Source organism: Streptomyces sp. NPDC052052 (genome assembly GCF_040680455.1).
Classification (GTDB): Bacteria; Actinomycetota; Actinomycetes; order Streptomycetales; family Streptomycetaceae; genus Streptomyces.
Genome location: NZ_JBFAWU010000007.1, coordinates 1 through 228,784, shown reverse-complemented (window position 1 = coordinate 228,784; position 228,784 = coordinate 1). Strand labels below are relative to the sequence as shown.

At 69.9% G+C, this 228,784-nt stretch carries 204 protein-coding genes, 18 pseudogenes and 1 riboswitch (1 of these 223 cut by a window edge); of the genes and pseudogenes, 124 read left to right on the top strand and 98 right to left on the bottom strand.

Features of this window, described 5'->3' with window-relative positions:
- A protein-coding gene (locus tag AB0L71_RS11280; protein ID WP_365240801.1) for a Pls/PosA family non-ribosomal peptide synthetase crosses the window boundary here: on the bottom strand, nt 1-3,587 show its 5' portion. Its footprint begins 457 nt before the window's first position; the window shows 3,587 of its 4,044 coding nt (coding positions 1-3,587); it begins with the start codon at nt 3,585-3,587; the stop codon falls past the left edge of the window.
- 230 nt (nt 3,588-3,817) lie between these two features.
- Nucleotides 3,818-4,717, bottom strand: coding sequence for a helix-turn-helix domain-containing GNAT family N-acetyltransferase (locus tag AB0L71_RS11275; protein WP_365240799.1), 900 nt, complete (start codon nt 4,715-4,717; stop codon nt 3,818-3,820).
- A gap of 302 nt (nt 4,718-5,019) precedes the next feature.
- Between AB0L71_RS11275 and AB0L71_RS11270 the strand changes: the two genes are divergently transcribed.
- Entirely contained in the window at nt 5,020-5,211 is a 192-nt protein-coding gene (locus AB0L71_RS11270) for a DUF6381 family protein (protein ID WP_365240797.1), read from the top strand.
- A 165-nt stretch (nt 5,212-5,376) separates the two neighbouring features.
- Complete coding sequence (locus AB0L71_RS11265; protein WP_365240795.1) at nt 5,377-5,886, top strand: DUF664 domain-containing protein; 510 nt, start codon at nt 5,377-5,379, stop codon at nt 5,884-5,886.
- Between the two features lie 133 nt (nt 5,887-6,019).
- On the opposite strand, the gene AB0L71_RS11260 is transcribed toward AB0L71_RS11265, so the two are convergent.
- A complete protein-coding gene (locus AB0L71_RS11260; RefSeq protein ID WP_365240793.1) occupies nt 6,020-6,826 on the bottom strand; it encodes an SAM-dependent methyltransferase in 807 nt (268 codons plus the stop codon).
- 254 nt (nt 6,827-7,080) lie between these two features.
- On the opposite strand from AB0L71_RS11260, the gene AB0L71_RS11255 reads away from it, so the two are divergent.
- Nucleotides 7,081-8,109 carry an aminoglycoside phosphotransferase family protein gene (locus AB0L71_RS11255; protein ID WP_365240791.1) on the top strand — a complete coding sequence of 343 codons (1,029 nt, stop codon included), beginning with the start codon at nt 7,081-7,083 and terminating at the stop codon, nt 8,107-8,109.
- 129 nt (nt 8,110-8,238) lie between these two features.
- Nucleotides 8,239-9,216, top strand: a complete 978-nt coding sequence (locus tag AB0L71_RS11250; protein WP_365240789.1) for a CehA/McbA family metallohydrolase — start codon at nt 8,239-8,241, stop codon at nt 9,214-9,216.
- A 21-nt stretch (nt 9,217-9,237) separates the two neighbouring features.
- On the opposite strand, the pseudogene AB0L71_RS11245 reads toward AB0L71_RS11250, so the two are convergent.
- Nucleotides 9,238-9,492, bottom strand: a pseudogene (locus AB0L71_RS11245) (hypothetical protein); the annotation flags it as partial.
- A gap of 225 nt (nt 9,493-9,717) precedes the next feature.
- On the opposite strand from AB0L71_RS11245, the gene AB0L71_RS11240 reads away from it, so the two are divergent.
- Nucleotides 9,718-10,164, top strand: coding sequence for a nitroreductase family deazaflavin-dependent oxidoreductase (locus AB0L71_RS11240; protein WP_365240787.1), 447 nt, complete (start codon nt 9,718-9,720; stop codon nt 10,162-10,164).
- Nucleotides 10,165-10,301: 137 nt separating this feature from the next.
- Here the strand turns inward: AB0L71_RS11240 and AB0L71_RS11235 are convergent, their stop codons facing one another.
- Nucleotides 10,302-11,276: an acetylxylan esterase gene (locus AB0L71_RS11235; protein WP_365240785.1), complete on the bottom strand. Its 975-nt coding sequence runs from the start codon at nt 11,274-11,276 to the stop codon at nt 10,302-10,304.
- Between the two features lie 197 nt (nt 11,277-11,473).
- Here AB0L71_RS11235 and AB0L71_RS11230 point away from each other — a divergent pair, with 197 nt between their 5' ends.
- Nucleotides 11,474-11,749 (top strand): DUF2087 domain-containing protein, encoded by a 276-nt coding sequence (locus AB0L71_RS11230; protein ID WP_365240783.1) that lies wholly within the window; start codon nt 11,474-11,476, stop codon nt 11,747-11,749.
- Between the two features lie 123 nt (nt 11,750-11,872).
- Entirely contained in the window at nt 11,873-13,168 is a 1,296-nt protein-coding gene (locus AB0L71_RS11225; RefSeq protein WP_365240967.1) for an alpha/beta fold hydrolase, read from the top strand.
- Nucleotides 13,169-13,286: 118 nt separating this feature from the next.
- Here the strand turns inward: AB0L71_RS11225 and AB0L71_RS11220 are convergent, their stop codons facing one another.
- Nucleotides 13,287-13,859 carry a rhodanese-like domain-containing protein gene (locus tag AB0L71_RS11220; protein ID WP_365240781.1) on the bottom strand — a complete coding sequence of 191 codons (573 nt, stop codon included), beginning with the start codon at nt 13,857-13,859 and terminating at the stop codon, nt 13,287-13,289.
- A 104-nt stretch (nt 13,860-13,963) separates the two neighbouring features.
- Between AB0L71_RS11220 and AB0L71_RS11215 the strand changes: the two genes are divergently transcribed.
- On the top strand, nt 13,964-14,242 hold the full coding sequence (locus AB0L71_RS11215; protein ID WP_365240779.1) for a metal-sensitive transcriptional regulator: 279 nt from the start codon (nt 13,964-13,966) through the stop codon (nt 14,240-14,242).
- A gap of 32 nt (nt 14,243-14,274) precedes the next feature.
- Here the strand turns inward: AB0L71_RS11215 and AB0L71_RS11210 are convergent, their stop codons facing one another.
- The 7 genes from AB0L71_RS11210 to AB0L71_RS11180 form a co-directional block, all read right to left on the bottom strand.
- Nucleotides 14,275-15,021 (bottom strand): sulfite exporter TauE/SafE family protein, encoded by a 747-nt coding sequence (locus tag AB0L71_RS11210; protein WP_365240777.1) that lies wholly within the window; start codon nt 15,019-15,021, stop codon nt 14,275-14,277.
- Complete coding sequence (locus AB0L71_RS11205) at nt 15,018-15,377, bottom strand: rhodanese-like domain-containing protein (protein ID WP_365240965.1); 360 nt, start codon at nt 15,375-15,377, stop codon at nt 15,018-15,020. The genes AB0L71_RS11210 and AB0L71_RS11205 overlap by 4 nt, the downstream gene beginning before the upstream one ends.
- Nucleotides 15,378-15,438: 61 nt before the next feature.
- Entirely contained in the window at nt 15,439-16,815 is a 1,377-nt protein-coding gene (locus AB0L71_RS11200) for an MBL fold metallo-hydrolase (RefSeq protein ID WP_365240774.1), read from the bottom strand.
- Nucleotides 16,816-17,462: 647 nt separating this feature from the next.
- Nucleotides 17,463-18,080, bottom strand: a complete 618-nt coding sequence (locus AB0L71_RS11195; protein ID WP_365240772.1) for a restriction endonuclease — start codon at nt 18,078-18,080, stop codon at nt 17,463-17,465.
- 146 nt (nt 18,081-18,226) lie between these two features.
- The gene (locus AB0L71_RS11190; RefSeq protein ID WP_365240770.1) at nt 18,227-18,436 is read right to left on the bottom strand and encodes a hypothetical protein; all 210 of its coding nucleotides are present in this window, start codon (nt 18,434-18,436) and stop codon (nt 18,227-18,229) included.
- Nucleotides 18,437-19,016: 580 nt separating this feature from the next.
- Nucleotides 19,017-19,280: a hypothetical protein gene (locus AB0L71_RS11185; RefSeq protein WP_365240768.1), complete on the bottom strand. Its 264-nt coding sequence runs from the start codon at nt 19,278-19,280 to the stop codon at nt 19,017-19,019.
- Between the two features lie 302 nt (nt 19,281-19,582).
- Nucleotides 19,583-21,532, bottom strand: a complete 1,950-nt coding sequence (locus tag AB0L71_RS11180; RefSeq protein WP_365240766.1) for a PE-PGRS family protein — start codon at nt 21,530-21,532, stop codon at nt 19,583-19,585.
- A 192-nt stretch (nt 21,533-21,724) separates the two neighbouring features.
- On the opposite strand from AB0L71_RS11180, the pseudogene AB0L71_RS11175 reads away from it, so the two are divergent.
- Nucleotides 21,725-21,969: pseudogene (locus AB0L71_RS11175) on the top strand (IS5/IS1182 family transposase); the annotation flags it as partial.
- Nucleotides 21,970-22,019: 50 nt separating this feature from the next.
- Here the strand turns inward: AB0L71_RS11175 and AB0L71_RS11170 are convergent.
- Nucleotides 22,020-22,328: a hypothetical protein gene (locus AB0L71_RS11170; protein WP_365240763.1), complete on the bottom strand. Its 309-nt coding sequence runs from the start codon at nt 22,326-22,328 to the stop codon at nt 22,020-22,022.
- A 130-nt stretch (nt 22,329-22,458) separates the two neighbouring features.
- On the opposite strand from AB0L71_RS11170, the pseudogene AB0L71_RS11165 reads away from it, so the two are divergent.
- From AB0L71_RS11165 to AB0L71_RS11155, 3 genes and pseudogenes are all read left to right on the top strand, one after another.
- A pseudogene (locus tag AB0L71_RS11165) lies at nt 22,459-22,896 on the top strand (ISAzo13 family transposase); the annotation flags it as partial.
- Between the two features lie 537 nt (nt 22,897-23,433).
- Nucleotides 23,434-23,784, top strand: coding sequence for a hypothetical protein (locus tag AB0L71_RS11160; protein ID WP_365240760.1), 351 nt, complete (start codon nt 23,434-23,436; stop codon nt 23,782-23,784).
- A 580-nt stretch (nt 23,785-24,364) separates the two neighbouring features.
- Nucleotides 24,365-28,423 carry a polymorphic toxin-type HINT domain-containing protein gene (locus AB0L71_RS11155; protein WP_365240757.1) on the top strand — a complete coding sequence of 1,353 codons (4,059 nt, stop codon included), beginning with the start codon at nt 24,365-24,367 and terminating at the stop codon, nt 28,421-28,423.
- Nucleotides 28,424-28,638: 215 nt separating this feature from the next.
- Here the strand turns inward: AB0L71_RS11155 and AB0L71_RS11150 are convergent, their stop codons facing one another.
- Nucleotides 28,639-28,767 carry a hypothetical protein gene (locus tag AB0L71_RS11150; protein WP_365240992.1) on the bottom strand — a complete coding sequence of 43 codons (129 nt, stop codon included), beginning with the start codon at nt 28,765-28,767 and terminating at the stop codon, nt 28,639-28,641.
- 239 nt (nt 28,768-29,006) lie between these two features.
- On the opposite strand from AB0L71_RS11150, the gene AB0L71_RS11145 reads away from it, so the two are divergent.
- Complete coding sequence (locus AB0L71_RS11145) at nt 29,007-29,333, top strand: transposase (RefSeq protein ID WP_365240962.1); 327 nt, start codon at nt 29,007-29,009, stop codon at nt 29,331-29,333.
- A 239-nt stretch (nt 29,334-29,572) separates the two neighbouring features.
- Here AB0L71_RS11145 and AB0L71_RS11140 read toward each other — a convergent pair whose 3' ends face one another.
- The 5 genes from AB0L71_RS11140 to AB0L71_RS11120 form a co-directional block, all read right to left on the bottom strand.
- Nucleotides 29,573-29,878, bottom strand: coding sequence for a hypothetical protein (locus AB0L71_RS11140; RefSeq protein WP_365240754.1), 306 nt, complete (start codon nt 29,876-29,878; stop codon nt 29,573-29,575).
- A gap of 402 nt (nt 29,879-30,280) precedes the next feature.
- Entirely contained in the window at nt 30,281-32,131 is a 1,851-nt protein-coding gene (locus AB0L71_RS11135; protein WP_365240751.1) for an FG-GAP-like repeat-containing protein, read from the bottom strand.
- A 257-nt stretch (nt 32,132-32,388) separates the two neighbouring features.
- Nucleotides 32,389-32,850 (bottom strand): hypothetical protein, encoded by a 462-nt coding sequence (locus AB0L71_RS11130; protein WP_365240749.1) that lies wholly within the window; start codon nt 32,848-32,850, stop codon nt 32,389-32,391.
- A 681-nt stretch (nt 32,851-33,531) separates the two neighbouring features.
- The gene (locus AB0L71_RS11125; RefSeq protein WP_365240746.1) at nt 33,532-33,699 is read right to left on the bottom strand and encodes a hypothetical protein; all 168 of its coding nucleotides are present in this window, start codon (nt 33,697-33,699) and stop codon (nt 33,532-33,534) included.
- Nucleotides 33,681-33,827, bottom strand: coding sequence for a hypothetical protein (locus AB0L71_RS11120; RefSeq protein ID WP_365240744.1), 147 nt, complete (start codon nt 33,825-33,827; stop codon nt 33,681-33,683). The genes AB0L71_RS11125 and AB0L71_RS11120 overlap by 19 nt, the downstream gene beginning before the upstream one ends.
- A 21-nt stretch (nt 33,828-33,848) precedes the next feature.
- On the opposite strand from AB0L71_RS11120, the gene AB0L71_RS11115 reads away from it, so the two are divergent.
- The 6 genes from AB0L71_RS11115 (at nt 33,849) to AB0L71_RS11090 (ending at nt 38,690) form a co-directional block, all read left to right on the top strand.
- Entirely contained in the window at nt 33,849-34,082 is a 234-nt protein-coding gene (locus AB0L71_RS11115; RefSeq protein ID WP_365240741.1) for a hypothetical protein, read from the top strand.
- A gap of 222 nt (nt 34,083-34,304) precedes the next feature.
- A complete protein-coding gene (locus tag AB0L71_RS11110) occupies nt 34,305-35,273 on the top strand; it encodes an NADPH:quinone oxidoreductase family protein (protein WP_365240738.1) in 969 nt (322 codons plus the stop codon).
- Nucleotides 35,270-36,466, top strand: a complete 1,197-nt coding sequence (locus AB0L71_RS11105) for an acyl-CoA dehydrogenase family protein (protein WP_365240735.1) — start codon at nt 35,270-35,272, stop codon at nt 36,464-36,466. Before AB0L71_RS11110 ends, AB0L71_RS11105 begins: the two co-directional genes overlap by 4 nt.
- On the top strand, nt 36,463-37,596 hold the full coding sequence (locus tag AB0L71_RS11100; protein ID WP_365240732.1) for an acyl-CoA dehydrogenase family protein: 1,134 nt from the start codon (nt 36,463-36,465) through the stop codon (nt 37,594-37,596). The genes AB0L71_RS11105 and AB0L71_RS11100 overlap by 4 nt, the downstream gene beginning before the upstream one ends.
- A 152-nt stretch (nt 37,597-37,748) precedes the next feature.
- Complete coding sequence (locus AB0L71_RS11095) at nt 37,749-38,261, top strand: GNAT family N-acetyltransferase (RefSeq protein ID WP_365240729.1); 513 nt, start codon at nt 37,749-37,751, stop codon at nt 38,259-38,261.
- A 234-nt stretch (nt 38,262-38,495) separates the two neighbouring features.
- On the top strand, nt 38,496-38,690 hold the full coding sequence (locus tag AB0L71_RS11090) for a hypothetical protein (RefSeq protein ID WP_365240727.1): 195 nt from the start codon (nt 38,496-38,498) through the stop codon (nt 38,688-38,690).
- A 77-nt stretch (nt 38,691-38,767) separates the two neighbouring features.
- On the opposite strand, the gene AB0L71_RS11085 is transcribed toward AB0L71_RS11090, so the two are convergent.
- Nucleotides 38,768-39,889 carry a helix-turn-helix domain-containing protein gene (locus AB0L71_RS11085; RefSeq protein ID WP_365240724.1) on the bottom strand — a complete coding sequence of 374 codons (1,122 nt, stop codon included), beginning with the start codon at nt 39,887-39,889 and terminating at the stop codon, nt 38,768-38,770.
- Between the two features lie 517 nt (nt 39,890-40,406).
- Here AB0L71_RS11085 and AB0L71_RS11080 point away from each other — a divergent pair.
- Genes AB0L71_RS11080 through AB0L71_RS11065 form a run of 4 tightly spaced genes read left to right on the top strand, consistent with a single transcriptional unit; the run spans nt 40,407 to nt 44,693 of the window.
- Complete coding sequence (locus tag AB0L71_RS11080; protein ID WP_365240721.1) at nt 40,407-41,768, top strand: NAD(P)-binding domain-containing protein; 1,362 nt, start codon at nt 40,407-40,409, stop codon at nt 41,766-41,768.
- Entirely contained in the window at nt 41,765-42,640 is an 876-nt protein-coding gene (locus tag AB0L71_RS11075) for an SDR family NAD(P)-dependent oxidoreductase (protein WP_365240718.1), read from the top strand. Before AB0L71_RS11080 ends, AB0L71_RS11075 begins: the two co-directional genes overlap by 4 nt.
- The gene (locus AB0L71_RS11070; RefSeq protein WP_365240716.1) at nt 42,637-43,992 is read left to right on the top strand and encodes an MFS transporter; all 1,356 of its coding nucleotides are present in this window, start codon (nt 42,637-42,639) and stop codon (nt 43,990-43,992) included. The genes AB0L71_RS11075 and AB0L71_RS11070 overlap by 4 nt, the downstream gene beginning before the upstream one ends.
- A complete protein-coding gene (locus AB0L71_RS11065) occupies nt 43,989-44,693 on the top strand; it encodes a TSUP family transporter (RefSeq protein WP_365240714.1) in 705 nt (234 codons plus the stop codon). Before AB0L71_RS11070 ends, AB0L71_RS11065 begins: the two co-directional genes overlap by 4 nt.
- Nucleotides 44,694-44,796: 103 nt before the next feature.
- Here AB0L71_RS11065 and AB0L71_RS11060 read toward each other — a convergent pair whose 3' ends face one another.
- Nucleotides 44,797-45,159 carry a DUF779 domain-containing protein gene (locus AB0L71_RS11060; RefSeq protein ID WP_365240711.1) on the bottom strand — a complete coding sequence of 121 codons (363 nt, stop codon included), beginning with the start codon at nt 45,157-45,159 and terminating at the stop codon, nt 44,797-44,799.
- Nucleotides 45,160-45,540: 381 nt separating this feature from the next.
- On the opposite strand from AB0L71_RS11060, the gene AB0L71_RS11055 reads away from it, so the two are divergent.
- The 16 genes from AB0L71_RS11055 (at nt 45,541) to hypE (ending at nt 62,509) form a co-directional block, all read left to right on the top strand.
- Nucleotides 45,541-46,104, top strand: coding sequence for a DUF2243 domain-containing protein (locus tag AB0L71_RS11055; protein WP_365240710.1), 564 nt, complete (start codon nt 45,541-45,543; stop codon nt 46,102-46,104).
- A gap of 11 nt (nt 46,105-46,115) precedes the next feature.
- On the top strand, nt 46,116-46,964 hold the full coding sequence (locus AB0L71_RS11050; RefSeq protein WP_365240707.1) for a cytochrome c oxidase assembly protein: 849 nt from the start codon (nt 46,116-46,118) through the stop codon (nt 46,962-46,964).
- A gap of 311 nt (nt 46,965-47,275) precedes the next feature.
- Nucleotides 47,276-49,087 (top strand): hydrogenase maturation protein, encoded by a 1,812-nt coding sequence (locus tag AB0L71_RS11045; RefSeq protein WP_365240705.1) that lies wholly within the window; start codon nt 47,276-47,278, stop codon nt 49,085-49,087.
- Nucleotides 49,088-49,135: 48 nt separating this feature from the next.
- Nucleotides 49,136-50,212, top strand: a complete 1,077-nt coding sequence (locus AB0L71_RS11040) for a hydrogenase expression protein HypE (protein ID WP_365240704.1) — start codon at nt 49,136-49,138, stop codon at nt 50,210-50,212.
- An 83-nt stretch (nt 50,213-50,295) separates the two neighbouring features.
- On the top strand, nt 50,296-52,080 hold the full coding sequence (locus tag AB0L71_RS11035) for a nickel-dependent hydrogenase large subunit (RefSeq protein WP_365240702.1): 1,785 nt from the start codon (nt 50,296-50,298) through the stop codon (nt 52,078-52,080).
- Nucleotides 52,077-52,664, top strand: a complete 588-nt coding sequence (locus AB0L71_RS11030; RefSeq protein ID WP_365240699.1) for a hypothetical protein — start codon at nt 52,077-52,079, stop codon at nt 52,662-52,664. Before AB0L71_RS11035 ends, AB0L71_RS11030 begins: the two co-directional genes overlap by 4 nt.
- A complete protein-coding gene (locus tag AB0L71_RS11025) occupies nt 52,661-53,329 on the top strand; it encodes a DUF5947 family protein (protein ID WP_365240697.1) in 669 nt (222 codons plus the stop codon). Before AB0L71_RS11030 ends, AB0L71_RS11025 begins: the two co-directional genes overlap by 4 nt.
- A complete protein-coding gene (locus tag AB0L71_RS11020; RefSeq protein WP_365240694.1) occupies nt 53,326-54,027 on the top strand; it encodes a DUF6084 family protein in 702 nt (233 codons plus the stop codon). The genes AB0L71_RS11025 and AB0L71_RS11020 overlap by 4 nt, the downstream gene beginning before the upstream one ends.
- A complete protein-coding gene (locus AB0L71_RS11015) occupies nt 54,024-55,472 on the top strand; it encodes a hypothetical protein (protein ID WP_365240691.1) in 1,449 nt (482 codons plus the stop codon). Before AB0L71_RS11020 ends, AB0L71_RS11015 begins: the two co-directional genes overlap by 4 nt.
- Complete coding sequence (locus tag AB0L71_RS11010) at nt 55,469-56,017, top strand: hydrogenase maturation protease (protein WP_365240688.1); 549 nt, start codon at nt 55,469-55,471, stop codon at nt 56,015-56,017. The genes AB0L71_RS11015 and AB0L71_RS11010 overlap by 4 nt, the downstream gene beginning before the upstream one ends.
- 242 nt (nt 56,018-56,259) lie before the next feature.
- The gene (hypA, locus tag AB0L71_RS11005; RefSeq protein WP_365240686.1) at nt 56,260-56,652 is read left to right on the top strand and encodes a hydrogenase maturation nickel metallochaperone HypA; all 393 of its coding nucleotides are present in this window, start codon (nt 56,260-56,262) and stop codon (nt 56,650-56,652) included.
- A 3-nt stretch (nt 56,653-56,655) separates the two neighbouring features.
- The gene (hypB, locus tag AB0L71_RS11000) at nt 56,656-57,477 is read left to right on the top strand and encodes a hydrogenase nickel incorporation protein HypB (RefSeq protein WP_365240683.1); all 822 of its coding nucleotides are present in this window, start codon (nt 56,656-56,658) and stop codon (nt 57,475-57,477) included.
- Nucleotides 57,474-59,912, top strand: coding sequence for a carbamoyltransferase HypF (gene hypF, locus AB0L71_RS10995; protein ID WP_365240681.1), 2,439 nt, complete (start codon nt 57,474-57,476; stop codon nt 59,910-59,912). Before hypB ends, hypF begins: the two co-directional genes overlap by 4 nt.
- A gap of 53 nt (nt 59,913-59,965) precedes the next feature.
- Nucleotides 59,966-60,286 carry a HypC/HybG/HupF family hydrogenase formation chaperone gene (locus AB0L71_RS10990; protein ID WP_365240678.1) on the top strand — a complete coding sequence of 107 codons (321 nt, stop codon included), beginning with the start codon at nt 59,966-59,968 and terminating at the stop codon, nt 60,284-60,286.
- Nucleotides 60,283-61,410 (top strand): hydrogenase formation protein HypD, encoded by a 1,128-nt coding sequence (gene hypD / locus AB0L71_RS10985; RefSeq protein WP_365240676.1) that lies wholly within the window; start codon nt 60,283-60,285, stop codon nt 61,408-61,410. The genes AB0L71_RS10990 and hypD overlap by 4 nt, the downstream gene beginning before the upstream one ends.
- Before the next feature lie 16 nt (nt 61,411-61,426).
- Nucleotides 61,427-62,509, top strand: a complete 1,083-nt coding sequence (gene hypE / locus AB0L71_RS10980; protein WP_365240959.1) for a hydrogenase expression/formation protein HypE — start codon at nt 61,427-61,429, stop codon at nt 62,507-62,509.
- A gap of 106 nt (nt 62,510-62,615) precedes the next feature.
- On the opposite strand, the gene AB0L71_RS10975 is transcribed toward hypE, so the two are convergent.
- Nucleotides 62,616-63,461: an MIP/aquaporin family protein gene (locus AB0L71_RS10975; RefSeq protein ID WP_365240673.1), complete on the bottom strand. Its 846-nt coding sequence runs from the start codon at nt 63,459-63,461 to the stop codon at nt 62,616-62,618.
- 724 nt (nt 63,462-64,185) lie between these two features.
- A riboswitch (cyclic di-AMP (ydaO/yuaA leader) is annotated at nt 64,186-64,371 on the top strand.
- 4 nt (nt 64,372-64,375) lie between these two features.
- Between AB0L71_RS10975 and AB0L71_RS10970 the strand changes: the two genes are divergently transcribed.
- Nucleotides 64,376-65,086, top strand: a complete 711-nt coding sequence (locus AB0L71_RS10970; protein ID WP_365240671.1) for a LysM peptidoglycan-binding domain-containing protein — start codon at nt 64,376-64,378, stop codon at nt 65,084-65,086.
- Here the strand turns inward: AB0L71_RS10970 and AB0L71_RS10965 are convergent.
- The 3 genes from AB0L71_RS10965 to AB0L71_RS10955 form a co-directional block, all read right to left on the bottom strand.
- Nucleotides 65,071-65,733 (bottom strand): DUF2461 family protein, encoded by a 663-nt coding sequence (locus AB0L71_RS10965; RefSeq protein ID WP_365240668.1) that lies wholly within the window; start codon nt 65,731-65,733, stop codon nt 65,071-65,073. The two genes, AB0L71_RS10970 and AB0L71_RS10965, sit on opposite strands and share 16 nt — an antisense overlap.
- 187 nt (nt 65,734-65,920) lie before the next feature.
- Entirely contained in the window at nt 65,921-66,214 is a 294-nt protein-coding gene (locus AB0L71_RS10960; protein WP_365240666.1) for a hypothetical protein, read from the bottom strand.
- A gap of 237 nt (nt 66,215-66,451) precedes the next feature.
- Nucleotides 66,452-67,342: an alkaline phosphatase family protein gene (locus AB0L71_RS10955; protein ID WP_365240663.1), complete on the bottom strand. Its 891-nt coding sequence runs from the start codon at nt 67,340-67,342 to the stop codon at nt 66,452-66,454.
- Between the two features lie 260 nt (nt 67,343-67,602).
- On the opposite strand from AB0L71_RS10955, the gene AB0L71_RS10950 reads away from it, so the two are divergent.
- The 8 genes from AB0L71_RS10950 to AB0L71_RS10915 all read left to right on the top strand — a co-directional run bounded on the left by AB0L71_RS10950 (nt 67,603) and on the right by AB0L71_RS10915 (nt 86,309).
- Nucleotides 67,603-68,682, top strand: coding sequence for an NAD(+)/NADH kinase (locus tag AB0L71_RS10950; protein WP_365240661.1), 1,080 nt, complete (start codon nt 67,603-67,605; stop codon nt 68,680-68,682).
- 48 nt (nt 68,683-68,730) lie between these two features.
- Complete coding sequence (locus tag AB0L71_RS10945) at nt 68,731-69,405, top strand: HD domain-containing protein (RefSeq protein ID WP_365240658.1); 675 nt, start codon at nt 68,731-68,733, stop codon at nt 69,403-69,405.
- A 687-nt stretch (nt 69,406-70,092) separates the two neighbouring features.
- Entirely contained in the window at nt 70,093-71,034 is a 942-nt protein-coding gene (locus AB0L71_RS10940) for a sterol desaturase family protein (protein WP_365240656.1), read from the top strand.
- A 70-nt stretch (nt 71,035-71,104) separates the two neighbouring features.
- Entirely contained in the window at nt 71,105-80,539 is a 9,435-nt protein-coding gene (locus AB0L71_RS10935; RefSeq protein WP_365240653.1) for an amino acid adenylation domain-containing protein, read from the top strand.
- Complete coding sequence (locus AB0L71_RS10930; protein WP_365240650.1) at nt 80,529-82,211, top strand: NAD(P)/FAD-dependent oxidoreductase; 1,683 nt, start codon at nt 80,529-80,531, stop codon at nt 82,209-82,211. Before AB0L71_RS10935 ends, AB0L71_RS10930 begins: the two co-directional genes overlap by 11 nt.
- Nucleotides 82,212-82,231: 20 nt before the next feature.
- On the top strand, nt 82,232-83,956 hold the full coding sequence (locus tag AB0L71_RS10925; RefSeq protein WP_365240957.1) for an NAD(P)/FAD-dependent oxidoreductase: 1,725 nt from the start codon (nt 82,232-82,234) through the stop codon (nt 83,954-83,956).
- Entirely contained in the window at nt 83,953-85,008 is a 1,056-nt protein-coding gene (locus AB0L71_RS10920; RefSeq protein WP_365240648.1) for an NADP-dependent oxidoreductase, read from the top strand. The genes AB0L71_RS10925 and AB0L71_RS10920 overlap by 4 nt, the downstream gene beginning before the upstream one ends.
- A 98-nt stretch (nt 85,009-85,106) precedes the next feature.
- A complete protein-coding gene (locus tag AB0L71_RS10915; RefSeq protein WP_365240645.1) occupies nt 85,107-86,309 on the top strand; it encodes a cytochrome P450 in 1,203 nt (400 codons plus the stop codon).
- Nucleotides 86,310-86,384: 75 nt separating this feature from the next.
- Here the strand turns inward: AB0L71_RS10915 and AB0L71_RS10910 are convergent, their stop codons facing one another.
- From AB0L71_RS10910 to AB0L71_RS10895, 4 genes are all read right to left on the bottom strand, one after another.
- Nucleotides 86,385-87,662, bottom strand: a complete 1,278-nt coding sequence (locus tag AB0L71_RS10910; protein WP_365240642.1) for a cytochrome P450 — start codon at nt 87,660-87,662, stop codon at nt 86,385-86,387.
- Between the two features lie 265 nt (nt 87,663-87,927).
- Nucleotides 87,928-89,577 carry an FAD-dependent oxidoreductase gene (locus tag AB0L71_RS10905; protein WP_365240640.1) on the bottom strand — a complete coding sequence of 550 codons (1,650 nt, stop codon included), beginning with the start codon at nt 89,575-89,577 and terminating at the stop codon, nt 87,928-87,930.
- A gap of 39 nt (nt 89,578-89,616) precedes the next feature.
- Complete coding sequence (locus AB0L71_RS10900; RefSeq protein ID WP_365240638.1) at nt 89,617-90,531, bottom strand: diiron oxygenase; 915 nt, start codon at nt 90,529-90,531, stop codon at nt 89,617-89,619.
- A gap of 271 nt (nt 90,532-90,802) precedes the next feature.
- Nucleotides 90,803-91,930, bottom strand: a complete 1,128-nt coding sequence (locus AB0L71_RS10895; RefSeq protein ID WP_365240636.1) for a PP2C family protein-serine/threonine phosphatase — start codon at nt 91,928-91,930, stop codon at nt 90,803-90,805.
- Between the two features lie 268 nt (nt 91,931-92,198).
- Here AB0L71_RS10895 and AB0L71_RS10890 point away from each other — a divergent pair, with 268 nt between their 5' ends.
- Both AB0L71_RS10890 and AB0L71_RS10885 read left to right on the top strand, forming a co-directional pair.
- A complete protein-coding gene (locus AB0L71_RS10890; protein WP_365240634.1) occupies nt 92,199-93,395 on the top strand; it encodes a cytochrome P450 in 1,197 nt (398 codons plus the stop codon).
- A 32-nt stretch (nt 93,396-93,427) separates the two neighbouring features.
- The gene (locus AB0L71_RS10885) at nt 93,428-93,628 is read left to right on the top strand and encodes a ferredoxin (protein WP_365240632.1); all 201 of its coding nucleotides are present in this window, start codon (nt 93,428-93,430) and stop codon (nt 93,626-93,628) included.
- A 215-nt stretch (nt 93,629-93,843) separates the two neighbouring features.
- Here AB0L71_RS10885 and AB0L71_RS10880 read toward each other — a convergent pair whose 3' ends face one another.
- Nucleotides 93,844-94,539 carry an HAD family phosphatase gene (locus AB0L71_RS10880; protein WP_365240629.1) on the bottom strand — a complete coding sequence of 232 codons (696 nt, stop codon included), beginning with the start codon at nt 94,537-94,539 and terminating at the stop codon, nt 93,844-93,846.
- A 565-nt stretch (nt 94,540-95,104) separates the two neighbouring features.
- Here AB0L71_RS10880 and AB0L71_RS10875 point away from each other — a divergent pair.
- Nucleotides 95,105-95,764, top strand: coding sequence for a ScbR family autoregulator-binding transcription factor (locus AB0L71_RS10875; protein WP_365240627.1), 660 nt, complete (start codon nt 95,105-95,107; stop codon nt 95,762-95,764).
- 114 nt (nt 95,765-95,878) lie between these two features.
- Here AB0L71_RS10875 and AB0L71_RS10870 read toward each other — a convergent pair whose 3' ends face one another.
- Genes AB0L71_RS10870 through AB0L71_RS10860 form a run of 3 tightly spaced genes read right to left on the bottom strand, consistent with a single transcriptional unit; the run spans nt 95,879 to nt 97,640 of the window.
- Nucleotides 95,879-96,781 (bottom strand): MauE/DoxX family redox-associated membrane protein, encoded by a 903-nt coding sequence (locus tag AB0L71_RS10870; RefSeq protein ID WP_365240624.1) that lies wholly within the window; start codon nt 96,779-96,781, stop codon nt 95,879-95,881.
- Nucleotides 96,782-96,810: 29 nt separating this feature from the next.
- The gene (locus AB0L71_RS10865; RefSeq protein ID WP_365240622.1) at nt 96,811-97,425 is read right to left on the bottom strand and encodes a cell wall protein; all 615 of its coding nucleotides are present in this window, start codon (nt 97,423-97,425) and stop codon (nt 96,811-96,813) included.
- Nucleotides 97,426-97,436: 11 nt separating this feature from the next.
- Complete coding sequence (locus AB0L71_RS10860; RefSeq protein WP_365240620.1) at nt 97,437-97,640, bottom strand: RlpA-like double-psi beta-barrel domain-containing protein; 204 nt, start codon at nt 97,638-97,640, stop codon at nt 97,437-97,439.
- On the opposite strand from AB0L71_RS10860, the gene AB0L71_RS10855 reads away from it, so the two are divergent.
- Nucleotides 97,630-97,932: a hypothetical protein gene (locus tag AB0L71_RS10855; protein WP_365240618.1), complete on the top strand. Its 303-nt coding sequence runs from the start codon at nt 97,630-97,632 to the stop codon at nt 97,930-97,932. The genes AB0L71_RS10860 and AB0L71_RS10855 overlap by 11 nt on opposite strands.
- A gap of 163 nt (nt 97,933-98,095) precedes the next feature.
- On the opposite strand, the pseudogene AB0L71_RS10850 reads toward AB0L71_RS10855, so the two are convergent.
- The 5 genes and pseudogenes from AB0L71_RS10850 to AB0L71_RS10830 all read right to left on the bottom strand — a co-directional run.
- Nucleotides 98,096-98,737, bottom strand: a pseudogene (locus tag AB0L71_RS10850) (phosphoribosyltransferase); the annotation flags it as partial.
- 276 nt (nt 98,738-99,013) lie between these two features.
- Nucleotides 99,014-100,441 carry an RtcB family protein gene (locus AB0L71_RS10845; protein ID WP_365240615.1) on the bottom strand — a complete coding sequence of 476 codons (1,428 nt, stop codon included), beginning with the start codon at nt 100,439-100,441 and terminating at the stop codon, nt 99,014-99,016.
- Between the two features lie 5 nt (nt 100,442-100,446).
- Nucleotides 100,447-101,430: a CapA family protein gene (locus AB0L71_RS10840; RefSeq protein WP_365240613.1), complete on the bottom strand. Its 984-nt coding sequence runs from the start codon at nt 101,428-101,430 to the stop codon at nt 100,447-100,449.
- A gap of 24 nt (nt 101,431-101,454) precedes the next feature.
- Nucleotides 101,455-101,916, bottom strand: coding sequence for an archease (locus AB0L71_RS10835; RefSeq protein ID WP_365240611.1), 462 nt, complete (start codon nt 101,914-101,916; stop codon nt 101,455-101,457).
- A gap of 203 nt (nt 101,917-102,119) precedes the next feature.
- Nucleotides 102,120-103,214: a galactosyldiacylglycerol synthase gene (locus AB0L71_RS10830; protein ID WP_365240609.1), complete on the bottom strand. Its 1,095-nt coding sequence runs from the start codon at nt 103,212-103,214 to the stop codon at nt 102,120-102,122.
- 432 nt (nt 103,215-103,646) lie between these two features.
- Here AB0L71_RS10830 and AB0L71_RS10825 point away from each other — a divergent pair, with 432 nt between their 5' ends.
- From AB0L71_RS10825 to AB0L71_RS10815, 3 genes are read left to right on the top strand one after another with little or no spacing between them, the layout of a single operon-like run.
- The gene (locus tag AB0L71_RS10825; protein ID WP_365240608.1) at nt 103,647-104,462 is read left to right on the top strand and encodes an SDR family NAD(P)-dependent oxidoreductase; all 816 of its coding nucleotides are present in this window, start codon (nt 103,647-103,649) and stop codon (nt 104,460-104,462) included.
- 8 nt (nt 104,463-104,470) lie between these two features.
- Entirely contained in the window at nt 104,471-105,394 is a 924-nt protein-coding gene (locus AB0L71_RS10820) for a DMT family transporter (protein ID WP_365240607.1), read from the top strand.
- A 43-nt stretch (nt 105,395-105,437) separates the two neighbouring features.
- On the top strand, nt 105,438-106,178 hold the full coding sequence (locus AB0L71_RS10815; protein ID WP_365240605.1) for a polysaccharide deacetylase family protein: 741 nt from the start codon (nt 105,438-105,440) through the stop codon (nt 106,176-106,178).
- A gap of 82 nt (nt 106,179-106,260) precedes the next feature.
- Here the strand turns inward: AB0L71_RS10815 and AB0L71_RS10810 are convergent, their stop codons facing one another.
- The gene (locus tag AB0L71_RS10810) at nt 106,261-106,629 is read right to left on the bottom strand and encodes a hypothetical protein (RefSeq protein WP_365240602.1); all 369 of its coding nucleotides are present in this window, start codon (nt 106,627-106,629) and stop codon (nt 106,261-106,263) included.
- A gap of 521 nt (nt 106,630-107,150) precedes the next feature.
- On the opposite strand from AB0L71_RS10810, the gene AB0L71_RS10805 reads away from it, so the two are divergent.
- The 3 genes from AB0L71_RS10805 (at nt 107,151) to AB0L71_RS10795 (ending at nt 110,119) form a co-directional block, all read left to right on the top strand.
- The gene (locus tag AB0L71_RS10805) at nt 107,151-108,389 is read left to right on the top strand and encodes a sensor histidine kinase (RefSeq protein WP_365240600.1); all 1,239 of its coding nucleotides are present in this window, start codon (nt 107,151-107,153) and stop codon (nt 108,387-108,389) included.
- Nucleotides 108,361-109,050, top strand: coding sequence for a response regulator transcription factor (locus AB0L71_RS10800; protein ID WP_365240598.1), 690 nt, complete (start codon nt 108,361-108,363; stop codon nt 109,048-109,050). The genes AB0L71_RS10805 and AB0L71_RS10800 overlap by 29 nt, the downstream gene beginning before the upstream one ends.
- A 754-nt stretch (nt 109,051-109,804) precedes the next feature.
- Nucleotides 109,805-110,119 carry a hypothetical protein gene (locus AB0L71_RS10795; protein WP_365240595.1) on the top strand — a complete coding sequence of 105 codons (315 nt, stop codon included), beginning with the start codon at nt 109,805-109,807 and terminating at the stop codon, nt 110,117-110,119.
- A 129-nt stretch (nt 110,120-110,248) separates the two neighbouring features.
- Here the strand turns inward: AB0L71_RS10795 and AB0L71_RS10790 are convergent, their stop codons facing one another.
- The 4 genes and pseudogenes from AB0L71_RS10790 to AB0L71_RS10775 all read right to left on the bottom strand — a co-directional run bounded on the left by AB0L71_RS10790 (nt 110,249) and on the right by AB0L71_RS10775 (nt 111,961).
- Nucleotides 110,249-110,641, bottom strand: coding sequence for a transposase (locus AB0L71_RS10790; RefSeq protein WP_365240593.1), 393 nt, complete (start codon nt 110,639-110,641; stop codon nt 110,249-110,251).
- A gap of 100 nt (nt 110,642-110,741) precedes the next feature.
- Nucleotides 110,742-110,912: pseudogene (locus AB0L71_RS10785) on the bottom strand (hypothetical protein); the annotation flags it as partial.
- Between the two features lie 86 nt (nt 110,913-110,998).
- Nucleotides 110,999-111,694: a transposase gene (locus AB0L71_RS10780; protein WP_365240591.1), complete on the bottom strand. Its 696-nt coding sequence runs from the start codon at nt 111,692-111,694 to the stop codon at nt 110,999-111,001.
- Nucleotides 111,695-111,706: 12 nt separating this feature from the next.
- Nucleotides 111,707-111,961, bottom strand: coding sequence for a hypothetical protein (locus AB0L71_RS10775; protein WP_365240588.1), 255 nt, complete (start codon nt 111,959-111,961; stop codon nt 111,707-111,709).
- A gap of 162 nt (nt 111,962-112,123) precedes the next feature.
- Here AB0L71_RS10775 and AB0L71_RS10770 point away from each other — a divergent pair, with 162 nt between their 5' ends.
- From AB0L71_RS10770 to AB0L71_RS10755, 4 genes are all read left to right on the top strand, one after another.
- Nucleotides 112,124-112,909 (top strand): hypothetical protein, encoded by a 786-nt coding sequence (locus AB0L71_RS10770; RefSeq protein WP_365240586.1) that lies wholly within the window; start codon nt 112,124-112,126, stop codon nt 112,907-112,909.
- Nucleotides 112,910-113,478: 569 nt separating this feature from the next.
- Nucleotides 113,479-114,939 (top strand): SulP family inorganic anion transporter, encoded by a 1,461-nt coding sequence (locus AB0L71_RS10765; protein WP_365240956.1) that lies wholly within the window; start codon nt 113,479-113,481, stop codon nt 114,937-114,939.
- A gap of 91 nt (nt 114,940-115,030) precedes the next feature.
- Complete coding sequence (locus AB0L71_RS10760; protein ID WP_365240584.1) at nt 115,031-115,684, top strand: GntR family transcriptional regulator; 654 nt, start codon at nt 115,031-115,033, stop codon at nt 115,682-115,684.
- A gap of 534 nt (nt 115,685-116,218) precedes the next feature.
- Entirely contained in the window at nt 116,219-116,647 is a 429-nt protein-coding gene (locus tag AB0L71_RS10755; RefSeq protein WP_365240582.1) for a hypothetical protein, read from the top strand.
- Between the two features lie 232 nt (nt 116,648-116,879).
- On the opposite strand, the gene AB0L71_RS10750 is transcribed toward AB0L71_RS10755, so the two are convergent.
- From AB0L71_RS10750 to AB0L71_RS10740, 3 genes are all read right to left on the bottom strand, one after another.
- Nucleotides 116,880-117,407, bottom strand: coding sequence for a GNAT family N-acetyltransferase (locus AB0L71_RS10750; RefSeq protein WP_365240580.1), 528 nt, complete (start codon nt 117,405-117,407; stop codon nt 116,880-116,882).
- Nucleotides 117,408-117,513: 106 nt separating this feature from the next.
- A complete protein-coding gene (locus AB0L71_RS10745; RefSeq protein ID WP_365240953.1) occupies nt 117,514-118,206 on the bottom strand; it encodes a class I SAM-dependent methyltransferase in 693 nt (230 codons plus the stop codon).
- A 165-nt stretch (nt 118,207-118,371) separates the two neighbouring features.
- Nucleotides 118,372-119,994 (bottom strand): IclR family transcriptional regulator C-terminal domain-containing protein, encoded by a 1,623-nt coding sequence (locus tag AB0L71_RS10740; RefSeq protein ID WP_365240578.1) that lies wholly within the window; start codon nt 119,992-119,994, stop codon nt 118,372-118,374.
- 136 nt (nt 119,995-120,130) lie between these two features.
- Here AB0L71_RS10740 and AB0L71_RS10735 point away from each other — a divergent pair, with 136 nt between their 5' ends.
- The 6 genes from AB0L71_RS10735 to AB0L71_RS10710 are packed head-to-tail and all read left to right on the top strand — an operon-like array spanning nt 120,131 to nt 125,364.
- The gene (locus AB0L71_RS10735) at nt 120,131-120,346 is read left to right on the top strand and encodes a hypothetical protein (RefSeq protein WP_365240576.1); all 216 of its coding nucleotides are present in this window, start codon (nt 120,131-120,133) and stop codon (nt 120,344-120,346) included.
- Between the two features lie 43 nt (nt 120,347-120,389).
- Nucleotides 120,390-121,097, top strand: coding sequence for a protocatechuate 3,4-dioxygenase subunit beta (pcaH, locus tag AB0L71_RS10730; RefSeq protein ID WP_365240950.1), 708 nt, complete (start codon nt 120,390-120,392; stop codon nt 121,095-121,097).
- Complete coding sequence (pcaG, locus tag AB0L71_RS10725) at nt 121,094-121,663, top strand: protocatechuate 3,4-dioxygenase subunit alpha (protein ID WP_365240573.1); 570 nt, start codon at nt 121,094-121,096, stop codon at nt 121,661-121,663. The genes pcaH and pcaG overlap by 4 nt, the downstream gene beginning before the upstream one ends.
- On the top strand, nt 121,650-122,999 hold the full coding sequence (pcaB, locus tag AB0L71_RS10720; protein WP_365240571.1) for a 3-carboxy-cis,cis-muconate cycloisomerase: 1,350 nt from the start codon (nt 121,650-121,652) through the stop codon (nt 122,997-122,999). The genes pcaG and pcaB overlap by 14 nt, the downstream gene beginning before the upstream one ends.
- Nucleotides 122,996-124,180: a 3-oxoadipate enol-lactonase gene (gene pcaD, locus AB0L71_RS10715; protein WP_365240569.1), complete on the top strand. Its 1,185-nt coding sequence runs from the start codon at nt 122,996-122,998 to the stop codon at nt 124,178-124,180. Before pcaB ends, pcaD begins: the two co-directional genes overlap by 4 nt.
- Complete coding sequence (locus tag AB0L71_RS10710; RefSeq protein WP_365240567.1) at nt 124,177-125,364, top strand: 4-hydroxybenzoate 3-monooxygenase; 1,188 nt, start codon at nt 124,177-124,179, stop codon at nt 125,362-125,364. Before pcaD ends, AB0L71_RS10710 begins: the two co-directional genes overlap by 4 nt.
- A 166-nt stretch (nt 125,365-125,530) precedes the next feature.
- Here the strand turns inward: AB0L71_RS10710 and AB0L71_RS10705 are convergent, their stop codons facing one another.
- Complete coding sequence (locus AB0L71_RS10705; protein ID WP_365240565.1) at nt 125,531-126,460, bottom strand: NADP-dependent oxidoreductase; 930 nt, start codon at nt 126,458-126,460, stop codon at nt 125,531-125,533.
- Between the two features lie 114 nt (nt 126,461-126,574).
- Here AB0L71_RS10705 and AB0L71_RS10700 point away from each other — a divergent pair, with 114 nt between their 5' ends.
- Nucleotides 126,575-127,060, top strand: coding sequence for a MarR family transcriptional regulator (locus tag AB0L71_RS10700; RefSeq protein ID WP_365240563.1), 486 nt, complete (start codon nt 126,575-126,577; stop codon nt 127,058-127,060).
- A gap of 64 nt (nt 127,061-127,124) precedes the next feature.
- Here AB0L71_RS10700 and AB0L71_RS10695 read toward each other — a convergent pair whose 3' ends face one another.
- Entirely contained in the window at nt 127,125-127,760 is a 636-nt protein-coding gene (locus tag AB0L71_RS10695) for a TetR family transcriptional regulator (protein WP_365240561.1), read from the bottom strand.
- 85 nt (nt 127,761-127,845) lie between these two features.
- On the opposite strand from AB0L71_RS10695, the gene AB0L71_RS10690 reads away from it, so the two are divergent.
- Complete coding sequence (locus AB0L71_RS10690) at nt 127,846-128,781, top strand: ABC transporter ATP-binding protein (protein ID WP_365240559.1); 936 nt, start codon at nt 127,846-127,848, stop codon at nt 128,779-128,781.
- Complete coding sequence (locus tag AB0L71_RS10685) at nt 128,778-130,376, top strand: hypothetical protein (RefSeq protein ID WP_365240557.1); 1,599 nt, start codon at nt 128,778-128,780, stop codon at nt 130,374-130,376. Before AB0L71_RS10690 ends, AB0L71_RS10685 begins: the two co-directional genes overlap by 4 nt.
- A gap of 121 nt (nt 130,377-130,497) precedes the next feature.
- Here AB0L71_RS10685 and AB0L71_RS10680 read toward each other — a convergent pair whose 3' ends face one another.
- The 5 genes from AB0L71_RS10680 to AB0L71_RS10660 all read right to left on the bottom strand — a co-directional run bounded on the left by AB0L71_RS10680 (nt 130,498) and on the right by AB0L71_RS10660 (nt 138,887).
- Nucleotides 130,498-132,621, bottom strand: a complete 2,124-nt coding sequence (locus tag AB0L71_RS10680) for an ATP-binding protein (RefSeq protein ID WP_365240556.1) — start codon at nt 132,619-132,621, stop codon at nt 130,498-130,500.
- A complete protein-coding gene (locus AB0L71_RS10675) occupies nt 132,618-133,322 on the bottom strand; it encodes a DUF4255 domain-containing protein (protein ID WP_365240554.1) in 705 nt (234 codons plus the stop codon). The genes AB0L71_RS10680 and AB0L71_RS10675 overlap by 4 nt, the downstream gene beginning before the upstream one ends.
- On the bottom strand, nt 133,319-136,453 hold the full coding sequence (locus AB0L71_RS10670; protein ID WP_365240551.1) for a hypothetical protein: 3,135 nt from the start codon (nt 136,451-136,453) through the stop codon (nt 133,319-133,321). Before AB0L71_RS10670 ends, AB0L71_RS10675 begins: the two co-directional genes overlap by 4 nt.
- A 175-nt stretch (nt 136,454-136,628) precedes the next feature.
- Complete coding sequence (locus AB0L71_RS10665; RefSeq protein WP_365240549.1) at nt 136,629-137,888, bottom strand: hypothetical protein; 1,260 nt, start codon at nt 137,886-137,888, stop codon at nt 136,629-136,631.
- Between the two features lie 273 nt (nt 137,889-138,161).
- Nucleotides 138,162-138,887 (bottom strand): LuxR C-terminal-related transcriptional regulator, encoded by a 726-nt coding sequence (locus tag AB0L71_RS10660; protein ID WP_365240547.1) that lies wholly within the window; start codon nt 138,885-138,887, stop codon nt 138,162-138,164.
- A 231-nt stretch (nt 138,888-139,118) separates the two neighbouring features.
- Between AB0L71_RS10660 and AB0L71_RS10655 the strand changes: the two genes are divergently transcribed.
- From AB0L71_RS10655 to AB0L71_RS10580, 16 genes are all read left to right on the top strand, one after another.
- Nucleotides 139,119-140,414 (top strand): hydrolytic protein, encoded by a 1,296-nt coding sequence (locus AB0L71_RS10655; RefSeq protein ID WP_365240948.1) that lies wholly within the window; start codon nt 139,119-139,121, stop codon nt 140,412-140,414.
- A 662-nt stretch (nt 140,415-141,076) separates the two neighbouring features.
- Nucleotides 141,077-142,600, top strand: coding sequence for a phage tail sheath family protein (locus AB0L71_RS10650; protein ID WP_365240545.1), 1,524 nt, complete (start codon nt 141,077-141,079; stop codon nt 142,598-142,600).
- 39 nt (nt 142,601-142,639) lie between these two features.
- Nucleotides 142,640-143,080 (top strand): phage tail protein, encoded by a 441-nt coding sequence (locus tag AB0L71_RS10645; protein WP_365240543.1) that lies wholly within the window; start codon nt 142,640-142,642, stop codon nt 143,078-143,080.
- The gene (locus tag AB0L71_RS10640) at nt 143,077-143,571 is read left to right on the top strand and encodes a hypothetical protein (RefSeq protein WP_365240541.1); all 495 of its coding nucleotides are present in this window, start codon (nt 143,077-143,079) and stop codon (nt 143,569-143,571) included. Before AB0L71_RS10645 ends, AB0L71_RS10640 begins: the two co-directional genes overlap by 4 nt.
- Nucleotides 143,568-143,726, top strand: coding sequence for a DUF6760 family protein (locus tag AB0L71_RS10635; RefSeq protein WP_365240539.1), 159 nt, complete (start codon nt 143,568-143,570; stop codon nt 143,724-143,726). The genes AB0L71_RS10640 and AB0L71_RS10635 overlap by 4 nt, the downstream gene beginning before the upstream one ends.
- Before the next feature lie 2,428 nt (nt 143,727-146,154).
- The gene (locus tag AB0L71_RS10630; RefSeq protein WP_365240537.1) at nt 146,155-146,565 is read left to right on the top strand and encodes a hypothetical protein; all 411 of its coding nucleotides are present in this window, start codon (nt 146,155-146,157) and stop codon (nt 146,563-146,565) included.
- Nucleotides 146,566-146,621: 56 nt separating this feature from the next.
- Nucleotides 146,622-147,047, top strand: coding sequence for a phage tail protein (locus tag AB0L71_RS10625; RefSeq protein WP_365240535.1), 426 nt, complete (start codon nt 146,622-146,624; stop codon nt 147,045-147,047).
- 61 nt (nt 147,048-147,108) lie between these two features.
- Nucleotides 147,109-147,831, top strand: coding sequence for a peptidase M23 (locus tag AB0L71_RS10620; protein WP_365240533.1), 723 nt, complete (start codon nt 147,109-147,111; stop codon nt 147,829-147,831).
- Complete coding sequence (locus AB0L71_RS10615; protein WP_365240531.1) at nt 147,828-149,594, top strand: VgrG-related protein; 1,767 nt, start codon at nt 147,828-147,830, stop codon at nt 149,592-149,594. Before AB0L71_RS10620 ends, AB0L71_RS10615 begins: the two co-directional genes overlap by 4 nt.
- Nucleotides 149,595-149,705: 111 nt before the next feature.
- The gene (locus AB0L71_RS10610) at nt 149,706-150,020 is read left to right on the top strand and encodes a PAAR domain-containing protein (RefSeq protein ID WP_365240529.1); all 315 of its coding nucleotides are present in this window, start codon (nt 149,706-149,708) and stop codon (nt 150,018-150,020) included.
- Nucleotides 150,017-150,439 (top strand): GPW/gp25 family protein, encoded by a 423-nt coding sequence (locus tag AB0L71_RS10605; RefSeq protein ID WP_365240527.1) that lies wholly within the window; start codon nt 150,017-150,019, stop codon nt 150,437-150,439. Before AB0L71_RS10610 ends, AB0L71_RS10605 begins: the two co-directional genes overlap by 4 nt.
- Nucleotides 150,439-152,403: a putative baseplate assembly protein gene (locus AB0L71_RS10600; protein ID WP_365240525.1), complete on the top strand. Its 1,965-nt coding sequence runs from the start codon at nt 150,439-150,441 to the stop codon at nt 152,401-152,403. Before AB0L71_RS10605 ends, AB0L71_RS10600 begins: the two co-directional genes overlap by 1 nt.
- On the top strand, nt 152,400-152,963 hold the full coding sequence (locus tag AB0L71_RS10595) for a phage tail protein I (protein ID WP_365240521.1): 564 nt from the start codon (nt 152,400-152,402) through the stop codon (nt 152,961-152,963). Before AB0L71_RS10600 ends, AB0L71_RS10595 begins: the two co-directional genes overlap by 4 nt.
- A gap of 4 nt (nt 152,964-152,967) precedes the next feature.
- Nucleotides 152,968-154,173, top strand: coding sequence for a zinc ribbon domain-containing protein (locus AB0L71_RS10590; protein WP_365240519.1), 1,206 nt, complete (start codon nt 152,968-152,970; stop codon nt 154,171-154,173).
- A gap of 147 nt (nt 154,174-154,320) precedes the next feature.
- Complete coding sequence (locus AB0L71_RS10585; protein WP_365240517.1) at nt 154,321-155,523, top strand: FAD-dependent oxidoreductase; 1,203 nt, start codon at nt 154,321-154,323, stop codon at nt 155,521-155,523.
- 143 nt (nt 155,524-155,666) lie between these two features.
- Nucleotides 155,667-156,563, top strand: coding sequence for an RNA polymerase sigma-70 factor (locus tag AB0L71_RS10580; RefSeq protein WP_365240515.1), 897 nt, complete (start codon nt 155,667-155,669; stop codon nt 156,561-156,563).
- Nucleotides 156,564-156,718: 155 nt separating this feature from the next.
- Here the strand turns inward: AB0L71_RS10580 and katG are convergent, their stop codons facing one another.
- Entirely contained in the window at nt 156,719-158,950 is a 2,232-nt protein-coding gene (katG, locus tag AB0L71_RS10575; RefSeq protein WP_365240513.1) for a catalase/peroxidase HPI, read from the bottom strand.
- 619 nt (nt 158,951-159,569) lie between these two features.
- Between katG and AB0L71_RS10570 the strand changes: the two are divergent.
- Nucleotides 159,570-159,986, top strand: a pseudogene (locus tag AB0L71_RS10570) (transcriptional repressor); the annotation flags it as partial.
- Nucleotides 159,987-160,113: 127 nt separating this feature from the next.
- Here AB0L71_RS10570 and AB0L71_RS10565 read toward each other — a convergent pair.
- Entirely contained in the window at nt 160,114-160,689 is a 576-nt protein-coding gene (locus AB0L71_RS10565) for a YdeI/OmpD-associated family protein (protein ID WP_365240511.1), read from the bottom strand.
- A gap of 218 nt (nt 160,690-160,907) precedes the next feature.
- A complete protein-coding gene (locus AB0L71_RS10560) occupies nt 160,908-161,492 on the bottom strand; it encodes a TerD family protein (RefSeq protein WP_365240509.1) in 585 nt (194 codons plus the stop codon).
- 410 nt (nt 161,493-161,902) lie between these two features.
- On the opposite strand from AB0L71_RS10560, the gene AB0L71_RS10555 reads away from it, so the two are divergent.
- The 6 genes from AB0L71_RS10555 (at nt 161,903) to AB0L71_RS10530 (ending at nt 170,738) form a co-directional block, all read left to right on the top strand.
- Nucleotides 161,903-164,602: a cellulose binding domain-containing protein gene (locus tag AB0L71_RS10555; protein ID WP_365240507.1), complete on the top strand. Its 2,700-nt coding sequence runs from the start codon at nt 161,903-161,905 to the stop codon at nt 164,600-164,602.
- Nucleotides 164,603-164,895: 293 nt separating this feature from the next.
- A complete protein-coding gene (locus AB0L71_RS10550) occupies nt 164,896-165,978 on the top strand; it encodes a lytic polysaccharide monooxygenase (RefSeq protein ID WP_365240945.1) in 1,083 nt (360 codons plus the stop codon).
- Nucleotides 165,979-166,434: 456 nt separating this feature from the next.
- Entirely contained in the window at nt 166,435-166,638 is a 204-nt protein-coding gene (locus tag AB0L71_RS10545; RefSeq protein ID WP_365240505.1) for a cold-shock protein, read from the top strand.
- A 563-nt stretch (nt 166,639-167,201) separates the two neighbouring features.
- A complete protein-coding gene (locus tag AB0L71_RS10540) occupies nt 167,202-168,293 on the top strand; it encodes a hypothetical protein (RefSeq protein ID WP_365240503.1) in 1,092 nt (363 codons plus the stop codon).
- Between the two features lie 119 nt (nt 168,294-168,412).
- On the top strand, nt 168,413-168,886 hold the full coding sequence (locus AB0L71_RS10535; RefSeq protein WP_365240501.1) for a MarR family transcriptional regulator: 474 nt from the start codon (nt 168,413-168,415) through the stop codon (nt 168,884-168,886).
- 229 nt (nt 168,887-169,115) lie between these two features.
- On the top strand, nt 169,116-170,738 hold the full coding sequence (locus tag AB0L71_RS10530) for an MFS transporter (RefSeq protein ID WP_365240499.1): 1,623 nt from the start codon (nt 169,116-169,118) through the stop codon (nt 170,736-170,738).
- 97 nt (nt 170,739-170,835) lie between these two features.
- Here the strand turns inward: AB0L71_RS10530 and AB0L71_RS10525 are convergent, their stop codons facing one another.
- Nucleotides 170,836-171,720, bottom strand: coding sequence for a sigma-70 family RNA polymerase sigma factor (locus AB0L71_RS10525; RefSeq protein ID WP_365240497.1), 885 nt, complete (start codon nt 171,718-171,720; stop codon nt 170,836-170,838).
- Nucleotides 171,721-171,791: 71 nt separating this feature from the next.
- Between AB0L71_RS10525 and AB0L71_RS10520 the strand changes: the two genes are divergently transcribed.
- Nucleotides 171,792-172,274, top strand: a complete 483-nt coding sequence (locus AB0L71_RS10520; protein WP_365240495.1) for a carboxymuconolactone decarboxylase family protein — start codon at nt 171,792-171,794, stop codon at nt 172,272-172,274.
- A 149-nt stretch (nt 172,275-172,423) separates the two neighbouring features.
- Nucleotides 172,424-172,552 (top strand): annotated as a pseudogene (locus AB0L71_RS10515) (TetR/AcrR family transcriptional regulator); the annotation flags it as partial.
- A 36-nt stretch (nt 172,553-172,588) separates the two neighbouring features.
- On the opposite strand, the gene AB0L71_RS10510 reads toward AB0L71_RS10515, so the two are convergent.
- Entirely contained in the window at nt 172,589-173,032 is a 444-nt protein-coding gene (locus AB0L71_RS10510; protein ID WP_365240493.1) for an ankyrin repeat domain-containing protein, read from the bottom strand.
- A 127-nt stretch (nt 173,033-173,159) separates the two neighbouring features.
- Here AB0L71_RS10510 and AB0L71_RS10505 point away from each other — a divergent pair.
- Both AB0L71_RS10505 and AB0L71_RS10500 read left to right on the top strand, forming a co-directional pair.
- A pseudogene (locus AB0L71_RS10505) lies at nt 173,160-173,285 on the top strand (IS110 family transposase); the annotation flags it as partial.
- A 65-nt stretch (nt 173,286-173,350) separates the two neighbouring features.
- Nucleotides 173,351-173,785 carry a VOC family protein gene (locus tag AB0L71_RS10500; protein ID WP_365240491.1) on the top strand — a complete coding sequence of 145 codons (435 nt, stop codon included), beginning with the start codon at nt 173,351-173,353 and terminating at the stop codon, nt 173,783-173,785.
- 36 nt (nt 173,786-173,821) lie between these two features.
- Here AB0L71_RS10500 and AB0L71_RS10495 read toward each other — a convergent pair whose 3' ends face one another.
- The 8 genes and pseudogenes from AB0L71_RS10495 to AB0L71_RS10460 form a co-directional block, all read right to left on the bottom strand.
- A complete protein-coding gene (locus tag AB0L71_RS10495; protein WP_365240489.1) occupies nt 173,822-174,391 on the bottom strand; it encodes a hypothetical protein in 570 nt (189 codons plus the stop codon).
- Nucleotides 174,392-174,445: 54 nt separating this feature from the next.
- Nucleotides 174,446-174,604: pseudogene (locus AB0L71_RS10490) on the bottom strand (IS630 family transposase); the annotation flags it as partial.
- Between the two features lie 196 nt (nt 174,605-174,800).
- Nucleotides 174,801-175,754, bottom strand: coding sequence for a GNAT family N-acetyltransferase (locus AB0L71_RS10485; RefSeq protein ID WP_365240487.1), 954 nt, complete (start codon nt 175,752-175,754; stop codon nt 174,801-174,803).
- A 207-nt stretch (nt 175,755-175,961) separates the two neighbouring features.
- Nucleotides 175,962-176,358: pseudogene (locus AB0L71_RS10480) on the bottom strand (VOC family protein).
- A gap of 167 nt (nt 176,359-176,525) precedes the next feature.
- Complete coding sequence (locus AB0L71_RS10475; protein ID WP_365240485.1) at nt 176,526-177,317, bottom strand: transposase; 792 nt, start codon at nt 177,315-177,317, stop codon at nt 176,526-176,528.
- A 38-nt stretch (nt 177,318-177,355) separates the two neighbouring features.
- Nucleotides 177,356-177,622, bottom strand: a complete 267-nt coding sequence (locus AB0L71_RS10470; protein ID WP_365240482.1) for a hypothetical protein — start codon at nt 177,620-177,622, stop codon at nt 177,356-177,358.
- 27 nt (nt 177,623-177,649) lie between these two features.
- On the bottom strand, nt 177,650-178,357 hold the full coding sequence (locus AB0L71_RS10465) for a hypothetical protein (protein WP_365240480.1): 708 nt from the start codon (nt 178,355-178,357) through the stop codon (nt 177,650-177,652).
- 359 nt (nt 178,358-178,716) lie between these two features.
- Nucleotides 178,717-179,241: a hypothetical protein gene (locus AB0L71_RS10460; RefSeq protein ID WP_365240478.1), complete on the bottom strand. Its 525-nt coding sequence runs from the start codon at nt 179,239-179,241 to the stop codon at nt 178,717-178,719.
- A gap of 189 nt (nt 179,242-179,430) precedes the next feature.
- On the opposite strand from AB0L71_RS10460, the gene AB0L71_RS10455 reads away from it, so the two are divergent.
- Nucleotides 179,431-180,156: a DUF4241 domain-containing protein gene (locus tag AB0L71_RS10455; RefSeq protein WP_365240476.1), complete on the top strand. Its 726-nt coding sequence runs from the start codon at nt 179,431-179,433 to the stop codon at nt 180,154-180,156.
- Nucleotides 180,157-180,217: 61 nt separating this feature from the next.
- On the opposite strand, the gene AB0L71_RS10450 is transcribed toward AB0L71_RS10455, so the two are convergent.
- Both AB0L71_RS10450 and AB0L71_RS10445 read right to left on the bottom strand, forming a co-directional pair.
- Complete coding sequence (locus tag AB0L71_RS10450; protein ID WP_365240989.1) at nt 180,218-180,907, bottom strand: hypothetical protein; 690 nt, start codon at nt 180,905-180,907, stop codon at nt 180,218-180,220.
- Nucleotides 180,908-181,154: 247 nt separating this feature from the next.
- Nucleotides 181,155-181,763, bottom strand: a pseudogene (locus AB0L71_RS10445) (ISL3 family transposase); the annotation flags it as partial.
- A 10-nt stretch (nt 181,764-181,773) separates the two neighbouring features.
- Here AB0L71_RS10445 and AB0L71_RS10440 point away from each other — a divergent pair.
- Nucleotides 181,774-181,917: a hypothetical protein gene (locus tag AB0L71_RS10440; protein ID WP_365240987.1), complete on the top strand. Its 144-nt coding sequence runs from the start codon at nt 181,774-181,776 to the stop codon at nt 181,915-181,917.
- 188 nt (nt 181,918-182,105) lie between these two features.
- Here the strand turns inward: AB0L71_RS10440 and AB0L71_RS10435 are convergent, their stop codons facing one another.
- The gene (locus AB0L71_RS10435; RefSeq protein ID WP_365240474.1) at nt 182,106-183,374 is read right to left on the bottom strand and encodes an MFS transporter; all 1,269 of its coding nucleotides are present in this window, start codon (nt 183,372-183,374) and stop codon (nt 182,106-182,108) included.
- 126 nt (nt 183,375-183,500) lie between these two features.
- Between AB0L71_RS10435 and AB0L71_RS10430 the strand changes: the two genes are divergently transcribed.
- Together AB0L71_RS10430 and AB0L71_RS10425 are read left to right on the top strand one after the other, a co-directional pair.
- Nucleotides 183,501-184,436 (top strand): LysR family transcriptional regulator, encoded by a 936-nt coding sequence (locus AB0L71_RS10430; protein WP_365240472.1) that lies wholly within the window; start codon nt 183,501-183,503, stop codon nt 184,434-184,436.
- A 27-nt stretch (nt 184,437-184,463) separates the two neighbouring features.
- Entirely contained in the window at nt 184,464-184,655 is a 192-nt protein-coding gene (locus AB0L71_RS10425) for a hypothetical protein (RefSeq protein WP_365240469.1), read from the top strand.
- 394 nt (nt 184,656-185,049) lie between these two features.
- Here the strand turns inward: AB0L71_RS10425 and AB0L71_RS10420 are convergent, their stop codons facing one another.
- Nucleotides 185,050-185,676, bottom strand: a complete 627-nt coding sequence (locus tag AB0L71_RS10420; protein ID WP_365240467.1) for an NAD(P)H-binding protein — start codon at nt 185,674-185,676, stop codon at nt 185,050-185,052.
- Nucleotides 185,677-185,943: 267 nt separating this feature from the next.
- On the opposite strand from AB0L71_RS10420, the gene AB0L71_RS10415 reads away from it, so the two are divergent.
- The gene (locus tag AB0L71_RS10415) at nt 185,944-186,330 is read left to right on the top strand and encodes a helix-turn-helix domain-containing protein (RefSeq protein ID WP_365240465.1); all 387 of its coding nucleotides are present in this window, start codon (nt 185,944-185,946) and stop codon (nt 186,328-186,330) included.
- Between the two features lie 68 nt (nt 186,331-186,398).
- Here the strand turns inward: AB0L71_RS10415 and AB0L71_RS10410 are convergent, their stop codons facing one another.
- From AB0L71_RS10410 to gyrB, 6 genes are all read right to left on the bottom strand, one after another.
- The gene (locus AB0L71_RS10410) at nt 186,399-186,926 is read right to left on the bottom strand and encodes a tetratricopeptide repeat protein (protein WP_365240462.1); all 528 of its coding nucleotides are present in this window, start codon (nt 186,924-186,926) and stop codon (nt 186,399-186,401) included.
- Between the two features lie 53 nt (nt 186,927-186,979).
- The gene (locus AB0L71_RS10405; protein WP_365240460.1) at nt 186,980-187,924 is read right to left on the bottom strand and encodes a 3-carboxyethylcatechol 2,3-dioxygenase; all 945 of its coding nucleotides are present in this window, start codon (nt 187,922-187,924) and stop codon (nt 186,980-186,982) included.
- Nucleotides 187,921-189,666: a bifunctional 3-(3-hydroxy-phenyl)propionate/3-hydroxycinnamic acid hydroxylase gene (locus tag AB0L71_RS10400; RefSeq protein ID WP_365240458.1), complete on the bottom strand. Its 1,746-nt coding sequence runs from the start codon at nt 189,664-189,666 to the stop codon at nt 187,921-187,923. Before AB0L71_RS10400 ends, AB0L71_RS10405 begins: the two co-directional genes overlap by 4 nt.
- Before the next feature lie 18 nt (nt 189,667-189,684).
- Nucleotides 189,685-190,545: an alpha/beta hydrolase gene (locus AB0L71_RS10395; protein ID WP_365240456.1), complete on the bottom strand. Its 861-nt coding sequence runs from the start codon at nt 190,543-190,545 to the stop codon at nt 189,685-189,687.
- A gap of 106 nt (nt 190,546-190,651) precedes the next feature.
- The gene (locus AB0L71_RS10390; RefSeq protein ID WP_365240454.1) at nt 190,652-191,332 is read right to left on the bottom strand and encodes a helix-turn-helix domain-containing protein; all 681 of its coding nucleotides are present in this window, start codon (nt 191,330-191,332) and stop codon (nt 190,652-190,654) included.
- Nucleotides 191,333-191,602: 270 nt separating this feature from the next.
- Nucleotides 191,603-193,642, bottom strand: coding sequence for a DNA topoisomerase (ATP-hydrolyzing) subunit B (gene gyrB, locus AB0L71_RS10385; protein WP_365240452.1), 2,040 nt, complete (start codon nt 193,640-193,642; stop codon nt 191,603-191,605).
- 493 nt (nt 193,643-194,135) lie between these two features.
- On the opposite strand from gyrB, the gene AB0L71_RS10380 reads away from it, so the two are divergent.
- Nucleotides 194,136-194,408 carry a hypothetical protein gene (locus tag AB0L71_RS10380; protein ID WP_365240450.1) on the top strand — a complete coding sequence of 91 codons (273 nt, stop codon included), beginning with the start codon at nt 194,136-194,138 and terminating at the stop codon, nt 194,406-194,408.
- A gap of 54 nt (nt 194,409-194,462) precedes the next feature.
- Here the strand turns inward: AB0L71_RS10380 and AB0L71_RS10375 are convergent, their stop codons facing one another.
- On the bottom strand, nt 194,463-195,059 hold the full coding sequence (locus AB0L71_RS10375) for a CGNR zinc finger domain-containing protein (protein WP_365240448.1): 597 nt from the start codon (nt 195,057-195,059) through the stop codon (nt 194,463-194,465).
- A 38-nt stretch (nt 195,060-195,097) separates the two neighbouring features.
- Here AB0L71_RS10375 and AB0L71_RS10370 point away from each other — a divergent pair, with 38 nt between their 5' ends.
- From AB0L71_RS10370 to AB0L71_RS10350, 5 genes and pseudogenes are all read left to right on the top strand, one after another.
- A complete protein-coding gene (locus AB0L71_RS10370) occupies nt 195,098-196,354 on the top strand; it encodes an MFS transporter (protein WP_365240446.1) in 1,257 nt (418 codons plus the stop codon).
- 309 nt (nt 196,355-196,663) lie between these two features.
- A pseudogene (locus AB0L71_RS10365) lies at nt 196,664-197,041 on the top strand (hypothetical protein); the annotation flags it as partial.
- 48 nt (nt 197,042-197,089) lie between these two features.
- A complete protein-coding gene (locus AB0L71_RS10360) occupies nt 197,090-197,602 on the top strand; it encodes an NUDIX domain-containing protein (protein ID WP_365240942.1) in 513 nt (170 codons plus the stop codon).
- Between the two features lie 126 nt (nt 197,603-197,728).
- Nucleotides 197,729-199,960, top strand: a complete 2,232-nt coding sequence (locus tag AB0L71_RS10355; protein WP_365240444.1) for a helix-turn-helix domain-containing protein — start codon at nt 197,729-197,731, stop codon at nt 199,958-199,960.
- Nucleotides 199,961-199,966: 6 nt separating this feature from the next.
- Nucleotides 199,967-200,524, top strand: a complete 558-nt coding sequence (locus AB0L71_RS10350) for an XRE family transcriptional regulator (protein WP_365240442.1) — start codon at nt 199,967-199,969, stop codon at nt 200,522-200,524.
- Nucleotides 200,525-200,688: 164 nt separating this feature from the next.
- Here AB0L71_RS10350 and AB0L71_RS10345 read toward each other — a convergent pair whose 3' ends face one another.
- Together AB0L71_RS10345 and AB0L71_RS10340 are read right to left on the bottom strand one after the other, a co-directional pair.
- Complete coding sequence (locus tag AB0L71_RS10345; protein ID WP_365240440.1) at nt 200,689-201,459, bottom strand: hypothetical protein; 771 nt, start codon at nt 201,457-201,459, stop codon at nt 200,689-200,691.
- A gap of 245 nt (nt 201,460-201,704) precedes the next feature.
- A complete protein-coding gene (locus tag AB0L71_RS10340; RefSeq protein WP_365240438.1) occupies nt 201,705-202,691 on the bottom strand; it encodes an alpha/beta hydrolase in 987 nt (328 codons plus the stop codon).
- A 145-nt stretch (nt 202,692-202,836) separates the two neighbouring features.
- Here AB0L71_RS10340 and AB0L71_RS10335 point away from each other — a divergent pair, with 145 nt between their 5' ends.
- On the top strand, nt 202,837-203,466 hold the full coding sequence (locus AB0L71_RS10335) for a helix-turn-helix transcriptional regulator (RefSeq protein ID WP_365240435.1): 630 nt from the start codon (nt 202,837-202,839) through the stop codon (nt 203,464-203,466).
- Nucleotides 203,467-203,573: 107 nt separating this feature from the next.
- Here AB0L71_RS10335 and AB0L71_RS10330 read toward each other — a convergent pair whose 3' ends face one another.
- The 3 genes and pseudogenes from AB0L71_RS10330 to AB0L71_RS10320 form a co-directional block, all read right to left on the bottom strand.
- The gene (locus AB0L71_RS10330; RefSeq protein WP_365240433.1) at nt 203,574-203,720 is read right to left on the bottom strand and encodes a hypothetical protein; all 147 of its coding nucleotides are present in this window, start codon (nt 203,718-203,720) and stop codon (nt 203,574-203,576) included.
- A gap of 4 nt (nt 203,721-203,724) precedes the next feature.
- A pseudogene (locus AB0L71_RS10325) lies at nt 203,725-204,375 on the bottom strand (transposase); the annotation flags it as partial.
- An 11-nt stretch (nt 204,376-204,386) separates the two neighbouring features.
- A pseudogene (locus tag AB0L71_RS10320) lies at nt 204,387-204,907 on the bottom strand (ATP-binding protein).
- Between AB0L71_RS10320 and AB0L71_RS10315 the strand changes: the two are divergent.
- On the top strand, nt 204,849-205,046 hold the full coding sequence (locus AB0L71_RS10315; RefSeq protein ID WP_365240984.1) for a hypothetical protein: 198 nt from the start codon (nt 204,849-204,851) through the stop codon (nt 205,044-205,046). The pseudogene AB0L71_RS10320 and the gene AB0L71_RS10315 overlap by 59 nt on opposite strands.
- Here the strand turns inward: AB0L71_RS10315 and AB0L71_RS10310 are convergent.
- Nucleotides 205,043-205,675: a hypothetical protein gene (locus tag AB0L71_RS10310; protein WP_365240431.1), complete on the bottom strand. Its 633-nt coding sequence runs from the start codon at nt 205,673-205,675 to the stop codon at nt 205,043-205,045. The two genes, AB0L71_RS10315 and AB0L71_RS10310, sit on opposite strands and share 4 nt — an antisense overlap.
- Nucleotides 205,676-206,121: 446 nt before the next feature.
- Here AB0L71_RS10310 and AB0L71_RS10305 point away from each other — a divergent pair, with 446 nt between their 5' ends.
- Nucleotides 206,122-207,717, top strand: a complete 1,596-nt coding sequence (locus tag AB0L71_RS10305) for a hypothetical protein (RefSeq protein WP_365240429.1) — start codon at nt 206,122-206,124, stop codon at nt 207,715-207,717.
- Nucleotides 207,718-207,921: 204 nt separating this feature from the next.
- On the opposite strand, the pseudogene AB0L71_RS10300 reads toward AB0L71_RS10305, so the two are convergent.
- Together AB0L71_RS10300 and AB0L71_RS10295 are read right to left on the bottom strand one after the other, a co-directional pair.
- Nucleotides 207,922-208,002: pseudogene (locus tag AB0L71_RS10300) on the bottom strand (hypothetical protein); the annotation flags it as partial.
- A gap of 15 nt (nt 208,003-208,017) precedes the next feature.
- Complete coding sequence (locus AB0L71_RS10295) at nt 208,018-208,266, bottom strand: hypothetical protein (RefSeq protein WP_365240427.1); 249 nt, start codon at nt 208,264-208,266, stop codon at nt 208,018-208,020.
- 774 nt (nt 208,267-209,040) lie between these two features.
- Between AB0L71_RS10295 and AB0L71_RS10290 the strand changes: the two genes are divergently transcribed.
- Nucleotides 209,041-209,199 carry a hypothetical protein gene (locus tag AB0L71_RS10290; RefSeq protein WP_365240425.1) on the top strand — a complete coding sequence of 53 codons (159 nt, stop codon included), beginning with the start codon at nt 209,041-209,043 and terminating at the stop codon, nt 209,197-209,199.
- Nucleotides 209,200-209,291: 92 nt separating this feature from the next.
- On the opposite strand, the gene AB0L71_RS10285 is transcribed toward AB0L71_RS10290, so the two are convergent.
- Entirely contained in the window at nt 209,292-209,780 is a 489-nt protein-coding gene (locus AB0L71_RS10285) for a TetR/AcrR family transcriptional regulator (protein WP_365240940.1), read from the bottom strand.
- 191 nt (nt 209,781-209,971) lie between these two features.
- Between AB0L71_RS10285 and AB0L71_RS10280 the strand changes: the two genes are divergently transcribed.
- The 4 genes from AB0L71_RS10280 to AB0L71_RS10265 all read left to right on the top strand — a co-directional run bounded on the left by AB0L71_RS10280 (nt 209,972) and on the right by AB0L71_RS10265 (nt 213,390).
- On the top strand, nt 209,972-211,414 hold the full coding sequence (locus tag AB0L71_RS10280; protein ID WP_365240423.1) for an aldehyde dehydrogenase: 1,443 nt from the start codon (nt 209,972-209,974) through the stop codon (nt 211,412-211,414).
- 585 nt (nt 211,415-211,999) lie between these two features.
- Nucleotides 212,000-212,299, top strand: coding sequence for a hypothetical protein (locus tag AB0L71_RS10275; RefSeq protein WP_365240421.1), 300 nt, complete (start codon nt 212,000-212,002; stop codon nt 212,297-212,299).
- Between the two features lie 241 nt (nt 212,300-212,540).
- Nucleotides 212,541-212,771 (top strand): hypothetical protein, encoded by a 231-nt coding sequence (locus AB0L71_RS10270; protein WP_365240419.1) that lies wholly within the window; start codon nt 212,541-212,543, stop codon nt 212,769-212,771.
- A 388-nt stretch (nt 212,772-213,159) separates the two neighbouring features.
- Nucleotides 213,160-213,390: a hypothetical protein gene (locus AB0L71_RS10265; RefSeq protein ID WP_365240417.1), complete on the top strand. Its 231-nt coding sequence runs from the start codon at nt 213,160-213,162 to the stop codon at nt 213,388-213,390.
- 236 nt (nt 213,391-213,626) lie between these two features.
- Here AB0L71_RS10265 and AB0L71_RS10260 read toward each other — a convergent pair whose 3' ends face one another.
- Nucleotides 213,627-213,893, bottom strand: coding sequence for a hypothetical protein (locus AB0L71_RS10260; protein ID WP_365240415.1), 267 nt, complete (start codon nt 213,891-213,893; stop codon nt 213,627-213,629).
- 125 nt (nt 213,894-214,018) lie between these two features.
- On the opposite strand from AB0L71_RS10260, the gene AB0L71_RS10255 reads away from it, so the two are divergent.
- Both AB0L71_RS10255 and AB0L71_RS10250 read left to right on the top strand, forming a co-directional pair.
- On the top strand, nt 214,019-214,510 hold the full coding sequence (locus AB0L71_RS10255) for a hypothetical protein (protein WP_365240413.1): 492 nt from the start codon (nt 214,019-214,021) through the stop codon (nt 214,508-214,510).
- Nucleotides 214,488-217,601, top strand: a complete 3,114-nt coding sequence (locus AB0L71_RS10250) for a hypothetical protein (RefSeq protein ID WP_365240411.1) — start codon at nt 214,488-214,490, stop codon at nt 217,599-217,601. Before AB0L71_RS10255 ends, AB0L71_RS10250 begins: the two co-directional genes overlap by 23 nt.
- A 22-nt stretch (nt 217,602-217,623) precedes the next feature.
- Here AB0L71_RS10250 and AB0L71_RS10245 read toward each other — a convergent pair.
- A pseudogene (locus AB0L71_RS10245) lies at nt 217,624-217,774 on the bottom strand (transposase); the annotation flags it as partial.
- Here AB0L71_RS10245 and AB0L71_RS10240 point away from each other — a divergent pair.
- From AB0L71_RS10240 to AB0L71_RS10230, 3 genes and pseudogenes are all read left to right on the top strand, one after another.
- Nucleotides 217,753-217,944, top strand: a pseudogene (locus AB0L71_RS10240) (transposase family protein); the annotation flags it as partial. The pseudogenes AB0L71_RS10245 and AB0L71_RS10240 overlap by 22 nt on opposite strands.
- 453 nt (nt 217,945-218,397) lie before the next feature.
- Nucleotides 218,398-218,622, top strand: coding sequence for a hypothetical protein (locus AB0L71_RS10235; protein WP_365240409.1), 225 nt, complete (start codon nt 218,398-218,400; stop codon nt 218,620-218,622).
- Nucleotides 218,619-218,858, top strand: a complete 240-nt coding sequence (locus tag AB0L71_RS10230; RefSeq protein WP_365240406.1) for a lamin tail domain-containing protein — start codon at nt 218,619-218,621, stop codon at nt 218,856-218,858. Before AB0L71_RS10235 ends, AB0L71_RS10230 begins: the two co-directional genes overlap by 4 nt.
- Nucleotides 218,859-219,096: 238 nt before the next feature.
- On the opposite strand, the gene AB0L71_RS10225 is transcribed toward AB0L71_RS10230, so the two are convergent.
- From AB0L71_RS10225 to AB0L71_RS10215, 3 genes are all read right to left on the bottom strand, one after another.
- On the bottom strand, nt 219,097-219,423 hold the full coding sequence (locus tag AB0L71_RS10225; protein ID WP_365240404.1) for a hypothetical protein: 327 nt from the start codon (nt 219,421-219,423) through the stop codon (nt 219,097-219,099).
- Between the two features lie 215 nt (nt 219,424-219,638).
- On the bottom strand, nt 219,639-220,583 hold the full coding sequence (locus AB0L71_RS10220; protein WP_365240402.1) for a hypothetical protein: 945 nt from the start codon (nt 220,581-220,583) through the stop codon (nt 219,639-219,641).
- 255 nt (nt 220,584-220,838) lie between these two features.
- On the bottom strand, nt 220,839-221,267 hold the full coding sequence (locus tag AB0L71_RS10215) for a hypothetical protein (RefSeq protein ID WP_365240400.1): 429 nt from the start codon (nt 221,265-221,267) through the stop codon (nt 220,839-220,841).
- Nucleotides 221,268-221,685: 418 nt separating this feature from the next.
- Here AB0L71_RS10215 and AB0L71_RS10210 point away from each other — a divergent pair, with 418 nt between their 5' ends.
- Nucleotides 221,686-222,777 (top strand): hypothetical protein, encoded by a 1,092-nt coding sequence (locus tag AB0L71_RS10210; protein WP_365240398.1) that lies wholly within the window; start codon nt 221,686-221,688, stop codon nt 222,775-222,777.
- Here the strand turns inward: AB0L71_RS10210 and AB0L71_RS10205 are convergent.
- A complete protein-coding gene (locus tag AB0L71_RS10205; RefSeq protein ID WP_365240396.1) occupies nt 222,708-223,352 on the bottom strand; it encodes a hypothetical protein in 645 nt (214 codons plus the stop codon). The two genes, AB0L71_RS10210 and AB0L71_RS10205, sit on opposite strands and share 70 nt — an antisense overlap.
- Nucleotides 223,353-224,074: 722 nt before the next feature.
- Here AB0L71_RS10205 and AB0L71_RS10200 point away from each other — a divergent pair.
- Nucleotides 224,075-224,299 (top strand): hypothetical protein, encoded by a 225-nt coding sequence (locus AB0L71_RS10200; protein WP_365240394.1) that lies wholly within the window; start codon nt 224,075-224,077, stop codon nt 224,297-224,299.
- A gap of 51 nt (nt 224,300-224,350) precedes the next feature.
- On the opposite strand, the gene AB0L71_RS10195 is transcribed toward AB0L71_RS10200, so the two are convergent.
- The 5 genes and pseudogenes from AB0L71_RS10195 to AB0L71_RS10175 form a co-directional block, all read right to left on the bottom strand.
- Complete coding sequence (locus AB0L71_RS10195; RefSeq protein ID WP_365240392.1) at nt 224,351-224,512, bottom strand: hypothetical protein; 162 nt, start codon at nt 224,510-224,512, stop codon at nt 224,351-224,353.
- Nucleotides 224,513-225,043: 531 nt separating this feature from the next.
- The gene (locus AB0L71_RS10190; RefSeq protein ID WP_365240389.1) at nt 225,044-225,220 is read right to left on the bottom strand and encodes a hypothetical protein; all 177 of its coding nucleotides are present in this window, start codon (nt 225,218-225,220) and stop codon (nt 225,044-225,046) included.
- 20 nt (nt 225,221-225,240) lie between these two features.
- A complete protein-coding gene (locus AB0L71_RS10185) occupies nt 225,241-227,766 on the bottom strand; it encodes a Helicase associated domain protein (protein WP_365240387.1) in 2,526 nt (841 codons plus the stop codon).
- A 241-nt stretch (nt 227,767-228,007) separates the two neighbouring features.
- Nucleotides 228,008-228,292 carry a hypothetical protein gene (locus AB0L71_RS10180; RefSeq protein ID WP_365240385.1) on the bottom strand — a complete coding sequence of 95 codons (285 nt, stop codon included), beginning with the start codon at nt 228,290-228,292 and terminating at the stop codon, nt 228,008-228,010.
- Nucleotides 228,293-228,559: 267 nt separating this feature from the next.
- Nucleotides 228,560-228,784, bottom strand: a pseudogene (locus tag AB0L71_RS10175) (ABC transporter ATP-binding protein); the annotation flags it as partial.

The window sequence follows — 228,784 nt, the reverse complement described above, 5'->3', positions numbered from 1 at the left end:
GTGCGCCTCACGAACAGACTCCACAGCGGTTCCACACGCGGCCGGTACTTCCCGACGACCACCCACTTGGCCAGCACGCAGTACCCGATGACGGCCAGCGCCGCGCCCATGGCGAGGAACGGCGACACGAGCAGCGGCACCAGCGGTTGCGTCGCACGGGCGATGCCGGACAGGGCCAGCAGATACAGGTAGGCGCTGATGGTGAGCACCGAGGCGGGCATGGCGGCACGGAAGAACTCGATGGTGAAACGGCCGAGCACGGCCCCGCGGGTGGGCCGGAAGGTCAGTTCCTCGGGGAACGACCCGCTGTCCTGGCGCACGGGCAGCCGGAGCGCGGGCGATCCCAGCCAGGTGCTGCCCTCGGGCACGCGGTCCGTCGGCGGGACCGTGCCGACACCGACCAGGCTGCCCGAGCCGATGCGTGAACCGGCCGGTACGAGCGCCGAGTTTCCGACGAACGCGCGTTCGCCGACCTCGGTGGGGGAGAACGCCATGCGGTCGGCGGCATACGCGGCGACGCCGATGCCGGCCATGTCGGCGACGAAGCTGCCCTCGCCCAGGGTGAGCAGCGCGGGGTCGATGTGCGCCGCGGTCGAGACCTCGGCGTTCCGCCCGATGCGCGCGCCGAGCATCCGCAGCCACGGGGCCGTGTAGAGAGTCGCGTAGAGGGAATTGGTCAGGGTGAGGCTCTCCTCCAGCAGCTTGTCGGCGATCCACTTCCGCACGCCGAGCGCCGAGCGTGCCCGGTGGATCCCCGGAGGCGTCCTCGGCAGGACCGCCCGCTTGCCGAGGGCGGTGATCAGACACACCGTGACCACGAAGACCGGGCCGGACAGGGCGGTGGCGACCAGCCCGGCCGCGGTGCCTCCGTGCAGCCAGGCCCACCAGAACAGGACGACGCTCGGCAGCGCCGATGCGACCGCGGCTGTCTCCAGCAGGAACAGGCCCAGCACGACGGCCGCCAGATGCCGCACGCGCCAGCGGTCCGTCCCGCCCCGGGGGCGCAGCATCTCCTCGACGGCCGGGGAGAGCGCCTCGACCGGTCGTGCGGGCGAGCCGGCGCGGCGCGCCCCGGCCGGAACGGCCTCGTCCGCACCTGCGACGGACTGCTCGCCGAGCGCCGACCGGGGGCCGAGGCGGGCGCCGGGTTCGAGGACCGCGGTGGCGCCGACGTACGCCCGCTCCCCGATGGTGATCGGGGCCACCGTGACCCACCCGTCGGCCACCTGCCAGGGGCGCAGTGTGACCCCGTAGCCGATCGCCGCGTCGGCGCCGACCCGCAGCATGGTGGGCAGGCCGACGAGGCCGGTGGCGATGGTGGTGCGGGGGCCGATGCGGGCGCCGAGCAGCCGCAGGTACGGACCCATCAGGGGAGAACCGCTGAGCGCCCGCATCGGACTGATCCAGGGCAACAGCATGTCCAGCACCCAGATGCGCAGATAGACCGTCCCCCACAGCGGGTAGCGGCCCGGCCGGATGCCCGCCGCCAGCGGACGCGTCAGGGCGATGGGGAGGAGCCAGCGCACGGTGAGGTAGCCACCGAGCACGGCCACCGCAGGCAGCACCTGCCAGCCTGACGCCCGCCCGTGTTGCAGTCCGTAGACGAGCGCCACCGGTCCCATGAGGAGGAAGAACAGCCCGTAGAGCACCGCGGCCTGGGCCAGCCCGGCACGCGCGATGCGTGCGCGGCCGTGACGCAGAGGTGCGGGCCGGGACTGCTCCCGCTTGCGTGGAGTGTCCGACGAGGACCGCAGCCGTGCCGCGAACGTGCGGACGGTCGGGTTCTCGTACAGGCTGCGCAGGGTGGGAACGGTCCCGCTGTCCGTGTCGCGCAGCAGCGACACGGCGCGTGCGGCGAGCAGGGAGTGACCGCCGAGTTCGATGAAGAAGTCGGCCTCCGCGGACAGCTCCTCCGGCGCGATTCCGAGGGCCTGCGCCCAGGCGTCCCGCACCGTGGTCTCCAGCTGTCCGTGAACCGGCACCACCCGGCCGGTTCCGGCGAGCCGGCGACCGCTCGGTGCGGGCAGTCGTGTGCGGTCGACCTTGCCGCTCGGCATGACCGGGAGCCGGTCCAGGAAGTCGAGGGCCGACGGCACCATGTAGGCGGGCAGCGAGCGGCGCAGACGCTCGTGCAGGTGGGTGGTGAGCACGTCGTCACCGACGGCGTCGTCCTCGGCGCGCACGACGTAGGCGGCGAGCACGCGGTCGTCACCGTGACCGTCACGGGGCGCCACGAGGGCGGTGGCTGCCTGGGCCACGCCCGGCTCCTCCAGCAGCGCGTTGTCGATCTCGTCCAGCGACACGCGGTAGCCGCGGATCTTCACCTCCGCGTCGGTGCGGCCGAGGTACTCGATCTCTCCGTCGTCGGTCATCCGGCCGAGGTCCCCGGTGCGGTAGAGGCGCCCGTCGCCCGGCGTCCCGGGGTGGGCGACGAAACGATCGGCGGTCAGGTCGGGCCGGTGCACGTAACCCCGGGCGAGGCCGGGGCCGCCCAGGCAGATCTCGCCGGTGTCGCCGTGCGGCACGGGCCGGAGCAGCTCGTCGAGGAGGACGGCCGAGTACGTCGGCAGCGGGCGGCCGATCGTCACCGGGCGGCCCGGCAGAAGCTCCTGCCAGGTCGCGGTGACCGTGGCCTCGGTCGGCCCGTAGGTATTGAGGATGCGCCGTCCGGGCCTGCTCCACCGTTCGACGAGCGAGGCGGGGCAAGCCTCGCCGCCCACCACGACGCTGCGTATCCGCGGGAGTTCGTGGGGGATCGTCGCCAGCAGCGTCGGCACGCAGTACAGGACGGTGACGTCGCGTTCCTGGAGGAAGTCGGCGAGTTCCGCGCCGAGCCGTCCCGCGCCGGTGGGCCCGGCGACGACCGTGGCGCCTGCCGCCCAGGTGGGCCAGATCTCCTCGATGGAGAAGTCGAACGAGATGGTCATGCCCTGGTACACCCGGTCCTGCGGCCGGACGTCGTAGACCGGGGAGACGACGCGCAGAAAATTGCAGATGCTCGACTGAGCGATCTCCACGCCCTTGGGCCTGCCGCTGGACCCCGAGGTGTAGATGACATACGCGAGCGGATCGTCGTCCTCCCCGGCCACGACGGCCGGGCGCGAGGACGGCAGCAGCGCGAGATCTCCGGCGACCGTGTCCACGTCGATCACCGGGCACACTCGGCGCGGCCCCGCCCAGGGGGCACCGTCCGACAGGCCGGACGTGGTCAGAAGCGCGGCGGCGTCCGCGTCGCGGAGCATGAAGACGACCCGGTCCGGCGGCGCCTCGGGGTCGATCGGCACAAAGGCCGCGCCCGTCTTGCAGACGCCCAGCAGGCATGCGTACAGGTCCGCGGACCGGGGCATCAGGAGCGCCACCCGGTCTCCCGGCCCCAGGTGGAGGCGGCGCAGGTGGTGGGCGACCCGATTGGCCCGGGCGTCGAGTTCGCCGTACGTCAGGCGGTGCGCTCCGCAGTCCACCGCGACGGCGGACGGCGTGCGGTCGCAGGCGTTCTCGAAGAAGTGGTTCAGCCGGGTGCCCGCGGCGCCTCGGGCGGTGTGGTTCCCGGCCGAAGGGGTGGACAAGGTGGCGGTACGGGAGGCCATGAAATCCCCCTTCTCCCGTCCACGGAGGCGGTCGGTCGCCTCCGCTCACACCACCAGCCTGGGCGGGCACCGCTGAGAGGATGCTGAGAAGCGGATCGTCCGTGCGTCGCCGGACCTCGCGCGTCGCCGGGAGGACGAGGCCGGGCGCCTGCGGCCGTCGCGTCGACAGTGCCCAACGGGTTCGCCGGCAAGGCGCACCTCTTCCGGCGAATCCTTATGCACTGCGTCATTCACTGCGTACCGGGCGTGAGTCGTTTTTCGAACCAGTGGTGGGCATAGGGCTCGTCGTTGAAGGCGGGAACCTCGGTGTACCCGCTCCTGCGGTAGAGCCGAGTGGCCGTTTCCAGGGCCTTGTTGGTGTCGAGCCGGACCAGACCGCTGCCGTGCCGGGCGGCGCGTCCTTCGAGTTCGGACAGGAGACGCCGGGCCAGGCCGAGCCCTCGGGTGCGAGGATGGACCCACAACCGCTTGATCTCGGCGGGAGCCCCTGCCGGAAGCTTCAGGCCGGCGCACCCCACCGGCTTGCCGTGCAGCCGGGCGACGAGGAACAGGCCACGCGGTGCGCGCAATTCGCCCGGGTCGGGGAGCAGGCTGTTCGCGGGGTCGAAGCCGCCGTCGAAGAGCTCCTGCAGTTCGGCGGCGTAGGACCGCAGGCAGTACACGGCGTCCGGGTGGTCGGGGTCGAGCACGTCCAGGGAGACCGTCGAGGCGGTCAGCAGTCGCTCGACCTCGGCCATGGCCGAAGTCAACTGATCCCGTTGTCGGGCGTCGAGCGGGTCGAGGAGCGATGCGGCGAGTGCGTCGCTGCGGTCGTCGAGAACAGCGCGCTCCGCACGCCCGGCCTCGGTCAACCGCACGGTACGGACCCGTCGGTCGTGAGGGTGGGGCTCCACGGCGATGAGACCGTCGCGCTCCAGGGCCCGCAGCAGCCGGCTCACATAGCCCGAGTCGAGGCCGAGCCGGGCCCGCACGCTGCGGACGTCGTGGGTGTCCCCGTCGCCGATCTCCCAGAGCAGCCGGGCCTGCCCGTAGGGGCGTGCGCCGCCCAGATAGTGGTCGTGCAGCACCCCCACCCGCTCGGCGACCGTCCGATTGAAGCGCCGTACCTGTTCCACCTGCTCCGTCGTCATTCTCTGACCTTAGTCAGGTAATGATTCCGGGGTAAAGAGGTCCAGCGAGGCGGGCGTGCGCACCGGCGCACCGGGCATCGTTCGCGCCCGGGCGAGGCGGGGTGCGTGGAGCGGGCCCACCCGGCACATCCTGCCTATTCTGGAGGTGGAAGCCGCGTCCGAGCGGCGTCGGCCACCCGGAACGCCGGGCCGGCGGACGGCCCCTGTGACGTCCGGTGCAACAGTGGGTGACCGTGCGCAGTGCGTCGCCCCGACCCGGTTGCGCGGTGGGCCCGCATCGCCCGCAGAGGCAAGGAGTGATCATGAGCGAGTCGGATGAATACCGCGGTCGCGTGAGAGAGATGCGCGCCAAGGCGAAGGACCTCAGCGACGCAGCCGAGCGCACCACCGACCCCGACGAACGCCGACGGCTGAAGGAGAAGGCCCGCAGGCTCGAGGCGGAGAGCGAGCAGGTCAGCTGCATGGCGAGCGGGGACATCTACCCCATGGCGTAAACGCCGCGGGATCGGCCGCGCATATCCCACCGGTCTCCCCGGCGGGATGTGCGCAGTCGGTGCGCAGCCCCTGGGTACTGCCCGGGGGCTGCGTGCGTCGCGCGGCGCGCGTACGGTGCGTGTCGATGGCGGACGGTGGGCACGGGAGCGGAGAGGGTTGACGGCATGAACAGTGCTGACCTTTTGACTGACGCGTTCACGCGCGTCCAGGAGACGGTGCACGCGGCAGTCGAGGGCATCGCACCCGCCGACCTTCATGCCCGCCTCGACGAGGGTGCGAACACGATCGCATGGCTCGTCTGGCACCTCACTCGGATCCAGGACGACCACGTCTCGGATGCGGCAGGCATCGAACAGGTCTGGTTCACCAGGGACTGGGCCTCGCGCTTCGACCTGCCCTTCGCGAAGGACTCCACCGGGTACGGGCACAGCAGCGCAGACGTGGCTGCCGTGCAGGTGGGCTCGCCCGAACTGCTGCTCGGCTACTACGACGACGTCCATGAGCAGACGATCGAATTCCTCAGCGGTCTCGACGGCAGGGCTCTGAACCGCGTCGTCGACGAGGCGTGGTCGCCGCCTGTCACTCTCGGGGTACGACTGATCAGCGTCATCGCGGACGACCTGCAGCACGCCGGCCAGGCGGCCTTCGTCCGGGGCTCGTTGGAGCGTCGGTAGACCAACCCGGCGTCGATGAGCGGCCGTTCCTCGGCCCGCTGGGCCGGAAGGCTCCGGCGCGGGTCGTCGGCTGCCGTCCTCCGGGGCCGAGGTCGTGGTCCGGGCGGCCTCGGCACTGGAGGACCTCGGTGTCTCAGACCTTGAGTCCGACGCCGCTCACCGCGTGGCCCTGGAGCGTGTCCGACGGGCTCTGGTCGGGGTCGGGACGCCAGGTCGATGTCCTGACGACGCCCGGCTCCACCAGTTCCAGACCGTGGAAGAAGTCGGCGATCCGTTCAGGGCTGCGCAGATGATACGAGCTGGCCGAGTTCGCGTTGTACGCGGCGACTGCCTGGTTCAGGGCGTCGCTGGTGTTGGTGCCGTCGCTGAGGGCGAGGTAGCTTCCCGCCGGGAGCGCGGCCACCAACCGGTCGACCAGCGCCCACGGGTCGTCCTCGTCGGGGAGCTGCCCCATGATGCCCAGCATGGTCAGCCCGATCGGCTGGCTGAAGTCCAGCGTCTCGGCCGCCTGGGCAAGGATCGTGTCGGCGTCCCGGACATCGGCGTCGATGTAGGCGCAGGCGCCCTCAGGGGTGCTGGTGAGCAGGGCCCGGGCATGGGTCAGGACGAGCGGGTCGTTGTCGACGTACACGATCCGGGACTCCGGCGCCACCCGCTGGGCCACCTCGTGCGTGTTGTTGGCCGTCGGCAGGCCCGTGCCGATGTCGAGGAACTGACGGATGCCCGCCTCTGCGGTCAGGAAGTTCACCGCACGGGCGAGGAAGGCCCGTTGGAGGCGGGCGATGGCCGCGAAGTCGGGGAACGCCTTGAGGATCATGTCGCCCATCTGGTGGTCGACGGCGTAGTTGTCCTTGCCGCCGAGCAGGTAGTTCCACACCCGGGCCGAGTGCGGCCGGTCGGTCTGAATCCTGTCGGCCGGTGACTGCGAAGAAGTACTCATGGCTTGATCTTCACATACGGAATTCCTGTGTGTTCAAGGTGTCGATCATGGAAGAGGCGAAATCACGGACGGTTGATCAACAACGACCCGGTGTGGCGGAATTGACGGTTCCGGTTACTGTTTCCCATCCGGATGACCGGCGATGAGCCGATCCCGAAGTCGAAGTCCCGATCTGATCTTCCGGTGTCCGTGGGATCGTCCTACGCACCGGAAAGCCGGATGAGAATCCGGCGGCGCGATGCTGTGATGGCGCGATGCTACGTGAGACAGCGGAGATCGTGGACCGTGGGCGGTACCCGACCGCAGTGACGCCCTGGGAACAGGAGACGTGGCGGGAGGAAGCCCTTGCCTGGACGCGGCGCGAGCTCACCACGCAGGGAATCGGAATGCACGGGACGGGGCAACGGAAGGTCCGCCTCCGACCCTGGTCCGTACTGGTACGCATCCCCGTCGAGGGAAGCGACGCGGTCTGGTTCAAGGCCAATCCGCCCGCAAGCGCCTTCGAGGCGCGGCTGACCGAGGCGCTGGCGCGCTGGGTACCCGAGCATGTACTGAAGCCGCTGGCAGTCGACGCGGACCGCGGCTGGGCGCTGCTCCCGGACGGCGGCGCGCTCTTCAGAGACGTACTCGACTCGACGCGTGGCCAGGTCGACCCGCATGCCTGGGAAGAGCCGCTGCGCCGTTACGCCGCAATGCAGCGCACCCTCACCGCGTACACCGACAGAATCGAGACGCTCGGTGTTCCCGGCGCGCGCACCACCGCGCTCCCCGAGATCTTCGACCGGACCGTCGAGGAGAACGCCGCGCTGGAGCCCTCCGAGATCAAGGCTTTGCGTGAGCTGCGGCCACGTCTCGCCGGGTGGTGCGAGGAACTCGCGGGTGCGGGGATCGACGACACTCTCGACCACGCCGATCTGCACGACGGCCAGCTCTTCGTTTCCGAGCCGGGCCGATTCACCTTCTTCGACTGGGGCGACGCACTCGTGTCCCATCCCTTCTGCAGTTTCCTGGTCCCTGCCCGTGCGGCCCGCGAGCGGTTCGGTCCCGAGGTCCTGCCCCGGCTGCGGGACGCCTATCTGGAACCGTGGGAGGGGAACGGCGTCACCCAGGCGGAACTGCGGCGCGCGGTGGGCCTGGCGTGGCGACTCGGGGCGGTCGGACGGGCCCGTTCCTTCGGACGTCTCTTTCCCGGCACCTCCGGCGGCGTGGACGGGGCCTGCGACGCGGACAGTGCACGCTGGCTGCTCGAGCTCCTCACCGAGCCCCCGACGCAGCTTCTCTGACCCGCACCGCGACCGGTCTCCTCGTGGTGTGCGCGGCGCCGATCGTCACCGACTCGGCAGCGCGACGGAACCGGTTGCCCTGCTTGTGCGTTGGCTCGACATGAATCCGAAGGGGATACCTTGTCGAGTGTGAGCTTCCCGCCGGCCCGGGTGGTCGGGCGCGGGGCGTCCTGGTACCGCGGGGACTGCCACGTCCACTCCGTCCACTCGGACGGGGAACTCGAACCGGAAGAGCTGGTCGTCCGGGCACGTGCTGCCGGACTCGACTTCATCGCGACGACGGAGCACAACTCGGCAGCGCTCCCCGGTGTGTGGGGGCATCTGGCCGCCGACGACTTCCTGATCGTTCTCGGTGAGGAAGTGACCACGAAGACCGGGCACTGGCTCGCGCTCGGCACCGACCCCGGCCAGGTCATCGACTGGAACCACCAGGTCAGGGACGGACTGATCGATCAGTGCCTGGACCAGGTCCACCAAGTAGAGGGCCTGTGCGTGGCCGCACATCCGCATGTGCCCTATCCGTCCGGCGACTTCATGTTCCCCTTCCGGGGCTTCGACGTGGTGGAGGTGTGGAACGGATTGTGGACTTCGGACCGGCCCTGGAACGCTGACAACGAGGCCGCCCTGGCGGAGTGGGGGCGGAGCCTCGCCGCCGATATCCGGACCGGCTCGTGGCGGCCGGCGATGGGCAACAGTGACACGCACGCGGAGGGGCAGATCGGCATCCCTCACACCGTGGTCTTCGCCGAGGAGCTGAGCACTGCGGCGATCCTGGCCGGAATCGGTTCGGGCCGCAGCTGGATCGCGGAGTCGGCGGACGTGGACCTGTCCTTCACCGCCCATGCCGATCGCCGCGTCGCCGGGGTGGGAGAACGGCTCACGGCTCGGGGTGAACAGGTCGAAGTGCGGGCAGCGGTCCGCGGTGTGTCGATGGGGACCGTCAGCTTCCATTCCGATCAAGGGGAGGTTCGCCGTGCGCCTCTCCCGAGGGACGGGGGCGTGGTGCGGTGGGACACGACGGCGGAGGACTCGGCGTTCGTCCGTATCGAGGTCCGCCACCCCAACGGGGACGTCGCCGCACTCTCCAACCCGATCATCCTGACCTGACCGCTCGTTTCACCGTGTCCGTCACCCGTGCACGGTGGGCGCCTCGCAAGCCCTGCGCAGCCACTCGTCGAGAGTGACGAAGTCCGATTCGGTCAGCCCCACGCGGGCGTCGACACGATGGAGCAGAGCAGGACCGGGATGGTGCGTGGCAACCCAGGAGCGATCGGTTTCCGTGATCTCGTCGTCGACCCATGTGAACGAGCGGCCGGCGGCCCAGCCGACGAGCGTGCGGGTCTTCCAATGAAGTCCGTCGCGCTCATCCTGTACGTCCTGTTCGTCCCTGATGGTGCCGAGTCGAGCGGCACCGGCCCCCGCTCGGCGCGAGCCGACGGAACCCGCCCCTCCGGTCCGCCGCACGGACGTCGTCATGACACGGGGATCCGCCGGGCGCCAGGTGGGCACGATGATGAAAGAGTTTGCCCGGCAGCCGGACACACCGATGCCTGCCCGGCCGTGTGTCCGAACACGGGCGTATCCGATGCAGACGATGGGACAGATGCCATGCCTCTCAAGGGTGAGTACGAGCCGAGCCCCGCGCAGTGGGTCCGCGATCAGGTCGAGCTGTTCGAGAGCTCCGGCGGTACGGAAGGGACCATGATGCGGGGCCTGCCGGTCGTCATCCTGACCACCCGCGGGGCCAGGAGCGGCAAGATCCGCAAGACTCCGCTCATGCGGGTCGAGCACAACGGCACGTACGCCGTGGTGGCCTCGCAGGGTGGCGCCCCCAAGCACCCGGTCTGGTACCACAACGTGGTGGCCGACCCCAGGGTGGAACTGCAGGACGGCCCGCACCGGCAGGACATGGACGCGCGAGAGGTCACCGGTGACGAAAAGGCGGCGTGGTGGCAGCGCGCGGTCGAGGCGTTCCCCGACTACGCCGACTACCAGCGCAAGACCGACCGGCAGATCCCGGTCTTCGTCCTGGAACCGGCGGCCGAGCAGCACTGAGACACACCCGGGAAGGCGCGTCCGGGAAGGCAGGGGCCGAGTACCGGCCCGCGCCTTCCCGGGGCACAGCCGCACCCGCACCGGAAGGAACCGTCACCGGTCCTCCGGTGCAGGCGCGGCAGCCCCTGCCCCGCGAATCAGGCCGTCAGCTTCCCGGGCAGCCAGTTCAGTTGCACGGCCTCCTGGAACGGCCCGCCGCCCTCGTGATCGTTGAATTCGTACACCTCCATGGCCTTGTCCTGAGGGGCATAGGCGTTGAAGGCGGCGAAGACGGTCGAGGGCGGGCAGGTCATGTCCTCCAGAGCAGCCGAGAACAGTGCGGGTGCCCGGCCGCGCGCGGCGAAGTGCACCCCGTCGAAGTAGGACAACGTGGTCCGCGTCTGTTCGGCCCGGCCCCGGTGCGTCTTGAGGTAGTTGCCCACCTCGCGGTACGGGTCCCGGTCGGTGACGGTGAGGGCGCGGGGGAAGTCGCACAGGAAGGGGACGTCCGGCGCGATCGCCGCGAGGTCGGGGATCAGCCCGCCGACGGCGAGCGTGATGCCGCCGCCCTGGCTCCTGCCGACGGCCGCGGTGCGCGCCGCGTCGACCAGCGGATGCGAGCGCGCCGCCTCCACCGCACGTACCGCGTCGGTGAACACCCGCCGGTAGTAGAACGCGTGAGGGTCCTCGATCCCGCGGGTCATGAAACCGGGGTACGAGGGTGCGCTGCCCACCGGGTCGGGGGTGTCCCCGACGAGCCAGCCGCTGCCCTGGCCCCGGGTGTCCATCACGAAGTGCGCGAAACCCGCGGACGCCCAGAGCAGATGGGTGTGGGACAGGCCCCGCCCGCCGCCGTAGCCGATGAACTCCACGACCACCGGCAACGGTTGGGTGGTGCCCGCAGGGACGACGAACCAGCCCTTGACCGGGTGCCCGCCGAAGCCCGCGAACGTCACGTCGTACACGTCGACAGTCGACAGTCCCGTGCCCTCACGCAGTTCGAACCGGGCGTCGAGATCATGGGTTCGGGCCTCGCCGAGGGTCTTCGACCAGAACGCGTCGAAGTCCTCCGGCTCCACCGAACGGCTGCGGTACTCGCGCAGTTCGTCGAGAGGCAGATCGAACAGGGACATGCGGAACCGCCTTCTTCGCAGGGAGTGAGTGATCACCCGCCGAGATGGTTCATCACACCGTACGGGGGTGGGTGGCGTGCGGACGAGGGCGTCCGCCCGGACCGGCCCCGCCCCGGACCGCCGGACGACCCCGGCCGGCCCGGGGCCACGGCGAAAACACGTTGCCCGTGGCCCGGTGGCCTGCGACGCTCCCTGCCATGTCCGATCATGATTCACACGATGCGCACCAGGTCTCGGCTCTCTTCTCGCGCGGACGTCTGACCGCGATCCCCCGGAAGGCGGCGCGCCGCGAACAACTGCTGGTCCACCTCGCCGAGACGCTCTTCGAGCGGGACCGGACCTACACCGAGCGCGAGGTCAACGAGGCGCTGCTCACGGTGCACGAGGACTGCTCGGCGCTGCGCCGCTACCTCGTCGTCGCCGGTCTGCTGGTCCGGCCCAAGGACGGCAGCAGCTACCGGCGCGGACGGTGAGGGTCCGGCCCGATCGGGCCCGCACGGTGGGAGGCTCCTGGCCCTGCCGCACACGGGCCGCACCTGTCCGGGTCAAGGCCATGTGTTGAACTGTGCATGGAACATCTGAACCAGGAGCACCTTGTGAACAGCTACCGGCACCCAGGCATCGTCTTCACCGACCGCTATTTCTCCGTCCCGCTCGATCACGCCGATCCGGGCGGCGAGCGGATCGAAGTCTTCGGCCGGGAGGCTGTGGCGAGCGGGAAGGCCGATGAGGAGCTGCCCTGGCTGCTCTATCTGGAAGGGGGCCCTGGCTTCGGTGCCCGGCGTTTCGTCGGCACCGAGGCATGGCTGGGGCGCGCCGTGCAGGAGTTCCGGGTACTGCTGCTCGACCAGCGGGGCACCGGCCTGTCCACTCCTGCCAACCGCCAGACCCTGCCCCTGCGCGGTGGCCCGCGCGAGCAGGCCGACTACCTGGCCCACTTCCGCTCCGACAACATCGTGCGCGACTGCGAGCTGATCCGCCCGCAGCTGACCGGAGGCGCACCCTGGACGGTCCTCGGCCAGTCCTTCGGCGGCTTCTGTGCCGTCCGCTATCTGTCGGCCGCCCCCGAGGGACTCAAGACGGTCCTCATCACCGGTGGACTGCCCTCGCTCGACGCTCACGCCGACGACGTCTACCGGGCCGCCTACCCGCGGATCGAGCGCAAGGTCGCCGCCCACTACGCCCGCTATCCCCAGGACGTCGAGCGTGCCCGGGAGATCACCGCTCACCTTGCGGAGCACCGTCCGGACAGTGCGGGGCACCGTCTGACGCCCGAGGCGTTCCAGTCCCTGGGCATCATGCTGGGCGGGGGCGAGGGCAGTCACCGGTTGCACTACCTGCTGGAGAACGCCTTCGTGCGTACGCCGCAGGGCACCGAGCTCTCCGACACCTTCCAGGAGGCCATGCGGACCGCCACGTCGTTCGCCGGGCATCCGCTGTATGCGCTGATGCACGAGGCGATCTACGGCCAGGGCGAGCAGGCCACCGGCTGGGCAGCCGAGCGGGTACGGGCGGAGTTCCCCCGGTTCGACGCGGCCGCGGCCCTCGAAGGCGACGGCCCGGTGCTCTTCACCGGCGAGAGCATCCACCCCTGGCACTTCGACGTGGACCCGGCGCTGCGTCCGCTCCGGGAGACCGCCGAGCTGCTGGCTGCGCGTACCGACTGGCCCACGCTGTACGATACCGAGCGCCTGGCCGCCAACGAGGTGCCGGTGGCCGCCGCCGTCTACCACGACGACATGTATGTCGACACCGGCCACGCGCTGCGGACGGCCAGGTCGATCCGGGGGCTGCGGACCTGGGTGACCGACGAGTTCGAACACGACGGCCTGCGCGCGGGCGGTCCGCGGGTACTGGACCGGCTGCTGGCCCTGGTCAGGGACGAGGTCTGAGCCGATCCGGCAGGGTCCGATTCGGCCGGGTCCGATCCGAGATGGTCCGATCCGGTAGAGAACAGAGGGGCCGGCCGCGCGCGATGTGCCCGGCCGGCCCCTCCCGTTCCGGGGCGGATCAGCCCTGGAGGGCCGCCAGCGTCTCGTCGAGGTTCGCGGCCGAGCGCGGGGCGCGGTTGTGCGGGAGCTTCGACAGAACCGCCGCCATGCCGCACGTGTTGCTCACGGCGGAGAAGACGAGCCCGGAGCCCACGCCGGCGGACAGCCATCGCGCGGCCGGGTAGCGTATGCCGGCCAGCAGGCCGGCCACCACGAGCGAACCGGCAGCGAGCCTGACCTGGCGTTCCATCGGCCAGGTCGCCCGGGCCCCGGCAGGACGGTCGAGGGCGCGGCCCTCGGCTTCCCAGGCCGAGGTCCCGCCGGACAGCGTCATCGCGTCGACATCGGCCGCCGCGAGGATGTCGCAGGCCCGGGTGGAACGAACGCCGGAGGCGCACACCATGAGCAGCGAGCCGCGGGTCGCGGCGGACTTCAGGGCGGGCAGGGCCTCGTCGATGCGGTCCAGCGGGATGTTCAGAGCACCGGGGACGTGCCCGGAGGCGTATTCGCCGGGAGCGCGCACATCGATGACGGTGAACTCCGCGAGACGGGCGGCGGCCTGGGCGGGGGAGAGGGAGGTGGGGGTGGTCACGAGCAGTGTTTTCCTTTCGTACACCGGGGCCGAGGAGAGAGGTCGGGGCCTCTTCTCGCCCATTCAGGTTAGGATACCCCTTGGGGTATCAGGAGGAGGATGTTGTGGAGATGGACATGGCGGCCGACGAACTGAAGTCGGTTCTCAACCGACTTCGCCGTGCGCAGGGCCAACTCAGCGGGATCATCAGGATGATCGAGGAGGGCCGGGACTGCGAGGACGTCATCACGCAGATGGCGGCCGTCTCCCGTGCGCTCGACCGGGCCGGTTTCGCGATCATCGCTACGGGTCTTCAGCACTGCATGGCCGACGGGGGCGGTGAGCCCGCGGACCGCGACCAGATGCGGGCGCGACTGGAGAAGCTCTTCCTCTCGCTGGCCTGAGCCGGGCGCTTGTGAAGTCGGACGACACCGGCTCACACCACGGCGTCGACGAGCATGAACGCGGCCACGGCCAGCAGGACCACGCCGAAGATCCGCTGCAGTCCGGCCGTGGACACCTTCGCGGCAAGCCGCTTCCCGTCCCAGGCCCCGAGCACCGCCGCCGCCGTGAACGGGGCGATCACCGACCAGTCCAGTGCGGTGGGTGTGGCGAGGCGGGTGGCCAGGGCGGCCGTGGAGTTCACGGTGATGACCAGCAGACTGGTACCGACCGCCGCGCTCATCGGCAGGGCCAGCACGGTGACCAGGGCGGGAACCGCGAGAAACCCGCCGCCCACGCCCAGGAAGCCGGTCACGGCACCCAGGCCGGCCCCTGTCCGCACGGCCCGCCCGGCAGGCACGGCCTCCTGCGGCACGGCCTCGCGCCGGGGCCGGATCATCCGAACCGCGGCGACCGCCGCGAGCACGGCGAACGCGGCGGTCAGCACCCCGGACGGAATCCGTACGGACAGGGCCCCGGCGACCGCGGCCGGGACGATTCCGGCCGCGGCGAAGAGCCCGCCGGTGCGCCAGCGGACCCTGCCCTCCCTGGCATGGGCGACCAGACCGGTGAGGGACGTGACGATGACGATGAGCAGGCCGGCGGTCGTGGCGGCGGCCGGCTCGAAGCCGAGCAGATAGATCAGCGCGGGCACGGCGAGAACGCTTCCGCCGCCGCCCAGTCCGCCGAGCGCCAGACCCACCACGGTTCCGGCGGCCAGTGCCAGGACGAGCGTGGTCATGCGACGGTACCCACGGCCCCGCGCCGGTCGCGCACCGGCAGCCCCTCGGCCGCCCATGCGGTCATGCCGCCCACGACATCGACGGCCCGTACGCCGCGGTCGGCCAGTATCCGGGCCGCGTGCCGGGACCGGTTGCCGGAGCGGCAGATCACCACCACCGGACGGCCGGTGGCCGAGTCGGGCAGCGGAGCGCCCTCGGCGAGCCTGGGCAGAGGCAGGTGGAGCGCCGCCGGGGCGTGACCGGCGTCCCACTCGGACGATTCGCGTACGTCCAGCAGAACGGCCGGACCATCGGCGGTCATGCGGGCGGCCTCGGCCGCCGTGACGCGGCCCGGGCCGCGCCGGAACAAGGACATCAGGGAAGACACGGAGAACGTTCCTGGGAGTGCGGGGACTTGCTGGGCGGGTCGTCGGGGGTCAGCTCGCGGAGGCCGGGACGGTCAGGCTCAGGCCCGCGGCTGCCGCCGCGTCGAAGCCGTCGTCGACGGCCACCACCTCGCGTCCCGCCGCATCCAGCAGGGACGCCGCGATCGCCGCCCGCATCCCGCCCGCGCAGTGCACCCACACCACGCCGGGCGGCACCTCGTCCAGTCGCCGGGGCAACTCGTGCACAGGAATGTGCACCGTCCCGGTGATGGCGCCGCGCTCGCGCTCGGCGGCCCTGCGTACATCGAGGACCACCGGGTCCTCGCCGCGCGCCCGGGCGGCTGCCAGACCCGCGAAGTCGGACCTGCGGAACGACCGCAGCTGCTCGGGCGAGGGTACCCAGTCCTCGGGGCCTCCGGTGGCCGCGGCCACCGGTCGTTCCATTCCGACGCGCGACAACTCCCGCTGGGCTGCCGCGATGCCGGCTGCGGTGTCCGACAGCAGGGTGACCGGCTTCCCCCACGGGATCAGCCAGGCCAGATACGTGGCGAGCTGGCCCTCGCCCTCGAAGTTGAACGATCCGGCGACATGCCCCTCGGCGAAGGCCACCCTGTTGCGCAGATCCACCACCCATTCGCCCGCGGCCAGCCGCCGGGAGATCTCCTCGGCGTCGGCCGTGCGCGGCGGGGTCAGATCGAGCGGACCGGGGCCCGCCGCGTTGGCCGGTCCCATGTGCGCGTAGTACGCGGGAATGTCGTCCAGGCCGGCGAGCAGCTCGGCGACGAAGGTGTCCACGTCCTGGACGAGTGCGGCGTTGTGCCTGCGCTCGTTGCCGATGGTCGTCGCCGTGCCCGCCGCTTGCGAGGAGGAGCAGAAGCTGCCGAAGCCGTGCGTCGGAAGAACGGGAACGGCGTCCTCGAGCTCGTCGGCGAGCCGGTGCGCGGAGGCGTGCTGGGCACGGGCCAGTTGGGCGGTGAGCCGCGGCTCCACCAGATCGGGCCGGCCCACGGTGCCGATCAGCAGGGAGCCGCCGGTGAAGGCGGCGACGGGGTGACCGTCCTCCTCCAGCACGTAGGACGTGTGGTGCGGGGTGTGCCCGGGGGTGGCCAGCGCGCGCAGGACGAGGCCGTCGTCGACCTGGGCGCTGTCGCCGTCGGCCACCGGGACCCGGCTGAAGGAGACCTCGGCGGCGGCCGGCACCAGATACCGGGCCCCGGTGAGGCGTGCCAGATCCAGGCCGCCGGTCACGTAGTCGTTGTGCAGATGGGTCTCCACCACCAGGGTGATCCGTACCCCGCGCCGCGCGGCAGCCTCGATCACCCGGTCGATGTCGCGCGGTGGATCGACGACCGCGGCGGTCAGTGGGCCGCCCGCCAGATAGCTGCGGTTGCCGAGGCCTGCCGTCTCGATGGTGTCGACGAAGTACATGACACCGACTCCTTCCCGTTCACAGTACCCCGGGGGGTATCTATCACCCAGATTAACACTCATGCCCCGGGGGGTATTTCTCTCGCAGGGTGAGGTGGGGTGTGATCCCCGTCGCGCCCGCTCCGATGCGGATTCCCGGGGGTGGATTCGCTGGTCAGCGTGTTGATGGCGCCCGAAGACCCGACCGACCGAGAAGCACTCCGGACTGCTGGATCGGCTACTCGGTCCCGGCCCAGTGCAGTACCACAGCACCATCTGGAATCGTGGCTCCCGGCGGACGCCGGCTGGCACGCTGTCCCGCCAACGGAATGCCCGCCCTCACGACCGCGGACATCGATCTCGACTCCGCAGGCCCCGGAGATCGACATCGCCGTCCGTCTCGCCCGCCCGTGGAGCCGCATCGCCCGGGCCGGCCTCTACGGCGAGCGCATTCCCGTGGGCGACTCGCGCAGCGACATGTACACGGCCTTCTGAGCAGCCACCCTTCCCCTACCGGGCGTCCGCATCGGGTAGTGGGCAAACACAGCAGCTCAGCTGTGCCGGCAACGAATCCGGTCCCGTTCCGACTGCCGATGGGGGACTCACAGGCCGCCCTTGTGAGTCTTCCCGGCCCGTACGGTCACTGATGCGGTCGAACTCGGCCGAGATTAGGACCCGGAAGCGGGACGGCGGGGAGAGGGAACCGCATTCAGGAGTTCCCACAGCGGAGTGGAGCCGGCGGCCCACTCGGCGAGGAGGTGGCGGTCAACCAGGTGGAGCCGCTGGGAACGGGCGAAGGCGACGGCTTTGTCCGTGAAGCGGCCGTTGGTGACCAACACGACCACATCGCCGTTGTGGACGGGCCTGCCAGTGCCGTTGAGGACGTGCAGGTCCGGGGTTCCGACCGCAGAACCGGCCAGTCCGGCCCGCCTGTGTTTGCACTGGATGACCCACAGGCGGCCGAAGGGGTCCGTGGCTTTCACATCGGCACCGTTGTCACCGGCCCCACCGACCCGGAGCGCCCCGGGGCAGCCGTCACGGCGCATCAGATCCCGTACGGCTTCCTCGAACTGCCGGTGGTGCAGGGCGTCGATCTGCGACAGCTCGTAGCGCAGTCCCCGCTCCCGCACTCGGTTCCAGCGGGCGGTCTCCCGGCGCCGGCGTATCCAGACCCCGCCGGCCGCCGCCGCGACCAGCAGCAGTACGACCTGTACCCAGGGGTGCGCGGCCAGCCACCGCAGCGCGCCGACGACCAGGCTCCACACCACGGCGAGAACCAGGAGCAACAGACCGGCCTGCTCCCAGCCGGAGGCCCGCCTCAGTCGGCGGGGAGCCGTACGACGCCGTGGAGCGGGCCGGCGTCGAGAGGCGGGAGACGTACGTCGCCGGCGGGTGGCAGGGGAGCGGCGAGCGCCCGGCCGCGGGCGCGGGCTCATGAGGCGGCCTGTGAGATGCCGCTCACCAGCTGCTTGATCACGTTGAAGACGCCCTGGCCCAGAGGGGTCGGGCCGATCACGATGCCCAGGGCCAGGACGAAGAGCGCGGTGTTGCGTTCCTCGACACGGCTTCTGGCTTGGGTCCTGCGGCGCAACCGCATCACCACGATGACCGCGAGCAGCACCCCCACATTGATCGTCAACATGCGAAATCCGCTCCCACCCGCCCTCGTGGCCTGCACGCTTTCCCGGCCCTCTCCGAAGTGGCCAGGAACCAGTGCAACCGACCGCGCACCTGGGCCGCAGCCAGTCGGTGAACGTTGGCGCGAACCCCGCCGGAAGCTGTCCGGTTACCACCCGGACAACCGTTCCCACAGGTGAGGAGGGTCGAGGAGCCATCCGATGTGACCAGACCCATCCGGTCTGACGGCCGCACCCTTCCGGGAACCGGCCGTTGAAGCACCCGCCGCGCCCGCTCCGAGCGCGGTGGGCCTCGCGGCAGATGACCATCTGCACGGGCAAAGGCGGTCCCTGCCTCGGAGCAGGCGGTGAGAGGCTGGTTGGTGACGGTCGGGGACGTGTGCGAGGAGGTCCTTGGTGGTATTGCCCGCCGGCCCGCGACGTGTGTCACCACGCTGCTGGGCAGGGGAAGTCTGACTCGGTAAACCAGTGGGGGTGAGCCCTCGGCCGGGCTGTTGTTGTTCGTCACACAACGCCAACACCCGCCGGGGGTCACGTTGTTACGGCCCCATCCAGCCGTTCGGCACCGAGCGGGTCTGCGGGGGATCAGCTGGGGAGGGCGAGCAGTCTCGGGGCCGTCTCGCGCAGCCAGCCCCGGTCCGTTAGCCGCTTCATCCGCGCGCGCATCGCCTCCACCTTGCGCGGTTCGGCCCCGATCCCCAGCCGCTCGCACAACTGCTTGCACCTCACCGGGGCGCCCGCCTCGGCCACTTCCGCCGGCATCCGCTGGTACTCGGCCGACAGATCGCCAGGTCCGGCCGCGTCCTTGCGGTAGGGCACCACCCGTCCCGGCTCCACGCCGCCGACCATGGCCGGATCCTCTTCCCGGCCGCCTCGCCCTCGGCGAGCTTCCGTTTCGTACCGTCGTAAGTCGAAACGTAGGCGGGGTACGGCGTGTTTTGCATATCAGCCCAGGTCAGTGACCCACGGAAGCGACCGGGGAGCCTGAAAAGGCTCATGCTTGTCATAGCCGAGGCGGTCGGTGGAGTGCTCGAACGTCTTGACGAGGCCTTGCTGTGCTCCAAAGTACCGAACGGATGGAGACGAAGGTGTCGTAGTCACTCGCATGCCGCCGGCCCCTCAACATCGTCTGCCGGGCTGGTGGCTGGCGCTCAGCGGTTGAGCGCGGCGCTGGGGGGCTTGCGTAGCCAATGAATCATCCGCGTGATGACAGTTTTCGGCAACGCCGGGTTTTTGGCGGCTGCCTCCGCAGTGTCAGGGTTCCGGAGGGCAGATATGAGTGTCTCGGTGGGTAGCCGTGGATGCCCGGCTGCCCGCCAGCGCACGGACGGGTGCGGGTCGTCGAGCAACCGCACTGCGGACTCTGGCCCCAGCCGTAGGTCGGTCGCTGCCCGCAGCCGAACCGTGTCGTCGTCATCCTGGCTGAATCGGTCGACTAGTTCGGGCGTCGACTGAGGGTCGTCCAGGGCGAGTTGGCGCATTCGGGGATCCGGGTCATCAGCGAAGCGGAGCACGCCTCGGCGGGGGAAGCGGGGATGATTGCGGGGACGGCCAGGATTGGTGAGGCTGCCGGTCCACCACTTCCACACCCGCAGAAGCATCTCGCCCGGAGCGTCGTCGCAGGATTCCGCGAGGAAGAGCTGCACGACGCGGTCCTCGTCACGGGAGAGGAGTTCGACGACGTCGGGGGGAAGGCGGTGGGCTCGGGCGACGCTCCGGCGTACGAGCGGGTGGGAGGAGGCGGCCAGACGGCGCAATGCCTGCGGGTTGTCGTGCAGTTCCGCGACCCAGCCGAGTGCAGGGGTGTGGCGGCGCGGGTCGAAGACGAAGTCGATGGCAGCCCTTTGCTCTTCGGCGAGGTCGGCGCGCAGAGCGACCACCGAGCGGACGCCGGCCTCGGTGTCCCGCGACAGGAGGTCGACCAGATCCGGTTGCAGCCAGTGGTTGTCCGCGAGGGCGAGGCGCCGGGCCGGGTCGTTGTCGCCGATGAGGTGCTCGGCGAACGCGCGCTCCAGTCGGCACGTCGCCAGGGCCCTTACCTCAAGATTTTCTTCTTCGAAGACCGCTCGGGGCATCGGGTGGTCCTGGTGGTGTCGCAGCAGCGCTACGACGCGGACGCTGCCGCTTGGGTCGGCCAGTAGGTCGCGCCGCGCTTCCCAGTCCAGGTGGGGCCATGCAGCCTTGCACGCCGAACGGCGTACGGCGGGGTGGGGGTCGGCGGCCAAGGCGGTGAGCAGGTGTACGGGCAGCCCGGTGAGCTCGGCGGCCGCCTCGCGGATGCGTTCGGACGGGTCGGAAGCGAGCCGGTCGTAAGCGGTGTCTGTGAGATGTGTCCGCTTGTCCGCCGCACTCAGCGTCAGGCTCCTCCGTCGCCGCTCGTCCTGCTCGCCAAGGATCATCCGGCTCCACTGCCCGGGTGTCATCAACGCCCCGGACTCCGCCAGTACACAGCGCACGGTGAAATCGGGGTGCACCATGGCTGCCTCCACGACGGACCGCGAGACGGAGCGGGCCGCGGCGAAATCCGAGAGGCCGAGGAGACCGGTGAGCTGGTCGATGGGCGTGGAGAGATTGAGGGCCAGCCCGTCTGCCCACGCCCTGCGGACCTGCGGTGACGGTTCGTCCCCTTGGAAAAATCCCTCCCAGGCTGCTACCTGCTCCTTCTGGGCTTCCTGCGCCGTTGCCGTGCGGGTGGCCGCCTGTCGGCGTTCGCCGATGCGGTCCAGGATGAGCAGCCGGACCTCGTCCTCCTTGGTGGCCACCCGGATCAGGATGGTGCCATCGGTTGAGAGAGCAACGAAGTCCGGCTGCGCCGGACGCTCGCCGAGTACACCGGCGAGATCCCACCGGTCCGTGAGCCTCACCCGAGTCCAGCGGCCGGACACACCGCTCCCTGGCGCGGTGAGGATGTCGATGAGAAATGTGCCGGCTTCGTCGAACAGTTTGTGGGAACGGGCGAGCTGTTCCCACTGGCAATTGAGCTCGGCGCTCAGACCAGGCAGATCCGCAGGTACGACCACGGTGCGCCAGCCCTCGTCCAAGAGGTAGGAAGGCCACTCGGCCCAGGGCTGTGGACCGTCGTCGCCGTCCAAGTCCTCCACGACCTCTAGCCCAGCATGGAGCAGCAGTGCCGCCCTCTCATTTCTCCGCTTGGTCATGAAGGGCCATTCTGCCTGACGGAATGGCCCGGGGTCAGGCCCACGCGTGCCGAGGTCGCCCTGTTGGCACCCATCCGGGAAGCTCTAATTTCACAAAAATCCCGTTTGGTCGATTGAACACCCAATGCCCCCTGTCTGCGCCGCCGCGGGATCCGCTGCACCATCCCGGAAAGGCCGACCAGGCCCGCAACCGCCAGAATCTCGGCTCCCGCGGCGGCCGGCCGCCGCGCTTCGACTCGGCCGACTACCGCGACCGCCATGCGGTCGAGTGCGGGATCAACCGGCTCAAAAGACACCGGGCGGTCGCCACCCGATTCGGCAAACTCGCCGTCCGCTTCGAAGCCACCGGCCTTGTCGCCGCGACCGGAGAATGGCTGTGACGGACGCTGCCGATGCCGCATGCTCCCGTGGGCCATACCCTCGCCGGCGATCACAGCCAACCGGCCCAGCCGAAAGTCAAGAGGTAAGCGCGCTTGACTGCGGCCCACCCGCGGCGACCGCCACCGACAGCCGCAATAAGGGTGACGGTGAACCAGAACGCAACCGCTCCGCCAGCGATCAGAGCCCATACGGTGCCGCCCATGGCGGCGAACAGGACCACGATGAAGACCGTTATGACGAACCCGGCATGGGCACCGCCGATGCTCACACGGAGCATTTCACGCACGACGCGACGGTCCTCTGCGAGAACCTTCTCATAAGCGTTCAGCTCTCGCCCTGGACCGTCCTGCTCCTCCATACCCGGCTCCACAAGTCCCCCTCAATACACCCTGGCCAAGCTGAGTCCGGCAATCGCATGGACGCTCCAGCCCGCCACCACGTTGCCTCTCAGCGACTTTCGATACACGGCCTCGTGCCGTGCACCGCCAGCCGTGCCCCGCCAGCCGTGCCCCGCCATCCCAGCACCCCGGGCTCCGCAGAAGCCGGCCCCGGAGTGGAACCATGCTCTACTGTCCGATCCCTCTCTGGCCGGCATGTCCCGGCAGCAACTGATTGATCTCACCAGAGTTTTGGCCGTCGATGGCGACGTCAAGCGCGGACGCCCGCCCCGACTCGTCTTCCCCGACCAGGTCCTGGCGGCCGTCGTTCACCTGCGGGTCGCCCTGGCCGCGGAACCCCTCGCCGTGTTGTTCGGCAGCAGTCGCACCGCCATGCTCCGCACCCTGCTCAAGATCAGGTCACTGCTCAAGGCGCACAGCATTGCCATCCCACCGGCAGCCACCCCGCCATCCGCCCTCACAGCCCTTCAGTCTCGAGTTCAGGCCCTGAGTGGCGACCCCAGCAGCATGATCAAGACGACGTGTTAATGATCTGCAAGCCCTTAAGGTGGCGACACTCTTTGCAGCGCTTCTGCGCACGACGCAAGCGATACCTGCCCATCTCTTGCTACTCGTCCGTTTAACACCCCTGGCGATCGAGCATTGTGGCACAAAGGCAACTCATGATCAAACTATCCCATCATTTCAGCGGCAATCTCCTTCCGTATGCCATTTTCCGAATGTGGAATGGTGGAAACACCTCAGACCGACGCAGTCCGGATGTATACGGATGTTCAGGTCTTGCGGTTGGAGAATGGATTAACTCCAGGAAGTGCATGCATTGACGGTGCGCGAATCCATGGCTATTTTGTGGAAGACCTTTAAGGGTTTCGTGCTCGGGGGGCTTTTGGGCATGCCGCCCCAGAAAGGAGGGCGCGGTGTTTCCCCGTGCTCGAAGAATGCTATTTGTCGGAATCATCGGCTCTCTGGCCGTGGCAGCGGGCATCTCGTTCGCCGTTGCCGGCGCCCCGTCGGCATCGGCTGCCGACACGCCGCCGGTGGCGGTGGAGACGTTCTCGTATCCGGGTGCGGCGGGCATCCTCGCATCGGAGCGAGCTGAAGAAGGGTGACGGCCACATCCTGCTCGTTACCTGTGACGGCTCGGCCGACCAGATCAGGGTCTACACCGTGGCGGACAGCACCGCCAACCGTAAGGGCGACTACTGCTTCAAGGCCACGGCCGTGTCCGGCTACCTCACGCTCGAACTGCCCCGGGTCTTCGCCCTGGAGACCGGCGACCACCCGATCAGCGCCGACCTCACCGCGAACGGTGCCACGACTACCGTCGACGTCGCCGAGGGCGGCTTCGAGAGCGTCGGCGAGGGCACCGTGGGCGGCGCCCGCTCCGTGCTCGTCGAGATCCGTGTCACCGGCTGACCTGGCCGTGCCTGTACGGCGCCCTGTACGCGCTGCCGCTGTCCAACGTGACGGCCGACGGCACGGTTGTCGCGGTCACGACGTACCAGCCGGGCGCGGGCGCCCTCCCGGCGGCGGGCATCCGCTTCGGATACGCAGCCCGCTGACACGAAACCGGTCGGGGCAGGCACCCCAACCCTCGACGCCTGCCCCGGCCGGGTGCGACCCAGCAGTCCAATCTACACACCGCCGACTCCAGAATTGCGGCGATTTGGCCTAATTGACGATAAGGCTCACGGTAACGCTGGAGATCTGCGAACTTCACACCTTACTCGCCCAAAAGGACCACCTTTTCGTGCCTTTTTCCAGGGTAGTTCCTCTCGCGTCAGAATTCCCTTGCCGACCTTTCGGGTCGGCTTTCCGACTTCGCAGAAATACCTCACCGGGATAGTCAACCTGTTGCGATCTCGCGCCTTTCCTTTCGGTGGGGCATCCCCTGTCGAGACCGGAAATGAACTGACCCTATTGACCATCTACACATAACCGGAATCCTCCAAAAAGCCGACTGCCGTTCAACACCATCAACTACTCAAGGACATTCATGAGATGGAAACAACCCGGGTGCTCCCGGATACGGAGAGGGGCCCGCGGACGCATAGCCGGTTCCCTGGCTCTGGCCGTGCTGGCCGGTCTGCTCGCCGCGTATCCGGCCGCCGCCGACGACACGACCGACGACACGGTCGTACCGATATCCCGCACCGCCCGTCAGCAGGTGGTGGATCTCTGGGCGTCCGGGGGCACCGAGGTGCGGTCGGCTGCCGAGGCCGCCCTGGTCGGCAACGGTGACGATATCGTCGCCTTCCTCGCGACCTATGGGGACCAGCGGATACAGGACTTCCGGGTCGAGGCGGCCCAACTGGCCAGTATGGGTGGGGAGAACACGCTCGACGCCGTCCGCACCGCGCTGACCGGCGACGAGGGCGACCTCACCCGGTTCATGAAGTCGGGCTGGCAGGAACCCCTCGAGCAGGACCAGCGGGTCCTGGTCGCCCGGGTGATCGACGCGGGCGGCCCCGAGGTGCAGGAGCGCGGCCGGACGGCACTCACCGGCACCGCCGAGGACCTCCAGACGTTCCTGGACACAGGGCTGACGGAGGCCCAGGAACAGGATGACCGAGTCCTGCTGGCCCAGATCATCGCCGCCGGCGGCACCAATGTAAGGGCCGCCGGGCGGCTCGCGCTGAGTGGCACCATCGACGACGTCCGGGAGTTCCTGGACGTCGGACAGTTCGTCGCCCGCAGCCGCGACGAGGAGTACGCCAGCATCGCGGAGCTGGCGGACCAGGCGGAGCGGGCGGGCAAGCTCGCCGCGAAGGAGACCGCGAAGGCCGAGGACGCCTCCGCGGAGGCCGTCGAGGCCGCCGCGCAGGCCAAGAAGGCCGCGCAGGAGGCGGCCGCGGAGGCCGAGGCCACGCAGGAGGACTCCGCCGACGCGGCACGCGCCGCGAACCGGGCGGCGAAGGCCGCGTCCGGGGCGGCGAAGGCCGCACAGCGGGCCATCTCCGCGGCCAACTCCGCCGAGCAGTCCGCGCGGAGGGCGGCGGCAGCCGCGACCCAGGCGGCGGCAGCCGCGGTCAACGCCGCCAACGCGGCCTCCGACGCGCGCAACGCGGCGGCCGCCGCCTCGACGGACGCCGCCAACGCGGACGCGGCCAGGAAGGCCGCCACCAAGGCCAGTGACGCGGCCAAGGGCGCCGACCGGGCGGCGGACGCCGCCGACCAGGCGGTGAAGGCCGCCACCGCCGCCGGTGCCGCCGCCAAGTCCGCCGCCAGCGCGGGCGCCAACGCCGCCGTCGCAGCCGACGCGGCGGTCCTGGCCAGCCAGTACGCCGGTGCGGGCAGCTCCGCGGCGGCGAACGCCCGGGCCGCCGCGGCCTCGGCGCACCGGCAGGCCGCAGAGGCCAACCGGGCCGCAGGCCAGGCCGAATCACTCGCCCGCAAGGCGGCCACGGCGGCCGCGACGGCCCGGGACGCGGCACGGTCGGCCGCCGAGCACGCCAGGAACGCAGCGAAGGCCGCGCAGGAGGCGGCCGACAGCGCGGTCGACGCGGCCACCGCCGCCGCGAAGTCCACCGCCCATGCCGAGGCGGCCACCGAAGCGGCGAATGTCGCCTCGCAGGCCGCCGAGCAGGCCCAGACCGTCTACACGCTGGCCCGCGAGGTCGAGGCGGAGGAACTGCTCGGCCGGACCAACGCCGGCATCGAGAACGCCCGCGACCTCAAGGCCCAGGAGACGGCGGACAAGGAGAAGCGCGAGCAGGAGGCCACGGAGACCGCCGAACGGCAGGCCACCGCCGAGGAGTTGGCACAACAGGCCCAGGCCGGCACCGACGACGAGGAGATCGCCGAGCAGGGCCGGCAGCTCGCCCTGCTCGACATGAAGGACGGCAAGCCCTGGCTGCGCGAAGCCGCCCAGGAAGCGCTGGGCAGCGACACCGCGGGAGTCGTCGCGTACGTGCGCACCGGCCGGGCTGAGGCCCAGGCACAGGACGACTCCACGGACGTGGAACGCCTCGCCGAGGAGAGCTCCCTCAAGGAGGTCCGCGACGCGGCGGAGACAGCGCTCGACGGTGACGCGGCCACGGTCAGCGCGTTTCTGCGCGAGGGCCAGTACGAGGCCGGCCGGGAGGCGTTCCGGGTGGCGATCGCCCAGGCGGCCGACACGGGAGGCCCGAACGTCCAGGACAAGGCGCGCCAGGCCCTGAGTACGGGCACGACCGACGCCTTCCGCACCTTCCTCACCGACTCCCTCGCCAAGGCCCAGGTCGAGGACGACCGGGTGACCGCAGCCCAGCTCGTCGACAGCGGCGACCCTGAGGTGAAGTCCGCCGCTCGCATCGCCCTGGAGGGCCCCGCCGACCTGCTGCACCGGTTCGTGCAGTCCGGCCGGTACACCGCCCAGCGCAAGGACCTGCTGGCGCTGACCCACCAGCTGCAGGTCCAGCAGCTCGTGGCCGAGGCCGCCCAGGTGGCGGCGAAGGCACAGCAGGACGCCGCGACGGCCCAGGCGACCGCGGCGGTGGCTCGCAACGCGTCGGAGAAGGCGCAGGAGTGGGCGGACCAAGCACAGCACTCCAAGGAGCAGGCGGCCGGCTACGCCGCCGACGCAGACCAGCACGCCAAGGACGCCGAGGCATCCGCCGCCCAGGCCGCGGAGTCGGCGAAGACGGCGCGAGCCGCGGCCAACCGGGCCGACACCGCCGCGCACAACGCCGCCGCGTCCGCCAGCGACGCGACCGTCTCCGCAGAACTCGCCCAGACGTCCGCCGGATCCGCGTGGGCCTCAGCCACACAGGCCCGGACCTCGGCGGAACGGGCCGGCAAGAGCGCCACCGAGGCGGCCCAGGCTGCGACCGAGGCGTTCGCGGCCACCATCGCGAAATACCGTGAGGAGGAGGAAGCACGCCGCCGCGCGGCAGTCGCCGCGAAGGAGGCCCAGGAGAAGGACGGCCTCACGCCCGCCGAGCTTTACCGGTGCGGGATCCTGGGCTGCGAGGCGAGAGAGAACCCCGGACGGTGGTGCCAGCACCACGAGGCCTACTGCGACATACTCTCCCGGGGGCCGGCCTTTGAGGCCAGCATGAAGCAGCTCAACGACATCGTCAACGCCGTCACCGGCCTCACCCAGCTGGAGAACTGCGCCGAGAAGGGCGATCTCGAAGCGTGCTGGGAGCTGGGCCGCGACATAGCGATGAACTCCAAGTTCCGCATGTTGGGCGCTGCGTACAAGGCAATGGTGGCCCTGCGGCGCGGCTGCACCCAGTGCTTCCTGCCCGGCACCCGCGTCCTCATGGCGGACGGCAACACCCAGCCGATCGAGAAGGTCCAGGTCGGTGACGTGGTCCGGGCCACCGACCCGGCCACCGGCGAGACCGCGTCCCGGCGGGTCACCCAGCACATCGTCACCCAGTACGACGACAAGTACCTCGCCGCCCTCACCATCCGGGGACCGCCCGGTGAGAGCGCCGACCTCTCGGCCACCTACGAACACCCTTTCTGGAGCACCAACCTCCACGCCTGGGTACCCGCGGAAGACCTGCGGCCCGGCGACAGCCTGCGCACGGACGCCGGCGCGACCGCTACCGTCCTCGCCAACCGCCCCTACACCCGCAAGGCCACCACCTACAGCCTCACCGTCGAGGGGCTGCACTCCTTCTACGTCCTGGCCGGACCCACCCCCGTCCTGGTGCACAACTCCGAGTGCAAGCCCCTCGTCCTCGGCCTCAGGGCAAGCATCAAGGATGCGACCGAGGCGCGCGGCGGGTACAACTTCATGGACGGAAAATACGAGGAAGTAATAGGGACGCTGCCAGGCGGCCGCCCTTACACACAATGGATGTCCGGGGTAGAGGGAGTTATGCGCGAAAACGGGGAGATCGCCGTGAGCCTCAAGGGCTTCGACCCGCCCACCGGCACCTACCAGCAGAAGTTCGACCTTTCCGTGGAGAAATACAACAACGGCACTTGGTCCTCGACGGACTGGGAGATGGGCAGGATCGCCTACTACGTTCGTAAGGGCGAACTCGACTGGGAAAAAGTGAAGTTCTACGACGACGCCCACAAGGAAGTTCCAATCGACCCGCCCACGCCGAAGTCGTAGTCTCCTCCCGCTCAGCACCGTCCGAGGAGGCCTCCTCCTCGGACGGTGCTGCCTGAGCACGGGCCAACAGGCCCGTGCTCAGGCAGCTCGGGCCTTGCCCGCCGAGTACCCGAGGGGATTCCCACCCCTCGGCCCTCACAGAGTGAAGTAGGCCGCCGACGAGGTGCCCGTGGCGCGGGTCCTTTCCGGCTCTTCGGTCGCTTCCGTGGGTGTGGTTATGCGGTTTGACGGTGCGGTAGGTGGGGACGGTGTCCGCCGAGGCTGAGCATGTCGAGGGCGATGGGGGCGGTGGCGTCCTTGAAGCCGAAGGTCATGCGGGTGATCAGCTGGATCTCGGTGTTCATGCTGCGATCTCTCGGTTTGGGACAGTGGTAGTGAGAGACAGCGGGCTTTTGGTGTGTTGATGCTGGTCGGGGCAATGCCGGTGAAATACCAGAACCCTCCTGGTCAGGAGCTCACCGGTGGTTGGTTAGGGTTGATTTCACCCTTGGTGACGCTGGGTAGTTCGTCACGTTCTGATGAGGACTCAGGCGAGTGCCGGACACAGCAACGGAGCCCCCGGTAGGACAGAAGATCGACCGAGATCCGACTGTCTGATGGGGCTCGATCATCGACCGGCCCCGACAGGCGGATCACCATGATCTATCACGCGAGGTGGGAGATCGAAAACAGCTTCGCGGAGATCAAGAACCGCCTCCGCGGCGCCGGCTTCACCCTGCGCTCCAAGTCTCCCGAGCTCATCGACCAGGAGGTCTACGCGCTCCTGACCGCCTATCACGCGCTGTGCGCGCTCGAGCACCAGACTGCCCAGCAGGCCGGGATCGACCCCGCCCGGATCTCCTTCGCCGTCACCGTCCAACTCGTTCGCCTCTGGTGCAGAACTTCCTCGTTGACGCCCGTGGACAGGTGAGGCCACGCACCGAGAAGGAGGACGGCCTTCCGCCTGCCCGGGTGCGGATCGAGTTGCCGTACGACCTGCAGGCCCGCTGGACGCGCCGCGGCTTGCCAGATGGATCGTCTCCAGAGGGAGATTCGCCGCGATCCCGCCCTTCCGACCCAGTGGATACCGCCCCACCACCTGATACCGGCACGCGACGACAACCTGCCCCACCTCGTCGAAATCCCGGCCAGCACGCAGCAGCCGCTGCGTCAGCCGCACCCCCCCGGCAACATCGCCTGCACCACCACCCGCGCAGCCAACAGCGCCCCAGCCCCCTCGCCGGCCGCCCGCTCCAACAGCACCCGCATCCAGCGGTCACTGTGCGTGCGCGCCTGCGCCCGGACCCCGGCGCTCCGACCCGGCCAGGACATTCCCCAGGCCCCCGGAGCCCGCTCGCCGTCGAAGACCACGCCACCCTCCTGCAGCCAGCCCAGCACCATCTCGGCGCGCCCGACGCTGGCGCAGACCAGTACCCATTCGGCATCCAGCGACTCAAAGACCCGCGTTCCAGTCACGACAACTCCCCGTTCGGTGATGTCGTGAACTCTTCTCAGCACCCCTGACCCGATCGCTGACCCAGACCCCTGAATGCACAGGTCAGGAGATTGCCCAAATACAGACCCAATGCTGGGTCCTGTGAGAGGGCGCTGACCCCGGGTGCCCCAAGGCCTTCCGGGCCATGGCGCAGGCAGCTGCCCGAAACCCTCGGTACTTCGCGCACTGGATCTGGGTGAAACCGGCTGTCACGTGACCAGAGTGACAAGAGCCGTATGACGGGAGACTGTCACGTACGGATCTGTGGGAGCCCGAGGTTGAGCCCGGGCTACCCGACCTGCATGGAAACTTCCAGGCGAGCCGCGGGAAGGCTCCGCCCGGGCCCCTGTCGGGGTCCGGGCGGAGCCTCACGCTGTTGGTGGTCAGACGACGCTGCCGGTCCACTGCTTGACCGGTGCCTGGATGTCCGTTCCTGTGCTGGTGAAGGTGAACAGGGAGTCGATGCGTCGGCCGTCGGCGGTCGTCCCTGAGCGGTAGAGGACGCCGATGTCGTCCTTGGCATCCTTGTTGAAGTCGCCGGTGACGGGCTGGCTTGCGGCCCAGCTGAAGGAGCCGGTGCTCGCCCAGACCTCGCGGGGGGCGCCGAAGTCGGTGCCGTCGCTGGTGAAGGTGAAGAGCGCGGACTGGTGGACGCCTTCTGCCGTGGTGCCCCGGTTGTAGAGGACGCCGATGTCAGCTCTGCCGTCTCCGCTGTAGTCGCCGGAGGTCAGCGTGCTGGCGCTCCAGTTGAAGGATCCGCTGCTGGTCCAGGATTTGTGCGGGGCGCCGAAGTTGGTGCCGTCGCTGGTGAAGGTGTAGAGCGAGGAGATGAACTTGCCGTCGGCGGACTTGCCTCCGTCGTAGAGGACGGCGACGTCGTCCTTGCCGTCCTTGTTGTAGTCGCCCGAGGTGACCTGGCTGGCGGACCAGGTGAAGCCGCCGGTGGTGGTCCATGTCTTGCGGGGGTTGTCGAAGTTGGTGCCGTCGCTGGTGAAGGTGTAGAGGGAGGAGACGTTGCCGGTGTCGGAGGATCCGCTGTCGTAGAAGACGGCGACGTCGTCCTTGCCGTCACCGTCGAAGTCGCCCGAGGTCACCTTGCTGAGGGCCCAGGTGAAGCCGCCCGTGGTAGTCCATGTCTTGCGCGGCTTGCTGAAGCCGGTGCCGGTACTGGTGAAGGTGTAGAGGGAGGAGACGTTGCCGGTGTCGGAGGATCCGCTGTCGTAGAAGACGGCGACGTCGTCCTTGCCGTCACCGTCGAAGTCGCCCGAGGTCACCTTGCTCTTGCTCCAGGTGAAGCCGCCAGGCGTACTCCATACCTTCGTGGGCGAGCTGAAGCCGGTTCCCGTGCTGTAGAAGGCAAAGAGCGATGACCTGTTCTTGCCCTCGAGTGACGTTCCGTTGTCGTAGAAAGCTGCGATGTCCTCCTTTCCGTCACCGTTGAAATCACCAGAGGTGGCCTGAGAATCCCCTGGCAAGGCTCGGACCTGCTTGATCCACTCTCCGAGGTCGTCGATCCGGGTCTCGACCGCGCCGGTGCGGGTCTCGTCGGAGCCCAGGCAGCCTGCCTGCCAGGAGGTGCTGTGGACGGCGACCAGTTCGACCTTCCCGTCCTGCTCGCGCAGCGCGGGACCGCCGGCGTCGCCCTTGCAGATGCTGCCGCCGTCCCGGGTGACAGCGACGGTCGTGGCGTCGGCCTGCGTCACCGTGAAAGCACCGGCGTGCAGACGGTCGGGTACCCATGTGTCGTTGGTGCGTCCGTAGCCCGCAGCCTGCAGGGTCTCACCCGCGGTGGGCGTGGTGGTGGTGAGGGTGACGGGGGCGATGTCGGTGACTGGTGTGGCGAGCTTGGCCATCACCAGGTCGCGGTCCGCCCGGGGGACCAGCTCGGTGATCTCGACGACCCTGCCCCCGGTGCCGGACAGATCCGTACGGCCGATGGTCGCCGTGACCTTCTCGGCCGGCGCACCGGCGGGTATCGGGAACGCCGGCTGCCCGGGGGCCGCGAAGCAGCTGCTGGCGGTGAGGACGTATTCGGCGTCGACGAGCGAGCCGGTACAGGCACGGCTGCTGTCACCGGTTCCGATCTCGATCTTCGTGGTGAAGGTGTAGGCGTTGTCGGCGACGGTGTCGCCGATCACCGCCTGTGCGGGTGTGGTGAGGGTGAGCGCACCGGCCGTGACGGCTACGGTCAGTAGCGATATGGCCCGCACTCTGCGGGAGGGGCTGAGGTTCACGTGTGTCCCTTGGAAGGTTGAGCGCAGAGGTCGTTGGGTCTCAGCTGAGGGCAGATAGTTGAGCATCAACTGCATGGGGCATTTCGTCACTGGTCGCAGCCGTCGCAGTGCTGCCGGCGTGGGCCGCGCCGAGCGTTGCCGCGGCGTCTGCGAAGGCCGGCGGCAGCCAGGATGCTCGTCATCACGGCCACGCGTGGACGCCTGTCCGACAGTGACTTTCCTTGTTCAGCCCGCTCATGGGCGGAGTCGCTGCTTGGTCAGCCTGTGACGCGGATTTCCACGAGGACGGACCGGGCGCCACCGATGTTGCCTTCTCCGACGGATTTGAAACCGCCCTCGGGGACGTCGACGGTGGTGGTCTCGCCGTTGGCGGTCAGGTCCGCGCTGATGGGGTGCTCCCCGGTCTCCAGGGCGAACACGCGAGGGAGTTCCAGGGTGAGGTATCCGGTCGTGGAGGTGGCCTTGAAGCAGTACATCTCGTCGCGGCCGACCGATGTGTCCTTGACCGTCAAAACCCTGATCTGGTCGACCGAGTAATCGCAGTCAGCCAACAGGATGTGGCCGTCGCCCTTCTTCAGAAGGATGCCCTTGTCCGCGAGGACCTGCGCGGCTCCTGGGTAAGTGAAATCCTCGACCGCGAACGGGGGGACATCTTCGCTCGCTGCGTCAACGGTGGTCTCGGAGGCGAAAGCGTATGGAACTACGATCAGCGCCGCCAATGCTCCTATTGTCCCGGAGATAAACGACGCACGTGTACGGAAAGCCATCGGTATTCCTTTCAGGCGCGACGCCTGCGAATCCGGAGGCCCCCGCCCTGGTCGTGTGTAGAAGAAGTAAAGTTGCTCGCGCAACATAATCGACTGGTGACGCAACGTCAAGCGATCAACTTCGGCTGCGATGAGGCATTTAAGGCGTGATGAGAAGTTAAACACCGTCGAAACCCTGTCCGTTGCATCCCCGAATATTCCTGTCCGCGACTTCGAACTGCTATTCCTTACGGCCGATGCCGGACCGTTCGCGCAGGCGCGAAATGTGAAGGTTCACGAAGGGGGGTGGGGTCATCGCGGCGAAGGCGATCGTGGTCATCCCTGCCAGGGGGAGTGCCCCTATGGGTCGGCCGGGAGGCGTCGATGAACGCGAGATCACTAAAGGTTCATGTCCGGCAGTGCAGTGTGATACCAAGTCCGAAACCGGGTTCACCCCCCTGGAAACCCTGCCCTGGTCGCGCTGTTCTGGCGGGCGACAGCATGTGGAGAAGGTTGACTCGATATCAGAGACCTGGGGTGTCGTCGATCGGGTCTCCTGCCGCCCCCAGCGGGGAGGGTGACCGGCGCCCCGCAGGGGGACACTACTTTCACATGTTTATACCGAGTCCCCTGCCCTTACCGGAGCCCGCGGGGTCAGTTGGGCGCCCCCTGGCCGGCACCACGCAAGACGGCCTGCGCCGAGGACAGGCGTTCCTTCTCGTCACGGTCGCCGTCGACGCCGCTCGCGACGTCGTCCGCCCAGCCGAGCAGCTGGTGCAGGTGAGGGTCGGTCGCGGCCGCGACTATGCGAGGCTCACCCACGACGACCTCGCCGCCCGTTCCGTCGACAGCGATGAGCGTGCCCTCGGGCAGGGTGCGCCCGCCCGGACGCAGCCGTCGGCGGCGTCGACGGTGAGGCCCGCGGCCCCCACGACGGCGGGCTTTCCCATCGCCCGCGCCACCACGGCCGCGTGGCTGGTCGGCCCGCCGCGTGCGGTGTCCTCCAGCCGGCAGCGGCCGCGGCCGCGGGTACGGCCGACATCCAGCTGCGCGGCGCCGACGGAACGTGGCACACCATCGGTGCGCTCGACGGGCCGTACACCGAGGTCGGCGCGGACGGCCGCACGGCGGACGCGGTACGCCTCCTCTGGCGCGCGGGCTCGGCGGCGCCGCAGATCGCCGAAGTGGTGGTCGGTCAGGACTGAGGCCCCGGGCGGCCCCGCCACGGCGTGCGTGGGCCGTCCGCCTTCCGGTTCGCTCCCGGAAATGTTCCCCTGCCCGGTCGGGCCCGAGCCTTTGGATCCGACCGGGCTTTCGCGTGCCCCTCCGTCCCGATCCGGCGTCGGCCGGTGGTTCCCACAGAGGCAAGCGACCGCTTAGTATGCCCCGCAGCAGTGGTGATGCCGACAGTGTTGTGGAGGCCCTTCATGCAGGCATGGCGAGTGCACCGGAACGGTGAGCCGGGCGAGGTGATGCGGCTCGAAGAGGTCGATCGCCCCGTGCCCGGCGACGGGCAGGTGCCCATCGAGGTGCTCGCGGCGAACATCAACTTCCCCGACGCGCTGCTGTGCCGCGGCCAGTACCAGGTCCGGCCGCCGCTGCCGTTCACGCCCGGTGTGGAGATCTGCGGCAGGACCGCGGACGGGCGGCGCGTGCTCGCCACCCCCGCCCTGCCGAACGGCGGTTTCGCGGAGTACGTCGTCGCCGACGAGGCGGCCCTCCTGCCCGCACCGGAGGCCCTGGACGACGCCGAGGCCGCCGCCCTGCACATCGGTTACCAGACCGGCTGGTTCGGCCTGCACCGCAGGGCGCGGCTCCAGGCGGGCGAAACCCTCCTCGTCCATGCGGCGGCCGGCGGCGTCGGCAGCGCCGCCGTCCAGCTCGGCAAGGCCGCCGGGGCCACCGTCATCGGAGTCGTCGGCGGCCCCGACAAGGCGAAGACCGCCCGTGAGCTCGGCTGCGACCTGGTCATCGACCGGCGCAGCGAGGACATTGTCGCCGCGGTCAAGGAGTTCACCGGCGGACGCGGTGCCGACGTGGTGTACGACCCGGTCGGCGGCGACGCGTACGCCAAGTCCGTGAAGTGCATCGCCTTCGAGGGCAGAGTCGTCGTCGTGGGCTTCGCAAGCGGTGTCATCCCCAGCCCGGCGCTGAACCACGCTCTGGTGAAGAACTACTCGATCCTCGGCCTCCACTGGGGCCTGTACAACACCAAGGACCCGGCCGCGGTCCGCGCCTGCCACGACGAACTCACCCGACTCGCCACCCAGGGCGCCATCAAGCCCCTGATCAGCGAGCGGGTCGGGATGGACGGGGCCGCCGCCGCCGTCCAGCGGGTCGCCGACGGCACCAGCACCGGCCGGATCGTCGTCCTCCCGACAGGAGCCACCCGATGACACCCCCCGACGCGGCAGAACTCCGCCGCCGCACCCAGGACCTGCTTGCCGCACACCCCCCGGCCACCACCGACCGGACCGACTTCCTCAAGGCCCGCTTCGACGCCGGACTCGCCTGGGTGCACTACCCGGTCGGCCTCGGCGGTCTCGGCGCGCCGCGCTCCCTGCAGCCCGTCGTCGACGCTGAACTCGCCGCCGCGGGCGCCCCCGACAACGACCCGCGCCGCATCGGCATCGGCCTCGGCATGGCCGCCCCCACCCTCCTCGCCTACGGCACCGAGGAGCAGAAACAGCGCTTCCTGCGGCCGTTGTGGATCGGCGAGGAGGTCTGGTGCCAGCTCTTCAGCGAACCGGGTGCCGGCTCCGACCTGGCTGCCCTCGGGACCCGAGCCGTCCGTGAGGAAGGGAGCGGGGGAAACTGGGTGATCGACGGCCAGAAGGTCTGGACGTCCAGCGCCCATCTGGCCCGCTGGGCCATCCTGATCGCCCGCACCGATCCGGACCAGCCCAAGCACCGCGGCATCAGCTACTTCATCTGCGACATGACCGACCCCGGGGTCGAGGTGCGGCCGCTGCGGCAGATCACCGGCGAGGCGGAGTTCAACGAGGTCTTCCTGACCGGTGTCCGCATCCCCGACAGCAGGCGCCTCGGCGCGGTCGGCGAGGGCTGGAAGGTCGCCCAGACCACCCTGATGAACGAGCGGGTCTCCATCGGCGGCGCCCGCATCCCGCGCGAGGGCGGCATGATCGGCCCGGTCGCCCGCACCTGGCGCGAACGCCCCGAACTGCGCACCCACGACCTCCACCAGCGCCTGCTGAACCTCTGGGTCGAGGCAGAGGTCGCCAGGCTCACCGGCACCCGCCTGCGCCAGCAGCTCGTCGCCGGACAGCCCGGCCCCGAGGGCTCCGGTATGAAGCTGGCCTTCGCCCGGCTCAACCAGGAGATCAGCGGCCTGGAAGTCGAACTCCTCGGCGAGGAGGGGCTGCTGTACAGCGACTGGACCATGCGCCGCCCGGATCTCGTCGACTTCACCGGACGGGACGCCGGCTACCGCTATCTCCGTGCCAAGGGCAACTCCATCGAGGGCGGCACCAGCGAGGTGCTGCTCAACATCGTTGCCGAGCGTGTCCTCGGACTGCCCCCGGAGCCGCGCAACGACAAGGACACCGCCTGGAAGGACCTGGCCCGATGACCGCAGCACCGACCGAAGAGACCCAGGCGCCCGATCTGCTGTACTCGGAGACCGAGGACGACCTGCGGGCAGCGGTGCGTTCGCTGCTCGCCGACCGGTGCGACGCGCCGACGGTGCTCGGCCGCATCGAGTCCGACACGCCGTACGACCCCCAGCTCTGGAAGGGGCTCGCCGCCGACATCGGCACCGCCGGGCTGCTGGTGCCCGAACACCTGGGCGGACAGGGCGCCGGCCACCGCGAGGCCGCGGTGGTGCTGGAGGAGCTGGGCCGCAGCGTCGCCCCGGTGCCGTATCTGACCAGCGCGGTCGTCGCCACCGAGACGCTCCTCGCACTGGAGAAGCAGGACGGTCCGGTCACCGCACTCCTCGGTGAACTCGCCGCCGGCCGCAAGGTCGCCGTACTCGCCATCCCGTTCTCCGCCTCGGAACCCGATGCCGTCCAGCCGGCCGGTGTCGTGGCCGGGTGTCTGGAGGGGGAGGTGACCGGCGTCGCCGACGCACCCGCGGCCGATGTGCTGCTGGTGCCCACGACCGATGGCCTGTTCGCGGTGGACACCCGCTCCGAGGGTGTCGCCGTCACACCGCTCGTCCCGCTCGACCTGACCCGCCCGCTCGCCGACATCACCCTCACCTCGGCCGTCGGCACCCGCCTGGCAGACGGCGCGTCCGCGGTCCACGCCGTGCGCCAAGGGCTGCTGGCCGGCGCCGGACTGCTCGCCTCCGAACAGCTCGGACTCGCCGAGTGGTGCCTGACCGAGACGGTTCGCTACACCCGCGAACGGCACCAGTTCAACCGGCCGGTCGGCTCGTTCCAGGCGCTCAAGCACCGTATGGCGCAGCTGTGGCTGGAGGTCGTGTCGGCCCGCGCCGCCGCGCGAAACGCCGCGGACGCCCTCGCGACCGGTTCCCCCGACACACGGTTGGCGGTGGCCGTCGCGCAGGCGTACTGCTCGAAGGTCGCGGTGCACGCGGCCGAGGAGTGCATCCAGCTGCACGCCGGCATCGGCATGACCTGGGAGCACCCGGCGCACCTGTACCTCAAGCGCGCCAAGGCCGACTCGATCGGGTACGGCACGGCCGGACACCACCGCGAGGTGATCGCGGACATCGTGGACCTTCCGGCACCCTGACGGGGTGGCCGGGGCAATACCCTGCCGCGGAGCGGGACTCGGGGGCGAAGACGCGCGCCCACGCGCTTCCGCCCCCGTTGCTCCCTCACGTGGTGGGGGACCATGGAGGGTGCCGGGGCGGGCCCGTGTCCGGCGGATCGGATGGAGATGCCATGACGAGGCACTGGGTCACGCTGGAACTCGATGTCGACACGTTCGACGCGGACCGGTTCCAGCCGTACGTGACGCGGTGCCACGACGAGGGCATCCGGCTGACCACCCTTGCTGAACTGGGCGACACGCCGGAACATCGCTGCGCACTGTACGAGCTGAACAAGGAGTGTTCCGCCGACATCCCGGAGCGGGGCGCGTTCTACTCGTTCGACGAATACACCGAGCTCCGGCTGGAGGTCCCCTCGTACGATCCACGCGGCGTCGTGATCGCACAAGACGGCGAAGCCTGGATCGGCATGGCGGCCACATCCGCCCACGGGGACATCGCCTTCAACGAGATGACCGGGGTGCGGGCCGGATACCGAGGGCGCGGTCTTGCCCTCGCGATGAAGACGTTCGGGATGGAATTCGTCCGAACGTGCGGAGCGCGCAGGGTCCGCACCGTCCACCATCCGGCCCACACGAGTGCCATCGCGATGAACCGGACCCTGGGTTTCGTCGACGCGGACTGACAGCGAGGAGGTGCGGCTCCCCACCGGGAACCGGTCCCGGGCCGCCGACCAGGTGGGGTTCTGGCCACCGGGAACCGCTCACCTGTGCGGCTGACCGGGCCCGGTCGCACTGCCCCGATCGTGACAGCCGGTCAACACCCATATGGAGTACACGCCAGTCCGCCGGATGGCCTCCTCGCTACGCCACACTGGCCGCCGAATGCCGCAATTCCGGTGCGGCGTAGGAGGTTGGCCATGGCCATTTCGATCTCACTGGTGTTGCTCATGTTGATCCTTGCGGTGATCTTCCTCCGCAACGGCGGCCTGAAGATCTCGCACGCGCTGGTCTGCGCCATGCTCGGCTTCTTCCTCGCCGGCACGAGCATGGCGCCGACCATTCAGGACGGCCTGACGGCCACGGCCGACGTCGTCAGCAACCTCAAGCCCTGACCTCGGCGGCCCGCACACCACCACGCGGTCGACTCCGGGGCGAGCGGGTGTTCGCGCGGCCCCGTCCGGTGCGTACCTCAGGTCAGCCAGGCGCGGCAGAGCCACCAGGCGTTCATGGCGCCGAAGGTGTCGTAGGGGTCGATGCCGGTGACGTCGGCGAAGCGCTGGACCCGGTTCCGCACGGTGTTGGGATGCACGAACAGCCGCTCGGCCGCAGGGGTCACCTCCCGGCCGGCTTCCAGCCAGGCCCGGACGGCGAGCGCGACCGGCTCGGCGTTGGCGCCGAGCGCGGTCCACGCCGGTTGGTGGCGGTCCAGCAGTACCGCCACCAGGTCGGCCCGGTCCGCCACGGCGGCGAGCACGGCGACATCGGCCACGTGCACCACGCCGGTCCGTCGGGTCGACTCGGCTGCCGTCAGGGCGGCGAGGGCCAGACGCCGTACGGCACCCAGCTCCTCCGGTTCGGCCGGACCTGCGAGCCCGGCCGTCACCCCGCCCTCGGCGACACGCGCCGAGGGCGCCCGGGTGAGCACGGCGACCAGCAGGCCGTCCACATGTCCGATCAGCGCCGGGGCGCGGTCGCGCAACGAGGGCGCCAGACCCGTGCCGTCCGGCCGGGCGACCAGTACCCACAGCCCGCCGGCGACCGGCAGACCGGCCTCGGCGGCGGCCAGCGTGGCCGCCGAGCCACCCTCCAGCAGCCGTCGAAGGATCGTCAGGTCCCGGTCACCCGCACCCGGGTACCGGTCGGCGCCGGCGGCACGGTGCGCCTTGATCAGCCTGGACCGCACCGCCTCGGACCAGTCGTCATACAGCTCCCGGGCATCGAACAGGAGGTAGGCCGATATCCCGCCCGAGGCGGCGAGCTCCCTGGCCCGCGACCAGATCGCGCGTTCGGCGACATGGATCGCTCCGAGCACCGCCTCGATGGGGACGCCCTGCTGGGCCCGGGTGACGCCGAGTTCCTCCACGAACGACAGCTCCGCCTCGGTCGGGCCGCGTCTGGCCGCCACCGCCCGGGTCGCCGCAGCCAGCAGCGCACGGGTGTGCCCGGCGATGTCGGAGGTCGGCAGCACCGCGATCTCCCGCACCAGCGTGCGCACACCGCTGACGACGGACGGGAGCAGGTCGTCCTCTCCGACGACCCGCTCGATCAGGTCGACCACGCTGTCCCACTCGTCGTGCTGCATGCGACGCATGCTCGCCCTTCTTGTGGCCCAGCACAAGTGGGCCGTCGAATCACGTTCCGTACGACATGTCCAGGCGGCTGACCAGCACCTACGGTTGGCTGAAGTCACAACGAAGGCCGCCCGCGGGAGCGGTCTCTGAACGAAGGAAGAACATGCGTGGCCGACGGCCCCACCCCCTCGCGGCTGCAGCCACGTGATGACCGGACTCCTGCGCGGAGGCGGGGACCACGGACCCCGGCGCCGCGGCAGGCAGCCCCGGTCCGTCGAGGACCGGAGTCCGGTGCGCACCCCCGGTGTACCGGGCATCGCCCCGGGCCCACGCTGCCGGTGAGGGCCCTGCCCCTCACCGACGCACCATCGCACCGCACCTCCGGCCGGCTGCGCCCCGCTCACGCAGCCGCGTCCCCCGCCCCGGTGGGGTACGCCGCCGCCTGAGCGCGCCGCACCCCGATTCGTTCGCCTTCGAAGCGGCCGGCCCGTCGACGAGGGCCGCCCTGAATCCACCCCTCTCCCGAGGAGACGCACCATGCCCCCTCCCTGTCGTGTCGCCGTGATCGGTGCCGGAGCGGCCGGTCTGACCGCCACCAAGGCCCTGCTGGACGCGGGTGTCGAGGTCGTCGCGTACGAGAAGGGCGACCGGCCCGGCGGGCTGTGGGCACGCGACAACACCAGCGGCCTGTCACCGGCCTACGCCTCCCTGCACCTGAACACCAGCAAGGGCCGGACCCAGTTCGCCGACTTCCCGATGCCCCGGCAGTGGCCGGACTACCCCTCGGCCGACCTGGTGGCCGGTTATCTCGCCGACTACTGCGAGAACTTCGGCCTCACCCCGCACATCCGCTTCGACACCTCGGTCGAGTCCGTCGAGCGGGAGGAGGACGGGCGTTGCTGGGCCGTGACGACCGACTCCGGCGACGTCGACCGGTACGACGCCGTCGTGGTCGCCAACGGCCACAACTGGGACCCGCGCCGGCCCGATCCCGCCTACCCCGGGACCTTCGACGGCCTCCAGATGCACGCCCACGACCACCGCACCGCCGAGGTCTTCCGGGACCGGCGGGTGCTCGTCGTCGGCATGGGCAACTCCGCCATGGACATCGCCGTCGACGCCTCGTACGTCGCACGGGGCCCGGTCCTGCTGTCGGCCCGTCACGGTGTCCATGTCGTCCCCAAGTACCTCTTCGGCCGTCCCTCGGACGCGACCGGCGGAGCCCTGGCGGCGCTGCCGTGGCGGCTGCGCCAGCGCGTCGCGGAGACCATGCTCCGGCTGGCCGTCGGCACCCCGCAGAGCTACGGCCTGCCCGCCCCCGCGGGCGGACTCTTCCAGAACCACCCGACGATCAGCGACACGATCCTGCACCGCCTCACCCACGGCGAGGTGGTCGCGCGGCCGGGCATCGACCGCCTCGACGGGGACCGGGTCGTCTTCACCGACGGCACCTCGGACCCGGTCGACGTGATCGTGTGGGCCACCGGCTACCGGGTGTCCATCCCCTTCCTGTCCGACCGCTGGCTGGGCGCCGACCCGGAACGGCTGCCGCTGTACAAGCGGGTCTTCCACCTCCAGGACCCGAGCCTGGCCTTCGTGGGGCTGATGCAGTCCACGGGCGCGGCGCTTCCCGTCGTGGAGGCCCAGGCCAAGCTGATGGCCGCCTGTTTCTCCGGCGCCTACGCCCTCCCCACGGCCCAGGAACAGCGGAGTGCCGTCGCCCGCGCGCTGCGTGCCGCAGTCGAACGGTGGGGCGACCGGCGCCCTCAGATGCGCATCGACTTCGACCAGTACGTGGCCGACCTGCCGCGCGAGATCGAGGCCGGGCGGGCCCGGCTGCGGCGCGGCGCCCGTCCGTTCACCGTCACCGCTGCCGACCGCGAAGGGAACCCCGCATGAACGCCTCACCCACCCCCGGCACCTCCTCCCGCAAGGGCCTGCTCGGTGGCCGCCGCGACGCCCGGGGCCTGCGGGTCGTCGTCACCGGCGCCTCCGGGACGTTCGGCCGGGCCATCTGCGCCGAGCTGACCGACCTGGGTGCCCGGGTCATCGGCCTGGACCTGGCTCCGCGGCCCGACGACCCGGTCGAGGTGCTCGCCTGCGACATCACCGACGACACGGACGTGCCGACCAAGGTGGCCGCCGCGATCGACAAGCTGGGCGGGCTCGACCTGCTCATCAACAACGCCGGTATCGGCGGGCCCGCCCCGGCCGAGCTCCCACCCGGAGCCGAGGTACGGCGCCAGCTCGACATCAACCTGCTCGGCACCTGGCGGGTGACCGCCGCATGCGTGGACGCCCTCGTCGAATCCCGTGGCCGGATCGTCATGCTGTCCTCCCGGATGGCCGTCATGCAGCTGCCCCTGGCAGCGGCGTACGGGGCCTCCAAGCGGGCGCTGGTGGCGTACGCCGACGCGCTCCGCATGGAGATCGGAACCCACGTCGCCGTCACCTGCGTCTACCCGTCCGCGGTGCGCAGCCCCATCCATGACTCGACCGCCGCGGCGGGGCTCTCCCTGGAGGGCATGAGCAGCTACGAGCCGCTGGAGGGCGTGGTCGACAAGGTGCTCCGCGCCGCTCTGGGCCGCCGGGTGCGCCGCGATCTGCCGACCACGCGCCGGGGGGCCCTGGAGTTCTTCCTGGCGCGTCACCTGCCCCGGTTGACCGACCGGATCGTCGCCCGCACCCTCGCCACCCGAGCCCGTACCGGCGCGTTCGGGGGAGCCGAGCTGGCCGCGGGCGTCGTCAGGCGTCACACGGAAAAGCCATGAGCACCCCGATACAGACGCCGCCCCGGGGCGACGCCTCGCCGCGGGCGCGGGCCGGCCATCTCACGCTGTACGCCACCGGTTCGATCGGGATGGGCATGTGGGTCACCGTCCCGGGCCTGCTGCTGTTGTACTTCCTCACCCGGATACTCGGCGTCCCGGCGTTCTGGGCCGGACTGACGCTGCTGCTGCCGAAGATCATCGATGTGGTGGTCCATCCACTCCTCGGTACGCTGTCGGACCGGCAGGCCCGCCGCACCGGGCACCGACGCGGCATGCTCCGGGTCGGGCTGCTGCTGGTGGTGGCGTGGGTCGCGATGTTCTCGGTTCCCGCGGGCGTCTCCGGTATGCCGGCCGCGCTGTGGGTCGGCTGCTGCTACATCGTCGGCAACCTGCTGTTCGCCTGCTTCCAGGTGCCCTACCTGACGACGCCGTCCGACCTGCGGATCGCCTACCACGAACGTACCCGCGTTTTCACGTTCCGGATGTTCTTCCTGACCCTGGGGCTGCTCGGCGCGGGCGTCGTGGCGCCGGCCCTGGTGGCCTCCGGCAGCCACCACTCCTACGCCCGGATGGCTCTGCTGCTGGCCGGTGTCCTGGTCGTCTCGCAACTGGTCGCGCTGGCCGGCGTCCGAAGGCTCACCGACCACTGCGGTTTCCAGGTCCCGGACGAGCGCGCCCACTCCACCCTCGACGACATCCGGGTCGCCTGGCGGGACCGCGACTTCCGGGCGCTGCTGCTCTCCTACCTGTTCACCGGCACCACCACCCATCTGTTCCTGGCGGCCCTGCCGTTCTACGCCGAGTACGTCCTCGACGACAGCGGCCTGACCGCTGTGCTCATGGGCGGCTTCCTCGTCCCGGCGACGGTCGCCGGACCCCTGTGGCTGCGGGCGTCCCGGCGGATCGGCAAACAGCGCGGACTGCTGCTGTCCCAGGGCGTCTTCATCGCCGGGTCCCTCGTGCTGCTGCCCGGCAGGACGCTGGGGGTGGGCGTGACCGTCGCGGTGGTGGTGGTCATGGGCGCCGCCTTCGCAGGGCTCCAGCTCTTCGCCTTCTCGATGCTCCCGGACGCGGTGGCGGCAGCCGAGGCGCGGGGATCCGCCCGCGCGGGCGCCTACACCGGCGTGTGGACGGCGACCGAGGCGTCGGGAACCGCCATCGGCCCCTATGTGTACTCCGCCGCCCTCGCCGTCGGAGGCTTCGTGTCCTCCACCGAGGGCCACTCCGTCACCCAGTCCCACTCCGCGTCCGTCGCGCTGTTGCTGGGCTTCACCGTGGTGCCGGCCGTACTCATGGCCATCGCGGTGGTCTTCCAGCGCCGGTGCACCCTCGACCGGGTGGTGGCACCGTGACGGACGGAGTCCACCTCCTCGCGCTGGCCGGCGTACTGTTCGGGGCGGTCGCCCAGTCGGCCACCGGCATGGGTTTCTCCCTCCTGGCGGCGCCCGCGCTGGTCCTGTACCTCGGACCTCAGCAAGGGGTAGCCACGACCGTGGTGCTGGCGACGCTCTCCTCGGCTCTGCCCTTCCTGCGCGACGGACGCCATGCCCGCCCGCGCGAGGTGCTCCGGCTCCTGGTCCCGACGTTGTTGTGCACCCCGCTCATCGCGCTGGCGCTGCGGGGGGTGGACACCCGCTGGCTGGCGCCGGCCGCCGGCGCGGGCGTGGTCGTCGGGGTCTGCGTGCTGGCCAGTGGTGTCCGCTGGAAGTGGCTGCGCCGCCCCCAGGGGGCGGTGGCGGCCGGTGCCGCCAGCGCCCTGCTCAACGTCGTCGGTGGGGTCGGTGGTCCACCCATCGGTCTCTACGCCGCCCATGCCGACTGGGAGCCCGCGGTCACGCGGGGGAACCTGCACAGCTTCTTCATCGTGCAGAACTGCGCGACGGCCCTGGCCGTGGGCATCGCCCTGCCCGGCCCCTCGGAGCTGGTCGCACTCGCCCTCGGCACCGCCTGCGGGATGCTCCTGGCTCCGCGGGTGCCGACGAAGACCCTGCGGACTGCCGTGTTGGCCGTGTCGCTGCTGGGCGGCATCGGCCTGGTGGGCGGAGCCGTCTGAGGTACGGACCGGGGCGCCGTGGACGGCGCCCCGGCTCGACGTACGGCCGACGGGTTCCGGCCGGCGGTGCCGACGTCCGGTACCGGGGACGTGGCGCCCCAGCTCAGGGATCGACGATCCGGGACCGGATCAGGAACCGCACCCCCTCCGGAGCCTCCAGGGAGAAGCCACTGCCCCGTCCCTCCACCACGTCGACGATCAGCCGGGTGTGCGCCCACCGTTCGTACTGGCTCCTCGACATCCAGAACGGGACGGGCTCCGCGACCCCGTCGACGTCGAGAGAGGCCAGCAGAACGTCGGAGCCACCCGTACGGAACTCTCCGTCCTGGTAGCACATGGGCGCGCTGCCGTCGCAGCAGCCGCCCGACTGATGGAACATCAGGGGGCCGTGGATCTCGTGCAGCCGACGCACCAGATCGGCGGCGGCGGGAGTGAGCGAGACGGCTGCGGCCTCGGACGGGCTCATCGCTGCGGCCCGTGACCGCGCTCGTGCGGTGCGCGGCGGATCGGCGGCAGGGTCTTCGTACCAGGTCGGTTCACGGACCAGTCCCTTCGGCGATGTGCACGGATGATGCGCTGGTGCTGCGGGGGACCGCTCCTGCACCGTACGCTGCTCAGCCCATTCGCGGCCATGCGTGGTACTGCCCGGCGATGCCGCGTACCGGAAACCTGCCCGGGGGCTGCGGCTCCTGCGGGCCCGGGCGCTGAGGACACGGCGCGATCCCGGGAGCGCCCGCGGTTGGGCCGGATGGAGGGCACGCACGCGCGTGGGCGTGGCAGGGAGGGGAACCTGCGGCTGAGGCATCTTCAGCAGACCCCCCCCAGCCACCAGGAGCGGAGACGAGTGATGGCCACCACGACGGGAGAGGCCCGGGCCGGCACGGCACAGCCGGCGAGTATCCAGTTGCCGGGCATCGTGCTCGGGGTGGGGATGGGCGGGTTCGCCGACGGCATCCTGCTGCACCAGCTGCTGCAGTGGCACCACATGCTCAGCAGCACCAACCACGACCGCATCGGGGTGAGGTACTACAACCCACTGACGGTGTCCGGGCTGGAGATGAACACCGTGTGGGACGGCATCTTCCACGCGGTGTGCTGGATCGCCGTCCTGCTGGGCCTGGCCATCCTGTACTCCCGCGTCACGCACAACCGGCGGGCGGTGTGGACCTCATGGGTCCTGTGGGGCTGGATGTTCGTCGGATGGGGGCTGTTCAACCTGGTCGAGGGGCTCCTGGACCACCAGATCCTGGGCATTCACCACGTCCGCGGCGGCCCCTACCAGGCTTGGTGGGACGCGGGCTTCCTCGTCCTGGGCGGCCTGTTCCTGATCGGCGGTTACCTGCTCCAGCGCAGCGGCCGGCCCTTCGACCCCGACGCCCCGGCCGGGCGACGTGAAAGCGGGCGAGCCTGATGGGCCACGACATGCCCCTTCACGGGCACACGGCGGGCAGCAGCCTCCTGGAGTGGCTCCTGCCCGCACTCGTCCTGCCGGCCGCCGCCGGTGCCTACCTGCTCCTCGCTCACCGGGCCCGCCGCCGAAACCCGGCCCTGGGCTGGAGCCCGTGGCGGACGACCGGTTTCCTGACCGGCAGCGCCCTGCTCGGCGCCGCTCTCCTGCCGCCCGTGGCGCCCTTCGCGCACGAGGACTTCCGCGGCCACATGGCCCAGCACATGCTCATCGGCATGTACGCGCCGCTCGCGTTCGTCCTGGCTGCGCCGGTCACCCTCCTGCTGCGCACCCTGCCCGCGGCACGGGGAAGGCAGCTGACCGCCGTATTGCACAGTCCGCCCGCCCGCGTGATCGCGCACCCTGCGGTCGCGCTGGCGCTGTCCACGGCCAGCCTCGCGGTTCTCTACTTCACCCCCCTCTACAACGCGATCATGAGCAACCCGGCAGCGCACTGGCTGCTGCACGCGCACTTCCTGCTGTCCGGGTGCCTGTTCGCCCACGCCATCGCCGGCCCCGACCCCGCCCCCTACCGTCCCGGCGTACGCGCACGGCTGGTCTACCTCGGCGTCGCCATCGCGGCCCACGCGGTGATCTCCCAGATGATGTACGGCGGCTTCTGGGTTGACATCCACGCCCCGGTCTCCCAGGTTCAGGCAGGCGCGGAGATCATGTACTACGGCGGCGACGTGGCCGAACTGCTCCTCGCTGCCGCCCTGGTCGCCACCTGGCGCCCCGAGCCCCGGCGCTCGGCCACCCGCGATTCCGCCTCCGCCCGGGAAACGGCCACCGCCACCCGAGTGGGCGAGCAGGGGGCCGCGTAGACAACAGGGTCGCTTCACATGCGGGTAGCAGAACGTCACCGCAGGGGACGAACCAAGCTCCCGCAGACCATGGGGCGTTGTCCGTGGAACAACGTCGGACCGGCATCGTCACGGACACCCGCCGACGGCCACCAGTGCCGACGAGGGCTTGGCGCACGAGACCGATGTTCCCCGTCCCCGGACTCCGGTTCCACTGAGTGGTCGCCGAGCCGCGCGCTTTCGGGTGACTCTGCGGCCGGTTGCCGATGAGGTCCTCCAGCCGTGACCCACCATCGCTGGCAGCCGGATCGGCCCGTCGTTGGGAGATTGCCGTGCGCATTCTGCTCGTTGCGAGCGCGTTCAACAGCCTTGCTCAGCGCGTCCATGCCGAACTCAGGGACCGCGGCCACGTCGTATCGGTGGAACTCGCAACGCCGGACGCCTCCGCACGTGACGCGTCGCTGCGGCGCGCCGTGCACGCGTACGCGCCCGACCTCGTCCTGGCCCCGATGCTGAGGACCGCCATCCCCCGGGACGTCTGGACGACGCACACCTGCCTCGTCGTCCACCCCGGCCCGCCGGGCGACCGAGGGCCTTCCTCGCTCGACCGGGCAGTCCAAGAAGGCGTGGACAGGTGGGGAGTGACGGTCCTTCAGGCCGAACAGGAGATGGATGCCGGGGACATCTGGGCCTCGGCCACCTTCCCGGTACCGCCGGTGGGCAAGAGCGACCTGTACCGCAACGAGTTCTCCGACGCCGCGTCGCGAGCCGTGCACCTCGCCGTCGAGCGCTTCGCGTCCGGCACGTACGTGCCCCGCCCGCAGGCAGGCGGGGACGAGGAACTGCCGATCCGTACGAGGCCGTACCTCCGGCAGGAGGAGCGGCGCATCGACTGGGAGTCGGACCCCACGGAAACGGTCCTGCGCAAGCTGCGCGCAGCAGACTCCTGGCCCGGTGTGCGCGACGAGATGCTCGGCGGTGAATGGTTCCTGTACGGCGGGCATCCGGAGCACACACTGCGCGGCGTACCGGGCGAGTTGATCGCGGTCCGGGCAGGCGCCGTCTGCCGGGCGACGACCGACGGCGCGGTGTGGATCAGCGAGCTCCGCCCCCGCCGCAGACCCGGCGGTCCCGCGACGTTCAAACGGCCCGCCGCGACGGCTCTCGCCGGGACACTGCCCACCCTGCCGGAGCGGGCCGTGCCGTACGAGGACGGGGACCGGCGCGGCTGGAGTGACATCGCCTACCGGGAGGTGGGGAAGGCGGGCTTCCTCTCGTTCTCCTTCCCCGGCGGCGCGATGAGCACGGAGCAGTGCCGGCGCCTGCACGACGCCTACCGGTTCGCCTGCCGGCGCCCCACCTCGGTGCTGGTGCTCGGAGGCGGCCGGGACTTCTTCTCCAACGGCATCCACCTCAAGGTGATCGAGGCGGCCGCCCACCCCGGTGAGGAGTCCTGGGCCAACATCAACGCCATGGACGACCTCGTGGAGGCCGTGCTGACCACCACCGACCGGCTGGTGATCTCCGCCGTGGGCGGCAACGCGGCCGCGGGCGGGGTGATGCTCGCCCTCGCCGCGGACGAGGTCTGGTGCAGGTCGGGGGCCGTGCTGAACCCGCACTACCGCCTGATGGGGCTGTACGGCTCCGAGTACTGGACGTACACCCTGCCACGCCGGTTGGGGGACGCTGTCGCGGAGCGCCTCACCGACAAGGCGCTTCCGGTCAGTGCCGAGACCGCCGTACGGATCGGCCTGGCCGACCGGATGATCGACTGCGACGCGCAGTCGTTCGCGGGCGAAGTAGGGCGCCTGGCGGCCCGGCTCGCCGCGTCGCCCGCGGCAGACATGCGCATCGCCGCGAAGAAGAGCGAACGGGACCGGGACGAGGCCCGGAAACCGCTGGCCGAGTACCGGCGGCAGGAGCTGGCCGAGATGCGGCAGACCTTCTTCGATCCGGAATCGTCCTACCACGCGCTGCGGCGGGCCTTCGTGCTCAAGGAGCCCCCGTCGGGCTGTCCCGCGCACCTGGCCCCGGCCGCGGCCGGAAGCGCCGCGGGAGCTCCGTCCCTCCGGGAGACCGGTGTCACCGCACTGGCGGCGCACGATGACGCACCCGCGCCGAGCGCTTGCTACGAAGAACAGTGAAGGCCGATAGCTCAGCCTTCGTATGTCTCTTTCCAGGGAGGCATCCTCATGGATGCAACAATGCCGAACCCCGCGGACACTGCCGCGAACACCGGAGAAGAGTCCCCGATCCATATCCTCTGGATCAATGCGGGACTGAGCTGTGACGGCGACTCCGTCGCCCTGACCGCCGCGATGCAGCCGAGCATCGAGGAGATCGTGACCGGCACCCTGCCCGGTCTGCCCAAGATCCAGGTCCACTGGCCGCTCATCGATTTCGACAGCGGCCCCGTGGGCGGCGCGGACACGTTCATCGAATGGTTCTTCAAGGGGGAGCGGGGCGAGATCGACCCCTTCGTCCTGGTCATCGAGGGATCCGTCCCCAACGAGGCGATCAAGCCCGAGGGTTACTGGTGCGGCTTCGGGGACAACCCGGAGACCGGTCAGCCGATCACCACCAGTGAGTGGATCGACCGGTTGGCGCCCAAGGCGCTGGCCGTCGTCGCCATCGGAACCTGCGCCACCTACGGCGGTATCCATGCGATGTCCGGCAACCCGACCGGCGCCATGGGAGTGCCCGACTACCTCGGCTGGGACTGGAAGTCGAAGGCCGGCATCCCGATCGTGTGCGTGCCGGGCTGCCCCATCCAGCCGGACAACTTCTCGGAGACCCTGACGTACCTGCTGTACCAGGCGGCCGGATCCGCTCCGATGATCCCCCTCGACGACAAGCTCCGTCCGAAATGGCTCTTCGGTGCCACCGTGCACGAGGGGTGCGACCGGGCCGGCTACTACGAGCAGGGCCAGTTCGCCACGACCTACGACTCGCCCAAATGCTCGGTGAAGCTCGGCTGCTGGGGCCCGGTCGTCAAATGCAACGTACCCAAGCGCGGCTGGATGAACGGCATCGGGGGCTGCCCGAACGTCGGCGGCATCTGTATCGCCTGCACCATGCCCGGCTTCCCCGACAAGTTCATGCCGTTCATGGACCAACCGCCGGGCGCCAAGGTCTCCGTCACCGCGAGCGGAGCGTACGGCGCGGCCATCCGCAGGCTCCGGAAGGTCACGGGCAGAACCGTGGACATGGAGCCGAAGTGGCGGCACAAGAAGGAACGGCTGACCACCGGATACCGGGCCTCGTGGTGAACCGGTCCAGGACACCCCCCGCATCCCGCACCACCCGGTGACGACCCCACCTCACGCTTCGCAGAAGGGCTACGGCACACACGATGGCACCGAAGACCAAAGAGGCCGGCAACAGCACCGGCCTGGTGGAGATGGCCTGGGATCCGATCACCCGGATCGTGGGAAGTCTCGGTATCCATACGAAGATCGACTTCAAACAGAAACGGGTCGCGGAGTGCTACAGCACCTCCTCGGTCTTCCGCGGCTACAGCGTCTTCATGCGGGGCAAGGACCCCCGCGACGCCCACTTCATCACCAGCCGCATCTGCGGGATCTGCGGCGACAACCACGCCACCTGTTCCGTGTACGCGCAGAACATGGCGTACGGGGTGAAGCCCCCTCACCTGGGCGAGTGGATCATCAACCTCGGCGAGTCCGCGGAGTACATGTTCGACCACAACATCTTCCAGGAGAACCTGGTCGGGGTCGACTACTGCGAGAAAATGGTCCGCGAGACCAATCCGGGCGTCATGGAGCTCGCCGAGCGCACCGAGGCACCGCACGCGGCCGAGCACGGCTACCGCACGATCGCCGACATCATGCGGTCGCTCAATCCGATCGAGGGCGAGTTCTACCGTGAGGCGCTCCAGGTGAGCCGCTACACACGGGAGATGTTCTGCCTGATGGAGGGGCGCCATGTGCACCCCTCCACGCTCTACCCGGGCGGTGTCGGCACGGTCGCCTCCGTCCAGCTCTTCACGGACTACCTCACCCGCCTGATGAGGTACGTGGAGTTCATGAAGCGGGTCGTGCCCCTGCACGACGACCTGTTCGACTTCTTCTACGAGGCTCTGCCCGGATACGAGGAGGTCGGCCGCCGGCGGGTGCTGCTCGGCTGCTGGGGAGCGCTCAACGACCCCGAGCACTGCGACTTCACCTACGCCAACATGAGCGACTGGGGACGGAGGATGTTCGTCACCCCTGGCGTGATCGTCGACGGCAAGCTGGTCACGAACGACCTCACCGAGATCAACCTCGGCATCCGGATCCTGCTGGGCAGTTCGTACTACGACGACTGGCAGGGCAAGGAGCAGTTCGTCACCCACGACCCGCTCGGCAACCCGGTCGACCCCCGCCACCCGTGGAACCAGCACACCATCCCCGCCCCGCAGAAGCGGAACTTCGACGACAAGTACAGCTGGGTGATGTCGCCGCGCTGGTTCGACGGCAAGGAGCATCTGGCGCTGGACACCGGAGGCGGCCCCATCGCCCGCCTGTGGTCCACCGCCCTGTCCGGTCTCGTCGATATCGGCTACGTCAAGGCCACCGGCCACAGCGTCGTCATCAACCTGCCGCGCACGATGACCAAGCCCGAGACCACCTTCGAGTGGAAGATCCCGAGGTGGAGCAACGCGCTGGAGCGCAACCGCGCCCGCACGTACTTCCAGGCGTACGCGGCCGCGGTCGCACTGCACTGCGCCGAGAAGGGGCTCGAGGAGGTCCGCGCCGGACGCACCCAGACCTGGGAGAAGTTCGACGTACCGGAGGAGAGCATCGGGGTCGGATTCACCGAGGCCGTACGCGGTGTGCTGTCGCACCACATGGTGATCAGGGACGGCAAGATCGCCAACTACCACCCCTACCCCCCGACACCGTGGAACGCCAGCACCAGGGACACCTACGGAACGCCCGGGCCCTACGAGGACGCCGTGCAGAACACGCCGATCTTCGAGGAGAACCCGCCGGAGAACTTCAAGGGCATCGACATCATGCGCACCGTGCGCAGCTTCGATCCCTGCCTCCCGTGCGGCGTCCACATGTACGTCGGCCAAGGCAGGACCGTCGAGAAGATGCATGTGCCCTCCGGTCTGAGCGGACTGGGCGGATGAGCGCGGCCACGCAGACCGCGGCGAGGGCCATCGACGCGGAACAGGCCGGTCGCCGGGTCGAGGAGGTCCTCGCCCGAGTGGCGGCGGCCGGCGACCCGAAGGCCGTCGCGGCCTCCGAGGAACTGGTACGGGTCCTGATGGACTTCTACGGGGCCGGACTGGCCCGCATCCTGGACGGACTCCGGTCCGCGCCGGGGCGCGGCGCCGACGCCACCCTCGACGCGCTCCTGGGCGATGCCCTCGTGTCCAGTCTCCTGGTCCTGCACGACCTGCACCCCGAGGACACCGCAACACGCATCGGCCGCGCCCTCGCGGCCGTCCGTGATCCCGTCGAGGTGGTGGCCTTCGACGAGAGCACCGGCGCCCTGCGTGTCCGGACTGCCGATACGGGCGGTTGCGGTTGCTCGGGTACGCCGGCGGCGCAGCAGTCCGTCGAGAACGCCCTGGCCTGCTTCGCACCGGAGGTGGGCACGGTCGAGGTGGAGCAGGCCGCCGCAGCCCGGGAACCGGCACTCCTCCAGATCGGAACCCGTCCGCCGCAGAGCCGGGCCACCGACCGGCCGGCCCCGGCCAGGATGCCATGAGCGCCCCCACGACGCGGGCCGCGCGGCCCGCGCCCGCCTCGGGCATGCGCGCACTGCGGCGGTTCGCGGCCCCGCCCGAACCCGAGCAGGAGCGGTGCGAACTCTGCGGAGTGCCGGTGGCCGGGGGCGGCCACCGGCACCTGGTGGACACTCAGCAACGTTCGCTGGCCTGCGCCTGCGTCCCCTGCGCCCTGCTGTTCGAGCGGCCCGGCGCCGCCCGCGGCAGGTTCCTGAGCGTCCCGGAACGCTATCTCGTCGACCGCGAGCACGGCATCGACGACACCGCCTGGGAACTCCTGCGGATCCCCGTCGGCGTCGCCTTCTTCTTCCGCAACGCCACGCTCGACCGCCTCGTCGCGCTCTACCCGAGCCCCGCCGGGGCCACCGAGAGCGAGCTCGACCCGTCCACCTGGCAGACGGTCCTCGACGGCAGCCGTCTCGCCGGGGAGCTCGAACCCGACGTGGAGGCACTGCTGTTGCGCCGCACCGAGGGGCGCATCGAGTGCTATCTGGTACCGATCGACATCTGCTACGAACTGGTCGGACGCATGCGGCTGCTGTGGCAGGGCTTCGACGGCGGGGCCGAGGCCCGTGCCGATCTGCAGGCATTCTTCGCCCAGGTCGAACATCGGGCCGCGGCGGCACAGGGGGGCCGGAGGCCATGACGGACTTCACCTTCACCTGCACCGATGTGCGCGCCGACCCGTACGCCGCCGGCCCCACCCTGGTGTTCCGGCTGCGTATCACCGCGTCCGAGGACATCCGGGTGCACGCACTCGCACTGCGGTGCCAGATCCGCATCGAACCGGCCCGACGCGGCTACGGAACGCAGGAGGCCCTGGGCCTGACGGACCTGTTCGGTGAACGCTCGCGCTGGGGCAGCACGCTCCAGCCCGTGCAGTTCGCCCAGGTGCCGGTCATGGTTCCCGCGTTCACCGGGGCGATCGAGACGGAGGTCGTCGTGCCGTGCACGTACGACCTGGAGATCGCCGCCACCCGGTACCTGAACGCGCTGACCGAGGGGGAGGTGCCGCTTCTCATGCTCTTCTCCGGCACCGCCTTCACCGGTTCAGGAGGCTTCCATGTCCAGCCGGTGCCCTGGGACCTGGAGGCGCCGTTCCGGCTGCCCGTGGCGGTGTGGAAGGAGATGGTCGACCAGCACTTCCCCGGCTGCGGCTGGATCCGCCTTCCCCGCGCCACCATGGACGCGCTGCTCGCCTACCGCTCCCGGCACGCGCTGCCGTCCTGGGAGGCGACCGCCCGTGCGCTCCTCGACACGGCCGGGACCACGGCCCCACGGCCGACGGACCGGGTGCCCGCCGACGCAGTGCCCGCCGGGATCGCCGAGAGGACGGCACCATGACCGCAACTGTGCTCACCCCCGCGCTGGAATCCCGGTTCGCAGCCGCCCGCGGGGTGGCCGACGCCGTCCTCTTCGAGGGGTACGTCCTCTATCCGTACCGGGCCTCCGCGGCCAAGAACCGTCTTCGCTGGCAGTTCGGTGTGCTCGTACCCCCCGCCTGGGCGGCGGCCACCGAGGAGTACGACTACCAGCACACCGAGTGCCTGATGGAACCGAAGGCGGACACGACCCTGGCGGCCGAGGTCCGCTTCCTGCACGCCCGACGACGCACCGTGCAGCGCCTCCGTGACGACGGCACCTTCGAGACCGTCCCCGAACTCCACCTCACCGACCGGGTCCTCGTCCCCTGGGACGAGGGGGTCGATGAAAGTGTCCAACTGCTCGCCGATATCGCCCAGTTGGCCGGAGATGGCGTCGAACTGCCCTTCACGCTCCCGGCACGCGAGGAACACGAGCCGGTCCGCGACGAGCACGGCTCGACCGTGGGCCGCCTGGTGCGCCGCTGCGAGGAGATCAGTGGCACGGTACGGCTGTCCGCCCGCGAGATCGACGGCCCCTACCGGGCGATGCGGCTCACCGCCGTCGTCGAGAACTCCAGCACATGGACGCCGGACGCCGAGAGCACCGACCGGGATGCCGTACTGCCCAGGTCACTGGTCGCGGCCCATCTGCTGCTGGGGCTGAGCGCGGGCTCGTTCCTGTCGATGACGGACCCTCCCGAATGGGCGAAGGGCGCCGCCGGGAACTGCCGGAACCTGCACACCTGGCCCGTACTGGCCGGCGAACCCGGCTGCGCGGACCTCGTGCTGTCGTCCCCGATCATCCTGGAGGACCACCCGGCCATCGCCCCCGAGAGCCCCGGAGCGCTCTACGACTCCACGGAGATCGACGAGATCCTCGCGCTGCGCACGGCCACCCTGACGGACCAGGAGAAGCGCGAGGCGCGGGGGACCGACGACCGGGCAGCCGCCGTGATCGACCTGGCGGACTCGATGCCCCCCGAGGTCCTGGAACGGCTGCACGGCGCGATCCGGGCCCTGCGGGACGTCACCGGGCCGGGTGCGCCCGCGGCCGTGGCGCCGGACGGGACACCGCAGGGGCCGGACGGGGCCGGCGCGTTCGCCCCGGTCCCGCCCGGACAGCCGTGGTGGGACCCGGCGGGCGACACCGGACCCGACCCCGCGCGGGACCGGATCCTGGTCGACGGCCGGTCGGTGGGTGCGGGCAGTCGTGTGATCCTGCGGCCGGGACTGCGCCGCACCGACGCCCAGGACCTCTTCCTGCGCGACCGCAGCGCACTGGTCGAAGCGGTGCTCCACGACGTGGACGGGGGAGTGCACCTCGCGGTCACCGTGGAGGGCGACCCCGGCGCGGACATCCGGCGCGAACAGGGGCGGTTCCTGTACTTCCAGCCCGACGAGGTCGCACCTCTGGAGGACGCATGACGGCGGCCCCGGCACGGAGAGCGACGACCCTGGTCGCAGGCGTCGGGAACGTCTTCCTCGGCGACGACGGATTCGGCGTCGAGACCGTACGCCACCTGGCGTCCCGGTCCCTGCCCCGCCACGTCGAAGCACTGGACATCGGAGTGCGCGGAGTCCATCTCGCCTACCAACTCCTCGACGGATACGACACGCTGATCCTGATCGATGCCACCCGACGCGGGGGCGATCCCGGAACGCTGTATCTGATCGAGGCCGACCGACCGGGCCGCATCGAGCCGCAGGAAGCCCTGCTCGACGGCCACCGCATGTCCCCCGACGCGGTCCTGACCCTGCTGGGGACCCTGTGCGAGGGCACGGGCTGCCTCCCTCCGAGACGCACGCTGGTCGTCGGGTGCGAACCCGCCCGCGTCGACGAGGGCATCGGCCTCAGCGACCCCGTGGCCGCTGCCGTACCCGAGGCCGTGAACATGGTCCTGCGCCTGGTGCAGGACGACGAACGGGCCGATTCCGCCGAGCAGTCGGCGGTCCGCCCGGCCCTGAACTGAGGAGACGAACACCGTCATGAAGAAGATCATCATCGGCGGCGCGGTCGCCGCCGCCTTTGCCGCACTCGTGGCCCAGGTACTGCCCGACATCAAACGCTACGTGCGCATGCGCTGCATGTGACGGCACCCCACAGGTCCGGCCCGCGCTGCACCGAACGACGTACCTGCCGCCCGGCGTCGGCGAGCCGGGCCGGCCGAGGCCGGGACCCGTCGGTGTAATGACCCGGGCAGGACGGAGACCCATGCACGAGATGTCCATCGCCATGGCCGTCATCGGCCAGGTGGAAGAAGCGGCCCGGGACGGCGGCGCCGTCGCCGTCACATCCGTCCGGCTCCAGGTCGGCGAACTCGCCGGAGTGGTCCCCGACGCGCTGTCCTTCTGCTTCGAACTGGCCTGTGCCGGAACGGTGCTGGAAGGCGCCGAGCTGGTGGTCGACCCCGTAACGGCACGCGCACGCTGCGGTCCCTGCGCGGACGAATGGGCGGTCGGCATGCCACCCCGGCTCTGCTGCCCCCGGTGCGGCGCGGCCACCGAGGAACTGCTCTCGGGCCGCGAGCTGCAGATCGCCGACGTCCACTGGAACGACGGACCCCCGCACGAACCCACCCGAGATCCCATCTCCGAGGAGTGCTGAACCATGTGCCGTGTGGTCGATCTGCAGCAGGCGGTACTCGCGAAGAACGACACGACAGCGCACCAGCTGCGCACCCAACTCGCCGCCAGGGGCACCGCGGTCGTCAATCTGCTCTCCAGCCCGGGCAGTGGAAAGACGGCCCTGCTCGAACGCGAACTGGTCCTGGCCCGTGAGACGGGCGTCCCCGTCGCGGCCCTGACCGCGGACCTGGCGACCGAGAACGACGCCACGCGGCTGGCCCGTTCCGGTGCCCCGGTCAAGCAGGTGCTCACCGACGGTCTCTGCCACCTGGAGGCCGGGATGCTGGGCGGCCATCTCGACGGGTGGCTGCCCGAGGACACGAGGCTCCTGTTCGTGGAGAACGTGGGCAATCTGGTCTGCCCGGCCTCGTACGACCTCGGCGAATCGCTCAGGGTCGTCCTCGCCTCGGTCACCGAGGGCGAGGACAAGCCGCTGAAGTACCCCACCGCTTTCGGGCTGGCACATCTGGTGCTCGTGACCAAGACCGACATCGCCGACGCCGTGGAGTTCGACGAGGACGCGTTCCGCGCGCACGTCGAGCAGGTCAACCCCGGTGTGGAGGTGCTCCTCACCTCCGCCCGGCTCGGCGACGGCGTCGGGGCGCTGCTCGACCGGGCACTGGCCGCCGCGAACGGCGCACCGGTCCACCAGCCCGTCATGGCCGGGCAGCACCACTCCACCCACACGCATGTCCACGCGGAGTCCGACGAGGCCTCCCAAGGCCGGTCCTCTGTGCAGGGCGGCCGGGGCGGGCCGGGCCCGGGGACGGAGCCGTCCCGCACCATGGCGCAGACCCGCGCGTGACCGGGCCACGGTCCGGCCCAGTCACGGGAGAGCCGGTACAGCGTCGCCGGGTCATCGTCCGGGGCACCGTCCAGGGCGTGGGGTTCCGGCCCTATCTGTACACCCGCGCCCTCACGATGGGCCTGGCGGGACACGTCACCAACACAGCCGAGGGCGTCGTCGCGGAAGTCGAGGGCGCACCTGCCGCCGTGGCCCTCTTCTGCGAAGGGATCGCCGCGGACGCACCACCCATGGCGGTCCTCGAATCCGTCGAGCACAGCGAGGTCCCGGCAGCGGGCGACACAGGCTTCACCATCGTCCCCTCCCGGACCGGTGGCCCCTCCCGCACCTTGGTTCCCCCGGATGTGGCGACCTGCGCCGACTGCCTTGCCGAGCTGGCCGACCCCGAGGACCGGCGCCACCGGCACCCGTTCATCACCTGCACCAACTGCGGGCCGCGATTCACCATCGTCACAGCCCTGCCGTACGACCGCGCGCACACCACCATGGCCCGCTTCCCCCTGTGCGCCGACTGCGCCCGCGAGTACACGGACCCCACGGACCGCCGCTTCCATGCCCAACCGGTCTCGTGTCACCGATGCGGACCACGCCTGCACCTGCTGACGGCGGACCCGGAAGCGGGCAGGCCTCCCCGGCGTGTGAGCGACGTGGACGCGGTGGACCGGGCCCGCGAGCTCCTGGCCGACGGGGCGATCCTCGCCGTCAAGGGAATCGGCGGATACCACCTCGCATGCGATGCCACCGACGACCGCACCGTCACCGAACTCCGCCGCCGAAAGGCCCGGGGCGACAAACCGTTCGCGGTGATGGCCCGCGACATCGACGACATCGCACCTCTCGTCCATGTCGGCGCCGAGGAGCGGGACCTGCTCACCGGCTCCGTCCGACCGATCGTCCTGCTGCGACGTCGCCGTCACACCGCCGCCGGTCCGGGCAGGCCGACACCGTCGGACAGCGTCGCACCGGGCAGCCCGGACCTCGGCGTCATGCTCGCCTACACACCTCTGCACCACCTTCTTCTCGGCCTCCCCGGCGACCCGGTCGGACCGCGCCTTCTCGTCATGACCAGCGGCAATGTGGCCGGAGAGCCGATCGTCACCGACGACGCCGAAGCCCTGGACCGGCTCGCCCACCTGGCCGACGCCTGGCTGACCCACGACCGCCCGATCCATGTACCGTGCGACGACTCCGTGGTACGCGTCTGCGACGGGGAGCTGCTGACCGTCCGCCGCTCGCGCGGATACGCCCCCCGGCCGATCGAACTCCCCCTCCCGGTGCCCTCGGTGCTCGCCGCCGGCGGTGATCTCAAGAACACCCTGTGCCTGGCGGAGGGGCGCAGGGCCTGGCTGTCCGCCCACATCGGCGACATGGACGACCTCTCCACCCAGCACGCCTTCGAGCGGGCCGGGCAGCAGCTGGAGACCATCACCGGGGTGCGTCCCGACATCCTCGCGGCCGACCGACACCCCGGATACCGTTCGGGCCGGCTGGTCCGCCGTACGGCCGGTGAGAGACACGTCGTGCGGGTACAGCACCATCACGCCCACATCGCCTCCGCCATGGCGGAACACGGCCTGGACGGCAGCAGGCGGGTGATCGGCGTCGCGTTCGACGGCACCGGCTACGGCGACGACGGAGCCGTGTGGGGCGGGGAGTTCCTGCTGGCGGACTACGACGGATACCAACGGTTCGCGCATCTTGCCTACGTCCCCCTGCCCGGCGGCGATGCGGCCGTACGGCGCCCCTACCGCATGGCCCTGGCCCACCTGCGTGCGGCAGGAATTGGATGGGCACTGGACCTGCCGTGCGTGGCGGCCTGTCCGCCCGACGAACTCACGCTGTTGGGAAGGCAGTTGGAGAGGAACCTGAACTGTGTTCCGACCTCCAGCATGGGCCGGCTCTTCGACGCCGTCGCGTCTCTCGCCGGAGTCCGCCACCGGATCGAGTACGAGGCCCAGGCCGCCGTCGAGTTCGAGGCCGCGGCCCTCGGGGCGGACGGGCGCGAGGGGGGCGGATACGGATTCGCTCTCCGGTCTCCCGCACCGGAGAGCGAGGGCCCACTGATCGCCGACCCGGCGCCCCTGCTGACCGCGGTGGTGCAGGACGTGCGCAGGGGCACCGCGCCGGAAGCCGTCGCCGCGCGCTTCCACGAGGCGGTCGCCGCCCTCGTGCACCGCACGTGTGTCCTGGCACGTGAACGGTACGGCCTGGACACCGTGGCCCTGACCGGCGGCGTGTTCGCCAACACCCGGCTCTCCACGGCCTGCGCCCGGATACTCGGCGGCCACGGCTTCACCGTACTGAGGCACCACCGGGTACCTCCGAACGACGGAGGCCTGGCACTGGGGCAGGTGATGGTGGCCGCACGGTCACACACCGCCCAGGACTGCCACGACCGGGTGGGAGCGGCACGGCGGAACACCGTCACCGACTGACGGCGTGTCCCGGCAGGACCGGACAGACCCATCAACCACAGCGAGGAGAAGACATGTGCCTGGCGGTGCCCGGAAGAGTACTGGAGATCGAGGAACGGGACGGTACGCGTATGGCCACCGTCGACTTCGGCGGAGTGGTCAAGGAGGCGTGTCTGGAGTACCTGCCGGACCTTCAGGTCGGTGAGTACGCCATCGTGCACGTGGGGTTCGCCCTGCAGAAGCTGGACGAGGAATCGGCCCTGCACACGCTGGAGCTGTTCTCCCAGCTCGGGATGATCCAGGAGGAGTTCGGTGACGCGTGGGAGATGGCGGCCGAGGCCGGCGGACTTCCCCTGCCGGGCGCCGGTGACACATCCGAGGAGGCGCGGCAGTGAGGTACATCGACGAGTTTCAGAACCCGGAACTGGCCCGGCGGCTTCTCGACGAGATCCACTCCACCGTCACCAGGCCGTGGGCGCTGATGGAGGTCTGCGGTGGACAGACCCACACCATCATCCGGCACGGAATCGATCAACTGCTGCCGGAGCAGGTCGAATTGATTCATGGACCGGGTTGTCCGGTCTGCGTCACGCCGCTGGAGGTCATCGACAAGGCACTGGAGATCGCCTCCCGTCCGGAGGTGATCTTCTGTTCCTTCGGAGACATGCTCCGGGTGCCCGGAACCGGCCGGGACCTGTTCCGGGTCCGCAGCGAGGGAGGTGACGTACGGGTCGTCTACTCTCCGCTCGACGCCCTGAAGATCGCCCAGCAGAACCCGGACAGGGAGGTCGTCTTCTTCGGCATCGGTTTCGAAACCACCGCACCGCCCAATGCCATGACGGTCTATCAGGCACGTCGGCTCGGCATCCGCAACTTCAGTCTGCTGGTGTCCCACGTCCGGGTTCCGCCGGCGATCGAGGCGATCATGCGGTCGCCGAGCTGTCGGGTTCAGGCCTTCCTGGCCGCGGGGCATGTGTGCAGTGTGATGGGGACGGGCGAGTATCCCGGGCTGGCCGAGCGGTTCGCAGTCCCGATCGTGGTGACCGGATTCGAACCGCTGGACATTCTGGAGGGCGTGCGACGGACCGTGGCCCAGCTGGAACGCGGTGAACACACCGTGGACAACGCCTACCCACGCGCGGTGCGCCCCGAGGGAAACCCCGCGGCCCTGACCATGCTGGAGGACGTGTTCGAGGTGACCGACCGGTCCTGGCGCGGCATCGGCGTCATTCGCGACAGCGGCTGGCGGCTCGCCCCGCGCTACCGGGACTACGACGCCGAGTACCGTTTCGCAGTGACCGGCATCGACACCCGTGAACCCGCCCAGTGCCGCAGTGGAGAAGTCCTGCAGGGCCTGATCAAGCCCCACCAGTGCGAGGCGTTCGGAACCACCTGTACCCCGCGCACCCCGCTGGGCGCCACGATGGTCTCCAGCGAGGGCGCCTGCGCCGCGTACTACCTCTACCGGCGCCTCGACATGAAGAAGACCGCATCGTTGGAGGCGACCCCCGTTGTCTGAGACCCTCGACACCCCCATGCGCGGATCCGGAGGCGCCTTTGAGGTCCCGCCGCTCGACCCCGTGGCGTGGACGTGCCCGGCACCGCTGAGGGACCACCCCCGCATCGTGATGGGCCACGGCGGTGGCGGTGCGCTCTCCGCCGAACTGATCCAGCACGTCTTCGCCCCCGCCTTCGGCGGCGAGCTGCTCGGCCAGATGGGCGATTCGGCGTCCGTGTCGCTCGGCGGCGCCCGGATCGCGTTCTCCACCGACACCTTCGTGGTGCGACCGCTGTTCTTCCCCGGCGGCAGTATCGGCGACCTCGCGGTCAACGGGACCGTCAACGACCTCGCCATGAGCGGTGCGCGTGCCGCGTACCTGTCCTGCGGATTCATCCTGGAGGAGGGGGTGGAGCTCTCCGTCGTCGCACGCGCGGCCGGCGCCCTCGGCGCCGCCGCGCGCAGGGCGGGCGTCGAGGTGGTGACGGGGGACACCAAGGTGGTCGAGGCGGGCCACGGGGACGGAATCTTCATCAACACCAGTGGTATCGGCCTCATCCCGGCCGGTGTCGACCTGCGTCCGCAGCGTGTCGTGCCGGGCGACATCGTGATCGTCAGTGGCGCGATCGGCGAGCACGGTGTGGCCATCATGAGCGTGCGTGAGGGCCTGGAGTTCGACGTCGAGATCGAGAGCGACTGCGCGGCCCTGGGTGGACTCGTGGAAGCCATGCTCGCGGTCACCCCGGACCTGCACGTCCTGCGTGACCCGACCCGCGGGGGACTCGCCGCCTCGCTCAACGAGATCGCGGCGGCTTCCGGCACCGGCGTCGTCATCCAGGAGAAGCACGTCCCTGTTCCTCCGCCGGTGGCCAATGCCTGTGCCGTCCTGGGCCTCGATCCGATGTACGTCGCCAACGAAGGGAAGCTGGTGGCGTTCGTACCGCGTGAACACGCCGAGGCGGTCCTGGACGCGATGCGGGCACATCCACGGGGCCGGGACTCGGCGGTGATCGGCGAAGTGGTGGAAGCTCACCCGGGCATGGTGGTGGCCCGCACGGGGCTCGGCGGTACACGGGTGGTCGACCTGCCCGTCGGGGAGCAACTGCCGCGGATCTGCTGACGCGCCCAAGGCCCCGGGACTCGCGCCGGCAGCCGGTGCTGTCCCGGTCAGCGCACCCTCACGCGTTCGAGGGTGCGCTGACCACGCTCGACGAAGTGACCGGTCGTCACTTCTCCGACGGGATGGGGATGCTGCCTTCCGGCTCGGGTTCGGCCCCGGGCAGGAAACGGCTGATGAGGGCCTGGTAGATGAACGCGCCGATCAGACCACCCACCAACGGGCCGACGATCGGCACCCAGTAGTAGAAATTCCCGTACTGGTCCCGCCAGGCCCCTCCGTACCCGGTGAGGAAACTCGCCAGCCGGGGCCCCAGGTCACGGGCAGGATTGATCGCGTACCCGGCGTTGGTGCCCCAGGCCATACCGATCGCCACCACGATGAGGCCCACGACGAAGGGGCCGAGATTGGCGGCCGGTGGCGTATTGAGGAGGTCGGTGACCGCGAAGATCAGCAGAATCAGAATTGCGGTCCCGATGATCTGGTCGCGCAATGCACCCCATTCGGTGACCGGAAGGGCGGGATTCCCGTTGGCAGGCAGTGTCGAGAAGACGATCTGTGTCTTGGTCGTGTGACCCGGATCCGCCTTCGCCAGGGCCTCGGCGTAATTCCATCGCACGATCAGTGCCGCGGCGAAGGCTCCCACGAGTTGAGCCAGTACGTAGGGTGCCACTTTCTTCCAGGGGAAACCCTTGAAGGCGGCAAGCGAGAGTGTCACGGCTGGATTGAGGTGCGCTCCGCTCAGCCGGCCCGCGACGTAGACGCCCAGAGTGACTCCGAGTCCCCAGGCCCAGGCGATGCTGTCGTGATTCCCGAGACCCCCCGGCGGTTCGGTGAGCGCCCCTCCGGCGACGACCTGGGCCACGACGCCGCACCCGAAGAGGATGAGCACCATCGTGCCGAGGAACTCAGCCGAGAGTTCCCCCATGATTCCCGATAATCTGATTCGTTCCATGGGGACCTCGCTTTCTGTCGAATCACGAGGCTAGCGGCATGGATCCGCATATGAGCGTAGGCGGACTGGACTGTTCCGCATGTGGTGGGGGCGCTCGATGCACGGCGCCGGGGTGGTCGGACGGAACTCGGTGGACCTGGGTCGGTTTCAGCCCGTGTTTCCGTTCACACCTGCGTGGTTGAAGGGCCTCGACTGACGGGCTGTCGTGAGCCGCGTACGCACTGGGTTCAGGGGGACGCGGAGCGGCCGGACTGTCACGGGCACCCGCCGCTGCCAGGCCCCGTACCCCCCTGCGTTCGGGCGGAAGCCGGCGGTCCGCACCGTCCGGTGCGACATGTTTCCTGCCCATGGAGTAGCCCCGAGGTGATGGCGCCGACCGGGGAGGTGGTCGGCGCGCAGCAACTCCAGGAGAGGGGGGAATGTCCTAATAAAGGGCGACTTGCATAGAAGTGATGCCTTGGTTAATAAAGAGGCATTTATTGATTACTGAGGCCTTTGGTTTATGACCGAAGTGTCCCTTTTGTGTTACCGGTGACGTGAGTCACGTCCGGGCGCCGTGGGGGTTCGTGACGAGTGGTCCGATCCCTTTCTGTGTGGGGTAGTTCGACATTGCGGTGTGATGCGGGTTACTCGCCATTTCGTGATTCGATCTTGCAAATGAATTGTGATCGAAAATAGAGAGCTTGTTCCTTTTGGTGTTTCTCGCCTACGGTCACCGTCAATCCCGGACGGAACGCCGAATCCTGCCGCCGCCCGGTAACCCGATCACTTGTGTACGGCAGGAGCGGGGAACCCACGAAAGTCGCCGATCCGGTATCCGGAACGGCTCGGGGTGAAGTCGCGTTCGAGCGCGGCCGGACATCTCCAGTCCGAACCCGACAGCTCACCTCGTAGGCGACGGAGAGGAATTCGCAATGTCCGCAACGGGTCACTACCGTCGCCGTAGGTCCACTTCCCTCACTCGCGGCCTGGTTGTGGCGGTCACGGGTGGAGCCGCTCTCGTACTGCCGCTGGTCGGTGCCGGCTTCGCTTCGGCCGCACCCGCGCAGGCTGTCACCGCGGCGAATTCCGCACAGAAGGCGGCACCCACCACCTATACGGTGATCGCGGGCGACACCCTTTCCAAGATCGCGCGAGAGTATTCCCTCAGCGGTGGCTGGAAGAAGCTGTACGAGGACAATCGTGGCGTCATCGGCGACAACCCGGCACGCATTCACGCGGGGCTGAAGCTGACCATCGGAGCCCAGGCCGCTCCCACCGCGTCCACCGCCGCTGCCACGACTGCCGCGACGACCGTGACGTACACGAACGATCTGGACGGCTGGATCAAGGAATCGCTCGCGGTCATGGCCAAGAACGGAATCCCCGGCACCTACAACGGCATTCATCGCAACGTCATGCGCGAGTCCTCCGGCAACCCCCGGGCCATCAACAACTGGGACTCGAACGCGGCCAAGGGCACCCCGTCGAAGGGACTCCTGCAGGTCATCGCCCCGACGTTCCTCGCCTATCACGTGCCCGGTACGTCGATGGACATCTACGACCCGGTTGCCAACATCACCGCCGCGTGCAACTACGCCGCCCACAAGTACGGTTCGATCGACAACGTCTACGGAGCGTACTGACGCGCGGCAGCGCGGTGGGCCGGGACGTCCACATGACCGGCGAGCCACGTCAGCAGGGGCCGCAACTCCTCCGCCGCGCGGAGCACGGCGTCGGCCAGGGCCGGCGTCTGCTCCGCGCAGTCCCCGCCGAGGGGGCGGGAAGCCAGCACCGATCGGTACCGGAGCAGGTCGGCCCGGGGGTGACCGGGGTCATGCCCGCGCGGCATGCGTTTCATGATGTCCCCGGTGATCTCGTATCCCTGCGTGCGCAGTGACTCGATGGCGCGCACCAGCCCGGATCCGCTGTCCTGTGCGGCCACGGCGGTACGGAACGACGGGACCTGCCCCGGGTCGGGGTAGGACCAGCCGCCTTTGATCCGCAGTCCGTCGAGATCGAAGCGGAGACCGATCTCGACATGGCGCGCGATCCGGATCACGGCAGCCTGGTGCTGCCACCACCACGGGTCCTTGCGGAACCCCCAGACCGAGAAGTCCTCGTACGCCTGGTCCGCGTCGGCCACATCGTTCAGCAGAGCGATCATGGGCTGCCGGACCAGGCGCTCGCGGTCCTTCCGGTGTCTCTCCAGTGCTTCCCGCGCAGGGACACCCTCCAGCTGCAGAAGCAACTCGAAGGCCTGCTCGGTCCAACCATGGAAGGCTCTGCTCATCCGGCAGATCCTAAGGGCTGACCCGTAGTCCCCGCCCGACGGGCGCGGGATCAGAGGACGACGATTTCGGGGCAGGGACGGGCGCAGAGACGTCCCCCTCTGTGCTGCTGCCCGCGACGGAATCGGTCCCGGGAAGTGCCCGCGCGGTCGGTCCGTGCCGCCCTCGTTCCTGGACGCCCTTCGCCCATCACCCCGGTCTGGGCAGCGGTGGCCTCGGAACCGTCGCCGCCGCTCCCTGCCGGACGGACTGCACCACGGCGGCGTGAAGGCGACGACTGTCGTCCTCCGAGCCGCACGGCACAGGGCTGCCCGACATGGTGAACCAGTCGATCGCACCCGTGTACTGCACAGTGATCTGGGCCGTGTCATCGGCCCAGGTCGTGTGAACCGTCAGGTCACCGGAGAGCACACCGACCTCGTCCGTGAGCACGCCGCCGTGCCCGGAGAACACACCACGAGTCGTCCATGACGCCCAAGCCATGTCACCAGGCTGGCACCAAGACCGTGGATGCGCGACCCGCGGACCTGACCGCGTCGATGCTCCGCGGGCATCCGGTCGTCCCGGCATCCCGGGTGGTCCGGGGACAGGTGTCCGGGATGCGGAACGGGTGAAGATTTTCCCCTCGGGTCCCGCCGCGGTTCGCCTTCCGCGGCCGTTGCTGGTCGTGATGATCGATCGTGCCCCGGTCATCGCCATGGGAACGGCCGCCCACGGGGCTCACTTCCAGATGCCGGTGATGTCGGACGCCGAGGCCGCATGGCCGGCATGCGTCCTGAGGCCGGCCAGGTCCTCCAGGGTGCGGAGCAGGGTGTAGTGGTTGCAGGGGACACCGCTGGAACTGCCGGGGGCGACGTGCTCACCGTAGAGGACAGTGGGGATGTGGTTCCCCGACCGGCCGTCGTCCTCGTCGAACGTGAGGACCAGCAGGCTGTTGTGGGTCCTGGCCCAGTCGGCGTAGGCGCCCAGCTTCCTGTGGATCCAGGTGTCACCCGTGGAGACCGGGCAGTCATGCATGTCGTGGCACAGGTTGGGCACGACGAAGGACTCGGTCGGCAGGTTGGTGAAGTCGGCCGGGAACTGCTTCATGGTCTTCGCCGTGCTGGTCGGCACAGCGGAGAAGGCGAACCAGGGGTTGTGCTTCCGCGCGTACTCGCCACTTCTGCAGACGGTCGAGCCCTGGTGGGGCAGGCCCTCGTTGTAGCTGGCCCAGGTCCGTCCCGAGGCGATCAGTTCGGAGGCGAGACTGGGCGCGGAGAGGGAGCCCGCACGGGCACAGCTGTCGTCGGTACGGCCCTGGCCGGAGCCCGAGAACAGCATGTAGTAGTTCGGCTCGCTGGGGTGGGTGAGCCCGAAGGACCGGGTGAGGTTGGCGCCGCCCGCCTTGAGCGTGCGGTTGATGTACGGGGCGTCGGAGCTGCCGATCACCTGGGCGTAGGAGTGGTTCTCCATCACCACGACCACCACATGGGCGGGGGTCGGCAGACCGGTGACCCGCGAGGTCGAGCCCGTGGTGGCCCACAGGCCGATCGAGGAGGCGGCGAGAGCCACGGCCCCGGCCGAGGCGGTGAGGGCCCGGCGGATGCGTCTGGATGCCCGGGCAGCGGTCATCAATGCCCTCCGGACCGGTGCGACGCGCAGACGGATGCGGGACGTCGTCACCGCAGGAGCCGCCGGGCGTACGCGGTGGCGGCCTGTACAGGAAGTGCGGGAGAACCTGTCCCCACCAGTCTGCCGCGCAGTGCTCCCAGAGGTCCGATCGCCTGACCGGGAACGGCCTGTCGGCCCGGCGACGGAGTCGGCGCAGCCCGGCCCATCAAGGTGGGATGCGGTCAGCGCCACGTCGTCGAATGCACGGGAGCCGGAGCGAGATGAGTGTCGAGCGGGTGGGGGTCGTCGTCCACCAGGGCCGTCCCGAGGCCGTCGCCGCAGCACAGGTCGTACGCGATTGGTGTGCGGACGAAGCCGTCCCGTGCACGGACATCGACGTGTGGCATGACCATTCCCGACGCCGCGGCGGACGGGAGGAGGCCGATGTCGCGGGCAACCCCGACCTCATCGTCACGCTCGGAGGCGACGGGACCTTTCTGCGCGGCGCCAGGATCGCGGCCAAGAACCGGGCGGCCGTACTCGGGATCGACCTGGGCCGGGTCGGCTTCCTGACCGAGGTGCCGGCGGACGAGGTCGTGCGAGCGCTCGACGCCGTCCACCAGGGGCGGGCCGAGATCGAGGAACGCATGACGCTCACGATGAGGGCATCCCGCGTCCTCGAAGTACCCAAGGACATCGACGCCCTGATGGCCTACGGCAGACGTCCGATGCTGCCACCGCCCCATATCGACCTGGAGGCGGAGGCCGGGGCGGAGGGCTGGGGCGTGGCGCTGGACGTCACCGCTCTGAACGACGTCGTCGTGGAGAAACTCGCGCGTGACCGGCAGGTGAGTCTCGGCGTCTACATCGGTGGCCGACGCCTGGCCTCGTACTCGGCCGACGCCGTCATCGTGGCCACCCCGACCGGGTCGACCGCCTACAGCTTCGCCGCGGGCGGTCCGGTGGTCTCGCCACGGATGGACGCCGTCGTCTTCACACCCGTCGCAGCGCACATGACGTTCAACCGCACGGTGGTGGCCGCCCCGGACGAACCGGTCGCGATGAGGGTGCTGCCTCACTCGGGGCAGGGTGCGGTCACCATCGACGGCCAGCTGCGCGGCGTACTGGACGCCGGGGACTGGATCGGGGTGTACCGGGCCCCGCGGCGACTGCGCGTCGTCAGGCTCGGCCGGCACGATTTCTACGGACGGCTGCGTGCCCGTCTGCGTCTCACGGACGCTCCGGCGACGGCAGTCGACGAGGACAGCGCACCCCTCTTCCGCCCCGACGGCCCGGTACCGCACGACCTGGCTCACCTCCACCTCTCCCTGGCGGACAGGGACGCCGGCGCAGCCGACTGACCGGCGGGGGAGAGCCGACGGCCGAAGAACCGCAAAGGAAGAGCCGGCATGTCCTACGAAGGAGTCCAGATGCCCGACAGCGCCGATCCGTCCGCCGCAGACCGGGTTCCGGTGCCCGACACCGCGCTGGCTGCCGAGGCCACCGAACTGGTGCGGGACGCCACCGACGACCTGATCTACCACCACTCCCGCAGGGTCTACTTCTTCGGGGCGCTGCAAGGGCGTGCCAGAGGGCTGAGCTTCGACCCGGAGCTCCTCTACGTCGGAGCCATGTTCCACGACCTCGGCCTCAACGAGGGGGCCCGCAGCAGCGGGCGCCGCTTCGAGGTGGACGGCGCCGACGAAGCGCGGCGGTTCCTGCAGAGCCACGGAGTGCCCGAGGACAGCGTCCGTCGCGTGTGGACGGCGATCGCCCTCCACACGACGCCGGGCATTCCGCAGTTCATGGAACCCGAGGTCGCTCTGGTGACCGCGGGGGTGGAGTACGACGTGCTCGGCATCGGGTACACCGGCATCAGCGACGCGGACCGTGCGTCGATCGTCGCCCTCCATCCGCGCCCCGACTTCAAGAGGCGCATTCTCCGGGCCTTCACCGAAGGCATCGAACCCAAACCGGACACCACCTTCGGCAATGTGAAGGCCGATGTGCTGGAGCGGTACGTACCCGGATTCCAACGGGGCAACTTCGTGGACACCATCCTGGAGTCCCCCTGGCCGGAGTGAGGATCCGGCACCGATCCGCTGTTCCCGGCAGACTTCTTGGCACAGCTCCCGCTGTGGTCCGGCGGTTATGAGCCACGCTTACCACGATCGCGCCGCGCATACCGAGGCTGCGGCCGCGAGGTCGGGAAGCTCCGGGCGGAAGCCCCCTCCTCGGTCAGGACGGCCACGCCGATCGGGCCCGGACCGAGGAGGAAATCCCGCGAGAGGGAAGGCTGTTGGGCTCCCGGGCCGGTCCTCCCGGCCCGCTCGGAGCGGGCAGGCGATCCCGCCCGATTCCCCTGCGGGAGTGGGGCGAATGAAGTCCCAACAGATTATCAGTATGATAAACGACTCCCGCAACGGAGAGTCGAATTGGTCGTATTCCGCCTGCCTGGTCCGTCCGGTTCATTGAAATCCGAACGGTAAAGGGGTCCTGCGGCGACCTTCCGGAGTGTCAGAACACGGCTTGATTCAGACGGTTGAGGGAATCCGGGCCGGAAAGTGAATCAGCGCGGGTTCGGCCGGATGCCCCGACCGGGTCGGTCGAACCCGTCAAGAAATTCACACCACTCTCCACGTGCGATTTCATTTTCGTGCGTGACGGCCGACGCCCGATGCGTCGGTCTCGCGCGCCCGCAGGGAGCCACCCTCTCCTCCTTCGCGGTCCGCATGTTCTTCTGTGCTGGTTCCTCGGTAAAGGTGCTGCGGATGGGAAAGTGCGAACCACCGGCCGGTGGTGATCCGAAGGAAGAGTCCGGTCCGGTGCGGCGCGGGAGCGCGTACGTACGGTCGGTGCACGCCGGCATCCGACTGCTGGCGTACCCGTTCCTGCTGGTGGCCACGGTGTTGGCGGCCACGGCGGCGCTGTGCTTCGACTGGGCACCCGAACGTGTGAGTCCGCTCTTCCTCATCGGCACCATTGCCTACCTCACCGCTCTCGAACGCCTGATTCCGTATCAGCGTGCGTGGCATCCCAGCCGCCGTGAATGGCGGTCGTACGGCGTCTATTTCCTGCTGACGGCTGCGGGCAGTGCGCTGGCGCAGTATGTCGTCACCACATCCGTCTCCGAGATGGCATCCGACGAACCGGCTCTGCATCCCGGGATCGAAATACCTGCCGCTCTGCTGACCGGATCGCTGGCCAGTTATCTCGTGCACCGACTGGGACATGCCATTCCGATATTGTGGCGCCTGCACGGCGTACATCATGTTCCGCAGAAGGTCAACGTCGCCAATAACGGCGTCAATCACGTCCTCGACATCTTCCTCGCGCAGGGAGCCGTTCAGTTGTCTCTGGCGCTGGCCGGGTTCTCCAGCGACTCCGTCCTGATCGTGGGCCTTTTCGTGGCCGCCCAGGGCTATTTCATCCACGCCAACATCGATGTGCGCATCGGGCTGCTCAACCATGTGCTCGCCAGCCCCGAACAGCACCGCCTGCACCACAGCACCGATCTCGCCGAGGCAGGCCACTACGGCTCGGACCTGTCGATCTGGGACCACCTCTTCGACAGCTACACCTGGCGACCCGGCCGTGAGCCGGCCGCGGTCGGTCTCGGGGACCCCGAATCGTTCCCCGCCACCGGCCAGATCACCACCACTCTTCTCCACCCCTTGCGCCGTGCGAAGAGGGCCGGGACCGGCTCTGCCTGACCCGCCAGTACATCGCACCGCCCTCCCGCATCCATGCCGTGCCGCGACGTCACGACTTGAGGAGTACGACTTGCCCGACGTGAACAGTGCCCCTGTGAGCGACAAAGTAGCGATCATCGGCATGGGCTGCCGACTGCCCGGCGGTGCTTCGGATCACCGCACGTACTGGCAGAACCTCATCGACGGCAAGGACTGCATCACCCCCACACCGGGGGACCGCTATGACGTCACGACGCTCGGCAGCAGATACCAGGAGAAGCCCGGGCGTCTGATCGGCGGCCGAGGCGGATACATCGACGGCTTCGACGAGTTCGACCCCGGGTTCTTCGGCATCAGCCCGCGGGAGGCCGACCACATGGACCCGCAGCAGCGCAAGCTGCTGGAGGTCGCCTGGGAGGCACTGGAGGACGGCGGTCAACGCCCCGCGGAGCTGGCCGGAAGCAATACCGCGGTGTTCGTGGGCGCGTTCACACTCGACTACAAGATCCTCCAGTTCTCCGATCTGGGCTTCGGTTCGCTGGCCGCGCACACCGCCACCGGCACCATGATGACGATGGTCTCGAACCGTCTCTCGCACTGCTTCGACTTCCGGGGCCCCAGCCTCTCGATCGACACCGCGTGCAGTTCCTCCCTGGTGGCCGTGCATCTGGCCTGCCAGAGCCTGAACAACGGGGAGACCGATCTCGCGCTGGCCGGTGGCGTGCTGCTGCACGCGGCACCGCAGTACACCATCGCCGAGACCAAGGGCGGCTTCCTGTCACCCGACGGGCGCTCGCGGACCTTCGACGCCACGGCCAACGGATACGTACGGGCCGAGGGCGTCGGCATGGTCGCACTCAAGCGGCTGGACGACGCGCTGAGCGACGGCGATCCGATCCACGCGGTGATCCTCGGTACGGGCGTCAACCAGGACGGCCGCACGAACGGCATCACCGTACCCAGCGCGGATGCCCAGGTCGCCCTCATCGAACGCGTCTGCGCGGGAGCGGGCATCACCCCCGGCGCCCTCCAGTACGTGGAAGCGCACGGCACCTCCACACCGGTCGGCGATCCGATCGAGGCGAACGCGCTCAGCCGGGCGCTTGCCGTCGGCCGCAGACCCGGGGCCACGTGCTACGTCGGATCGGTCAAGACGAACATCGGGCACACCGAGGCGGCAGCCGGCGTGGCTGGGCTGATCAAGACCGTTCTCTGTCTCCGGCACCGCCGGATCCCGCCCCACATCAACCTGGACCGGATCAACACCGCGATCGACCGGGAATCCTCCCCGTACCTGATCCCGACCGAGCCGACCGACTGGCCCGCGCACGAGGGCCCCGCACGGGCCGGGGTGAACGCGTTCGGCTTCGGCGGCACGAACGCGCATGTCGTACTGGAGGAGGCACCCACGCGGGACGTCCCATCGGCCACACCCGCCGAACGGTCCTGGAACCTCCTTCCGCTGACCGCGCGGACCCCGGACGCCCTGCCGGGACTCGCGGCGGGCATCCGCGGCAGACTGGCACCGGACCACGGACCGCAGGAGTCCTTGTCCGACCTCGGATACACGCTCGCGAGGCGTCGCCAGCACCTGGAGTCACGGCTCACCGTCGTGTACGCCTCCCCGGAGGACCTGGACGAGGGGCTCGACGCCTTCCTGCGGAACCAACCGCACCCCCGCGTGGTCCAGGGCAGGCAGCTCGACACCGAACAGCGCCGCCTGGCCTGGGTCTTCACCGGGATGGGGCCGCAGTGGTGGGGCATGGGCCGCCGGCTGTTCGAGGACGACCAGGTGTACCGGGACGCGGTCACCCGCTGCGACCGGATCGTCCGCGAACTCGCGGGCTGGTCGCTGATCGAGGAGATGACGGCCGAGGAATCCGTGTCGCGCATGGGTGAGACATGGCTCGCACAGCCGGCCAACTTCGCCGTCCAGATCGGACTTGCGGCCATGTGGCGCCACTACGGTGTGCGGCCCGACGCCGTGGTCGGTCACAGCACCGGCGAGGTCGCCGCCTTCTACGAGGCGGGTGTCTACACCTTGGAGGAAGCGGTCGGCATCGTGCTCCACCGCAGCCGGCTCCAGCACACGCTCACCGGCACCGGCACCATGCTCGCCGTGAGTCTGCCCGAGGACGAGGCACAGCTCCGGGCCGACGCGTACGGGGACCGGGTGTCCGTGGCCGCGGTCAACAGCCCCAGCGCGGTCACGCTCGCGGGGGATCGGGAGGCCCTGACCGAATTGGCGGACGCGTTCCGCGCCGAGCAGATCTTCGCCAAGCTTCTGAACGTAGAGGTCCCGTACCACAGCGCCGGCATGGAGGCGATCAAGGACGAGCTGCTCGTCTCGCTGAACGGGCTGCAACCGAGGGCGGCGACCGTTCCGCTGTACCTGACCGGCCAGGAGGGCACCGCGCACGGCACCGAACTCGACGCGGACTACTGGTGGAAGAACGTCCGCGACCGAGTCCGTTTCCGCTCGGCCGTCGACCGGCTCGCCGACGACGGACACGGCCTGTTCCTGGAGATCGGCCCGCATCCGGTGCTCGGTCACTCCATCCGGGAGTGCCTCGACGGCCGCGGGAGCACCGTGCACACCCTGGCGTCGATCCGCCGCCAGGAGGACGAACCGGAGCGGTTCGCCGCCTCACTGGCCGCGCTCCACAACCTCGGCCTCCCTGTCGCATGGGACACCCTGCACCCGGAGGGCACGGTGGTGCCCCTTCCCCGCTACCCGTGGAAGCGCGACCGCTACTGGACCGAGCCCGGCCCCGTGGCACAGGTACGCCTCGGCCACACCGGGCACCCGCTGCTGGGCCGCCGCACCACCCACACCGAACCGACCTGGCACACCACCCTCGACACCGAGCGGCTGCCCTACCTCGACGATCACCGCATCCAGTCCACCGTGGTCTTCCCAGCAGCCGGATACCTGGAGATGGCCACCCAGGCGGTCCGCTCCCTGACCGGCGGCACCGAAGTCGTACTGACGGACATCGAGTTCCGCAAGGCACTCTTCCTGCCCGAGCGTGAGGACCGGGCCGTGGACATGACGCTCTCGTCGCAGGACGCGGCCTTCACCATCGCCTCGACGGGCACGGCCGAAGGCACCCGGGCCGTGCACGCGCGCGGTGTCGTGCGTTCAGGGCAACCACGCCCTGCCGGTCCCCCCGTCGATGCCGCCGCCCTCCGGGCGCGCGCCCTGCGCCGCATGGACGGCGAGGAGTGCTACGCGGCGCTGGCCGCCCTCGGATACCACTACGGCCCCGCGTTCCGGGCGGTCGAGGAGGTGTGGATCGGCGCCGGCGAGGTACTGGCCCGGCTCCGTCCACCTGCGGTGATCGGCGACGACGCGGCCCGCCACCACATCCACCCCGTGCTCCTCGACGCCTGCTTCCAGTCCCTGCTCGCGACGCAGCTCCTGGGCGACGACGCGGACCGGCCGGCCTCCGGCATCCGTCTGCCGCTGTCGATCGACGAGGTGCACATCGCCCCGGTGGGGGACCGCCCCGTCTGGGCTCATGCAACGGTGACCCGTAACGACGGGGACGAACTCGTCGGAGACATCTCGGTCCACACGGACAGCGGTGAACCCCTGGGCGGCATCGTCGGTTTTCGCGCCGCCGACGTGGAGAAGGCCTCTGCCGCGGTCGGACTCGACACGATCGATTCCTGGCTCGCCGAGACCGTCTGGATCGACCCGTCCTCCGACGCTGCCCGGAACGGGAGGCCGGGGGCCGCCGGCACGCCCGTGGCCGGCTCCACCGCCACCGGAGGCGACTGGCTGGTCTTCGCCGACCGTCAAGGCGTCGGCGACGCCCTGAGCGTCCTGCTCACCGCACGCGGCGAACGCTGCCGCCTCGTACGACCGGGGGAGTCGTACCGGAAGGGGGACGACGGCACGGAGTTCACGGTCGCCCCGGACTCCGACACGGACCTGGAGCAGCTCTTCGCCGACCTGGCCGCGGACCGCCCCGACGGCCACGACAAGAGCAACGGCCGACTCGCCCCGGGCACCGTCGTGCACCTGTGGAACCTCGACCTGCCACGCCTCGACGAGGCATCGGAAAAGGACCTCGTACGGCACAGCGGTACCGGGGCGTACTCACTGATCGCGCTCGCCCGGACGCTGCTTCGCCACGAGCACACCGGACGGCTGCACATCGTCACCCGCGGCGCACAGTGCGTCGAGCCCGGCGAGACCGTGGAACCGCTCGGGGCGCCCGCCTGGGGGGTCGGCCGGGTGCTCAGGCACCAGGAGCTCCTCTCCCACCCGGGCAAGCTCATCGACCTGGGTCCCGGCCGGCCGGGCGACACGGACCACCGCGACGAGGCACAGGCGCTGCTCCAGGAGTTCCTCACCGACGACGAGGAGGAGATCGCCCTGCGCGGCGCCGGCCGCTACACCAGCCGGTTGCGACGCGCCGAAGGACTGACGCGCCCCCTTCCGCTGCGCCTGCGCGCCGACGCGAACTACCTGGTCACCGGGGGTTTCGGAGCGCTGGGACGGCTCCTGTGCCGGACGCTCGTACGCCGTGGGGCGCGCAGCCTGATCCTGATCGGACGCACCGAACTGCCGGAGCGCTCCGCCTGGCGCGGTCTTGATCCGGCCACCGCCGAGGGCCGCGCCGCAGCCCTCGTCAAGGAGCTGGAGGCGCTCGGTGCCCGGGTCCTCCTGGCACCGCTCGACATCACCGACGAGCCCGCGCTCACCTCCTGGCTCGACGCCCACCGGCGCACCGACCCGCTGCCGGTGCGCGGGGTGTTCCATCTGGCCGGGCAGGTCCGCGACACCCTCGTGACGGACATGGACCGCCCCACGTTCGCCCGGGCACACGACCCCAAGGCCGTCGGCGCGTATCTGCTGCACCGGCATCTGCGCGACGAACCCCTGGACCACTTCGTCCTGTTCGCCTCGATCGCGTCGCTGCTCACCACGGCCGGGCAGACGAACTACGCCGCCGGGAACGCGTTCCTGGACGCGCTGGCCCAGCACCGCCGGGCGCTCGGCCTGCCGGGGCTGAGCATCGACTGGGGACCGTGGGCCACGGGCATGATCGAAGAGCTGGGGCTCGTCGGCCACTACCTCCACAGTCGCGGGATGAGCTCGCTGGCACCGGACGCAGGCATGGCGGTCCTGGAACGCGTCATCGGCCAGGACCGGGCCCAGCTGCTCGTCGCCACGGTCGTCGACTGGGGGGTGTTCCTGGCCTGGTACACCTCCCCGCCCGCGCTGGTGGCCTCACTCGCCGCGACGGCCACGGCGACGACGGCCGACGGGACGGACGAGGACGTCCTGGCCGGCTTCCGTGACGCGGACCCGGAGGAACGCCTCGCCCTGGTGACCCGGCGGTTCACCGCAACGGCAGCCGCGGTCCTGCGCACGGGCCCGGACCAGATCGACCCGCAGGCCGGGCTCAACGCACTCGGGCTCGACTCGCTGCTCGCCATGGAGCTGCGCGCCCGGCTCGGCGCGGAGCTCGGCATCGCTCCCCCCGTGGTGGCCCTGCTCAGCGGCACACCGGTCGGCGCACTCATCGCCCAGCTCCACGACGCCCTGGCCGAGTCGATGGCGGACCAGGTCGACGCCGTCGGCAGCGCAGCGGTGGAGGTCTTCGAGAACGAGCTTCTTCATCCCCTGACGCAGAACCAGAAAGCCCTGTGGTTCCTCAGGCAGCTCAACCCCGAGGGCTACGCGTACAACATCGGCGGCGCGGTCGAGGTCCGCGTCGCGCTCGACCCCGACCTGATGTTCGAGGCCGTCCGGTGCCTGGTGGCCCGCCACCCCGCGCTGCGGACCAACTTCCTCACGGTGGACGGCCTGCCGCTCCAGCAGGTGTCGTCCGACCGGAGCGTGGACGTCGCCCTGTTCGACGTGCAGGACCAGGAGTGGGAGGACATCCACCGCACCATCGTGGCCGAGTACCGCAGGCCCTACGACCTGGAGCACGATCCGCTCTTCCGCTTCCGTCTCTTCAAGCGGGGCCCCGAGCGCTGGGTGATCATGAAGGCGGTCCACCACATCGTCTCCGACGCGATCTCGACGTTCACCTTCATCGAGGAACTCCTCGCGGTGTACGAGGGGCTGCGCCAGGGCCGCCCGTCCGCGCTGCCGCCGGTCACCGCGCGCTATCTGGACTTCCTCAACGCGCAGAACCGCTTCCTGGCCGGTCCGGCCGCGCCGCGCATGCTCGACTACTGGCGTGCGCACCTGCCGGCCGAGGTGCCCGTCCTGGAACTCCCCGTGGACAAGCCCCGGCCCGCCGTCCAGACGCACAACGGCGCCTCGGAGTTCTTCGTCCTGGACGCGGCGCTCACCGCCCGCGTGCACGCCCTGGCCCGCGAGCACGACGTGACACCCTTCATGGTGCTGCTCAGCGCCTACTACGTGCTGCTGCAACGCTACTCCGGCCAGGATCACGTCATCGTGGGCAGTCCGGTCACCGGACGGACCGAGCAGGAGTTCGCCTCCGTCTACGGCTACTTCGTCAACCCGCTCCCGCTGCATGCGGATCTGTCCGGTGACCCGTCGGTCGCCCAGCTGCTGCAACAGGTCCGTACGACCGTACTGGGCGGCCTCGACAACCAGGAGTACCCGTTCGTCCTGCTCGTCGACGCACTCGGACTCCAGCACGATCCGAGCCGCTCCGCGGTGTTCCAGGCCATGTTCATCCTGCTGACCCACAAGGTCGCCACCGAGAAGTACGGATACCGGCTCGAGTACATCGAACTACCCGAGGAGGAGGGGCAGTTCGATGTGACCCTGTCCGTGTACGAGGACGAGGCCGAGCACCGCTTCCACTGCGTCCTCAAGTACAACACCGACCTGTTCGTTCCGCAGACCGTGCGCCGCATGGCAGCGCACTACACCGCACTGCTCGACAGCATGACCCGGGTCCCGGCCGATCACCCCACGACCCGCCTGGAGATGCTGGCACCGCAGGAGCGCGAACGGCTCGTGAGCGAATGGAGCGGGGGCGGGCGGGTCACCCGCCCGGCGGCGGACCCGGTGCGCCCGGTGCACCAGCTGATCCGCGAGGTGGCCGCCCGGTGCCCGGACGCCGTCGCCGTCACGGTCCCGGCGCGTCACGGGCCTGCCCTGCGGCTGACCTACGCGGAACTGGACCGGCGCACCGAGGATCTGGCCCGGCGACTGCGCGGTCTCGGGGTGGGCACCGGCTCGGTGGTGGTGCTGTGCCTGGACAAGTCGGCCGAACTCGTCGTCGCCCTGCTCGCGGTGCTCAAGGCCGGTGGCGCCTACCTCCCGGTCCTTCCCGACCACCCGGCCGACCGCGTCGCCCACACCGTCCGGGCGACGGCCGCCGAGCTCGTCATCGTCGAGGACGACGACTGTCGGGACCGGATGGCCCGGCTGCCGGCCCGGATCCTGACCCTGCCGGAGCTGTACGAGGCGCCGCTCGGAGCCGACCACGGCGGGACCCCCGGCGACGACGGCCCCGTCGGCCTCGACGCACCCGCCTACATCATCCACACCTCCGGTTCGACCGGACAGCCCAAGGCCGTCCGGGTCAGCCACCGGAACCTCACCTCGGCGTACGGAGCCTGGCTCCAGGAGTACCGGCTGGACCGAGACGTCCGGGTCCACCTCCAGATGGCGTCCCCCTCCTTCGACGTCTTCACCGGCGACCTGGTCCGCGCCCTGTGCTCGGGCGGCAGCCTGGTACTGGTCGACCGCGACCTGCTCTTCGACACCGCACGCCTGTACCGCACCATGCGCGAGGAACACGTCGACTGCGCGGAGTTCGTCCCCGCCGTCGTGCGCGGTCTGGTGGACCACTGCGAACGCGAGGACCTCCGGCTGGACTTCATGCGCCTGCTGGTTGTCGGATCCGACGCCTGGAAGGCCGGGGAGTACGGGAAGCTGCGCGAGCTGTGCGGACCGCACACCCGCCTGATCAACTCCTACGGGGTCACCGAGGCCACCATCGACAGCGCCTTCTTCGAAGGACCCGTCGACGACCTGGAGCCCGGCCGGGCGGTGCCCATCGGGCGCCCCCTGAGCAACAGCACGCTGCATGTGCTCGACCGGCACGGTGAGCCCGTGCCGCCCGGTGTGCCGGGCGAACTGTGGATCGGCGGCGACGGAGTCGCGCTCGGCTACGCGGGTGACCCCGAACAGACGGCTCGGCGGTTCGTGACCCGGACACTGAGCCGGGAACCCGGCGCCGAGCCCGTCCGCCTCTACCGCAGCGGCGACGCCGCGCACTGGGACGCGGAGGGCCGGGTCCATCTGCTCGGCCGGGTCGACGGCCAGGTCAAGCTCCGCGGCCACCGGGTCGAGATCGGCGAGATCGAGACGCACCTCGCCCAGTGGCCCCAACTGGCCCGCACCGTCGTCACGGTGCGTCCCGACGCCCGCGGGGAGGACGTCCTCTGTGCCTACTGCGTACCGGCAGAAGGAGCGGTGCTGGACCCGCGCGCACTCCGTCGGCACCTCGCGGAACTACTGCCGGCGTACATGGTGCCCGCGCACTTCGTCGCCCTGCCGGAACTGCCGCTGACCGCCAACGGAAAGGTCGATCTCGCCGGCCTGCCGGCCCCCCGCCTCTACACCGGCGACGAGCCGGAGGAGATGCCCGGCACACCGTTCGAGGAGAGCATGGCCCGGCACTGGAAGGAACTGCTCGGGCTCGAACGGGTCGGACCGACACGCGAGTTCTTCGAGGCCGGCGGAAGCTCCATCAAGCTGATCGAACTGATCCACCGGCTGAGGCAGGAGTTCGGCGTCGCCATCCCCGTCAGCCTCCTGTACCGGGTCACCACCCTGCACGGGATGGCCGCGACCGTGGAGCGTCTCGCCACCGGCGGCATCGCGGACGACCTGCCCTGCCTGACCTTCAACAGCGACCGGGAACCGGCCCTCTTCTGCTTCCCACCGGCGGGTGGACACGGACTCGTCTACCGCACCTTCGCCGGCCACCTGCCGGAGTACCGGCTGACCGCCTTCAACTACGTCCCGGGCGACGACAAGGTGGCCCGCTACGCCGACCTCGTCGAGTCCATGCGTCCCGACGGCAGCTGCCTGCTGCTGGGCTACTCGCTCGGCGGCAACCTCGCCTTCGAGGTGGCCAAGGAGCTCGAACGCCGCGGGCGCGACGTCGCCCAGGTGATCGTCCTGGACTCGCACCGCATCCTGGAGACCTACGTGCCCGCCCCCGAACACCTGGAGATCTTCGAGGCGGAACTGGCCGAACACCTGCTGAAGCACACCGGGTCACAGATCGTGGCCCGCGAGACCCTCGACCATGCCACGGAGTACCTGGAGTTCTGCGGCCGCACACCCAATCTGGGCACGGTGTCCGCCACCGTCAGCGTCATCACGGACGAGGACAAGACAGGGCTCTACGCCGAGGGCGAGCGCGGCACCTGGCACGGGAGCTCCACCACGGCCACGGCCCTCGTGCGCGGCTCAGGGGTCCACGCCGACATGCTCGACCCCAAGCACGCGGCCCGCAACGCCGAGCTGGTGCGCGGCATCCTCCAGGGAGGCGGCCATGGCCGGTGAGGAGGAGGACTCGTGGGGCCCGGGTGACCGGGAGCCGGACGGCAGCCCCCGGGTGATCGTCATCGGGGCGGGGATCGCCGGAATGTCCACCGGGTGCTACGCGCAGATGAACGGCATGCGCTCCCGCATCTTCGAGAAGCACGTGCTGCCCGGCGGCTGCTGCACCGCCTGGTCGCGTGACGGCTACATCTTCGACTACTGCATCGAGTGGCTGATCGGTACGGCCGCCGGGAACGACGCCCACCAGGTATGGCGTGAACTGGGGGCGCTCGACGGCAAGTCCATCACCAACTTCGACATGTTCAACCGGGTCGTCGACGAGACCGGCCGGTCCGTGGTCTTCTACAACGACCCGGACCGGCTGGAGCAGCACCTGCTCGCGCTCTCGCCCGCCGACGCCCGGCTGATCCGCTCCTTCTGCCGGGACCTCAGGCGATTCCTCGCCATCGAGCTGTACCCGTTCCTGACCGCGCCCGCCCTGCGGACCGTACGGGACAGAGCGGCGACACTGCGTACGGTCCTGCCCGCGTTCCGGCTCCTGTGGCGCACGGCGGCCACCCCCATGCACGAGTTCGCCGACCGCTTTCAGGACCCCTTGCTGCGCAGGGCGTTCCGCAACATCTTCTTCCAGGACCCGGAGGGCTTCCCGCTGCTCCCGTACCTCTTCAACATGGCCAGCGCCCACCACCACAACGCAGGCTTCCCGCAGGGGGGTTCACTGGGACTGGCCCGGTCGGTCGAGGAGCGGTACCACGCGCTCGGCGGCACGATCAGCTACCGGGCCCGGGTGGAACGCATCCTCGTCGAGGACGGACGGGCCGTCGGCATCGAACTGCGCAACGGCAGGCGGTACCACGCCGACCATGTCGTCTCCGCCTGTGACGGCCACACCACCATCCAGGGGCTGTTGCAGGGCCGGTACACCGGACCGCGGATCGACAAGCTCTACGAGGAACTGCTCCACCGTCCGGGCACCCTGTTCCCCGCAGTGGTCTCCGCCTTCGTCGGGCTGAAGGGCGACCTCGGCCCCGACCGCCCCCACAGCACCACCTACCTGCTCACTCCCGAGGACGCGGCGCACCTGCCCGGCGCGCTCCAGAACAGTCTGGTCGTCCAGTTGCGCTCCCACTACTCCGACGGATTCGCCCCGCCCGGACGGTCGGTGATCCACTGCACCTACTTCAGCGACTTCGACCACTGGACGGCGCTGCGCTCCACCGACCGCAAGGAGTATCGGGCCAGGAAGCGCCAAGTGGCCGCGTTCGTGAAGAACTTCCTGGAACGCCACCTGCCGGGCACGGCCGAACGCATCGAGCTGGTCGACGTCGCCACCCCGGCGACGACCCGGCGCTACACGGGCAACCACGACGGCTCCATCCTGGCCTGGAAGGCGTTCTCCGAGGCCGACGACCTCGCGGCCGATCTGGTGGGCAAGGACCGCATGCGCCTGCCCGGCCTGCGCGGATTCTCCATGGCCGGCCAGTGGGTCGGCATGGGGGGACTGATCCGCGCCGCTTCCACCGGCCGCTTCGTCATCCAGTACCTCTGCGACGAGCTCGGACGCGGCTTCACCGCGTCCGAGAGCCAGGGCGGCGAGCCGTGGCATCCAGGGAAGCTGGGCCGGCTGCCACAGCTCGACCGATGGTCCGCGCGCGGGGACATCCGCACGTGAACACCGAGGAGAACAAGGTCATGGCGCGTTCCGAACGACAGTCGATGATCATCATCGGCGCCGGGCTCGGCGGCCTGTCGACCGGCTGCTACGCCCGGATGAACGGCTACCGCACCCACATCCTGGAGATGCACGAACTGCCGGGAGGCTGCTGCACGGCCTGGGACCGCGGAGACTTCACCCTGGACCCCTGCGTCAGCTGGCTCCTCGGCAGCGGGCCCGGCAACGAGATGCACCAGATCTGGCTGGAACTGGGCGCGTTGCAGGGCAAGGAGATCCGGCATTTCGACGTGTTCAACGTCGTGCGCGGACGGTGCGGCCGGGCCGTGTACTTCTACTCGGACCCCGACCGGCTGCAGGCCCATCTGACGGACATCTCGCCCGCCGACTCCGCCCTGATCCGCGACTTCTGCAAGCAACTGCGCACGTTCCGCAGATGCCTCGCGGTCTATCCGTTCCTCAAGCCGGTGGGACTGATGCCGCCGCTGGAACGCTGGCGGATGCTGGCCTCCTTCGTCCCGTACGTCAACGCCGTACGCAAGACGATCGGCGTCCTGATGACCGACTACTCGGCGAGGTTCAAGGACCCCCTGCTCCGAGAGGCGTTCAACTTCATCCTGTACGAGAAGCATCCGGCGTTCCCGGTCCTGCCGTTCCACTTCCAGCTCGCCTCGCACGCCAACCTCTCGGCGGGCGTCCCCGAGGGCGGATCGCTCGGACTGGCGCAGTCCATCGAGCGCCGGTACCGAAGGCTCGGCGGGGAGGTGACCTACAACGCCAAGGTCGACAAAGTGCTCGTCGAGGACGATCGCGCGGTCGGGGTGCGCTTGAGCGACGGAAGCGTACTGTACGCCGACATCGTCGTCTCGGCCTGCGACGGCCGCACCACGATGATGGACCTGCTCGACGGTCGCTACCTCAACGAGGCGTACCGTCGCCTCTACACCCGGACGATCCGGGAACCCGGCATGGTGTTCCCCGGATACTTCACCCTCTTCCTCGGCCTGCGCAGGGACTTTCCCGACGCCGATCCCTGCACGACCTATCTGCTGAACGAGACGGAGGCAGCCGGCCTGACCGGCCTGCGGCACCCGAGCATCAACGTCCAGTTCCGCAACAGGCACTACCCCGAACTCTCCCCCCGGGGAACGAGCGTCGCCTACGTCACCTACTTCTGCGACATCGCCCCCTGGCGGGCCCTGGACGAAGGACCGGAACGGGCGACCAGGGCCCGGGGCGGCGAAGTGCTCCACACCCTGCCGGTACGCCACGGCCGCGGGTACTACGCGGCCAAACGGCAGGCCCGCGACGCGCTCGTCGCCTTTCTGGAACGGCGCCACCCCGGCATCGCGGACGCGATCGCCGTGCGCGATGTGTCGAGCCCGCTCACCCAGGTCCGCTACACCGGCAACCACGACGGCACCGTGCTCGGCTGGCAGCCCTTCGTGGAGAGCGGGGAGACGCTGGAGAAGCTCATCAAGAAGCACGGCCCCGGACTGCCGGGACTGCGGAATTTCTACCAGTCCGGGGTGTGGGCGACGACGGGCGGCCTGATCCGTGCGGCGGCGGCAGGCCGGCACGTCATGCAGTTCATCTGCCGGGACGACAACCGGACGTTCACCGCATCCGTCGACGAGAGCGGGCCGCCGCCGACCCATGTCGTCGTCCCGGTCGGCCCTGGACCGGACACCCGGCCCGCGAGGCGAGTCCGGTCGACCAGCACCGAAAGGATGGGAACGGGATGAGGACCAGGAAATGGGTGGTGCGCGAGCACATCGAAGGCGTACCGGACGTCGAGAAGGTCTACCAGGAGGTCGAGGAGGAACTCGACACCGACCTCGCCCCGGACGAGATGCTGCTGCGGACGCGTTATGTGTCCGTGGACCCCTACCTGCACGGCATCGCGCTGGACACCCCGCTGGGCGCACACATGGGATCCGACTCGATCATGGAGGTGCTGGACGCGGGCCCGCAGGCGGCCCACCGGCCCGGCGACCTGGTACAGGGATTCGGCGGCTGGCGCTCCCACCTCGTCAGTACCGGAGCGGCCACCCCCTGGCAGACCGGCACGTTCCCGATGGTCTTCCCCGCCTTCCGCCGGCTGGACCCCGACTGGTACGACGAAGCGCTGCCGCTGCCCACGGCGTTGGGGGTCATGGGCGGACCCGGGATGACGGCCTGGGGCACCCTGACCAAGTTCATGTCGGTCCGCTCCGGCGACACCGTGGTGATCAGTGGCGCGTCCGGATCCGTCGGTTCGCTGGTCGGCCAGCTCGCCAAGCTCGCGGGCGCCCGTGTGGTGGGCACCACCTCGACCACACAGAAGGCGGACTACCTCGACGAGCTGGGTTTCGACGCGGTCGTCGTCTACCGCCACGGCGACAGCCATGAATCGGTACGGGAGGCCCTGTCCTGGGCGGCCCCGGACGGAGTCGACAAGTACTTCGACAACCTCGGCGGGACCGTCACCGACGCGGTGTTCTCCATGCTCAACGTCGACAGCCAGGTGGCCGTCTGCTGGCAGTGGGCCACCCAGGTCGGCGGCGAGGCGACCGGGCCGCGCCTGCTGCCGTACATCATGTTCCCGCGCACCTCCGTACGCGGCATCTTCTCGCTGGAATGGTTCACCGAACAGAACTGGCGGGCCCTGCACGACGATCTCGGCGGCCGGATCCGGCGGGGCGAGGTCCGCTGCGGGCACACCCTTCACCACGGCTTCGAGAACATCCCGGAGGCCTACCGGAGCCTTTACGCGGACACCGGAGCCAGCCGCGGCAAGGTGCTGGTGGAACTCTGAGCCCCGTTGCTCCCGCAGCCCCGTCTGCCGCTCCTCTCCCCACCCTGCTCGCCCGCGGCCCTGCCGCGGCTTCGCACCCCCGCACGCCAGGAGGTTCCGTGCCCCGTTCCCACGACACCGACGAGGCCGTTGGCCCGCCGTCGCTCCCGCTGCACCGCCTGCGATTCGACCCGCCCGGACCGCCCGAGTCCGTCACGTCGTCCGACGGGACCCGGGCCTGGGAGGTGAGCCGGTACGCCGATGTACGCATGGTCCTGACCGACCCCCGATTCGGCCGCGCCCAGCTGCATGGACCGGACGCGCCGCCCCGGTCGGACGAACCAGGGCTGGTGGGCAGCCTCGACCTGATGTTCAACCAGGACGGAGAGGACCATCTGCGCCTGCGCCGCACGCTGCGGCGGGCGTTCACACCGAGGGCCGTCGCGCGATGGCGGCCCTGGATCGCGTCGATCGTGGAACAGCGACTGGACCAACTCGCCTCCTGCACACCACCGGTGGACCTGGTGGCCCGCTTCACCCTGCCGCTCCCGGTCGAGGTGATCAGCCGTCTGATGGGCCTCGATGCCATGGCACAGGAACGCCTGCGTCACTGGACCCAGTACGCCTTCTCCGACGGTTCCCATCCCGAGGAGGAGATGCGGGCGGGGCTGGCGGAGTTCGCGGCGTTCGGAAGCGCGCTGCTGGCCGAGCGGCGCAGGGCGCCCGGCGACGACCTGACCAGTGTGCTCGTCCGGGCGGCCGATGCGGAGGGTGGCATTCCGGAGAGTCAGCTGGTCGACCTCGTCTGCGGACTGGTGGTGGGCGGACACGACAGCACGATGACGATGCTCGGCAACTCCCTGCTCTACCTGCTCGGTGAACGGCCGGACAGCTGGCCCCGTCTCGGTGCGGACGAACAGGCCGCCGGCGCGCTCGCGGAGAGGCTGCTGCATCTGGTTCCGCTCGGGGACGACCGGGGGACGGCCCGGTACGCCGCCGCCGACACGGAGGTCGGCGGCGTGACCATCCCGGCGGGCTCGGTGGTTCTCGCCGACTGCGGCAGGGCCAACCGGGACCCCGAGGTGTTCCCGTCCCGGCAGCTCGACGACCTGTTCGCCCCGCTGGAGGCCCCCACCCTGTCGTTCGGGGCGGGCCCGCACTACTGCATGGGTGCCTGGCTGGCCCGGCTGGAACTCCACCTGTCCCTGCACCGGCTCGCCGCCCGTTTCCCCGGCCTCCGGCTGGTGCGACCCGCCGACGGGGTGGAGTGGCGACGCGGCACCACATCCCGCAGCCCCGAGCGGATCGTCGCTGAGTGGTAGCAGGACGACGGTACCAACGCCTCCCGGCCGGGTTCGCGGCGGTGACGGACGGAGGCGCTGGGAGTGCGTGCCCGCTCAGCGCAGGTGCACCGGCAGCGATTCGATGCCGTAGACGATGGACAGCTTCCGGAAGGCCAGATCCTGGGGCGGGACGGCGAGGCGCATCCGGGGGAACCGTCGCGCCAGGGCCGGGTAGGCGGCGCGCAGTTCCATGCGCGCCAGTTCGGCACCGATGCAGCGGTGGATTCCGTGACCGAAGGCGAGGTGCCCCGCGGGGTTGCGGCTCAGGTCGAAACGTCCGTCGTCCCTGACGTACGACGCATCGCGGTTGGCGCCGCTCAGGGAACACAGCACCATGTCGCCCCGGGGTATGACCACCCCGGCTATCTCCACGTCGTGGCGGGCGAACCGCGGGAAGGCGATCTGTACCGCCGAGAGGTAGCGCAGTGCTTCCTCGACGAACCGCGCGGCCATCGTGTCGTCCCTCCGTATGCGCTCGAGGACGTCCCGGTTCTGCAGCAGCACATGGGAGCCGAGCGCGATCGTGCTGGCGGTCGTCTCGAACCCGCCGGTGAGCACGCCGTCGGCGAGACCGGCGAGCTCCTCGTCATCGACGCTGTCGCCGTGCTCCTTCACGATCATGCCGAGCAGCCCGTCGCCAGGGTCCTCGCGCTGCATCCTGACCACATTCCTGAAGTACGCCAGCGACTGGGACATGGCGCCGAAGGGCGCCGTCGTCCCGCCGAAGAGGTCGAAACGGTCCATGGCCAACTGCTGGAAGTCCTCACGGTCCCCGTAGGGAACACCGAGCAGCTCACATATGGTCAGGGAGGGAACCGGCAGCGCGAACTCCTGGACCAGGTCGACCGGGCCGTCCCGCTCCTCCATCGAGTCGAGCCGCTCCTCGACGATGGCGTCGATCCTGGGGGCGAGCCGACGCAGCCGGCGCATCGTGAACTCCGGGGTCAGGATACGGCGCAGCCGCGTGTGCACGGGCGGATCGCTGAACCCGAGGCCGCCGGGGCTCTGCTCCGCCGCCACTCCGGCGTTCACGGCGAGATGGGCGAAGTCGGTGCTGAACCCGTCGGCCGATCCCAGAACGGCCTTCGACTCCTCGTAGCCGGTGACCACCCAGGCGTTCATCCCGAACGGGAGCTGCACCTTGGAGACCGGCGTCCTTGCCCGGAGCCCGGCCAGCCTCTCCACCGGATCCAGGCCGTCCCTGCGCAGAAGCGCCAGCAGATCCTCGGGAAGCAACCTGATCGTGGAGGAACCGATTCCGTGTTTCTGCAGTCTGGCCAGGTAGGTTCGCCCGATCCGGGCGGTGAAACGAGAACGGAACGTCGTCCTCAACGTGTGCTCCATTGGTCGTCGCGCGTCCCACACACCCATGCGGAGATGAAGACGGTGCACGGGGTGTGGGCGTGGGCATGATGCGGCGCCAATCCGGCCCGGCACGCACGGCGTTGTACGCAGAGCCGGAGCGGGAAGCGCTGGGAGCACACGGTAGCCGAGCATGCTGAGCGGGCGACCGGCATGTTCCGGACACCGGTCGCCGGCCGTGAGCGGGAGAGACACCCGATGAAGGACCGGCCACGGCCCGCAGGGGTGCGGGGAGTCAGCCCGGCACCCTCCAGCGGGTGCGTTTGGCCGCCGCGAGCAGCTCCGGCACCGTGCCGAACTTGATCCGCGGGCGGCCGCCGTCACGGCCTCGGGCCAGCTCGGCCCGGTCGATGGCGGCCAGTCCACGGGCGTCGACGACCTGACGGCTGCGGCTGCGGGCGAGGCGCAGGAGCGCCCTGGGCGTACGCGCCGGTGACGGAAGCGCGCCGGCGACGGCATCGGCCAGGAGCGTGCCGACCGTCTCGGCGGCACAGGCGCGGTTGGCCCCGATGCCGCCCGAGGGCCCGCGCTTGATCCAGCCGACGACGTACGTCCCGGGCCGACCCACAACCCGGCCGCGCTCGTGCGGCACGGTGCCGGTCGCCTCGTCGAAGGGCAGCCCCGTCACCGGCTCACCGCGGTACCCGATCGCCCGCAGCAGCAGGCCGGCGGGCAGGTCGAGTTCGCCCGGGCGTCCCGTCACACGCACGCCTCGGACGGCCTCGTCGCCGAGCACGTCCACCGGTGCCGAGTGGAAGCGGAAGACGACGCGTCGCTTCGATGCCGGGGTGCGCGACCAGTCCACCGCCTCGCGGGCCGTGCCCCGCAGCAGTGCGGCCTTCCCGTCGGGTGCCGCACCGTCGATTGCCGCACCGATCCGCGGATCGTGGTCGTCGACGACCGTCTCCAGACCCGGAAGCCGCTGAAGGCCGAGGAGTTCGGACGCGCTGTACGCCGCGTGCTCCGGGCCGCGCCGTCCGAGCAGGACCACCTCGCGCACCTTCGAGGCGCGCAGGGCCGTGAGGGCGTGGTCGGCGATGTCGGAGCCGGACAGCGCCGAAGGGTCCGTGACCAGGATGCGGGCGACATCGAGGGCGACATTGCCGTTTCCGGCCACGACGACCCGCTCCGCGGACAGGTCGATGGCGTCCGGCGCGACCTCGGGGTGGGCGTTGTACCAGGACACGAAGTCCGTCGCCGGGATGCTGCCCGGCACGTCCTCGCCGGGGATGCCGAGCCGACGGTCGGCGGTGGCTCCCACGGCGTAGATGACCGCGTCGTGGTGCGCGGCGAGTTCGTCCGTGGTGATGTCCTTGCCGATCTCCACCCCCAGGAGCATGCGGACCCGGGGATGGGAGTGGAAGCGTGCGAAGGTCTCGGCCACCTTCTTGGTCCCGGGATGGTCGGGTGCAACGCCGTAGCGGACGAGTCCACCGGTCACCGGCAGCCGGTCCACCAGCGTCACTTCGGCAGGGGTGTGCAGCAGCAGGTCTTCGGCCGCGTACATCCCGGCCGGGCCGGTGCCGACGACCGCGACCCGGATCGGCGCGAAGTCGGACGGCAGGCTGCGCTCGAAGGCGGGCGGGTCCCAGGGGTGGAAGTTGGGACCGGTGCCGGCCGGTTCGGGTTCCGCACCGGCGAAGTGGGCTGCGTTGACCTCGGCGTAGTCCTTCTGTGCGTCGGGCAGGCTGTCCACCGGGAAGACCGCGTCGACCGGGCAGGCATCGGCACAGGCGCCGCAGTCGATGCAGGCCGCCGGATCGATGTACAGCATGTCCGTCCGGCCGAAGGTCCGCTCCTGCGGCGTCGGGTGGATGCAGTTGACGGGGCACACGGCCACACAGGTGGCGTCGCTGCAGCAGTTCTGGGTGATGGCGTACGTCATGTCGTCCGCTCGGCTCGGTGGTCGGTCGGTCGGCTCGGATCAGATCAGGCTGGCGCGCTGGTAGAGGGCCAGTGCGGGCCGGGTGAGCAGGCGCGCCGAGGCCAGGAACTCCATGAGGCCCGAACAGCTGGACCGCATCAGTGACTTGTGGTGCTGGTTCGCCCTGGCCTCGGCGCGGGCGCGCTTCGCGTCGAGGCCCGCGTTGGCGTAGACCTTCGGGTTCACCATGCTGGTGACGATGAAATAGGCGGCGACCGCGATCACGAACGCGCTGAGCCGGCGGCGCAGCGGGCCGGCCTGCCGGAGCCTCCTGCGGGTCTCGTCACGGGCGAACTTCATGTGCCGCGACTCCTCCACGACATGGATGTTGTTGATGGTCCGTACGAACGGTGCCACCCGTTCGTCCCGCATCCAGTCGCGCTGCATGACGTCGAGCACCTCCTCGGCGACCAGGATCGCCGCATAGGCCGTCTCGCCGAAAGCAAGTGTCTTGAAGGCGCGGCCGAGTTCGACCACGGAGCGACGGGGCCGATAGGCCGGCGCACCCAGTTTCGCCGCCCCGCGGGCGAACATGATGGAGTGCCGGCACTCGTCGGCTATCTCCGTGAGCGCCCACTGGAACCGTGGGTCGGTCGCGTCCTTGGCGTAGATGTCGCGCAGTACCATCTGCTGCAGGATCATCTCGAACCAGATCCCGGTGCTCGCCACCGACGCGGCCTCCTGCCGCGTCAGCTCCTTGCGCTGGGCCTCGGTCAGCTCGCCCCAGTACGCCGTGCCGTAGAGCGTGCTCCACTCGGGGCTCGCACCATGGAAGTCCTTGTCCAGCGGAGTGTCCCAGTCCACTTCCGTGACCGGGTCATAGGACAACGTGGCCGCCGAGTCGAGCAGGCGCCGGGAGACATCGTGCTCGTCGAGCCGGTTCCGGTGCTCCGGTCCAGCGGTGCTGCTTGCCATGGTGCGGCTCCTTGAATCGACAGATCGACTCGACGCGGACCACCCTCGTCCCATCCGGTGCCCATCCGATGAGATCGACGGCGGTCGAGCGCCCCCTTCGCTTATTAGACGCCACGTCTAGCAAGCTTGTGGACGGAACGTACAACAAGAGTGCGGTGCGGGCCTACCCCCCGTGGAGAATCGGCACAGCAGCCGACCGGTCTTCCCCCGGGGCACACGCACACCGGCCCCGGGGATCTCCGGTGGCCGCGCTGGGGAGGAACGCCGGCGGCTACCCCAGGGAAAGAGCGATCACGGCCCGGTCGTCGTCGGCTCCGGCCGACCAGTTGTCCGTCTCGGTCCTGATGAAGGAGACGAGCGCGTCGGGATCCGGAGTCCTGTGGCCGTCACCGAACCGGTCCGTCAACCGGTCCAGTACCGGATAGAACTCGCCCCGGGCGTTCCGCGCCTCGCTCACCCCGTCCGTGTACAGAAGAACCACTTCTCCCGCCCGCAACGGATGCGTGGTGATCTCGGCCCGGTCGAGCCCCAACTCTCCCAGCCCCAGAGGCAGGTACGGGACCGTACGGAGCCGTCGCGGCCCGTCCGCGGTCAGCAGAAGGGGCGAGGGGTGCCCGCGGTCGACGATCCGCACCGAGCCCCCGCCGGGCGGGAACTCCAGGATGAGAGCCGTGACGAACAGTTCCTCATCGCCTGCCGAGGCTCCGGCGTTGCGGGCGACACTGAGCTCCATGTGCTCCGCCAAGCGGCTCAGATCCGGCCACTCGTGGGCGCAGACCCGGAAACTTCCCAGGACGGCGGCGACGGTCTGGACCGCGTCCAGCCCCTTTCCCCGTACGTCCCCCAGGACCACCCGTACGCCGAACGGGGTCTCGCACAGGTCGTAGAGGTCGCCGCCGACGAGGGCGCCGCCCTCACCCGCCTTGTAGAAGCCCGCCGCCCGTACCTGGCCGAGCCGTTTCGGGAAGGGGCGCAGCAGCGTCATCTGGATCGCTTCGGCGATCGAGCGGGCACGGACCAGGCTGGCCTCGGCCTTGCTGCGCTGCCAGGACAGCGCGACGCTGGCGGCGCCGATCAGGGCCGTGGTGGCATACACGGTCACATGGTGTTCCTCCATGAGGTGCCCCGGGCGCAGGGAGGCGAGCCATATCTCCAGTCCCAGACAGGCGAGCGTGATCCCGGCGGTGTGCCGCGGGCTCCGGGTGGCCGCAGCCAGGGGCGGGGCTCCGACGAGCAGGAAGCTCAACGGCTCGCGGCTGCGCAGCAACGTCAGGTCCACGACCACGTCCACGACGATCAGCAGCAGGGGCAGCCACCAGGCCCATGCCCGGTAGGCGCCGGACCAGAGGTGCCTCCGGTCCTCGGTACCTCCTGTCCCACCTTCACTGGCATGCGGCATAAGTAAACTTTATGCGCATAACATGCATTTTCTCCATTGCTGTATGGGGCGGCGGACTGTCGGCGGCGGGCGTCGGGTGCTGCCACGGGAGATCCGGCGACGGGCCGCGGCGCCGGTCCGTGCCGGGGTCCGACGGAGCTGGGTCCGGCCACGGACGGTGACGGCTCCACTGCGGGCCGGCCGGTCCTTGCGTATCCTGGAAAGGTGACTGAGGCACCTGGTGGGGGAGACCGGTAACCATCCTTCCGCCCTCTTTGCGAGGTCCGCCATGGCAGACACCCAGACCGTCTCCTTCCCGCAGGACCGCACCTGCCCCTACCACCCGCCGGCGGACTACCGGCCACGGAGCGAAGGGCCCCGGCCGCTGTTCCCCGCCCGGCTCTTCGACGGCCGCCGGGTCTGGCTGGTGACCGGACACGCCGAGGCACGTGCTCTGCTGGTGGACCGGCGACTGTCGGCCGACCGGGAGAATCCCGCGTTCCCGGTGTTCACCGAACGCGTGTCGCGCATCACCAAGCGACGTATCGAACTGCTCGGCGTCGACGACCCCGAGCACCACACGCAGCGGCGGATGCTGATCCCGAGCTTCTCCGTGAAGCGGACCATCGAACTGCGGCCGAGGATCCAGGAGACCGTGGACCGGCTGCTGGACGCCATGATCGAGCTGGGCCCGCCCGCGGATCTGGTGAGCGCCTTCGCGCTGCCCGTTCCCTCGACCGTGATCTGCGCTCTTCTCGGCGTCCCCTACGCCGACCACGACTTCTTCGAGGCCCAGTCCCGGAAACTGCTCCGCGGCCCGGAGACCGCGGACATCGAAGCGGCTCGGACGGAACTCGACGCGTACCTCCGGGAACTCATCGAGCGCAAGCGGTCCGACCGGGGCGAGGGACTGCTGGACGAACTGGTCGCCCAGCAACTGGAGACCGGGGCCGTCAGCCGCGAAGAACTCGTCCAGTTGGCCAAGATCCTGCTGATTGCCGGCCACGAGACGACCGCGAACATGATCTCGCTCGGTACGTTCACGCTCCTTCAGCATCCGGACCAGCTGGAAAGGCTGCGCGGGTCCGAGGACCTGATGCCCGCCGCGGTGGAGGAACTGCTGCGGTTCCTGTCCATCGCCGACGGGATCACCAGGGTGGCGACAGAGGACATCGACGTGGACGGGGTCACCATTCACGCAGGTGACGGGGTGGTGCTGGCCACCTCGGTGATCAACCGGGACGTGGCCGCCTACCCGTCCCCGGACGAACTGGATCTCGGCCGGGAGCAGCGCCATCACCTCGCCTTCGGCTTCGGGATCCACCAGTGCCTCGGCCAGAACCTTGCGCGGGCCGAGCTGGAGATCGCGCTGCGCACGCTCTTCGGCCGGCTGCCGGAACTGCGACTGGCGGCGCCCGCCGACGAGATCCCCTTCAAGCCAGGCGACACGATCCAGGGCATGCTCGAACTGCCTGTGACGTGGTGAGCCGGGCCCTTGCCGGAAAGGACGCTGTGGTCATGCGGATCAGGATCGACAAGGGTGTGTGCATCGGCGCCGGCCAGTGCGCGCTGACCGCGCCGAAGGTGTTCACCCAGGACGACGACGGGTTCAGTGAGCTGCGGCCCGGCCATGAGACGGACGCAGCCGATCCGCTGGTCCGGGAAGCCGCCCGCGTCTGCCCGGTGCAGGCGATCACGGTGGAGGACGCGGCCGAGTAACAGCCGTTGCGCGTACCGCCGTTCCGGCGCCACCCGAGTGGTCGGCGCCGGAACGGCTCCGGGGACCGCCGGGCTGCCCGCGCCTGACGACGGCTGCCCGCGGGGGCCCGGATCGATGTATCAGGACAGGACCCTGCGCGAGGGACCCTGCCGCCCGTAGCGCGGCGGCCCGAGGAGCCGTGTGTCTGCTCCTGCTCCTGCTTGTGTCCGACCGCTCATGCGCGGGGGTCGGCCGCCGCGATCCGGGCCTGGGCCCAGGCCAGCAGGTCGGGGTCGGTCAGTGCGTCGATCCAGAGATCGGCCCGCTCGGCGTCTGCTCCGGCCGGACGTGGCCCGACGCCCACCACGCGCAGCCCGGCACTGCGCGCCGCCTCGACGCCTGTGACGGAGTCCTCCACCGCCAGCGCGTCCTGGGGAGACACGCCGCAGGCGCGAGCCGCAGCGGTGTAGACGTCCGGATGCGGCTTGGGCCGCAGGGTGTTGCCGGCGACGACGACGTGATCGAAGTGGCTCAGCAGCGCGGCTCGTTCCAGGCAGAACTCCACCACGTCCAAAGGGCAGTTGCTGGCCACCGCGAGCGGCAGATGACGTGCCGTCAGTCGGACCAGTGCCGCTGCGCCCGGCATGGCGACGGGGTCCTCGGCGACCAGTGCCGTGAAGTGCCGTTTCAGTGAATGGGTCATGGCGTCGGCGAGTTCGGGCTTTCCGGTCTCCTGAGCCATGAGGCTCCCGCACTCGATGTAATGCACTCCTTTCGCCCGCTCGGCGAATCCGTACGGGGGCCTCAGGGCGAACTCGCGGAAGACGTGGTTTCGGGCGTCCTGCCAGTGGCGTTCGGTGTCCATCAGGGTGCCATCGCAATCGAACACAATGGCGGCTGGGGACCAGCTGAAGATGCGGTGAACTGTCATTTCTCTGCCGTTCTCGGAGAGTGCGCCACCCTGTTCCGTCACGGGTTCAGGGGATACCGGACGGCTGGGGGCGTGCTCGGCTGATGGGGCGTGGATGCCGAGGGAAATTCGGTGACCGCGTGCGATGGCGGCGATGTGCCTCTGTGGAGCCTGCCGCCCGGGATGTTGTTCGCTCCCGCGGAGCGATCCCAAAAACATCGTGGTCACTACGTTAATTACGCGACGAAGAAGGGCGCAATCACTATTTCGAGTGCTTGGTGAAGGGCTGGTCGCGAAGAGAGGTTCGAGTGGTAGAGACCAGAAGCGCCCTGGCGGGGCAAGGGGGATAGATGGCGACCCGTACGTACGGGAGCGTCGAGTGAACGTCACATACAGGGACTAACGGTGACGAATCGGTGCGCCGACGTATGCGCGCGGGGCGTGAATTTCCCCGATTTCACCCGCGCGTGCGCACGGTCGAAGAATAATAAGAATTCCGCGAGAACTGATGGTGTGCTGCGTGTGTGCGGGTGTATTGCTCCCTTGTGCCGCATGAGCAGCATGATTTATCGAAGGTGGAACATACGTGCAAGACAGGGCACGAGCAACCCGGAAGTCCCTGCTGGAAGCCGCGGCACATCTCTTTGTCGAACAGGGGTACGTGGGTACCAGCATCAACGACATAAGCGGCCGATCGGGAAAGACCAGTGGAGCCATCTACTTCCATTACGCCAGCAAGGAGGAGCTCGCCCTGGCCGTGGTGCGCGAACAGTTCGCCACCTGGCCGCAGTTGGCCCGGTATTGCGCGACTCCGGATGTTCCTCCGCTCGACCTGCTCGTCGGTCTGAGCTTCGAAATCGCCAGAGCCCTGAGCGAGGACGTCATAGCCCGCGCCGGTGCCCGTCTGTGGGCCGAGCGCCGCAGCATCGACGCGGCCGTGCCCGCACCGTTCGAAGCCTGGATCGCGGCTGCCACCACGCTGCTCGCCGATGCCCGGGTCAGGGGGGAACTCGCCGAGGGTATCGATCCGTCCGACACCGCCACGACGCTGGTGTGCGCGTGCTTCGGTCTGTACGGGCTCACCGATGAGGTGGTGGGGGAGAAGGAACTCGCGGCCCGTCTGCACCAGTGGTGGTTTCTTGTCCTGAAGGCGCTTCAGGCGCAGCCCGACCCTGCGGCCCTGCTCGCACGGGCGCGGGCGAACGCTGCCCACTGGGGTGCCGGTTCCGGGGAGAGCGCTGAGTGAATCGCTCACCCGTCGCGATCCTTGCCTCCCGGCAGGGCCGGTGCCGCGAATGTCGCGGCACCGGCCCTGGGGGACTCCTCGCGCCGGTGGCGGTCGGAGCGTGTGAGCGCGGCGTCAGCCCGCCATGGGCAGGGCCTTCCGGGACGGCACCGAGCCGAGTTCGTCCACGGCCACGGCCTCCCCGCTGTCCGCGTCGACATAACTGACACGGACGAGGGGATCGCCGCCGCTGTCGCGGCCGACCGTGGCGTCGACCGCGAACACCACCGCGACCGGGCGCGCGTTCTCCTGGTCCCCGTACACACCCGAGTACTGGAGGATGCGCCAACCCCCCTCCTCCCAGTGGTCCAGCAGGGCGGACCGGACCACCGGTGCGGCGGCCTGCCAGGCAAGGGAGCTCTCCAGGAGTTCGACGCTCGCCGCGACCGGAACCCGGCTCCCGTCCCCCGTGCCGAGGAGCGGGTGGCCGAAGACACGCAGCCTCGTCCGGCGCAGCGGCAGCAACCACCACCGGTCGAGATCGGCGGAGAGGGCGACCAGCACCGCCGCCGCCGCAGCCAGGAGCGCAGCGCCGGCCGCGGGCCGGTCGGACAACGTCGACCACCAGGAACCCTGCGCCACCGCGGCGGTCGCACCGCCGACGAGGACGGCCGCTGCCCGTGCGAACGCCCGCCAGGTGATGGGGGTGTCCTCACTCGCCGAGCAACCACAGGAGGACTCCGGCGCCATGGCCCGCCCGTACCCGAGGTAGGCGAGGAAGCCCGCCCCGAGTACGGCGGCAGCGGCCCCGGGCAACGGATTCGCCGGGATCGCGAGCAGCCCTGCGGCGATAAGGAGTTCAGCCGCACCGGTCGCGCGAAGGACCTTCGTCGCCCGTTCGCTGCTGCGCAGCATGCGGGCCAGTGCCGTCTTCGGCGCCTGTTGCGCGGTGCTCCGGCTGAGTGCCTTGACCGCCCCGGTCCACCCGAGCAGACCCGCGAGGACCAGCGGGGCGAGGCCCGTTGTGAGTGACAGCATCTCTTCCTCTCTCTGTCCTCGGGCCCGGGTCAGTGTCCGACGGAGATGCGGACGACGTCCACGGAGTTGTCGGACGGCCGCCAGGCGCCCAGCACCTTGGCGCTCTGCCCGATGCGCAGCCGGGACAGGTCGGACGTCAGCGCACGGCCCGCGTAGGAGGCGCTGGCCTCCGGAGCGACATGGCCGACCAGTTCGTGCTGCCCGTGGGCGAGGTGCAGCCGGTCCTTCGCGATGCCACGGATCTGCGTGTCCAGGTTCACGATGTTCACCCACACCGCGTCGGCGGCCACGGTGCCGTCGGGCATCTTGACGCCGCGTGCGTAGAGTCCGTCGCCGACCTCGATCTCTTTGGCCGTGGTGGCGCGTACCTTCCACACGCTGGTGACGTTGGTCATCTGCACCCGGGAGTGGCCGCCGTTGGATCCGGCCACCTCCAGGACGCTGCCCGTGATGCCGATGATGCGGCCCTCCACGAAGGTGGACCTGGCTATCGCGGGATCGAGGGAGGGCTCCGCGGCGAAGGCGGCCTCGGCGTCGAGGCCGCCGAGTGCGGTCGCGCCGATGATGGTCGCGCCGCCGAGGGCGGCGTTGGTGAGGAAGCGCCGACGGCGTATCCCCTCGGTCCGGTCGTTTCGTACGGACATGTCGGTCCTCCTCACTCGTAGATGTAGACCGGAAGCATGCCGGAGCTCAGGTTGCCGATCGCCGAGAAGGCGGCCGGGGTCAGGTCGAGGACCCGGTTGGTGCGGCAGGTGCCGTTACAGCAAGTCGCCTCACCGCACCACGACTTGGTGCGCGGGCCGCAGTCGGTGATCGTGATGCACACGGTCGCGCCCGAGCACTGGTGCTTGACGTTCATCACCGAGCCGCAGCCGCGTCTGGGGATGTTCTCGCCGCAGAGGTCGGGCCGGGTGATGTCCCAGCACGCCTGCGAGGCGTTGGGCCACGCGCCGTGGTTCGAGCCGGACTGGCAGGTGCCGCAGGCGCCGCCGCCGGTGCTGGAGCACGGCCCCCAGGAGTTGCCGCAGCAGAACCAACTGGTTTCGCCAGCCCACAGGCTGGTTGATCCGCAAGCCATCGTGTTGCCTTTCGTGTGGGGGTGTGACGAGGGCATGACAAAGATGGACCCGGCCGACGGCGAACGTGTGTGAAGCGGGGAAGCCCGTCGTGCGGCCGAGGACGGATGTGCGGGCGAAGCATCTCAATGATGCGCGTAGACAAGCGCGTTGCATAGATGGCCGTGTCCCGCATCGCGAAGCACCTCGTAGCGCGTCGGTCAGTGCCCGCGAGCCCGTCCGTGCGGTCGGCCGGAGTTCAGCCCCCGGTCCCCGTCCCGGGCCCCAGGTGCTGCAGGAACCACTCCGTGGCCAGCCGCGCCACCTCCGCCAGAGCACCTGGTTCCTCGAACAGATGGGTTGCTCCGGGCACCACGGCCAGCCGGTTCTCGCACCTCAACCGTGCCTGGGCACCACGGTTGAGGTCCAGCACGACCTCGTCGTTCCCTCCGACGATGAGCAGCGTGGGCGCGGTCACTGCCGACAGACGGGTCCCGGCCAGATCGGGCCTGCCGCCCCGGGAGACGACCGCCATCGCCGGGGAGTCCGGTTCCGCGGCCGCCCACAACGCGGCGGCGGCGCCGGTACTCGCGCCGAAGTAGCCGACCGCGAGGCCCTGGGTGCCGGGCTGACCGAGCAACCAGCCGGTGGCGTCGCACAGTCGACGGGCCAGCAGGGGGGCGTCGAAAACGAGGCTGCGGTCGAGTTCCTCCTCCGCGGTGAGGAGGTCGAACAGCAGCGTGGCCAGGCCCGCTTCGTTGAGCGAGTCCGCGACGGAGCGGTTGCGCGGGCTGTGCCGACTGCTGCCGCTGCCGTGGGCGAACACCACGATGCCCGTGGCCCCTTCGCGGACGGACAGCGTCCCGTGGAGCCGTACCGGTCCGGCACGCACCACGACTTCGGTGGCCGCCATGCCTGCTCCTCCCGCAGCTCTTGAACCTGCTGCGTTCCTGTCGCCACCGCCGGAAGTCCCTGAAGGAGCCGGGCCTTCCGCTCGGCATCGGGCAAGGGGCCACGACGACCGGCTGCCGTCGCCTCGGCAGGCTTCCCGGCTCTCCCACCGGACCGGCTCCGTACCCGAATTCCACGCTACTCGCGTTCCACCCGAGTGCGAACGCCGGACCAATGAACCACCGCGGCTCGGCACAGCCCGTCCACTTTCATCCTCCGTACCGCCTCATCCCTTGACGACACCCAGCGGAACCAGCCGGGCGACCAGACGGGCGAGACCGGCGCCCTCGGTGACGGCGGCGACCGCGTCGACGTCCTTGTACGCCTCCGGAGCCTCCTCGGCGAGACCGCGCCACGAGGAAGGGCGTACGGCGATGCCCCGCGCCTCCAGCTCGCCCCGCAGCCGCTCCCCGCGGACCATGCGCAGCGCGTGGTGACGGCTCCAGACCCGGCCGGCCCCGTGGCAGGCGGAGTGGAAGGCGTCGTTGTCCGGCAGGCCGACCATCACGTACGAGGCGGTGCCCATCGTGCCGGGCACCAGGACCGGCTGCCCCGCCCGGACGAGGTCGTCGGGCAGGTCCGGGTCGCCGGGCGGCAGCGCCCGTGTCGCGCCCTTGCGGTGGACGCAGAGCCGAAGCGCCACCCCGTCCACCTCGTGGGTCTCCAGCTTCGCGGTGTTGTGCGAGATGTCGTAGACCAGCTCCAGACCGGCTCCGGCAGCCGTCGCGAAGGCACGGCGGGCGGCCTCGGCCAGCAGTTGGCGGTTGGCCCGGCCGTAGTTGGCAGCGGCGGCCATCGCCCCCAGATAGGCGCGGCCCCGCGGCGAATCTACCGGTGTGCAGGCCAGCTGCCGGTCCGGGAGCTGGATGTGGTGCCGGTGGAGTTCCTGGTCCATCACGTGCACGTGGTCGGTGCACACCTGGTGTCCCAGGCCGCGCGAACCGCAGTGAATCATGACGCACACCTGGCCCGCCCGCAGCCCGAAGGCGGCCGCGGTGGTGCCGTCGTAGATCCGGTCCACCGCCTGGACCTCCAGGAAATGGTTGCCCGAACCGAGGCTTCCCACCTGGTGCAGGCCGCGCTCGACGGCACGCTTGCTCACCTGCCCCGGAGCCGCGCCGTCCAGGGCGCCGTAGTCCTCGCAGCGGGTCAGGTCACGCGGCACACCGTGGCCGCTCTCGACCGCGTACCGGGCGCCGCCGACCAGCAGCTCGTCCATCTCCCCGGCCCCCGACAGCTTCCACAGGCCGCCACGCCCCATCCCGCGCGGGATGGTCCGGTCGAGGATGTCCATGAGCCGGCGCATCCGGTCGTGGTCGAGCGCCTCCCTGTCGATCCCGGCGGCCAGCAGCCGCACACCGCAGGAGATGTCGAACCCGACACCGCCGGGCGAGATGACTCCGCCGTGCGCGATGTCGGTGGCCGCCACCCCGCCGATCGGGAAGCCGTAACCCCAGTGGACGTCCGGCATGGCGAAGGAGGCGCGGACGATGCCGGGAAGCGTCGCCACGTTCGCCACCTGTTCCAGGGCCTTGTCCCCGGCCGCCTCAGGCAGCAGCGCGCGCGAGGCGAACACCGTCCCGGGTACGCGCATCGGGTCCCGCCGCTCGATCCGGAAGCGGTACGGGCTGCTCTCCACCAGTGCGATCTCCACGTCCCTCACCTCCAGTCGACCGTCAGCCGCCCCTTCCGGTCGGCGACGGTGGTGCCGAACTCGGCGCAGGCGGTGGTGAGCCGTTCGCGGATCCACTCCCGTGCCGCGCCGTCCGCCAGACGGGTGTGGCAGAAGTCCAGTGCCAGCGGCAGCGCCTCCACCCGTGCGGGAACCAGGTGCGCGGCATCCGGGCCGTCCAGGGTCACCAGGAAGAGGAGACCGAGATCGTTGCGCAGGACCGGGTCGACGGCGTAGTCGTCGACGAAGTCGCCCAGGTCGTAGAGGATCCGGTCGGCGATCCCGTGGAAGACATGGGCGGAGTGCCCCGCGACCAGGGTCGCTCCGGCCGCCAGCAGCTCCGGGGCAGCAGCCGCGACATGGCGCGGCGGCCGGGAGGTCATGTTCGGCCCCCAGTGGGCGGTGACCAGCACGACATCCGCCGCGGCAGCGGCCCGACCCACCGCGTCCGTCAGCCAGCCGGGCACCCCCGCATGAAGGTCGGCCCAGGCCACCCCAGGGGTGTGGGCCCCGGCCGCGTAGTCCTCCGGGTGGTCCGTGACGCCCAGCACCGCCAGCCGCACACCACCCGCCTCCAGCACCGCGAACTCCCGGGCCGCGCCCGCGTCCGCCCCGGCCCCGACCGAGCGGACACCCGCCGCGGCCAGCAGGGTGCGGGTGTCGGCCAGGGCATCGAACCCGTAGTCCAGTGCGTGGTTGTTGGCGAGCGTCACACAGTCCGCCCCCAGACCGGCCAGGACCTCCGCGGCGGCCGGGGGAGCGCGGAAGAAGAAGGCCTTCCACGGATCGGACCAGCGGCGTCCGCGGTCGGAGACGCAGCACTCCAGGTTGAGCACGAACAGATCCGCCTCCGCGAGGGCCTTCCTGATGCCCGGGGAGAACAGCGTGCCCGGCACCGGTGAGCGGCGCAGCGCCTCGGCCACCCCGCGCCCGAGCATGGTGTCGCCCGCCAGTGCCAGCGTGAGCGCCATGATCCTTCCCTTCCGTGCCCGCACTCAGACGTCGAGGGTCACCCCACAGGTCCAGCCGCCGGGGCCGCGCCCCAGCCGGAGGCCGTGCAGCGAAACGGCCTTCGGCACCGCACCGATGGCCTCCGCGGCGCCCGCGTCGGCCATGCGGAAGCGGACCGACAGCCTCCGGCCGTGCGCGGCCGGCCGGATCGCTCCCGGCTCCACGGCGAGCGGGATCTCACCGTCGGCGTCCATCCGGTAGACGACCTCCTCCAGGACGGACACCAGCAGATCCACGTCGGCCCCCGCCGTCACCGTGCAGACGCGGTCCCCGACCGTTGCGGCCCTCGACGTGTCGGCGAAGCCTTCCACCACCGCGCGCACGGCCTCGCCGATACAGCCCTCGACCGTCGGCGCCCATGCCTCCACCCGCAGGTCCGCGGTGTGCGGCACGGTCCGGTGGCCACGTGCGCCGGGCTGTTCGCCCGCCGGTTCCCGACCGTCCACGGCCGGCGCCTTCCGTCGTCCTTCGGATGCACTGCCCGATGCCGCGTCTCCGGGCCCGGGCGGTACCTTCCTCCAGGGTCGTCCCGTACGGCGCCGCGAGGCAAACTGCCCGGTGTGCGGCCGCTCTTCGCCGTGCCCGGGTCCGCACTCCGGGGCCTGTTCCGTTGCCGGGAAGAGGGCCGCTGCTTCCTCGGACGGACCGCTCAGTCCGCGTGGACCAGCGCCTCCAGAGGACGCACACCCGGACCGGAGAACAGGGCACGGGCCGCGGTGATGCGCTGCTCGCGCAACGGGCCCGGAGCGGTCAGCCGGTCCAGGGCCCGGATCAACGTCCACGGGTCCGGTGCGAAGTCACTGAAACCGTGCTCCGCCATCTGCCGGGCGCCCGCCGCACCGTGCCCCGGAATGGGCCGGTAACCGATCACCGGTACTCCGGCGGCCATCGCTTCGAGCGCCGTCTGACCTGCCGCGTTGTCGATGAGCGCACGGGAGGCCCGCATGAGCCCCGGCATGTCCTCGACCCAGCCCATGACATCGGCTTGGGCGATGCGCGACAGGTCCCGGCGCAGGCGCGTGTTCGTGCCGCAGAGCACCACGGGCCGGTAGCCCGCCGAGGCCACCAGTCGTGTGGTCTGCCCCAGCCGGGCGCCGGCCCCCCAGGCCCCCGTGGAGATCAGCACCGGTGGACGGTCCGGGGAGTCGAGCCGCCGTTGCCCGTCGGACGCGGGCGGCGCCTGAGCACGGAACCGGGGTGCCACCAGAGCGCCGGAGGCCACGGCCGGGCGCCGGACCGCTTGCCGGACCTGATGGGCGAGATCGGGCGTGAGACAGAGATGGAGGTCGTTGCCCCGATGCAGCCATTGGCGGTGAACAGCGAAATCGGTGATGACGACAGCAGTCGGCACCGCGAGTGCGCCGCGCGCCCGGAGTCCGCCGGTGAGCTGGGCGGCGAGATGGAAGACGGGGACGACCACGTCCGGCCGTTGGAGTTCGACGAGCCTCAGCAGCCGCCGCCGCGCGAGCGCGGCCAGCGGGGTACTGCCGGGGCGGGGGCCGCTTCCGGCACGGAAGAACGCCGCATACAGCCCGGCGTAGACGACCGGCATGCGACAGATCACCGACCGGTAGAAGGAACGCAGCTCACCTCCGAGGCCGGGGGGCAGCAGATCAAGGACATCGACCGTCGTCGTCCGTCCTCCGCCGGCCTCCAGCCGGCGGGCCACTTCCGCCGCCACCGCGTCGTGGCCCGAGCCCATGCCCGCACTCAGGATCAGAAAGCGTCCGGGTACCGGGCTCATCGGACGTACGCCCCGGCCGGCCGGCAGAGGAGGCGGCCGTGACCGGCTCCGGGGGCCACGCTGCGCCGCCCCGAGCGGGTCGGCGACCAGGACGCCCCTGACCGTCGCGGCCGGGACACTCCCGCAGGGCCGGGGCGGCGACCGGAGGCCAGGGGCTCAGCAGCATGACCGGCAGGCACATGATCACCTCTCGTTCGGCGAGCACCCGGAGGATCCGGCGCAAGGGCACTGAGCGCGTTTCCTCCCTCATTCTGCGGGTGCGAGCGGCGCGGTGCAGTGCAGTGAGGTCTGGGCCCCGACGGTTTTGCCGACGCCCGCCCGGGCTACTCCTAACCCCACGCGGCACGCGAAGTCCCACCGACCGCGGGGCACCGCGAAGTCCCACATCCCGCGAGACGCCGCGCCGCACCGTGCTGACCCAGGGGAGAAGCCATGCCACGTGTTCCGGGCCTCGCACACCGCGGCGTACCGGGCCGCGACACGGCGGACCGCCCGGACGCCCGGGCCGGTGTGGCACTGGTGACGGGAGCCTCCTCCGGCATCGGTGCCGCGGTCTCACGCCGCATCGCGGCCGAGGGAGGCTGGACGCTCCTGGTCACCGGTCGTGACCGCGAGCGGCTGAGCGGTGTCGCGGCCGCGACGTACTCCACAGCCCTCTACGCCGACCTGATGTCGCCCGACAGCACCGAGCACCTGGTCCAGGAAGCCCTCGACACCGTCGGCGGCGTCGACCTGCTCGTGGCAGCGGCCGGGGTCGGCTGGGCCGGCTCCTTCCCCGCGATGCCGGCCGGTGCCGCCGACCGGGTCCTCACCGTGGACCTGGTGTCCGTCGTCCATCTGGTGCGGCTGCTGCTGCCGCACATGCTCGCGGCGGGGCGCGGGCACATCGTGCTGATCGGTTCGGTGGCGGGCTCCGCCGGGGTGCGCAGTGAGGCGGTCTACTCGGCAGCGAAGGCAGCCATCGCCACGTTCGCCGACGCACTGCGCTACGAACTGCGGGGCACCGGAGTACGCATCACCCATCTGGTCCCCGGGGTGGTGGACACCCCCTTCTTCGAACGCCGAGGAATGTCGTACACCCGTTCGTGGCCCCGGCCCATGCCGCCGGAGCGCGTCGCGGACGCGGTCTGGGATGCCGTCGTCACCGGCCGCGACGAGGTGTTCGTCCCCGCCTGGCTGCGTCTGCCGGGATGTGTGCGTTCGGTGGCTCCCGGTCTGTACCACCGGCTCGCCGCCCGCTTCGGCTGATCGGCGTCGTGAACGCTCCGGCCGTCCTGCTCGCGCTGCTGGCGGCACTCGCCAACGGTGCCGCGTCCGTGCTGCAACGGCGGGCCGCGATGGAGCAGGTCGAGGACGAGACGGTGGGCCACGGACCGGACGTGCGGCACCCCGTACGCCGATGGGCGCAGTTGGTACGCCGTCCCTTCTGGCTGGCCGGTGCGGTGGCGCTCGGACTGTCCGCCGCCCTCCAGGCGAGCGCGCTGGCGGTCGGCAGCCTGACGGTGGTCCAGCCGCTGATGGTGAGCGAACTCCTCTTCACGCTGGTGCTCGGCACCGTGGTCTTCCGTCACCGTCCGGACGGCAGGACGTGGGGGGCGTTCCTCATGCTCGCCGTGGGGCTGGCGCTCTTCCTGATCGCCGCCGGTCCGTCGGTCGGCGGGGCGACGGGACAAGCCGGCAGATGGCCGGTCGCCGGCAGCTGTGCCGCGGCGGCGGTGGTCCTGCTGGTTCTTCTTGCCCGGGCCCTCGACGGCGCCGCGCGCGCCGCGGCGCTCGGCTGCGCCACGGCCATTTCCTTCGCCTGTACGGCCGCCCTGGTCAAGGAGGTCATGGGTCGGATCCCGGAGGGGGCGGCCGAGGTCTTCGCCACGGGGTACCTGTACGCGATGAGCGGTGCCGGCCTGCTGAGTCTGTTGCTGCTCCAGAGCACCCTGCGTGCCGGGACGCTCGCCGCCTCGCAGCCCGCCCTCACTCTCGGGGACGCGCTGGTGAGTGTGGTGCTGGGCAGTGCGGTGTTCGATGAAGGCATCGCCCTGGGCGATCATCTGCTGCCGGCCACGCTCGGAGCCGTTCTGATCGCGGCCGGAACGGTGGGCCTCTCGGTCTCCCCGGCGGTCGCGGGGGACTGGGACTCGACGGGGACGGCAACACGCCGCAGCAGGTCCCGACACAACCGATAGCCGAGAACCACGGAGGGACGGAATCCCGATGTACACCCGACCCATGACGGCCCCTGCCGCGCTCCGCGCTCCCCTGGCCATGTCGGCGCTGGTGCTGACCGCGCATATCGGCCCAGCGGCCACCTGGCTGCCGGGCCTGCGGCGCAGGTGTCTTCCCTCCCTGGCCGGTCTCGGGCACCCGGGACACATCGCCCTGACCTTCGACGACGGTCCTGATCCGCGCTCCACCCCGCACTTCCTCCAGGTGCTGGACCGGCTGTCCACCCGGGCCACGTTCTTCGTGCTCGGCGAGCGTCTGCTGCGTCATCCGGAACTCGGCCGCGACATCGCCCGCCGCGGACACGAACTCGCCGTGCACGGATGGACCCACGACCGTCCGTGGCTTCCCACCGCACTGCGGGACGCGCGCGAAGTGGCGCGCGCCGCCGAGGCGGTACGAAGCATCGCGGGCGTCCGGCCGCTGTGGTACCGGCCGCCTTACGGGATCCTGACCGGAGGCCGGTGGGCCGCGGCCCTGCGGGCCGGACTCAGGCCGGTGCTGTGGTCGGCCTGGGGCCGGGACTGGACCGAGGACGCGACCCCCGAGGGCGTGGCGGTGACCGTGCTCAGCGGGCTCCGGGGCGGCGGCACGGTCCTCCTGCACGACACCGATCTGACCGCGACCGACCGGTGGCGGCCGACGCTGACGATGCTGCCGGGGCTGATCAGCGGCCTGCGGGCCGAGGGACTGACCGTCGGCCCGCTCGCCGACCACGGCCTCGCCCCCGTCCGCCGCAGGAGCTGAACGCCCGTCGCGGGCCACGGTCGCGCCGCGTCCGGCGAAGAGGTTCCCCGCAGGTCGGCGAAGCGATCCCGCCCGCGCACGTTCATTCCAAGCGATCCTGTGGGACCGACGGCAGCAGGGTGCGCAGCGTCTCCTCGGGGTCGGGGACGGAGATCGCCAGGCGCTCGTACGGTGCGCCCCGGCGCAGTTCCACGCAGAGCACCGGCTTGCCGACCCGCACCAGCACGAAGTCCTGCCCGCCCTGCAGAGGGCGGATGCCCGCGCACAGCAGGTCGGGAATCCAGGTGCCCCGGCCGCGGCCACCGCGCAGCACGCGCCACCAGTCGGGCTCTATGCGGACCTGGCGCAGCGCTGACAGCGGAACCCGCACATTGCGATGACGTGCCGCCGCCTTCTCCCGCCAGCGCAGACGCACGACGATATCGGCGCCCTCGACCACCACTCGTGCCATGGCCTCTCCCTCGTCGTGGTGGAGCAGGGCGGGCGAACGGGCCCCTGTCCGTGTCAGTCGGGCGGCTCCGCCGGGGCAGGGCCGGGTGCAGGGGCCGGCTCAGTCTCCGGCTGGGGGCCCGGCTCGTCGGGAACCGGTTCGGCGGGGGGTTGTGGGTCGTGCGGCACCGGGTCCGGTCGGCTGGGGACGGGCCCTGGACCTTGTGGGGTGGGGGTTGCGGCCATCGTTCTCGTCCTTGCGTCGTGCGCTTGTGGAGGAACACCGGGACGGCTGTCGGGCCGGTGAAGGCTGCGTCTGACTTCACCGTACCGGGAGCGACCTGACGGGGAGCGGGTCGGCGCCCCGCTGCCGGGGCGGACCGCATCCTGCACGACGGTGACGGACCCGAAACGGCGTACCGCAGGCCACGGAATCGAGGTCGGCCGCCGACGGCTCTGCGAACGGGCCGAGGCCGATGACCGGGCTGCCTGCCGCCCCGCTCGGGCCAGGCCGGAGGCCGCAGCCGACCCTACGGTGGTGGCATGGCGGTGATCAGTGGTTGGAGACGGGGGATACGCGCCAGGATCGGTGCGGCGGAAGCACTGGGCCTGGTCCTGCTGTTCGTGCTGTCGGTCGTGGCTGCCTCGGTCGTACGGCACGAGCGCCACTTCGTCCTGCGGTGGCCCGTCGTGATGCTCGCGGCCATCGGTTGCGCCGCCCTGGTGTGGCGACGCCGGTATCCGCTCGGCGTCCTGGCCGTCGCGGTCGGCTGCGGGGTGGCCTTCCAGGTGATCGGGATACGCGAGAGTCCCCTGGTGATCAGCCCGGTCCTGGTGTCGCTCTACACCGTGGCCACCCTGACCGACCGGCGTGCCACCTGGATGGCAGGGGTGTTCTCGGCCTGTGTCCTGGTGGGTGCCGCGGTGATGCGCGAGCCGGAATCTTGGCTGGCCCCCGACAATCTGGCGATGCTGGCGTGGACGACACTGCCGGCCGCGATCGGCGACGGGGTGCGCTCGCGGCGTGCCTATGTGGCGGCCGTGGAGGAGCGGGCGGAGCACGCGGAGCGGACACGTGAGCAGGAGGCGCAGCAACGGGTGGCGGCCGAGCGGGTGCGGATCGCACGCGAGCTGCATGACATCGTCGCGCACCACATCGCCTTGATCAATGCCCAGGCGGGCGTGGCCGTGCATCTGGTGGAACAGCGGCCGGAACAGATCGTGGCCGCCCTGGAGGACATCCGGGACACCAGCCGGTCAGCGCTGGACGAACTACGTGTGACCGTGGGACTGCTGCGTCAGTCCGGTGATCCGGTGGCGCCGCGGGACCCGATGCCGGGGCTCGAGCGCGTACCGGCGCTGCTCGCGTCGTTCGAGCGCGCGGGCCTGAAGGTGAACCGGTCCCTTCGCGGGGACGTCCAGCCGCTGCCGCCGACGGTCGATCTGGCCGCCTACCGGATCGTCCAGGAGGCCCTGACCAATGTGCACAAGCACGCCGGTGCCGACCGTGCCCGGCTGTGCCTGCACTACCGGGCCGAACGGCTGACGATCACGGTCGAGGACGACGGACGAACCGCAGGGGACCACACCCACCCGGGGACCGGGCACGGGCTGATCGGGATGCGGGAGCGTGCGTCCGCGGTCGGAGGCTGGCTGTACGCCGGAGTGCGCCCGGAGGGCGGGTTCGTCGTGACGGCGGAGCTGCCCCTGCGCCCCGGCCTGGTGACGGACAAACCACCGGAGAGGGATGCACGTGACGATTCGCGTACTGCTTGCCGATGATCAGGCCCTGCTGCGGGGCACCTTCCGGATGCTCTTCGACTCCGCGGACGACATGGAGACGGTGGGCGAGGCGTCCAACGGGCAGGAAGCACTGGACCTGGCGCGGACGCAACACCCGGACGTGGTCCTGATGGACATCCGGATGCCGGAGATGGACGGTTTGGACGCCACCCGGCTGATCAACGAGTCCGACGACTGCGGGGGCGTGAAGGTCCTCATCCTGACCACCTTCGAGGACGACGAGCACGTGGCCGAGGCGCTGCGCGCCGGTGCGAGCGGCTTTCTCGGCAAGGGGGCCCGGCCCGAGGAACTCCTCGACGCCGTCCGCACCATCGCGGACGGCGAGGCACTGCTGTCCCCGTCGGCGACCCGCGCACTGATCAGCCGCTTTCTCGCGCAACCGGACTCCCTCCCGGCAGGCGTGCCCGAGCGGTTGGAGTGCCTGACCCGGCGGGAGCGGGATGTCGTGGGGCTGGTTGCGCTGGGGCTGTCGAACGACGAGATCGCCGAACGTCTGGTGGTCAGTCCGCTGACTGCCAAGACCCACGTCAATCGGGCCATGACCAAGCTGGCGGCTCGTGACCGGGCCCAGCTCGTCGTCATCGCCTATCAGTGCGGCCTGGTCGGCTCCGCGCCGGAACCAGGGCACGCACAGGCCTGAGGACCGTCCCGTAAACCCTGCGTGCTGCGTGCGGCTCCGGGGATTGTGCGGGGAGGCCTCGGGCCTTTCTGCCGGATCGGGCCGGATCAGGGAGCGGGCCGGTGCTGTCCGAGCGGGCCCAGTGCTGTCGGATCGCAGGCCCGGTGCTGCCCGCTCGCAGACCGAGGCAGGGAGCCGCCACGGTACGTATCCGGTGCGGCACCGGCCGTAGTGGGGCCTGTCGGATACCGCAGCCGTGGTAGCCGGGAATCGCTGCCGGGGGACGACGCGCCAGGGGCCCTTCGTAGGCGAAGGTAGGAGGGCGAACGGAGGTTTCCGCCATGATCGGAACCCACTGCCCGACCCGGCGACATGACGCAGCAGCGATCACACCGCGCACCGTGCGCCGTGCACCGATCGCACTGCCCACCGCCACGGTGACCACGGACACGCAGGCCGGAGAATCCCGCCGGGCCGCGGTCCCCGGACTTCCCCGACGCCTGCCCGCTCCTGTCACCACGGCCGGTGTCGCCGCGCTCCGCGGTGGCCGGACGATCGAGTCCTCCCCTCATCCGCACCGACGGTCGCTTCGGCTCCCGGACCCCCGGCCCGCCGGGCACAGGGCGCCTCTCAGGCGCGCCCCGTACCGGCCGTGGAACTGACGGCGATCCCGACGCCGTGGCTCGGCCCGGCGGCTCACCACCCTCACCGACCTCAGACACTCGGGCCCGGCCCTGTGGCCGTGACCGGCAGCTCAGCCCAGGAAGGACCTCCCATGCTCAGCGCAACCACGATGTGCCGCACGATCAGTGAACGACCGGCCGAGGAGTACGCTCCCGCAGCCCCCATGACCGATGAGGTGATCACGGTGGGACACCTGGCAACCCGCTCCACACACCGCGACGTGCACGAGTACCGGGCCCTGCCCGCACACCTGTCCCTGCTTCGCGATGCCCTGGCCGGGGCCGGCCGGACCGAAGGCGGCCCGGCGGCAGGCTACCGGCGCACTCCGGCCCACGTGGCCCGCACCACCCAGCTCACCCTGTCCCAGTGGGTCAGCAGGACCGCGAGCATCGGGCACCAGAGCTGAGACCTGGAGCGAGGCTGACCTGGGAGATACGACGAGCCCGGGCCGAGCGGACACCCGGTCTCCGGGTAGAGGGGCCGACCATACGACTCTGTTGGTTTATGCCTGGCCCCTCCTTGAGGCCCGCCGCCGTCAGGCGGCGGGCCTCAGGGCTTCGAAACGGGAGATGCGGGTGCCGATTCGTGGTGTGCCGCTGGTCCAGGCGTCGAGCCGCGAAAGGTTCATCGCCGCCGCGGCGAATAGGTGTTGGAGGTGTGTTTCGGGCTGGCCGCGATAACGGGACCGGCGCATGCCGAAGGCTCGAACTCCCTGGGAGACGGTGGCCTCGATGCCGTTGCGCCGCTGGTAGCGGTCGCGCCATTCACGGGTTTGCTGGGCGGCGCGGTTCTGCTGGATCGCGTGGTGTTCGTCGTGGTGCCGCAGCATGATCTCGCGGCGCTCGCCGGTGGCTGATCCGACGCATGCACGCAGGTCGGGGCAGGGGCGGCACTCGGTATGCCCGAAAGCGGACCCGGACGACTTCAATGCCGATGGAGTTGGTGCGGGGATACCACTGACCTGTGGTGACCCCGTTGGGACAGGTCACCTGCCGGCGGTCCCAGTCGACGGTGAAGGCGTCAGTGACGAACCGTCCTTTCGCCTGGACCGTGGTGTTCCTCTGAACCGGCCCCAGCAACTCGACGCCCATCCTCTGCGCGGCGAGGATGTTGCTGCCGTCGATGTAGTTCCCGTCGGCCAGGTGGATGGCGGGCAGCATGCCGCGGGCGGACAGGTCCGCCTGGATGGTCCGAGTCATCCTGGAGTCGTTGACCGACGCGTCCGTGGTGGCGACGTGTGTGATCAGGTTCGGCACGTCCGGCTCGCACGTCTCTGTCAGCTGGATCAGATACCGGCCCACCCGGAACCGGCCTTGGCGCCCCGGCGGGCAGCGAGGTCATAGGGCGAACAGGGCTGAAGTCTGCCCTGCGGGAGGTCCTTCTCCTCCCGCCAGTGCACCTCGCCCTCACTGACCCGGTAGTTCTTCACCCAGACCTGCCGCAGCACCTCCACCGGCCCGAGCATCCTCACCTCGCGAGGTGCGTCAGTGGCGAAGACCGCAGTCATCAGCCGCACACCGTCCGCGCCGACCTGCGCTGTCCAGGCCCGCTGCTTGTCCTTGCTCCTGGGCAGCCGGGCCTCCTCGACCCGATGTCCGTAGCGGTCGAACCATTCCAGATCGACCCGGTCGACCAACCAGTCCGGCGCCACGGCCGCGATCGCGTTCAGAGCGGCCCGCAGGCTCTCCCCGACCAGCGCCAGCCGGTTCAGTCCCGTGATCGCTCCCAGCACCTTCGCGGAGTCGGTCCGCTGCCGTCCCGCGGTCTTCAACAGCCCGCGTTCCCTGGCCAGGCGCAGGACGAGGTCGAAGACCTCGCCGGCCTTCTCGCCTGCCAGCAGCCGGGACCGGAACTCGCTGAGTACCGAGTAGTCGAACCCGGTGTCCGTCAGCTCCAGGCCGATCGCGTACTTCCAGTCGATCCGAGTGCGCACGGCATCCGCCGCCTGCCGGTCAGACAGTCCCTCGGCGAACTGCAACACCGTGACCAGGGCTCACACTCCCGGCGCGACAGCAGGGCGTCCCCGTTCGGGATACAGGTCGGCGAACGCCTCCCCCGCGAAGACCTCGGCGAACTCCTCCCGCAGCCGCATCGCGAAAGCACCACGAGGACACACCACCCGCGCGACCCGCGCGGTCTCCGCCGGAATCTCCCCCAGCCCCAGCACACGCAACGACACCCCGACGCCCTCCCCAGACGCGAACTTGGTCTTCACCACCCACAACCGGGCGGTGAAGACCAAAGTCACGCGAAGGGGCCCTGCCTTTTACCAACAGAGTCATACGGTCGGCCCCTCCACCCGTGTGAGGACCCCTTACCCGGCGGGCGAGTTCGTTCCGGCAACGGTGAAGCCCCGGTGATCGCTAACCTGTTCTCCCCCCGCCAAGGGGCGGGGAGAACAGGGGTGGACATGCGTAGACGCATCGCTGCGGTCTCTGTCGTGGCGACCGTGATCACCGGGATCGCGGTGGCGCCGGCCGCTCACGCGGAGGGGCGGGGTGACATCCGGATCACCAAGACCGTCGTGAACGACGGCCGGAACGTGATCGTCGGAGTCAAGAACATCAAACGATTCCCGATCACCATGACGATCAAGGACAACTCGGGGGTGAAGGGAGTCTCCGGCGTTTCCGCGATCAACGCGTCCAACGGGCATGGGCCGGTCTCACATCTCGGCACCACGTGCAGGAAGGTCAGTGCGACCACGTCCGTGTGCACGGCGACGATGGAGATCAACCCGGCGTGGATCGACTCCTACGGCAGCGGCAACGAGGGCTGGAACGCCAACGCGGTCGCCGGAATCTGGCGGGCCGATGCCACGGCCCACGCGAATGACGGTGACTACTGGATCTCCGACTACATCGCCTCGTTCAAGGTGAAGCGGGCCGCGACCCTGACCACGGACGCGACCCCCGAGCCGGTCAGTAAGGGCGGCACGCTGACGGTCACCGGAAAGCTGATGCGGGCCAACTGGACGGACCTCAAGTACCACGCGTTCACCAAGCAGGTGGTGAAGCTGCAGTACAAGAAGCCCGGCGGCTCTTACCACACCGTGAAGACGGCGACCACCGACAGCAAGGGCCACCTCCGTACGACGGTGAAGGCCACGGCTTCGGGCAGTTGGCGCTGGGCGTTCCTCGGCACGACCACGACCATGAAGGTCGTCTCCACCGGTGACGCCGTCACAGTGAAGTGACCGCGCGGCGGGCCGGGGGACCGGCCCGCCGTTCGTACCCCGTCCGGTGAGCCGGCCCGGGCCGGAGCCGACGCCACCACGCCGATTGTGCTAGCCCTGCGACGCGGGGCGGCCAACGACGCGATCACGGATGAGCCGCCCCGGTCTCCCCGCTCTCCGGCGCCGATCGCCCAGGCATGGCCCGCCGGTCCCCTTCTGGCGTCCGGGTAGAGTTGCCGCTGGTGGGAGCGGGGCAGTGGCCCTGCCGTGGCCGAAGCGGCCCACTCGCCGAAGATCGATTCCAGCGGGAGGGAAGCGTGCGCGAGGTCCAGGACGACCGGCGCCGTCCCTGCCCACCGTGATACTCCGCCCGCGGATGTGAGACCGGGCCGCGCCGCCATGCCGCCTTCACCCGGTCTGCTTTCTTCCACCCGGCTCCGCCCCGCGGAGTCGAACGCGGGGTGCCGGCCGGTTCCTTCGCGTCTGCCGCGCACCTCTCGCACACCGTGGGGGGAAGCGCCCGAGCACGACAGGTAGTTGCGTTCTTGTCCTCATCCGTTGCGTCCCCTGCCGCGCGGCTGCGCGCCCTCATGCCTTCCTGGCTGAATGATCCGAAGGTCTGGCGTACCGAGGTGCTTGCGGGGCTGGTCGTCGCCCTCGCGCTGATTCCCGAGGCGATCTCGTTCTCGATCATCGCCGGTGTCGACCCGGCGATCGGCCTGTTCACCTCCTTCACGATGGCCGTCACCATCGCGGTCGTCGGTGGCCGACGCGCGATGATCTCTGCGGCGACCGGCGCCGTCGCCCTCGTCACCGCGCCGCTGAACCGGGAGCACGGTCTGGGTTACCTGATCGCCGCCGTCATTCTGGCGGGGGTCTTCCAGGTGGTGCTCGGGGCGCTCGGGGTGGCGAGGCTGCTGCGGTTCATCCCGCGCAGCGTGATGGTCGGTTTCGTGAACTCCCTGGCGATCCTGATCTTCATGGCGCAGGTTCCCGAGATGTCCGGGGTGCCGTGGGCGGTGTACCCGCTCATCGCCGGCGGCCTGGCCCTGATGGTGTTCTTCCCGAGGATCACCACGGTCGTTCCCGCCCCGCTCGTGTCCATCGTCGTCCTGACGGTCATCACGGTCGGCGCCGCCCTTGCCGTGCCGACCGTGGGTGACAAGGGCGCCCTGCCGTCCTCCCTGCCGGTTCCGGGGCTGCCCGACGTGCCGTTCACGCTCGGCACGCTGACCACGATCGCTCCGTACGCCCTGGCGATGGCACTGGTCGGTCTGATGGAGTCCCTGATGACGGCGAAGCTGGTCGACGACATCACCGACACCCGCTCCAGCAAGACCCGTGAGTCGGTCGGTCAGGGCATCGCCAACATCGTCACCGGATTCTTCGGCGGCATGGGCGGCTGCGCGATGATCGGCCAGACGATGATCAATGTGAAGGTCTCCGGCGCCCGCACCCGCCTGTCCACCTTTCTCGCCGGTGTGTTCCTGATGGTGCTGTGCATCGTGTTCGGCCCCGTGGTCTCCGACATCCCCATGGCCGCGCTGGTCGCGGTGATGGTCATGGTGTCGTTCGCTACCTTCGACTGGCACTCCATCGCGCCGAGGACGCTCCGGCGGATGCCTGCCGGGGAGATCGCCGTCATGGTCATCACCGTCGTGTGTGTGGTCGCCACGCACAACCTCGCCATCGGTGTCGTCGTCGGATCGGTGACCGCCGCGGTCATCTTCGCCAAGCGTGTGGCCCACCTCGCCGAGGTCACGGCCGTCACCGACCCGGACGGCGGCACGGTCGTCTACCGGGTGACCGGTGAGCTGTTCTTTGCCTCCACCGACGATCTCGTGGGCCGGTTCGACTACGCCACCGACCCGGACAGGGTCGTCATCGACCTGAGCGCCGCGCACATCTGGGACGCCTCCTCGGTTGCCGCGCTGGACGCGATCGAGACCAAGTACGCGCACCGGGGCAAGACCGTCGAGATCACCGGCCTCAACGACCCCAGCGCCCATCTGCACGGCAGGCTCAGCGGCCAGCTCACGGCCGGCCACTGACCCGACATGCATGAGAAACAGCCGCGACAAATTTGGTGACAAACTGGTTGGCCTAGATTTGGTTTGACAGGTACTCACTCAGGGAGGGCGCATGTCGAAGGAAGCCCGTCCAGGCTCCGGAGAACAGGCCAAGCAGTACGCGTTGGAGCACTTGCGGCAGGCGATTCTGCGCGGCGAGATGGCACCGGCCCAGCGGCTGGTGGAGAACGAACTCGCCGAGCAGTACGGCGTCACCCGCGCAAGCATCCGCGCGGCACTGCTCGACCTGGCCTCCGAGGGGCTGGTCGAGCGGATCCGCAACCGCGGATCGCGGGTGCGTGTGGTGACGGTGGAGGAGGCCGTGGAGATCACCGAGTGCCGGATGGCGCTCGAAGGACTGTGCGCGGCCCAGGCCGCCGTACGGGCCACGGACGAGCAGCTCGACGAGCTGGCCGAGCTGGGCCGGGCCATGGCCAAGGCGGTCGCGAACGGCGATCCGGTCTGCTACTCCGATCTCAACCACCAGTTGCACACCCACATCCGGGAGTTCTCCGGCCAGCAGACGGCCGTCGGCCTCCTGGAGCGGCTCAATGCCCAACTGGTTCGCCACCGCTTCCAGTTGGCGCTGAGGCCGGGACGCCCGCAGCAGTCCCTGAATGAGCATCTGGCCGTGATCGAAGCCATCCGCGCCAGAGATCCGCAGGCAGCCGAATCGGCCGTCCGCGCCCACCTCCGCAGCGTGATCGACGCCCTGCGCGAGGACTGACGCGCTGCCGGGCGGGTGCATATCTGCCGGCAAGGGCGGCACATGACCAACGGCAATGGGCCCGCCCCCCCCGCGATCGACACTGGCGATCATCGCGCACGCAGGTGACTTCGTGTGGCGGACCGGTGGTGCCATCGCCCTGGCCGCATCCCGGGGCGAGAGGGGCACGATCGCGTGCAACCGACGCCTACGAGCCGCACGTGGACGTGGACTTCATCAGCCTCCGCAACGCCTCGACGAAGCCGTGCGAGATTCGGAATCGGCCCCGGCCGCCGCCTCACGGCGAAGGGCAGCAGCCGGAGCCCCTTGTAGTGTGGTCGGATGCCTACTCCAGCACATGGTGAAGCTGAGCGGGTCGTAGCGGCTTGGCAGGCCCTGACTTCTTGGCTTGCTGAGCATGCTCCCCTGTCATACGCCTCCCTTCTGCCTCCCGCGACGGAAGAAGAGGTCGCCACCGCCGATTCCCGGTTGAGGGAGTGCCTCGGGTTCGGGCTGCCCGCGGAGCTGGGTGTTCTGTGGCGACTCTGCGGCGGCGTGGAGCACCAGTACATCGAGGAAGACGAGGAAGGTGAGGTCGGCTCCGGGGCTTTCCTGCCCGGCGGAGTGATCTTCTCCCCGGCCGAGGCACTCGGGCCGAGGCTGCCCGCGCACGGTCAGCGCGACGGGTGGGGAGGAGCCCGGGTGGTCCCGTGGCTCACCCGGGACGAGGCCGGACCCCTGCACGGTCACTACGCAGGTGACGACGGCGTCGGAACGTGGGCGTTGATGGATGATCCGGTGTCGAAGCCTGACCACCCATCGGTCTCCGCTTACCTCGAAGCCGTCCACCGCGCCGTGACCCAAGGCCCGCCAGATCTGATGGGCGCCGATGTGCCCGGAGTCGTGTGGGGCTGCCTGATCTGGGACGACCCCCAGTTGCCAGGCCTGGACGAGGCTTTCGAGCACTGGACACCGATCCACTGAGCATCAGGTCCCTCGCCCTGCAAAGCCGGGATCGAACTGGCTTCGTCGATATCTGGGAACAGCGTTTGGCGACCGGTTCCGGAGGCAGCTGGTGATCACCTGGTTCACGGATCTCGATGAGACACGACAGCGCTGTCGTGTCCACGCACGTGGGACGGCCGCCCCCTCGTCAGAGAGCCTGCCCGCCGTAGGGTTCGCCGGAGCCGGGCTTGAACGTGACACCACTGGTCGCTCAGCCTTCCGTGGCCGGCCCCAGGGACTTCTCCAGCAGTGTGAACGACTTGGGTGCACCGCCCGGCTGCGGCTTGCCTGCCTTGTGGCCGACGGTCCGGTAACCGGCGTTCAGGTAGTAGGCGTTCAGACGTGTGTTGCCGGCCAGGCAGTCCAGACGAACGAACAGCCGCCCCGTCGCGGCAACGCGGCGCTCCGCAGCGTGCAGCAGAAACCGTCCCGTCCCCGGCCGGGCGTTGCTGCGGTCCACCATCAGCCGATGCACATACCCGGCCACCGGCGGCTGTGGTCCCCAGGCGTCCTCGTCCTCCCACCACAGCTCCCATGCCCCGGCCACCCGGCCATCGGCCTCGGCGAGCCAGACCTCACCACGCGCCATGCTTGTGCGGAAGTGCTCCTCATCCAACTGGCCGGGCTCCCACTGGCCGGTGATGCCCTGGGCGAGCGTCCAACGGGCAGCTTCGTCACGCAGACGAACGAGCGCGGCGAGGTCGGTGTCTTCTGCGAGGCGGAAGTGCAGATCGGTCACCTCGCGATCCTCGCACGGCTCGCAGGAGCCCTCGAAGCCGTCCCTCGGGCCGCAGTCGAGCGCCGGCGTCGTCAGCTCATCGACATTCACGAAGCTCGGGGGTGGGTCAGAACGTGCGGAAATCCTCGAATGAGGGCTCGAACGAGGGGGCAGGCAAGCGATATGCCTTGCACCGGACCGCTGGTGTGCCATGAGGTCCGACGCCGATCCCCTCACCGGGGAAAGCGTCGGGGATCACCGTCCACCCCAGGTTCCGCTCGTAGTACTGCACGGCCGTGTGCACAGACGGCCACCAGTCGTCGTCGACAACAATCAGGCCACCGGGCCGGACGATCTTGCGCAAGAAGTACAGATCGACGAAAACCTCGTGGAACCGATGGCTGCCGTCCACGAAGGCCGAGTCGGCGACGAAGCCTTCGGCCAGCAGCTGCGGGAGCGCGGTCGATGAAGGAGTGAGCAGGAGTGTGGCGATCGAGTCCAGCCCCGCAGAGCACAGCAGGTCCCAGCCGGCGTTGGCGTACTCGCGTTCTTGGAACGGGTCGATGATGATGTGCCGGGGATGCGGACGGCTGACGGTTGCCAGCGCCTCGCCGATGGCGAGCGCGGAGCCGGCGTAGGCGAGACCGACCTCCACCACCTTCTCGGCTCCCTCGGAGATCAGTAGATCGCGCAACCGGTCGCAGTGCTGCTCGGGCACCGCGACGGTCTCGAAGTCTCCCTCGCGGTCTCGGGTCCACGGCGGCCCCTGCTGGGACAGTCGGTGGCGCACCGCACGGACCCTCGACGGACCTCGGTCCATGTTCGCCACACTGATCACTCCTCGCGGTAGGACAGCACCTCACCCGCACCACCGTAGAAGGGCAGGAAAACCTGCGGGGATTAATCTACGGCGGCGGGCACGCCGTGCCCCGGGCGACCACCCACGTTGACACCAGTCCCCGAACCGACCCGTCTCGCCTCCCGTTCAGGCGGGACGGGCCGCCTCGACCGCGGCCACGTCCGCCGTGATCCGGGCGGCCGTCGCGCGCAGGGCCGGAAGGATGCCGGTGCGGACCTCGTCCGCGGAGGTGCGGCCCGCGTGCAGGGAGACGTTGACGGCCGCGACCACCGTGCCGTCGCCGCCGTGGACCGGGACGGCCACCGAACGCAGGCCCTCCTCCAACTCCTGGTCGACAAGGGCGTATCCGTCCCGGGCCACCTCGTCGAGGACGCGGTTCAGGGCCGCCGGTTCGGTGACCGTGCGGTCGGTCAGCGCTTCCGGACGGGCCGAGGCCAGCCAGGCGGCGCGCTCACCGGGCGGCAGCCCCGCGAGCAGGACCCGGCCCATCGAGGTCGCGTACGCCGGGAAGCGGGTGCCCGTGGTGATGGTGACGCTCATGATCCGGGTCGCGGCCGCACGGCCGACGTAACGGATGTCCGGCCCGTCCAGGACGGACACGGAGGCGGACTCGTGCACCTGCCGGACGAGGTCGACGAGGTGCGGCTGGGCGATCTCTCCCAGCGAGAGGCCGGCCAGGACCCGGTGACCGAGGTCGAGGACACGGGGGAGCGGCGTGAACAGCCCCTCCTCGACGGCCACATAGCCGAGCTGCGCCAGGGTCAGCAGGGAGCGGCGGGCCGTCGCACGGGCCAGACCCGTGGCCTGGGCGACGGAGGAGAGTGTCATGCCGCCGGGGGTGCCGCCCAGTGCGGCCAGCACCGCCAGGCCGCGGGCGAGCGACTGCAGGTACTCCGGTCCGAGATCCCGTTTGGCGGCGGGGGTCGGGTCCGCCGCCGGTGCGGGCGGGGTGGTGGTTGTGCCGAGGACGGCGAGGGCCTCGGTCATCCGGGCGGCGGTGCGGCGCAGCGGCTCCAGGGCGTGGCGGCGCAGGCCGTCGGCCGAGTGGCGGCTGGTGTGGCTGACGGCGCTGAGCGCGCAGACCGTGCGGCCCTCGGCGTCGCGGACCGGGACCGCGACGGCCACCAGGCCGGGCTCGATCAACTGGTCGTCCACCGACCAGCCGCGTGCGCCGGCGTCGACGGCCAGTGCTCGCAACCCGGCGTCGTCGAGGCGTGGGCCATGCGGTGCGGGCAGTGCGGGGAAGTCCTCGGGGGTGCGGGAGTGGCGGGCGGCGTACTCGTCGTCCGACCAGTCGGCGGCGAAGAGCGGTCCGGGGGCGCAGCGGTCGGCAGGCAACGCGTCCCCGATCCGGAACGAGACGGACAGTGCGCGCCGGCGGGTGTGCTGCACGACGAAACGGACGGCGTCGCCGTCCGGGACGGCGACGGACACCGACTCGTCGAGTTTGTCGGCGAGCCGGGCCGCGAGCGGGTCGAGCGCGGCGGGGATTCCGCTGCCCCGGAGGTACGCGGTGCCGAGCGCCAACAGCGGTGGTGCGAGGACGAGTTCGCGGTCCTCCTCGCGCAGGTATCCGAGTCGGACGAGCGTGGTCGCGATCCGGTCCACGGGGGAGCGGGCCAGTCCGGTCGCCTTGACGAGTGCGCTGGCCGGCATGTGGCCGCCCGGCGCACTCGCCAGGGCCCGCAGGGCCACGAGCCCTCGCTCCAGCGGCCCGACAGGTGCGTCGGCGGTGCCGTGCTGCTGCATCCGTCCTCCTCGATCGCGTAACCGTACCTATTGACAGGCAGGCGGCGGCGGACGGAGACTCGCCGCATCGTCGTTAATGAACAATAGTTCACCAGGCGAACACTGACAAGGGTGTAGCGAAGAACGGACGGATGTGATGGACAAGCTGGTGCGGTCGGCCGCCCCGTGCGACGGCTGCCATCCGACCCCGCAGGGACCTGATTCCGTGGCGGTGCCCCCGCCCAGGGTCGTCGCTCGGCCCCGTACCGCCGGAGCCGTCACCCACCGACTCGCCGCTGCCGCATCAGGCAGCGGACCCGCCGACCTCTGCATCGGCGTGGGCCGGACACCGGCCCACGCCCTGGAGCGCTGACATGACCGACACGATCCCTGACCAGGGAACCATCGACGCGGAGATGGACGCCATACGGCCGGACGGCTCCGTCCATCCCTCCCGTTCCTACGCCCCCTACCGCAGCAGCCTGCTGCGCCACCCCCGTCAGCCTGCCGTCGTCGTCCAGGAGGACCCCGACGCGGTCGAACTCACCGGCCCCGTCTTCGGCGTCACTGATGTCACGGAACTCGACTGCGACCTCACCCGCCAGCACCTGGGCGAGCCCCTGGGGGAGCGGATCACCGTCAGCGGCCGGGTCCTGGACCGCGAAGGCCGCCCGGTGCGGGGACAGCTGGTGGAGATCTGGCAGGCCAACGCCTCCGGCCGGTACGCCCATCAGCGCGACCAGCATCCCGCCCCGCTCGACCCGAACTTCACCGGTGCGGGACGCTGCCTGACCGACGACGAGGGCCGCTACCGTTTCACCAGCATCAAGCCCGGCCCCTACCCGTGGCGCAACCACCTGAACGCCTGGCGGCCCGCGCACATCCACTTCTCCCTGTTCGGCACCGCCTTCACCCAGCGCCTGATCACGCAGATGTACTTCCCGGGCGACCCGCTGTTCCGGTACGACCCGATCTTCCAGTCGATCACCGACGCCGCAGCCCGCGAACGGCTCATCGCCGCGTACGACCACGACCTGTCCGTGCCCGAGTTCTCGCTCGGCTACCACTGGGACATCGTCCTCGACGGCCCCGCGGCCACCTGGACCGAAGGAGAGCAGCGGTGAGCGACCGCCCGCAGATCACCCCCTCGCAGACCGTCGGTCCCTTCTACGGCTACGCCCTGCCCTTCGCCCGCGGCGGCGAGATCGCGCCCACCGGCGACCCGCGCACGATCACCCTGCACGGTGTGGTGCGCGACGGGAACGGCGACCCGGTCCCGGACGCCCTGCTGGAGTTCTGGCAGGCCGCCCCCGACGGATCCCGCACCGGAGCCCCCGGCTCGCTCCGCCACGACCCGGTCACCGGCGCGGTCATCGGCCGCGACGGCGTCGCCTTCACCGGCTTCGGGCGGGTGTCCACCGACGCCGACGGACACTACGCGGTACGGACCCTGCCGCCGCCCGCCGACGCCCCGTACCTCAGCGTCATCGTGTTCGCCCGCGGTCTGCTGCACCACCTCTACACCCGCGCCTATCTGCCCGGGCAGCCGCACGACACGCTGCTCGCGGGACTTTCCGAGGGGCGGCGCGAGACACTGATCATGTGTCAGGAGCGGGAGAACACCTACCGCTTCGACATCGGTATGCAGGGCGACGGCGCCGAGGAGACGGTCTTCCTTGAGTTCCGATAGCCAGAGGTCCGATGCCGCTGCCGACGTGGGCCTGCTCGCCCCCGGGCGGGTCGGCACCCCGGTCGAGACCGAGACCGGCGACCGGGCCGTCCTCCAGGCCATGCTGGACGCCGAGGCGGCACTCGCCCGCGCGCTCGGTGCGCCCGCTGGGGACTGCACCGAGATCGAGGCGGCGGCCCGCGCCGATCGCTTCGACCCGCGCGATCTCGCCGTCCGGGCCCGCGACGGCGGCAACCCCGTCATCCCCCTCGTCGCCGACCTCCGCGCGGCGGTCGGCGACCGGGCGGCCGCCTGGGTGCACCGGGGCGCCACCAGCCAGGACATCATGGACACCGCGCTGATGCTGATCGCCCGGCGGGCCCGTGTCCACCTCCTGGCCGACCTCGACACCACCGCGGACCACCTCGCCCGCCTCGCCCGGGAGCACCGCGTCACGCCCATGCCCGGCCGGACGCTCACCCAGCACGCGGTGCCCACCACCTTCGGCCTCAAGGCGGCCGGATGGCGGCAGCTGGTCCTGGACGCCCGCGACCGGCTCGCCTCGCTCCCCTTGCCGGCCCAACTCGGCGGCGCCGCAGGCACGCTGGCGGCAACCGGCCCGGTCGGACTCCTCGCCGCATACGCCGAAGCGACCGGCCTGGACGAACCGCTGCTGCCCTGGCACGTGCTGCGGACCCCCGTCGCCGAACTGGGCGCGGCACTCGCCCTGGTCGGCGGCGCCCTCGGCAAGATCGCGGCGGATGTGCTGGTCCTCTCCCGCACCGAGATCGGCGAACTGTCCGAGGGGGCGGGAGGCGGCTCCAGTGCCATGCCGCACAAGGCCAACCCGGTCCGGTCCGCCCTGATCGCCGCTGCGGCCCGTCAACTTCCCCAGCACGCAGCCACGTTGTTCTCCTCGCTCGTCGCGGAGGACGAACGTCCGGCCGGCGCGTGGCATGCCGAATGGCAGACCCTTCGGGAGGCCCTGCGTCTGGCCGGAGGAGCGGCCCGGGACGCGGCCGAACTGACCGCGGGGCTACGGGTCCACACGCAGCGGATGCACGAGCACCTCGACCTGACGGAGGGACTGATCGTCTCCGAACGCCTGGTGGCCGCGTTCGAACCGCTGGTCGGCCGCAGGGAGGCACGGAACCTGCTCACCCGCGCCTCCCACGCCGCGGCGGCCGGACGGCTGCCGCTGGAGGACGTCCTGGCCGAACAGCCGGAACTGCGTGGCCTGCTGGACCCCGCGGACCTACCGGGACTGCTCGACCCCACCCGATATCTCGGTGCCGCACCCGAACTGACCGACCGCGCACTCGGCCGCACCCCGTCACCACCTCAGGAAGACCGATGACCCTGCTGCACCACACCACCGACGGCCGTGAGGACGCGCCCGCGCTCCTGCTCGGCCCGTCCCTCGGCACCAGCCTGCGGCTGTGGGACGCCCAGGTGCCCGCGCTGGCCCGCGGTCACCGGGTCGTCCGCTACGACCTGCCCGGACACGGCGGCTCCCCGGACACCCTGCGGGGCGAGCACACGGTTGCCGAACTCGCGGCCGAGGTGCTTCGGCTGGCCGACTCGCTCTCCATCGACCGCTTCGCCCACGCGGGCGTCTCGCTCGGTGGCGCGGTCGGCGCCTGGCTGGCCGCCCACCACCCCGACCGCGTCGAGTCCCTCGCCCTGGTGTGCACGTCCGCCCGCTTCGGCGACCCGGACACCTGGCGCGAACGGGCCGCACGGGTACGCGCCGAGGGCGTGGACTGGCTCGCCGAAACGGCACCCGCCCGCTGGTTCACCACCGGTTTCACCGGCACCGCGACCGCCCGGGCGCTGATCGCCGACCAGCGTGCGGCGGTGCCGTCCGGGTACGCGGCCTGCTGCGACGCCCTGGCCGCGTACGACCTCACCGACCACCTGGCAGCGATCACCGCCCCGACCCTGGTGATCGCGGGACGGCAGGACACCGCCACCCCGCCCGTCCACGCACGCCAACTGGCCGACGGCATCGCGCACTCCACGCTCGTGGAGATCGACGGCGCCGCACACCTCGCGCCGGCCGAGCAGCCACAACGGGTCCTGCACGCGCTCCTCGACCACCTGGGCTCCACCGCCCACCGCGACGGTATGGCGGTACGGCGGTCCGTCCTGGGCGACCCCCATGTGGACCGGGCCGTCGCCTCCACCACCCCCTTCAACGCCCCCTTCCAGGATCTGATCACCCGCTACGCCTGGGGCGAGATCTGGACCCGCCCCGGACTGGACCGTCGTACCCGCAGCTGCATCACCCTCACCGCCCTGATCGCCCGGGGCCACTACGAGGAACTGGCCATGCACGTCCGTGCCGCCCGTACCAACGGGCTCAGCACGGAGGAAATCCAGGAGGTGCTGCTCCAGAGCGCCATCTACTGCGGAGTACCGGCCGCCAACACGGCCTTTGCCGTTGCCGGGCATGTCCTTGCCGAACTCGACGCCGAGGCCGCATCCGACGTTGGTGCCGCATCCGCAACCGACTTCGAAGGGAAGGACCTGTCGTGACGATCCCCTCCCACACCTCTGTGGGCATCGTCGGCGGCGGCCCGGCCGGCCTGCTGCTGGCCCGCCTGCTGCACCGGGCCGGCATCGACTGCGTCGTCCTGGAGGCCCGGGACCGCGCCTACGTCGAGCAACGGCAGCGGGCCGGAATCCTGGAGCAGGGCACCGTCGACGCGCTGCGTTCCTGTGGCGCCGCCGACCGCCTGGACCGCGAGGGCCTGGTCCACGACGGCATCGAACTGCGCTGGAACCGGCGCAGCCACCGGATCGACTTCCCCTCGCTGACCGGTGGACGCCGGGTCTGGGTCTACGCCCAGACAGAAGTCGTCAAGGACCTGATCGCCCTCCAGCTTGCCGACGGGGCACCGCTCCTGTTCGAAGCCCCGGTCACCGCCGTGGTCGGGGCCGACACCGACCGGCCCGTCATCCACTACACCCACGAGGGCACCGATCGCACCCTCACCTGCGACTACGTCGTGGGCTGCGACGGTTTCCACGGTGTGGTCCGCCGCGCGATACCCGAGGGCGAGCTCCACACCGCCGAGCGGGTCTACCCGTACTCCTGGCTCGGCATCCTCGCCGACGTACCGCCCTCCTGCGACGAACTGATCTACGCTCATTCCCCGCGCGGTTTCGCCCTGCACAGCATGCGCTCGCCCTCGGTGAGCCGCCTGTACCTGCAAGTGCCGAACGGCAGCGATCCGGCCTCCTGGACCGACGCACAGATCTGGGACGAGCTGGAGGCCCGCTTCGCCGTGGACGGCGACTGGAAGCTGGACCGGGGGCCGATCACCCAGCGGTCCGTCCTCCCCATGCGCAGCTTCGTCACCGAACCGATGCGCTGGGGCCGCGTCCTGCTCGCCGGCGACGCCGCCCACATCGTGCCCCCGACCGGCGCCAAGGGCCTCAACCTCGCCGCCTCCGACGTCGTCGTGCTCGCCCGCGCCTTCGCACAGTGGGCGGCGACCGGTACGAACGCCGGGCTCGACGCCTACTCCGACACCTGCCTGAAGCGGATCTGGCGGGCCGAGCACTTCTCCTGGTTCATGACCACGACCCTGCACACCGCCCCCGACCAGAGCGCGTTCGACACCCGGCTGCAACTCTCCCAGCTCGACCGCATCGCCGCCTCCCCGCACGCCGCGGCGGAACTGGCGGAGAACTACGCGGGGCTCCCCGTGGGTTGAACCGACATCTGCGGGAAGACGGAAGGAGGCGGAGGCGCCTGCGTGCCTGCGCCGCGCCCCCGCTCCGTCTGCACCCCCGGAGATCGTTAATCAACTCGGTGGATGCCAGGACCGCGGATCCTCGCGGGAGGGCCGCCGGGCCTGCGTAACGCATCTGTCCTCACGCTCAGGGGACGAGGACGGTTTTGCCGTGGAGAGCGCCCTGGTCGGCCTCGGCGTGGACGGCGGGGAGCTCGGCCAGGGGACGGCGTCCGGCGGCGTCAATGCGGATCCGGCCGTTGGCGGCGAGGTCGAGGAGGTGGCCGAGCTGTCCGGCGTCGCTGCGGACGGCCATGCGGACGACCTTCACGTCGCGGCCGGGCTCGGTGCTCGGCGGGGTGGTGGCGGTGACGAAGGTGCCGCCGTCCGCGGTGAGGGCGGCGAGGTCGTCGGTGTCCTCCGGCGTGGTGGGCACGAGGTTGAGGACCACGTCGAAGGACCCCTTCGCGGTCTCGGTGACAGCGGCCCGGGTGTAGTCGAGGACGTCGTCCGCACCGAGGTCGCGCACCCGCTGCGTGCTGCGGGGGCTCGCGGTGGCGGTGACGTGCGCGCCCTCGCGGTGGGCGAACTGGATCGCGTAGCCGCCGACGGCGCCGCCGCCTCCGTTGACCAGGAGCCGCCGGCCGGCCTTCAGGCCACCGTGCTCGAACAGGGCCTGCCAAGCGGTGAGAGCGACGCCAGGGAGGGCGGCGGCTTCCACCGGATCGACGCCGTCCGGCAGGATCGCCAGGACGTCGGCGGGGGCGAGGACGTATGCGGCGGCGGCGCCGTCCGTGTGCAGGGGCAGGAACCCGGCCACCCTCGCGCCTTCGCCGAGGCCGGTGACCTCGGGGCCGAGGGCGGCGATGGTGCCGGAGACGTCCACGCCCGGCACATGCGGCAGTTGCAGGGGCAGCATCTCGCGCAGGTATCCGGCGCGGATCGCGGCGTCGGCGGGGTTGAACGAGGTGGCGGTGACCTTCACCAGCACCTGTCCCGGGCCGGGGACGGGGACAGGGACCTCCTCCAGTACCAGCACGGTGGCATCGCCGTAGTCGTGGTAGCGCACTGCCTTCATCGTCTGTCTCCGTTCCCTGCGGTCCGGCCCGGTCCGGCCGTCCGAAGTGTTTCCAATTCGAAGCAGTTCCGGACGGTAACATGCTTCCGATTGGAAACAAATTCTGGAGGGGTGATGGCGCTCGACCCGCGGAGGACGGAGGCCTACTTCGCACTGATGGAGGCGGGGGGACTGCTTCAGCTACTGATGGAGGAGCAGTGTCAGCGCGACGGCGACATCAGCTATCTGCAGTTCTTTCTGCTGGCTCGGCTGGCCCAGGCGCCGGGAGGGCGGATGCGGATGACGGAGCTGGCCGACACCGTGGTGCACAGCCGCAGTGGCCTGAGCTATCAGGCGGGCAAGCTGGAGAAGGCGGAGTTGCTGCGGCGGGAGCCGTCCCCGGGCGACGAGCGGTCGGTGACCGCCGTCATCACGGAGGAGGGGCGCCGAAGGCTGGAGCAGGTGCTCCCTGGGCATGTCTCTGTGGTCGAGCGCGGGATGTTCGACGTGCTGGACGATGAGCAGGCCGCCGCGCTCGCCGGGACCCTCGGCGTCGTACGGGACCGGCTGCGCACACTGGTGCCGTCCTCTGCCGAACGGCGCCGCCGGGCCCGCGACTGATCTTCAGTGGTCTCTGCGCCTCCTCGCGCCGCGGCCGGCCCTGCCGTGCTCGGTCCGGGCAAGGTCAGCGGTGGGCGCCGGTGAGGTACCGCTGGACGGCGGGGGCGACGGCGCGCACCAGCTCGGCACTCGGCATCTCCGCCAGTGGCGGAGCCTTGACGACGTGGCGTGCGATCGCGACGCCCAAGAGGTGGGAGAGGGCCAGGGCGACGCCCTGGACACGTTGCGCGTCATCCGTGCCGCCGCTGCTTGTTCCGGACAGGACCCGTTCCTGCATGGCGGTGCCGAGAAAGGTGCGCAGCAGGTCCATGGCCTTGGGGCTGGTGACGGCAGATCGGAAGATCGCTGCAACGACCGGCCCGGAGTCGGGTGATTCCCACAGGTCGAAGTAGGTCTCCGCCAGGCGTTCACCGACCGTCGCGGGGTCGCCCTGGAGAGCGGCGGCGAGTTGCTCGGGGGCAGAGGTGCGGTCGGCGAGGGTGGCCGTGATGAGCCCGTTCTTGTCGCCGTAGAAGTGGCGGATCAAGCCGGTGTCCACACCGGCCTTCGCGGCGATGGCCCGCATGGATGCCCCGTCGTAGCCGTGTTCGGCGAACAGCTCCCGCGCCGCGGCCAGGATCGCCTGTCTCGTGCCTGACTTGCCGGCCCGGCGCCCGCCGGGGTTCTTGCGGCCTGTCGCCTGCTCCATCGCCTCGCTCACCTCGACAACGTACCAACCCTCGTTGACTTCCACACTTGTGGAGTTCTACGGTCGTGGAAATATCGGACACCACGAAGGAAGACAGATGGCCTCCCAGGATGCGGTGATCGACGTCGAGGGACTCATAAAGTCCTTCGGCAGGTTCCAGGCGCTCAAGGGCCTGGACCTTCAGGTGAGGAGGGGAGAGGTGCACGGCTTCCTCGGGCCGAACGGCGCGGGCAAGTCCACGACCATCCGAGTCCTGCTCGGGCTGCTGAACTCCGACGCCGGCCGCGTGCGGCTCCTCGGCGGCGACCCGTGGAAGGACGTCACCGGCCTGCACCGCCGCCTGGCCTACGTGCCCGGCGACGTCTCGCTCTGGCCGGGCATGACCGGCGGGGAGGCGATCGACCTGCTGGGCGCGCTGCGGGGCGGAATCGACGAGCAGCGCCGGGCGGAGTTGGTCGAGCGCTTCGAACTGGACCCGACCAAGCGGGGCCGGCAGTACTCCAAGGGCAATCGGCAGAAGGTCGCCATCGTCGCCGCACTCGCCTCCGACGTCGAGCTGCTGATCCTGGACGAGCCCACCAGCGGCCTCGACCCGCTGATGGAGGCCGTGTTCCAGGAGGTCGTCGGGGAGGCCAAGGAGCGAGGGACGACCGTGCTGCTGTCCAGCCACATCCTGTCCGAGGTGGAGGCGCTGGCCGACCGGATCAGCATCATCCGGGACGGGAAGGTCGTGGAGACCGGCACCCTCGATCAGCTGCGCGGGCACGCCCGCACCAGCATCCACGCCGTCCTCGAACGCGTCCCTGACGACGAGGCCGGCGCCACGCGCGTGTGGGCGCAGATACCGGTCCTGGAGGACGTTCGCCTGGACGGGCGGCGGCTGACCGCGAGTGTGGACTCCGCGCGGATCACCGAGGCCATGACCGCCCTCGCCCCCTACGGGTTCACGTCCCTGACGGTCGCGCCGCCGTCGTTGGAGAGCCTGTTCCTGAGCCACTACGGCAACGACGACGACGTGCGAGGCACCCGATGAGTCATGCCCTCGCACTCACCGGCACGCGGCCGCTGCTGCGGGCCTCCCTCAGGCAGGAGGCTCGCGGCTTCGCCCCGTGGATCGCGGCGGTGACCGCGCTGTCGGCGTCTTCGATCCTGGCGTACGCGTTCCTCTTCCCCGACGCCTCCGACCGCAAGGCGCTCGCCGCCGCCGTCGGCGGCAACCCCGCCCTCAGCCTGATCTTCGGCCCCGCACGCGACCTGTCCACCACCGAGGGCTTCAACACCTGGCGCTCGCTCGCCCTGGGCGGCTTCCTCACCGCGCTGATGGCGGTCTTCGCCGTGATCCGGGCCAGCCGCGCCCAGGAGGACTCCGGACAGGCCGAACTCCTCGCCTCCGGTGTGATGGACCGCTCCACCCGCCTTGCCGTCGCCGTCATCCAGACCGGTCTCGCCTGCCTCGCTGTCGGCGTCGTCTCCTGCCTGGTGACCGGCCTGTGCGGCAGTGCCTGGGCCGACGCCGTACTGCTGTCGGCGACGTTCACCGTCACCGGCCTGATGTTCGCCGCCGTCGCCGCGGTCACCGCCCAGCTCGGCTCCGACGCCCGCACCGCCTCCACCCTCGCTGTCGCCGTCCTGGGCTGCCTCTTCCTGCTGCGCGGCTACCTCGACAGCATGGACTTCGGTGACTGGGTCACCTGGACCACCCCGCTCGGCTGGATGGAACGCACCGAACCCGGCACCGGGAACACCTGGTGGCCGCTGTTGCCCGGACTTCTCCTCGCCGTCGTCCTGCTGGCCGTCGCCTTCGCGCTGCAGGCCCGCCGCGACTTCGGCCAGGGCGCCCTCGCACCGCGACCCGGACCCGCACGCGGCACCGCCCGCTCCTCCTTCGGCCTCGCCTGGAGGCTCAACCGGGGCCCGCTGATGTCCTGGACCGCCGCGTTCGTGCTCCTCGGCGTCGTCTTCGGGAACTTCTCCACCTCGGTGACCGACTTGCTCACCGACAACCCAGCCGCTGCCGCCGTGCTTGCCTCCGGCGCCACCACTCCCGACGCCCTGGTCGCCTCCTTCCTCGTCACGATCCTGTCCCTGATCGGGATCATCGCCGCGATCAGTGGCGTGCAGACCATGCTCAAGGTCCGCAGCGAGGAGATGGAGGACCGGGTCGAACCCGTCCTCGCCGGCGCTGTAGGCCGCCCCTCCTACCTCGGCAGCAACATCATCATCGCCCTGACCGGCCCCACCCTCGGCGTCCTTGTCGCCGGGGTTCTGGTCGCTGTGATCGCGGGCACCGCCGACATCGGCGTGAGCATCGGCGACGTCCTCCTGCAGACGGTCGCGACTGTCCCGGCAGTGTGGACCGCGACGGCCGTGTCCGTCGCTGTCGTCGGGGCCCGCCCCCAGGTCAGGATCGCCGCCTGGATCGGGGTGCTGGCGTCCTTCGCCCTCACCCTCCTCGGCCCCACTTTCAAACTCCCCGGCTGGGCGCTGGGGATCAACCCCTTCCGCCACGTCCCGCACGTCACCGCCGCCAGCCCCGACTGGCCCGGCCTTGCCTGGATCACCCTCGCCACCGCCGCCTTCCTCACCCTCGGCCTGGCCGGCTTCCGCCGCCGCGACCTCGCCCGCTGAACCTCCGGGCCGGACGGCTCTGCTCCCTGCGGCGCGGTCCGGCCTGGCAGGCGGACCCGGTCAGCTGCGCACCGTATGCGCGGGACGCTGCCGCCGGAGTGCGATGCGGACGGAACCCCCGTCAGCCGACGCGCCCCCGCGCCCCCTCCAGCCACGGGCTGAACTCGCGCTCCAGAACCAGTCGGCCGAGTTTGCGGTACTCCGCGAGGACGGCCGCGACGAGCTGCTCCATGGTGAGCGGATTCCCCGAATTCGCCGCCTGGTAGGCAGCGGTCACCGCGCAGGCCCGGATCGACCCTCCCGTCAGTTCGAAGCGCTCCGCGCAGAGCTCCAGGTCGAGGTCGGCGTCGCGTGGGATCGAAGAACCGAGGCAGCGGTCCCACAACGCCAGTCGCTGCCGGGCGTCCGGCACGGGGAAGTCCGCGACCACGTCCAGACGGCGGATGAAGGCCGTGTCGAGGTTGGCCCGCAGATTGGTGGTGAGCACGGCGATACCGTCGAAGGACTCGATCCGCTGCAACAGGTAGGCCGACTCCACGTTGGCGTGGCGGTCCTGCGCGTCCTTGACCTCCGAGCGTTTCCCGAAGACGGCGTCCGCCTCGTCGAACAGCAGGATCGCGTTGACATCGGACGCCTCGACGAAGATCCTCTCCAGATTCTTCTCGGTCTCACCGATGTACTTGTCCACCACGGTCGACAGGTCCACCACGTACAGCTCCATGCCGAGCTCCGACGCGACCACCTCGGCGGACATGGTCTTGCCGGTGCCGGACTCCCCGGCGAACAGGGCGACGACGCCCCGCCCCCGCCCGCCCCCCGGCCGCATCCGCCATTGACCGAGCACCTGCTCGCGGTGGCGTGCGCGCAGGGCGAGTTCGGACAACTGGTGGAGGGTCGCGGACGGCAGCACGAGGTCGTCCCAGCCGACCGCGGGCTCGATGCGGCGGGCGAGTCGTTCGAGCCCGGCGCCGTTCTGTGCCCGGACCGCCGTACGCAGATCCGCGGCATCCACCGGCCGCTGCTCCACGGCAGCCAGTCGGGTGGCGACGGCGGCGGCCTTGCGCACCTGCTCCGAGTCGAGCCGGTAGGTGACGGCCGCCTCCATGAGGTGCTGGTCGGCCGGCACCTGCCCGCCGGGAGGTGCGAGCGGGGCCCCGGTCTCGGCGAACGCCCGGCGCCACTGCCGTGCCACACCTGCGGGGCCGAGGGGCAGCACCCGGACCGGAACGGGGCTCTCGCGGGACCACAGGGGGTCCCAGTTCTTCTTCCCGTACACGATCAGCGGAGCACCGCTGACCGCCGCGCACAGCGCACCCAGAACCCGGGCACCCTCGGGCCGCTCGGGTGCGAGTGCTTCGAGGGGGCCGAGCACAAGACCGCCGGCACTCAATCGGGCCTCGGTCGCCAGCATCTGCACGCGCTCCGTCGGCTCGGGCGCGGTGGCGAGCGCCCCGATGTCGACCACCAGCGGACGGCGCCCCGCGGCGAGAAGCGCCTCGACCGCGAGCCGGCCGGGGTCACCTCCCCGGTCGAGGAGATGCACCAGGCCGCCGCCCGTGCCCAGCGCCGCCGCGACCCGGAGGACCTCCGGGCCCGGGTCGGCTTCCTCCCCGTACCCGGCCACCCGGACGAGGCCGCGCAGCCTCCCGTCGGTCTCGTCGTCGCCGAGCAGGTACGCGGTGACCCGGTCGGGCACGCGCAACACCCGTGAAAGCAGCGGTCGTTCGTCCTCCATTACCTCCAGCAGCCCGCCCGCGACGAGTGGGGCGGAGGGCGAGAACCGGAAACGGCCACTACTTGCCGCGGGCAGCCCGCAGAGTTCGAGCGCCAGGCCGATGGTCGGCCTGCGCCGGCCGAGGTCGTCGTTGAGGTAGCCGTAGAGCCGCTCGAACCGGGGGTCGATGTCCGGTGCCATCGCGACGAGCAGAAGCTCGATGTCCAGCGGTACCAACGCGAAGTTCTCGGCGAGCCGCCCGAGCCGGCTCCCGGGCGGGAGAAACGGAGCGGGCGCGCCACCGTGATCCGGTACGGGGGTGAACGCGTCACGCGACTCCAGGATCCGCTCGGCGGCCTCCGGGGTGAGGTACTGCCCCCGGTACGGATCGTCCGGATCCGGATCGACCGACCGTCGGGCCGCCACCGTGCGCCTGACCCGCTCCTCCACGTGCCCCAGCCGCTCCCAGAGGGCCTCCACGGCCGTGGTCGAACCGTCGTGAACGACGGGGGACTGCTGAACCGTGGTCACCGGGCCGCACTCCCACGTCTGCGCCGACCGGGCGGCAACTGCCGTTCACGTTCCGCGGCGAAGCCCTGCCCGCCGGGGTCCGAAGCCCCGTCGTAGCGCAGCCGACGTCCCGCTCCGGTGCCGTCGCCATCCCGGCCGGGGGCTGCCTGCACCACCAGCCCCTCGGTGACCGGTGGCCCGGCGGGTGTCCGCTCGCCGGCCAGCGGCGCCCACACCCGCAGGTCGATCGAGGCCTTGATCCCACCGCCGAGCGCGGACCACACGTCCACGGTGGACGCCCGGTCCGGTCCCGGGGAGGCCGCCTCGATCTCCACGGTCAGCCCGAGTTCGGCGAGGGTGCCCGTGTGCATCCGGGCGGGCAGTACGTCCGAGCGCACCAGGCAGCCCAACACCTCGGAGAGCAGGCGGTGTTCGTCCTGCGGACGATTGGTCCAGGCGGTCACCAGATAGGTCAGTTCGAACCAGCGGGGCGGGGTCCGCCGACCGGTGACCATTCCCCGGTCGTCGTACTCCTCGGCGGTGCCGGTGCGGCGCCGGGCCGCGTCCTCACGGATGCCGTGGAGGAAGAGACTGACCGTGGGCGCGTTGCGCCGCGCGGACCACTCCTTCGTCGGTGCGTCGAAGACCAGATCGACCCCGCTCTCCTGGATGCCGGCGTCGACCAGCAACAGGCGCAGCCCCTCGTCGACTTCGTGGATCATCGGCGCCCCACCTCGTCCGGCGGGACGAGGGTTCCGCTGACCACCAGGAAGGGCGTGGTGACCGGACTGAACCCGGGCCCCTCGGCGGTGATCGTACGGGGACCCGTCTGGTCCTTCACCAGGATCAGCAACTGCGCGATGAACGTACCGTCCCGGCGGGGGAGGGTGCGGGGTGCGGCTGCCGTGATCCCGGGCTTCCAACTGAGCTTCACCGGTGCCCCGGGCGGGAAGTCCTTGCCCCGGACGGAGGTGACGAACCCCGGTTTGCCGACGGCCGGCACCGCGACGATACGGGGCTGGAGGATGCGCAGCGGGACCCTGGAGACGTTGTCACCGGGATCGGCGTCGGTACCGGTCGTGGTCAGCTTCCCCGTGATGGCCGTCCGCAGCGCCCGGTTCGGCGCGAGCACCACCCGGACGACCGCGGAGGTTCTCGGCGCCAGATCGGGCAGCGTGCACGCGCGGGCCGAGCAGCCCGCCGGCAGCTTGGCCACCGGGACCTTCGCAGGCAGTCCGAGTTTCAGCCGCAGCCCGGTGGCGAGCGCGTTCCGGCCGTTGCGCACGGTGTACGTGACCACCACGCGCCCGCCGACATAGCCCGGGCTGGGCTGGGCCCGCACCACGACGCCGGGCCCAGCCTCGGGCTCGGGTGGTGAAGGGGGTGAGGGGGTGGAGGGAGACGGGGTGGGTGTCGGCGTCGCGTCCTGGACCGGGACCACCGTCTCGGTGGCGTTGTCCGTGGGGTTCGGGTCGAGCACGGCTCCGGCGACCGACCAGCCGATCCGCTGGTCTCCCGCCGTCACGCCGGTGAGCTTCACGGTGACGTCCACGGAGACCCCGGGCCGCAGCACGCCGAGGTCGCACTGCGGCTCCCCGGCGGTGCAGGACTTGGTGGGGGTGGTGAGCTCCTCCAGCCGCACCCCGGGCGGAACGTCGGCGGTGAACGTGGTGCCGGGGGAGGGCGCGGGGCCCCGGTTGGTGACGGTGACCGTCACCGATACGGAGGATCCGGTCTCCACCGTGGGCCCGGTGGGCGGTGCGGTCAGAGACAGGTCGACCGACTGCTGGAAGGTGGGTTCCTTCTGCCGGCCGGTGAGGCCGTTGTCGAACGGGGACAGCGTCCCGGTGGCGAGGTCGAGTACGGACAGCTGCTCCGGCGAGTTGGGCGCCAGTGCTCTGCGTGAACTCAGTACCAGTCGTTCCGCGTCCGCCGACCAGGCCACGTCGCGGGGCTGGAAAGGCCCGGTCACCGAGGTATCCGGAATGTTTTGGCTGCAGGCCTCGGGGTTGTCGCGCTGCACGGACGGGAGCACCACCCGGCAGCCTTTGCCGGACGGCGAGGTGATGAGGACTCCCGCTCGCTCGTTGACCCGGCCGCCGCCGTCCTTCCGGTTGAAGGCGAGCGAGCTGCCGTCGGGGGAGAACGCGGGGCTGTCGTCGATCACCTTGCACTCGCCGGGGCAGGCGGTGACGCTCAGGTCCCGCTGCTTGGCCAGGGCCGCCACCGGCACGGTCCAGACGTGCTTGATGCCGCCGAGTCCCCGGATCACATGGTTGCGAGTGAAGGCGAGCATGGTGCCGTCCGACGACCAGGTCGGCTGTGCGTCCTGGCCCACCTGCTGCCCGTCCGGCGGAACGATCTCACCGATGATCGCTCCCGTCGAGGCGTTCGCGATGAGCACCTTGCTCGGCCCGGCAGCGTCACCGACCCCGCCGGGTGAGGTCCTGGTGAAGGCCAGCTTGGAGCCGTCGGGCGAGAAAGTGGGGTCGGTGTCCCAGTCACGGGGACCGCGTCCGGCGAGCGGCATCGCTGCCGCGTTCGTTCCGTCGGCGTCGGCCAGCCAGATCCGTTCGATGCGCCCGGCGTCCGAGTTCTCGAAGCGGGTCACGGCGATGCGCCTGCCGTCCGGGGTGTAGTTCTGCCGCTCGGTCCACGGGTCGTGGCCCGGTTCCGGGTCGAACAGCGGGTCCTTGGCGGGGTCGGTGTTGGTCCTGGCCGCCGGGTCCTCGTGCAGCAGGGTCAGTCCGAGGTCCCGCGGGTCCGAACCGTCCTGCCTGACGTCCTGGAGCGTCGCCGTGTCGGGCTCCGGGGTGCTCGTCCGGGCGACGATCGCGGTTCCGGAGTTGTCCGGTCCGAGCCAGGTGGGCGACTCGACCGCACGGTCCTCGTCGAGCACCATCAGTGGTTCGGTGACGGAGAAGGCGGTCGCCCGGTAGACGTGGTCGTGGGTGTTGCACCCGCAGACGATGTTGGGACTGAGGAAGATCAGGTCGTTCCCGCCCGGGAGCCACGCGGCCGAGCGGGTGCCCCACTCGGCCTGGGTGCCGGCCAGCAGGGGGCGGTCGGTTCCGCGCCCCTCGGTGACCCGGAGCCGCGGCCCGGTGTCCTCGTCCGTCTCCAGGGTGTACGCGACCCGGGCGCGGTGGGCGTCGTCGTTCACCGGGTTCCACACCGGCTCGGTCGCATCGCCGGCCGGGCCGTCACTGATCCTGGTCACCGGGCCACCGGACAGGGCCCGTTCGTAGATCTGCCGACCGCGCACGGGATCGCGGTCACTGGAGTACGCGATCCGGGTGCCGTCGGGGGAGAACGTCGGAGAGGTCTCGTCGGACGCCGTGTCCGTCAGCCTCCGCAGACCGGAGCCGTCGACGCCGACCGACCACAGATCACGCTGAACGGTGTTCCCCGGCCCCGGTTCCGCCGAGTCGAACACCACGGTCCTTCCGTCCGGGGAGAGTTCGGGGTGTGCGGCGTTCCGGCCGATGGTGAGCCTGCGTACCGCCTGGTCCGCGCCGCGCACGTACACCTGCGGGTGCACTTCGTCCCGCAGGCTGGTGAAGACCATCGACCCGCCGCGTACCGAGGGGTCCTGGTCGTAGTGGGCGGGCCCGGAACCGAACAGCGGGTCACTGGTCTTCGGATCGGAGACCTTGCCGAGGCTGCGGTGCCCGGTACCGGCGAAGGCGATGCGTCCGGTGTCCGCCGGGGCCTCGTCGGCCGCCGCTGCGGCTCTGGGCGCACCCTGCGGAGCGGCCACCGAACCTGCCACCAGCAGCGGTGCCAGCAGCACCACGACACCCGTCAGCCGACGCAGCCGGGATTGCCGCGCCGGGCCAGCAGTGCCGCTCACGGGCCCCACCTCACAGTCTGGTTGACGACTCGCCCCCTCAAGCATCGTGCGCCCGCGGGACCTGAGGACAGGCCCCAGGGACCCGGAGCGGGGGAAGGAGTGGGTGCCCTTTGCGGCGGGCGGCCACTGCCGCAGCACGGACGTCCGGACGACCGAGGTACGGAACCGTGCCGGCCTACGCCTGCTGGTCCGCCGCCGAAGGGGTGTTGCGCCGGCGGTCGTAGGCCACCTTGGCCGCGGCTCGCAGTTTCACGTAGAAGGGGTTGTCCTGGCTGGTCTGCCACATGTGCAGGTAGACCAGCATCTGGTTGAGCACGGTGTCGTACTCGACCAGCGTGCCGGACGCCTCCCCGGCCGCCTTGCCCCAGCCGATCAGACGTTCCTTCTGCTCGGCGGTGATCGAGCCCTTCTTCGCGAAGGCGTCCGCGTACTTCTCCAGCTTGTGCGGCTGGGCACCGTAGACGAGTTTCTCCCTCAGGATCCGCTGCTGGAATCCATTGAACTCGGCATTTCCGGACAGTTCCTTCTGGAGTTCGTCGAGCGTCCGCTTGCGTTCGGCGGCCAGCGACGTGACCTCGCTGTCGGACGTACCGGACCGCACCAGCTCCATCACGGGGCTGCTGCCGAACGCCTGATGGGCCGCCACATGCGTGAGTTCATGGGCGATGTGCCCCAGCAGGAAGGAGGTGCCGCCCAGGGCCTGCGTGTCGACGTTGAACGTGAACGACTGGCCGTCGCCGTCCGTGGCCGGGTTGAGTCTCATGCCCGGCATACTGCCCATCGGGTACTGCATCACGGTCACCAGGTGCACCACCTCCATCAGTTCCCCGATGACCGCGCGCGTCTCCTCGGGCAGGGTCTCGTGCGCAAGGAGATCCGCCAACTGCCCGACGTACCCGTGCATCATGGTCTGGAACCGGTCCGCGGGCATGGTCTGGGCCGTGGTCTGCGCCTTTGCGCCCAGCGCTTCCTGGTCCTCGTCGGGGTCCCTCATCCGGTCGATCTCGGTGAGCAGACCCTGGTAGACCGACTCGAGGTCCAGTCCCTTCTGCGCCTCCTCGGCCTGTCGGCGCAGCTGCTCGGTCCCGTCGACGCGTGAGCCTCCCTCTTTGTGCTCGGTGTAGTCGCGGCACGCCTTCACGATGTCCTTGAGAGCGAACAGCCTGCCCCGCTGGTCGGTTTCCGGCAGGGCGTGGAAGGCGGCCAGCGCCTCGTCCACCCTGGTGATCTCGGAGCGGCCGCGCGGCCAGAACTTCGACGTGCTCTGCTTGAACTCGCCCTCGCTCATCATCCGGGAGACCGTGATCAACTGCGATACGGCCGCGTTGCCCATCGTGCTCTGCAGGTCTGCCGGTGTACGCGTGCCGGGACTGTTCCGTACGGGGGTGGCGAGCGGGGTGCGATGAGTGCGCCCGGGGCTCTCATGGGTACGCATGGACCCACGCTAGGCCGAGGGAGGAGCCCGACACAGGGGCGCAGGGGCACCGCGGGGGCAACACCGCTGCCCCGCGAGAACACGCGGGCCGGACGCGGTGACGACGTTCGGACCCCGGAGAAGGCCCGGCCGCCGGCAGCGGACCGGTGGCCCACTACCGGAACGTCCACGGGCTTCCGCGCGGCGACCACGTCCACGGGCTCCCGCGCGGCGACCACGTCCACGGGCTCCCGCGCGGCGACCACGTCCGCGCGGGATCCCGCCGCGTTCGGCTCAGATCAGACCGTGGCGCATGGCGTAGCCCACGGCGTGGGCACGATTGCGCAGTTCGAGGCGTGTGGACACCTCGTGCAGCACGTTCTTGACGGTGCGTTCGGAGTACGAGGTCTTCTGCGCGATCTCCGCCGTACCGAAGCCCTCCGACACCAGCTTGATCATCTCGGCCTCTCTCGCCGTGAGAGTGGAGAGCGAGAGCCCCCGGGGGTCGAGGACCGTGCGGTGGAGGCTGCTGACATGGTCGAGGAGCTTCCCGAGCAGGTCACCCGGCAGTACCCCTTCGCCCTTCGCTATCGCCTTCACCAGGTGGACGAGACGATCCTGGTCGGCCTCCCCGCGCCTCAGCACGGCGGCGACACCGCACTCGATCAAGGTCTGGAGCGCACCCGATTCGAAGAAACCGACGATGAGTCCGGTGCGGGTCGAGGTGTTGCGTTGGAGGCGGTGCAGGAGCTGGACGGCCGGATCGTTCACCATGTCCACCACCACCAGGGAGACTTGGGCCCCGTCGGCCTCGGACTCCTCGATCAGCTCTATCTCGGGCCGGAGGCGTAACTGGTGGACTATGCCGGTCTGCAGGATCAGGTCCTCCGCGTACACCGCCACGGAGATCCTGCCTCCGGGGGCCTCCTTGGTGCCGCCCTGGGCCGAGGGCTGCGAGGGGACGGCCCTGCGGGCGAGGCCGCGTTCCGCCGCTCGGCTCTTCATGTCTGTCGTCGTCATCGTTCGGTGCTCGTCTTCCTCAGGTGCTTCCGTCGTTGCCTCGTTGCCGGTTGCCGATCGCGTGCACACGCCCGCGGCTCAGGGGGACCGGGCTCGGGGAGGCGGTTCGGGCACGCCGTGCCGGTGTGCTGTCGGGGCATCAGCACTGCCCGCTCGTTGCCCTCCCGTCTCTGCTGCGGGGCCGCGAGTGCGGCATAGCGTCGCAGTGTGACCACATCTGCCGAACTCGAAGTGACCACGGTGACGGTGTCGCCGGGCGTTGAAGTGACGACCACGCTGACCGTGCGCAACGACGGCGACATCGTCGAGGCGTACACGCTCGACGTGGTCGGCGACTGTGCGGCGTGGAGCACGGTGGAGCCGGCGCGCGTCTCCTTGTACCCGGGCACATCCGAGGTGGTGACGGTACGACTCGCGCCGCCGCGGTCCCACGAGGTCCGGGCCGGTGAGATACCCCTGGGTGTGCGTGTGCTGCCCACGGAGCGCCCCGAGACGGTGGCGGTGCCCGAGGCCACCGTGGTCGTCGAGCCCTTCCACGAGCTGCGGACGGAGCTGGATCCCCACCGCCGCCGCGGCTGGCTGGGCGGCCGGTTCCGGACCGCGGTGCAGAACCGAGGAAACGTTCCGGCAGATGTTGTCCTCATCGGGAAGCAGGCCGGGGAGGAACTCCGCCTTGCCTTCACGCCGGATCGCAGGCGCCTGGAACCGGGCGAGTCCGCCGAGGTGGGCCTGCGCGTGCGGGCCCGGAAGCTGATCTGGTTCGGCAAGCCGGTGACCTGGGCGTTCGAGGTCGACGCCGTGGAGAGCTCCGAGGGGGGCGTGGAGGATGCGCCGTCCGGACGCCCCGGCGCCCTGCCGGGCGAGTACGTCCAACTTCCGCTGCTGCCCAAGTGGTTGCTGGCTGTGCTGGCGGCTCTGGTCGCGCTCCTGATCGCGTGGTTCGCGCTGGTGCGGCCCGCGGTGCGGAGCACCGCGAAGCAGGCGGCTGCCGAGGCAGCGCAGCAGGAGGCGGGTGGCGGCAAGCAGCCGGGCGCGACCACGGCCGGCAGCTCGGGTGGTGACCAGGGTCAGGGGCCGGGGGCCGCTCCGGGTGACTCGGCCGGATCCGGCGGCAACGGTTCGGGTGGTTCCGGATCGACGGGCGGCGTGGGCACCGGGAGCGCCCAGAGCTCGGCGACGATCGATGTGCAATCGCGGGCCGGGGCCGGGAAGAAGGGGACGTACCGGGTTCCCGAGGGGAAGGTTTTCGGCGTCACGGACATGGTGGTGGCGAACTTCCAGGGCGACGAAGGTGTACTGACCATCTCCTTCGGGGACCGGAAGATCACCACCATCGCTCTGGAGACCTTTCGCAACCAGGACTACCACTGGGTCACCCCCATCCAGATTCCGGAGAACGCCACGGTCACCGCTTCCGTGACCTGTTCCAAACCCGGCACTCCTGCTACTGGAACTCAGGCTTCCGGATGTCACCAAGTGCTCAATGTCAGTGGCGTACTGAGTGATCTTGCACCAGAGGAACAATAGCGCCAGTCATCCGTATTTCTGTGCCGTAAATGTGAACAACAGAAGTCGTGACCAGGGGCTGGCCGGTCGGCTGCTCGCCGAGATCTCGCCGCCCTGTGCATCCCGAAAGCCTGGACTCCGCGATTCCTGCGAGATCGGCAACAAGTGAGCATTCCCAGGTGAGTCGAATGCCAACCCTCCAGTCCAGGACTGTTGTTGGCGCCCTCGAGGCGGGCCGCGGAGGTCGTCGAAAAGGGTGTTCGGGGGGATCCGTGGAGCATGAATCAGGCCGGAAGAGGCGGTCCAACGCTGTTGATTCTGGCCGGTATTCGTCGATGTGGTGCCGCAGGTATATGGGGGGAACCGCGCGGCGGCCGGATCGTGCAAGCCACTATTCGCGGAATCCGGAGATTCCCGGCCTCGTCGATTCAGCCATCGAGATGTCGACGGGACCGCCTGCGAAACGGCTCTGCCTCGCCGTTGTACGACCGGAACGGGAACGCCTCGGGCCGAGGAGCGCACCCGCCGCTGCGAAGGGCCCGCAAGGGGAAGCGCACGCCGGCATGAGGGTGCCTGGGAAGGCAGTACCACTGCCCCTCGCCCAGGACTTTGAGGCCTACAGTCCGCCGGGGCTGCCGGGCAAGACTGAACGAGCGAACGAATGACCACCCGAAGGAGCGAGCATGCCGTCGTACCTCACCCCCGGTGTATACGTGGAGGAGGTGCAGTCCGGAGCACGGCCCATCGAGGGAGTCGGCACCGCGGTCGCAGCCTTCGTCGGACTCGCGGAGTCCGGCCCCTTCCACCGGCCCACGCTGGTGACGAGCTGGGACCAGTACGTCCGGACCTTCGGCACCTTCGCCCCCGACACGTACCTGACCCCCGCGGTCCACGGCTACTTCGCCAACGGCGGCGGCGCGGCCTACATCGTGCGCGTCGGCGGCGCCGCCGCCGACGCTCCGCAGAGCTCCGCGCCCGCGGCGGCCCCGTCCGTCGCCCTCGGTGGCTTCCTGTTCTCCGCGCGGCCGGGTTCCGGGGGAGACGTCTCGGTGGAGGTCACCGACGCCGAGGGCGAGAACCCTCCGGAGGACCGGTTCCGGCTGCTGGTGCGACAGGCCGGCAAGGAGGTGGAGACCTATGACGCCTCCACCCGCAAGAGCATCAAGAGCTACCTGGTCGCCCAGGCCCGCCGGTCCAGGTTCATCGAGGTCACCGAAGAGCCCGGGGCGGCCCAGAGCCGCCCCGAGAACCAGACCCTCGCCCTCGCACCCGCCGCCCCGGCCACCGGCGCCGCGCGGATCGACCCGGCCGAGTTCCTCGGCGACGCGGCGGACCGCACCGGGCTGGCGGGCCTCGAGGCGATCGACGAGATCACCATGGTCGCGGTTCCGGATCTGATGAGCGCCCACCAGCGCGGGGACATCGATGCCGAGGGCGTCCGAACCGTGCAACTGGCCGTGATCTCGCACTGCGAGCAGATGGGCGACCGGGTCGCCGTCCTGGACACTCCGCCCGGCATGGGCGCCCAGCGGGTCCGTACCTGGCGCAACGACGACGCCGGCTTCGACTCGCGCTACGCGACCGTGTACTACCCGTGGCTCAAGGTCTTCGACCCGTCGACCGGTCAGAACTCCCTGGTCCCGCCGAGCGGTCATGTCGCGGGCGTCTGGGCGCGCAGCGACGGCGAGCGCGGCGTGCACAAGGCCCCCGCCAACGAAGTCGTCCGCGGTGCGCTGGATCTGGAACTCCGCCTCAGCAAGGGCGAGCAGGACCTGCTCAACCCGATCGGCGTCAACTGCGTCCGGGCCTTCCCCGGGCGCGGGATCCGGATCTGGGGCGCACGGACGCTCTCCTCCGACCCGGCCTGGCGCTACCTCAACGTACGCCGCCTCTTCAACTACCTGGAGGAGTCGATCCTCCTGGGTACCCAGTGGGTGGTGTTCGAGCCGAACGACGACCGCCTCTGGTCGAGCATCCGGCGCAATGTCACGGCCTTCCTCACCGAGGAGTGGCGCCGGGGCGCTCTCTTCGGCCGCACCGCGGAGGAGGCGTTCTACGTCAAATGCGACCGCGACAACAATCCGCAGGAGTCGATCGATCTCGGGCAGGTTGTCTGCGAGATCGGCGTGGCCCCGGTGAAGCCCGCGGAGTTCGTGGTCTTCCGCCTCGCGCAGTTCTCCGACAGCACCAGCCTTGTCAACGAGTGACCCGGCACAGTCCACGAACGGAACAGGTGACACAGAGTCATGGCAGAGGGCGACGCTCTTTCCACCCACGTCTTCGGCGTGCAGCTCGGCGGCTATCTCGTCGAGTCGATCCAAGAGATCAGCGGCTTGGCCGTCGAGGAGGAAGTCGTCGAGGTCCGTCAAGTGACCGCAGAGGGCAAGCAGATCATCCGCAAGCAGCCCGGTGCGCGCCAGGCCGGCGAGGTCACGATCACCCGCGGACTCGACAAGAGCAGTGAGTTCACCAACTGGATCAAGGAGACGCTCAACAACGGAGCCGTCGACACCGCGCGCCAGAACCTCACCATCGAGATCAAGGACTCGAAGGGGGAGACGGTCCGGCGGATCCAGCTGATGCAGGGGTGGGCCAGCAAGTGGGAAGGCCCCTCGCTGAAGGCCGGCGAGTCCAGTGCGGCCACCGAGACGGTCACCATCACCTTCGAGGAGATCGTGGTCGAATGAGGCGAAGGACCGTCACGTCGGGCGGGCTCGACGAAGTCCTCGACAGTCTCGCGGCCGCTCCCTCGGCCGCACACGAGGAGGTCTCCACGCCGCCCCCGGCACGGGAGCGGGACCGGCAGAGCCTGCTCACGGAGTTCGAGTTCGAGCTCCCGCGCGGTTACGTGGACGACGAGGGCCAGGTGCACCGGCGCGGCTCGATGCGGCTGGCAACGGCACGGGACGAGCTGCGTCCGCAGATCGACCTGCGGGTGAAGGAGAACCCGGCGTATCTGAGTGTGGTGCTGCTGAGCCAGGTGATCACCCAGCTCGGCACCATCACCGATGTGCACGCCGGAGTCGTCGAGCGGATGTACGCCACGGACGTGGCGTTCCTCCAGGACTTCTACCGCCGGATCAACAGCGAGGGCCACACGCATGCCGAGGTGACCTGTCCGCTGTGTCACGGATCGTTCGAGGTGGACCTCTCGGGTGAGCGCCTGGGGGAATCGTGACGTACGCGCCTTCCCGGTTGTGGGAGGAGATCGCGTACGTCGCCTACCACTTCCACTGGCAGCGTGAGGACATTCTCGACCTCACCCACGGCGAGCGTCAGCAGTGGGTGAGGGAGATCGCGCGGATCAACACCCGCGTCAACGAAGGCGGGTGATCGTGTGGGGTTCAGGGACCGGTTCCGCCGAGCGGACGGGCGGCAGCCCGGTGCGTCCGGCGCGGGGAGCGCCGAAGCCGATACCGGGATCGGTGCGGCGCCGGTGACCGACCGGAGCGACGAGCGGACCGATCGGCGGGACGGCGGAAGGGCCGGCGATTGGGACGGCGGGTGGCGACGGGTCGCGCCGCCGTCGGCGACGGTCGCCCGGTCCTCGATCGCGGTGAGCGACGGACTGCGGTTCCGGGCCGGCCTCGCCTCCTGGCAGAACGTCGCGTTCGGCGGCGAGCTCGGCCATGCCGTCATGCCGTCCGCGCCGGTGGGGCTGATCCACGGGGTCACCGGTCGTCCGGGCGTCCCGCGTCCCGCATCCCCCGGTGGGCCGCTGCTGCTGCGTGCCGCCGCGACCGGTGCGGACGGGGAAGCGGCGCCTGCGGCGGTTCCGGGGCCGACCGTCGCGTCCGCGCCGCAGTGGCGTGAGGCCGGTGGAACGGCACGGGGTGAGCGGCGGCAGCGTGAGGGAAGCGCATCGACACGCGGTGAGCAGCAGCGATCTCGGCCCGAAGCGGTGCGTCCGCGGCGGACCGCACCACCCCTGATCGTTGCCCGGCGTCCGGACATGACCCTGCGCCAGATCGCTGGGATCCCACCGGCCACCGCCCCCGCACCACGCGCTCCCACCACAGCCTCCGCTGTGCGGCCGGCCCTTCCCGACCGGCCGAGCGGCTCCGGCCGGACGGCTCCCGCCTCCTCACCGGAAGGCACCACCGGGACCGACCGTCCTGCCGCCCCTGCGGTCCGCCCCGCCCTGGGCCGGTCACTGCGGGAACTGCCCCTCGGAGCCCTGCCGTTGGGTCCGCAGACGGTGACCGGGAACCCATCGTCCGGCCCGCAAGCCCGGCCGGAACCAGGCATGCCCGTACTGCAGCGGCGGACAGTGGACGCGGAGGCACCCGCAGCCGGCACCCCCGCTCCGGAGGCCGGGCCCCCGAAGCCGGCCAAGACACCCCGGCTGCCCCAGCCCGTCCAGCTGTCCCGGTCGACCCGTTGGACCCAGTCGGAACGGACTGCGGCATCCGGCCCGGAGGGGAGGACACAGGCTGGCGCGCCGTCGCGGCCTTCGGCCCCTTCCGGGGCCGCGGGGCCGTCCCAGCCCGACGGGCGGGTGTCGCAGGCCCGCACCCGCGGCGGGATCGGCGCCCCCATCCCTTCCCTCCCGCCGACGGCCAGGCTCCGGGACGACGCACCGCTGCTGGGGGACCGCCGTCGGGCACGGCAGGGAACGATGGGTCCGGAGCGGGACCGGACGACGCCAGGGGTGCCTGCCGCGCATCCGATCGGCGCACCGGCCGGGTCCGCACCGACACCTGTAACGGCGGCCGGGTCCACACCGACGCCGGCACCCGTGAACGCGCCCGCCGGCATGCCGGTGCGCTCGTCCGCGGCGCCTGCGGGGCCAGGTACGTCCGAACCACGACCCGCGGTCGCCCAGCGCGCGGTGGGCCCCGTCCGTACTGCTGCGAACGCGCCCTCCAACTCCCCTTCTTCATCGGCTTCCATCGGACCGGTACGCGTCAGGAGGATCGCTACGGGAGGGGAGCCGGGGTGGGCGCCCGGGGCCGTCGCGGGCCGCGGGAGGAGGCCGTCGGCCGTCCAACGGTCGCGAACCCTCCTCGCGGACAGGGCCCTGACGGTGAGAACCGGGTCCGGTGAAGGCTTCACGGCACCGACCGCAAGCAGCACGGCCCGTCCGGTGGTGGCGGCCACGTGGCGTCGTGATGTGCGGCAGCCGCGGGACGGTGCGCAGCCATCGGGCGCCGGGGAGCCGCCGACCGGGCACCGGACTCCCTCGGGCGCCGCACCCCGGGACACGGCTCTTCGCACGGGCATCCGTTCCGGCGGACCCGCGTCCCCGTACCTGACCCGTGCGTCCGGCTCGGGACCGACAGTCCCGGGACCAGCAGCCCAGGGGACGACCGGTGCTGGCATCGTCCAGCGCTCCCTGCCCGGCACCCCACAGCCCGGCAGCGCTCCGCGCGGGACGCCCTCGCCCCCGGCGGCAGCGGGTGACCCGAGTCGTTCTCCAGGGGCAGGGGCAGGGGCAGGGGCAGGAGCAGAAGCGCGGCCACGGGTGGGTGGACGGCCATCGACCGGCCGCTCCCTGCTGCGGCGCGTCGTGCAGCGTTCGGCACGGGACGGCGGCCCGCCGCCGCCCGGGCTCAACGCCCGCCCGCCGGCACCTGAACCGTCGCAGCCGCACCCTCCCCGCCTCCCCACGGCCCCTTCCCCGGCTCCGCGGCAGGCGCCCTCCGCCGCTCCACCGGTTCCGGTCGTGCGCCCGCGTCCGCCCGCACCGGTCGGGCCCGAAGCGGGGACCGGTCCCGTACAGCGGATGGCGATGCCGGTGGTGCCCGATTCCGCTGGCCCCGTGAACACCGGACCGGTGGCCGAGGACAGGGCTCCCCGCGGCGGACCGCCGAGCCCCGCCGTGCGGGTCAGGCGGCGCGCACCCGATCCGGCCCCTGGAACCGGTGCTCCCGGAACCACGGCCCAGGTGCTCCAACGCGCGGCGGCCGACGCCGGAATCACCGGTGTCCCGGTGCGGGCGACCCCCGTGCGGCCCGCCACGCCGTCAGGAAGGACCGCATCGGCAGGACCCTCCGGACTGTCCGGACCGTCGGGACCGCCCGACACGGACGCTCCAGCCGCGAACCGGATCACCGGGGCGGACATCGAGGAACTGGCCCGCCGTCTGCTCGATCCGGTCAGCCGGCTGGTCCGAGCGGACCTGCGCAGAGGGCGGGAGCGTGCCGGACGGCTGTACGACGGCCGCCGCTGACGGTGGGGCCCGGCCCGGTACGGAGCACGGGAAACGGCAGAGAAGAAGAGAAGCACATGACGGACAACATCTTCGCCACGAGCGTGTTCTTCAAGCTCGTGATCGGAGGCAGTGACCTGGGGGCCTTCCACACCTGCGCGGGTCTGGGCGCCGAGGTGGAGCTGGAGCAGTACGCCGAGGGCGGCAACAACGGGTTCACCTGGCAGCTGCCGGGGCGGATCACCTGGACCAACATCACGTTGACCCGCCCGGTCACCGCCGACACGCTCAAGATCGCACGGTGGCTGAACGACACCCTCCAGCGGGTCGAGCGCAAGGACGGCGAGATCGTCGCGCTCCGCCCGGACCTCAGCCGGATCATCAGCTGGCAGGTCCACGGCATCGTGCCGGTGCGCTGGCAGGGGCCGTCCTTCGACCCCGCCAGCTCCCAGGCGGCGACCGAGACCCTGGAGATCGCACACGAGGGCCTGGAGCCATCCTGATGAGCCGTCAACTCACCAGCCATTCCGCGGATATCGGAAAATGTCCGGAAGGAGGGACGTCATGTCACCCGCTGCGCGTGCGAGCCGTGCCCGAGCCCAGCTGACCATCATGGAACCGCCGGCCTCCGTCGGTGCCAGACCGGGCGGCACCCTCGCCCGGCTCACCCTGCAGTTCAATCCCGCGAAGCTCTCCCTGAGCAAGAACACCGAGTGGCGGCGCACACCCTCCCGGACGGCCGGGCAGTCCGCGCTGCCCGAATTCGTGGGCAGCGGCCCCCGGGCATTGTCCCTGGAGGTCTTCCTGGACGCCACGGCCACCCATGACAACTCGGTGGAGAAGGCGGTGGAGCAACTGATGACGGCCTGTGTGCCCACCCCCAGCAGTCTGGCCCGCAAGACGCCCGCCAGTCCCTGGGTGCGGTTCGACTGGGGCACGTCGAAGACGACCTCGTTCGACGGTGTGATGGCCAACCTCTCCGTCGCGTACACCCTGTTCGACATCGACGGGAAGCCGCTGCGGGCCACCTGCTCCCTGTCGATCGAGGAGGCGAGCGTCGATCCGGCCGGCCAGAATCCCACCTCGGGCTCGCGGGAGGCGCGCCGTACCCACCGGGTCGTCGCCGGTGACAGCCTGCCGCTGCTCGCCTGGCGGGAGTACGGCGATGCCACCGCATGGCGTTCGATCGCCCATGCCAACGACATCGACGACCCCATGCAGTTGATCCCCGGCAGGGAGCTCGTCGTGCCCGGCCTCGAGGATCACACTCCGGAGGGTGCCCGGTGACCACAGCAGGCCGCGCATTCGCCGCGGATCCGATCGTCGAGGCCCCCGCTGAGCTGCCGCAGGCCTGGGCGGCCCAACTGGTGAGCTGCGTGATCGACCAGAACGTCGGCCTCCCGGACACTGCCGTGCTCATGTACCGGGACCCCGATCACAAGATGCTCACCGCAACCGGCCTCACCATCGGTACCCCGCTGAAGATCTCCGTGGTGACCGTGCAGGAGCGGGTGCGCGAGCGGCTGTTCACCGGTGAGGTCACCGCACTCGAACTCGACAGCGACACCACCGGTTCCTTCACGGTCGTCAGGGCCTTCTCCAAGGCACACCGGCTCCAGCGCGGACGGAAGGTGGTGGCCTACCGCAACATGAAGACCGCCGACATCGTGCGCAAGGTCGCCGCGGGCGCCGGGCTCACCTGCGGACGGATCGAGGCAGCGCCCGTCACGTACAAGCAGCTGACCCAGCCCAACGTCTCGGACTGGGAGTTCCTCCAGTACCTCGCGGGGGAGAGCGGCGCGCACGTACGGGTGGACGACGACGGCCGGTTGGAGTTTGTGCGACCCAAGCCCGCCGCGTCGGCGCCCTCGCCCGCCACCCCCGCCACCCGGCACCCGATGGTCCTGGAGTACGGGCGCAACCTGCTGGCCCTGCGTGCCGTGCTGACCGGCGCGGACGGGGCGGACAGTGTGGAGGTGCGCGGATGGAACGTGGACACCAAGACACGGCTGGTGGCGCGCGAACAGTCCCTCCGCAGCGAGACGGTGACCCCCGGGCTGAACCCCACGACCGCGGCCGGGGCGTTCGGCGGGAACGCACGGATGACGGTCACCGACACCCCGTACCGGACCCAGGCCGAGGTCGGCGCCGTGGCCGGTTCGGTCGCCGCTTCGGTGAGTTCCGGGTACGCCGAGATCGAGGCGGTGGCCGAGGGGAATCCCCGGTTGCGGGCCGGTGAGCCGGTGGCCCTCGGCAACGTCGGGCCCGCGTTCGCCGGCCGTTACACGGCGACCGCCGCGCACCATGTCCTCGAACCGAACGGCGGCTACCGCACGACCGTGGTGGTGAGCACCACCCCCGACCGCTCGCTCGCGGGACTGACCAGCGGGGCGAACGCACCCTCGCGCGGGCCCCGCATGCCGGGTCTCGCGATCGGCGTGGTCACCGACATCCGTGAGGGGAAGGGCGAACGGGGCTGGGTCCGGCTGAAGTTCCCCTGGCTCGACGACACCTACGTGACCGACTGGGTCCGTACCGTGCAGTGGGGCGGCCAGGGCGGCGGCGGGGTGTTCAGCCCCGAGGTCAACGACGAGGTGCTGGTCGGGTTCGAACAGGGCCTGCTGGACCACCCCTACGTACTGGGCGGCCTCTACAACGGGGTCGACAAACCGTCCCGCCACGACGTGCCGCTGGTCGACCCGACCAGTGGCAAGGTCAACCGCCGTTCCCTGGTCTCCCGTTCCGGCAACCGCCTGGAACTGCTCGACGCCCCGCGCGGCCCCTCCGGCGTCCGGCTGGCCAGCGGCGACCAGCGGCTCGAAGTCACGCTCGACGAGCGGCGGAGCGAGATCACCCTGAAAGTGAACGCCCCCGGCGGCAGTCGGGTACTGAGCTCCGTGACCCTCGCACCGTCCGGCATCACCCTCGACGCCGGAACCGGGGACGTGAACGTGAAGGGACGCTCGGTGACCGTCAACGGCACGTCGGGCGTCACCGTCGACGGCGGACTGCTCGCCGTCCTCAAGGCCAAGCTCATCCGCATCAACTGACGCCCAGGCAGCCGAGTTCCGCACCACGATCCGCAGCGCCCACAACTGGTTCATCGGCCCTGCCGCCCGTACGGCGACAGAAGCCCCCTCACAGCAAGGAGAACAGCGACCATGCCCCCCGCAGCCCGCACGGGCGACACCACCGCCCACGGCGGCCTCATCGCCACCCCGCCACCGGGCGCCGCGGTAGCCGTCGCCACCGTGCTGATCGGCGGCAGGCCCGCGGCCGTGACCGGCAGCCTGCACGCGTGCGTCGTGCACGCCGCGCTCGGGCCGGGGAACGTCGTCCTCCCCGACCCCGCGGCCGCGGCGACCGGCCAGGTGCTGATCGGCGGGCTGCCGGCCGCCCGGATGCGGTCCATGACCAGCTGCGGTGCCCTCATCACGAGCGGCGCACCGGACGTCCTGATCGGAGGTCCGGTGTGAGCGGCGGGTTCATCGGACGCGGCTGGGGCTTCCCGCTGCGCGTCGGCGCCACCGGCGGCATCGGCCTGGTCGGGCGGGACCAGGAGATCGAGGAGGCGATCGGGCTGGTGCTCGGCACGGCGCCGGGCGAGCGGCCGATGCGCCCGGAGTTCGGCTGCGGCATCCACGACTATGTCTTCGCACCCGGTGACGGCGCCACCGCCGGGCGCATCGCGCACGAGGTCCGTACCTCGCTGGAGCGCTGGGAACCGCGCATCGAAGTGACCGATGTGGTGGTCGCGTTCGACGCCGTCGAGGAGGGAACCCTGTACATCGACGTGCACTACACCGTGCGGGCCACGAACGACCTGCGCAACCTCGTCTTCCCCTTCTACACCATCCCTGCCTCCGAAGGCGCCGAAGAAACGGGGGCGTACTGATGGCCCTGCCCTCACCCAACCTCGACGACCGGCGCTTCCAGCAGCTCGTCGACGAGGCCAAGCGGTACGTCCAGCAACGCGCCCCCGAGTGGACCGACCACAACGTGTCGGACCCCGGGGTCACCCTCATCGAGACGTTCGCGTACATGGTCGACCAGTTGCTGTACCGGCTGAACCGGGTGCCGGACAAGAACTACTCGGCCTTTCTCGACCTGCTGGGCGTCAGGCTTTTCCCGCCGACGGTGGCGCGGGCGGAGGTCGACTTCTGGCTGTCCGCGCCGCAACCGGAGACCGTCCTGCTCCCGGCCGGTACGGAGGTCGCCACCTCGCGCGGCGAGGCCGATGAGCCCGTGGTGTTCTCCACCTCCGACGACCTGCCGATCGTGCCGAGTTCGCTCGTCCGGCTGGTCACCGCGCCGGTGTCCGGCGAGCAGACCGACCGCACCGCACCGCTCGGCGCCGGCAAGGACATCCCGTGCTTCCAGCCCCGGCCGGAGCCCGGCGACGCGCTGCTCTTCGGGCTGCCCACCGCCGTGCCCCGGTGCATCGTCGCCATCCGTCTGGACAGCCGTGTGGAGGGCGTGGGCGTCGACCCGCGGCAACCGCCCCTGGTGTGGGAGGCGTGGGACGGTGCCCGCTGGGTCACCTGCCGGACCGGAACCGACACCACCGGCGGACTCAACCGGCCCGGTGAGGTGACCGTGTTCGTCCCGGCCGGGCACACCGTGTCCGTGGCCGCCGGAACCCGAGCGGGCTGGCTCCGCTGCCGGGTCACCGCACCGGAACCCGGCCAGCCGTTCTACTCCGAGTCGCCGACGATCCGGGAGGCCGAGGTGTTCACCGTCGGCGGCACCACGGACGTCGAACACGCCGAGACCGTCCTCGACGTCCCGCTCGGCGTCTCCGAAGGCGTCGCCGGCCAGAGGTTCTCCGTGAGCAGGACACCCCTGCTGCTGGACGGTGAGCCGCCGGTCGTCCAGGTGTCCTCACCGGAGGGCTGGCAGGTCTGGACCCCGGTGGAGCACTTCGGCGCCTCTTCCCCCGGCGACCGGCACGTGCTGATCGACGCCGTCTCCGGCGAGTTCGGGTTCCCGCCCGAGGTGCGCGAGCCGGACGGGACGATGCGCGTCTACGGGGCGGTGCCCGAGAAGGGCGCCCAGATTCGGATCCCGCGCTACCGGACGGGCGGCGGCGCGGCCGGCAACGTCGCCCGCGGCGCCATCTGCGTGCTGCGCAGCTCGGTGCCGTACGTGGCGGACGTCAACAACCGCGAGGCGGCCCGCGGCGGGGTCGACGGCGAGACGGTGGAGAACGCCAAGGTCCGGGCACCCCACATCCTCAGGGTGCAGGAACGCGCCGTCACGGCCCGGGACTACGAGGTCATCGCCCGTGAGGCCGCGCCGTCGCTGCGCCGGGTCCGCTGCCTGCCCGCCGTCGCGGGCGAAGCCGGCGCGGTACGGGTCCTGGTGGTGCCCGACGCGGTCGCCGACGAAGGCGGCCAGCTGCGGTTCGAGCAGCTGATCCCGCCGGACTCCGTGCTGTCGGCGGTCGCGGAGCGCCTCGACGAACGGCGGCTGGTCGGCACCCGGTTGGTGGTGGAACCCCCCGCGTACCAGGGCGTCACCGTGGTAGCCCGGCTGGTGACGAACGAGGGCGACACGGACCGGGTGCGCACGGAGGCGCTCGCGGCGCTGTTCCGCCACATCGACCCGCTGCGGGGCGGCGCGGACGGGACGGGGTGGCCGTTCGGCAGGCCCGTGCAGTACGGCGAGGTCTTCGCCGTGCTCCAGGGCGTACCGGGAGTCGGCCTGGTGGACGAGGTACGGCTGTTCCCCGCGGACCCGATCACCGGACGGCGCGGGGCGGCGGCGGAGCGGATCGATGTGGCCCCGAGCGCACTGGTCTTCTCGCACCAGCACCAGGTCGTGGTGGTCACCGCGGACGGGGCCGGTGACGGCTCATGACCAGGGCTGCGGTCCCCGGGCTCGCCGGCCGCTATCCGATCGGAGGCCTGCTGCCCGCGCTGTACGCCGACGACGACCTCGCCCAGCGGTTCACCGCAGGCCTCGACACCGTCCTGGCACCGGTCCTGTCCACCCTGGACAATCTCCCGGCCTACTTCGACCCCGCCCTGGCCCCGCACGACTTCCTGCCCTGGCTGGCGTCCTGGGTGGGCGTCGACATCGATCCGGCGTGGCCCGAGGAGCTGCGGCGGTCCATCGTCGCGCGCGCCGTCGAACTGCACCGGTGGCGTGGCACCCGCCGCGGCCTGATGGACCACCTGCGGCTCTGCTTCGGCGTACACGCGGACATCCGGGACGGCGGCGGCGTCACATGGTCGTCCGAGCCGGGCACCGAACTCGCTGCGCCCCCGACCGGGGAACTGCTGGTGCGGGTCTGGTCGGTGCACGGAGGGCCGGTGGACGCGAGCCGCGTCCTGGATGCCGTCGCGGCCTCGTGCCCCGTACACCTCACATGCCGGGTGGAGATCCTGCCGGGCCCGCCGGACGAGACAGGAGACTGACGCGATGCGTGCATGCCCGGCATGCGGTACCGCCAACGGCGAGGACGACGAGTTCTGCGGAAACTGCGGCTCCTATCTGGGATGGTCCTCCCGGCCGTCACGGAACCCTTCCGCCGCCACGGGATCCGACGGACCGGCGGAGCCGGACGGTCCGGCCGCCGGGGCCACCGCCGGTGCGCCGGCCGTTCCCCCGCCCGGTACCGCACCGGAGAACGCGGATCCGGTGCCCGTCCCCCCGCCTTCTTCGCACCCCGAGCAGGAGGCCCCGGCCCGGTCCACTCCCTCGCCCGCACCCGAACCCGCCGGGCCGCCCGCGGAGCCCGCACCGGACCCCGCCGGGCCGCCGCCCGCGGAGCCCGCACCGACACCGGAGCTGCCCCCACGGCCGGCCCGGCCCGCCCCCGTACGCCCGGAACCTCCGGGCGAGGACGCACCCGTGGCCGCGGTGCAGCCGGCCGTACCGGTCGCCCGGCGGCCCGTGGTCAGGCCCGTGGCCCCGGACGAGACGCCGGACGGCCCCCCGTGCCCGGCCTGCGGTACCCCGAACCTGCCGGGACGCCGGTTCTGCCGGCGCTGCGCGGCGCCCCTGCAGACCCGTGAGGAGCCGAAGTCCCTGCCCCGGTGGCGCACGGTGTGGCCGTTCCGGCGTCGGGTGCGGGGCGGATCGGGCCGGTTGCTGCGGCGCGGCGTGCTGGCCCTGGTGGTCGTCGGGCTGCTCTGCGCCGGCTTCCTGCTCGTACCGGCAGGCCGCTATCTCGTGGAGGACGTGCGGGACAAGCTCGGTGGGACCGCGGAGATCAGCCCCTCCAAGGTCACCGCGAGCTCCCGGACCCCCGGCCATCCGGCGAGCGACGCCGTCGACGGACTGACCAACACCTACTGGGGGGCGCCCGCGCTCGGTTCGTCACTGACATGCTCCTTCGACAAGCCGTTCCGGCTGGTCGGCGTCGTGGTGCACACCGGGGTGTCGTTGGAGCCCAAGGAGTTCCGGCAGGGGGCCCGGCCCACCCGGGCCGAACTGATCGTCACGACGGCGGACGGCGAGGTCCGGGAGGAGACGGTGACACTCACCGACAAGCCGGGCCCGCAGACGGTACGGACCGCCATCAGCGACGTCGTGTCCGTCCGGCTCGTGCTGCGGGACGCGGCCGGCCAGGGCGAGGGACGGCCGATCGCGGTCGGGGAGGTCGAGTTCTTCAAGCGGACCTGAGCCGGACAGCCCTTGGGGCCGTCGCGGGGTCACGGGAGAGCGGAGCCGGTGCGTTCTTCCGCACCTGCGGAGTGATGTGCCTCACGTGATGTCACAACGTCCCGTCACGCGGTGTCTTGAGGCCGAGACCCCGAAGAAGGAGACACCATGACGGAGAGCACCGATGTGGTCGTCATCGGCGGCGGATACGCCGGTGTCATGGCGGCCAACCGCCTGACGCAACGCGACGACGTGACCGTGACGCTGATCAACCCGCGCCCGACCTTCGTCGACCGGGTCCGCCTGCACCAACTGGCAGGCGGTTCCCACGACGCCGTCGTCGCCTACCGGACGGTGCTGGCCGACAGCATCGGTCTCGTGGTCGACACCGTGACACGGATCGATGCCGCCGAGCGCAGCGTGACATTGGCGACCGGCGGCACGGTCGGTTACGACTACCTGATCTACGCGGTGGGCAGTGGCAGCGCCGACCCACGCGTGCCCGGATCGGCCGAGTTCTCCCACCCGATGGCCGAACTGGAGGAGGTCCAGCGACTGCGGCAGGTCCTCGACGCCACACCCGCAACGGCCCCGGTGACGGTGGTCGGGGCCGGTCCGACCGGCATCGAAACGGCTGCCGAACTGGCGGAGGCGGGCCGCACCGTGACCCTGGTCTGCGGTGGGGTGCTCGGCCCGTATCTGCACCCGCGAGGCCGGCGCTCGGTTGCCCGGCGGCTGGCCGGACTCGGCGTGACCGTCCTCGACGGCCCCGACGCCAGAGTGACGGCGGTGACCCGCGACGCCGTGCGGCTCAGCGACGGCCGCGAGCTGCCGAGCCGGGTGACCATCTGGACCGCCGGGTTCGGCGTGCCGGACCTGGCCGCCCGCAGTGGCCTGACCACCGACGCCGTGGGCCGGCTGCTCACGGACGAGACGCTGACGAGCGTGGACGACCCGCGCATCGTCGCGGCAGGGGACTCGGCGGCACCGTCCGACCTGCCGTTCCGGATGAGCTGCCAGGCCGCCCAGCCGTTGGGAGCGCACGCCGCCGACACCGTGCTCAGCCGGATCACGGGGGAGCGGCCCGCACCCATCGAGCTCGGCCTGGTCGGCCAGTGCCTCAGCCTGGGGCGTCGCGCCGGCATGTTCCAGTTCGCCCACAGGGACGACACCGCGATGTGGCTCCGCCTCGGCGGGCGCCCCGGCGCGAAGCTCAAGGAGCTCGTGTGCCGAAGCATCGTCAAGCAGCTGGCCGACGAGGCACGCAAGCCCGGCTCGCTCAACTGGTCCTGGGCCAAGGACGACAAGCGCCGGCAACTGCTGGAGGCCAGGAACTGTGCAGCGCCGGCCACCGTCGAACCGGCACCCTGAGAGCCATGCGTCATCACCGTCGTCGTACGACGACAGCCGATGCCGTGACCGGCGGCCTGTGCCCCGTCGCCGACGTCGCCGGTCACGGCAGGCACATACCGCGCTGCCGTCGGCCGCCGGCCGCCAAGAAGAGGAGCCCAGAAGTGAGCGACCACACCACCGACCCTGCGACCGAGACCTTTCTCGCCGTTCGCAACCTGCTCTTCACCGTCGCCTACGAGATTCTCGGATCGGCGGCCGACACCGAAGACGTCCTCCAGGAAACCTGGTTGCGGTGGGACAAGGCCGACGTGGCTCAGGTGCGCGAACCCCGCGCCTACCTGGTCCGGATCACGACCCGCCAGGCGCTCAACCGGCTGCGCACCATGAAGCGGCGCAAGGAGGCATACGTCGGCCCCTGGTTGCCCGAGCCGCTGCTCACCGCGCCCGACGTGGCCGAGGACGCCGAGCTGGCCGAGAGTGTGTCGATGGCGATGATGCTCGTCCTCGAAACGCTGTCGCCGACCGAGCGTGTCGTCTTCGTGCTGCGCGAGGCCTTCGACGTCGGCTACGACGAGATCGCGGCCGCCGTCGACAAGAGCCCCGCGGCCGTCCGCCAGATCGCGCACCGTGCCCGCCGGCACGTCGAGGCCCGGCGTCCTCGCGAGGTGGTCTCCCCGAGCGCGACCCGGGCGGCTCTGGAGTCGTTCTGGTCCGCACTCGAAACCGGGAACCTGCAGGGCCTCCTCGACGTACTCGCCCCCGACGTCGTCCTCATGGGTGACGGCGGTGGCATCAAGCAGGCCGCGGTGCGGCCGATCACCAGCGCCGACAAGGTGGCCCGTTTCCTCATCGGCGGAAGCGGCAAGTTCCCTGGCACCATCACCTGCGACCCCGTGGTGGTCAACGGCAACCCGGCACTGGTCCTGCGCCTGGACGGCGAGATCGACGGCGTCATGGCGATCCGGGCCGAGCAAGGCCGTATCACCGGCCTCTACTACGTCCGCAACCCGCAGAAGCTGACCCGCGTCGAGTCCGAGACCACACTCACCCTGCGGTGAAGCGCGGCACCCGGATGCGAACCGGGGCAGGGCACACCAGCGGGCCCGTGCGGCCTCCACGGGAGCGAACACCGCCGTGGAGGCCGCCGTGAGCTGCCAGGAGTCCTGCGCCCGGAGGACGTCCAGGCCGGCCTGGGCCGGCCTGGACGTCGTGGTCACGCGAGGTCGAACCGGTCGAGCTCCATCACCTTGTTCCACGCCGCGACGAAGTCGTTCACGAACTTCTCCTTCGCGTCATCGCTCGCGTAGACCTCGGCGAGCGCCCGCAGTTCGGAGTTCGACCCGAAGACGAGGTCGACGCGGCTGCCGGTCCACTTGACCTCGCCCGTGGCACCGTCCCGGCCCTCGAACGTGTTCTCGTCCTCGGACGTCGCCCTCCACGTCGTGCCCAGCTCGAGGAGGTTGGCGAAGAAGTCGTTGGTCAGGACCCCGGGCGTCGTGGTGAAGACGCCGAGGGACGACTGCTGGTAGTTGGCTCCCAAGACCCGGAGGCCACCGACGAGCACCGTCATCTCGGGGGCGCTCAGGGTCAGCAGGTTCGCCCGGTCGAGCAACAGGTACTCGGCCGGCAGCCGGTTGCCCTTCCCGAGGTGGTTGCGGAACCCGTCGGCGGCCGGTTCGAGCGCCGCGAACGACTCCACGTCGGTCTGGTCCTGCGAGGCGTCCACACGGCCCGGCGTGAAGGGGACCTCGACGTCGAAGCCCGCCTCCTTGGCCGCCTGCTCGACAGCCGCACCACCGGCGAGCACGATCAGGTCGGCCAGCGAGACCTGCTTGCCATCGCTCCGCCCTGCGTTGAAGGACTCCTGGACGCCCTCCAGGGTGCGCAGCACCGCCGCCAGCCGGTCGGGCTCGTTGACCTCCCAGCCGTTCTGCGGCTCCAGGCGGATGCGGGCACCGTTGGCGCCGCCGCGCATGTCGCTGCCGCGGAAGGACGAGGCCGACGCCCATGCGGTGGACACGAGCTCGGACACCGACAGACCCGAGGCGAGGATCTCGCCCTTGAGCCCGGCGATGTCGTCGGCGTCGATGAGCTCCTGCGACCGTGCGGGAAGCGGGTCCTGCCACAGCAGCGTCTCGGACGGGACCTCAGGACCGAGGTAGCGCACGACCGGCCCCATGTCGCGGTGGGTCAGTTTGAACCACGCGCGGGCGAAGGCATCCGCGAACTCGGCGGGGTTCTCGAGGAAGCGCCGCGAGATCCGCTCGTAGGCCGGGTCGAACCGGAGCGAGAGGTCGGTGGTCAGCATCGTCGGGGCGTGGGACTTCGACGCGTCGTGGGCGTCGGGGACGGTACCGGCGCCGGCGCCGTCCTTCGGCCGCCACTGGTTCGCACCGGCAGGGCTCTGGAACAGCTCCCACTCATGGCCGAACAGGATCTCGAAGAAGCTGTTGTCCCAGGTCACCGGGGTGTTGGTCCAGATGCCCTCCAGACCGCTGGTGATCGTGTCGCCACCCTTGCCGGTACCGAAGGAGTTCTTCCAGCCCAGGCCCTGCTCTTCGAGCGGCGCGCCCTCGGGGGCGGGGCCGACGTTGTCCGCCGGGCCCGCGCCGTGGGTCTTGCCGAAGGTGTGACCGCCCGCGATCAGGGCGACCGTCTCCTCGTCGTTCATGGCCATCCGCCGGAACGTCTCACGGATGTCGCGGGCCGCGGCAAGCGGATCCGGATTGCCGTTCGGGCCCTCCGGGTTGACGTAGATGAGGCCCATCTGGACCGCGCCGAGAGGGTTCTCCAGCTCGCGGTCGCCGGTGTAGCGCTCGTCGCCGAGCCAGGTGGTCTCGGGACCCCAGTAGACGTCCTCGTCGGCCTCCCACACGTCCGCCCGGCCACCGCCGAAGCCGAAGGTCTCGAAGCCCATCGACTCCAGGGCGACGTTGCCCGTGAGGACCAGGAGGTCGGCCCACGAGAGGCTCTGGCCGTACTTCTTCTTGACCGGCCACAGCAGGCGGCGGGCCTTGTCGAGGTTTCCGTTGTCCGGCCAGCTGTTCAGCGGGGCGAACCGCTGCTGACCGGCACCGGCGCCGCCGCGGCCGTCGCTGATCCGGTAGGTGCCCGCGCTGTGCCAGGCCATACGGATCATGAAGGGGCCGTAGTTGCCGAAGTCGGCCGGCCACCAGTCCTGCGAGTCCGTCAGTACCTCTGCGATGTCCCGCTTCACGGCCGCGAGGTCGAGGCTCTTGAACGCCTCGGCGTAGTCGAAGTCCTCACCGAGAGGGTTGGCCACGGCGGGGTTCTTGGCGAGGATCTTCAGGTTGAGGCGCTCCGGCCACCACTGGCGGTTTCCGCCGCCCTGGGTCGGGTGCGGGGCGCGCCCGTGTACGACGGGGCAACCACCTCCGCTCTGCGTTGTCGCTTCTGCATCGATGGCGTCATGGTTCTCGGGCATGGGCATCCTTCCGGACTGGGCGGATCACGGTGCTCAGGAACTGCGGGTGAGGGAACGGCCGGGGCATGGGCCCCCGACTCGACGGCCGGGCATCCGTGGGCGTCCGACGGGGTCGCGCGGAGCGCCTCGGGTACCGGGCGGACGAAGAGGGCGGCCTCGACACCGGACGGCTGGTGCAAGGCGTGCCGGCCGTCCCGGGGACGTACCCCGAACCGGGCCGGGCTGCCGGTCCGGCTCGACGCGGCGCACGGGGCGCGCCGCCGTGGGACACGCGGCGGGACTCGCCTGCGAGGCGGAGGGAGAAAGGGGCATGGGCTCGTACGATCCGGAGGGGATCGCTTCGGTTCCCGGGCAGTCACCGCCCCGGACCGCCCCGGCCCGCACAGCGCGGGCCGTTGTCAGCGGCCGGACAGAACCGCGGAGTTCCTCGGTGGTGGCCCCGCCCCGTCGCTGTCTCATGCCGTGCTGAAGTCTTCCTGTCCCTTGGCCGTCACCCGAACAGATCCTACGATGGACTGAATCCAAGTCAAGAACCACATCAAACCCATATTCGATCGGCAGAGCCCGACGGTCGCTGTCGCATCGGGGTGTCCCGCAGAACCTCAAGGGGTGAACCGGTATGACTGACCTGCTGGAGCGGCTGCGTGGGCGCGGCTGGCGGATGACTTCCCAGCGGCGTGTCGTTGCGGAGGTCCTCGACGGCGACCACGTACATCTCACGGCCGACGAGGTGCACGCCCGCGCGGCGCAGCTGCTGCCCGAGATCTCCCGGGCGACGGTCTACAACACCCTGGGCGAGATGGTCTCACTCGGCGAGGTCATCGAGGTCTCCACCGACGGCCGGGCCAAGCGTTACGACCCCAACGCCCGTCGGCCGCACCAGCATCTGGTCTGCTCCGACTGCGGCACCATCCGCGACGTCCACCCGAACGGCAATCCGCTGTCCGACCTCCCGGCGGCCGAACGGTTCGGCTTCGAGGTGTCGGAGGTCGAGATCACCTATCGCGGACTGTGCCCGGCCTGCGCGCGAAGCGCGGTCCGGCAGGGCGGGCACGCGGCAGCGGGGAACCCGCACCCGCGGTCCGAGGACCGGGTGGAGCCGGGCGGGGAGAGCCGACGGGCCGGTGGTCCGTGACCGCCCCAGCAGCCCCGGGGTGGTGACCTCAGGGGTGGAACTTCTTCTGCTCGGCCAGCATCGCCACGTACTTCTCGATCCGTCGCACCCTGGTCTCGGGCTTCTTGACGTCCTGGACGCGGTACACGACCGCGTAGCGGTTCCGGCCGTCCAGCGTCGCGAAGAACTCCGCCGCGGCCGGGTTCGCCGCGAGGGCCTCGGCCAGATCATCCGGCACCGAGGCGCTCTTCGCCCCGTCGTACGCGGCGTCCCAGCGGCCGTCCGCCTTGGCACGTTCGACCTCGGCCAGCCCCGGCGGCTGCATGCGCCCCTGCTCGAACAGGGCCGCGACCTTGTCGCGGTTCACCTTCGACCACCTGCTCCTCGGCTTGCGTGGCGTGAACCGCTGCAGCCAGCTCCGGTCGTCGAACCTGCCCTTCTGTCCGTCGATCCAGCCGTAGCAAAGCGCCACGTCGAGGGCGCCCGCATAGTCCAGAGCCACGACGCCGCGGCCCTTCTTCCTGAGCTTCAGCCAGATGCCGGGAGAGGAGGAGTGGTGTTCGTTCAGCCAGGACTCGAATGCCTCGGCGGATTCGAACGAAACGATTTCCAGGTCTTCAGCCACGTCGGCAGTGAACCACGCTCCGGCTGATCGGCACGGCGCATGCGCCCGGCCGTGAAGAGAGGGGCGGCCCGCGCCGAGTCGGCCTGCCCGGAAGTCGTCGGCGTGGCCGGCATCAATCCGCCCAGCCCACGGGGCGGGGCGGTCGGCGTCGGCGGACGCACGACCGCCCGGCGGCCGACCGGGCCGTGGCAGACCAGGGCCGGGCCGCCCGCGGTGCGCTACTTGCTGACGGCGAACCGCATCAGGGCGTGCTCGCTGCCCTGCTTGATCTTTCCGGTCGTATTGATCACTTCGAGCTTCCAGCTGCTGCCGACGCGTATGGCCTTGGCCACGGCGCAACCGTTGTCCTGGGTGAGCAGACTCGGCCAGATGTCGGCGACCTGCTGGGAGCTGCCCCCGGTCGCGTCGTAGACCTTGAAGCTGATGTTGCGCGCCTTCTGGAAGGAGCTGCCCTTCTTGTAGGCGGCGGCGACGAACACGATCGAAGTGATGTTGGACGGGATCCGTGCGAACTCGACCGTCACCGTCTCGTCGTCGCCGTCCCCGCGCCCGGTCTGGTTGTCGCCACTGTGCACCAGGGAGCCGTTGCCCATGGGGTCGAGGGAATCGAGCCCCGCCAGACGGACCGGATCCGCGCCCTGCATGGCGATGGCTATCAGGTCGAGGTCGGTACCGGTCTTGCGGCGGATCATCCCCATCACGCCGCCGCTGCTGCCGGCGGTGGGGTCCCAGGACACCCCGATGGACAAGTGGGTCACTCCGTCCAGATCCGCCGGGCCGTCTTCCTTCGTGAGCGTGATCATGCGTGCATCTTCCTCTTGGCGACGTGAGTGCGACATACAGAGTGTGCCTGGGAGGTGCGAAGCCGGGTGCACCCGGTCCGCAGGTTCCCGATTCGCCCTGTTACGTCATGGGCTGACGCAGAGTCGTGCCGGGTCGATGTCTCGCACTCCACGAGGCGTGACAGCCGTGGTGCGGTCGACCGGGCCCCGCGGCGGAAAAGACGAAGGGTCTCCGACCCGGAGCCGTGGCCCGTGTTCCCTCCCGGTGCCTCGGTGGAGACGGCCCGGGAAGTCATCCGATGACTGTCTGCGCGATCCCTTCTCTCGAACGGATCACCCCGCTACCATCGGCCCTGCGTATGGGAGCGCTCCCACTTTTGTGTCGAATGAGTACCGCCACCCTGGCGGTCCCGCTCGGAGAGGAGTCTTCTGTGCGCTCAAACGCAAGACCCTTTGCCGTCCTACTCGCGGCGCTCACCCTGACGGCAGGGTTGTTCGCCACCGGAACCCCCGCCTCGGCGCGGTCCGATGATGCCCAGAGTGCCGGCCAGGCATCCGATGTGTCCCTCGCGGCCGATACCTACACCTGGAAGAACGTGCGGATCGACGGGGGAGGCTTCGTCCCCGGCGTCGTCTTCAACCGGTCCGAGAAGAACCTCGCCTACGCCCGGACCGATATCGGCGGTGCGTACCGGTGGGACCAGGCCGGCAAGCAGTGGACACCTCTGCTCGACTGGGTGGACTGGGAGAAGTGGGGCTGGACCGGAGTGGTCAGCCTCGCATCCGACACGGTCGAACCGGACAAGGTGTACGCGGCTGTCGGCACGTACACCAACAGCTGGGACCCGACCAACGGCGCGGTGCTCCGCTCCTCCGACCGAGGCGCCACCTGGCAGGCGACCACGCTTCCCTTCAAGCTCGGCGGCAACATGCCGGGACGTGGCATGGGCGAGCGGCTCGCGGTCGACCCGAACAAGAACTCCGTGCTCTACCTGGGCGCACCCAGTGGCAACGGGCTGTGGCGCTCCACCGATTCGGGCGTCACCTGGTCGGAAGTGACCGCGTTTCCCAACCCCGGGAACTACGCACAGGATCCGTCCGACACCTCGGGTTACGCGAGCGACAACCAGGGGATCGTGTGGGTCACCTTCGACGAGCGCAGTGGCAGCGCGGGCAGTGCGACCCAGGACGTCTACGTCGGCGTCGCCGACAAGCAGAACACCGTCTACCGCTCGACCGACGGCGGTGCCACCTGGTCGCGTCTGGAGGGGCAGCCGACCGGCTATCTGGCGCACAAGGGTGTCCTCGACTCCGCCACCGGATACCTGTATCTGACGCTCAGTGACACAGGCGGACCGTACGACGGGGGCAAGGGCAGGGTCGCGCGCTACGACACGAAGACCGGTGCATGGGCGGACGTCAGCCCGGTCGCGGAAGCCGACACGTACTACGGCTTCAGCGGACTCTCCGTCGACCGGCAGAATCCCGGCACCCTGATGGCCACGGCCTACAGCTCCTGGTGGCCGGACACGCAGATCTTCCGTTCCACGGACAGCGGCGCGACCTGGACGAAGGCCTGGGACTACACCAGCTATCCGAACCGGTCGAACCGCTACACCCAGGACATCTCCTCCGTGCCCTGGCTGTCCTGGGGCGCCAATCCGTCCCCTCCCGAAACCACCCCCAAGCTCGGCTGGATGACCGAAGCGCTGGAGATCGACCCGTTCGACTCGAACCGGATGATGTACGGCACGGGCGCCACGATCTACGGCACCGAGAACCTCGGGAACTGGGACTCGGGCGGCCAGATCACGATCACGCCCATGGTGAAGGGGCTGGAGGAGACGGCCGTCAACGACCTGGCCAGCCCGCCGTCGGGCGCCTCGCTGCTGAGCGCCCTCGGTGACATCGGGGGCTTCCGGCACACCGACCTCGACTCCGTGCCGAACCTGATGTTCACCTCGCCGAACCTCGACTCGACCACCAGCCTCGACTTCGCGGAGACCAGTCCCGGCACGGTCGTACGGGTCGGCAACTCCGATGCCGCCCCGCACATCGGCTTCTCCACGGACAACGGGGTCAACTGGTTCCAGGGATCGGAGCCTTCCGGTGTGAGCGGCGGCGGTACGGTCGCAGCCGCCGCGGACGGCAGCGGCTTCGTCTGGAGCCCCGAGGGCGCGGGCGTGCACTACTCGACCGGGTACGGAACCTCCTGGACCGCCTCCACCGGGATCCCGGCCGGCGCTACGGTCGAATCCGACCGCGAGGACCCGAAGAAGTTCTACGGGTTCAAGGCCGGCACCTTCTACGTGTCCACCGACGGCGGCGCCACGTTCGCCGCGAAGGCGGCGAGCGGGCTGCCCGCCGAAGGGAGCGTCCGCTTCAAGGCGTTGCCCGGTTCCGAGGGTGACGTATGGCTGGCGGGTGGCAGTGCGACGGGGACGTACGGCCTGTGGCACTCCACCGACTCGGGGGCCACGTTCAGCAGGATCTCCGGAGTGGAGGAGGCGGACGCGGTCGGCTTCGGCAAGGCCGCCACGGGAGCCTCGTACCAGACCCTCTTCGTCAGCGCGAAGATCGGCGGGGTACGCGGCATCTTCCGCTCCACCGACGCGGGAGCGAGCTGGACGAGGATCAACGACGATGCGCACCAGTGGGGTTGGACGGGCGCGGCGATCACCGGGGACCCGCGGGTCTTCGGCAGGGTGTACGTCTCGACCAACGGGCGCGGGATCATGTACGGCGACTCGGCGGACGGCGACGGCGGAAGCACGGACCCGGGCACCGATCCCGAGGAGCCTTCGGGGGATGCCGCGTGCTTGGTGACCTACAAGGTCACCAACGAGTGGTCCGGGGGCTTCCAGGCCGACGTCACGGTCACCAACACCGGTGAATCCGCCTTCGACCGCTGGGAGTTGAGCTGGTCGTTCCCCGACGGGCAGAAGGTCAGCCAGATGTGGAACGCCACCTCGCAGCAGGAGGGGGCGAAGGTGACCGCCACCAACGTCTCCTGGAACGGCAACGTCGCGCCGGGTGCCTCGGCGGGATTCGGGTTCACCGGCACCTCGACGGGCGGCAATGGCACACCGACCGGCTTCGCCATGGGAGGTGAGGCCTGCTCGACCGGTTGATCGCCGGCGGTCGGCGTCCATGGCCGGGCGGGCATGGGCGCCCGGCCATGGGCATCAAGGGCAGATCCCCTGCGGGGAATGGTGGGGCCCCCGGTCCGGCGTACCGCCCGCCCGGGGCCCGCGGCTCCCGCCCCCGAAACCCGTATGACGACGGGCGTTTACAGGTCATCGGGCTCGCGCTAGCCTCCCGCAGTACAAGTGGGAGCGCTCCCAATCCCACCGCTCCGCACTCCGTGTCCGTCCACCCCCACGCTCGCCCCACTCGAAGCGAAGGGACGTACATCGTGATCCACCTGTCGAGCCGCCGATTACTGACCGGGAGCCGGATCCTCGCCGGTACCCGGCGCAGAGCCCTGCTCCTCACTCTGCTCGCCCTGCTCACGACCATCCCCGCCGTCGGACTCGTCGTCACGGCCGGGGGCACCGCCGAGGCGCACGGCACGCCCATGAAGCCGGGCAGCCGTACCTTCCTGTGCTGGCAGGACGCGCTGACTGAGACCGGAGAGATCAAGCCGACCAACCCCGCCTGTTCGGCTGCCGCGCAGGAGAGCGGGACGACCCCGTTCTACAACTGGTTCTCCGTACTCCGCTCGGACGGCGCCGGGCGCACCCGCGGCTTCGTGCCCGACGGGGAACTGTGCAGTGGAGGGAACGCCAACTTCACCGGCTTCAACCTGCCCCGCAACGACTGGCCGCTCACCCATCTGACCTCGGGTGCGACCGTCGACTTCGCGTACAACGCCTGGGCTGCGCACCCCGGTTCGTTCTACGTCTACCTCACCAAGGACGGCTTCGACCCGACGAAGACGCTCACCTGGGACGACATGGAGGACAGCCCCTTCCTCACCGTCGACCAACCGCCGCTGAACGGCTCACCGGGCACCGTCGAGGCCAACTACTCCTGGTCCGGAACCCTTCCGGCGGGCAAGGAGGGCCGCCACATCGTCTACATGGTCTGGCAGCGCTCGGACAGTCAGGAGACCTTCTACTCCTGCTCCGACGTCGTCTTCGACGGTGGCAACGGCGAGGTGACCGGGGTCAAGGACACGACCACTCCGACCGAGCCGCCGCCCGGCCTCTGCTCGGCGGCCTATCGCACCACCAACAGCTGGAGCGGCGGCTACCAGTCGGAGGTGACGGTCACCAACACCGGCGATGTGCCGATGCTCGGCTGGATGGTCGGCTGGAAACAGCCGGACGGCCAGAGCGTCGACAGTCTGTGGAACGGCGCGATGACCGTTCAGGGGCAGGACGTGATGGTCCACAACGCGGACTGGAACGGATCGCTCGATCCGGGTGAATCCTCGACCTTCGGATACGTCTCCTCCGGCGGCGAGCCCGATCCGGCGACGGAGTTCGTCTGCACGGTGGGATGAACGCGCACCGTGCGCAGGAACGACCGGCCGGTACCCCGATGCGTCACAGCGGGGTACCGGCCGCACCGGCCGGACGCGGGTTCCCAGGCCGTGCGCGAAGCTCCCCACCGACGCCGACAGGCGGACGCGGGCGGGCCTCTTGCGGTTCCGGGAGGGGAGGACGAGCCACTCGATCAGCCGTGCGCGGTGGTTCCGTGTTCTGCGCCTTCCCGGACCGTTCCGCAGCTGTGTCCCGGGCGTGCACCGACGCGACCAGGGCAGTTGAACTGCGTCGAACTGCCGTTGCTCTCTGGTGAGGCGCGGTTTCTGCGTGTAGCGTCACTGTGTAGATGTCGTGGTTCGCAGTACCTGCCCGCGCTCCGGTGCGGGCTTCTTGCTGTGCAGTGCCGTCGGGCCAGGACGATCACCTCCGGGACCGCATGGTGCGGATCCCGTCTCGACCGGAAAGGCACGAGCATGGCCAGCGGAACCGTGAAGTGGTTCAACTCCGAAAAGGGATTCGGCTTCATCCAGCAGGACGGCGGGGGCCCGGACGTCTTCGCGCACTACTCCAACATCAACGCCACCGGTTTCCGTGAGCTCCAGGAGGGGCAGGCGGTCACCTTCGACATCACCCAGGGCCAGAAGGGCCCGCAGGCGGAGAACATCACCGCCGCCTGACACAGCCAGGGCACCCGCCCCTGCCCGGCCGAATGAGGCCCCGGGAGGAACTTCGGCGGGTGCATCGGCAGATGAGGGACGGGTGGTGCCGGGCACGTCGCCGCGGAATGTACGAACAGACCGCGGAACCGCCCCGCCCACCCGTCCTGTCATGAGCGGACACTCGCCCTCGACACCCGTGACACTGTGGATGGCTCGTGCGGCGAGATCCCGGCCGCCCATCGGCCTCGGTGCCCGATGGCCCCACTCTTCCGGCGCCGCGCGCAGGGGGCGGGTCGGGCGGGCCGGCAGCCCAGCACACTGAACACCGTTGCCGTACCGGTGGGTTGCGGATGGCTCCCGAGGCAGTGCAGGTCCGCCGGCCGAACCGGCGCACCCCTGACCGTCCGCCACGTCGGCAGCCGACAGGCCCGCCCGTGCACTGGCCCCGAAGGACGGCATGGCCCGTTCCGTGGTGCCCCCGGCCCGCTCGGGAACGGGCCGATGGGAGAATGCCGGAGCAGAGGGAAGGTTCCGGTTGGTGGGGCATTGCGCGGTCGGACGCCGGAACGAGGAGGTTGCGGATGCTGACTGAGCTGGGGCTGGCCGACGAGGAGGACGCGGTCTACCGCACCCTGGTCGTGCACCCGGGAGTACGCGCCGCCGACCTCGCCCGGACACTGGCCGCCACGGGCGCCGGTGGCGAAGCGGCCCCGGCCGCCGTCCGGTCGGAGGAAGAGGTTGCCGCGGTGCTGCGCCGACTGGTCAGCACCGGTCTTGCCCTCGTCGACCCCGGTCCCGGCGGTGAACCCCGCTACCGGGCCACGCCGCCCGCCCTGGCCCTGGAGCCGCTGCTCACCGCCCGGCGCGACGGCCTGCGGCAGGCCGAGACGCTGATAGCGCGGCTCACCGAGCAGTACCGGGAGGCCCAGACGGAGCAGCCCGGGGCACCCGTCGAGGTGGTCACGGGACGGGAGGCGGTGCGCCACAGGTTCCTGCAGCTGCAACTCGCGGCTCAGCGGGAGGTCCTGGGTTTCATGCCGGTCAGCCGCCGCGAAGCTGTGGTACCGGTGGAGGAGAACGAGGCCGAGGCCGAGGCCATGCGGCGTGGGGTGCGCTATCGGGTGGTCCTGGAACGGGGCTGGCTCGGAGGGCCGGGGGCCAGGGGCCTGGTGGAGGAGTCGCTGCGCGCCGGGCAGGAACTCACCGTGGTGGAGTCCGTACCCCTGCAAATGGTCATCGCGGACGGCAGGACCGCCATGGTCGGGCTCTCGGCCCTGCCCGGGAGCGGCGATCCCGGGGCAGTGATCATCCATGAGACCGGGCTGCTGGAAGCCCTGGTCGCTCTCTTCCACGCCTATCGCGAGCGCGGTTGGCGGTTGGTCGACCCCCAGCAGACCGGGCCTGCCCCGGGCCCGGACGACGGGCTGGACGGGGAGGACCGATCGATCCTGGGACTGCTGTACGTGGGTCTGACGGACGTCAGCATCGCCCGGCAGCTCGGCCTCGGTCATCGCACGGTACAGCGCAGGCTCAGCCGGCTGATGCAACTGGCCGACGCCCAGACGCGTTTCCAGCTGGGCTGTCATGCGGTACGGGCAGGCTGGCTGAGCGGCGGCGCAGGACCGCACGAGACGGCGCCGGACGTCCCGGCGGAAGACCTCGCCGGACTGTAGTGATCGCCCGTGGCGGGCATCGAGTCATCCGGGTGAGGGCCGTGCTGCCCCGGGCACGGCCGGCCGAAAAGGATGTGGCTGATTGACATAGGTATCTCCAGATACCTATTATGCGGAACATGTCCGACAGCAGTGCTCCCGAACAGCGCATCGACCGAGTGGCCGCTGCGCTCTCGGCATGCCTGCCCGCACTGCACCGGGTGCTGGAGCGGCGGATCGCCAGGGAGTATCCCCACCCCAGGCCGCCCGAGGGACAGGTTGCGCTGCTGCGGTTCGTTGCACAGCGTGAGGGGGCCACGGTCCGCGAGGCGGCCGAAGCGCTCCTGATGAAGCCCAACAATGTCAGCGCCCTGGTCTCCCAGCTCACGGAGCGGGGGGAGCTGGAGCGTCGGCAGGACAGCGCCGACAAGCGGATCGCTCATCTGCACCTCACGGATTCCTCGAGGCAGCGGATCGCCGAAGTGTGCGCCCTCGAGGAGCGCTACCTCCGCCAGGCGATGCTGTCCCTCACCGACGGAGAGATGGACGCTCTCGGTTCCGCCGTCGGTGCACTGAGCGCACTGACGCGCAACCTGCACTCCGCACCCCGCTAAGAGGCGGCCCCGCGCGCCGGCGCACCGCCCGGTCTCCCGCGGTGAAGTGTTCGGTTCAGCGCATTTCCTCTCCCCTCTCCGGATGCGGTCACTTTCCGACTGCCTCCGTTCACGGCCCCGCCCGCCCGCCCCCGCCCGTTCGTCGGCCGGGCAGGCCGGCCGGTTGTCGAACCCCGGCCATTGGCTGTGCGGTTCGTTCGTCCCCTTTGAGAAAGAAACGGCTCTCTTCATGGCGTCCACTTCTGTGGATCACTCTGCCGCGGTCACGGCTGCACCCATGCAGTCGAGGTTCGCGCGCTTCCGGGCCAACCCCTGGCTCGCTCTCATCGCAGTGTCGTTCGGCCTGCTCATGGTGCAGCTCGACGGCTCCGTCGTCGCCATCGCCAACCCGGCGATCGGCAAGGACCTCGGGGCCAGCACCGCGGAACTGCAGTGGGTCACCAACGCCTATCTGCTCGCGCTCGCCGCCTCGATGATTCTCGGCGGCAAGCTCGGCGACCGGTTCGGCCGGCGCTTCTACTACCTCGTCGGCGTCGGCGGATTCGTCGTCACCTCGGTCGCCATCGGCCTGAACAGCAGCATCGAGGGGGTCATTGCCTTCCGCGCCCTGCAGGGGCTGTGCGGCGGCATCCTGATGCCCAACACCCTGGGCATCCTGCGCGCTGTCTTCCCCCCGAAGAAGTTCGCGCTCGCGGTGGGTGTCTGGGGCATGGTCTCGGCCGTCTCGACCTCGCTGGGCCCGATCGTCGGCGGCCTGCTCGTCGAGCACGTCAACTGGGAATCGGTCTTCTTCCTGAACGCACCGATCGGCATCGTCGCCCTGCTGTTCAGCATGGCGGTTCTCGCGGAGTCCAAGAACTCCACCGGCCACCACCGGTTCGACATCCCCGGTGTCGTCCTGCTTGCCGCGGGTCTGGTCGCGCTCGTCTTCGGCATCGTCAAGGGCGAGACCTGGGGCTGGGCCTCCGCCGGGACCCTCGGCTCCATCGCCCTCGGCCTGGTGCTCCTGGTCCTCTTCGGCTGGTACGAGACCCGGCAGGAGCACCCCCTGCTGCCGATGCGCCTCTTCCGCAACCGGTCGCTGACCACCGGCGCGGTCATGACCCTGCTGAACTTCTTCGTGATGCTCGGCGGCATCTTCTTCATCATGCTGTATCTGCAGAACGTGCGCGGCTACACACCGGTCGAGGCCGGTATCAGCACGCTGCCGATGTCGATCGCCTCGCTGTTCGCCTCACCGCTCGGCTCCCAGCTGACCGACCGCTTCGGCCCGCGCGTCACGATTCCGCTGGGCCTGGTCCTCTCCGCCGCCGCCATGTTCGGCATGCTCACCTGGACCGTCGACTCGTCCTACGCGACGATGTGGCCGCCGTTCATCGCGATGGGCCTCGGCGTCGGCATCGTGCTGCCCGCCACCGCCGCCGCGATCATCGGCAACGCACCGGTCAGGGACGGCGGTGTGGCCTCCGGACTGCAGTCCACCATGCTCCAGATCGGTGGCGCCCTCGGTACCTCCGTGCTGGTCACCGTGATCTCGGGCAAGGTCGGCTCCTCACTGTTCGGTGAGCTCACCGGCGCGGGCGTCCCGGCGGCCATGGCGCACGGCCTGGAGAAGGCCGAGGACGCCGTCGCGATGGGTATCGCCCCGGTCTCCTCCGACATGCCGGCCCAGATCAGGGCCGCAGTCGTCGAGGGCAGTGGCCAGGCCTTCGTCAACGGTCTGCACTCCGCCGTCACCGTCACGGGGATCCTGTGCCTGATCGGTGCCGTGGTTGCCGTCATCGGCATCAGGAGCCGCGCCGAGGAAGCGGCGGACGGCACGGAGGACGTGGTGGTCGTCGCCGCGCACTGAGCGACGGCGCATGCGTCGGAGCGGCGGTGCCGAGGGTCCTGTACGGCCCCGGCAGCGCCGCTCCGTGCGTGATCGGTCTTCTTCAAGCGCCCCGCGGTCAGACGGCCAGACCGAGCGCGGCCAGACGGTCCGGATCGGTGAGGATGTCGAGTCCGGTGATGCGGCCGTCCCGGACAGTGAACGACATGACGGACAGTGGCCGGCCCTCGGCGAACGAGACGACGCCGGGCGTGCCGTTGACCAGCACGGGATACGCGTCCGCCGCGAAGCGGGCGAACGTGATCGCCTGGGACGCCACATCGGCCGCGCCGCGCCGCACGACGCTCGGGACGAGCGTGCCGCCGTCGGAACGCGCGACCACAGCGGGGTCGAGGACGGTCAGGAGCGCCTCGAAGTCGCCGCCGCGTGCAGCGGTGAGAAACGCGTCCACGACGTCGCGCTTACGGGCGTTGTCCGTGTCGGCCCCCGGGGTCGCGCCCTGTACCCGGCGGCGGGCGCGGCTGGCGAGCTGCCGGGTGGAGACCACGGTGCGGCCGACGACGGGGGCGATGTCGTCGAAGGGCACGTCGAACATGTCGTGCAGGACGAAGGCGAGCCGCTCGGCGGGGGAGAGGGTCTCCAGCACGACCATGAGTGCGATGCCCACCGCGTCCGCGACCAGGACCTCCTGCTCAGGACTGACGCGGCCGAGCTGGGTGACCACGGGGTCCGGCAGCCGGACCGTCCCGTCCTGTTCGGGCAGCGGATCCTCCCGCCGGGAGGTACGCGAGCGCAGTATGTCCAGGCACACCCGCCCGATGACCGTGGTGAGCCAGGCACCGAGGTTCTTCACCTCGCTGACGTCCGTGCGGCCGAGCTTGAGCCAGGTCTCCTGGACGGCGTCCTCCGCGTCCGCGAGCGACCCCAGCATCCGGTAGGCCACCGCCCGCAGTCCCTGCCGCTCCGCCTCGAACCGGTCGGCCAGAAAATTCTTTTCGCTCACCTGTCACATCCCCGTGTCCGGATCCGTCGATCCAGTGACGGACGCTAACGGACAACCGAGGAGAGCACCGCATGAACACCACAGCCGCCTCAACCGCCACCGCCCGGATGAAGAACCCCGCCCTGGTCCTGCCGGACGCCATGAAGGGCATCCAGAACATCTACGAGGCCGTGTACCAGGGCGGCGTCTCCCCGCAGATCCTGGAGCTGGTCCACCTGCGGGCCAGCCAGATCAACGGCTGCAGCGCCTGCGTGTTCGGCGGCGTGACGGGCGCGAAGAAGCACGGCGAGACCGACGAACGCCTCCACGCCGTGACCGCCTGGCGCGAGGCCCCGTTCTTCACGGACGAGGAACGCGCCGCTCTGGCCCTGACCGAGGCCGCCACCCGGATCGCCGACCGCTCCGGCAAGGCCGTCGCCGACGAGGTGTGGGACGAGGCCGCGGACCACTTCAACGAGGAACAGCTCTCCGCGATCATCCTGATGATCGGCCTGACCAACTTCTTCAACCGCATCAACACCACCATCGAGGAGCCCGCCGGCGCCTCCTGGTGACCGGCCCGGCTGACCCGCGGTCAGTGACCCGGGTGCATGTCCGCCCCGAACGACGGTGCCGGTGGCCGAACTCCGCCTCCGGCACCGCCGTTCGGGGCGGGCGACACACGGGGGACCGGCGCTGCCCATGCGTGAACGGGCTCGGCCTCGAACGCTTCCCCGCCCTGGTCCACTTCGCCCGTGACGTCCGCCTCCTCGGGGCAGACCTGCGGGCCGCGTTCGATGAAATTCTCGCGGCCCAACTCGCCCACAGCGAGGCGCGATCCGCCCTCCAGTAGGGCCTGTTGCGAGAGCTGATCCTGAGCTTCTACTGCCTACGGGGCACGGAGGGCTTTCCGTGCGAGGTCCGCGCCTGCCGCCATGAGGAGTTCGGCGGTATCGGGGTGGGGGCCGCGGTCCGCCCACTCCAGTGGGGACCAGCCCGCGCCGTGGTCTTCGCGCAGGCCGGGATCGGCGCCGTGCGCCAACAGTTCCCGAACCGTGTCGGTGTGACCCCAGGAAGCGGCTGCGCACAACGGTGTGCCGTCCGAGCCGGGGCCGCAGCTTTCTGCGTCGGGGGAAGCCCCGGCCTCCAGAAGCAAACGGGCCACTGCGGCTTCTCCTTGTACCGATGCCAGGTACAGAGGGGTGGTGCCGTCGCTGTCCCTTTTCTCCGGGTCGGCTCCACTGCGCAACAGGGCCTTCACTTCGGTGGTGTTACCTGACAGGGCTGCTTCGAAGAGCCGACGGGAGAGCTTCTTCTGATGCCGCCGCTTCATGACCGGCTCCTTCTGTAGGGGGCACTTCTCACCGCACCGGCGGCGTGCACCTGGACCTCGCGCACCCAGGCAGGCGACCGTCACGTGAGTCGCCTCGGCCGACCGCGCCAGATGCATCCCGTGCAGTAAATGCGCCCAGGACAAATCCCGCACCCAAGCTCTTTCATGCCTTGCCCGACACCGCATCGACGTCCTGTTCGCCATCTTCCGCGACGGCGCCTTCTACGAGTCCCGACCCGCAGCGGCTGTCTGACACCCATCGCCAACTACCAGTTCTTGGCTCGCGGCGAGGACTCGAAGGGCGGATAAGGTGAGTCGATGGAATCGCGTATCAGTCTGATCACACTGGGTGTTTCCGACCTCGGACGCGCTCGGTCGTTCTACGAGGCCCTGGGCTGGGAAGGGCAGACGGTCCAAGAAACCGTCTTCTTCCAGGCAGGCGGCCTTGCGCTGGCCCTGTGGGATCGCGACAAGCTCGCGCTCGACTGCGGTGTTGAAGACCATCAGTCGGCTGGGTTCGGCGGGATCGCGCTCGCTCACAACGTGCGGTCCCCGGCCGAAGTCGACCAGCTCATCGCAACAGCGGAGCAAGCGGGCGCCACCGTCACGCGTCCTGCGGCCGCGACGTTCTACGGCGGCTACGCAGGAGTCTTCGTCGACCCTGACGGCCATGCGTGGGAAGTCGCTTACAACCCGGGGTTCCCGCTTGCCGCAGACGGCTCCATCACCGTCCCCGACTTCCACAGTCGCTAGCGCTGTGACCGCATAGGTTCACCGGGTTGAGTGCGCTCAGTCGGGCCGTGCCGCCTTCCACGTCCACGACGTCCGGCGGGGCAGACCATCCAGGTCCCCGCGTCCGGTGCACCACAGCAGCACCGGGACGGGCTCGCCGGGCGGGGCGTCGGGGAACAGCCTGTCGAGCACGTCCTCGCACAGCGGTGCCGGCGGCAGCCAGTCCACGCCCAGTCCGCGGGTGATGTCGTGGGTGTGCAGCAGGATCTCGGCGACGCCCATCGCCGCGAACCCCGTCGGGTCGCACAGGCCCCAGTGCCAGGCCCGCAGGGACGGGTCGGCGGTGGCCAGCGCGCTGCCGAGCAGTCCGCCGCAGGCGGCGGCCACCTGCAGCGCTTCGGCAGGCGAGGCGGTGGGGCGCACGCGCAGGTCGAAGAGGAGGTAGGCGTGGGCCGGGCGCGCGGCGAGCTGGCCTGCGTAGGCCAGCAGGTCGTGGCCGATGTGTGCGGCCGTCTGTCGGCAACTCCACTCCAACGGGCCGGCCGGCACTGTCCAGTCCTCGCCGGTGCGAGGTCCGAGTACCTCCAGCATCTGCGCCACGGCGGCCTGAACGTCTTGGTGATCCATGCGGTGCTCCTCACAAGGCACGTTGTGATGGGCTGTTCTGTTCGTTCGTTCGTTTCAGGCTGCGGCGGTGATGGGTCTGCGGCCCCAACGGACGCCTTTTTCGCTTCGGATGCGGGCGTGTTCGCGGCGTTGGGCGACCAGCACGTCAGCATGGCGTGCGGTTTTGTTGCGCCAGCGCAGGTAGGCGTGCAGGGCACGGGTCTGGACGGTGTGGCCCTCACGTGAACTGCGCTCGTACGCCCTGCGCTACTTCACGCTGGATCGCACCGACCACGCCGGCCACAAGGAGTAGGGCAGCATGATCCACCGCTACATCATCTGGCAGAACCGCCACGCCGACGGCACCCGCCCCTGAGGTCTTCGCCCGGGCCGACGTGGCCTGACCAGCGACTAGCCGAACACCCAGTCCTCAGCCCGCGGTCTTGGTTTTGATCAGCGGCGTGTCCCGCGTGAACTCCCGGAATCCGACGCTGTCATACAGTCCGCGCGCCTGGGGGTGCCCCGGCGCACCCAGGCAGGCGACCGTCATATGAGTGGCCCCGGCCGCCCGCGCCAGATGCATCCCGTGCAGAAGCATCGCCCTTCCCAGCCCCAGACGCCGGTAGTCCGGATGCGTCCCGACCGGCTCGAACTCAGCGGTCCTGTTCGCTTGGTCGAGCCACATGATCGTCGAGGATGCCATCGTTCCGTCCGGCGCCTCCACCAGGATGTGCAGATCGCCGCGATACCCCGCCGTCTGCCGGACGCCCTGGTAGCCCTCGGCCGTGTACATCGAGGGAGCCCAGGCGTCCAGATGGGCCTGGACCGCGGCCTCCGGCCCGGCCTCGTCGGCGGTGCGGAACCGGAATCCGTCCGGCAGTACCGGCTGTTCCACGTCGACGAGGTCCCGCTCGTTGAGCTGGGTCCAGGACCCGGCGTCGCCGAGCGCGGCCGGGTCGGTCTCATAGCCGTGCGCCGCCCATCGCTTCAGGGCGAACTCATCGGCGGCGCTCGGCATCACCGTACGCTCGATGTCCACCGCCGTACCGTCGTACCAGTCGATCACCTCGTCAACCAGCCAGGCGCGGCCGGGATGGACCTGATACGCCAGATAGGCATCGGTGACGTCCTTCACCGACCCGTCGCTCAGCCTCACCCGGTGCGGAAGAAAGGCCCAGCTCCACGCCACCAGATCCCTGCCGGAGAACCACAGTCGACGCCGCCAGCTTGCGCCGTCGCTGCTGTGTCCCTTGCCCCAAATCCAGGCCAGCTCGCCGAATGACGCGTCGGTGTTCACCAGGTCTGGGCGGGCGGCGGTGACACGCTGCGCCAGACCCTGCATGAGCTGCACGTCCGCGGCGGTGACAAGTTCGAAGTGCGCCATAGTGCGCCACTGTGTCAGGACCCCGCAAAGCCGTCGAACCGTTTTCCGGGGCTGCCGATGGCGGCAGTCAACAGCACAACGCGCGCTCGTCGTGGCGGCGGAGCCGATGGCAGGCCGGGCAGCCACGTCCCTCGATCTCACCGGCCGACTGCGGACATCGATCGACGCGCGTCGCGACCCGTAGGGCGAACGTTGCCTGCTACAGGACTAGTTGGGCGGTGCCAGGGTGCGCAGGACGCAGAACTCGTTGCCCTCGGGGTCGGCCTTGACCACCCAGCTTCGGTTGGGGCCTTGGTCTACATCCGTCTTGGTGGCGCCGAGGCCGAGCAGCCTGGGTCACCTCGTCGTCTGTGCTGCCGTCGATTGGGCTGACGTCGAGGTGAAGCCGGTGCTTCACAGGCCTGGCCTCGGCCACCTGGATGAACACCAGGTCGGGTGACATCTGACGGGCCCGAACGTCCTCGACGGTCGGTACCCAGGAGCCGATCTCGACCCTGCCCTCGTTCCGGTCGATCACTTTGAAGTCCAGGACCTCGCACCGGAAGGCCGCGAGTCTCTCCGGATCGTCGCAGTCAACGGCCAACGCGGTGAACCTACTTGTCATGCCTCTCCCAGATACTGCGGAAGGGGCTCACCTTATGGGGGCCACGCCGCCCAGCCGGCGAGTCCGGGATCGCTACGACCACGAACCCTTGGAATCGATCGTCTAGAAGACTGCTGAAAATCTTGTTGAGGGGTTGTCCGGCCGCAGGCCGGACAACCCCTTCTTCGTCATGGGGTGGCCGGGGTGAGGTGCCAGGTGCCGCTCGTGCGGTTGAGCCCGAGTCTGATCAGTCGGCGGAGGTTGAGGGCGGCGGCGCGGTGGTGGAGCGAGATGTTGTTGGCTATGACGCCTCGGTAGCGGACTCTGCGGTTGCCGTGGGCGACGAGCCGAGCGATGGCGCGTTCGACCGGTGGTCGCCATCGGCGGTATTCGTCCTGCCAGGCGGTGTCGGTGGCAGTCTGGACGCGGGCTGCGGTCAGCAGTTCGTGCTGTGGGTGGACGTTGATGGCCCGTCCGGTCTTCGAGGTGGTGCAACGTTCCTGGAGTGGGCAGCCGATGCACAGCCGTTTGAACTGGGCGGTGCGGCCTCCGTCGGCCTTGGTGCGGCCCAGATTCGCGGTCTGTCCCGCCGGGCAGGTCACGGTGGCGGCGTCGGTGTCGACGTGGAAGTCGTCGATGGTGAAGCCTCCGGGGGCGGCCCGCCGCAACGGCGTCGGCTTGATCACCAGGACGTGGCCCTGGGCGGTCAGCTGTTCGCGCAGGTCGCCGGTGCCGTAGGCGGAATCGCCGAGCACGGTCAGCGTCTCGCCCTCGCTCTGGTCTTCTTCGGCCAGCAGGTCCAACGCGACGGCGGCCTCGTGGTTGTTCGGCCCGTAGCCGCTGGTCAACGCGACGGCGGTGACGGTGTCCTGGGTGGCCACCGCATCGTCCAATACGGTGGAGTCCAGCCCCCGGCGCTGCCTTCCCTTGAGGACACCGGTGGCGGCCACGACCTCTTTGACCTTGGTGAAAATTCGCATCCGGTCGGCCGAGCGAGCGAGTCGGCGCCGGAAATAGGTCAGCAGCGAGGGATCGAAGGCCTCTCGTGGGCGCCCCGAATGCCGGGCTGGCAGTAGAGGGCGTCGATGCCGTAGTGCGAGCGGAAGGCAGTCCAGCGTTCGGCTTCCACCCGGCGACGGGAGAGGCCCAGCACCTGCGCGACGGCGGCTCTGAGGTTGTCGTAGCGGACCTTCCCGGTCGGCACTCCGCCCAGCACGTTGAGAGCGCGGACGTGGCCCTCGAAGAACGCCTCCTGCCCTGCCGAGGCGAAGATGCTTCTCTGCACTATCGAGGGCGGCTGAGCGGTTCCTGATCAGACTGCGATCGGGAGCTCCTCAATCCAGCATTCGACTGAATTTGCGGTGATTACGGCTTGGGCTTCTTCTGCGTCGGCTCTGGTCAGGAAGACGCCCGCTCCCTTGATGTCAGGCCCGCCGGAGCGGATGACCCGCGTCATGACAACGTAGACGTAACGGTGACGCTCCCGGCGTATCGTGGTGTTCTCTTCATCCATCAGTGCGTCGATGAGTTCCTGAGCCGAGGCAATGTTGAGGCCGGCGTCGATCCCGCCGAGAGGTTGGTAGGGCCAGATCGGCGTGGCGGGGTGGAAATTGTTGAAGAAGCTTTGGCGCGGTAGGTCGAGTATCCCTTCCGTCCAGCCGACGGCCATGGCGACCACGTAGTCGGACTCGCCCTGGCTCTCCAGAACGAAGACGTGATCCTCTTCTCCGAAGGACACGCTGGTGTAGTCGGCTTTGACTTGCGCGCTCTCGGCCGCGGTCGCGCACCTGATCGCCAAGCCGCGATAGTCATCACGGATCTTCACTACGCTGGCGGGCTTGAACAGCAGGTCAATCGTTGTCTCGGGTTCGCCAGGCGTGTCGGGCTGGCCGATGCTCCGCATCAGCAGCTGGCCGTGGCTCGCCGAGTAGGCCAGGAGGTGGAACCTGCGCTCGCTCCGAAAGACCTCCCTGCCGGGGATGAGCTGGTGACCGCGGTTGAGCCAAGTGCTGTCCGTCATGGGCTTACGATCTCTGTCTCGCCCAAAGTTGGTCAACGTGATTGGCTAGAGCCTGTCTGACAATTGATCATCTGGTTGGCTCGCGGAGCCGGAGATGGCCCTCGCTCTTGGTCGAGAGCGGTAAATCCGTTGCGCGTTGGATCGAGCCTCGTCGAGTCTTCCGGCATGGAGTTGACCGAAGCAGCACGGGCATGGCGCGAGGACGGGTTCGTGATCCTTCCCGGGTTCATCCCGCCCGAGGGCTGTTCCCCGGAGGACAAGTATCCTGAGCCATCGCATCTCCGTCCACGTGTCATTGCTCCAGACGGAGACTCCTCGCTTACCCGATCGCGAAGGCGGAGGACACACCGAGAGTGCGGTCAACGGGTCGGTGCACGGCCTTGCCCGAGTACGACAGCCCGAACGCAAACAGATAGCAGGTCGCCAGCTCGCCGGCCGGCCTCACTGTGACGGCGCCGAAGTCGCTCGGCCTCCGCCCCGGGCCTGTGGGGCTGCGAGACGAACGCCTCCACCACCCCCTTGCCGGACTGGAGACGGATCTCCTCACGGCGGGCGGCGACGTAGGCGCGGACCATCTGGTAGGAGACGTCGACGGCTTCATGCTCGTGCAGCAGCCGGTCGTAGATCCGCTTGACCGTGTGGCGCTGCTTCGGCGGCGCGGTCAGGTCCGCCTTCAGGATGGCGTCGATCACCGGCTTGTAGGGGCCCAGGCGCGTTGCCCGTGGCCTCATCTTCTTACGCGGCTCCGGCAGGGCCGAGGTCAGAACCCTCTGCACGGTGTTGAAGCCGACGCTGTACTTCCGCATGAGCGCGCGCTTCGACATGCCGGTCCTGGCATCACGGCGGATCGCCGCGTACAGATCGACCTTGGAGTTCGGCAGCACCCGGGCCCCCTCGTCGTGCAGAGCACGACCATGGTCCCGAGGCAAGCACCTGGGCGTTCTCGAAACTCGGTTCTGGCACAGATCTTGGGGGGCGATCACGGGTTGCGACGATGCAAGAAGTGCCGATGTCAGCGGGCCCACGTAGCTTTCGGTTGACCGCCCGACCGGGTGGCGAGGAGGGAGTGAGACATGGAGTGGGTCAGGGACGCGCGGCTGGCAGCCGGGCCTGAGGCCACCTGGTATTTGGAGGCGGCTTTCACGCCCGGCGCTCACCTTGGGACGGCGTATGACGATCCGACGACGCCGGTAGTCGTGACGGGCATCGAGGAGCTGACGACGATCCGCGTACCGAGCGGTCGGCTCGTCGTCGATGCGCCATGGCACGACGACCAGGTCTGGGAGTACCAGAGGGGGCTGCCGACCAGGCCCCCGCGGGAGCTCGCGGTGCGCATTCCCCCGGGCGTCTACCGGGTAGAGATCGCGTGGACGGCGGGCCCGTACGAGTTCATGGGCGAGCACGTCGACGGCGTTGAGTGCGCCGCGACGCGCCTGTGCATCAGCGACGGTCCTGTCGTCGGATGGGAGATGGGCCTGAGTGTCGAGGACGATATCGCCAGGCTTCAGCCGGGCGAGGAGCTCCGCTTCTTCTCCGATGCCAATGTCGGCTGCTTTGCCGACGCAGGCGCGTGGACGACCTTGTCCGCACCGTTTCGCACGTTCATAGACGGGGTCCCTGCCCTGCGCGATACCGAGCAGTTGGCCGACGGGTGCGAACGGGTACGCGACGAGTCGCAGCAAGCTGATCTGGTCACGTTCGGGGCCGAGTCGGGCGGTGTCGTCTGGTTGGGCCGCACGAAGACCGGCGACGTGGCGGCGATCGTCGTCACCAGCGGCATGCCCGACGCCAAAGCATGACGTCGCTGCCGCCTCTCCCTGTCCTGCAAGTCGTACAGCCGGACGTGGCTGCTCGCCTTCACTAGGAGGAGCAGCATGAGGAGAGGTATCGGGAGTCGCACCCCGAATAACCACGGCGAGGCGCTACTGCAGCAGGATCATCTTCCGGAGCAGGTGGAAGCCGGCTCGGCCGTAGAGCTGTCTCTTGATCTTTTTTAATGCGGTTCACGGCTCCCTCGATGCTGCCCGAGTTCCAGTCCAGGGTGAGGCCGGCGGTCACGGCGTCGAGGTCCCGGAGCAGGTGGCGTGCGAAGCCGGCAAGGCCGGGTAGCTGGCTGGCTTCGACGGTGCTGATCCAGACAGGAAGCGTGATGCCGAGGCGGCCGCTGAGCATCTCGCCGAAATCACGGATGTGTCCGGCGGCCATGTCCAGTTCGGGACAACGGGCCAGGACGTCTTTCAGGCCGACGCGGTCTTCCTCGGTCAGGGCGGTGGGGCGCCGGGTGAGCCAGCCGGTCACCTGCCGCACCGTCGGCGGCCGGGGCGGCGCCTCGGACGGGACCCAGCGCAAAGTGGCGATGTGGGCTCGGACCCCGCCGTAGGTGACAGGAGCGTGCTCGGCTATCAGCTCGCCGTGCAGTCGGGTGACGTTGGTGCATCCCTCGGCGAAGCGTCGCTCCAGGTAGGGCTTGTAGGGGTCCAGTCTGCTGGGCCGGGGCCGGTTCTCGCGGAAGGTGTCCTGCCAGCGTGCGGCGTTCGCGTACCGGAGCACGGTGTTGAGGCCCCAGCCCAGGTGCCGGGCAATCGCCCGGCGTGAGTGGCCTTGGCGAGCAGTTCGTGGACCAGTGAGTGTGCTGCCTTTTTTTCCGCTCGGCCCGCCGGCCGACGGGGTCCGAGTCGTCCTGCGACCGGCCGGGAGCTGGTCGGGTGTCCTGCGGTGGCATGCCGTTTGGCGACGGGTTGCGCAAGCAGTCGCGGTGGGCGGCGACACAGGTCTCCACGGCCCGGCCGAGGCCCTGCCACAGGTGGAACCGGTCGGCGACCTGCAGAGCGTCGGGGGCGCCGCGTCGGGCGCCCTCGGCGTAGGCGCCTGCCCGGTCTCGGCAGATGATCTCCACGCCGGGATGGCGGATCAGCCACGCGGCCAGCGGCGTGGCTTCACGGGTCGGTAGCACGTCGATCACGCGATGGTCTTCGATGCTGGTCAAGACGGTGGAGTAGGTCTGGCCGCGGCGGATCGCGAAGTCGTCCACGCCCAACACGCGCGGCGTGCTGAACCACGGATCGGGCAGTGCCATGACCCTGCGTAACAAGGTCATCCGTCCCGCGCCGAAGCCCAGCTGGGCCGCCAGCCGGGCGCCGGCCCGCCCCGCCAGGGCGAGCCCCACTCGCTCCAGGGCGTGGTTGAACCGTGCGTGCGGGGCGGCCAGCTGGGAGAACGGTTCGGCGAACGTCCGGCGTCGGCAGCCAGCCGATCCGCAGATCAAGCGCCGGACCGTCAGCCGGATCACCAGGCCCTGCTCAGCGAGTGGGAGGTCCTTCAGCCTGCGCTGGTAACGGTCGTGGACTCGGTCTGAGAAGCGGCCGCAGTCCGGACATGCGGCCCCAGCCGCGCGGCCTTTCGCCACCACCTCGACCGTGCCGAACGCGGCCGTAACCGCCTCGACCTCCACATCGGCGATCCCCTCGAACACCAGCGAGTCCCAGAACGGCGCATCGGTCTGCATGACCAGCACCATCACCGTCCACAACCACCCGCAGCAGCGGTCGGCACACACCTGATGGAGCGTCAATATCGATCCTCGGACGACACGGCGTACGCCGTCTCACACCAGCCGGTCCCCTCGCAATCGAACGCCGAGGTAACGCTCCGCGACGGCTCCCCAAGATCTGTGCCAGAGCCCGAAACTCACCTACACAGCCAGGGTGCGGATCCTCCACGAGCGCCGGCACCCGCCGGTGGCGGCCCGTCATGCGCGGCTCGGTGTCGACTGCGGCTCGGGGAGGGGCGCCTCCGCCCGACGGGGGAGTAGCAGCGGGGTCGCCAGCAGGAGCACGCCGGCCAGGCCGATGGCCGTGCGTGGGCCGAGCAGGCCGCCCAGCACGCCCCAGACGGCCGTCAGTAAAGCCGTGGAGACCTTGGTCGTCACCGCCCAGGCGGAGAGCGTCCGGGCGGCCCGGTCGGTCGCGGTGCGCTGGAGGCGGTAGGTGGCGCAGACGGGGTTGAAGATCCCGCAGCACAGGATGAGCCCGAGCTCCGTGCCCATCACCAGCAGCAGTCCTCCGGTGCCCGGCCCCAGGAAGGCCAGGCCGATGGGCCAGATCGCGCGCAGCGTACCGGCCGCGACCAGGACCTGGTGCTGCCCGAACCGGGTGACGAGCGGTCGGGCCAGCCGTGAACCGAGCAGCCCGCCGACCGCGGGTGCGGCGAAGGCGAGGCCGTACTGCCACGGTGCGAACCCGAGTCGGCCGAGCATCAGGACGGCCAGCAACGGCTGGGCGGCCATCACCAGGCCGTTGAACAGGGCGGTGTGGAAGAACAGCGGACGCAGCGTCACGTCGGAGAGGATGAACCGCCAGCCGTCGAGCAGGTCCCCGGCCCGCATGTGCATGGCCTCCCGGGCCTCGGGCGGTGGTTCGTGCCTGCCCATCGCGCGGAGGCCCAGGGCCGAGAGCAGGTAGCTGACCGCGTCGGCCACCACCGTTGCCACCGGGCCGAGGAGCCCGGTCAACGCGCCGCCCAGCGGCGGTCCGACGATCGTGGTCGTCCAGGTCGTGGACTCGAACCGGGCGTTGGCGACGAGCAGGTCCTCGGCCGACAGCAGCGTCTTCAGGTATGCGCCGGAGGCGGCGCGAAAAGTGATGTCCGCCGCCGCGACGACGACCGAGACCAGCAGGAGCTGGACGAAGGAGAGCACGCCGAGCGCGAACGCGGCGGGAATCGTCAGAAGCGCCGCGCACCGCACCAGGTCCATCCCGATCAGTACCGGCCGCTTGCGACGGAACTCCACCCACGGGCCGAGTGGCACCGCCACGACCGCGCCCACCGCAGCCCCCGCTGCGGAGAGCGCCGCGACCTCGGCCGGTCCGGCGTGCAGCACCTGGACGGCGATCAACGGGAACGCGCCGAAAGCCAGCCACGTTCCGAGCGCACTGGTCCCGTACGCTCCCCAGAGCCACCCGAACCGCCACCCCAGCCGATGTCCGAGCAGCTGTCCCAGCCGGTGCCCGCTCCGCATGCCCGCCCCTCTCACTCCGTACAACCGATTGGCGACCGGAAGCATCAAAGCGAGCACCCTGCCTGGGGATCAAACAACCGCAAGGCGTCGGCACACAACCAATGGTTGTTCCCCTAGGGTGTCCCCATGGACCTCGACGCCGTCCGGACCTTCGTTGTCGCCGCCGACGCGGGGCGGTTCCAGGAGGCCGCCGCCGAGCTGGCGGTCACCCAGCAGGCAGTCTCCAAGCGCATCGCCGCGCTGGAGCGCAGTCTCGGGGTGCGACTGTTCGTCCGCACCCCGCGTGGCGCCGAACTCACCATCGACGGGCAGGCGTTCCTGCCCCACGCGCGCGAGCTGCTGCGCGTCGCCGAGCGTGCAGGCGCGTCCGTGCGCACCGGCCGCCGTCCGCTGCGCGTCGACGTCATCGCCTCGCGCAGCGCGCAGTCGGGTCTGATGCGCGGTTTCCACCGCGCACACCCCGGGATCGACCTCGACGTGCTGATGCTGTTCGACATCGAGACCGCGGTCGCCGCCGTCCGGTCCGGTGCGATCGATGCGTCCTTCCGCGCTGTCGGCGTGCCCGGCCGGCCCCTGCCCGAGGACATCGAGTCCGTGCGGGTGCTCGACGAGCCGCTCCAGCTCCTCACCGGCCCCGCTCACGCGCTGGCGGGCGCCAAGGCGGTGCCCCTCGCCCAGCTCGCCGGGCACCGGATCTGGATGCCCGGCATCGTCCCCGGTACCGAGTGGGCCGCCTACTACGACGATCTGGTCGCCGAATTCGGCCTCACCATCGAGGCGACCGGCCCCAACTTCGGCTCCGACGCACTCCTCGACACCGTCGCCGACACCCCGGCCCTGGCCACCTTCATGGGCGGGGACACCCGCCTCATCTGGCCCTCCGGCCACGGCCTGCGCCGCATCCCGGTCATCGACCCGACACCCGTCTACCCGCACTCGCTCCTCTGGCACCGGGACAACCCCCACCCCGCGCTGACCACCCTCCGCACCCACCTTGCCGCCACAGCAGCCGGCCACGGCGCCGCCGGGACCTGGGTGCCGGACTGGGCAGTCCGGCGCTGAACGCCGCCGATCCGGAGAGCCGGCGCCATGGGTCGGAAGCCGGGAGGTGCGCGTGACCATCGGCCAGTCCGGCCGAATGTCGCCGCGTTCCTCGCCAGCGACCTCTCCGGCTACGTGAACGGCCTGATGATCCCTGTCGACGGTGGCGCCAGCGCGATGACGCAGAGCTCGTTCGCCAAGGACATCCTCGAAGTCCGCGACGCCTTCATCGCCGGCTGAGCCGACGACGGATGGTGGTCCACCGGTTCCGCCGTGGGCGCAGGCGGAACGCAGCCGCCACGTCTCATGACGACCGGCGAGCGTCACCGCCATCCCCATGACGGCCTCGGCAGCCGGCGCCGCAACCCTGCCGCAGACGCCGGCTGAGGGACGTAGCTGCGAACACCACGATGCCGGTGAAACCAGGTCACGGTACGGGGCGTTGGCATCGGGCGCCGCTGTCCGAGCCTGTGATGCCAACCGGCACGGCGGAGCCCCGGCGCGCCCGTTCCCGGAGTGAGCTGCCCCCCGACCTCGCGAACTCACTGTGGAATCCGGGCCGTTGCCCGGCCACAGGCATGATCGCCCCATTGGGGCGGCACCCCGTGCCCCGGGCTGTCGTGGACCGAGGGTGTCACGCCTCCCGCACACTGACGGCGGCCCGGTGATGGCGGGGCGCCTCGATCTCGTCGATCAGCGCGACCGCCAGGTCCGCGTAGCTGATCCGGCTGGCCAGGTCGCCGTGCTCGGCGATCCGGTACCGGCCGGTGCGTGCGCCCTCGTCCGGGTCGAAATGGCCCGCCGGGGCCACATACGCCCAGTCCAGGGCGCCTCTCCGAAGCTCGTCGAGACCCGCCGCGTGACCGAGGGAGAACGAACGGAACTCGTTCGGGTGGCCGGGCTCGTCCATCAGGGGAACGCCGGACGCACCCGGCATGACCGAGGCGAGCCCGACCACCACGAGGCGCTGCACACCTGCGTTGGCCAGGCCGGTGGTCAGGGCACGGGACGACGCGGTGAAGAACTCGTGCGGCGGCACGGAAAGGTCCGCGGCGGCACTGACGGCGGCATCATGTCCGACGGCAGCATGCTCGATGCTCGCCGAATCCGTGACGTTGCCCGCCACGACCCGCACGTCGGTCAGATCGCTGTGCCCCGCAGGGTTGCGTACCACGGCGGTGACCCGGTGTCCGCGTCGGTACGCCTCCGCGACGGCCTGCCGCCCGGCCCGGCCACCGGCGCCGAAGACCACGATGTTCATGATGAACCCCCTCTCACCGAGACCGGAGCCTGTGAGCTCCAGCCATGTCCCGGAGGTTATCGAGGGCTCCGGTTACCACGGGGATACCGGCCAGGTCCTGTTCCGTCGCCTGTCGCGGGTGCACGACGACGGTCACGGCACCTCGCCGCATGGCCGGGACGCCCGCATGCAGCCCGTGTGCGGACGCTCCTCCGCCTTGCCATGCACCGCATCCGGACCTGTACGCCGACCCGCCAGGGATCGCGGTCCGGCCCTTAGGGTAGGGCCATGAGGCAACCGTTACCCGCCGACATGTTCGACGAACTCTGCCCCTCCTCACTCAATCCGATCCGGTTCGGCGACAAGTGGGCAGCGCTCATCATCCGCTGTCTCGAGGACGGGCCGCGCCGGTTTTCCGAGTTGCGCGTGCCGCTGAGCCGGGTCACCCCCAAGGTCCTGACCCAGTCGCTGCGTTCCCTCGAACGAGATGGCCTGGTGAAGCGCACTGTCTACGCCGAGGCCACCCCGCATGTCGAGTACGAACTGACGCCGCTGGGCCGCAGCATGCTCCGGCCGATAGCGGTTGCTTGCGCCTGGACGGCGAAACACTGGGACGAACTGCTCGACGCCAGGGAGTCGTACGACAACGCCACCCGCGTCGATCGCGCCGGATGACCAGGCGGCCGGTGGTCCTGCGCTGCAGAAGGAGGCCAGGGTCACCGGGACGAGGGAGCGAGACGGGGTCAGCCGTCGCTCTCCACGAGATCGAGGTCCTCGGCGTAGTAGGCGATGGCCTTGCGGAAGGCGTGGACGCCGGGGTCGGTGCTGGACTCGGCGAGGAGCGCGAGCAGGGCGCTCATGGCCTCGTGGTGGGCGCCGGTGTTGTACCGGGCCATGGCGAGGAACACGGTGAGCGCGCCGTCGCCGGGGTGCGCGACGAGCCCGGCCTCCAGGGTCGTGACGGCTTCCTCGTACCGGCCGAGGATGCGGTACGTACTGCCGAGCCCGAGATACACCCCGTGACGGTCCTCGACGTCGAGCGCCTCCGCCCCCGCGAGCGCGCGTTCGTAGAAGGGCACGGCGGCGCCCTCGCGGCCGAGCACGTCGTGGGCCCAGCCGGTCTGGTACGCGATCAGCGGGTCCTCGGGGTACGTGGCGCTGAGCGCGAGCAGTTTCTCACAGGCCTCCTCGGCCGCACCGCCTTCACGCAGCCGGACAGCGGCGTGGAGACGGTCGAGGGCTTCGGGCGGCAGGGGCGGTGTGGCGGTCATGAGGAGGATTGTTCCAGTCGGCCGGACGGCTCCTCTCCACCGGTCTCACCTTGTCAGAGGTCGGATCGGGCCATCATCACGCCGAAGCCGGCGATGTACTCCCGGATCGGCCGGTAGAACGAGTACTCCGTCCGGTACGGGCCTGCCGCACCGAGCGCGGCGAAGGCGGCGACCCAGGTGCGGACCTCGTGTGCCGAGTTTCCGGCGTCCTTCGCCATCTGCGACGGCGTCATCGAATCGATGGGGGAGAGATCGCCGGACGCGAGCACCGCCATCAGGGTCTGGTCCCACTCGGGGTTGAGGTCCCGGATGGTGGCCGTGCCCGCCGTGAAGGCCTTGGCGGTGTCGATGACCCGCTGCTGTCGGGCGTCGCGGGCGGCAGCCGTCGGGTGCCTGCCGTTGAGCAGCAAGGCGCGTGCGGCCTCGTCAGCGGTGGCCCACTGCGGCACCGGCGGATCATGGGAGAGGCCGCCGGATCCGATGACGAGCACGCGCTCGTCCTTGAGGGAGGCGAGGTATCCGCCTATCGCCTCACCGAGTCGGCGGATCCGGCGCATCTTCACGAAGGGCTTCGCAACACCGTTGACGAAGACAGGGATGGTCGGGACGGTGTCGATGCCGCCGAAAAGGATCTCCAGCGGCTGGACGGCGCCGTGGTCGACTTCCATCCGGCGGGAGATGGCCACGTCGACGTCCTGGTCCGCCACCCACTGGGCCAACTCCTCGGCGCGTGCAGCCGGTACGTCCAGCGGGCCCTCGGTGGTGCCGTAATCGCCGACACCAAGAGCCTCGTAGCCGATACAGAAGGGCGGCATCAGGTCGTAGAAGAAGCCGTTGTAGTGGTCGGGTGCGAAGGAGACGACCAGCGTCGGGTCGAAGTCCTTCACGAAGGCGCGGGCGGTGCCGAACGCCTCGTCGACCGCGTCGGTGACCTCGGCGGGCGGCTCGGCGTACTCCAGCAGCGGGCTGTGCGACATGGTGACGAGGGCCAGGGTCATGCCGGTATTCCTTCCGTGACGAGTGTCTGCGCGGTCTCCTCCGCGGTGTCGACGGCGGCGAACGATCCGGCCGCGGCGACGGCGGCGAGGGCCTTGGGCGCCTGGACGGTGAGGGACGCCGCGGCCACGAAGCGGTCGGGCCGCAGGACGACGAGGCCGCAGGCGCGGACGTCGAACCAGTCCTTGAGAGCCCCCGTGGTGTCGCCGACGACAGTGACCGGGACCGGCGAGTCGGCGTACTGCTTCTCGGCCCAGGCACGCTGCGCCTCGGGCATGAAGGAGACGGCCTTGATCCGGTGGCGGCGGACCAGTTCGAGGTCGGCGGGGGAGAGGTAGGCGGTTGGGTTGCTGCCCCAGGTGGCGAGGGTCCACCAGTCGCCGACCACCTCGTCGAGCAGGACGTCCGTGGCCTGGGCGGTGTTGACCCGTGGCTGGATGAACTGCAGGCCGACCGGGGAGAGTTCACCGGCCGAGTCGACGAACGGTGCCAGCCGGCCCCGCTTGAAGGCGGCCTCCGCCGTGCCGGGGGCGAGTGTCGTCTGGTCGACCACGACGCCGGCGGTGTAGCGCGGCATGGGCTTGAACCGCAGCTCGGTGAAGTAGGACTTCCACTTCGGCATGACGTTGAGGGCCGAGGCGGCGACGTCACGCAGCTTGCCCGAGACGCGGCCCATCTTCATCACCGTGCCGGCCGCCATGTTCACGTCGATCATGTCCGAGGCGTGCTTGCGGCGTTCCTGGGTGTACGTGTCCAGAAGGGAGTCGCCGGCGTCGCCGTTCAGGACGGCGGTGAGCTTCCAGGCGAGGTTGGTTGCGTCGCGGATGCCGGAGTTCCAGCCCTGCCCGAGCCAGACCGGCATCAGATGGGCGGCGTCGCCGGCGATGAACACGCGACCCCTACGGAAGTCGGAGGCCACACGGCCGTGGTGGGTGAAGGTGCGCTGGTTGATGACCGTCAGGGCCGCCGGGTCGGGGACGTGGCGTTTGAGCAGTGAGTGCATGAACGCGGGGTTGTCGACCAGTTCGGTGGGCTCGTCGTCGTGGAGCATGAACTCCCAGCGCCGCACACCCTGGGGCAGTCCGATGGACACGTAGGGGCGGCGGGGGTCGGCGCCGAGGTAGACCGACGGGGTGCCGATCGGGTCGTTCTCGACGTCGACGACCACCCAGCGGGTCGAGGGCGACTTGCCCTCGAACTTCGCGCCCATCCATTTGCGGGTGAAGGAGCTGCCGCCTTCGCAGCCGACGGCATAGCGGCCGGTGACGGTGATCGTGCCCGTGACGTTTCCGTCGGCGTCGAGTTCCTCGGCGGTGACCGCCACATGGTCTCCGCGGTCCTCGATGCCCGTGACGCGGTGTCCGAAGTGCAAGGTGGCGCCGGGGAAGCGGCCGAGACCGGCGGCGAGCTCCTGGTCGACCAGTGGCTGGATGAATCCGTGCTTGCGCGGGTAGCCGAACTCCTGCGTCCTGGGATCGTTGGTGGCGAGCACCTGTCCGCTCCCGTTGACCAGCCGCACCACATGGTGCGGAACGGTGTACGGCTGGATCTTCTGCCACAGGCCCGTTGTGCACAGCGTGCGGATCGACTCGTCGTCGAGGCCCACGCCACGGGGGTAGTCGATCAGTTCGTGGCGGGCTTCGAGGACGGCGGCCCGGTGGCCGCGTACGCCGATCAGGTTGGCCAGGGTGAGACCGACCGGTCCGGCTCCGATGACAACGACGTCGGTGTCAAGAGTGGTCATTTGCTGTGTCCGATCGAGTCAGCTGTGCGACAGGAAGCCCACGACGAGGCGGTTGAACTCGGCGGCGTGTTCGATCATCGCCCAGTGGCCACAGTGGTTGAGCAGCATGAGCCGTGAGTTCGGAATGTTGGCGAGGAGCCACAGGCTGACCTCGTAGTGCAGGACCCGGTCGTCCTTGCCGTGGATCAGCAGGGTCGGCACCTTGATACCCGGGATCTTGTCGCGGTCGACCTTGACCGGGATCGGGGCGCCGTGCGCGAGACCCTCGACGTAGTTCTTGAGGTGGTCCGGCCGGGCAAGGGCAGCCTCCGAGCGCGCCCGGGTCAGCTCCGGGGTCGCGAAGCGCTCCTTGTCGTACGTCATGATCTCGACGAGGGCCTTCATGTTCTCGGGGCTCGCGTCCTTGTAGGCCTTGACGATCACTTTCAGGCCTTCACTAGGCCCGTCGCCCGCCCCGAAGAGACTGGCGGGACCCCGGCCGAGCGAGGCGCCCATGGTCACCAGGTGGGTGATGCGCTCGGGGTGCAGCGTGGCGAAGCGGATCGCAGTGTGGGCGCCCATCGAATTGCCGACGAGAGCGGCCTGCGGAAGACCGAGGGCGTCGAGGAATTCCACGAGGGTCCCGTCGTGGTCCATGTCGACGGTCGCCTGTGCATCGGAGTCGCCCCACCCCGGCATGTCCGGGGCGATGACACGGAATCCGGCCTCGGCGATTGCCCCGATGTTGCCGTAGAAGTTCGACCACCCGGTTGCGCCGGGGCCCGAGCCGTGCAGGAGGACGACGGGCGTGGCATCGGCCTCTCCTGCCTCGTAGTAGCGCATGCGCATGCCCGAGGGCAGCACGATGTCGCGCGTTGCGGATTCTTTGGTGATGACCATGACCTGACTCCTTCGTGCACTATTTGCACGGTGTTGCTTTTTATTTGCACGCCCTAAGTCGTATGGAACGCGCGCGGCAGAGGAATGTCAATAGCGGGGTTGCTGCTCAGGCGAGTTCGCTGTGGATCCTTGCGGCGGCGGCCAGGAGAGCCGGCGCGGCCCGGTCGGCGATCTCGGGGCGGTAGGTGATCAGGTTCAGGCAGGCGGGTGGGAGTCCTTGGATCGCGATCGGCACGGCCACGCCGTAGGCGCCGGGCTCGACTTCGCCGAAGGTCGCGGCGAAGCCCTGTTCCCGTGCCTCGGTCACGTTCGCCGCCTCGCCGGGCGACGGTGACTGTGCGGCGAGCAGGGCGACACCTGCCGAGCCGCGGCCCAGCGGATGCCGGCTCCCGGCCTTGAAACTGAGCAGGTAGGACACCCCGGGCGGCTCGACCACGGCGAGGGCCACTGCGTGGCCGCCCTCGCTGATCAGTAGCGAAACCGTGGCGCCCAGGTCGGCGGCGAGTTCCTGCATCACGGGGGCCGCTGTGGCGCGAAGGGTCGCGTGAATGCCCATGGCGAGCCCGGCGAGCGCGGTGCCGGTGCGGTACCGGCCGTCGTAGCCGCGCGTCACGAAGTGGAAGTCCGCGAGGGTCTGGAGCAGCCGTGACGCGATCGACCGGTGTACGTCCAGTTCCCCCGCCACTTCCTGGATGTTCAGGCCGTCGTGCGCGGTGCTGACGAGCTGCAGGGCGCGCAGGCCGCGGGCGAGAGTCTGGGTTCCGGCGGCGCGGGGGGAATTCGTCATGCGCCGAAGCCTACGGCCGGGGCCGTTGTCGCCCGCCCCCGGTCACGCATGCGCCCGAGGTCAGAGGCCCGGTCCAGAGCACCCGCGGCCCACGAAGTCGGCGTGATGCCGAGCATGGTGCGGGAGGGTTTCTCGGACCGGACCTCGGAGACGAGAAGGCGGGGGACACCCGGAGGACTCGAACCAGGCTTCGCGGGCGGCACACCAACGACTGTCCTCGTAAGGGCAGCGGCTTCAGCCGGCCCGGGCGCTGCGGCCGGCGCCGACAGATCAGATGTCGAGGAAGCGGACATCCTTGGCGTTGCGCTGGATGAAGTGGCGGCGTGCTTCGACGTCCTCGCCCATCAGGACGGAGAAGAGGTCGTCGGCGACGGCTGCGTCGTCGAGGGTGACCTGGCCCAGGACCCGGTGTTCGGGGTCCATGGTGGTCACGCGCAGCTCCTCGGCGTTCATCTCGCCCAGGCCCTTGAAGCGCTGGATGGAGTCGTCCTTGACGCGGCGGCCGGCCTGTCGGCCCCGTTCGATGAGCAGGGTGCGTTCGCGGTCGGAGTAGGCGTATTCGACGTGGTCCCGGCTCCACTTGATCTTGTAGAGCGGGGGGCGGGAGAGATGGACATGGCCCTCTTCGATCAGCGGCCGCATGAAGCGGAAGAGGAAGGTCAGCAGCAGGGTGTTGATGTGCTGGCCGTCGACGTCCGCGTCCGCCATCAGGATGATCTTGTGATAGCGGAGCTTGGCGATGTCGAAATCCTCGTGTACACCGGTGCCGAACGCGGAGATGATCGCCTGGATCTCCTGATGGTGAAGGATCTTGTCGATCCTGGCCTTCTCGACGTTGAGGATCTTGCCGCGGATCGGGAGGATCGCCTGGTACTGCGGGTTGCGGCCGGACTTCGCCGAACCGCCGGCGGAGTCGCCTTCGACGATGAAGATCTCCGACTGCGAGGGGTCGCTGGACTGGCAGTCGGCCAGCTTGCCCGGCAGGGCCGCGGACTCCAGCAGGCCCTTTCGGCGGGTCAGGTCGCGCGCCTTGCGGGCGGCGATCCGGGCTGTGGCCGCCTGGATGGCCTTGCGTACGATGTCGGCCGCCTCGTTCGGGTGGCGGTCGAACCAGTCGGTCAGGTGCTCGTGCACGACCTTCTGCACGAACGTCCGCGCCTCGGTGTTGCCGAGCTTGGTCTTGGTCTGGCCCTCGAACTGCGGCTCGCCGAGCTTGACCGAGATGATCGCGGTCAGGCCTTCACGGATGTCCTCGCCGGCGAGGTTGCCGTCCTTGTCCCGCAGCAGCTTCCTCTCCCGCGCGTAGCGGTTGACGACGGTGGTCAGCGCGGTGCGGAAGCCCTCCTCGTGGGTGCCGCCCTCATGGGTGTGGATGGCGTTGGCGTACGAGTAGACGCTGTCGGCGTACAGGCCATTCCACTGCAGCGCGACCTCGACCGACTGCAGCCGCTCGGTGTCCTGGGCGCCGATGGAGATCACTGAGGGGTGGACGGGCTCGCCCTTGCGGGCGTTGAGGTGGGCGACGAAGTCGGTGATGCCGCCGTCGTAGCGGTAGGAGACCGTCTTCGCCGCCTGCTCCTCGGCAGTGCCCGAGCCGGCTTCGTCGGCCGAGGTCGTGGCACGCGCGGACGGACGTTCGTCGGTGAGGGTCAGGGTGAGCCCCCGGTTGAGGAACGCCATCTCCTGAAATCGCCTGGCCAGCGTCTCGAAGGAGTACGTGGTGGTCTCGAAGACCGCACCGTCCGCCCAGAAGGTCAGCGACGTGCCCGTCCGGGAGGTGGCTTCACGGCGGGCAAGCGGGGCGGTGGGGGCGCCGTCCCGGTAGTCCTGCGTCCACCGGTGGCCGTCGGTCCAGATCTCCGCCGACAGCCGGGTCGACAGGGCGTTGACCACCGACAGGCCCACACCGTGCAGACCGCCGGAGACCGCATAGCCCCCGCCGCCGAACTTCCCGCCCGCGTGCAGCACGGTCAGCACGACCTCGACGGCCGGCCGCTTCTCCACCGGATGGAATCCCACCGGAATGCCTCGGCCGTTGTCGACCACTCGCACGCCGCCGTCGGCCAGGATCGTCACGTCGATCCGGTCGGCCACCCCTGCCAGCGCCTCGTCGACGGAGTTGTCCACGAGCTCCTGCACGAGGTGGTGCAGCCCTCGCTCGCCCGTGGAGCCGATGTACATCCCAGGCCGCTTGCGAACGGCGTCGAGACCGTCCAGGACAGTGATCGCGTTGGCGTCATAGGGCGCGGTCCCGGCAGCACCGGTCTGCTCAGACCCGTAGGCTTCGGTGCGAGTGTCGTAAGTGGTCACAGATGCTCTCTTTCGGGCATGACAGACCGCGCTCCGGCACCGCGGTGCGGGAGCGGCCGGACATCTGGCGGGAACGGGGTACGGCAGCGCAAACAGGACCCCTGGGCTCTCGGAGCTCGGGACCGGTGACTGCAGGAACGATGTGCAGGATATCGAAGATGTCTCTTGCGTTCGGGGTGAGGAGATGCCTGTATGCGTCTGTGGCCGCCTTTCACCCCTCGGTCGATGCCCCCCCTGCGCCACGCCCATCAAAGTGCGTCAGCAGGGCGTGTGGTGGTGTTCCTGGCTCCTTGGTGCGCCGGGTCGCAGACGCTTTCTTCGGAGTGGCTCTCCGCGCTCGTCAGGCGCGCTGCGCCAGACCGCCGGCTAGCGGCCCGTCAGGGACTCTGCCCGGCGGACGGCTCCTGACCGGAGGTGCCTCCAAGCGTGTGAGGCCGCCGCTGGGCGACGGCGATGGCCGGCCTCGGCGTACTCGATGAGGAGTGGCTCGACCGTGGTGCCGACTCGTGGAGAACGTGAACTGCAGGCCCGGCCGATGCTGCTGTCGGGCCCTCAGCTGAAACGCGGGCGCCGGCCGCGAGGTGAACAGCGGCACCGGCTCCAGATCCCGAGCGGCCACGGCGACCCCGTCGCCGTCGAACCGTCAAGTCTCACCCGCCGCCCCAGCTCACACGCGTCCGAGTCCATCCTTCCCGCCTCCGCGTACCCCTCACGCAAGCAGGCCGCCGCCCCGTTCGTGCCCTGCGTACGTGACCTGCCGCAGTGAAGGTTGGGCGATTCACGTCGAAGGCTGAGCGATGTTGCGCCGGATCTGCACGCTCTATTTGGTTTCGCTTCGCTGCTCGGCGGTGCGGGAACGCCGATGGGCTGCGACTCGTTCGCGGGTCGCGCATCGGCGGGAGCAGTAGCGGCGTTCCGGGCCACTGCCTTGGGTGATGAAGACGTTCCGGCAGCTGGGTGATGTGCAGATCCTGCCGGGCGGGCGTTGGCGGTCCCAGATGAGGACGGTCAGGGCCATGCAGGACGAGGCGAGGAGCCACTCGTCCCAGGGCGCGTTGTCGTCGTGGTCGAGGTGCGGATGCCAGGGGGTGCTGCCGCCGTGCGAGGTCAGGCGGAGCGGTCCGGCGTGGTCCTGCAGGAGGCGGTTGAGGGTAGCGGCGGCGCCGTCGGCGTTCTCGGCGGCGAAGACCTGCCGCAGCAGGGTGGCCGCTGCAACCATCCTGGCGACATCGCGAGGGGTGAGGTCGATGGGGTCGGTCTCACCGTATGCGCGGAGCACATCGGCGACCTCTGCCGGGTCAGGCCTGTTGGCGGTGAGAGCGTTGATCAGGGCGGCAGTTCGTCGGGCCGTGGTCAGCACGGAGTGCCGCGTGGACCAGTCGTCGCTGCGGGAGAGCACCTGTGGAATGTAACGCATCTTGCTGAGGTTTGAGTTACCGCCGTAACGTCCCGCTGATGAGAAGCCGTTACCCACTCCGTTGCTATCTCGCCGGGGCCGTTGCAGCTCGTGCCGGAGACGAGATGTCAGGACCGGCGCTGATGCTGGCAGGATTTGCCCTGGCCGGATCGACCGTCCAAGCGTCGTCGCTGCTTGCGGGCATCACGATCACTGCCGCGGTAGGTGGGCCCGTGCTCGGGGCGCTCCTCGACAGGTCAGGACGGCCGGGACGTCTGCTGGCCGGGGCCCTCGTCATGTATGCGGCGGGGCTGGGGATGATTCTCGTAGCACTCGGCCGGTTACCGTTCGTCGTCACCATCCTGATCGCCGTGGTGACAGGACTGCTGGGGCCTGCCCTGTCGGGCGGATGGACGGCCCAGCTACCCCGTGTGGTGCTCGGTGACCGCCTGCCGCGGGCGAACGCGCTCGATGCCATGACGTTCAGCGTGGCGAGTCTGGCCGGTCCGGCTCTCGCCGGCGGCGTGGCGGAGGCGTGGGGAGCCCCGACGGCCGTGGTGGTCGCCGTGGTGCTCATCGCCTTGGCGTTGCCCGCTGCGTGGATGCTGCCCGCCCGTTCCGGTCGGGCGCCAGGGGCTCAGACGACTTCGGTGATCAGCGACCTTGCTGCCGGAATGCGGGTCATCGCCGGAAGGCCGGCATTGGCCCGAGCGACCCTCACCTCGGTCGTCTCCTGCATCGCCCAGGGCATGCTGATGGCGTGCATCCCGCTCCTGGGTGAGCGTGTCCTGGGCGGGGCCGGCCGCGGCGCGGTGCTGCTTTCCTGCGCGGCGATCTCCGCCTTGGCGGCCAACGCCGTACTTGCCCGGTTCCCGCGTTCGGTCAGCCCCGACACGGTCATCTGGGCCGGCGCTCTTGTCCAGGCTGCCGCGTTGATCCTGGCGATGGGGGGCCGACCCCCTGTACTCATCGTGGCCGTAGTCGTCACGGGGATCGGCGAGGGACCCCAACTGGCCGCCTTGTTCGCAGTTCGCCACCGGGAGGCTCCAGAACACTTGCGGGGCCAAATCTTCACCACCGGCGCCAGCTTGAAGATCACCGGATTCGCCCTGGGGGCGGCGGTTGCCGGACTGGTCGTGACCTGGTCTGTGCCTGGCACTTTGGCGCTCGCGGCGAGTGTGGCGGTCTTCGCGGCAGTGGCCTTCTTCGCGATCCCGTCGGCAACCGCCCATGCGCCCGAGGATCGCGCGATGGCGGCTCGAACGGTCTCATCGAAAGGCTCGCCCTGCCCCGGAGAAGAACGTAGGAAAGGTTGAGTCACCGCTCCTGGACGCCGCCGTTCGAGGACCCCCGGCGGAGCCCCGCCTTCTTGCTTAGGAAGTGGGGCCTGTTGCCGCAGGAGGTAGAGCATGTCAGTCGTTTGTGGTTCTTGCGTCCCGGTTCCAGGGGGGCTGCGTCATGCACAGGTTGCTGCCTGGGCAGGTGGGCTCGCCTCTGTCGAGGCGTCTACGGATGTTGGTGACCTGTCGCAGTGAAGGTGAAGCGTTCTCACCGAAGATTGAGCGGATGGTCTCGCGCGGCAGCGCCTCAGGCCATTGTCAGTGCTTGCAGGCAGGATCACGGGCATGACGCCGTTGCTTCTTTCCGACATCGAACGAGCCGTTCGCAGCAGCTGGAGTGCCGAGACGTGCACGCCTGAGTTCCGATCGCGCTGGACCGAGGACAACCCGGCTCGGGACCAGTGCGGGGTGACTGCCATGGTGCTGAATGACCTGCTGGGAGGCGAGCTGATCCGCGGGGAGGTCCACGTCAACGGCGAGCGTGTGGACTACCACTGGTGGAACCGTCTGGGCATGGGCATTGAGGTCGATCTCACCCGCGAGCAGTTCGGGCCGGAGGAGACTGTCACTGGCGGCGTTGTCATCCGCCGCCCGCCCGTGACCGAGTGGCGCAGGCTCCGTGAGGAGTATGAGCTTCTCCGTGACCGGGTCCTGGAGAAGCTCAATGGGCAGCAGGCATCCGCCTCTGTGGCCGTGCCTCGGCAGCCACGTGTGGAGCTCGTGAACGAGAGGGTCGAGCGTGTTGACGAGCAGGACCAGGTCGTGGCGGTGGTCGACCGAGGCGAGGCGGTTCGCCGTGGCTGGTTGCATCGGATTGCCGTGACGGTATGCCGGGATCGGGAAGGCCGGATCCTCGTGCACCGTCGTTCCGAGCACGTCGATCGGTTCCCGGGGCACTACGAGGTGGCGTCGGGCGGTGCCGTTGCCCCGGGTGAGTCCTACGAGGAAGCCGCATCGCGCGAACTGGCCGAGGAACTGGGTGTTCGAGCGCCGGTCCGCTTCATCGTGAAGTTCCTGAACCGCAGCGGGCTCAGTCCCCATTGGCTCGCCGTGTACGAGGCTGTCCTGTCCGACAACCTGTGTCCTGACCCCGACGAAGTGATGTGGCACGGCTGGCTGTCGGAGCCCGAGCTCCTCAGGTCGATGCGGGAGAACCTGTTCACTCCGGATACCCATGACGTTATGAGTCACTACCGTGCCGCCGTGGAGGGGGGAATCGTCTGATCGCCTTGGTCCTCCTCGTTTTGCCACCGCATACCTTCGATGCGTGACCTCTCACAGCGAACATTGTGTGCGATTGATGTGCGATCAAGGCGTGTTCAACGAGCGAATCGATGCGCGAGGCGGGTAATGTGTCCATTGGAGGTGATCTCTGTGGCCACAGAGAACGAGCTGTTCGGTGCCGTCGATGCGCTGCTGGAGCAAGTGGCGCAGGACGGCCTGCCTGCCCCCGCCGAGTGCAAGAGGCTGCGCGAGGCCGCTGGGCTGAGCCAGGCGCAGATCGCCGATGCGCTGGGCACCCGCCGCGAGGCGGTGGGGAACTGGGAGACCGGGAAGACCGAACCACGGCCGCCGAAGCGTGCCGCCTATGCCCGCCTCCTGGAGGGCCTCGCCGCACGGTTCCCCGCCCCTGAAGCTGCGTCCGACCCGGTTGTGGCGCAGGCAGTCCCGCAGACGGTCCCGGAAGGGATCGCCGACCCGGAGCCGGGCCCGGAGCCGGCCCCGGTGTCCGCGGCTGCCCCGCCGCCCCGGCCGACGGCAAGCAGCACCACCAGGCCCTCCGGATCGTCGCGCCCCGCGGGTGCGAAGAGAGCGGTGAAGAGGGCGGCCGCCCCGACGGCGGCAGCGGACCCGCGTTTCGAGAACGGCCCGCTCGCCGTGGTCGACACCGACACCGAAGGCCAGGTCCTCGCGTACTGCGTCGGCGGTCTGGTCCTGGACGTGCCGGCCAAGTCCCTGCCGTCACTGATCGAATGGACACTGTCCGAGGCCCGGCTCGGACAGGCCCGGCTGCACCGCAACGGCCGCGACGCCGACCCGGTCCTCGTCCTGACCCCGGCCGCGCTGGATCGCTACGGCCTGCCCGCCACCCTGTCGGAGGAGGAGCGGCGCGCCGGACGGCTCCCGGACAGCCACAAGGTGGTCAAGCAGCTCACCAAGGCCAACTGGCAGCTCACTCAGCGCGGATTGGGGCCGTGGGCGCGGATCTACCGTCCGGCCGAGGGCTCCAAACGCAACTGCGTCCAGCTGTGCATCCCGGCCTGGAACGCCCTGGACGTCCGCGAGTGGGACCGCAGGGACGATCCGGTCCTGCCGACGATGCACCCGGCCGACCTCGCCCGGTACGTGGGCGCGTACGCGCAGCGGGTCATGACGCCGCGCGGCACCACGGCCGTCACCGGACTGGAGCTCATGGTCGGACTGCGCCCGCCGACCCGGGCGGAGAGGGACGAGACCACCGGCGAGTTCAAGCGCGCGTTCAACTTGGACGCGCTCACCGCCGTGTACGACGTGGTGGAGTGCGAGGTACCCGACGAACACCCGCTGTTGAAGGGGAAGTTCGCCCGGCACCACCTGCGCACCCCGGCCGAGATGCTGATGGAGGAACCGTACGACTGGTGCCGGCCCCTGACCGACGAGGAGTGCATGAACCCCTTCCTCGTCGCCATCGATATCAACATGTCGTTCGCCGCCGCCGCGAATGGGCTCACCGTCGGGCTGAACGGACCGACCCACCTGACCGGCGGCCCGGCCTTCGATCCGGCACTGCCCGGCTCGTGGCTGGCCGACCTCTCGCATGTGGACCTGTCCCGCGTGGAGATCAACGGCCGCACCGTCGACGGCGACCTGCTCCCGTCGCCGTTCACGCCGAAGGGCGACCGCCCGACCGGCCCGGCCTGGTACGCCACCCCGACACTCGCCTACGCCCAGGAGCTCGGCTTCGACGTCGCACCGATCGAGGCGTACGTGCGCACCCGGACCGGGCGTTATCTGGACGGCTGGTACAAGCACCTGCGTGACGCGTACGTGGCCACGATGGCTGACCTGGGCGTCACCACCGATCTGGGCGGGGCCGAGTTCCTGGAGGCGATGGCCCGCTCCAAGCAGATGGATCTGGTCATGAACCTGCTGGCGGGTGCGATCAAGGCGACCGCGAAGGGCGGCATCGGCAAGCTGAGGCAACGCAACCGGGGTCAGGTGCCGTACTACGAGCCGTGGCCGGCCCTCGCCCGGGAGACCTGGCGCCCCGACATCCGGGCCGCCGTGCTCGCCAACCAGCGCATCGGCCTGCACCGCAAGCTGATGAAGACCGCAGCCGCGGCAGGCCTGTACCCGGTCGCGATCGGAACCGACGCCATTGTCTACCCCTCGCCCGGCCCGTCCCCGCTGGATGTCCTGCCGCACACCGGCGAGGGCAAACCGGTGCCGGGTACGTTCCGGCTCGGGGTGTCGCCCGGGATGGTCAAGCACCAGGGCACCCGGACCGTCCTGTGGGCCGAGGAGCGGTTCGAGGAGCACGGTGGCGTGTTCAACGTCTCCAACCTCATCAAGACCGACTCGACGGCTGGGGAAGGGGAGTAGCAGGTCATGGTCGACTCGTTCGGGGACAGTCTGGACCGCGCGCTGGAAGGGGCGTTCACCCGTCGCATCCCGCGGAGTGCCCAGGCGCAGATGAAGTACCTGGTCAAGCAGCTCAGGGGCACCAGGGCGGCCGCTCAAGTACTCGGGATCTCCCAGCGCACCGTGGAGCGGTACGTCGCGGGCACGCTCAAGCGGCCCCGCCCCGAACTGCGCGGGCGTATGGAGCGTGAGGTCAGGAAGCGATGGCAGCCGCAGGTGCGGGCCAGGGCCCGGCAGAAGGCGGCCTCCACCGATGGCCTGGTCGTCTCCACCCGCGCCCGCTTCGGGTTCACCGCCGCGCCGGGCACCACCGACGACGCCCGCACCCGTGACATCACCCAGGCCCTGCCGCCCGTCTACGCCGACCGCCTGTTCACCGCCCGGGAGCAGGGCGCGGGCGAGCAGCAGCTCCAGCGGATCGCGGCCGAGGGCCTCGCACAGATGTACTTCCGCGCGAACAACACCCGTGCGGACGGCCTGGGCGTGGAGTTCACCGACGTGGAGCACATCGAGATCGAACTGTGAGCCCGTCCAGGCAACGGGGTTTCAGACCGTGGCCGATGAGCCGACGCACGGTAGTTGTCGCATAGGCATGCTTGTTGTCGTCGGCGTAGTGGAGTACGTGCGGTGCGACTTGAGCCGGGACACGGTAGCTGGAACCGGGCCGCGCTTGTTGGAACCGAGGGAAGTCAGAGCTGTGTAGCGAGACCTGAGTCATCGTTCGCGCACGCCAGTTCTGTGAGCATGGGGCGTAGGCGGGCGGCGAGTCCCGGATTCGATAGTCCGAGCTCGTCCGTCACGATGTTGATGGTGGCGCGCAGGGCACGGTGGAGTTCCGGTTCGGCGAGTGAGCGCACGAGCGTCGTCTCCAGCGGTGCCGTCAGGTCATCGGGCAGGAGATGGGCTCCCTTCCCGTAAGCGGCGGGATAGCCCAGTCGTAGGCAGGCCAGGGTGATCGCGTGGTCACGCATGGCGCTTATCCAATGCTCGGCCTGCCACCAGCGGCTGCGCTCGATGCAGACGCGGGCGTGGAGAGCGTGGTGCCAGACGAGTCCGATCAGAGTGTCACGGTCGGGAGCCGTAAAGGGCTCAAGTGGTTGCGTCTGGCCGAAGATCGTCAGCCATTGAGGTCCCCGCGGGCCGAACGCCGCCTCCGGTGCGAACGTCATGTCGATCTCCAGCCAATCAGGCAGGAGGAACACGCGGATGATGTTCGGCCCGGCAGACAGATCCCAGTGGTGTTGCGCTCCGAGCTCGTCGTAGAGCCAGCTTGTCCATTGGTCCAGCGTTGTGGTGAGTTCGCCGCGGACGGCCAGGACCAAGTCGGTGTCCGACCAGCGGTCGCTTTCACCGTCGGCGTGTGAGCCGGTGAAGGCGGCACCGACGATCGTGTCGTCTGCTTCGGCGCGCGCGATCAGCTGCTCTCGGACGCGGTCCCGCTCTTCGACGGTGAACATCATGCAACTCCCTTGTTCAGCATCCGTACTGGTTCCAACAAGGATGGCAACTCACCGCAGGTTGTGGCCATTTGATTCCAACCAGCCTGTCCCGCAAGGCCCGAATCTCCACGTCACTGCAACCTCGCGGTTCCAACTGCCGTGTCTCGTCACACGACTGTTCGGCATCACCGAGCAGACCGGCATGTGCTACCTCGGCGCGGCCCACCTGAAACGCACCGCCAAGCTGCTCAGGTAGACCGCCTGGTTCAGCTCTGAATCGTGGCGAGCCAGTCGGTCAGCAGGCTGTTGACCTCGTCGGGGCGTTCCTGCTGGATCCAGTGGCCGCAGCCTTCCAGGAGGTGGGAGGCCGACAGGCGGGGGAGGGTGGTGGGGTAGGCGTCGATGGCGTCGGACATCCAGGTGGTGGAGGCATCCAGGACGCCGCCGATGAACAGGGATGGCTGCTCGATCGGGGCTCCGCGGTGTGGGGCGAGGTCTTCCCAGTCGCGGTCCATGTTGCGGTAGCGGTTGAGGGCGCCGGTCAGGCCGGTGCGCTCGAACTCCCCGGCGTAGACGTCGAGGTCCTCCTCGCTCAACCATGCCGGGAGCGGGCCGGCGGGGAAACGGCCGCGCAGCTGACAGCCCAGGGCGACGAAGTGCGGGTCGGGCTCGCCCTCGGCGGGCATGGTCTCGGCGGACAGGGCCGCGTAGAAGCCTGCGAGCCAGCTTCGGACGTCGGGCTCGATCTCCGCCTCGGCACGGCCGGGCTCCTGGAAGTAGGAGACGTAGAACTCCTGCTCGGGGCCGCCGATCTGGCCGAAGATGTCGGTGGGGCGGGGGCCGCCGGGCGGCGCGTACGGGACGCTCAGCAAGCCGACCGCGCGGAAGACTCCGGGGTGGAGCAGGGCGGAGGTGGCGGCGATGTTGGAGCCCCAGTCGTGGCCGACGATCACTGCGCTCTCCTCGCCGAGGGCGCGCACGACGGCGACGTTGTCCTCCACCAGGTCGAGCATTCGGTAGGCGTCGGTCGCGGCGGGCTTGGAGGAGCGGCCGTAGCCACGCACGTCGATCGCCACTGCCCGGTACCCGGCCGCGGCGAGGGCCGGGAGCTGGCGGCGCCAGGAGTACCAGGACTCGGGGAAGCCGTGCACGAGCAGGACCAATGGGCCGGTGCCCTGCTCTACCAGGTGCAGGCGCCCGGCAGAGGCCTCGACGGTGCGGTGGCGGAGTGCGGTGGTCGGCTCGGATCGCATGGGGGACTTCTCCTCGGTTCGTGGGTGGCCGGCGGGAACCCATCGATCATGCGACGCTGCGTCCACTCGGCGCGATCAGCGTTGCCATTCTGGCAAGGTTGCAGGACAGGGCGGCGAAGCGGCACGGCGGGAAGGAACGGGGACGATGACAGGTGACGACGTGACCCAGACGCTGGCGGCGATGGGGCCGCGGCTGCGGGTCGTGCGCGAGCGCCGTGGCGTCACACTCGCCGATGTCAGCTACGCGACCGGCATCTCGCCCAGTACGCTGTCGCGGATCGAGACCGGCCGGCGCAAGCCCACCCTGGAGGTGGTGCTGCAGCTGGCGAAGGAATACGGAGTCGCCCTGGAGGAGCTGGTCGGCACCGCGCCCGCCCCTGCGGCCGAGCCCCGCAGCACGGCGCCGCACAGCTTCGGCGACGACAAGGCGGTGTTGCCGCTGACCCGGTACGTCGGCGGCCTGCACGCCCACAAGCACGTCCTGCCTGCCGGCGCGGAGCCGCCTGGGCGGCCCCGACAGGTGTCCCACAAGGGCTACGAGTGGCTGTGCGTCCTGTACGGGCGGTTGTGGCTCGCACTCGGCAACCAGGACCTCGTCCTGACGTCAGGGGACGTCGTCGAGTTCGACACCCGCACCCCCCACGGAGTCGCGAACGCCGGATCCGCCGGACCGGTCGAGTACCTGATCATGTTCGGGCCGCAGGGAGAACGTCTACGGCTGCGCACCCCTCCAGCCGCTGGTCGCGGGACTGGTGACAGAACGGCTGCTGAATGATCAGTTATGACAAGCCGCGTGCGTCGTCGGTGACAACCACGCTGCTTCGGGCGGCTCCTCGGCTGGCTTCGCGGTCGCCGGCGGGAGGGCGAGGAGCGTCTTACGGGTCACCGCCAGGCTCTCGATCTCCTCGTCGAGTTCACGCAGGCGCGCGGCGAGCTCGTCATCTGCGCGCGGATCTGCGCTGTATCGTCGGCGAGCTCGCGTTCACGCGCGTCGATCCGCTCCGGAAGTGGCGTGACTTGGTCGTCCATGCGGTCACCCGCGCCAGGTGGGCGTGGTCTGGCCAGTGAGGCGGCGCGCTTTTACGTCGATCACGGCCCAGCGCACCCTGGACTCCGAGGACTTCGGCCTGCTCTCGTAGTCCCGCACGAGCCGCCGAAACAGCATGAGGATGCCGAGATTCTGCTCCACGATCCACCTCTTGGCCTGCGGGACGAAGCCGACTCCCGTGTCGGTTGGGTTGCGTTCGACGATCTCGACATCGATGCCGACCGTGGTGCCGTGCTCGACGACGGTCTTCTTGAAGCCCTGGTCCACCAGCGCCTTCTTGATGGTGCCGATGGGGGCGACCTGGCCGAGGAGCGCGATACCGAAAGCGTTGTCGTGGGCGCTGGCGGCCAGCACGGTTACGGCGGTGACCAGGCCGAGGACGTCCACCGCCAGCCCCCGCTTGCGGCCCGACACTTTCTTCGCCGCGTCCTTCCCAGTCGTGGTGGCGGGCACGTTTACCGCCGCGCGGACGCTCTGTGTGTCGATCACGACCAGGCTCGGGTCCTCCGACCGCCCGGCCTTCTCGCGGACCTGCCAGCGCAGCAAGTCGTTGATCTTCACGTCCGTGCCGTCGTCGCGCCAGGCCGCGAAGTAGTAGTAGTAGACGGCCGACTCAGGCGGCAGGTCGTGCGGGAGGTCGTTCTTTCTCAGCCTTTGACGGCTTCTGCGATCTGCTGGGCGACCTGGGCAGGTGTGAGCTGCGTGGTGTCGATGACTTCGGCCTCGGCGTGCAGCCATGTGCGGGCCGCCTCGGCGTAGGGCTCGCGGTGGTGGAGGCGGAAGGGGGAGGGCCCGAGGAGAGTGTCCCCTTCGATGCGTCCGCGGAGGGTGTCCTGGTTAACGTGGAGGACGAAGCGCCGTTGTGGAATGCCGTGATCGGTGAGGCTCGTACTGATCTCGTGCCAGTACTGTTCGACCAGGACGGTCATGGGTACTACCAGGGTGCCGCCGGTGTAGTCGAGTACGCGGCGGCCGGTCTCGGCCACGAGCGGCGGCCATGGCGGCCCGTGCTGGAAGTTGTCCGTAGCGGGCAGCGCCGGTGTGATGTCCATGAGTGTCTCGCCGACCTTCTCGGCGTCGAACACCCCTGAATCGGAATCAGTTGCTGCATGAGCGCACTGGTCGTCGTCTTGCCCGTGCCGTGGGTTCCGTTGAGCCATACGATCACGGGACTCGACACTATCGTCGTGCGGGCCGCCGGGAAACAGGCCCAGCGCAAGGGGCTGCGCGAACCGCCTCTGCCGACGCTGAAGGGGTTGGGAAATGGTGCAGACGCGAACAAGGAAACAGCTCGGGGCAGCCGCTAGGACTCCGAGTTGACCTCGCTCGCCGCCCGGGATCCGTCCGGGCACGTCCGGTGGGCCGCTGTGCGGCCGGTGGCGCTCTCCGAGGGTTCGGAGCAAGGGAGGAAGCCGCTGCCAGTTCCCTTCCATGTGCTGACGTGGCCCTTGACCGGCTTCGTGCCCCCTTTGCAGGTGTACGCGAAGTCCGCCTCGACCAGGTCGATCCATCCCCAGGAGTAGTACGAGCCCTTGAGGCCGCCTTGCGCCGCTTCGAAATAGTGCTGCTCATTGTCGTGGGTCTCGGACGGGCCCGCGAGCGGCTCCGTCACCTTCAGATGGGTGCCCAGTGCCTTGATCACCCGAGCCGCTCCGACACCGGTGGGCGCGCCGGTCACCGTGGGCCGATAAACGGTGTCATCGACGGGTTTGAGGAGGGACTTGTAATAGTCCGTCTTCTTCTTGAACGTGATCGGGTCGGCCAGTGAGGTCAGCTTCTCCCAGTGCCGGACGCCGGACCAGGCGTACGTCCCGTCCGTGCAGGACCTGGCCGCGCCGTCCGTGCCGTCCGAATCGCTGGTGCAGGCCGCCAGGCCCGCCGTAAGGATCACCGTGGCCAGGCCCGCTGCCCACGTCCGCCATGTGGTGCCGCGCATGCATTGGCTCCTGTTCTTGCCGTATGCGGGGGCTGTAGCCGCACCGCGATCGCCGATGGGGCCATGGTGCACGCACCGCCCGGGCGTGGCACGGCATTTGAGGGTTCCCTGAGCAACGGGACGATCGGCCTGTCGGCCGAGCGGAGTCGTGCCCGCATTGCTGCCCCGTCAGGTCCCCTCCGGCATCGGTTCACCGACCAGGCCTGCCGGCGCCGACGTAGGGCCGGCCCCGGGGGAGTGTCCGGCAGCGAAGGTCGCGGAGGCGGCCCACGTGGTACTTCCCCACACCCGCCGAGAAGACGCCGACGGATCTCCCGCACGTGCCGATTTGGGCCCTGTTGGCAGGCCCTCGGGCCCTGTCCGTGGGCCCGGATGGCGTTGTTACAGTTCGGTTCCCGGCAGGCATACGGCCTTGGTGACGCAGGCAATCCACGGCGAGGTGACGTGTGAAACGCAGCGACCGGATACGCCCAGAAGCACGCGGGAGCACGGGGCAGACGACAATCGAGTACCTGGCCTTGCTGGGGATTGTTGCCGTCGTGGTCGGCGCGATCGCCGCCGTAGCCATCGGGGGTGACATCTCCCGCTCGGCACACCGTCAGGTCTGCCGCATCGGTGTGATGACGAGTGGCGGTGGCGACTGCCCCGACGACTACGATGTCACCGACAGCGGGCAAGCCAGTACCGTCGACCCCGTCAAGTCTGGGACTCTCCTTCGTGGCAGCGTTGGTGAGCCTGTCAGCAAGTCCGTCGGCGGGTCTCCCGGCGAGACGGTGAACGCACTTCCCGATTTATGCTTCGAGCCGCGTGAATCGCAGTCCTCGGTTTCCGTTCCGGGCAGCGGCGTTCTTGGCCAGGCGGCCGCCTGGGGAATCTCCTGGGTGATCAACTTTGTTGTCGAAAAGATCGACAACGAGAAGAACAAGGAGAAGCGGGTCAAGCTGGCGCTTGCCGACCTTGCTTACTGTCTCCCTGACTACAACATCGTCATCGCGCAGCCGCATGAAGGAAATCTGCAGGAGATGGACGGTACGGCACTGATCGAGACTGTGAAGATCAGCGGCACGACGTACCGGATCTACGCGTTCAAGACCGGTAAGTTCACCTGGGCGGACGGCACCGACCTCGGATGGAAGAACCGTGCGTTTCACGGCGTGTTCGACATCAGTGAGGACCGCCGCACCGTCACGTTCGAGGAGCCGCCCCGTCCCAAGCGGAAGAAAGACTGGGAGCCCGGCGACGAGGGTTGCCAGGTCGAAGGGCAGGAACCGCCTGACCGGAGCCGGTACTACGACACCTATTCCCCGCTGGACAACGAGGGTTCGATCCAGGCGGTGCGGATGCTCGTGAACGACATGCGCCGCTGCTACCCCGACTACAACGTGGTAGCGATGCACTCGGAGCAGGCGTCGCACTGGGCCGAGGAGCCGGATTCGTTCGTCCACAAGGGCAGGTACCGGCTGAACTCCAACGAATTCAATGACGAGGAAATCGGGGATGACATCGCTTCGGGCCGGGGCGTGTTCGACATTTATGTCTTCGACAAGGGCAGGTTCAGCAATGACGGTGATGGCGGTTATACCAACTGGGCCTGGTATGGCAACTTCACCCGCGATGGCTCGGAGGTGACCTTCGAACAGCCGGACCCCGCCGACTTGGAGGTCGATTCCACTCCCACCGGATCGGGCGCGGTCAAGTTCAATGACGGGTCACCGGCATACACGGACGGCTGGCCGTACCCCGGTACCGACTACTCCGGCAAGGTGCCGGACGACGATGCGGAGCTGACTCATTCGCTGATCGACGAGTACGGCCACAGCTTCCCCGGCAAGAACATCATCGCAGTGAAGTCGTTCAACAACCTCTCGTTCTCCGGAGTGTCCGGAGTTGAACACCTTGCCGTGGTGGGCGGTTTCCATGTGCTCGCCATCGACGCGGGAACCGTCACCAACAAGGGCGACGGTGGCTGGAAGAACTGGGGCTTCACCGGCAACTTCGAGTACGCGGACGACGCGAAGGCGGTTACCTTCAGCAACCGGTGAGGGTGTTGCGGAGGTGGGGCCTGTTGTCGTGGATCGACTCTCGGTGGCAGTGCGTCAGACGCGCTTGTTCCCCTCGTTCCAGGTCTTGGTGGTGGCGCCCGATACGGCCTGCCAGTGAATGACGGTGCACTGGAAGTTCTGCCGGATCTCGTTTCCCACGGCGTGCTCGTTGGACGTCGGGTAGCGGATCCATCCTGTCTCGCACCCCTGGTCGCACCAGTAGGTGTCAATGTCTCCCCGGACAGGCCATGCGCCGCTGCCGGGAGACCAGTAGATGGTTCCGTTCTGGAACTGTGTCCGTCAGCCGATCCCGTCGGGGTTGACCAACTCCTCCTTGAGTGGACAGCCGCGTGACCCTCCGGGGCCGCCCACGGAGAGGTATCGCTGCTCGATGCGGCCGAGGACTCTGTGGCCGCAATGGTCGCCATCGGCCTGCGCGACCGACGAGGCCGACACGACGAGCGTGCTCGCCAGCAGGGTAAGCAGGCCCGCACTCAAAGCGGTCTTCCCCCGCTTCCTGGTCCGGGCGGTTACCTGGACGTGCGTCACTCTTCTCTGTCCTCCTTGCGGGTGGAGCGGGCGAATCCCCGTCCGGCTCCGCGCGAACTGCTGCGAAGGCTGGTGGGACGCTCAGCCTTGCACCTCGCAGGTGCGGCTTGCTTTTCTTGCGCGGAAATACCCCCGGATAGGTGTTGGGGCACCGCAGTGTTGTCAGGCCACCGCAGCCGACCAGTTGCCGTTCGTCCTTGCGTTTCCGCCCGCGTGGGCCAGTGCCGGGCGATGCCCCGACCGACTCCGCGCGTGATCTTCTCCTCATCGCCTACCCGGTGCACGGCGAAACCGGCGTTGCTCTTCATGCGGCAGGGTGCCTGGCGCTGTTCGTCGCCGAAGCCCGGGAAGTGCGGATGCCTCGGCCGGAATGCATGGGGGAGGTCGGCGCGGACCGTCTTCCCGGTCGGTTCGCGGTACGCCGACCACGGCAGGTGCTCGCCCGGGGCCATTGCCGGGCTGAGCACTTCAGCCGACCGCTGCCACCCTGGCCGAGCGCGTCGATCTGGCAGGGCGCTTCTTCGAAGGGTCCGCCGCGGCTGACGGCGCGGTCTCTATCGGCCGCTCGCGCTCGCACCGTTGCATCCGCTCACCGGGCGGTTCGCCGCGCGGTGCCGCCTCTCCCGGTCGTGGCGGGAGACCTGCCCGTGTGCTGCGGCTCGTCGCGGAATGCGTCGGCGCTGCCGCGGGTTCTTTCTTGACACTGCCCTGTCCGCATATCGGCACCAGCGCCGTCGCGGGCACGGCATGCCGCACGCACCGATGGGAGAAGTCTTGCAGCGCCCCGACTCCGAGTACGAGCCGTCCCGGCTGCGCCGCGTCCGCATCCCCGGAACCGTGCCGATTCCTCCGGCGCCCTCCTCCTCGCGCCCGCGCGAGGAGGAGGGCCAGGAAGCCTCTGGTACCGGTGAGGACCCGGAGACGGGGGAATGAGCTGAGCGTTGCCGGGAGGCACTCACCGCGGACGCGCACGAAGACCCCCTTGGAACACATGAACACATGTGTTCCAAGGGGTCTTCGTTGTGTCAGGTCGCTCCGAGGCCGTGCAGCAGGGTGTTGACCACTAAGTCGGCTGCCTGTCCGGGACTCAGCTCGGGCATCTGCCGGGAGACCAGGTGCATGACCTGGGGCAGGAGTGCGTTCGCCCACCCCTGTGGCAGGCCGGGGCGCAGAAGGCCTTCGGTGGTGGCGCGTTCGAGGAAGGTGTCGACCTGCGCGATGCATGCGTCCCGGCGGCTGCGGATGGCGTCGTGGGCGAGCATGCGGGTGAGGTCGACGGGCCAGGTGCGGTTGACGGTGATGATGTTCTCGACGTAGCGGTGCAGGGCGACGGCGACGGGTGCCTCGCGCAGCCGTGCGTCCTCGATGGCTTGCTCGATGGCCGTCACGCGGGACTCGTGGATCGCGGCGAGGAGTTCCTCGCGGGAGGCGAAGCGCCGGTAGACGGTGCGGCGGTCCACGCCCGCTTCGCCGGCGATGCTCGCGATGCTCGCGCCCGGGTCGGCGGCGAGCATACGCGCCCCGGTGGTCAGGACGGCTTCCAGGTTGCGTGCTGCGTCGGCTCTCATGGCTCAAGGGTAATGCTGACGTGGAGGATTGCTGCAGTATCTCCACGCGCATGTGTAACAAGCAAAAGTAAGTGCTACATTGCAGTGACAGTTAGGATTGTTCTGTCGGACCGAGAGCACGGGAAGAGAGCAAGCACGTGATCACCTATGACCGGCTTTTCATCGGGGGCTCCTGGGCCGAGCCGAGCGACCCTGAGCTGCTCGACATTGCCTCGCCGCACGACCAGTCACCGATCGGCCGTGTGGCACAGGCGCGCTCGGCGGACATCGACCGCGCGGTGGCGGCGGCGCGCGCCTCGTTCGAGGCAGGTGTGTGGCGGCTGACCGCACCGGCGGAGCGGATCGCGGTCCTGCGGCGGTTCAACGCGCTGCGTGAGGAGAGCGCGGAGAAGGTCGCCCGCCTGATCTCGCTGGAGAACGGTTCGGCCGGATGGTTCACCCGGGCCGGACAGCCCGGTCTGACCCGTCAGGCGAACGCCTACCTGAAGGCGGCGGAGGAGTTCGGCTGGGAGGAGACCCTGGTGCCCTGCGACCCGGCGTCCCCGGTGCGCAGTGTGGTGCGGCGTGAGGCGGTCGGTGTCGTGGCCGCGGTGATCCCGTGGAACTCGCCGTTCTCCTCGGCCACCTCGAAGATCATCCCGGCCCTGCTCGCCGGCAACTCCGTGGTCCTCAAGGTGTCCCCGGAGAACTCGCTCAGCATGGGCTTCCTCGCTGAGCTGCTGGAACGGACCGGCCTGCCCGAGGGCGTGATCAGCGTCCTGCCCGCCGACCGGGAGACCAGCGAGTACCTCGTCTCCCACCCGGACGTCGACAAGATCGCCTTCACCGGTTCGACACGGGCCGGTCGTCGCATTGCCTCGATCGCGGGCGAGCAGCTCAAGCGGGTCAGCCTGGAGCTGGGCGGCAAGTCCGCTGCGATCATCCTCCCCGACGCCGACGTGGAGCAGGCCGTCGCGGGCCTGAAGTTCGGATCCCTGCTCAACAACGGCGAGTCGTGCATCGCCCAGACCAGGATCCTGGCCCCGCGCAGCCGGTACGAGGAGGTCGTGGCCGCACTGAAGGAACTGGTGCAATCGCTGAAGGTCGGCGACCCCAACGACCCCGATACCTTCATCGGCCCGATGATCCGCCCCGACCAGCAGGAGCGGGTGCGCACCTACATCCGGCTCGGCATCGAGGAAGGCGCCCGCCTGGTCACCGGCGGCCCGCAGATCCCCGAGGGCCTGGAGAAGGGCAACTACGTCACGCCCACGGTCTTCGCGGACGTCGACAACTCCATGCGCATTGCGCAGGAGGAGATCTTCGGCCCGGTCCTGGTCGTCATCGCCTACGACGACGAGGACGACGCCGTCCGTATCGCCAACAACTCCGCATACGGCCTCTCCGGCGGCGTCTGGTCCTCCGACGAGGCCCACGCCCTGGATGTCGCCCGCCGTGTCCGCACCGGCACCGTCACGGTGAACGGGGCCCCCGTCGCCTTCGACGGCCCGTTCGGCGGCTTCAAGGCCAGCGGTATCGGCCGTGAATACGGTGCGGTCGGCCTCGGTACGTACACCGAGTACAAGACCATCACGGTCTGATCCGACACATACGGACCGATCCGCCGGCGCAACATCGGCTCCAGCGCGCACCTTGCCGGTCCCGTCGACGACGCGGCGTCGGTGTCGTACGCGCGCATCCACGTTATGCAGAACTGCCGCCCGCGAGTTGCCCGGCGTTGCGCCGGGCCGGACGGTGGCCGGATCTCTCATCAGCGTCTCCGGCGGCCCTCGGGCCCGGTGACACCACCCCCAGGTCATGCCTTCGACAGGGGGACACCGTCATGCCGGGCCCGGAGGCCGACGGCCCTCTTGCAGGACCGCGAAAAACATAACGAGGCACCGCTGCGAACGGTGAGGTTGTCCAGGGCTGCGAGCAGTGCCAGGTCGATGGGCCCTAAGCAGTCCGACAGAGTCAGGCGTGTCAGATGGGGGAGTCACGAGTACCAACATGCCGCCTGAACAGGGCGGATGAGGTTTTCGGCAAGCGTAATTCCCCGCAGCCGCAGCCGCAGCCGCAGCCGCAGCCGCAGCCGCAGCCGCCGCCGCCCCGGCCTGCGCCTCGTGATGTCGGCGCCCCCACCGATAATTCATCAATCGCCGAACACGTACTCAGGAGCTCTGCTCGTGCCCGCGCTTCATGACTTCACCACCTGGCAACCCCTGCTGCGCCTGTTGTACGTCACCCACACAGAAACGCTCACCGCCCCCGGCGGGCATGTAGCGGGGCAGATCAGTCCCGGAGCATGGAGTGTTCCGCTGCCGTACCGGCCTCCGCAGTCGGGGCGTGCCTCACAGGTCTCCGACAACCAGGAGCAGTTCGACGCGGTGGGCCGGATCGTGGAAGCGCTCAAGGGAGCGGGAGTGACGGTGTCTCCTTCGTCGTGGAGGCTTCTTTTGCTCCGAGCGGTATCCGGCTGTATCTGATCAGACTGGGCTCTTCAGCGGAGTCGGGTGTCGCGACCGTGTACCCGGGCGCGCTTCTTGCGGACGGGGCACTGCCCGGGCCGGTGCGCCGCCTGCCGGAGCTGGTGTTGGGCGTAGTGCCAGTTCCGTCCGCGGATGTGGAACTGCTGCGGCGCACTCTTCGGCAACTATGCTCACACCAGCCGCGTAACCCGTGTCCGGGAATCGGGGTCAAGGTCCGAGGGGGCTTGCGGGGAGTCCTGTGCTGTCGTTTGAACTCGTCTGCCGTCTCTTCGCCCGTGGTGGGGGTTTTGGTGGCGTGGCCGGGCTGAAGAACCTGAGCGAGCACGGCCCGACAGGCCCGGTGTTCCTCCGCTTCGGCCGCGACCACATGGAGCCCCTGTGGCAGGCGATCGGCAAGCTCCGCCGTGGGGCCGTTGATGTCCGCGGCGGGGAAGAGATCGCGGGTGTTCGGGAGGAGTGCAAGGTATAGGTGCAGGGTGCGGGGTGCGGGGTGCGGGGTGTGGCGCAGGAGCAGGCCGTGAAGAAGGCAGCCGAGTGGGAGGTGCGCTGTCTCGTCTGTACCGAGTGTGGTGGCGGGTTCACGAACGCATGGTGGGAGTCGATCGAGCGCGTTGGCAGGGGGTGCTTTGCCGGAGCCCGACCCGACTTTGTGCGGGGAATGCGATCGGCGGTTCGTGACCGATCTACAGCAAGCCTGGCCGGACCAGCACCAGCACCAGCAGTAGCACCAGGAGCAGGGCCAGGCCGTGCCCGAGCGGAAGGGCGGCGGAACGTGGATCTCCCGCTTCCGCAGGTGACGCGACGGGAGCCTCGGGGCCGACTCGCCTCTCGAGCTGGATTGGGGCGCGCTGGGAGGCGTGACCAGCGCGCCGATCGTCGTGCACCGGCGCTCCCGTACGGGTGGCCGGGGAGTCACTGTGTACAGCAGCGGCCGGGACGAGATCCTCGGCACCGTATACAGCGACCACGACTTGGTCGTGTTTTGCGAGGGCACCGGCGTCGACGAACCCGAGGACATCCTGGATGACCCGCAGTGGGGGAGTGGCGCGGCGGCCACGCCCACGAGTTCAGCGCCGCCTGACCACTGAGCGGCGGAAGCGGCCGGGCCGGATGGTCAAGCCCGGCCGCGGTGGCCAAGCGTTGGCCTGGTGCTCGGAGGCTCACGCGGGTGTTGCCGCTGACGGCGCCGGACGCAGTGACGCGCGTGGGAGCGCTGTTTTTTTTCCACCACGCGCAGCTGCTTGCTGTTTGCCTTGGAGCGGCCGGTGGTCAGGTGCTGATGCAGTCCCGGCGCGGCATCGCTCACCCACCGGTACTTCCTCCGCTAGTTGCACCCCCGGCGCGGGGCAAGCCCTCGCATGGACTTCGACCGGGCCCGTGAGGCCGCCTCCAGGTCCGCGCATGCTCGTACCACAGCCGCCCTGTGCGCCGGTGCCGAACCCTCTACGGCGATCCGTGTGCGCTGCGTGTGCTCCTCCTCCGTCCTGACAGCGGTGCGGTGAGTGATCCAGGCGCGAAGCAGTCCGGCGGCGACCGCGACGGCCATGAGAAGGGCTGCGAGAACGGGATCGACGGCTGTGAACTGCGTCATGGGATTCTCCTTGCCAAGGTGGGGCGGTGAACGGGCGTGCCCCAACCCTGAGAGCTGCGAGAAGTTTCCCTCTAGTTTTGAGAAACTCCGGGAAACTATGAGGCAGTCGGCGACACGGGGGAACGATGGTCGGGGGACGTCCGCCGAAAGGCGACCAGCAGCGATATCCGGAACTCGAGGAACTGGCAGCATGGTTCCGCCAGGCTGTGACAGACGCCGGTTATGAGAGCCTCAACGCAGTGGTGCGGGCGGAGATCGCCCACAAGAACGTCGTCTATGGGGTCTGCAACGCCACCAGGATGGTGAAACCGGAGGTCATCCGGTCCTTAGCCGTGGCCCTGGGACGTGATCCTTCCAACGTCATGCCGGCCTGGACCCGGGCCAAGGAGGCCATGGACCGTGCCGCGAGCGCGGCCGAGCAGGCGCAGACCGCAAGGCTGTCCTCGTGGACCGAAATGCCGCTGCCGTCACTTATGGTGCGCAACTTGCTGGAGGCCCAGGCCAAGGCGGTGGAACGGTTGCCCTACGACATGTTGGGCGTTACAGAGCCCCCGCTGTCCACTGTTTACGCAGCAGATCCGGGTACCCGACACGGTGGGGAACGGCCTGACTCGTAAGGAAACGTCGTCGGGCGAAGCGCCCGGTGCGCCCGCGGCCACCTTGCGCCACGACGACACTCAGCGCACCGAAAGCCAGCTGCCGGTGCCGATGGCGCTAGCCCGCCACCAGCATCTACTGATCACTGGCGAGCCCGGCGCCGGCAAGTCCACGCTGTCTAGCCACCTAGCCTGGTCCCTTTCCCGTATCTGGCTGCGGGAGGACACCAGTCTCGAGGCGCCGGTCGACGAGCCTCTGCTCCCGATCAAGGTTGCCGCGCGTACCCTCCTGGGCGAGACGGGCTCGTGGAGCGCCACATTGGGACGGGCCGCGCGCCGCAGCCTGGGACATAGCCTGATCGCCGACCCGGACCCCGGGCTCTTCCGCGGCCGCGTGCAAGGAGCGCGCTGGATGGTTCTGGTGGACGGCCTGGACGAGGTCGCCGACCGGGCGTCGCGCGCTGAGGTGATCAGGATGATCGCGCTGCACACCCGCACGGATGGGGACTACCGCTTCGTGATCACCAGTCGCCCGCTGCCCGATGGCGAGCTCGCTCCGCTGCGTGGGTCATCGGTGGGCGAGTACACCATGGAGCCCTTTGGCACTGGGGAGCTGAAGGACTTCGCTGGCAAGTGGTTCGAGGCACAGTACGAGGACAAGGTGTTGGCACGGGCCGCCGCCGAACGTTTTCTCGAGGAGGTGGAGGACGGCCGGCTCCAGGAGCTGGTCCACAATCCGCTGCTGGCCACCATCGCCGCGGTGAATGCCACCGTAGACCCCACGAACCCGCTCCCGACCAGCCGGCTCAGTCTCTACCAGCGCTTCTTCGAGCACCTGCTCACACGACGCGATGGAGGCCGGGCAGAACTGCGCCGACGCTACGAATCCGAGCCGGAACGCCTGGCCATGCACCTCTGGCTGGACGGGGAGAAGCGTCGGCTCCTCGGCGTGCTCGGGCGGCACCGACTGGAAGGCGAGGACTCGCTGTTCGAGGCGGCGCTGGCCTGGATCCGGGAGCGCGGACGCGAGCACCTCGCCCTGGAGGGATGGCAGACGGACGTCAGGGACTTTCTGCAAGGGACGGGGCCGCTAGTGCAGGAGCAGGGTGACTACCGTTTCCTGCACCACTCTTTCGCCGAGTTCTTCGCGGCCCGGTCGTATGTGGAGCGCATCGGACCCGACTTCCCCGACCTGGAGCCCTGGATCCTGCGTTCCTTCAACGAGGACAAACGGACCCTGGCGATGTTCGTGCTCTGTCTGTGGGCGGAGCGGGAGGAGTGCGATGCCGACCGAATCGCCGACCAACTGCGTACCGGCGCGGCAGGCGGACATGAACGGCCCCTGCTGGCCGGTTTGCTCCTCGCGGAAGGGGTCCGCTTCGGCGAGGAGAACCGTCGGCTGCTGGTCGAGCGCCTGGAGAGCATCGGCTGCTGCGCCCGTGACGAGCCGGATCAGGAAGAGGCCTTTGCGGCGCTGGGTGCGCTTGGGGCGGAGCCCGGTGTGCTGGGCCGGCTGGAGCGCCTGGCGCGCAGTGAGTTTCTGGATGGCGGGCGACGGCTGCTGGCGGTTGAGGCATTCAGCCGTCGCGGCCCTGCGGACGTTACGGAGGAACTCCTTGGGGAGGTACTGAGCGGTGTGTCCGGCTGGCTCGGCAAGGCCGCACGAGTGGCCGTCGCGCTCGGAGACCGAGCGCGGGAGCTGGTTCGCCGACGAGCCTGGGAACTGGCAGCGGAGCCGACCTGGAACAGCTGGTACCTGTCGCGTGCAGCCCAGGCCCTCGCGCAGATGGAGATGCGCGAGGACACTGTTCGGCTCGCCCGCAAGGTGCTGGAGGACCCGTCCGCTGGGCCGGATCCCCTGCAACGGGCTGTCGCGGCATGGCTCACCGTGATGCCCGGCGCGGCGCAGCAACTGACAGAAATAGTGCTGGCCTGGCCGCCCACCGACCAGGCCAGCCACAAGGCCGTGGGCAAGGAACTGGAGAAGTTCGGCGAGATCCAGGCTGCTGCCCGTGTTGCCCTGATGTTGCTCCGGTCGCATGCCACCGGCCACCGCACCACGGAGTGGGCGGCAACCCTGTGGGCGAAGGCACAAGGGCAGGAGGCGCGCTCCGAGCTGCAGACCGCTTTTGAACGCAGCGGGGCAGACGCTGGGCACCATTTGTGGGTCCCGGCGTCCCTCCAACGGGCATTGGCCGACCTCGGCGATGTACGGGGGGCTGCCGATTGGGCGCACGAGGTACAAAGCAACGGTCGCTGGGGAACATTTGGGGCGGGGCATGCTGTCAAGACCTGGCTGGAAGCAGAGGGGCTGCCTGCCGTAGACGGGGTCATGGAACGCATTTCCCGTGGCACGTCGCTCGTCCCAAACGATCGGCCCCTTGTGGCGGAGGCGCTCCTAGACAGCGGGGCGCTCGCAGAAGCGGGAGAAATGGCCGAGCTCGCGCTGCGCACACCCTGTAGCTCTCGTGCCGCATATGAGCAGGCCACGCGGATCCTGCTCAAGGCCAGAGACAGCGATGCAGCAGCTCGCCTGACGGAGATCTGGGACTGCACCCCGGCACTGGCCGACGACAGCGACTGGCTCCAGGGCGTTCTGCAAGTCCTGCCGCAGCAAGAGGACCACCTTGAGGTGACCCGCGTGCTTGCTCGGCGGCTCGTGGCACTCCCTTCCGGCACCGGGACCGACGTACTGCGTGGCCTGCGTGTCCTGCTCTCCGTGGAAGGCAGAGAGGCGGTGCCCTACGTCATCGATACCGTGCTGACCCATCCCTGGGCTAATTGGCCTGAGGTGTGCAACGTTGCCGCGGAGCTCGCGGCACTGGGAGAACGAGACGCGGCCCTCCACCTGTGGAAATACGCTCTCGGATTCCCAGATCCCCCTCAGGGCTCGGAACTCTCCCTGCTCATCGACATGCAGGCCGCGAGACTGGACGCCGAGGCCGCTGCCCATATCGAGAAACTCATTACCGACCCGGGCACCCATGCGCCTCGGCGGCTGCGCCTGCGGCAGTTGCTGGCCTGGCTCAAGGCAGCCAGGGAGACACCAGAGCCCGGTTCCCTGCCGGAGCAGCGCGGCCTCCCCGCCGGTGGGGCCCCGGTGGGGTCATAGAGATGTGGACTTAGCTTGGCTTTTAACCTCGCTGCGCTTGGTGTTCCCTGATCGACTCGGCGCGTTTCACGGCTTTGCCGACGTCGTGGTGCTTGGCGTGGTGCTTGTTCTTGGAGCCCGGAGCCCGGAGGCCGTCCCGGCCCTGGTCGGGATGGTTTCGGTGCGGCCGCTGGACGTGAGCCACGAGGCGATACGCATCGACGTCTGCAGTACCGCGAGCGGGGCGGCATGCCCGGACTGTGGGAGCGATCCGACCCGGGTGCGCAGCTCTTACCTGCGGTTTCCTGCGGACGTGCCGAGTGGGGGACGTCTGGTGGTCCTGCAAGTGCGAGTTCGGCGGTTCTTCTGTCCGGAGTCTTCGTGTGCGCGGACGTCCGCTGAGCAGTTGCCGGGACCGACCCGGCGGCACAGCAGGTGGACGGAGCGGTTGCGGCCGACTCTCGCCGCGGTGGGTCTCGCCCTCGCCGGCCGGGCCGGCGCCCGGTTGGCGAGGGCCTTCGTGGTGTCCATCAGCCGCAGCGCGGTGTTGCGGCTGCTCGATGCATGACCGGAACCCGAAGTCCCGGCCCCGCGGGTGGTTGGTGTTGACGAGTACGCCACATGCACCGTGTACCGGTGTCCGCTACAAGCGACCGTAACGGAAATATCCGCAATCGGTAACCGGTGGGGATGAGACTGTCGCTGGCTGCGACGAGGGCCCGGAGTGTGGCTCCTCGGTCCTGTGAGAGGCCGGGATCCCGCACCGTCCCGCCCGCCTGTATCGGCTGGTGGGCATGTTCTTGACGGGGCTTCACCCATGACTGCCGTAACCGCCCGCCGTATCGCGGCTACCGTCCTTGCTGCCGGGGATGTCGTCTCCCTCGCTGCCCTGCCGGCCTCCGCACACGACACCGACCGCCACCGGCACCCGCGAGTCGAGATCTGCGCCGTGCAGGCTGACAGCCCCGGCCACGACAACCGCACCCACCGGTCCCTGAACGCCGAATGGATTCAGATCACCAATACATCTCCCACCCGGTGAACCTGAACGGCTGGACACTGCACGACGAGAACCACCACCGCTACCGCTTCGACCACGTCCGTCCCGCCGGCCGCGCCACCGTCCGCATCCACACCGGGATCGGCCGCGACACCCGCACCGACCTCTACCAGGACCGTCGCGCCTACATCGGGAACAACGGCTCCGACACCGCCACCCGCGACGACCGCGGCCGCACGGTCGACATCAAGTCCCGGCCACCACTGCCGCCGACCTGACATCCGGCGGCGAGCATCAGCACCGCCCCACGTCGGGCTGAGAATCACGCCGACCCAAAGGCCGTGTGCCGCAACACCCTGATCCGCCCAGCGCACACACGCGTGCAGCGGTGCTCTCAGCGAGCACCGCCGCACGCCCCGTACCGCCACCAGCCCCACGCCTCGCGCCGGTGCCTTCCCAGCGGTCGGCCACCCTTACGGCAGCCGACCGTTTCCCCTCACCTGCCCGACGGGCGCGTTACATGAAGGGCAGCGGGTCGGGCAGGAGCCAGGTGGAGGAGGCCACACCGGCGCCACAGACCGTCGCCCAGCCCACCCATGCCTTCCCGGAAAGGCCCCGGGCCGCATCGGCGGCCTGGGAAGCGACGATCACTCCGAAGAAGAGGGGCAGGAACAGGTCGCTCCAGTCGCTCCCGGGTCGGCCGAAGACCAGCCAACCCGCCACGCACCCTCCCAGCCCTGCAGCCATATAAGCCAAGTGTTCAATCTCGGTGGCGGTCGATGCGCGCTTGCGATCCACCAGGATCAACACGATCTCGGCGAGGACTGCGGCGATGGCGATCAATGGGTTCTCCGGGTCAGAACGTGCAGTCGGCCTTGATGGCGCTGATGCCCAGCACAGCCGAGACCGCCTTGCGGTGCGCCGACGTCAGCGTGCGGTACCCGGCACAGGTATGGATGAGCTTCGCGGTCTTCTTGACCCCGATCCTCCCATTTCGACGGCCGTCAGGACGCGCGCGGAGCCGCCCACCGGAGCGAGGGAGAAGACGAAGCCGGCGACTACTGCGGCGCACTGGTGATCTTCTGCGTGGTGGACCACCACGCAGGGCCGATCACAATCGGGAACGCGCTGTTCGCGTCGAACTCCACGTGCTGGACGAGCCTGTCGCCCACGACCTGGTAGCAGGTGGCCACGTCGCTGCCGTTGACGTCCTTTGCCCAGGGGGCGTCGAAGAAGCCGGCGGCCTCCGCCACGGGTGCCTGCCCCGCCTCCTCGTCGCCGTCCGCGTACAGCGAGACCGAGCCGTCCTCATACGTCACGGCGCTCATCCCGGCCGGAATGACGAAGCTGGTCTCGTAGTCGTGCGGCGCAGAGCTGTCCTTGAGGATGTTCAGCGTGCGGGAGCCACCGTCGACCGTGGGCTGTACGACGGCGTCCACCGAGCCGGTCGATGCGTAGACGACGTTTCCGCCGACCTGGGTGCCGTCGGAACCGGCCGCAGGGATCGTGAGCTTGTTGGGCATCAGCTCGTTCTGGACGTCGATGGCACCGTTCGCCCCGTCCCAGAGCACCGAGACGACGTTCTCCTCGGTGACCGAGATCGCCGCGTAGGAGGAGCCCGAGGAGGCCGCGGCCGCGATGTCGGCGGCGCCGGAGCAGGTGTTGGCCAGCCAGCCCCAGGGCGTTCTCGCTGCCGTGGGCGTCCAGGAGGTGCCGACCGTGAACAGGACAGGGCCGGACCAGCCGTTGGCATAGTGGCTGCCGTCGTAGGAGGTGGTGCGGAAGCTGTAGGTCCGGCCCGTGGTGAGCTTGCCCGCGGGAACCTTCACCTGCGAGGTGCTGTTGGCCGCGACCGCCGCCGCGCTGAGGGTGGTGACCACGTCGCCGGTGGCGGTGTCGGTGATCTCGTAGGTACCGGTGACCTGGCCCTCGCCATTGGTGTCCACGGTGAACCGCAGGATCGGCGTTGTGGTGTTCACCTTGAAGACACCGCCCGAGGACATGAACGGCGCACCGCCTGCAGGTTCTCCCCGTTGTGGGGGCGGTAGTTGTGCGTCACCTCCAGCGCGTGGCTTGGTTCATCTCAAGGAACAGCGACTGTCGACCGGTTCCGGAGTCGGTTGTCGATCAGTCGGCTCGTGAATGTCGAAGAGAAAAGACGGCACCGCCGCGTGAACGCGGGACGGCCAGCCGCCCGTCAGCGGCTGGCCGTCGAGGCAGGTGGCAACGGGGGTGTGACGTATCCGGCCAGCGCGGTGCTACTGAAGGATCTGCAGACTCCAGGTGTCGGCCTCGGGACTGCGCCGGTAAAAGACGTTCGGTTGAACCGGGTCACATGTCACCAGCAGAATGTCTCCCTGACCGAGCACGACGGTCCGCTCGACGTGTGTGGAGCGTCGCCTGCGGGTCCGAAGGGTCTCAAGCCGCAGCAAGTGCGGGCCTGGGGGAAGCGGGACGAAACGAACCTTTCTGAAGTTGGTCCGGTCCACGCTGCAGAGCATGCGGTCACCTTTCCTGACGGACACCAAGCACCACTTGGGCGACATGCTGCGGATAGGGTCGCGCAGGTCAACCTGGATCAGCAGGCCAGTCCGACCACGGCGGCGGGCCCTGTGGATCAGATAACGAGAGCGCCACTTCAACCGGCCGTCGAAGACACTGTTCACCAGCACCGCAATGTCTGCCACGCTTCCCCCGTCTGAGAGCCGGTCATGTCGCCCGTCCGCCCAGGCTGGCACGGACATGCCGAGAACCAGAAGTGCCCCGACTGGCAACATGGACACCGCCTCGGGGGGAGCGCAGCTCGATCCGGTCGTCGGACAGCCGGTGCAGGGCCCAGCCGAGGATGGTTCGCAGATCGGCGATGCCGCGGGGGAAGCGCCGCAGCCCTGCCGCGATCGCGCGTGAGGTGTCGGCGTGTGAGGGCTGGGGTAGCTCTCGGCCACATCAACTGAGGGGGCGGCTGTGGGGCGGGCGAGCCGGGGTAAGAGGGAGCGCGACCGGGACCGGAACAGCGAATGGACGGCGGCCAGGGCTGCGGTAACGGCGGCAGCGATACGGGCAAAGACGCTACGGTTCCTGCCGGGCAACCCGTGGGTGCGTGCCATGGTCAGCTCCAACATCAACAACGTGCTCAGCGACATGTACCGCGTGCTGCTCAACAGTGATGCGCCCGAAGGCTCCGAGTGGGAGCTGGCCTGCTCGATGATTCTGGGCAAGCTCGGCATGCGACCGCCCTGGCCTCCCGGGCCCGGTGCGGCCGCCGAGTGGCAGCTGGCGCAGGACGTGGGTGTCCTGCGGTCAGCAGAGCTGATGGTCATCTCACCCTCCGCTCATGCGGCCGTGATGGCGGCAGCCGCCACGTTGGAGCCCGGCGACATCACCACACTCTCCCGGGACCGGGACGTCGTGACACCCGCCGGCCTGCTCGTGCTGCCCGAGCCCGTGGTGTGTGTGAACCGCACCGGCTCGCAGTCCGACACCCTCGCTTACGGGTGGCAGTTCACGACTCAGCACCAACTACTGCCCACCGCTCAGTACCCAGGCGTCCGCATCAGCACGTTCATGGACCGTGACGGCCCCGTCCAGCCCGACGACTGGCGTGCCGCAGTAGCCCAGGCCCGTGCTTCCGGCCATCCTCTACCCCGGCTGGTGCCCGACGGCATGTATGGCATGCGCGGCGACCACGCCATCACCACAGCGAGCGAGGCATCAACAGAGCTGCTGACGGAAAAGCACAAGGAGCTCCAGGCCGCGCTCACTCAAGCATCTGCCTGGCGCGCCGAGCCGGTCGCCACCATCGGCGAGTGGGCCGGCGGCCGCGTGGAGGACCCGGACGACGACTTCGCCTGTCGCTACATGTTCGCGTTCTGGCGCCTCGTCGCCCAAGGCGTCACCACCACGACCTCCGCGGCCAGCGCACCTGCCAGCCCCCGAACAACGGGGCACCCGCACGATCCCGCTATCAGGGTGGTGCGCCTGGCCCAGCAGGTCCCGGCCCAGCGCATCGCGGAGACGGGGCAGGAGCAGCAGGTGCGGACGTATCACCATCGGTGGCCCGTGCGCATGCATAAGGTGCGCCAGTGGTACCCGTCCACGCAGGAGCACCGCCTCATCTGGCGCGGCCCCTATATCAAGGGACCAGCCGACGCTCCCCTCATGCTGGGCGAGAAGGTATACGTAGCTGATCGCCGCTGACGGAGCGCCCGTCGATCCTGGCATCTACTTACGGGCACTGGGGAGGGGCGGTCGGGAGGGCGCTCCCCCCGGTCCATCTCGTAGCCGCCCGCAGACCGGCGGCCATCAGACCGTCGGCGCCGCTCCGAGCCCGTCGCCGAGCGCAGCATGCTCACCGCTACCCGCCCGACCGCGGCTTCGTCGTCCTGGTCCACCTCGATGTAGTTCTCCCAGTCTCCGGCGACCCGCAGCAGCCCAGAGAGCAGCTCGTGGTTGGCGGCGCCGTGCGGCCCTTCGAAGGGCGAGCACAGGACCGGCGACAGCGCCCGCCGTGCCCAGTCGGCGATGGTGGCTGCGTCCCCGTCGGGCACCCACTGGTAGTCGCACTCCCGGCCGATCTTGGCCAGCGCCTCCGCCAGCGGCTTGTACCCTAAACCGGGGCGAGGGTCGGCCGCGCGGCCGAGCGCGTCGGAGAACGCGCCGAGCAGCGCGAGGTCCGCTTCGGCCACCTCGAGCTCGGCCACGTACGCCACGTTCCCACCGCCCGGGCCCACAAGCAGCAGAACCCCATGCAGTTCGTCCTCCGTCTCCTCCACGAACTCCGGCGCCCCTCCGGGAACGCGTCGAGCACCCGCAAGTACGCCTCGAAGACGTCCTCGATGACGATTCCAGGGATCGGCACCCCAGCGACGCCCGGGACCAGCGCGTTTCGGAGTGTCAGGAACAGCGGGCCCTCAAGCTCAAAGAGACCGGCCACGGCATCCGGCACGATGGGCAGCAGCAGGGCACGGGTGGGAGGCATCAGGCTCACTCTCGGGTCAGGGGGACGGCGTCAGAATGTCCCTTGATACAAGCCTCCCAGTCCCGGCTGCTGGTTGTTCGCCGTTCCGGCCGACCGGGCAACCCCGGCTCCGGCAGGGGCGACCTCTCCAGAAAACCAAGATCATCTCACCGGGATTTTTTGTACGCCAACTACTCACGACCGCCTGTCGGGCCGCCCCTCGCTTGTGGCGTCCGTCCGCAGGTCAGACGGTCTGCGGGTGGGGAGATCCATCGAGCAGATCGAGGGTCACCCCCGAACGGCCGGTGGCCGTTTTCAGGAAGCGGCATCACGCCCGACCTTGCCCCGGACGACACCGCATGATGTTGACACCGGCGCCATGCTCTCCACCGAGCTGGTGCGGCGTTGGCGGCTGGGCGCTGTACGCCCCCGCGCCCGCGCCCCGGCGACCTGGTCCGCTGGGATTGGACCGGCGACACTGCCTGACGCCCGGAGGCCGGCTCGCCCCTCGGGCCGGTCTGGGGCACGCTGTGAGGCGTGACCAGCGCGCCGATCGTCGTGCACCGCCCCTCCATTTCGGGCGGCCGGAGAGTCACCGTGCGCAGCCACGGCCGGGACGAGATTCTCGGCACCGCGTATAGCGATCGGGACCTGGTTGTATTCCTCGATGGCGCCGGCATTGCCGACCCCGAGGCCATCCTGGACGACCCACAGTGGGTGGAGTGGCGCGGTGGCCACGCCCACGAGTTCAGCGCCGCCTGATACCTGAGAAGCGGCGGGCCGGGCAGGGCGGTCTGCTCGGCCCACCGCCGGTTAGTCGATCAGGTTGTGCAGCCCTACCGTGCAGGTCCCGGCAGCGGCGACACCGGCGATTACTGCCTTGAGGCAGGACTTTTCGGAGAGGAACGTGAGCACGCCGATACCGATGCCGACGGCCATGAAGCGGATCAGCGCGGTGCGCTGCGATAGGAGCACTGACTTCCCGGCGGTCCTCGACCCGGGCGTGCTGGGTGGATCAGGGTGTGCAGATGCGGGGGAGTGCTGGTCCCGAGGCATCGGGGCTCTCCTAGAAGGCGAAGGAGCAGAGACGGCGGACACCTGTGGGGGTGTCGTCCGCGTGGGGGCGGTGCGCGCCTCGCGGTCGGCGGTCCTGCTGCTCTCTTCCTGAGAGCGTCCCGGTGGGGTCTCGGCCCTGGCCCGGGGTGGCATGTTCAGCGTAGCGGCGATCGGCGCGGGTGTTGCCCTGGGTACCTGGCGAGTAGTCATCGGTACTGCCCCCGGGGCCAGTTCGGATCGGCGGCGGACAGTGGCAAGAATCGGGTGCTTGCGCCTCGCCCTCCCGGACACGGCTTCTTCACCCCCTCGGGCTGAAACAGGGATCCGGACAGCAGCACCCGGGAGCAAAGACCTCAAGACATGACGAAGGCCCGGACGCGGGTCCGAGCCTTGCTCTCTCGAGTTAGGTCAAGTGCGTCGAATGCCAGTAAGGGAATCGGCGACTTGCCTCTACTCGCGCTCGCCCCGGGAGCGGATGGAAACCCAGTCCGGGGCGCGTACGGGCGTCGGCACCCGGGCCTCGGTGGCGGGGGTGAGCATCAGGACGACGACGGCCTGACGGACCGCGCCGCCACGGCCGCACCAGGCCCTCACGTAAGCCACCACGAGCGCCACGGAGACCGTCACCAAGACGTTCCCGCCCACCGTCACGACCACCGCATCCCGATCGCGGACAGCTGCTCCACTCGCTCCGGGGACAGCGTCGCGGACCGGCTGCGCTGGTTCCCGATCCACGCACCGAGCCGGAGCTCCCGCTCCTCCTGGTCCTCGCCGACAACGATCCGTTCGACGTGCTTGCGCGGCACTCGCAGGTGTCCCTCGCGCTCGTAGAACTGCTTGGCGGCCTCGTAGTTCATCGCCCACTTGTCGGCCTGCGTACGGCGCGGGGCTGGCTTCTCGTCCTCGCCGGCGGGCTCGATCCCGAGGACCTGCTCACACATCCACTGCTGCACGGTGGTGAGGCTGTCCCAGCCGAGCCGGACCGAGCGCACCCACCGACCGAGGTCCTCACCCTGGTGCACGACGTCGCCGGGCACGGCCGGCAGCTCGCCGCCGACCTCCTCCAGGTGGAGCCGGACGAGGTGGAAGGCGCGCTGCCACTCCACCGGCCAGACCGGGCACCATGACGGGTCGATGTCCTCCAACTGCTCGCGCCGCTCGTCCGACAGCGCCCCGGCCGACGACTCCACGGGCAGACCCTCGGCACGCCGCTGCTTGATCTCGGCCGCCTTCCGGGCGGCGGCCCGCGCGTTCTTCAGCCAGACCCCCACCCGGTAGCCCTGGTGCGTGGCATCCAGTGGGGCCAGGAGGTGGCCCGCCTCCGCCGCCCACCCGCGCGCGGCGGACAGACCCTCCTCCCACGCGACGTCGAAGTGAGACCACACCATGCCCAGCTTCTCCAGCTGCACGACGCGGTCCTCGTCCAAGTCCCCGCGGGCGTAAAACCGCCGGTTGTCGGCGATCCACTGCCCGAGCGGGAACCTGGCCAGCGAGGCCGGCCACCCCTCGCCCCCCACCGCCTGGTCGCCACCGCCGGGCACCCGGTAGGTGAAGGGCACCTTCAGGTCGCCGTGCACGCGGGCGTAGATGACCGCGGCCTCGATGCCGCGCCGCCAGTGCTCGTGCTCGGGGTTGAGGACCCGCAGGTTGATGAACGCGGCCAGCTGCGCAGGGTCGCGCGGCACCGAGAACTTCAGCAGCTGCCGCGCCGGCGCCGACGGCCCACCGGACCCGTTCCCCTCGCCCCGGCTCTCCGGGCCCTGCGCACCCTTCTGGACGGGCTTGTAGGCGCTCGGAGCCTGCTGCTGCGCCAACTGCTCCACCACACGGGCGTCGTGCGCCCTCAGCGCCTCCAGCAGCTTCGCCAACCCGCCGAACGCCCTGGAGGTGAGCATGTTGTCCGCCGTCTCGCCCGGCCCGAGCAACACCGGCACGACCAGGCTGGCCACCTTGCCCTCACCCGGATGCATCCGCAGCGCGCGGCCGACGGCCTGGACGAGGTCGGGCATGGAGCCGCGGACGTCTGCCCAGTAGACGGAGTCACATTCCCGGGTATCTACGCCCTCCCCGAGCACCTTCACGGAGCCCAGGAAGCCCTTCTCCACGACGGTGCCGTCCGTGGCGATCCCGGCTGCGAACTCCCCGAGGACCCGCCGCCGGTGGTTGGGCTTGTGCTCGCCGCACAGCCAGTCCGCCCAGATCGTGCGCGGGTACAGCTCGGGGGCGGCGGCGTGCAGCTGCGCGGCAACGTCTGGAAGGCCGGCCGCGAACGCCTCGGCCTCCTTCACGACGTGGTGGAAGGCGAGCGTGCGCCGGAAGTTTTCCTCCGAGGACGCCTTGAGCAGGGCGGTCTGGAGCGCGGCGAGCCGTGCCCCGCGGACCTCGTCCGAGCGACCCTCAGCGCCCAGGAGCTGCGCGGCCTGGAGCTGGGTGTCGGTGATGTCCACGCACACCACCTGGTAGGGGGCACAGATTCCCCGGTCGATCGCCTCGGACAGCGTCAGCGTGAAGCAGCGGGCACCGAACGGCCCGTCCGGGTCGTCCTCCATGCTCGCCACCAGCTCGCCCGGCGCACCCTCGGCATCCTCATCCAACTGCCACAGCCGCGGCGTGGCCGTCATGTACAGGCGGCGCAGGGACGGGATGCGGGTGTTGTCGTGAACGACCGCCCACGGCTTGCCCAGCCGACCCGACGTCCGGTGCGCCTCATCGACCACGATCAGATCCCAGCCCGGAAGGCCGGCCTGGTGCGCGCGCTCCAGAGTGCCCAGCCCAAGGGACGCGTACGTGGCGAACACGGTGACCTTGTCGAACGGCCGCACCCAGTCGACCAGCTCCTCCACGCCCGTGGTGTTGGGGAAGGTCACGTCCTCGCCCCGCAGGGACGAGACCCCGATCATCGGGCCCGTACGGCCTGCCTCGCGCCACGCGGCCTCGGTCTGGGTGAGCAGGTCCAGCGAGGGGACGAGCACCAGCACACGGCCCGCACGGAGCTTCCCTGCGCTGCGGGCCGCGACCCGGGTCTTGCCGGACCCGGTCGCCATGATCACCTGAGTCCGGAGCCCCCTCTCGGTCGCGAGCGATCGTGCAGGCAATTCGAGGGCACGGACAACCGCATCAATGGCCTCCTGCTGCGCCGCCTCACGCTGGTCGGATCGGCTTGTGGTCGACATATCCGCCTGCCTTGTCCTGGGCTCTTAGCTGGGCAGAGAACGGGAAACTTGCACGTAGACGGCTTGTGACTGGCTACGGCGAGCCTCTCTGGGTCCGGGGCATGGCCTCGGACCCAGTAGCGGGAAGGGTATTCGAATCCCCGGACCTGATCCCTAGCAGTACTGCTATCTAAATCCAGAGTCTATCTGGCTGTAAAAATGAAGCATAGGGATCCCAACCCAGTAGTTTGAGGTGGTCCGGTTAGGCGCGAATGGTGAGTGTTACAGCGATGGCTACCAGGCCCGAGAAGCCGAAGGCTGCGTGAAGGCCGCCCATGATGCGCAGGTTGCGCAGTCGGTACGGGGTGTCCGTATGGAACTCCAGCATCGGTTGTTCTTTGCCGTGCCGCCGTAGACGGCGGAGGTGACGGGAAGTGAAGAAGGCTGGGTTCATGTGGGTGTTCAGGATGTACGCGGCGTAGCCGCGGTAGTTGGTGGCGAGGGCGAGGCCGTTGAGGAAGAACGTGCCCAGGAACAGGGCAGACATGAGAGCGCCCATTGGTTCCTCCAGGTGACTGTTGAGATGTTGACCATATGCGCCACAGTGGATGAGCTGGTAGGTCTGGGTTTCAGCAGGAGGTCGGGGTGGCTTGTCGCCAGGTTCTCGCTTGCCGCAAGGTGGACCGGACCCCCATGCTTTCCGGCTCGGCCCGTCACTCCGTCAGCCACCCGCCCCTCTTGCTGCCACCCGGGCCGCGCGGAGCGCGGCACGTCTGTTTGTAGCGGTGTTGACCCCGCACCAGTTGGTGCGGGGTCAGGTGGCCGGAGCGCAGCGGAGGCTACCGGGCCGGCCGAAGGCCGGCCCCGGCCCGCAACGCGGGCCGGATGCCCTGCGGTTGGCGGCGGGCGCGGAGCGCGTGCCGCCTGGCGGTGAGCGGAGCGAGCCGCATCCGCTCACGCGGAGCCCGCCGTGCACCGCCTTCGCGTCCAGCAGCGCGCCCACCAGGCGCGGTGCGTTCGGCAGGCTGCGGTAGGGGTG

Bases quoted from the DNA above. Each gene is read 5' to 3' on its own strand.
- AB0L71_RS11275 (WP_365240799.1), bottom strand. From the start codon at position 4,717: ATGACGACGGAGCAGGTGGAACAGGTACGGCGCTTCAATCGGACGGTC.
- AB0L71_RS11270 (WP_365240797.1), top strand. From the start codon at position 5,020: ATGAGCGAGTCGGATGAATACCGCGGTCGCGTGAGAGAGATGCGCGCC.
- AB0L71_RS11265 (WP_365240795.1), top strand. From the start codon at position 5,377: ATGAACAGTGCTGACCTTTTGACTGACGCGTTCACGCGCGTCCAGGAG.
- AB0L71_RS11260 (WP_365240793.1), bottom strand. From the start codon at position 6,826: ATGAGTACTTCTTCGCAGTCACCGGCCGACAGGATTCAGACCGACCGG.
- AB0L71_RS11255 (WP_365240791.1), top strand. From the start codon at position 7,081: ATGCTACGTGAGACAGCGGAGATCGTGGACCGTGGGCGGTACCCGACC.
- AB0L71_RS11240 (WP_365240787.1), top strand. From the start codon at position 9,718: ATGCCTCTCAAGGGTGAGTACGAGCCGAGCCCCGCGCAGTGGGTCCGC.
- AB0L71_RS11235 (WP_365240785.1), bottom strand. From the start codon at position 11,276: ATGTCCCTGTTCGATCTGCCTCTCGACGAACTGCGCGAGTACCGCAGC.
- AB0L71_RS11230 (WP_365240783.1), top strand. From the start codon at position 11,474: ATGTCCGATCATGATTCACACGATGCGCACCAGGTCTCGGCTCTCTTC.
- AB0L71_RS11210 (WP_365240777.1), bottom strand. From the start codon at position 15,021: ATGACCACGCTCGTCCTGGCACTGGCCGCCGGAACCGTGGTGGGTCTG.
- AB0L71_RS11205 (WP_365240965.1), bottom strand. From the start codon at position 15,377: ATGTCCTTGTTCCGGCGCGGCCCGGGCCGCGTCACGGCGGCCGAGGCC.
- AB0L71_RS11200 (WP_365240774.1), bottom strand. From the start codon at position 16,815: ATGTACTTCGTCGACACCATCGAGACGGCAGGCCTCGGCAACCGCAGC.
- AB0L71_RS11190 (WP_365240770.1), bottom strand. From the start codon at position 18,436: ATGTTGACGATCAATGTGGGGGTGCTGCTCGCGGTCATCGTGGTGATG.
- AB0L71_RS11185 (WP_365240768.1), bottom strand. From the start codon at position 19,280: ATGGTCGGCGGCGTGGAGCCGGGACGGGTGGTGCCCTACCGCAAGGAC.
- AB0L71_RS11170 (WP_365240763.1), bottom strand. From the start codon at position 22,328: ATGGAGGAGCAGGACGGTCCAGGGCGAGAGCTGAACGCTTATGAGAAG.
- AB0L71_RS11155 (WP_365240757.1), top strand. From the start codon at position 24,365: ATGAGATGGAAACAACCCGGGTGCTCCCGGATACGGAGAGGGGCCCGC.
- AB0L71_RS11150 (WP_365240992.1), bottom strand. From the start codon at position 28,767: ATGAACACCGAGATCCAGCTGATCACCCGCATGACCTTCGGCTTCAAG.
- AB0L71_RS11120 (WP_365240744.1), bottom strand. From the start codon at position 33,827: ATGGGAAAGCCCGCCGTCGTGGGGGCCGCGGGCCTCACCGTCGACGCC.
- AB0L71_RS11110 (WP_365240738.1), top strand. From the start codon at position 34,305: ATGCAGGCATGGCGAGTGCACCGGAACGGTGAGCCGGGCGAGGTGATG.
- AB0L71_RS11105 (WP_365240735.1), top strand. From the start codon at position 35,270: ATGACACCCCCCGACGCGGCAGAACTCCGCCGCCGCACCCAGGACCTG.
- AB0L71_RS11100 (WP_365240732.1), top strand. From the start codon at position 36,463: ATGACCGCAGCACCGACCGAAGAGACCCAGGCGCCCGATCTGCTGTAC.
- AB0L71_RS11095 (WP_365240729.1), top strand. From the start codon at position 37,749: ATGACGAGGCACTGGGTCACGCTGGAACTCGATGTCGACACGTTCGAC.
- AB0L71_RS11090 (WP_365240727.1), top strand. From the start codon at position 38,496: ATGGCCATTTCGATCTCACTGGTGTTGCTCATGTTGATCCTTGCGGTG.
- AB0L71_RS11085 (WP_365240724.1), bottom strand. From the start codon at position 39,889: ATGCGTCGCATGCAGCACGACGAGTGGGACAGCGTGGTCGACCTGATC.
- AB0L71_RS11080 (WP_365240721.1), top strand. From the start codon at position 40,407: ATGCCCCCTCCCTGTCGTGTCGCCGTGATCGGTGCCGGAGCGGCCGGT.
- AB0L71_RS11075 (WP_365240718.1), top strand. From the start codon at position 41,765: ATGAACGCCTCACCCACCCCCGGCACCTCCTCCCGCAAGGGCCTGCTC.
- AB0L71_RS11070 (WP_365240716.1), top strand. From the start codon at position 42,637: ATGAGCACCCCGATACAGACGCCGCCCCGGGGCGACGCCTCGCCGCGG.
- AB0L71_RS11060 (WP_365240711.1), bottom strand. From the start codon at position 45,159: ATGAGCCCGTCCGAGGCCGCAGCCGTCTCGCTCACTCCCGCCGCCGCC.
- AB0L71_RS11055 (WP_365240710.1), top strand. From the start codon at position 45,541: ATGGCCACCACGACGGGAGAGGCCCGGGCCGGCACGGCACAGCCGGCG.
- AB0L71_RS11050 (WP_365240707.1), top strand. From the start codon at position 46,116: ATGCCCCTTCACGGGCACACGGCGGGCAGCAGCCTCCTGGAGTGGCTC.
- AB0L71_RS11040 (WP_365240704.1), top strand. From the start codon at position 49,136: ATGGATGCAACAATGCCGAACCCCGCGGACACTGCCGCGAACACCGGA.
- AB0L71_RS11035 (WP_365240702.1), top strand. From the start codon at position 50,296: ATGGCACCGAAGACCAAAGAGGCCGGCAACAGCACCGGCCTGGTGGAG.
- AB0L71_RS11030 (WP_365240699.1), top strand. From the start codon at position 52,077: ATGAGCGCGGCCACGCAGACCGCGGCGAGGGCCATCGACGCGGAACAG.
- AB0L71_RS11025 (WP_365240697.1), top strand. From the start codon at position 52,661: ATGAGCGCCCCCACGACGCGGGCCGCGCGGCCCGCGCCCGCCTCGGGC.
- AB0L71_RS11020 (WP_365240694.1), top strand. From the start codon at position 53,326: ATGACGGACTTCACCTTCACCTGCACCGATGTGCGCGCCGACCCGTAC.
- AB0L71_RS11015 (WP_365240691.1), top strand. From the start codon at position 54,024: ATGACCGCAACTGTGCTCACCCCCGCGCTGGAATCCCGGTTCGCAGCC.
- AB0L71_RS11010 (WP_365240688.1), top strand. From the start codon at position 55,469: ATGACGGCGGCCCCGGCACGGAGAGCGACGACCCTGGTCGCAGGCGTC.
- hypA (WP_365240686.1), top strand. From the start codon at position 56,260: ATGCACGAGATGTCCATCGCCATGGCCGTCATCGGCCAGGTGGAAGAA.
- hypB (WP_365240683.1), top strand. From the start codon at position 56,656: ATGTGCCGTGTGGTCGATCTGCAGCAGGCGGTACTCGCGAAGAACGAC.
- AB0L71_RS10990 (WP_365240678.1), top strand. From the start codon at position 59,966: ATGTGCCTGGCGGTGCCCGGAAGAGTACTGGAGATCGAGGAACGGGAC.
- hypE (WP_365240959.1), top strand. From the start codon at position 61,427: ATGCGCGGATCCGGAGGCGCCTTTGAGGTCCCGCCGCTCGACCCCGTG.
- AB0L71_RS10975 (WP_365240673.1), bottom strand. From the start codon at position 63,461: ATGGAACGAATCAGATTATCGGGAATCATGGGGGAACTCTCGGCTGAG.
- AB0L71_RS10970 (WP_365240671.1), top strand. From the start codon at position 64,376: ATGTCCGCAACGGGTCACTACCGTCGCCGTAGGTCCACTTCCCTCACT.
- AB0L71_RS10965 (WP_365240668.1), bottom strand. From the start codon at position 65,733: ATGAGCAGAGCCTTCCATGGTTGGACCGAGCAGGCCTTCGAGTTGCTT.
- AB0L71_RS10960 (WP_365240666.1), bottom strand. From the start codon at position 66,214: ATGGCTTGGGCGTCATGGACGACTCGTGGTGTGTTCTCCGGGCACGGC.
- AB0L71_RS10955 (WP_365240663.1), bottom strand. From the start codon at position 67,342: ATGACCGCTGCCCGGGCATCCAGACGCATCCGCCGGGCCCTCACCGCC.
- AB0L71_RS10950 (WP_365240661.1), top strand. From the start codon at position 67,603: ATGAGTGTCGAGCGGGTGGGGGTCGTCGTCCACCAGGGCCGTCCCGAG.
- AB0L71_RS10945 (WP_365240658.1), top strand. From the start codon at position 68,731: ATGTCCTACGAAGGAGTCCAGATGCCCGACAGCGCCGATCCGTCCGCC.
- AB0L71_RS10940 (WP_365240656.1), top strand. From the start codon at position 70,093: ATGGGAAAGTGCGAACCACCGGCCGGTGGTGATCCGAAGGAAGAGTCC.
- AB0L71_RS10930 (WP_365240650.1), top strand. From the start codon at position 80,529: ATGGCCGGTGAGGAGGAGGACTCGTGGGGCCCGGGTGACCGGGAGCCG.
- AB0L71_RS10925 (WP_365240957.1), top strand. From the start codon at position 82,232: ATGGCGCGTTCCGAACGACAGTCGATGATCATCATCGGCGCCGGGCTC.
- AB0L71_RS10920 (WP_365240648.1), top strand. From the start codon at position 83,953: ATGAGGACCAGGAAATGGGTGGTGCGCGAGCACATCGAAGGCGTACCG.
- AB0L71_RS10905 (WP_365240640.1), bottom strand. From the start codon at position 89,577: ATGACGTACGCCATCACCCAGAACTGCTGCAGCGACGCCACCTGTGTG.
- AB0L71_RS10900 (WP_365240638.1), bottom strand. From the start codon at position 90,531: ATGGCAAGCAGCACCGCTGGACCGGAGCACCGGAACCGGCTCGACGAG.
- AB0L71_RS10895 (WP_365240636.1), bottom strand. From the start codon at position 91,930: ATGCCGCATGCCAGTGAAGGTGGGACAGGAGGTACCGAGGACCGGAGG.
- AB0L71_RS10890 (WP_365240634.1), top strand. From the start codon at position 92,199: ATGGCAGACACCCAGACCGTCTCCTTCCCGCAGGACCGCACCTGCCCC.
- AB0L71_RS10885 (WP_365240632.1), top strand. From the start codon at position 93,428: ATGCGGATCAGGATCGACAAGGGTGTGTGCATCGGCGCCGGCCAGTGC.
- AB0L71_RS10880 (WP_365240629.1), bottom strand. From the start codon at position 94,539: ATGACAGTTCACCGCATCTTCAGCTGGTCCCCAGCCGCCATTGTGTTC.
- AB0L71_RS10870 (WP_365240624.1), bottom strand. From the start codon at position 96,781: ATGCTGTCACTCACAACGGGCCTCGCCCCGCTGGTCCTCGCGGGTCTG.
- AB0L71_RS10865 (WP_365240622.1), bottom strand. From the start codon at position 97,425: ATGTCCGTACGAAACGACCGGACCGAGGGGATACGCCGTCGGCGCTTC.
- AB0L71_RS10860 (WP_365240620.1), bottom strand. From the start codon at position 97,640: ATGAACGTCAAGCACCAGTGCTCGGGCGCGACCGTGTGCATCACGATC.
- AB0L71_RS10840 (WP_365240613.1), bottom strand. From the start codon at position 101,430: ATGGCGCTCACGCTGGCACTGGCGGGCGACACCATGCTCGGGCGCGGG.
- AB0L71_RS10830 (WP_365240609.1), bottom strand. From the start codon at position 103,214: ATGAGCCCGGTACCCGGACGCTTTCTGATCCTGAGTGCGGGCATGGGC.
- AB0L71_RS10825 (WP_365240608.1), top strand. From the start codon at position 103,647: ATGCCACGTGTTCCGGGCCTCGCACACCGCGGCGTACCGGGCCGCGAC.
- AB0L71_RS10815 (WP_365240605.1), top strand. From the start codon at position 105,438: ATGACGGCCCCTGCCGCGCTCCGCGCTCCCCTGGCCATGTCGGCGCTG.
- AB0L71_RS10810 (WP_365240602.1), bottom strand. From the start codon at position 106,629: ATGGCACGAGTGGTGGTCGAGGGCGCCGATATCGTCGTGCGTCTGCGC.
- AB0L71_RS10805 (WP_365240600.1), top strand. From the start codon at position 107,151: ATGGCGGTGATCAGTGGTTGGAGACGGGGGATACGCGCCAGGATCGGT.
- AB0L71_RS10795 (WP_365240595.1), top strand. From the start codon at position 109,805: ATGCTCAGCGCAACCACGATGTGCCGCACGATCAGTGAACGACCGGCC.
- AB0L71_RS10770 (WP_365240586.1), top strand. From the start codon at position 112,124: ATGCGTAGACGCATCGCTGCGGTCTCTGTCGTGGCGACCGTGATCACC.
- AB0L71_RS10765 (WP_365240956.1), top strand. From the start codon at position 113,479: ATGCCTTCCTGGCTGAATGATCCGAAGGTCTGGCGTACCGAGGTGCTT.
- AB0L71_RS10760 (WP_365240584.1), top strand. From the start codon at position 115,031: ATGTCGAAGGAAGCCCGTCCAGGCTCCGGAGAACAGGCCAAGCAGTAC.
- AB0L71_RS10745 (WP_365240953.1), bottom strand. From the start codon at position 118,206: ATGGACCGAGGTCCGTCGAGGGTCCGTGCGGTGCGCCACCGACTGTCC.
- AB0L71_RS10740 (WP_365240578.1), bottom strand. From the start codon at position 119,994: ATGCAGCAGCACGGCACCGCCGACGCACCTGTCGGGCCGCTGGAGCGA.
- AB0L71_RS10735 (WP_365240576.1), top strand. From the start codon at position 120,131: ATGGACAAGCTGGTGCGGTCGGCCGCCCCGTGCGACGGCTGCCATCCG.
- pcaH (WP_365240950.1), top strand. From the start codon at position 120,390: ATGGACGCCATACGGCCGGACGGCTCCGTCCATCCCTCCCGTTCCTAC.
- pcaD (WP_365240569.1), top strand. From the start codon at position 122,996: ATGACCCTGCTGCACCACACCACCGACGGCCGTGAGGACGCGCCCGCG.
- AB0L71_RS10705 (WP_365240565.1), bottom strand. From the start codon at position 126,460: ATGAAGGCAGTGCGCTACCACGACTACGGCGATGCCACCGTGCTGGTA.
- AB0L71_RS10700 (WP_365240563.1), top strand. From the start codon at position 126,575: ATGGCGCTCGACCCGCGGAGGACGGAGGCCTACTTCGCACTGATGGAG.
- AB0L71_RS10690 (WP_365240559.1), top strand. From the start codon at position 127,846: ATGGCCTCCCAGGATGCGGTGATCGACGTCGAGGGACTCATAAAGTCC.
- AB0L71_RS10685 (WP_365240557.1), top strand. From the start codon at position 128,778: ATGAGTCATGCCCTCGCACTCACCGGCACGCGGCCGCTGCTGCGGGCC.
- AB0L71_RS10675 (WP_365240554.1), bottom strand. From the start codon at position 133,322: ATGATCCACGAAGTCGACGAGGGGCTGCGCCTGTTGCTGGTCGACGCC.
- AB0L71_RS10665 (WP_365240549.1), bottom strand. From the start codon at position 137,888: ATGCGTACCCATGAGAGCCCCGGGCGCACTCATCGCACCCCGCTCGCC.
- AB0L71_RS10660 (WP_365240547.1), bottom strand. From the start codon at position 138,887: ATGACGACGACAGACATGAAGAGCCGAGCGGCGGAACGCGGCCTCGCC.
- AB0L71_RS10650 (WP_365240545.1), top strand. From the start codon at position 141,077: ATGCCGTCGTACCTCACCCCCGGTGTATACGTGGAGGAGGTGCAGTCC.
- AB0L71_RS10645 (WP_365240543.1), top strand. From the start codon at position 142,640: ATGGCAGAGGGCGACGCTCTTTCCACCCACGTCTTCGGCGTGCAGCTC.
- AB0L71_RS10640 (WP_365240541.1), top strand. From the start codon at position 143,077: ATGAGGCGAAGGACCGTCACGTCGGGCGGGCTCGACGAAGTCCTCGAC.
- AB0L71_RS10625 (WP_365240535.1), top strand. From the start codon at position 146,622: ATGACGGACAACATCTTCGCCACGAGCGTGTTCTTCAAGCTCGTGATC.
- AB0L71_RS10620 (WP_365240533.1), top strand. From the start codon at position 147,109: ATGTCACCCGCTGCGCGTGCGAGCCGTGCCCGAGCCCAGCTGACCATC.
- AB0L71_RS10610 (WP_365240529.1), top strand. From the start codon at position 149,706: ATGCCCCCCGCAGCCCGCACGGGCGACACCACCGCCCACGGCGGCCTC.
- AB0L71_RS10600 (WP_365240525.1), top strand. From the start codon at position 150,439: ATGGCCCTGCCCTCACCCAACCTCGACGACCGGCGCTTCCAGCAGCTC.
- AB0L71_RS10595 (WP_365240521.1), top strand. From the start codon at position 152,400: ATGACCAGGGCTGCGGTCCCCGGGCTCGCCGGCCGCTATCCGATCGGA.
- AB0L71_RS10590 (WP_365240519.1), top strand. From the start codon at position 152,968: ATGCGTGCATGCCCGGCATGCGGTACCGCCAACGGCGAGGACGACGAG.
- AB0L71_RS10585 (WP_365240517.1), top strand. From the start codon at position 154,321: ATGACGGAGAGCACCGATGTGGTCGTCATCGGCGGCGGATACGCCGGT.
- katG (WP_365240513.1), bottom strand. From the start codon at position 158,950: ATGCCCGAGAACCATGACGCCATCGATGCAGAAGCGACAACGCAGAGC.
- AB0L71_RS10560 (WP_365240509.1), bottom strand. From the start codon at position 161,492: ATGATCACGCTCACGAAGGAAGACGGCCCGGCGGATCTGGACGGAGTG.
- AB0L71_RS10545 (WP_365240505.1), top strand. From the start codon at position 166,435: ATGGCCAGCGGAACCGTGAAGTGGTTCAACTCCGAAAAGGGATTCGGC.
- AB0L71_RS10540 (WP_365240503.1), top strand. From the start codon at position 167,202: ATGCTGACTGAGCTGGGGCTGGCCGACGAGGAGGACGCGGTCTACCGC.
- AB0L71_RS10535 (WP_365240501.1), top strand. From the start codon at position 168,413: ATGTCCGACAGCAGTGCTCCCGAACAGCGCATCGACCGAGTGGCCGCT.
- AB0L71_RS10530 (WP_365240499.1), top strand. From the start codon at position 169,116: ATGGCGTCCACTTCTGTGGATCACTCTGCCGCGGTCACGGCTGCACCC.
- AB0L71_RS10520 (WP_365240495.1), top strand. From the start codon at position 171,792: ATGAACACCACAGCCGCCTCAACCGCCACCGCCCGGATGAAGAACCCC.
- AB0L71_RS10510 (WP_365240493.1), bottom strand. From the start codon at position 173,032: ATGAAGCGGCGGCATCAGAAGAAGCTCTCCCGTCGGCTCTTCGAAGCA.
- AB0L71_RS10500 (WP_365240491.1), top strand. From the start codon at position 173,351: ATGGAATCGCGTATCAGTCTGATCACACTGGGTGTTTCCGACCTCGGA.
- AB0L71_RS10495 (WP_365240489.1), bottom strand. From the start codon at position 174,391: ATGGATCACCAAGACGTTCAGGCCGCCGTGGCGCAGATGCTGGAGGTA.
- AB0L71_RS10485 (WP_365240487.1), bottom strand. From the start codon at position 175,754: ATGGCGCACTTCGAACTTGTCACCGCCGCGGACGTGCAGCTCATGCAG.
- AB0L71_RS10475 (WP_365240485.1), bottom strand. From the start codon at position 177,317: ATGCGAATTTTCACCAAGGTCAAAGAGGTCGTGGCCGCCACCGGTGTC.
- AB0L71_RS10465 (WP_365240480.1), bottom strand. From the start codon at position 178,357: ATGACGGACAGCACTTGGCTCAACCGCGGTCACCAGCTCATCCCCGGC.
- AB0L71_RS10455 (WP_365240476.1), top strand. From the start codon at position 179,431: ATGGAGTGGGTCAGGGACGCGCGGCTGGCAGCCGGGCCTGAGGCCACC.
- AB0L71_RS10435 (WP_365240474.1), bottom strand. From the start codon at position 183,374: ATGCGGAGCGGGCACCGGCTGGGACAGCTGCTCGGACATCGGCTGGGG.
- AB0L71_RS10430 (WP_365240472.1), top strand. From the start codon at position 183,501: ATGGACCTCGACGCCGTCCGGACCTTCGTTGTCGCCGCCGACGCGGGG.
- AB0L71_RS10425 (WP_365240469.1), top strand. From the start codon at position 184,464: ATGGGTCGGAAGCCGGGAGGTGCGCGTGACCATCGGCCAGTCCGGCCG.
- AB0L71_RS10420 (WP_365240467.1), bottom strand. From the start codon at position 185,676: ATGAACATCGTGGTCTTCGGCGCCGGTGGCCGGGCCGGGCGGCAGGCC.
- AB0L71_RS10415 (WP_365240465.1), top strand. From the start codon at position 185,944: ATGAGGCAACCGTTACCCGCCGACATGTTCGACGAACTCTGCCCCTCC.
- AB0L71_RS10410 (WP_365240462.1), bottom strand. From the start codon at position 186,926: ATGACCGCCACACCGCCCCTGCCGCCCGAAGCCCTCGACCGTCTCCAC.
- AB0L71_RS10405 (WP_365240460.1), bottom strand. From the start codon at position 187,924: ATGACCCTGGCCCTCGTCACCATGTCGCACAGCCCGCTGCTGGAGTAC.
- AB0L71_RS10400 (WP_365240458.1), bottom strand. From the start codon at position 189,666: ATGACCACTCTTGACACCGACGTCGTTGTCATCGGAGCCGGACCGGTC.
- AB0L71_RS10395 (WP_365240456.1), bottom strand. From the start codon at position 190,545: ATGGTCATCACCAAAGAATCCGCAACGCGCGACATCGTGCTGCCCTCG.
- AB0L71_RS10390 (WP_365240454.1), bottom strand. From the start codon at position 191,332: ATGACGAATTCCCCCCGCGCCGCCGGAACCCAGACTCTCGCCCGCGGC.
- AB0L71_RS10375 (WP_365240448.1), bottom strand. From the start codon at position 195,059: ATGCGTTACATTCCACAGGTGCTCTCCCGCAGCGACGACTGGTCCACG.
- AB0L71_RS10370 (WP_365240446.1), top strand. From the start codon at position 195,098: ATGAGAAGCCGTTACCCACTCCGTTGCTATCTCGCCGGGGCCGTTGCA.
- AB0L71_RS10355 (WP_365240444.1), top strand. From the start codon at position 197,729: ATGTGTCCATTGGAGGTGATCTCTGTGGCCACAGAGAACGAGCTGTTC.
- AB0L71_RS10350 (WP_365240442.1), top strand. From the start codon at position 199,967: ATGGTCGACTCGTTCGGGGACAGTCTGGACCGCGCGCTGGAAGGGGCG.
- AB0L71_RS10345 (WP_365240440.1), bottom strand. From the start codon at position 201,459: ATGATGTTCACCGTCGAAGAGCGGGACCGCGTCCGAGAGCAGCTGATC.
- AB0L71_RS10340 (WP_365240438.1), bottom strand. From the start codon at position 202,691: ATGCGATCCGAGCCGACCACCGCACTCCGCCACCGCACCGTCGAGGCC.
- AB0L71_RS10335 (WP_365240435.1), top strand. From the start codon at position 202,837: ATGACAGGTGACGACGTGACCCAGACGCTGGCGGCGATGGGGCCGCGG.
- AB0L71_RS10330 (WP_365240433.1), bottom strand. From the start codon at position 203,720: ATGGACGACCAAGTCACGCCACTTCCGGAGCGGATCGACGCGCGTGAA.
- AB0L71_RS10315 (WP_365240984.1), top strand. From the start codon at position 204,849: ATGAGCGCACTGGTCGTCGTCTTGCCCGTGCCGTGGGTTCCGTTGAGC.
- AB0L71_RS10310 (WP_365240431.1), bottom strand. From the start codon at position 205,675: ATGCGCGGCACCACATGGCGGACGTGGGCAGCGGGCCTGGCCACGGTG.
- AB0L71_RS10285 (WP_365240940.1), bottom strand. From the start codon at position 209,780: ATGCTCGCCGCCGACCCGGGCGCGAGCATCGCGAGCATCGCCGGCGAA.
- AB0L71_RS10260 (WP_365240415.1), bottom strand. From the start codon at position 213,893: ATGACGCAGTTCACAGCCGTCGATCCCGTTCTCGCAGCCCTTCTCATG.
- AB0L71_RS10255 (WP_365240413.1), top strand. From the start codon at position 214,019: ATGGTCGGGGGACGTCCGCCGAAAGGCGACCAGCAGCGATATCCGGAA.
- AB0L71_RS10235 (WP_365240409.1), top strand. From the start codon at position 218,398: ATGACTGCCGTAACCGCCCGCCGTATCGCGGCTACCGTCCTTGCTGCC.
- AB0L71_RS10220 (WP_365240402.1), bottom strand. From the start codon at position 220,583: ATGTCCTCGGGCGGTGTCTTCAAGGTGAACACCACAACGCCGATCCTG.
- AB0L71_RS10210 (WP_365240398.1), top strand. From the start codon at position 221,686: ATGGTCAGCTCCAACATCAACAACGTGCTCAGCGACATGTACCGCGTG.
- AB0L71_RS10185 (WP_365240387.1), bottom strand. From the start codon at position 227,766: ATGTCGACCACAAGCCGATCCGACCAGCGTGAGGCGGCGCAGCAGGAG.
- AB0L71_RS10180 (WP_365240385.1), bottom strand. From the start codon at position 228,292: ATGTCTGCCCTGTTCCTGGGCACGTTCTTCCTCAACGGCCTCGCCCTC.